The 230,686-nt window shown below is 71.6% G+C and carries 183 protein-coding genes, 5 pseudogenes and 1 riboswitch (2 of these 189 only partly in view); of the genes and pseudogenes, 93 read left to right on the top strand and 95 right to left on the bottom strand.

Going from position 1 to position 230,686, the window contains the following annotated elements:
- Window positions 1-1,769, top strand: the 3' end of a protein-coding gene (car, locus tag MMA15_RS10725; RefSeq protein WP_241058880.1) for a carboxylic acid reductase. The gene continues 1,963 nt to the left of window position 1, outside the view; 1,769 of the gene's 3,732 nt are visible here — the last part of the coding sequence; its start codon lies beyond the left edge, outside the window; it ends in the stop codon at window positions 1,767-1,769.
- Window positions 1,770-2,078: 309 nt separating this feature from the next.
- Here the strand turns inward: car and MMA15_RS10730 are convergent, their stop codons facing one another.
- Complete coding sequence (locus tag MMA15_RS10730; protein WP_277400139.1) at window positions 2,079-5,144, bottom strand: beta-N-acetylglucosaminidase domain-containing protein; 3,066 nt, start codon at window positions 5,142-5,144, stop codon at window positions 2,079-2,081.
- A gap of 211 nt (window positions 5,145-5,355) precedes the next feature.
- Between MMA15_RS10730 and MMA15_RS10735 the strand changes: the two genes are divergently transcribed.
- Entirely contained in the window at window positions 5,356-6,603 is a 1,248-nt protein-coding gene (locus MMA15_RS10735; RefSeq protein WP_241058882.1) for an aromatic acid exporter family protein, read from the top strand.
- 166 nt (window positions 6,604-6,769) lie between these two features.
- Here the strand turns inward: MMA15_RS10735 and MMA15_RS10740 are convergent, their stop codons facing one another.
- The 3 genes from MMA15_RS10740 to MMA15_RS10750 all read right to left on the bottom strand — a co-directional run bounded on the left by MMA15_RS10740 (window position 6,770) and on the right by MMA15_RS10750 (window position 12,612).
- Window positions 6,770-8,857 carry an aconitate hydratase gene (locus MMA15_RS10740; protein ID WP_241058883.1) on the bottom strand — a complete coding sequence of 696 codons (2,088 nt, stop codon included), beginning with the start codon at window positions 8,855-8,857 and terminating at the stop codon, window positions 6,770-6,772.
- Window positions 8,858-9,146: 289 nt separating this feature from the next.
- On the bottom strand, window positions 9,147-11,093 hold the full coding sequence (locus MMA15_RS10745; RefSeq protein WP_241058884.1) for a thiamine pyrophosphate-binding protein: 1,947 nt from the start codon (window positions 11,091-11,093) through the stop codon (window positions 9,147-9,149).
- Complete coding sequence (locus tag MMA15_RS10750; protein ID WP_241058885.1) at window positions 11,074-12,612, bottom strand: aldehyde dehydrogenase family protein; 1,539 nt, start codon at window positions 12,610-12,612, stop codon at window positions 11,074-11,076. Before MMA15_RS10750 ends, MMA15_RS10745 begins: the two co-directional genes overlap by 20 nt.
- A 231-nt stretch (window positions 12,613-12,843) precedes the next feature.
- Between MMA15_RS10750 and MMA15_RS10755 the strand changes: the two genes are divergently transcribed.
- The 9 genes from MMA15_RS10755 to MMA15_RS10795 all read left to right on the top strand — a co-directional run bounded on the left by MMA15_RS10755 (window position 12,844) and on the right by MMA15_RS10795 (window position 21,368).
- A complete protein-coding gene (locus MMA15_RS10755) occupies window positions 12,844-14,316 on the top strand; it encodes a Rieske 2Fe-2S domain-containing protein (RefSeq protein ID WP_241058886.1) in 1,473 nt (490 codons plus the stop codon).
- Window positions 14,313-15,005, top strand: coding sequence for a 3-phenylpropionate/cinnamic acid dioxygenase subunit beta (locus MMA15_RS10760; protein ID WP_241058887.1), 693 nt, complete (start codon window positions 14,313-14,315; stop codon window positions 15,003-15,005). Before MMA15_RS10755 ends, MMA15_RS10760 begins: the two co-directional genes overlap by 4 nt.
- Window positions 15,002-15,391 (top strand): hypothetical protein, encoded by a 390-nt coding sequence (locus tag MMA15_RS10765; protein ID WP_241058888.1) that lies wholly within the window; start codon window positions 15,002-15,004, stop codon window positions 15,389-15,391. The genes MMA15_RS10760 and MMA15_RS10765 overlap by 4 nt, the downstream gene beginning before the upstream one ends.
- Window positions 15,388-16,179, top strand: coding sequence for a 3-(cis-5,6-dihydroxycyclohexa-1,3-dien-1-yl)propanoate dehydrogenase (gene hcaB, locus MMA15_RS10770; protein WP_241058889.1), 792 nt, complete (start codon window positions 15,388-15,390; stop codon window positions 16,177-16,179). The genes MMA15_RS10765 and hcaB overlap by 4 nt, the downstream gene beginning before the upstream one ends.
- A complete protein-coding gene (phtC, locus tag MMA15_RS10775) occupies window positions 16,176-16,991 on the top strand; it encodes a 3,4-dihydroxyphthalate decarboxylase (RefSeq protein ID WP_241058890.1) in 816 nt (271 codons plus the stop codon). The genes hcaB and phtC overlap by 4 nt, the downstream gene beginning before the upstream one ends.
- A 133-nt stretch (window positions 16,992-17,124) precedes the next feature.
- Window positions 17,125-18,540, top strand: coding sequence for an SLC13 family permease (locus tag MMA15_RS10780; protein ID WP_241058891.1), 1,416 nt, complete (start codon window positions 17,125-17,127; stop codon window positions 18,538-18,540).
- 91 nt (window positions 18,541-18,631) lie between these two features.
- Window positions 18,632-19,351 carry a class II aldolase/adducin family protein gene (locus tag MMA15_RS10785; RefSeq protein ID WP_241058892.1) on the top strand — a complete coding sequence of 240 codons (720 nt, stop codon included), beginning with the start codon at window positions 18,632-18,634 and terminating at the stop codon, window positions 19,349-19,351.
- A gap of 8 nt (window positions 19,352-19,359) precedes the next feature.
- On the top strand, window positions 19,360-20,349 hold the full coding sequence (locus tag MMA15_RS10790) for a substrate-binding domain-containing protein (protein ID WP_241058893.1): 990 nt from the start codon (window positions 19,360-19,362) through the stop codon (window positions 20,347-20,349).
- A gap of 224 nt (window positions 20,350-20,573) precedes the next feature.
- On the top strand, window positions 20,574-21,368 hold the full coding sequence (locus MMA15_RS10795) for an IclR family transcriptional regulator (protein WP_241058894.1): 795 nt from the start codon (window positions 20,574-20,576) through the stop codon (window positions 21,366-21,368).
- Here MMA15_RS10795 and MMA15_RS10800 read toward each other — a convergent pair.
- Window positions 21,358-22,323 carry a TetR/AcrR family transcriptional regulator gene (locus MMA15_RS10800; protein WP_241058895.1) on the bottom strand — a complete coding sequence of 322 codons (966 nt, stop codon included), beginning with the start codon at window positions 22,321-22,323 and terminating at the stop codon, window positions 21,358-21,360. The genes MMA15_RS10795 and MMA15_RS10800 overlap by 11 nt on opposite strands.
- A 151-nt stretch (window positions 22,324-22,474) precedes the next feature.
- On the opposite strand from MMA15_RS10800, the gene MMA15_RS10805 reads away from it, so the two are divergent.
- Window positions 22,475-23,683 (top strand): cytochrome P450, encoded by a 1,209-nt coding sequence (locus MMA15_RS10805; RefSeq protein WP_241058896.1) that lies wholly within the window; start codon window positions 22,475-22,477, stop codon window positions 23,681-23,683.
- 95 nt (window positions 23,684-23,778) lie between these two features.
- Window positions 23,779-24,069 carry a ferredoxin gene (locus MMA15_RS10810; protein WP_372498220.1) on the top strand — a complete coding sequence of 97 codons (291 nt, stop codon included), beginning with the start codon at window positions 23,779-23,781 and terminating at the stop codon, window positions 24,067-24,069.
- A 110-nt stretch (window positions 24,070-24,179) separates the two neighbouring features.
- Here the strand turns inward: MMA15_RS10810 and MMA15_RS10815 are convergent, their stop codons facing one another.
- From MMA15_RS10815 to MMA15_RS10865, 11 genes are all read right to left on the bottom strand, one after another.
- On the bottom strand, window positions 24,180-24,599 hold the full coding sequence (locus MMA15_RS10815; RefSeq protein ID WP_241058897.1) for a PPOX class F420-dependent oxidoreductase: 420 nt from the start codon (window positions 24,597-24,599) through the stop codon (window positions 24,180-24,182).
- A 225-nt stretch (window positions 24,600-24,824) separates the two neighbouring features.
- Window positions 24,825-25,769, bottom strand: coding sequence for a UbiA family prenyltransferase (locus tag MMA15_RS10820; RefSeq protein ID WP_241058898.1), 945 nt, complete (start codon window positions 25,767-25,769; stop codon window positions 24,825-24,827).
- On the bottom strand, window positions 25,766-27,163 hold the full coding sequence (locus MMA15_RS10825) for a polyprenyl synthetase family protein (protein WP_241058899.1): 1,398 nt from the start codon (window positions 27,161-27,163) through the stop codon (window positions 25,766-25,768). The genes MMA15_RS10820 and MMA15_RS10825 overlap by 4 nt, the downstream gene beginning before the upstream one ends.
- 215 nt (window positions 27,164-27,378) lie before the next feature.
- A complete protein-coding gene (locus MMA15_RS10830; RefSeq protein ID WP_241058900.1) occupies window positions 27,379-28,635 on the bottom strand; it encodes a cytochrome P450 family protein in 1,257 nt (418 codons plus the stop codon).
- Window positions 28,632-29,882: a cytochrome P450 family protein gene (locus tag MMA15_RS10835; protein ID WP_277400967.1), complete on the bottom strand. Its 1,251-nt coding sequence runs from the start codon at window positions 29,880-29,882 to the stop codon at window positions 28,632-28,634. The genes MMA15_RS10830 and MMA15_RS10835 overlap by 4 nt, the downstream gene beginning before the upstream one ends.
- Window positions 29,883-29,902: 20 nt before the next feature.
- Window positions 29,903-30,511 (bottom strand): GTP-binding protein, encoded by a 609-nt coding sequence (locus tag MMA15_RS10840; RefSeq protein WP_241058902.1) that lies wholly within the window; start codon window positions 30,509-30,511, stop codon window positions 29,903-29,905.
- Window positions 30,483-30,818: a DUF742 domain-containing protein gene (locus tag MMA15_RS10845; protein ID WP_241058903.1), complete on the bottom strand. Its 336-nt coding sequence runs from the start codon at window positions 30,816-30,818 to the stop codon at window positions 30,483-30,485. Before MMA15_RS10845 ends, MMA15_RS10840 begins: the two co-directional genes overlap by 29 nt.
- 29 nt (window positions 30,819-30,847) lie before the next feature.
- A complete protein-coding gene (locus tag MMA15_RS10850) occupies window positions 30,848-31,252 on the bottom strand; it encodes a roadblock/LC7 domain-containing protein (protein WP_241058904.1) in 405 nt (134 codons plus the stop codon).
- Window positions 31,249-32,769, bottom strand: a complete 1,521-nt coding sequence (locus MMA15_RS10855; RefSeq protein WP_241058905.1) for an ATP-binding protein — start codon at window positions 32,767-32,769, stop codon at window positions 31,249-31,251. The genes MMA15_RS10850 and MMA15_RS10855 overlap by 4 nt, the downstream gene beginning before the upstream one ends.
- A 757-nt stretch (window positions 32,770-33,526) precedes the next feature.
- Complete coding sequence (locus MMA15_RS10860; RefSeq protein ID WP_241058906.1) at window positions 33,527-34,204, bottom strand: hypothetical protein; 678 nt, start codon at window positions 34,202-34,204, stop codon at window positions 33,527-33,529.
- A 523-nt stretch (window positions 34,205-34,727) separates the two neighbouring features.
- Window positions 34,728-35,240, bottom strand: coding sequence for a hypothetical protein (locus MMA15_RS10865; protein WP_241058907.1), 513 nt, complete (start codon window positions 35,238-35,240; stop codon window positions 34,728-34,730).
- Between the two features lie 201 nt (window positions 35,241-35,441).
- Here MMA15_RS10865 and MMA15_RS28205 point away from each other — a divergent pair, with 201 nt between their 5' ends.
- Together MMA15_RS28205 and MMA15_RS10875 are read left to right on the top strand one after the other, a co-directional pair.
- Window positions 35,442-36,836: a sensor histidine kinase gene (locus MMA15_RS28205; protein WP_241058908.1), complete on the top strand. Its 1,395-nt coding sequence runs from the start codon at window positions 35,442-35,444 to the stop codon at window positions 36,834-36,836.
- Window positions 36,833-37,516, top strand: a complete 684-nt coding sequence (locus MMA15_RS10875) for a response regulator transcription factor (RefSeq protein WP_241058909.1) — start codon at window positions 36,833-36,835, stop codon at window positions 37,514-37,516. Before MMA15_RS28205 ends, MMA15_RS10875 begins: the two co-directional genes overlap by 4 nt.
- Window positions 37,517-37,661: 145 nt before the next feature.
- Here MMA15_RS10875 and MMA15_RS10880 read toward each other — a convergent pair whose 3' ends face one another.
- Entirely contained in the window at window positions 37,662-38,957 is a 1,296-nt protein-coding gene (locus tag MMA15_RS10880) for a CapA family protein (RefSeq protein WP_241058910.1), read from the bottom strand.
- 387 nt (window positions 38,958-39,344) lie between these two features.
- Here MMA15_RS10880 and MMA15_RS10885 point away from each other — a divergent pair, with 387 nt between their 5' ends.
- From MMA15_RS10885 to MMA15_RS10895, 3 genes are all read left to right on the top strand, one after another.
- On the top strand, window positions 39,345-41,159 hold the full coding sequence (locus tag MMA15_RS10885) for a bifunctional metallophosphatase/5'-nucleotidase (protein ID WP_241058911.1): 1,815 nt from the start codon (window positions 39,345-39,347) through the stop codon (window positions 41,157-41,159).
- Between the two features lie 388 nt (window positions 41,160-41,547).
- Window positions 41,548-41,964, top strand: a complete 417-nt coding sequence (locus MMA15_RS10890; protein WP_241058912.1) for a CBS domain-containing protein — start codon at window positions 41,548-41,550, stop codon at window positions 41,962-41,964.
- A 192-nt stretch (window positions 41,965-42,156) separates the two neighbouring features.
- A complete protein-coding gene (locus MMA15_RS10895; protein ID WP_241058913.1) occupies window positions 42,157-42,390 on the top strand; it encodes a metallothionein in 234 nt (77 codons plus the stop codon).
- Window positions 42,391-42,546: 156 nt separating this feature from the next.
- Here the strand turns inward: MMA15_RS10895 and MMA15_RS10900 are convergent, their stop codons facing one another.
- Window positions 42,547-43,023, bottom strand: a complete 477-nt coding sequence (locus tag MMA15_RS10900; protein ID WP_241058914.1) for a phospholipase — start codon at window positions 43,021-43,023, stop codon at window positions 42,547-42,549.
- Window positions 43,024-44,300: 1,277 nt separating this feature from the next.
- Here MMA15_RS10900 and MMA15_RS10905 point away from each other — a divergent pair.
- The 7 genes from MMA15_RS10905 to MMA15_RS10935 all read left to right on the top strand — a co-directional run bounded on the left by MMA15_RS10905 (window position 44,301) and on the right by MMA15_RS10935 (window position 54,117).
- Complete coding sequence (locus MMA15_RS10905) at window positions 44,301-44,504, top strand: type A2 lantipeptide (protein ID WP_241058915.1); 204 nt, start codon at window positions 44,301-44,303, stop codon at window positions 44,502-44,504.
- 374 nt (window positions 44,505-44,878) lie between these two features.
- The gene (locus tag MMA15_RS10910) at window positions 44,879-45,685 is read left to right on the top strand and encodes an HlyD family efflux transporter periplasmic adaptor subunit (protein ID WP_241058916.1); all 807 of its coding nucleotides are present in this window, start codon (window positions 44,879-44,881) and stop codon (window positions 45,683-45,685) included.
- A 494-nt stretch (window positions 45,686-46,179) separates the two neighbouring features.
- Window positions 46,180-48,297, top strand: coding sequence for an NHLP family bacteriocin export ABC transporter peptidase/permease/ATPase subunit (locus tag MMA15_RS10915; RefSeq protein ID WP_241063128.1), 2,118 nt, complete (start codon window positions 46,180-46,182; stop codon window positions 48,295-48,297).
- Window positions 48,298-49,112: 815 nt separating this feature from the next.
- Window positions 49,113-51,971 carry an NHLP bacteriocin export ABC transporter permease/ATPase subunit gene (locus MMA15_RS10920; RefSeq protein ID WP_241063129.1) on the top strand — a complete coding sequence of 953 codons (2,859 nt, stop codon included), beginning with the start codon at window positions 49,113-49,115 and terminating at the stop codon, window positions 51,969-51,971.
- A gap of 174 nt (window positions 51,972-52,145) precedes the next feature.
- Window positions 52,146-52,691 carry a hypothetical protein gene (locus MMA15_RS10925; protein WP_241058917.1) on the top strand — a complete coding sequence of 182 codons (546 nt, stop codon included), beginning with the start codon at window positions 52,146-52,148 and terminating at the stop codon, window positions 52,689-52,691.
- Between the two features lie 273 nt (window positions 52,692-52,964).
- Window positions 52,965-53,411: an SSI family serine proteinase inhibitor gene (locus tag MMA15_RS10930; RefSeq protein ID WP_241058918.1), complete on the top strand. Its 447-nt coding sequence runs from the start codon at window positions 52,965-52,967 to the stop codon at window positions 53,409-53,411.
- 319 nt (window positions 53,412-53,730) lie between these two features.
- Entirely contained in the window at window positions 53,731-54,117 is a 387-nt protein-coding gene (locus MMA15_RS10935) for a VOC family protein (protein ID WP_241058919.1), read from the top strand.
- A 10-nt stretch (window positions 54,118-54,127) separates the two neighbouring features.
- Here the strand turns inward: MMA15_RS10935 and MMA15_RS10940 are convergent, their stop codons facing one another.
- Together MMA15_RS10940 and MMA15_RS10945 are read right to left on the bottom strand one after the other, a co-directional pair.
- Window positions 54,128-56,614: a DUF8823 domain-containing protein gene (locus MMA15_RS10940; protein ID WP_241058920.1), complete on the bottom strand. Its 2,487-nt coding sequence runs from the start codon at window positions 56,612-56,614 to the stop codon at window positions 54,128-54,130.
- 227 nt (window positions 56,615-56,841) lie between these two features.
- Window positions 56,842-60,225, bottom strand: coding sequence for a D-alanyl-D-alanine carboxypeptidase (locus MMA15_RS10945; RefSeq protein WP_241058921.1), 3,384 nt, complete (start codon window positions 60,223-60,225; stop codon window positions 56,842-56,844).
- Window positions 60,226-60,464: 239 nt separating this feature from the next.
- Here MMA15_RS10945 and MMA15_RS10950 point away from each other — a divergent pair, with 239 nt between their 5' ends.
- From MMA15_RS10950 to MMA15_RS10960, 3 genes are all read left to right on the top strand, one after another.
- Complete coding sequence (locus MMA15_RS10950; RefSeq protein WP_241058922.1) at window positions 60,465-61,283, top strand: GOLPH3/VPS74 family protein; 819 nt, start codon at window positions 60,465-60,467, stop codon at window positions 61,281-61,283.
- 337 nt (window positions 61,284-61,620) lie between these two features.
- The gene (locus tag MMA15_RS10955) at window positions 61,621-62,481 is read left to right on the top strand and encodes a helix-turn-helix domain-containing protein (protein ID WP_241058923.1); all 861 of its coding nucleotides are present in this window, start codon (window positions 61,621-61,623) and stop codon (window positions 62,479-62,481) included.
- Between the two features lie 138 nt (window positions 62,482-62,619).
- Window positions 62,620-62,829, top strand: a complete 210-nt coding sequence (locus tag MMA15_RS10960; RefSeq protein WP_241058924.1) for a DUF397 domain-containing protein — start codon at window positions 62,620-62,622, stop codon at window positions 62,827-62,829.
- A gap of 186 nt (window positions 62,830-63,015) precedes the next feature.
- Here the strand turns inward: MMA15_RS10960 and MMA15_RS10965 are convergent, their stop codons facing one another.
- Both MMA15_RS10965 and MMA15_RS10970 read right to left on the bottom strand, forming a co-directional pair.
- A complete protein-coding gene (locus MMA15_RS10965) occupies window positions 63,016-64,110 on the bottom strand; it encodes an ADP-ribosylglycohydrolase family protein (RefSeq protein WP_241063130.1) in 1,095 nt (364 codons plus the stop codon).
- A 119-nt stretch (window positions 64,111-64,229) separates the two neighbouring features.
- Entirely contained in the window at window positions 64,230-66,839 is a 2,610-nt protein-coding gene (locus MMA15_RS10970; protein WP_241058925.1) for a bifunctional FO biosynthesis protein CofGH, read from the bottom strand.
- 386 nt (window positions 66,840-67,225) lie between these two features.
- Here MMA15_RS10970 and MMA15_RS10975 point away from each other — a divergent pair, with 386 nt between their 5' ends.
- The 12 genes from MMA15_RS10975 (at window position 67,226) to MMA15_RS11025 (ending at window position 80,278) form a co-directional block, all read left to right on the top strand.
- The gene (locus MMA15_RS10975; protein WP_241058926.1) at window positions 67,226-67,903 is read left to right on the top strand and encodes a hypothetical protein; all 678 of its coding nucleotides are present in this window, start codon (window positions 67,226-67,228) and stop codon (window positions 67,901-67,903) included.
- 363 nt (window positions 67,904-68,266) lie between these two features.
- On the top strand, window positions 68,267-69,766 hold the full coding sequence (locus MMA15_RS10980; protein WP_505016617.1) for a CehA/McbA family metallohydrolase: 1,500 nt from the start codon (window positions 68,267-68,269) through the stop codon (window positions 69,764-69,766).
- A 448-nt stretch (window positions 69,767-70,214) separates the two neighbouring features.
- A complete protein-coding gene (locus MMA15_RS10985; RefSeq protein WP_241058927.1) occupies window positions 70,215-71,957 on the top strand; it encodes an ATP-binding protein in 1,743 nt (580 codons plus the stop codon).
- Window positions 71,954-72,379 carry a roadblock/LC7 domain-containing protein gene (locus MMA15_RS10990; protein WP_241058928.1) on the top strand — a complete coding sequence of 142 codons (426 nt, stop codon included), beginning with the start codon at window positions 71,954-71,956 and terminating at the stop codon, window positions 72,377-72,379. Before MMA15_RS10985 ends, MMA15_RS10990 begins: the two co-directional genes overlap by 4 nt.
- Window positions 72,376-72,744 carry a DUF742 domain-containing protein gene (locus MMA15_RS10995; RefSeq protein WP_241058929.1) on the top strand — a complete coding sequence of 123 codons (369 nt, stop codon included), beginning with the start codon at window positions 72,376-72,378 and terminating at the stop codon, window positions 72,742-72,744. Before MMA15_RS10990 ends, MMA15_RS10995 begins: the two co-directional genes overlap by 4 nt.
- A 109-nt stretch (window positions 72,745-72,853) precedes the next feature.
- Window positions 72,854-73,453: a GTP-binding protein gene (locus MMA15_RS11000; RefSeq protein ID WP_241063132.1), complete on the top strand. Its 600-nt coding sequence runs from the start codon at window positions 72,854-72,856 to the stop codon at window positions 73,451-73,453.
- Window positions 73,450-74,958 (top strand): cytochrome P450 family protein, encoded by a 1,509-nt coding sequence (locus tag MMA15_RS11005; protein WP_308290535.1) that lies wholly within the window; start codon window positions 73,450-73,452, stop codon window positions 74,956-74,958. Before MMA15_RS11000 ends, MMA15_RS11005 begins: the two co-directional genes overlap by 4 nt.
- 91 nt (window positions 74,959-75,049) lie before the next feature.
- Window positions 75,050-75,967, top strand: a complete 918-nt coding sequence (locus MMA15_RS11010) for a cytochrome P450 (RefSeq protein ID WP_372498222.1) — start codon at window positions 75,050-75,052, stop codon at window positions 75,965-75,967.
- A gap of 88 nt (window positions 75,968-76,055) precedes the next feature.
- A complete protein-coding gene (locus tag MMA15_RS28460; protein WP_372498223.1) occupies window positions 76,056-76,262 on the top strand; it encodes a cytochrome P450 in 207 nt (68 codons plus the stop codon).
- Window positions 76,263-76,511: 249 nt separating this feature from the next.
- Window positions 76,512-79,472 (top strand): SARP-family global regulator AfsR, encoded by a 2,961-nt coding sequence (afsR, locus tag MMA15_RS11015; RefSeq protein ID WP_241063134.1) that lies wholly within the window; start codon window positions 76,512-76,514, stop codon window positions 79,470-79,472.
- A 217-nt stretch (window positions 79,473-79,689) separates the two neighbouring features.
- On the top strand, window positions 79,690-79,959 hold the full coding sequence (locus tag MMA15_RS11020; protein WP_241058930.1) for a hypothetical protein: 270 nt from the start codon (window positions 79,690-79,692) through the stop codon (window positions 79,957-79,959).
- A 172-nt stretch (window positions 79,960-80,131) separates the two neighbouring features.
- On the top strand, window positions 80,132-80,278 hold the full coding sequence (locus MMA15_RS11025; RefSeq protein ID WP_241058931.1) for a hypothetical protein: 147 nt from the start codon (window positions 80,132-80,134) through the stop codon (window positions 80,276-80,278).
- 178 nt (window positions 80,279-80,456) lie between these two features.
- Here MMA15_RS11025 and MMA15_RS11030 read toward each other — a convergent pair whose 3' ends face one another.
- On the bottom strand, window positions 80,457-81,041 hold the full coding sequence (locus MMA15_RS11030) for a hypothetical protein (RefSeq protein ID WP_241058932.1): 585 nt from the start codon (window positions 81,039-81,041) through the stop codon (window positions 80,457-80,459).
- Window positions 81,042-81,234: 193 nt separating this feature from the next.
- Here MMA15_RS11030 and MMA15_RS11035 point away from each other — a divergent pair, with 193 nt between their 5' ends.
- Window positions 81,235-82,203: a hypothetical protein gene (locus MMA15_RS11035; protein WP_241058933.1), complete on the top strand. Its 969-nt coding sequence runs from the start codon at window positions 81,235-81,237 to the stop codon at window positions 82,201-82,203.
- 114 nt (window positions 82,204-82,317) lie between these two features.
- Here MMA15_RS11035 and MMA15_RS11040 read toward each other — a convergent pair whose 3' ends face one another.
- Window positions 82,318-82,701, bottom strand: coding sequence for a VOC family protein (locus MMA15_RS11040; RefSeq protein WP_241058934.1), 384 nt, complete (start codon window positions 82,699-82,701; stop codon window positions 82,318-82,320).
- Window positions 82,702-82,769: 68 nt separating this feature from the next.
- The gene (locus MMA15_RS11045) at window positions 82,770-85,439 is read right to left on the bottom strand and encodes a serine/threonine-protein kinase (protein ID WP_241058935.1); all 2,670 of its coding nucleotides are present in this window, start codon (window positions 85,437-85,439) and stop codon (window positions 82,770-82,772) included.
- 783 nt (window positions 85,440-86,222) lie between these two features.
- Between MMA15_RS11045 and MMA15_RS11050 the strand changes: the two genes are divergently transcribed.
- Window positions 86,223-86,870, top strand: coding sequence for a TetR family transcriptional regulator (locus MMA15_RS11050; protein WP_241058936.1), 648 nt, complete (start codon window positions 86,223-86,225; stop codon window positions 86,868-86,870).
- Window positions 86,871-87,118: 248 nt separating this feature from the next.
- Entirely contained in the window at window positions 87,119-88,261 is a 1,143-nt protein-coding gene (locus tag MMA15_RS11055; protein WP_372498224.1) for a flavin-containing monooxygenase, read from the top strand.
- Here MMA15_RS11055 and MMA15_RS11060 read toward each other — a convergent pair.
- Window positions 88,258-89,130 (bottom strand): NAD(P)H-dependent oxidoreductase, encoded by an 873-nt coding sequence (locus MMA15_RS11060; protein WP_241058937.1) that lies wholly within the window; start codon window positions 89,128-89,130, stop codon window positions 88,258-88,260. The two genes, MMA15_RS11055 and MMA15_RS11060, sit on opposite strands and share 4 nt — an antisense overlap.
- Before the next feature lie 278 nt (window positions 89,131-89,408).
- Between MMA15_RS11060 and MMA15_RS11065 the strand changes: the two genes are divergently transcribed.
- A complete protein-coding gene (locus MMA15_RS11065) occupies window positions 89,409-90,350 on the top strand; it encodes a GlxA family transcriptional regulator (RefSeq protein WP_241063136.1) in 942 nt (313 codons plus the stop codon).
- 102 nt (window positions 90,351-90,452) lie between these two features.
- Here the strand turns inward: MMA15_RS11065 and MMA15_RS11070 are convergent, their stop codons facing one another.
- Window positions 90,453-91,817, bottom strand: coding sequence for an MFS transporter (locus MMA15_RS11070; RefSeq protein WP_372498335.1), 1,365 nt, complete (start codon window positions 91,815-91,817; stop codon window positions 90,453-90,455).
- Window positions 91,818-92,058: 241 nt separating this feature from the next.
- Between MMA15_RS11070 and MMA15_RS11075 the strand changes: the two genes are divergently transcribed.
- Complete coding sequence (locus MMA15_RS11075) at window positions 92,059-93,192, top strand: GlxA family transcriptional regulator (RefSeq protein WP_241058938.1); 1,134 nt, start codon at window positions 92,059-92,061, stop codon at window positions 93,190-93,192.
- Window positions 93,193-93,243: 51 nt separating this feature from the next.
- On the opposite strand, the gene MMA15_RS11080 is transcribed toward MMA15_RS11075, so the two are convergent.
- Entirely contained in the window at window positions 93,244-93,732 is a 489-nt protein-coding gene (locus MMA15_RS11080; protein ID WP_277400978.1) for an ATP-binding protein, read from the bottom strand.
- Between the two features lie 409 nt (window positions 93,733-94,141).
- Window positions 94,142-94,519 (bottom strand): STAS domain-containing protein, encoded by a 378-nt coding sequence (locus tag MMA15_RS11085; RefSeq protein ID WP_241058939.1) that lies wholly within the window; start codon window positions 94,517-94,519, stop codon window positions 94,142-94,144.
- Window positions 94,520-94,939: 420 nt separating this feature from the next.
- On the opposite strand from MMA15_RS11085, the gene MMA15_RS11090 reads away from it, so the two are divergent.
- Window positions 94,940-95,605 (top strand): sigma-70 family RNA polymerase sigma factor, encoded by a 666-nt coding sequence (locus MMA15_RS11090; protein WP_241058940.1) that lies wholly within the window; start codon window positions 94,940-94,942, stop codon window positions 95,603-95,605.
- An 80-nt stretch (window positions 95,606-95,685) separates the two neighbouring features.
- Entirely contained in the window at window positions 95,686-97,269 is a 1,584-nt protein-coding gene (locus MMA15_RS11095; RefSeq protein WP_372498225.1) for a zf-HC2 domain-containing protein, read from the top strand.
- Between the two features lie 162 nt (window positions 97,270-97,431).
- Here the strand turns inward: MMA15_RS11095 and purU are convergent, their stop codons facing one another.
- The 6 genes and pseudogenes from purU to MMA15_RS11125 all read right to left on the bottom strand — a co-directional run bounded on the left by purU (window position 97,432) and on the right by MMA15_RS11125 (window position 105,338).
- Entirely contained in the window at window positions 97,432-98,364 is a 933-nt protein-coding gene (gene purU, locus MMA15_RS11100; RefSeq protein WP_241058941.1) for a formyltetrahydrofolate deformylase, read from the bottom strand.
- A 61-nt stretch (window positions 98,365-98,425) separates the two neighbouring features.
- Window positions 98,426-98,872, bottom strand: coding sequence for an SCO4402 family protein (locus tag MMA15_RS11105; RefSeq protein WP_241058942.1), 447 nt, complete (start codon window positions 98,870-98,872; stop codon window positions 98,426-98,428).
- A 196-nt stretch (window positions 98,873-99,068) separates the two neighbouring features.
- Complete coding sequence (locus MMA15_RS11110; protein ID WP_241058943.1) at window positions 99,069-100,889, bottom strand: hypothetical protein; 1,821 nt, start codon at window positions 100,887-100,889, stop codon at window positions 99,069-99,071.
- Between the two features lie 138 nt (window positions 100,890-101,027).
- The gene (locus MMA15_RS11115) at window positions 101,028-102,416 is read right to left on the bottom strand and encodes an NsdA family TPR-like regulatory protein (protein ID WP_241058944.1); all 1,389 of its coding nucleotides are present in this window, start codon (window positions 102,414-102,416) and stop codon (window positions 101,028-101,030) included.
- A 300-nt stretch (window positions 102,417-102,716) separates the two neighbouring features.
- Window positions 102,717-103,633 (bottom strand): annotated as a pseudogene (locus MMA15_RS11120) (alpha/beta fold hydrolase).
- Between the two features lie 1,009 nt (window positions 103,634-104,642).
- Entirely contained in the window at window positions 104,643-105,338 is a 696-nt protein-coding gene (locus MMA15_RS11125; RefSeq protein WP_241058945.1) for an iron-dependent transcriptional repressor DtxR, read from the bottom strand.
- Window positions 105,339-105,538: 200 nt separating this feature from the next.
- Here MMA15_RS11125 and MMA15_RS11130 point away from each other — a divergent pair, with 200 nt between their 5' ends.
- Window positions 105,539-106,291: an SIS domain-containing protein gene (locus MMA15_RS11130; RefSeq protein ID WP_241058946.1), complete on the top strand. Its 753-nt coding sequence runs from the start codon at window positions 105,539-105,541 to the stop codon at window positions 106,289-106,291.
- Window positions 106,292-106,384: 93 nt separating this feature from the next.
- Here MMA15_RS11130 and MMA15_RS11135 read toward each other — a convergent pair whose 3' ends face one another.
- Both MMA15_RS11135 and pdxH read right to left on the bottom strand, forming a co-directional pair.
- The gene (locus tag MMA15_RS11135) at window positions 106,385-108,016 is read right to left on the bottom strand and encodes a PAS domain-containing protein (protein ID WP_241058947.1); all 1,632 of its coding nucleotides are present in this window, start codon (window positions 108,014-108,016) and stop codon (window positions 106,385-106,387) included.
- 442 nt (window positions 108,017-108,458) lie between these two features.
- Window positions 108,459-109,127, bottom strand: a complete 669-nt coding sequence (gene pdxH, locus MMA15_RS11140; RefSeq protein ID WP_241063140.1) for a pyridoxamine 5'-phosphate oxidase — start codon at window positions 109,125-109,127, stop codon at window positions 108,459-108,461.
- Window positions 109,128-109,663: 536 nt separating this feature from the next.
- On the opposite strand from pdxH, the gene MMA15_RS11145 reads away from it, so the two are divergent.
- On the top strand, window positions 109,664-110,764 hold the full coding sequence (locus MMA15_RS11145; protein WP_241058948.1) for a citrate synthase 2: 1,101 nt from the start codon (window positions 109,664-109,666) through the stop codon (window positions 110,762-110,764).
- A 97-nt stretch (window positions 110,765-110,861) separates the two neighbouring features.
- Here MMA15_RS11145 and MMA15_RS11150 read toward each other — a convergent pair whose 3' ends face one another.
- The 11 genes from MMA15_RS11150 to MMA15_RS11200 all read right to left on the bottom strand — a co-directional run bounded on the left by MMA15_RS11150 (window position 110,862) and on the right by MMA15_RS11200 (window position 126,890).
- Window positions 110,862-111,074: a MerR family transcriptional regulator gene (locus tag MMA15_RS11150; RefSeq protein WP_241058949.1), complete on the bottom strand. Its 213-nt coding sequence runs from the start codon at window positions 111,072-111,074 to the stop codon at window positions 110,862-110,864.
- A 272-nt stretch (window positions 111,075-111,346) separates the two neighbouring features.
- Window positions 111,347-112,903, bottom strand: a complete 1,557-nt coding sequence (locus MMA15_RS11155; RefSeq protein ID WP_241058950.1) for a sodium:solute symporter family protein — start codon at window positions 112,901-112,903, stop codon at window positions 111,347-111,349.
- Window positions 112,904-113,316: 413 nt separating this feature from the next.
- Window positions 113,317-113,916: a TetR/AcrR family transcriptional regulator gene (locus MMA15_RS11160; protein ID WP_241058951.1), complete on the bottom strand. Its 600-nt coding sequence runs from the start codon at window positions 113,914-113,916 to the stop codon at window positions 113,317-113,319.
- Window positions 113,904-114,683 (bottom strand): enoyl-CoA hydratase family protein, encoded by a 780-nt coding sequence (locus MMA15_RS11165; RefSeq protein ID WP_241058952.1) that lies wholly within the window; start codon window positions 114,681-114,683, stop codon window positions 113,904-113,906. Before MMA15_RS11165 ends, MMA15_RS11160 begins: the two co-directional genes overlap by 13 nt.
- 122 nt (window positions 114,684-114,805) lie before the next feature.
- Window positions 114,806-115,987 (bottom strand): acyl-CoA dehydrogenase family protein, encoded by a 1,182-nt coding sequence (locus MMA15_RS11170; RefSeq protein ID WP_241058953.1) that lies wholly within the window; start codon window positions 115,985-115,987, stop codon window positions 114,806-114,808.
- Entirely contained in the window at window positions 115,975-118,356 is a 2,382-nt protein-coding gene (locus MMA15_RS11175) for an ATP-binding protein (protein ID WP_241058954.1), read from the bottom strand. The genes MMA15_RS11170 and MMA15_RS11175 overlap by 13 nt, the downstream gene beginning before the upstream one ends.
- Window positions 118,357-118,502: 146 nt before the next feature.
- Window positions 118,503-120,125, bottom strand: a complete 1,623-nt coding sequence (locus MMA15_RS11180; protein WP_241058955.1) for an acyl-CoA carboxylase subunit beta — start codon at window positions 120,123-120,125, stop codon at window positions 118,503-118,505.
- Window positions 120,122-121,864: an acyclic terpene utilization AtuA family protein gene (locus tag MMA15_RS11185; RefSeq protein ID WP_241063141.1), complete on the bottom strand. Its 1,743-nt coding sequence runs from the start codon at window positions 121,862-121,864 to the stop codon at window positions 120,122-120,124. Before MMA15_RS11185 ends, MMA15_RS11180 begins: the two co-directional genes overlap by 4 nt.
- Before the next feature lie 110 nt (window positions 121,865-121,974).
- Window positions 121,975-122,784, bottom strand: a complete 810-nt coding sequence (locus MMA15_RS11190; RefSeq protein ID WP_241058956.1) for a TIGR03084 family metal-binding protein — start codon at window positions 122,782-122,784, stop codon at window positions 121,975-121,977.
- 206 nt (window positions 122,785-122,990) lie between these two features.
- Window positions 122,991-125,999: an FAD-binding and (Fe-S)-binding domain-containing protein gene (locus tag MMA15_RS11195; protein ID WP_241058957.1), complete on the bottom strand. Its 3,009-nt coding sequence runs from the start codon at window positions 125,997-125,999 to the stop codon at window positions 122,991-122,993.
- A 123-nt stretch (window positions 126,000-126,122) separates the two neighbouring features.
- Window positions 126,123-126,890: a DUF1990 family protein gene (locus tag MMA15_RS11200; protein ID WP_241058958.1), complete on the bottom strand. Its 768-nt coding sequence runs from the start codon at window positions 126,888-126,890 to the stop codon at window positions 126,123-126,125.
- A gap of 79 nt (window positions 126,891-126,969) precedes the next feature.
- Here MMA15_RS11200 and MMA15_RS11205 point away from each other — a divergent pair, with 79 nt between their 5' ends.
- The 3 genes from MMA15_RS11205 to serC all read left to right on the top strand — a co-directional run bounded on the left by MMA15_RS11205 (window position 126,970) and on the right by serC (window position 129,607).
- A complete protein-coding gene (locus MMA15_RS11205; RefSeq protein ID WP_241058959.1) occupies window positions 126,970-127,185 on the top strand; it encodes a hypothetical protein in 216 nt (71 codons plus the stop codon).
- Between the two features lie 146 nt (window positions 127,186-127,331).
- Window positions 127,332-128,135 (top strand): DUF1990 family protein, encoded by an 804-nt coding sequence (locus MMA15_RS11210; RefSeq protein ID WP_241058960.1) that lies wholly within the window; start codon window positions 127,332-127,334, stop codon window positions 128,133-128,135.
- Window positions 128,136-128,488: 353 nt separating this feature from the next.
- The gene (gene serC / locus MMA15_RS11215; protein ID WP_241058961.1) at window positions 128,489-129,607 is read left to right on the top strand and encodes a phosphoserine transaminase; all 1,119 of its coding nucleotides are present in this window, start codon (window positions 128,489-128,491) and stop codon (window positions 129,605-129,607) included.
- Window positions 129,608-129,700: 93 nt separating this feature from the next.
- Here serC and MMA15_RS11220 read toward each other — a convergent pair whose 3' ends face one another.
- Window positions 129,701-130,795 (bottom strand): hypothetical protein, encoded by a 1,095-nt coding sequence (locus MMA15_RS11220; protein WP_241058962.1) that lies wholly within the window; start codon window positions 130,793-130,795, stop codon window positions 129,701-129,703.
- Window positions 130,796-130,891: 96 nt separating this feature from the next.
- Here MMA15_RS11220 and MMA15_RS11225 point away from each other — a divergent pair, with 96 nt between their 5' ends.
- Window positions 130,892-131,887: an aldo/keto reductase gene (locus tag MMA15_RS11225; protein ID WP_241058963.1), complete on the top strand. Its 996-nt coding sequence runs from the start codon at window positions 130,892-130,894 to the stop codon at window positions 131,885-131,887.
- A gap of 227 nt (window positions 131,888-132,114) precedes the next feature.
- On the opposite strand, the gene MMA15_RS11230 is transcribed toward MMA15_RS11225, so the two are convergent.
- The 3 genes from MMA15_RS11230 to MMA15_RS11240 all read right to left on the bottom strand — a co-directional run bounded on the left by MMA15_RS11230 (window position 132,115) and on the right by MMA15_RS11240 (window position 135,049).
- Window positions 132,115-132,825 (bottom strand): 2'-5' RNA ligase family protein, encoded by a 711-nt coding sequence (locus MMA15_RS11230; RefSeq protein WP_241058964.1) that lies wholly within the window; start codon window positions 132,823-132,825, stop codon window positions 132,115-132,117.
- Window positions 132,826-132,906: 81 nt separating this feature from the next.
- Window positions 132,907-134,424, bottom strand: coding sequence for an MFS transporter (locus MMA15_RS11235; RefSeq protein ID WP_372498226.1), 1,518 nt, complete (start codon window positions 134,422-134,424; stop codon window positions 132,907-132,909).
- A gap of 247 nt (window positions 134,425-134,671) precedes the next feature.
- Complete coding sequence (locus MMA15_RS11240) at window positions 134,672-135,049, bottom strand: MarR family winged helix-turn-helix transcriptional regulator (protein WP_241063143.1); 378 nt, start codon at window positions 135,047-135,049, stop codon at window positions 134,672-134,674.
- 263 nt (window positions 135,050-135,312) lie between these two features.
- On the opposite strand from MMA15_RS11240, the gene MMA15_RS11245 reads away from it, so the two are divergent.
- Window positions 135,313-135,609: a ribbon-helix-helix protein, CopG family gene (locus MMA15_RS11245; protein WP_241058965.1), complete on the top strand. Its 297-nt coding sequence runs from the start codon at window positions 135,313-135,315 to the stop codon at window positions 135,607-135,609.
- Here MMA15_RS11245 and MMA15_RS11250 read toward each other — a convergent pair.
- Window positions 135,569-136,315 (bottom strand): annotated as a pseudogene (locus tag MMA15_RS11250) (NCS2 family permease); the annotation flags it as partial. The gene MMA15_RS11245 and the pseudogene MMA15_RS11250 overlap by 41 nt on opposite strands.
- A gap of 137 nt (window positions 136,316-136,452) precedes the next feature.
- Between MMA15_RS11250 and MMA15_RS11255 the strand changes: the two are divergent.
- From MMA15_RS11255 to MMA15_RS11270, 4 genes are all read left to right on the top strand, one after another.
- The gene (locus MMA15_RS11255) at window positions 136,453-136,710 is read left to right on the top strand and encodes a DUF2530 domain-containing protein (RefSeq protein ID WP_372498336.1); all 258 of its coding nucleotides are present in this window, start codon (window positions 136,453-136,455) and stop codon (window positions 136,708-136,710) included.
- Window positions 136,711-136,904: 194 nt separating this feature from the next.
- On the top strand, window positions 136,905-137,612 hold the full coding sequence (locus tag MMA15_RS11260) for an antibiotic biosynthesis monooxygenase (RefSeq protein WP_241058967.1): 708 nt from the start codon (window positions 136,905-136,907) through the stop codon (window positions 137,610-137,612).
- A gap of 208 nt (window positions 137,613-137,820) precedes the next feature.
- Window positions 137,821-138,114 (top strand): ANTAR domain-containing protein, encoded by a 294-nt coding sequence (locus tag MMA15_RS11265; RefSeq protein WP_241058968.1) that lies wholly within the window; start codon window positions 137,821-137,823, stop codon window positions 138,112-138,114.
- A gap of 21 nt (window positions 138,115-138,135) precedes the next feature.
- The gene (locus tag MMA15_RS11270; protein ID WP_241058969.1) at window positions 138,136-140,907 is read left to right on the top strand and encodes an HAD-IC family P-type ATPase; all 2,772 of its coding nucleotides are present in this window, start codon (window positions 138,136-138,138) and stop codon (window positions 140,905-140,907) included.
- Here the strand turns inward: MMA15_RS11270 and MMA15_RS11275 are convergent.
- The 4 genes from MMA15_RS11275 to MMA15_RS11290 form a co-directional block, all read right to left on the bottom strand.
- The gene (locus MMA15_RS11275) at window positions 140,904-141,899 is read right to left on the bottom strand and encodes a phosphotransferase (protein ID WP_241058970.1); all 996 of its coding nucleotides are present in this window, start codon (window positions 141,897-141,899) and stop codon (window positions 140,904-140,906) included. The two genes, MMA15_RS11270 and MMA15_RS11275, sit on opposite strands and share 4 nt — an antisense overlap.
- 82 nt (window positions 141,900-141,981) lie before the next feature.
- On the bottom strand, window positions 141,982-142,626 hold the full coding sequence (locus MMA15_RS11280; RefSeq protein WP_241058971.1) for a dihydrofolate reductase family protein: 645 nt from the start codon (window positions 142,624-142,626) through the stop codon (window positions 141,982-141,984).
- A gap of 177 nt (window positions 142,627-142,803) precedes the next feature.
- Window positions 142,804-145,974 carry a sacsin N-terminal ATP-binding-like domain-containing protein gene (locus MMA15_RS11285; protein ID WP_241058972.1) on the bottom strand — a complete coding sequence of 1,057 codons (3,171 nt, stop codon included), beginning with the start codon at window positions 145,972-145,974 and terminating at the stop codon, window positions 142,804-142,806.
- 426 nt (window positions 145,975-146,400) lie between these two features.
- Complete coding sequence (locus MMA15_RS11290; RefSeq protein WP_241058973.1) at window positions 146,401-147,360, bottom strand: DUF3027 domain-containing protein; 960 nt, start codon at window positions 147,358-147,360, stop codon at window positions 146,401-146,403.
- A 331-nt stretch (window positions 147,361-147,691) separates the two neighbouring features.
- Between MMA15_RS11290 and MMA15_RS11295 the strand changes: the two genes are divergently transcribed.
- The 3 genes from MMA15_RS11295 to MMA15_RS11305 all read left to right on the top strand — a co-directional run bounded on the left by MMA15_RS11295 (window position 147,692) and on the right by MMA15_RS11305 (window position 150,886).
- Complete coding sequence (locus MMA15_RS11295; RefSeq protein WP_372498227.1) at window positions 147,692-149,071, top strand: MFS transporter; 1,380 nt, start codon at window positions 147,692-147,694, stop codon at window positions 149,069-149,071.
- A 115-nt stretch (window positions 149,072-149,186) separates the two neighbouring features.
- Window positions 149,187-149,924 (top strand): futalosine hydrolase, encoded by a 738-nt coding sequence (locus MMA15_RS11300; RefSeq protein WP_241058974.1) that lies wholly within the window; start codon window positions 149,187-149,189, stop codon window positions 149,922-149,924.
- Between the two features lie 110 nt (window positions 149,925-150,034).
- Window positions 150,035-150,886, top strand: coding sequence for a 1,4-dihydroxy-6-naphtoate synthase (locus MMA15_RS11305; RefSeq protein WP_241063145.1), 852 nt, complete (start codon window positions 150,035-150,037; stop codon window positions 150,884-150,886).
- A 135-nt stretch (window positions 150,887-151,021) separates the two neighbouring features.
- On the opposite strand, the gene MMA15_RS27875 is transcribed toward MMA15_RS11305, so the two are convergent.
- The 4 genes from MMA15_RS27875 to MMA15_RS11325 form a co-directional block, all read right to left on the bottom strand.
- On the bottom strand, window positions 151,022-151,405 hold the full coding sequence (locus MMA15_RS27875; RefSeq protein WP_070019891.1) for a cold-shock protein: 384 nt from the start codon (window positions 151,403-151,405) through the stop codon (window positions 151,022-151,024).
- Between the two features lie 432 nt (window positions 151,406-151,837).
- Complete coding sequence (locus MMA15_RS11315; RefSeq protein WP_241058975.1) at window positions 151,838-152,539, bottom strand: HAD family hydrolase; 702 nt, start codon at window positions 152,537-152,539, stop codon at window positions 151,838-151,840.
- A 33-nt stretch (window positions 152,540-152,572) separates the two neighbouring features.
- Window positions 152,573-153,493, bottom strand: a complete 921-nt coding sequence (locus tag MMA15_RS11320; protein WP_241058976.1) for a carbon-nitrogen hydrolase family protein — start codon at window positions 153,491-153,493, stop codon at window positions 152,573-152,575.
- A 47-nt stretch (window positions 153,494-153,540) separates the two neighbouring features.
- Complete coding sequence (locus MMA15_RS11325; protein WP_241058977.1) at window positions 153,541-154,722, bottom strand: hypothetical protein; 1,182 nt, start codon at window positions 154,720-154,722, stop codon at window positions 153,541-153,543.
- 96 nt (window positions 154,723-154,818) lie between these two features.
- Between MMA15_RS11325 and MMA15_RS11330 the strand changes: the two genes are divergently transcribed.
- The gene (locus tag MMA15_RS11330; RefSeq protein WP_241058978.1) at window positions 154,819-157,431 is read left to right on the top strand and encodes a helicase-associated domain-containing protein; all 2,613 of its coding nucleotides are present in this window, start codon (window positions 154,819-154,821) and stop codon (window positions 157,429-157,431) included.
- 98 nt (window positions 157,432-157,529) lie between these two features.
- Here MMA15_RS11330 and MMA15_RS11335 read toward each other — a convergent pair whose 3' ends face one another.
- Entirely contained in the window at window positions 157,530-158,495 is a 966-nt protein-coding gene (locus tag MMA15_RS11335; protein WP_241058979.1) for a GlxA family transcriptional regulator, read from the bottom strand.
- A 120-nt stretch (window positions 158,496-158,615) separates the two neighbouring features.
- Here MMA15_RS11335 and MMA15_RS11340 point away from each other — a divergent pair, with 120 nt between their 5' ends.
- Together MMA15_RS11340 and MMA15_RS11345 are read left to right on the top strand one after the other, a co-directional pair.
- Window positions 158,616-159,164: a PaaI family thioesterase gene (locus tag MMA15_RS11340; RefSeq protein WP_241058980.1), complete on the top strand. Its 549-nt coding sequence runs from the start codon at window positions 158,616-158,618 to the stop codon at window positions 159,162-159,164.
- Window positions 159,165-159,285: 121 nt separating this feature from the next.
- Window positions 159,286-159,615: a DUF4326 domain-containing protein gene (locus tag MMA15_RS11345; protein ID WP_241058981.1), complete on the top strand. Its 330-nt coding sequence runs from the start codon at window positions 159,286-159,288 to the stop codon at window positions 159,613-159,615.
- Between the two features lie 66 nt (window positions 159,616-159,681).
- Here the strand turns inward: MMA15_RS11345 and MMA15_RS11350 are convergent, their stop codons facing one another.
- On the bottom strand, window positions 159,682-160,173 hold the full coding sequence (locus tag MMA15_RS11350; protein ID WP_241058982.1) for a hypothetical protein: 492 nt from the start codon (window positions 160,171-160,173) through the stop codon (window positions 159,682-159,684).
- 223 nt (window positions 160,174-160,396) lie between these two features.
- Between MMA15_RS11350 and MMA15_RS11355 the strand changes: the two genes are divergently transcribed.
- Window positions 160,397-162,085, top strand: a complete 1,689-nt coding sequence (locus tag MMA15_RS11355; protein ID WP_241058983.1) for a DNA repair helicase XPB — start codon at window positions 160,397-160,399, stop codon at window positions 162,083-162,085.
- Window positions 162,086-162,475: 390 nt separating this feature from the next.
- On the opposite strand, the pseudogene MMA15_RS28650 reads toward MMA15_RS11355, so the two are convergent.
- Window positions 162,476-163,168: pseudogene (locus tag MMA15_RS28650) on the bottom strand (glycosyltransferase 87 family protein); the annotation flags it as partial.
- Window positions 163,169-163,720: 552 nt separating this feature from the next.
- On the opposite strand from MMA15_RS28650, the gene MMA15_RS11365 reads away from it, so the two are divergent.
- Entirely contained in the window at window positions 163,721-165,802 is a 2,082-nt protein-coding gene (locus MMA15_RS11365; protein ID WP_241058984.1) for a HelD family protein, read from the top strand.
- A 92-nt stretch (window positions 165,803-165,894) separates the two neighbouring features.
- On the opposite strand, the gene MMA15_RS11370 is transcribed toward MMA15_RS11365, so the two are convergent.
- The 7 genes from MMA15_RS11370 to MMA15_RS11400 form a co-directional block, all read right to left on the bottom strand.
- Complete coding sequence (locus MMA15_RS11370) at window positions 165,895-166,455, bottom strand: hypothetical protein (protein WP_241058985.1); 561 nt, start codon at window positions 166,453-166,455, stop codon at window positions 165,895-165,897.
- 561 nt (window positions 166,456-167,016) lie between these two features.
- Window positions 167,017-168,507, bottom strand: a complete 1,491-nt coding sequence (locus MMA15_RS11375; RefSeq protein WP_241058986.1) for an FGGY-family carbohydrate kinase — start codon at window positions 168,505-168,507, stop codon at window positions 167,017-167,019.
- Window positions 168,504-169,958, bottom strand: a complete 1,455-nt coding sequence (locus MMA15_RS11380) for an L-fucose/L-arabinose isomerase family protein (RefSeq protein WP_241058987.1) — start codon at window positions 169,956-169,958, stop codon at window positions 168,504-168,506. Before MMA15_RS11380 ends, MMA15_RS11375 begins: the two co-directional genes overlap by 4 nt.
- 80 nt (window positions 169,959-170,038) lie before the next feature.
- Entirely contained in the window at window positions 170,039-170,848 is an 810-nt protein-coding gene (locus MMA15_RS11385; protein ID WP_241058988.1) for a carbohydrate ABC transporter permease, read from the bottom strand.
- The gene (locus MMA15_RS11390) at window positions 170,838-171,815 is read right to left on the bottom strand and encodes a carbohydrate ABC transporter permease (protein ID WP_241058989.1); all 978 of its coding nucleotides are present in this window, start codon (window positions 171,813-171,815) and stop codon (window positions 170,838-170,840) included. The genes MMA15_RS11385 and MMA15_RS11390 overlap by 11 nt, the downstream gene beginning before the upstream one ends.
- Window positions 171,812-173,245 (bottom strand): ABC transporter substrate-binding protein, encoded by a 1,434-nt coding sequence (locus MMA15_RS11395; RefSeq protein WP_241058990.1) that lies wholly within the window; start codon window positions 173,243-173,245, stop codon window positions 171,812-171,814. The genes MMA15_RS11390 and MMA15_RS11395 overlap by 4 nt, the downstream gene beginning before the upstream one ends.
- 14 nt (window positions 173,246-173,259) lie before the next feature.
- Entirely contained in the window at window positions 173,260-174,339 is a 1,080-nt protein-coding gene (locus MMA15_RS11400) for a glycoside hydrolase family 172 protein (protein ID WP_241058991.1), read from the bottom strand.
- A gap of 269 nt (window positions 174,340-174,608) precedes the next feature.
- On the opposite strand from MMA15_RS11400, the gene MMA15_RS11405 reads away from it, so the two are divergent.
- Window positions 174,609-175,619, top strand: a complete 1,011-nt coding sequence (locus tag MMA15_RS11405) for a LacI family DNA-binding transcriptional regulator (RefSeq protein WP_241058992.1) — start codon at window positions 174,609-174,611, stop codon at window positions 175,617-175,619.
- Between the two features lie 169 nt (window positions 175,620-175,788).
- Complete coding sequence (locus tag MMA15_RS11410) at window positions 175,789-176,580, top strand: VOC family protein (protein ID WP_241058994.1); 792 nt, start codon at window positions 175,789-175,791, stop codon at window positions 176,578-176,580.
- Between the two features lie 168 nt (window positions 176,581-176,748).
- On the opposite strand, the gene MMA15_RS11415 is transcribed toward MMA15_RS11410, so the two are convergent.
- The gene (locus MMA15_RS11415) at window positions 176,749-177,462 is read right to left on the bottom strand and encodes a copper homeostasis protein CutC (RefSeq protein ID WP_241058996.1); all 714 of its coding nucleotides are present in this window, start codon (window positions 177,460-177,462) and stop codon (window positions 176,749-176,751) included.
- Between the two features lie 69 nt (window positions 177,463-177,531).
- On the opposite strand from MMA15_RS11415, the gene MMA15_RS11420 reads away from it, so the two are divergent.
- The 4 genes from MMA15_RS11420 to MMA15_RS11435 all read left to right on the top strand — a co-directional run bounded on the left by MMA15_RS11420 (window position 177,532) and on the right by MMA15_RS11435 (window position 180,882).
- Window positions 177,532-178,386, top strand: a complete 855-nt coding sequence (locus MMA15_RS11420) for an HD domain-containing protein (RefSeq protein ID WP_372498228.1) — start codon at window positions 177,532-177,534, stop codon at window positions 178,384-178,386.
- A gap of 194 nt (window positions 178,387-178,580) precedes the next feature.
- On the top strand, window positions 178,581-179,201 hold the full coding sequence (locus tag MMA15_RS11425; protein ID WP_241058998.1) for an RNA polymerase sigma factor: 621 nt from the start codon (window positions 178,581-178,583) through the stop codon (window positions 179,199-179,201).
- Window positions 179,191-179,871 carry a hypothetical protein gene (locus tag MMA15_RS11430; RefSeq protein ID WP_241059000.1) on the top strand — a complete coding sequence of 227 codons (681 nt, stop codon included), beginning with the start codon at window positions 179,191-179,193 and terminating at the stop codon, window positions 179,869-179,871. The genes MMA15_RS11425 and MMA15_RS11430 overlap by 11 nt, the downstream gene beginning before the upstream one ends.
- Window positions 179,872-180,318: 447 nt before the next feature.
- Window positions 180,319-180,882, top strand: coding sequence for a TIGR03086 family metal-binding protein (locus tag MMA15_RS11435; protein WP_241059002.1), 564 nt, complete (start codon window positions 180,319-180,321; stop codon window positions 180,880-180,882).
- A 114-nt stretch (window positions 180,883-180,996) separates the two neighbouring features.
- On the opposite strand, the gene MMA15_RS11440 is transcribed toward MMA15_RS11435, so the two are convergent.
- Both MMA15_RS11440 and MMA15_RS11445 read right to left on the bottom strand, forming a co-directional pair.
- Window positions 180,997-181,275 carry a DUF4031 domain-containing protein gene (locus tag MMA15_RS11440; protein WP_241059004.1) on the bottom strand — a complete coding sequence of 93 codons (279 nt, stop codon included), beginning with the start codon at window positions 181,273-181,275 and terminating at the stop codon, window positions 180,997-180,999.
- Between the two features lie 214 nt (window positions 181,276-181,489).
- Window positions 181,490-181,846: a DUF8819 family protein gene (locus MMA15_RS11445; RefSeq protein ID WP_241059006.1), complete on the bottom strand. Its 357-nt coding sequence runs from the start codon at window positions 181,844-181,846 to the stop codon at window positions 181,490-181,492.
- A 220-nt stretch (window positions 181,847-182,066) separates the two neighbouring features.
- On the opposite strand from MMA15_RS11445, the gene MMA15_RS11450 reads away from it, so the two are divergent.
- From MMA15_RS11450 to MMA15_RS11460, 3 genes are all read left to right on the top strand, one after another.
- Window positions 182,067-183,134: a MurR/RpiR family transcriptional regulator gene (locus MMA15_RS11450; RefSeq protein ID WP_372498229.1), complete on the top strand. Its 1,068-nt coding sequence runs from the start codon at window positions 182,067-182,069 to the stop codon at window positions 183,132-183,134.
- A gap of 528 nt (window positions 183,135-183,662) precedes the next feature.
- Window positions 183,663-184,619, top strand: coding sequence for an N-acetylmuramic acid 6-phosphate etherase (gene murQ / locus MMA15_RS11455; protein WP_241059016.1), 957 nt, complete (start codon window positions 183,663-183,665; stop codon window positions 184,617-184,619).
- A gap of 101 nt (window positions 184,620-184,720) precedes the next feature.
- On the top strand, window positions 184,721-186,502 hold the full coding sequence (locus MMA15_RS11460) for a PTS transporter subunit EIIC (RefSeq protein WP_241059023.1): 1,782 nt from the start codon (window positions 184,721-184,723) through the stop codon (window positions 186,500-186,502).
- 110 nt (window positions 186,503-186,612) lie between these two features.
- On the opposite strand, the gene MMA15_RS11465 is transcribed toward MMA15_RS11460, so the two are convergent.
- Window positions 186,613-187,275, bottom strand: a complete 663-nt coding sequence (locus MMA15_RS11465) for a TetR/AcrR family transcriptional regulator (RefSeq protein ID WP_241059025.1) — start codon at window positions 187,273-187,275, stop codon at window positions 186,613-186,615.
- Window positions 187,276-187,465: 190 nt separating this feature from the next.
- Here MMA15_RS11465 and MMA15_RS11470 point away from each other — a divergent pair, with 190 nt between their 5' ends.
- Together MMA15_RS11470 and MMA15_RS11475 are read left to right on the top strand one after the other, a co-directional pair.
- On the top strand, window positions 187,466-188,419 hold the full coding sequence (locus MMA15_RS11470; protein ID WP_241059027.1) for a Vgb family protein: 954 nt from the start codon (window positions 187,466-187,468) through the stop codon (window positions 188,417-188,419).
- A gap of 258 nt (window positions 188,420-188,677) precedes the next feature.
- Window positions 188,678-189,919 (top strand): MFS transporter, encoded by a 1,242-nt coding sequence (locus MMA15_RS11475; protein ID WP_241059029.1) that lies wholly within the window; start codon window positions 188,678-188,680, stop codon window positions 189,917-189,919.
- Between the two features lie 74 nt (window positions 189,920-189,993).
- Here MMA15_RS11475 and MMA15_RS11480 read toward each other — a convergent pair whose 3' ends face one another.
- Window positions 189,994-191,328, bottom strand: coding sequence for an MFS transporter (locus MMA15_RS11480; RefSeq protein ID WP_241059031.1), 1,335 nt, complete (start codon window positions 191,326-191,328; stop codon window positions 189,994-189,996).
- Window positions 191,329-191,849: 521 nt separating this feature from the next.
- On the opposite strand from MMA15_RS11480, the gene MMA15_RS11485 reads away from it, so the two are divergent.
- The 3 genes from MMA15_RS11485 (at window position 191,850) to secD (ending at window position 196,196) form a co-directional block, all read left to right on the top strand.
- A complete protein-coding gene (locus MMA15_RS11485; protein ID WP_241059033.1) occupies window positions 191,850-192,635 on the top strand; it encodes an IclR family transcriptional regulator in 786 nt (261 codons plus the stop codon).
- 249 nt (window positions 192,636-192,884) lie between these two features.
- Complete coding sequence (locus tag MMA15_RS11490; protein ID WP_241059034.1) at window positions 192,885-193,442, top strand: hypothetical protein; 558 nt, start codon at window positions 192,885-192,887, stop codon at window positions 193,440-193,442.
- A gap of 270 nt (window positions 193,443-193,712) precedes the next feature.
- The gene (secD, locus tag MMA15_RS11495) at window positions 193,713-196,196 is read left to right on the top strand and encodes a protein translocase subunit SecD (protein ID WP_241059041.1); all 2,484 of its coding nucleotides are present in this window, start codon (window positions 193,713-193,715) and stop codon (window positions 196,194-196,196) included.
- Window positions 196,197-196,456: 260 nt separating this feature from the next.
- Here secD and groL read toward each other — a convergent pair whose 3' ends face one another.
- From groL to thrC, 4 genes are all read right to left on the bottom strand, one after another.
- Window positions 196,457-198,085, bottom strand: a complete 1,629-nt coding sequence (gene groL / locus MMA15_RS11500; protein WP_241059043.1) for a chaperonin GroEL — start codon at window positions 198,083-198,085, stop codon at window positions 196,457-196,459.
- Between the two features lie 421 nt (window positions 198,086-198,506).
- Window positions 198,507-198,710: a cold-shock protein gene (locus MMA15_RS11505; protein ID WP_028429801.1), complete on the bottom strand. Its 204-nt coding sequence runs from the start codon at window positions 198,708-198,710 to the stop codon at window positions 198,507-198,509.
- Between the two features lie 493 nt (window positions 198,711-199,203).
- Window positions 199,204-199,479, bottom strand: coding sequence for a MoaD/ThiS family protein (locus MMA15_RS11510; RefSeq protein ID WP_241059045.1), 276 nt, complete (start codon window positions 199,477-199,479; stop codon window positions 199,204-199,206).
- On the bottom strand, window positions 199,476-200,771 hold the full coding sequence (gene thrC, locus MMA15_RS11515) for a threonine synthase (RefSeq protein ID WP_241059047.1): 1,296 nt from the start codon (window positions 200,769-200,771) through the stop codon (window positions 199,476-199,478). The genes MMA15_RS11510 and thrC overlap by 4 nt, the downstream gene beginning before the upstream one ends.
- A 19-nt stretch (window positions 200,772-200,790) precedes the next feature.
- Window positions 200,791-200,941: riboswitch (SAM riboswitch) on the bottom strand.
- Between the two features lie 145 nt (window positions 200,942-201,086).
- On the opposite strand from thrC, the gene MMA15_RS11520 reads away from it, so the two are divergent.
- Window positions 201,087-202,184: a glucosyl-3-phosphoglycerate synthase gene (locus MMA15_RS11520; protein WP_241059049.1), complete on the top strand. Its 1,098-nt coding sequence runs from the start codon at window positions 201,087-201,089 to the stop codon at window positions 202,182-202,184.
- A 56-nt stretch (window positions 202,185-202,240) separates the two neighbouring features.
- Entirely contained in the window at window positions 202,241-203,812 is a 1,572-nt protein-coding gene (locus MMA15_RS11525; protein ID WP_241059053.1) for an alpha,alpha-trehalose-phosphate synthase (UDP-forming), read from the top strand.
- Window positions 203,813-203,866: 54 nt separating this feature from the next.
- Here the strand turns inward: MMA15_RS11525 and otsB are convergent, their stop codons facing one another.
- From otsB to MMA15_RS11540, 3 genes are all read right to left on the bottom strand, one after another.
- Complete coding sequence (otsB, locus tag MMA15_RS11530; protein ID WP_241059059.1) at window positions 203,867-204,712, bottom strand: trehalose-phosphatase; 846 nt, start codon at window positions 204,710-204,712, stop codon at window positions 203,867-203,869.
- 160 nt (window positions 204,713-204,872) lie between these two features.
- Window positions 204,873-205,169: a DUF3263 domain-containing protein gene (locus MMA15_RS11535; protein WP_241059061.1), complete on the bottom strand. Its 297-nt coding sequence runs from the start codon at window positions 205,167-205,169 to the stop codon at window positions 204,873-204,875.
- Window positions 205,170-205,221: 52 nt separating this feature from the next.
- A complete protein-coding gene (locus tag MMA15_RS11540; protein ID WP_241059063.1) occupies window positions 205,222-206,508 on the bottom strand; it encodes an extracellular solute-binding protein in 1,287 nt (428 codons plus the stop codon).
- Window positions 206,509-206,858: 350 nt separating this feature from the next.
- On the opposite strand from MMA15_RS11540, the gene MMA15_RS11545 reads away from it, so the two are divergent.
- From MMA15_RS11545 to MMA15_RS11555, 3 genes and pseudogenes are all read left to right on the top strand, one after another.
- The gene (locus tag MMA15_RS11545) at window positions 206,859-207,821 is read left to right on the top strand and encodes an ROK family protein (RefSeq protein ID WP_308290536.1); all 963 of its coding nucleotides are present in this window, start codon (window positions 206,859-206,861) and stop codon (window positions 207,819-207,821) included.
- On the top strand, window positions 207,818-209,116 hold the full coding sequence (gene nagA / locus MMA15_RS11550; RefSeq protein ID WP_241059065.1) for an N-acetylglucosamine-6-phosphate deacetylase: 1,299 nt from the start codon (window positions 207,818-207,820) through the stop codon (window positions 209,114-209,116). The genes MMA15_RS11545 and nagA overlap by 4 nt, the downstream gene beginning before the upstream one ends.
- 170 nt (window positions 209,117-209,286) lie before the next feature.
- A pseudogene (locus MMA15_RS11555) lies at window positions 209,287-210,385 on the top strand (1-phosphofructokinase family hexose kinase).
- Between the two features lie 80 nt (window positions 210,386-210,465).
- On the opposite strand, the gene MMA15_RS11560 reads toward MMA15_RS11555, so the two are convergent.
- The gene (locus tag MMA15_RS11560; RefSeq protein ID WP_241059067.1) at window positions 210,466-211,428 is read right to left on the bottom strand and encodes a carbohydrate-binding protein; all 963 of its coding nucleotides are present in this window, start codon (window positions 211,426-211,428) and stop codon (window positions 210,466-210,468) included.
- A 163-nt stretch (window positions 211,429-211,591) separates the two neighbouring features.
- Complete coding sequence (cdgB, locus tag MMA15_RS11565) at window positions 211,592-213,280, bottom strand: diguanylate cyclase CdgB (RefSeq protein ID WP_241059069.1); 1,689 nt, start codon at window positions 213,278-213,280, stop codon at window positions 211,592-211,594.
- Between the two features lie 571 nt (window positions 213,281-213,851).
- Here cdgB and MMA15_RS11570 point away from each other — a divergent pair.
- Window positions 213,852-214,388 carry a flavin reductase family protein gene (locus MMA15_RS11570; RefSeq protein WP_241063148.1) on the top strand — a complete coding sequence of 179 codons (537 nt, stop codon included), beginning with the start codon at window positions 213,852-213,854 and terminating at the stop codon, window positions 214,386-214,388.
- Window positions 214,389-214,511: 123 nt separating this feature from the next.
- On the opposite strand, the gene arfB is transcribed toward MMA15_RS11570, so the two are convergent.
- Window positions 214,512-214,958, bottom strand: coding sequence for an alternative ribosome rescue aminoacyl-tRNA hydrolase ArfB (gene arfB, locus MMA15_RS11575; protein ID WP_241063149.1), 447 nt, complete (start codon window positions 214,956-214,958; stop codon window positions 214,512-214,514).
- Window positions 214,959-215,156: 198 nt separating this feature from the next.
- Between arfB and MMA15_RS11580 the strand changes: the two genes are divergently transcribed.
- Both MMA15_RS11580 and MMA15_RS11585 read left to right on the top strand, forming a co-directional pair.
- Entirely contained in the window at window positions 215,157-215,732 is a 576-nt protein-coding gene (locus MMA15_RS11580; protein ID WP_241059071.1) for a TerD family protein, read from the top strand.
- A gap of 243 nt (window positions 215,733-215,975) precedes the next feature.
- Window positions 215,976-216,473, top strand: a complete 498-nt coding sequence (locus MMA15_RS11585) for a hypothetical protein (protein WP_241059073.1) — start codon at window positions 215,976-215,978, stop codon at window positions 216,471-216,473.
- 79 nt (window positions 216,474-216,552) lie between these two features.
- On the opposite strand, the gene MMA15_RS11590 is transcribed toward MMA15_RS11585, so the two are convergent.
- The 4 genes from MMA15_RS11590 to MMA15_RS11605 form a co-directional block, all read right to left on the bottom strand.
- Window positions 216,553-217,266, bottom strand: coding sequence for a pentapeptide repeat-containing protein (locus MMA15_RS11590; protein WP_241059075.1), 714 nt, complete (start codon window positions 217,264-217,266; stop codon window positions 216,553-216,555).
- Between the two features lie 256 nt (window positions 217,267-217,522).
- Window positions 217,523-217,882, bottom strand: coding sequence for a cupin domain-containing protein (locus MMA15_RS11595; protein WP_241059077.1), 360 nt, complete (start codon window positions 217,880-217,882; stop codon window positions 217,523-217,525).
- Window positions 217,883-218,091: 209 nt separating this feature from the next.
- Entirely contained in the window at window positions 218,092-218,946 is an 855-nt protein-coding gene (locus MMA15_RS11600) for a lysozyme (protein WP_241059078.1), read from the bottom strand.
- Between the two features lie 390 nt (window positions 218,947-219,336).
- Window positions 219,337-220,140, bottom strand: a complete 804-nt coding sequence (locus MMA15_RS11605) for a uracil-DNA glycosylase (protein WP_277400992.1) — start codon at window positions 220,138-220,140, stop codon at window positions 219,337-219,339.
- A 355-nt stretch (window positions 220,141-220,495) separates the two neighbouring features.
- On the opposite strand from MMA15_RS11605, the gene MMA15_RS11610 reads away from it, so the two are divergent.
- The 3 genes from MMA15_RS11610 to MMA15_RS11620 all read left to right on the top strand — a co-directional run bounded on the left by MMA15_RS11610 (window position 220,496) and on the right by MMA15_RS11620 (window position 223,419).
- A complete protein-coding gene (locus MMA15_RS11610; RefSeq protein WP_241059080.1) occupies window positions 220,496-221,032 on the top strand; it encodes a DUF488 domain-containing protein in 537 nt (178 codons plus the stop codon).
- A 453-nt stretch (window positions 221,033-221,485) separates the two neighbouring features.
- Window positions 221,486-222,409: an SCO1860 family LAETG-anchored protein gene (locus MMA15_RS11615; protein WP_277400994.1), complete on the top strand. Its 924-nt coding sequence runs from the start codon at window positions 221,486-221,488 to the stop codon at window positions 222,407-222,409.
- 248 nt (window positions 222,410-222,657) lie between these two features.
- Entirely contained in the window at window positions 222,658-223,419 is a 762-nt protein-coding gene (locus MMA15_RS11620) for an SOS response-associated peptidase (protein WP_241059084.1), read from the top strand.
- A gap of 183 nt (window positions 223,420-223,602) precedes the next feature.
- Here MMA15_RS11620 and MMA15_RS11625 read toward each other — a convergent pair whose 3' ends face one another.
- Window positions 223,603-224,466, bottom strand: a complete 864-nt coding sequence (locus MMA15_RS11625) for a class I SAM-dependent methyltransferase (RefSeq protein ID WP_241059086.1) — start codon at window positions 224,464-224,466, stop codon at window positions 223,603-223,605.
- Window positions 224,467-224,579: 113 nt separating this feature from the next.
- Here MMA15_RS11625 and MMA15_RS11630 point away from each other — a divergent pair, with 113 nt between their 5' ends.
- Window positions 224,580-225,158 carry a TetR/AcrR family transcriptional regulator gene (locus MMA15_RS11630; RefSeq protein WP_241059088.1) on the top strand — a complete coding sequence of 193 codons (579 nt, stop codon included), beginning with the start codon at window positions 224,580-224,582 and terminating at the stop codon, window positions 225,156-225,158.
- Window positions 225,159-225,221: 63 nt separating this feature from the next.
- Here the strand turns inward: MMA15_RS11630 and MMA15_RS11635 are convergent, their stop codons facing one another.
- Both MMA15_RS11635 and MMA15_RS11640 read right to left on the bottom strand, forming a co-directional pair.
- Window positions 225,222-225,902 carry a DUF899 family protein gene (locus MMA15_RS11635; protein WP_241059090.1) on the bottom strand — a complete coding sequence of 227 codons (681 nt, stop codon included), beginning with the start codon at window positions 225,900-225,902 and terminating at the stop codon, window positions 225,222-225,224.
- 218 nt (window positions 225,903-226,120) lie between these two features.
- A complete protein-coding gene (locus MMA15_RS11640; RefSeq protein ID WP_241059092.1) occupies window positions 226,121-228,205 on the bottom strand; it encodes a LamG domain-containing protein in 2,085 nt (694 codons plus the stop codon).
- 481 nt (window positions 228,206-228,686) lie between these two features.
- Here MMA15_RS11640 and MMA15_RS11645 point away from each other — a divergent pair, with 481 nt between their 5' ends.
- A complete protein-coding gene (locus MMA15_RS11645; RefSeq protein ID WP_241059094.1) occupies window positions 228,687-229,205 on the top strand; it encodes a DUF1203 domain-containing protein in 519 nt (172 codons plus the stop codon).
- Between the two features lie 43 nt (window positions 229,206-229,248).
- On the opposite strand, the pseudogene MMA15_RS11650 reads toward MMA15_RS11645, so the two are convergent.
- Together MMA15_RS11650 and MMA15_RS11655 are read right to left on the bottom strand one after the other, a co-directional pair.
- Window positions 229,249-229,898 (bottom strand): annotated as a pseudogene (locus MMA15_RS11650) (response regulator).
- Window positions 229,895-230,686 carry the 3' portion of a sensor histidine kinase gene (locus MMA15_RS11655; protein WP_241059096.1) on the bottom strand. Its footprint extends 381 nt past the window's final position, so 792 of the gene's 1,173 nt are visible here — the last part of the coding sequence; its start codon lies beyond the right edge, outside the window; its stop codon occupies window positions 229,895-229,897. The pseudogene MMA15_RS11650 and the gene MMA15_RS11655 overlap by 4 nt, the downstream one beginning before the upstream one ends.

Below are 230,686 nucleotides of genomic sequence, written 5' to 3' on the forward strand. Positions count from 1 at the left end.
AACAGCTCTACACCGACATCGCCGCCGAGCAGAGCAGCGAACTGCGTGCGCTGCGCCGAGAGGGTCGCGGGCGGCCAGTTCAGGAGACGGTCGGCCGGGCAGTGCGCAGCCTGCTGGGCTGCTCTTCCACCGACCTCGACCCCGGCGTCCACTTCACCGACCTCGGCGGCGACTCGCTCTCAGCCCTGTCCTTCTCCCGGCTGCTGTACGACATCTACGGGGTGGAGGTGCCGGTGGGCTTCGTCACCGGGCCCACCACGGATCTGCGGCGGCTGGCCGGGTACGTCGAATCGCGCCTCGGCTCCTCCTGCCCCGCGCGGCCCACGTACGCCACCGTGCACGGGGCGGGCGCCGGCGCAGCGGACGGCACCGCGCAAGCGGACGGGACGGGGGCGCGCGAGGCAGGCCGAGCACCGGAAGTACGCGCCGAGGACCTCACGTTGGAGAAGTTCATCGACGCAGCCGTGCTCGACGAGGCCAAGGCGCTGCCGCGTTCCCGGCAGGGCAACCCCGTGCGTACGGTCCTGCTGACCGGCGCCAACGGCTATCTCGGCAGATTCCTCTGCCTCGAATGGCTTCAGCGGCTGGCGGAACGCGGCGGCACCCTCGTCTGCGTCGTACGCGGCGCCGACGACGAGGAGGCGCACCGGAGGCTCGACGCGGCCTTCGACACCGGCGACCCCGAACTGCTCGCGCGCTACCGGCAGTCGACGGCCGCGGGTCGGCTGGAGGTGCTGGCAGGCGATCTCGATGAGCCCAACCTGGGCCTGGACGGGGCGACTTGGGACCGTCTGGCAGCCGACGTCGATCTGATCGCCCACCCGGCCGCCCTGGTCAACCATGTGCTGCCCTACGACCAGCTCTTCGGCCCCAATGTGGCGGGCACCGCCGAACTGATCCGTCTCGCGGTCACCACCCAGATCAAACCGTTCGTCTTCGTCTCCAGCATGGCCGCGGGCACTCAGCTTCCCGGCCCCCTCACCGAGGACGGCGACATCCGCGCGGCCGTGCCCGTACGCCGCATCGACAGCTCGTACGCGGGTGGCTACGGCACGAGCAAATGGGCCGGTGAGGTGCTGCTGCGGGAGGCCCACGACCTGTGCGGGCTGCCCTGCGCGGTGTTCCGTTCGGACATGATCCTCGCGCACAGCCGCTACCGAGGGCAGTTGAACGTCCCCGACCTCTTCACCCGGCTGATGCTCAGCCTCGTCGCGACCGGTATCGCGCCAAGCTCCTTCTACAAAACGGGTGTCGACGGCGGGGACGGCGGGGACGGCGGCTCCGCCGGGGAGGGCGAGAGGGGAGGCGGGCGCGGGGGCCGGAGCCCGCGGCCGCACTTCGACGGGCTCCCGGCCGACTTCACCGCCGAGGCTGTGGCAGCGATCGCCGAACGGTTCACGCACGGCGGCTTCGACACGTACAACGTCGTCAACCCGCACGACGACGGCGTCTCCCTCGACGTCCTCGTCGACTGGCTGGCCGACAGTGCCAGGCCCATACAGCACATCGACGACTACGGGGAATGGCTCGCACGCTTCGAGACCGCGCTGCGCGGCCTGCCGGAAGAACAACGGCAGCACTCGCTGCTTCCGCTGCTCGACGCGTTCCGCGAGCCGATGCGGGCGACAGCCGGAGCGGGCGTACCCGTGGAGAGGTTCAGCGACGCGGTGCGGGAAGCGGGCGTGGGCGACGACGGCTCCATTCCCCGGCTTGGGCCCTCGCTCATCGCCAAGTACACCGCGGATCTACGGCACCTCGGGCTGCTCTGAGTCCCAGGCCGCGCACGGCTTTTCACGGCTGCTCGCCGCCGTCGCGGCTGTCTCGGCCCGGTCGGGCCGACGGTGTGCCGCCTCGGGGTCCTTCCCCGAGCGCACGCCGTCGGCCGCCGGGTCCACTCGTGCCGGACGGCTTTCATTCGCCCAAGTCCCGTACGGCAAGGGCCGATTCAAGGCGGGCAGCTCAACCAGGCACTCCACGCGGGCAGCTCAAGCAGGCAGTCCGGTCAGCCGGTTGAAGCAGCAGGCAGGCAGCTCAGTCACGCCGCTTCAGACACACCACGGCAGGGCCCAGGGGCCCGCTCACGGCCCCCGTTCGTCGAGCGCCCAGCGGACCGACGCGTCGAAGAGCCGTACCGCGTCTCCTGTCACGACGTCCTTCGTCAGCCCCTCGTCCGAGAGGAAGAGGGCGACCCGGGGCGCCGGGGCCTTCATCTCGACCATCGGGTCCCCGGTGCGGTAGCCGAACAGCGCCGCGTCGTCCGGGTCGCCTGGCGGCGACGCCGCGGTCTCCGCACCCGCCGCCGGTCGTGCCCAGCGCAGGCGGTCCTTCCCCCGGTACACGGACGTGTCGCCCGAAAGCCCCGCCGCCAGCGGCGAGTCGGGGTCGGTGACGTGCAGCTTCTCGACCCCGAAGGTCTCTCCCGGCCCCGTGGCCATCCGCATGTCGTCGAGGACCTGCGCCTCCCAGGTGAGCACCGGCACGTCGGCGTCACGGAACTTCGAGCCCACGCTGCCCGAGGACAGCGTCGAGGAGATCACCACGGCCGCCTTGCCCCGGGCGTCGCCGGGCCGCGAGTCCTCACCACGTGCCACCTCCACCGGGTGGCCGAGGTGTTCGAGCCGGTCCCTTACGGCCGCGTCACCGGAGCTGAGCGATTCGCCCTCCGGTACGGGTGCGTCGTCGCCCACCAGCAGCAGCACCGGGTCGGGCTCGCCTGCCTTCAGGCGAGCCACCGGAGAGGTGACGGACTCGCCGTCGCGGGCCACCGCACGCGCGGTCACCAGATGCAGCCCCTCCGGCGCGGAGTCCCAACGCACCCGGTACGGCGGCGACTCGGCCACGCCGATCTTCCTGGAACCGGCGCGGAACTCCACCTTCTCGACGGGCGTCCTGCCCGCGTGCACCTCGGCGCCGAGCGTGACCGGGGAACCGGCGGGCGCGGTCTTCGGTGCGTCGACGTCCACGACGCGGTTCGCGGACGCCGCGTCGTCGAGGAAGCGGTCCATGACGCCGGGGGCGACCGATTCGTAGACCCTGTGGGCGGACTTCGCCGCTCGTACGCTCTTCACCCGCTCCTGCCAGGCGAGCCGGCCGTCGCCGTCGCGCTGTGCGGCCAGCGAGCGTGCCGCGGCGGCGCCCGCCTCACCGTAGCGGCGCAGCTTGGTCAGCCAGGGTCCTGCCTGTTCGGCGAAGGCGGGATCGTCGAGGCCGGACCGCAGTTCCTCGCGTGCCCGTGCCATCGCGGTGAACTCCGCGATGAGCGCCTCCGTGGCCCCGCCCGCCCGCGCACGCGCTGGTGCGGGCGCGCCTACCGGTGCCGAGTTCCGTACGCTGCCAGGGACTTGGGACCCAGGTGCGGGGGGCTGCTGACGCCGCTCACGCCAGAAGTCCTCGATGCGCGTGGCCAGTCGGGGCGATTCCGTGCGGCCGAGGTCGGAGGAGCGGCTGTTGTCCGCGAACGTACGCAGCGCGTCACGCGCACGCCCGCCGATGTCGCGAAGCGCCGCCTCCCAGGACCGCCCGGGGCGGTAACCCGCGGGATTCCAGGCGTAGTCGCCCGCGGTGGCAAGACCCACCTTGGAGGGTTCGGCCTGCGGCATCGGATTGGCGGCGAGACCCACGATGCCGTGCTCGTCCAGCGTCCTCGAACGTCCCTTGAGCGGCCCGAGGAAGAGCCGTCGCGGAAGGAAGTCGTTGACGGGGTAGTTGTCCCAGAGGATCAGATCGTGCCGGAAGACGTCCGCGGCTGCTTCGGCGTCCTCGTCGCCGACGGTGGGAGAGACCACCTCCGGCCCCGTCCAGTACAGGACGATCTCGTCGCCCACGAGCTTCGCGAAGCGCTTCCGGTACGGGGAGGATTCGGTGCCGGAGTACTCGGTCGGGACGGTCGACAGCCGTCCGGCGCCCTCCCGAGGGTCCAGGAAGGTGCGCTGGAACTCGTTGAGCAGATGGGCCTGTGCCGCCGCCGACGGATCGGGGTCGTCGCCGAAGCGCTCCTTGTCACGGGCGCACTTCAGCTCCGGGTCGATGTCGTCGAAGAACAACCCGAAGTCGCGGACCCCGATGTCCCAGAGCGCCCCGGCCTTCTTACGCAGCGCCCTCAGCTCGGCCGGATCGGAGTAGCACACGTCCAGGCCGGGTGAGACGGAGAAGACGAAGTCGACGTGGCGCGCGTCGGCACGCCGGTTCAGCTCCGCCAACTCCCTCAGTTTCGCCGCCGGATAAGGCTCGCGCCACTTCTCCCTGTGGTACGGGTCATCCTTCGGAGCGTAGATGTAGGTGTTCATCTTGTGCGCGCCGTAGAAGTCGAGCTGACGCAGCCTGTCCCGCTGCGACCAGGGCTTCCCGTAGAAGCCCTCGATGGCGCCGCGCGACCGCATCCGCGGCCGGTCCCGCACGGTCAAGGACGGCACAGCGGGACGCGTGCCCGGCCGCCCGGATATGAGCTGACGCAGGGTCTGCACCGCGTAGTACGTGCCGGAGCCGTCCGCGCCCGCAAGCACCAGCCGGGAGCCCGGCCTCCCCGGTGCGCGGCCCGAGGCCAGCGCATAGCCGCCCGACGGCAATCCGCCGGGGCCGCGGACGTCCATGTCGCGCAGGGCACGTCCCACGGCCGGGTTCTGCCCGGGTACGCCGAGGAAGACCGTGAGCGCGGAGCCGGGCCGCCCGGCGGCCTCCCGCTCCGCCTCCGCTTCGGTGGCGGTGCGCGGCTGTACTCCGGCCTCCCGGAGTACGCCGAGGAGGGCGCGTCGGGCGGGCCGGTCGGCGTGCGCACCGGTGACGACGGACGCCCTGCGCGGGAGGGGGATGTCCGCGCCCCGCCGCACCAGCGACTGCGGCTGTGGCGCGAGCCGCGCCGAGACCGAGCCCGGGAGCGAGCCCGGGGGCGAACCCGTGGCCGGGCCTTCCGTGTCACCACCCGCCGAAGAACCTCCAGAAGCACCTCCCGGAGAACCTCCGGAAGAACCTTCGGAAGGGGCCTGGGCCCCGGACTCGGAAGCACCGTGCGAAGACGCCTCCGGCACGTGCACCGCCGCCGCGGAGACGTCCGCCGCACCGAGGCAGGCGCTCACGACGGCCGCCAGCACACACGCCGCGTAACGCGGGAAAGTACGTCGTGACCTGGGATCGCGGCGTGTGGACATGCGGTCCTTCCAAGCGCTGGGAAATGGTCTCGACCACCCAAGCACCGCCGCCGGTACCGGTCCACCCTCCGGCAGGCAGAAGTCACGGACGGCGCCCCGGAGTCGGAGACCGGAGCCGGCTGGAACTCGTCCGGCTGGTCCCCGCCTCCCGAACGGGTGGCAAGCGCCCCCGTCGCGCCCGCTGACGTGCCGCAGCGGGAAAGGGCAGCGCGTGCCGGCCGTTCCCGAACCCCTCGCCGAACTCGCCCGGCGCCGCAACGAGCCCGCGGTCGCCCAGACTCTCCGGTCCACCGCCGCAGCCGTGCTCAGCTATCTGGCCGCCCTGTGGCTGAGCAACGCCCAAGTCCCGCTCCTCGCCCCGCTGACCACGCTCCTCACCGTCCAGGTCACCCTCTACGCCACGCTCACCCGTGGCATCAGGCGCGTGAACGCCGTCGTCGCGGGCGTGCTCGTAGCCGTCGGCTTCAGCAATCTCGTCGGCCTGAGCTGGTGGTCCCTGGGGGTGCTGATCCTCGCTTCGCTGACGGCCGGTCACCTCGTACGGGTGAAGGAGTTCGTACCGGAGGTCGCGATCAGCGCCATGCTCGTGCTGGGCGTGAGCGTGACCCGCGTCGCCGAGACCGCCCTCGACCGGGTGCTGGAGACCCTCATCGGAGCGGTGGTGGGCCTGCTGTTCAACGTCTTCTTCGTGCCGCCGGTGTGGACGCGCTCCGCCAGCGAGGCCATCGAGGACCTCGCGGGCCGCCTGCGCAATCTCATCCGGCGCGTAGGCGAGGAGCTCGGCAGCCACAAACCCGTCGAGGACGCGGCGGCACGGCTGGAGGAGGCCAGGCGGCTCGACCACGACATCGTGCAGGTGGACGCCTCGCTGGTGCAGGCCGAGGAGAGCCTGAAGCTCAACCCGAGGGTCAAGGAGGGACTGCTCTCCCGGGTCGTGCTGCGCACCGGGCTGGACACCCTGGAGATCTGCGTGGTGGTGCTGCGCGTCTCCGCCCGCACGATCACGGACCTCGCCAAGAGACGGCGGAACGAGCCGCTGTTCCAGCCGGAGGAGGCCGCCGCGCTGGAGGAGCTTTTCGAGCATCTGGCAGGCGCCGTCAAGGCGTTCGCGGTCCTCGTCACCAGCGATGTCACCGCCGACGCCGACACGGCGGAGTCCCGGCTGGTGGAGGAGCTGTCCGCCGCCCGCGAGGCCCGTGACCGTGCGGCGGACCTGCTGCTGCTCGGCGTGCAGAACCATCCGCGGCAGTGGCAGTTGCACGGTGCGCTGCTCGCCGAGGTCGACCGGATGCTGGACGAGCTGGACGTGGAGAAGCGCTCGGCCCGGCTCGCGGAGGAACTGGACCGCTACACCCGTGAGTCGTCCGCGCCTACGTGGCTCACGCGGCTCGTGGAGAAGGTCCGTATCCGCGTCCCGGTGCCGAGCGGACCGCGGAAGCGACGCGAGGACTCGGCCTGACGGGCCGCTAGTTCAGCGCCCGTCAAGGGCACTTCGGGGCACGTTCAGGGCACCTTCGGGGCACGTTCCGCACGCCTGCGGGCGTGCGCGACGCGGTCGTCTCCCGCCCGTATAGCGCCCGTCCACCCGTGGAGCGCCCGTCGGGGCTGCGGGCCCTCCCGCCGTCCTAACGGGCCGTAGGCCCCTCGGCCGCCAGTGCCGGGATGATGCCCCCGGCCAGCACCATGGCGCGCTGACGTGGGGAAAGCCGGTGGCGCACGGCGTACTCCTCGTCGCGGGTGACGTTCCGCATCCGCAGCGTCGTATCCGGCGCCGCCCGGCCCGGGGCGCCGCCGCCGCGGCCATCGCCCCCGTCGTCCCCCTGGGCCCCGTCGCCGAGGGCGGCGCGAAGGCCGTCCAGCCGCAGCACGTCCCCTGCGGAGATGCGCTCCCAGTCGCCGCCGTCCTCGAACTCCAGCGGCAGCACACCGAAGTTGACGAGGTTCTGCCAGTGGATGCGCGCGAAGGACCTGGCGACGACCGCCCGCAGCCCCAGATGGCGCGGCGTGATCGCGGCGTGCTCACGCGAGGAGCCCTGCCCGTAGTTGTCCCCGCCGACGACGAAGTGCCCGTTGTTCGTCTCCTGCCGCGCCGCCTCGGCGGCACGCCGCGGATAGTCCGGGTCGATGCGGGTGAAGGTGAACTCGGCGAGCTTCGGGATGTTCGAACGGTACGGAAGCGCGCGGGCGCCCGCGGGTGAGATCTCGTCCGTTGAGACGTCGTCGCCCGCTCTCAGCAGCACCGGGCCCTCCAACGTGTCGGGCAGCGCGTCGAGTTGAGGCAGCGCGGAGACATTGGGGCCGCGCTCCAGCTCCACCGACGCCGCCTCCTCGGCGGGGAGAGGGGCCTCCAGCATCTCCGTGTTCACGCTGGCCTTCTCCGGCAGCGTCAGCCGCGGCGCCTCCAGCCCGACGTCGGCCGCCCAGTCGCGCGGGTCGGTGATGACGCCGGTCAGCGCGGACGCGGTGGCCGTCTCCGGGGAGCAGAGCCATACGGAGTCCTCCTCCGTACCGGAGCGGCCGGGGAAGTTGCGGGGGAACGTGCGCAGCGAGTTGCGTCCCACTGCGGGCGCCTGCCCCATGCCGATGCAGCCCAGGCATCCGCTCTGGTGGAGCCGGGCACCGGCGGCGACGAGGTCGAAGGTGCCGCCCGTACGAGTGAGGTCCTGAAGGATCTCCCGCGAGGTCGGGTTGATGTCGAGGCTGACGCCGTCGGCGGTACGCCGCCCGGCGACCATGGCGGCCGCCACGGAGAAGTCCCGCAGCCCGGGGTTGGCGGACGAGCCGATGACGCACTGGTCGACGGGGCGCCCGGCGACCTCCCGCACGGGCACCACGTTGCCCGGTGACGACGGGCGCGCGATCAGCGGTTCGAGGGAGGAGAGGTCGATCTCCTCGTCGAGGTCGTAGACGGCGTCGGGCTCGGCCGCCACCGGGACGAAGTCCTCCTCGCGGCCCTCCGCGCGCAGAAACTCACGCACGGCCTCGTCGGAGGGGAAGACGCTCGCGGTCGCGCCCAGTTCCGCACCCATGTTGGCGATCACATGGCGGTCCATCGCGGTCAGCGATTCGACGCCCGGCCCGTGGTATTCGAGTACGCGGTCGACGGCGCCCTTGACTCCGTGGCGGCGCAGCAGCTCCAGGATGACGTCCTTGGCGCTCACCCACGGCGGCAGCCGCCCCGTCAGGCGCACCCCCCAGATCTGCGGCATCCGTACGTACAGCGGGCGTCCCGCCATGGCCAGCGCCACCTCGAGGCCGCCGACGCCGATGGCGAGCATCCCCAGCGAACCGGCCGCGCACGTATGGGAGTCGGAGCCCGCGAGGGTCTTGCCCGGTACGCCGAAGCGCTGCATATGGGTCGGGTGGGAGACGCCGTTGCCCGGCTTGGAGTACCACAGGCCGAAGCGCCGGGCGGCGGAGCGCAGGAAGTTGTGGTCCTCGGCGTTGCGCTCGTCGGCCTGGAGGATGTTGTGGTCGACGTACTGGACGCTGACCTCCGTTCGGACCCGGTCCAGCCCCAGCGCCTCCAGCTCCTGCATCACCAGGGTGCCGGTGGCGTCCTGCGTCAGCGTCTGGTCGATGCGCAGACCGATCTCACGGCCGGGCACCGCCTCGCCCTCGACCAGGTGGCCGTGGATGAGACTCTGCGCCACGGTCCCGCGGGCCCCACGGCCCGTGACCCTCGTGACGGCCTCTTCGACTGCGCTGGCCATGGCCGGTTCCCTCCTGCTGTACGGGTGTGAGCACGTGAGCCACGTGCTGCTGCTGCGCCCTGCGCGCCGCGTGCTTGCCGAGGCGCTGCGGGTACCCGGGCGGCGGTGCCGCTATCCGTCGACGTCCTCCGCTCATCACTTCAGGGATCGCCGGGAGAGCCGTCACCTGTACGTGGGGAGCTGCCGTGGACGCGGAGGAGTCGCGCGTGCGGGGGGAGACGCACCGGCGTAGGGAGGGGGAAGCGGGCCCGCGGCCGAAGGTCCCGGGCGCCGCGCGACTGCCCCCGGATCAGCGGGCCTTGGGCGGCTGGAGTCCTTCCGGCAGGCCCTCCGTCTCGCTCTGCACCACGTCGACGATGCACGGCCGCCGCTGCGCCAGCGCATCCTCGAACGCGGGCAGCACGTCGTCGTCGGATGTGACGCGTATGCCGTGGCCGCCCAACAGCCTTGCGAACTCGGCGAAATCGGGATTGCCGAGGAAGACACCGGAGTAACGGCCGCCGTGTGCGAAGCGCTGCCGGTCGCGGGTGTTGCCGTAGGAGAAGTTGTTGACGACCACGTTCACCACGGGGATGTCCTCGCGTACGCAGGTCTCGAAGTCCTGGGCGACCATCCAGAAGCTGCCGTCGCCGCTCAGCGCCACGACACGCTCGCCGGGACGTGCCTTCGCCATGCCCATCGCCGCGGGGAAGCCCCAGCCCATCGCCCCGCCCGCCGAGCCGTAGTAGCTGCGCGGCCGGTCGAAGGGGACGAACCGCTGGACCCAGGGCCCGAAGGTGTGCACGTCCTGTACGAGGATCACGCCCTCGGTCTCCGCTAGCCGCCGCACGCCCCGGGTCAGGGCGTGCGACGTCACCGTCCCGCCGGTACTGCGGCCTCTCCCGCCGACGTTCCCGCCGACGGAGCCGGAACCCGTGCCGGAACCCGAGCCCGGCTTGCTGCCGTGCAGCTCGTGCAACCCGGCGCCGTCCACAGCCTGTTGAAGCTCCGTGGCTTGCTCGTACTCCCTGCGCAGCGACTCCCGGCGAGCGGCACGCCGCGCGGCTCGTGCCTCGTCCGCCGCGGGGTCGCCGCCGGGCTCCCTCGCGCCGGACTGCCTCGCACCGGGCTCCCTCGCGCCGAGAGCCGCGGCCAGTGCGCGGGACGCGGCCACCGCGTCGGAGACCAGACCGACACGCGGCAGGTGTACGCGGCCGAGTTCGCCTGCGTCGACGTCGACGTGGACGAGCGCTGCCCCGGCAGGCACCAGCGTCCACCGCTTGGTGGTGAACTCGGAGAAGCGGCAGCCCAGCGCCACCACCACGTCCGCCTCCCGCACGGTCCGGTCCGTCACGTCGTGGGCCCCGTAGCCGAGCGCGCCGAGAAAGGCCGGGCTGCTGTCGGCGACGGCGTTCTTCCGGAGCCAAGTGGTCACCAGCGGCGCGTCCGCGGCCTCCGCGAGAGCCAGATGAGCCGCCTCGGCCCCGGCAGCCTCAATCCCGGCGGTCTCGGCCCCGGCGGCAGTCGCGCCCCCGGCGCCTCCGCCGATGCCGCCGCCACCGACGACGATCACCGGGCGTTCGGCCGCGGCCAGCAGCTCCGCCGCCTCCGCGACGCCGTCCGCGTCGGGCGCCGGAGCGTGGAAGCGCACACGCGGCGCGGGCCGCGCCGAGACCCGGGCCTGGAGCACGTCGAGCGGCAGCGAGACCACGACGGGACCCGGTCGGCCGCTCACCGCCGTACGCACCGCACGCTGGAGCAGTTCGGGGATGCGCTCGCCGTCGTGAATCTCCACTGCCCACTTGCAGAAGGGACGGAAGGCCGCGACGACGTCCATCTCCTCGAAGGAGCGCCGCTCGCGCAGGGAACCGGGGACCTGCCCCACGAGGACGAGCATCGGCACCGACTCGTCGTGCGCGTTCTGCACGGCGATGGAGAGATTGGCCGCTCCGGGGCCGCGCGAGGCGAGGCAGACGCCGAGCCCGCCGTCGCCTGCGCGGGAGTAGCCGTCCGCCATGAAACCGGCGACCTGTTCATGCCGTGTGGAGAGATACCGCACGGCGTCCTGCCTGGCCAGCGCGTCGATCAGATCCATCACCGTCGTGCCGGGCAGCCCGAAGACATGGCGGACTCCCTCGGCGGCGAGGCATTCGACGACGAGTTCGGCGCCCCGGCGCTCTCCCTCGCCCCCGCGCGCCCCCTCGGACCCGCCCGCCCGCTCACGCCCGCGCTCCCGCTCAAGTCCCCGGTCGGACAAGGACGTTCACCGCCTTGAGTTCCGTGTAGCTGTGCAGCTCCTCGACGCTCTCCTCACGGCCGACGCCGGAGGACTTCGTCCCGCCGAAGGGCACGCCCCAGAAGTGCCGCGAGGAGCCGTTGATCCAGACGTAGCCCGCCTCGATGCGGTCGGCGAGCGAGAGCGCCGCGGAGATGTCGCGGGTCCAGATGCTCGCGGTGAGCCCGTAGTCGACTCCGTTGGCGATGCCGACGGCCTCGTCGACGTCCTCGTAGGTCAGTACGGACATCACGGGGCCGAACACCTCCTCCTGCGCGATACGCATCGTGGGCCTCACGCCGGTGAAGACGGTGGGTTCGAGATAGTGGCCGCGCTCGAACCGCGGGCCGCGCGGCCGGCGTCCGCCGTGGAAGAGCGTGGCGCCCTCGCCGAGCGCGATGTCGATGTAGCGCAGGGACTTCTCGTACTGCGCCCTGGAGGCGAGCGGTCCCATCTGCGTATCGGCGGCCACGGGCGAGCCGATGCGGATCGCGGCGACGCGCTCGCGAACCATTCCCAGCACCTCGTCCGCGACGGACGCGTGCAGCAGCACCCTTGACGTGGAGCCACAGGACTGGCCGCCTGACCAGGCGAAGTTCATGCCGCCCACGATGCCCGCGGCGGCCGCCTCCAGGTCGGCGTCGGGGCATACGACGAGCGCGTTCTTCCCGCCGAGTTCGAGGCTGACCTCCTTCACGCCGGCGCCCGCGGCGTCGCGCTGGACGATACGGCCGACGCGTTCACTGCCGATGAATCCGATGCGGCGCACCAGCCGATGACGTACGAGCGCACTGGAGGCAGCCGGGCCGTCCCCGGTGATCACGGAGAGGACGCCCGGCGGCAGCACGCCGGCGGCGATCTCGGCCAGCCGCAGCGCGGACAGCGGCGTGGTCTCGGAGGGCTTGAGCACCACGGTGTTGCCCGCCATCAGCGGTGCGGCCACCTTCGACGCGGCGAACATGGCCGGGTGGTTGAAGGGCACGATCCGGGCCACGACCCCGAAGGGGCGGCGCCGGGTGAAGTGCAGGTTCTCCGGGGAGGCGGGGATCGTGGCGCCGCCGAGGTGGGAGGCGAAGTCCGCGAAGAGATCGAGGAGTTCGGCGCCCCAGGAGACATCGGTGCGCATGGCGGTCACGGGGTTGCCGGAGTCGAGCGCGTCGAGCAGGGCCAGTTCGCCGGCGTGGGCTCGTACCGCCTCCGCGAACGCGCGCAGCCGCCGCCCCCGCTCACGTACGTCGAGTGCGCTCCAGGCGGGCCCGGCGTCGGCGGCGGCACGTACGACGGCGTCCACGTCGTGCTCCGTGGCGTCGGGCGCGGCGGCGATCACCGTCTCGGTGGCGGGGCATTCGACGCCGTAGGTACGTCCGCCTTCCGCGGTGCGGGGGTGGCCGCCCACCGTGAGGTGCCACTCCCGGTCGGCGACGGCCGCCGCCGCTGCCTCCACCGACTCGCCGGGCGCCTCCGGGGTCCGGGACTCCGCTGACTCCTCCGAAGCTGACAAGGCCGCCCCCTCTGTGGAAGCACGTCGTGGAGCATGTTCTGGTCAGCAGAAACTAGCTCCGCAAGCTGAAGAGGGTCAACGGGGACGACGGGGTTGACAGTCCCGCACGACGGCGGTGATTCTCCTATTCGGAGATAGATTCTGCAAAGCAGAGACACCGTTCGAGGCCCAGAAGCCCAGGCAGCGGCGCGGCGCTCGCCGTTCCGCCGCGGTTGGAGCGTGAAGCCGTCCATGACCGATCCCGATCTGGCCACCCTCTTCGCAGACGTACGCCGAGGGATGATCCCGGCGCACATCTACAACGACGAGGAGATCTTCCGGCTCGAACGCGAGCGGCTCTTCAACCGCGCGTGGGTGTTCGTCGGGCACGAGTCGGAGATCCCGCACCCCGGCGACTACGTGGTGCGCCGCGTGCTGGACGACTCGTTCATCGTCTCGCGGGGCGAGGACGGGCAGGTGCGGGCCCTGTTCAACATGTGCCTGCACCGCGGAATGCAGGTGTGCCGCGCCGAGATGGGCAACGCGACGCACTTCCGCTGCCCCTACCACGGCTGGTCCTACCGCAACGACGGGCGGCTGGTGGGCCTGCCCTTCCACCGTGACGCCTACGGCGGCGAGGCGGGCTTCCGCAGGAAGGGCCAGACGCTGCTGCCCGCACCGTCACTGGGCACCTACAACGGTCTCGTCTTCGTCAGCCTGGACCCCGAAGCGCCCCCGCTGCGGGACTACTTGGGCGACTTCGCCTTCTATCTGGACTACTACACACGGCAGTCGGAAAGCGGCATCGAACTGCGCGGCCCTCAGCGGTGGCGCATCAAGGCCAACTGGAAGATCGGCGCCGAGAACTTCGCCGGCGACATGTACCACACGCCGCACACCCACACGAGCGTGGTCGAGATCGGGCTCTTCCGTGAGCCCAAGGCCGAGAAGCGCAAGGACGGCTGCACCTACTGGGCGGGCAGCGGCGGCGGCACCACATACAAACTGCCGCCCGGCACGCTGGAGGAGAGGCTGCGCTACGTCGGCTACCCCGACGCCATGATCGAGCGGATGAAGGCCAACTGGTCGCGTGAACAGCTCGACGTCGTCGGCCGCGACGGCTTCCTGATCTCCGCCGCATCCGTCTTTCCCAACCTGAGCCTCGTCCACAACTGGCCGAGGGTCGAGGACTCCGACGACGTGCTGCCGTTCATCTCGCTGCGCACCTGGCAGCCCGTGGGGCCGGACGAGACCGAGGTGCTCTCCTGGTTCGCCGTCGACGCCGAGGCGCCGGAGGAGTACAAAGCGCTGTCGTACAAGGCGTATCTGATGTGCTTCGGCAGCACCGGGATGTTCGAGCAGGACGACGTGGAGAACTGGGTCTCGCTCACCAGCACCGCCGGGGGCTCGATGGCCAGGCGGCTGCTGCTCAACAGCCGTATGGGGCTGCTGGAGGACGGCGGCAACGTGGTGCCGCCGCTGACGGCCGAGCAGTTCTCGGGTCCGGGCGAGGCGTACGTCGGCTACGGCGAGTACAACCAGCGTCATCTGCTGAGCCGTTGGGCCGACTGCCTGGAGCGGCCCCCGGCACCGGTACGGCAGGTCCAGGTCAGCCGCCCGGACGGTGGCGGCACGGCGGACGCGGACTCGGACACGGACACGGCGGACGCGGCGGGTACGTCGGCCACGGCCCCCTCGCCGGGCAGCGGGGCGGTGGCCTCATGAGTACGCCGAAAGCACCGCGCCGTACGGACGTCCACGCCGGCGACAGCAGCTCCGGCGCGGGCGGAAACGACGGCTACGGCGCGGGCGGTCACGGTCGGCCGAGCGGCAACGGCGGTCCGTACTCCGCGGATTCACCCCTCGGCGGCCACGCCCCCACGCTCCAGCGGACCGGCCCGTCGCTGCCCTTCTCCGACGAGCGGCATCTACAGGCCCACCACTGGCTCGTGGAGGAGGCGTACACACTCGACGCACAGCGCTACGAGGACTGGCTCGCGCTGCTGAGCGAGGACGTGCACTACATCATGCCGGTGCGCGTCACCACGGCCCGCGGCACGGGCTACGACTCCTCACCCGGCATGGCCCACTTCGACGAGAACAAGTACTCGCTGTCGCGGCGCGTGGCGCGCTTCGCCACCGAGCACGCCTGGACCGAGGACCCGCCCTCACGGCTGCGGCACCACGTCACCGACGTGCGCACCTTCGCGACCGCCGACCCCGGTCATCTCGTCGTCGACTCGGGCCTGTTGCTCTACCGCAGCCGCGGCGACGTACGAGAGCCCACGGTGATCTCCGCGGGGCGTGAGGACCTGCTGCGCCGTGCGCCCGGCGGCGGGTGGCTGCTGGCACGGCGCACGGTGCTTGCCGACGACTCGGTGCTGCGCACCCAGAACCTGGCGATCTTCCTATGACGGAGCGGCCTTTGGAGGAGCGGGGCGAACCGATCCTGCTCGGCAACGAGTTCGCCGAGATACGCGTCTGCCGCGTCGAGACACGCAACGGCTCACGGCTGCTGGTCGAGTCGCCCAAGTCGGGCCGGTGGATCACGCTGTGCCCGCTCGAAGTCGAGGCTCTGACCTGGCAGAACACCGAGACGTTCTCAAGGATGCTCGGCAACCCCTTCGGTCCGCTCTTCCCGGACGAGGACGAAGGCGGGGACGAAGGCGAGGACGAGCACGAGAGCGGGGACCGGGACGGGCACGAGAGCGGGGACCGGGACGGGCACGAGAGCGGGGACGTGGAAGCGGACGCGCCCATGGACACGGGCAGGAACCCGGGCGAAGGGAGCAGGCCGTGAACGGCTGGCTCACGGGCAGGCGCGCACTCGTCGTCGGCGCCGGTTCGGGCATCGGACGGGCCGTGGTCGACGCCTTCCTCGCCGAGGGCGCCCAGGTGGCCGTGCTCGAACGGGATGCCGGAAAGTGCGCCCGGCTCACCGCCGACGTCCCGGAGTCGCCGGTGGTCACCGGCGACGCCACCACCCGCCAGGCCAACGACGAGGCGGTCGCCGCCGCCGTCTCCGCCTTCGGCGGTCTGGACGTACTGGTCAACTGCGTGGGCGTCTTCGACTTCTACCGGGGGCTGACGGATCTGGACGCCGACGGTGTCGACGAGGCGTTCGACGAGATGTTCGCCGTCAACGTCAAGTCCCACATCCACTCGGTGAAGGCCGCCCTCCCGGCGCTGCGTGAGAGTCCCGCCACGGGAGCGGTCGTACTGACCGAGTCGTCTTCCTCGTACCGTCCGGGGCGCGGCGGGCTGCTCTACGTCTCGTCGAAGTTCGCCGTGCGCGGCCTTGTCGCCTCGCTCGCACACGAACTCGCCCCGGAGACAAGGGTGAACGCGGTCGCACCGGGCGGCACCGTCGGCACGGACCTGCGCGGGCTCGACAGCCTAGGACAGGGCGCCCGCAGCCTGGGCGACGCCCCCGACCGTGCGGCGGAGATCGCCGGAAGGGTTCCGCTGCGGGTGGCGCTCTCGGGCGAGGACCATGCGTGGAGCTATGTGTTCCTCGCCTCGGACCGTTCCCGTGGGATCACCGGCGACGTGCTGCACAGCGACGGCGGAGCAGGGGTGAGGTCATGAGCGCCGTGTCACAGCCACCGACCGGCAGGCCGCCGGGGCCTCCCGAGCCGCCACCGGGCCGCGAACTCTCGCCGCTGCGCTCCACGATCGCGGACGCGTGCCGAGTACTGGCCGCACGCGGCCTCGCCGACGGCATCCTCGGCCACATCAGTCTCCGTGTCGACGAGCGCCGTCTGCTCATACGGTGCCGAGGTCCGAAGGAGCGGGGCCTGGCGTACACGACCCCCGCCGACATCCGGCTGGTCGACCTCGACGGGCGGCCAGGCACTCCGCAAGAACTCGCGGGAGGCTACCGCCCGCCGAACGAACTGCCGCTCCACACCGAGGTGTTGCGCACCAGAGGTGACATCGCCGCGGTCTGCCACGCCCATCCGCCCGAGGTCGTCGCCGCCGACCTCGCGGGCATCGCGATCCGGCCGGTCGTCGGAGCCTTCGACATCCCGGGGGCGCGTCTCGCCGCGGGAGGCGTGCCCGTCCACCCGCGGGGCGTGCTCATACGGGACCGGAGGCTGGCGGCGGAGATGGTCGCGTCCATGGGGGACCGTCCGGTCGTGCTGCTGCGCGGCCACGGACTGACCAGCGCGGCGGCGAGCGTCGAGGAGTGCGTGCTCCAGGCGCTGAGCGTCGACCGCATCGCGCGGATCTCGCTCCGCGTCGTCAGCGCGGGAGGCGAGCTGTGCGACCTCGCCGAGCGCGACATGGCCGAACTGCCGGATCTGGGCGGGGCGTTCAACACCGCGACGGCCTGGAGGCACGAACTGGCACGCCTGGCGGAATCGTCGACTCCGCTCAGACGTGTGCACGGGGCTTGACATGGCACGAGCTCAGTGAAGAAGGTTCTTCTGCAATGCAGAAAATTCGGATTCGCCCTGTGACATAGCCCGGCTCGCGTCCGTATCGACGGGCACCACGCCGGCGGCCCAGCAAGAGGCCGGAGGAAGTGGCATGTCCATCCACGTCATCGGAGTCGCGACGCTCGCGCTCGTCTTCATCGTCGGCACCATGCGGCCGGTCAACATCGGTGCGCTGGCGCTCGTAGCCACGTTCCTCATCGGAACGCTGGCGGTCCACGAAAGCCTGGACAAGATCCTCTCCGGCTTCCCGCCCGATCTCTTCGTCCTGCTCGTGGGCGTGACCTATCTCTTCGGGCTCGCGTCCGCCAACGGCACGATCGAGTGGCTCATCGACCGGGCCGTACGGCTGCTGGGCGACCGGCCGCTGCTGGTGCCCTGGCTGATCTTCGTCTTCTCGGCGGTCCCGACCACGGCCGGGGCGCTCGGCCCCGCGGGCGTCGCCATGCTCGCCCCGCTGTGCCTCAGGCTCGGGGCGCGTTACGGCATCGACAGGCGGATGTCCGCGCTGATGGTGATGCACGGTTCGTGCCTGGGGAACTTCTCGCCCCTCAACGGACTCACCATCATCGTCCGCAAGGCGGCCGAGGCGAACGGGCTCCAAGTCGGCGGAGCGGAGCTGTTCTTCGGGAACGCGGCCTACAACATCGGCCTCGCCGTCGTCATCTACCTCTTCTTCGGCGGACGTACGCTCTGGCGTCGGCACCGCACCGGCACGGGCACGGGCACGGGCACGGGCACGGGCAGCGGCACGGAATCGGGTGCCGGAACGGAGACGGACGCGGGCACGGGTGCCGGCACCGGCACGGGGGCGACCGCCGCCGGTACGGCTCCCCCGGCGACCGGCACCGGCACCGCCACGGAGACCGCGCCCGCCCCTGCCTCCGCGCCGTCCGCCGTCTCGGCCACCGCATTGCGGGCAGACCAGCTCATCACCCTCGTCGCCGTAGTGGGAGTGGCCGTCGGCGCCCTCGTCTTCGACGTCGAGATCGGCTTCCTCGCCCTCGTAGCCGCCGCAGGGCTGCACGTCGTCTTCCCCGGCAGGTTCGAGCAGGCCGACAAGCGCATCGTGTGGTCCGTCGTGCTGCTGATCTGCGGCGTCGTCACCCTCGTCGAGGCTCTTCAGCGCTACGGCACCGTGGAGGTGATCGGCAAGGGGATCGCGGATCTGGGCTCCCCGCTGCTGACCGCGCTGCTGCTCTGCCTCGTCGCGGCGATCACTTCGGCGTTCGCCTCCAGCGCCGGGTTGCTGGGCGTGCTGATACCCCTCGCGGTGCCGTTCCTCGTACAGGGCGACATCGGCGTGACGAGCGTGATCACCGCGCTGGCGATCTCCGCGACCGTCGTGGACTCGACGCCCTTCTCGTCCGTGGGCGCGCTGACCCTCGCCAACGCGCCCGACGCCGAACGGCCCCGGCTCTTCCGCGTGATGCTCACCTGGGGCCTGGCCATGGCCGTCACCGCGCCGCCGCTGACCTGGCTTCTGTTCACGCTGCCGAGCGCGGGGTGAACGTACGCGACCGCGGTCGCGACCGGAGCCGCCGCCACCGGCCCGTCACCCGACGGCCGCCGCAATCACGATCCGCCGGAGGGAACCCCGTATGAGCAACGACGCCCGCGAACTCGTCGCCGCATCCTCACGCGTACTGGCGGCCGCGGGCCACGACGACCTCATCTGGGGCCATTCGTCGATGCGCGACCCCGACGGGAGAGGGGTGTGGATCAAGTCCGCGGAGTGGGGCCTGGACGAGGTCACACCCGATCGTGTGCAGCTCGTCGCCTTCGACGGGACGGTGCTCGAAGGGGGCGGCGTACCGCACAGCGAACTGCCCATCCACACCGAGATCATGGCCGCACGCCCGGACGTCGGCGGAGTCGTGCACACCCATCCGCCGCACGCCGTCGCACTGGCCGCGGCCGGGCTGCCGCTGCGGCCGGTCAGCCATGCCGCCAACTACTTCGTGCCGCCGGACGTCCCCACGTTCGCGGAGACCGCCGACCTCGTGCTCACCCCCGCCCTCGGGCGCTCGCTGGCCGAGGCCCTCGGCGGCGCCCGCGCGGTCTTCCTCGTCAACCACGGCATCGTCACCGTGGGCGAGAGCCTTCAGCAGGCGACCGTCGCGGCCGTACTGCTCGAACGGGCCTGTGCGCAGCAGTTGCTGACCGCCACGGCCGGTACGGCCGATCCCCCCGGCACGGAACCCTCGTGGTCGCCGCCGGAGGAGTCGCTGTCGAAACGCGAGCACATCTACCACGACCGGGCGGTCGCCGCCGTCTGGGACCACCTGGTACGGCGTCTGCCGGGCGCAGGCGCGCGCTGAGGGCCCGCATGAAGCCGCTGTTCACCATGGCCTGCCAGGCGTACGACCGTATGGAACCGCTGCGTTCGGGCAGCGTCCCGATCGGGGGCGCGGAGCTGAACTTCCTCGACCTGCCGGTGGAGGAGACCTTCTTCCGGATGCTGAAGTTCGGCGAGTTCGACATCGCCGAGATGTCGCTGTCGACGTATGTGCTGACGCTGGCCGAAGGGTCGCCCTTCGTCGCCGTGCCCGTCTTCCCCTCGCGTGCCTTCCGGCACAGCGCCGTGTACGTACGCGAGGACTCCCCCGTGACGGACCCGGCGGAGCTGGCCGGAGGGACCGTGGGCGTGCCCGAGTACCAGATCACCGCGGCCGTCTGGGTGCGCGGCATCCTCGCGGAGCACCATGGGCTCGGCGTCGGATCGGTGCGCTACCGCACCGGCGGCCTCGACACCCCGGGACGCGTCGAGAAGCTGGCCCTGCGCCTTCCGGCGGGCGTGGAGGTGACTCCCGCCGGTCCGGAGCAGACACTGTCGCGGATGCTGCTCGACGGCTCCCTCGACGCGATCTACAGCGCGCGCAACCCGGGCCCCTTCAACGAGCCGGGGCACGGGGGCCTGCGCAGGCTCTTCCCCGACCCGGAGGCCGTCGAGCGCGAATACCACGAGCGCACCGGGATCTTTCCGATCATGCACACGCTGGTGATCCGCCGTGACGTCTACGAACGGCACCGCTGGCTGGCCCGCGAGCTGGTCAAGGCGTGCGCACGCGCCAAGGACGCGGGACTGGCCGGCATCGGCGAGACCGCGGCCCTGCGCTTCGCACTGCCCTGGCTGTGGGCGGAGGCCGAGCGGACCAGGGCCGCGCTGGGCGAGGACTGGTGGCCTTACGGATTCGAGCCGAACCGCACGAACCTGGAGACCTTCCTGCGGTACTCCCACGAGCAGGGGCTGGCCGCACGCCGCTACGAAGCGGAGGAGCTGTTCGCACCGGAGACGCTGGCGGAGGTGGTGGTCTGAGCCGTCACCGAGCACTGGCACTGGCACTGGCACTGGCACGGGCGCAGACGCAGGCGCGGCGCAGGCGGGGGCACGGCAGGTGAGCGTAGGGGCGGGCGGGAGAGCTGGGCCGCGCGGGCGGGGCCCGTAGGCGCGGCCTGTGTGCCGCATGCGCCCCGCGCACCGACTGTGCGCGCATCCACACGCCCACCGGCCTCCGGCCACCGTCGACTAGGGTTTCTGCTATGAAGAAATCTTCGGCTCAGGACCCCGGGTCCTCGGGTTCCCGGCCGCAGTACCCGATCGAGTCCGTCGACAACGCCATGCAGATCCTGCTGCTCCTGGGCGAGCGCAGCGAGTTGAGGCTCACCGAGGTGGCCAAGTACCTGGGAGTCGCGTCGTCGACGGCGCACCGGCTGCTCGCGATGCTCCAGTACCGGGGCTTCGTACGGCAGGACGGGCGCTCCAAGGCGTATGTGCCCGGTTCGGCGCTCACCGGAGTCGCCTTCTCGATCCTTCAGCGCTTCGACGTACGGCAGCAGCTACGGCCTTTCCTCGAGGAACTCAACCGCGAGACGGGCGAGACCGTCCATCTCGGGGTGCTCGACGGCGCGACCGTGCGCTTCATCGACGCGGTGGAGAGCCCGCGGGCCGTGCGCGTCGCCTCACGGCTGGGCCGCTCGATGCCCGCCCACTGCACGTCCACCGGCAAGGCACTGCTCACGACGCTCTCGACGGCGCAGCTCCACCAGCTCTATCCGGAAGAGGAACTGGCAGGGCTCACCGAGCACTCGGTACGCAGCCGCAGCGATCTGGAGAAGGAGATCGCGGTGATCCGGCGGCGCGGGTACGCGACCAGCTCGGAGGAGAGCGAGGAGGGCGTCTCGTCGGTGGCGGTGGCCTTCCCGGGTGAACTGCCGTCCCCGCGGCTGGCGTTCAACACCGCCGTCCCCGTAGGCAGGATCAGCCGCACCGACGTCAAGCGCATCGGGGAGCTGCTGCGCGCCACCGTGGAGCGGGCGTCGGAGATCATGCCCTGACGGACCCGGAAGCGGACCCTGAAGCGGAGCCGGAGCCGGAGCCAGATCCAGAGACAGAAGCGGAGCCGGGCAACGGCTCCTCCCCGGAACCGTCCTCTCGGCCGTCCCCCCGGGCCTTGCGCTCCGCCCGCCTGCGGCGTTCCCTCTCGCCCGCGGCACGCGCGGCCCGCACATCGAAGTCGCCCACGGACAGCGGCTTCCCGGGCAGGGAGGCGTTGCCCTCCCGTGCACGCAGGCCGTCGAGCATCAGCGCGAGGGCCCGCTCCGACACGTCGTCCGCGGGACCGGCGGGAGACGTCTCGCACACGGGAGTCTCCCGCGCACCATCCGAGCCCCGCCCTGCGTCTCCAGCCTCGCTGACAGCCGGACCGTCGGCACCGCCGCCGGCCGCCGCTTCAGCCTCCGCGCCGTCACTGGCCTCGACCCACTTCGACCGTACGGGTGTCGGTCGCAGCAGCAGCGACAGCAGCACGGCGACATCGCCGCCGCCGACATCCGTGCGCAAGGTCCCCTCGCCCTGAGCGGCCCGTACGACATGGTCGAGCACGTCGAGCAGTTCATCGCGGAAGCGGCCCGTCACGGGGTCACCTCTGATGACCTCGCGGGCGAGGCTCGACTCGAGGGCGAGCTGCACGCTCAGCGTCAACTCCCGCGAGCTGCGCAGCATTCGAACCAGGGCCTCCCAGGCGCCGGGCTCCTCGGCGACGGCCGTACGCGACTCCTCCAGCACCCGGGCGAAGGTGTCCTGTGCGACCGCGCGGATCAGCGACTCACGGTCGGGGAAGCGGCGGTAGAGCGTCGCCACCCCGACCCCGGCCCGCCGTGCGACGTCCTCCATGGGTATGTGCGGCCCGCGGGCGGCGAACACCTCCTTCGCCGCGGCGATTATCTTCCGGCGGTTGCGCAGCGCGTCCGCCCGCAGCGGCGCCGCGCCCTCGCCCGTGTCCGCGCTCATGTCCCCTCCGCGCTCATGTCCCCGCTCTGCAAAGGAAGTTGGCCGATTCTGTCACCCTCTCGATGTGGACGAATTTCATCCACTTAGCCTACGGTGAGAGGTGCGTCGCTGAAGATCCATCACTGGAATCCCTGCCTCGGATCGGAGTCCCATGACGAGCGGTCGGCCCACGGTGACACTTCCCGCAGAGCGCACCTGCCCCTTCTCACCACCCGCCGTGTACGAGCGTATGCGCGAGGAGGCGCCCGTCTCCCGCGTCGCCCTGCCCTCGGGCGGCACCGCCTGGGCGCTCACCCGGCACGAGGACGTCCGCGCGATGCTGGCCGACCCTCGCTTCAGCTCCGACCGTACGAACCCCGGCTTCCCCGTCTTCTCCGAGGGCCAGCAGCAGCTCGCTGCCCGGTCCCGCAAGACGCTGATCTCCATGGACCCGCCGGAGCACGGGCCCGCACGCCGCGCCGTGGTCGGGGAGTTCACCGTGCGGAGGATGGAGGCGCTGCGTCCGCGCATCCAGGAGATCGTGGACGAGCATGTGGAGGCCATGCTCGACGGGCCGCGCCCGGCCGACCTCGTGAAGTCGCTGTCGCTGCCGGTGCCTTCCCTGGTCATCTGCGAGCTGCTGGGAGTGCCGTACGAGGACCACGAGTTCTTCCAGGCACGTTCGTCGCTGCTGCTGCGCCGCAGCGAACCGATCGCGCGGCGCGAGCAGGCACGCGACGAACTCCGCGACTACCTCGACGAGTTGGTCACGGCGAAGGAGCAGGACCCGACCGACGGCGACCTGCTGGGCAGGCAGATACTCAAGCAGCGCGAGACGGGCCGCGGCGACCACGTGGACCTGGTGAGCCTCGCCGTGCTGCTGCTCATCGCCGGCCATGAGACGACGGCGAACATGATCTCGCTCGGCACCTTCGCGCTTCTCGAACACCCAGGTGAGCGGGAGAGGTTGGCACAGGACCCGGACGCGATGCCGGGCGCCGTCGAGGAGTTGCTGCGGTACTTCAGCATCGTCGACCTCGTCACCGCGCGAGTGGCGACCGAGGACGTGGAGATCGGCGGGGTGCTGATACGCGCCGGCGAGGGCGTGCTGGGTCTCGGCAACTCCGCCAACCACGACCCCGGCGTCTACCCCCGCCCGCACGAACTCGACATCGGGCGCGGCGACCGGCACCACGTGGCGTTCGGATACGGCGCACATCAGTGCCTCGGCCAGAACCTCGCGCGTATGGAACTCCAGATGGTCTTCGCGACCCTCTTCCGCAGGATTCCCGGACTGCGTCTCGCCGTGCCCGCCGGCGAACTGCCGTTCAAGGACGACAGCAACATCTACGGCCTCTACGAACTGCCCGTCACCTGGTGACGAACGTAAGGGGAGGGCGGGGGACCCCGGGGGAAGGCGAAGAGACAGCGGAAGAAGCCCGGGGAGAGGCCGTGGGAGAGGGAGCAGGGAACGCCATGGGAGCGGAAGCGGACGCAGCAGGGGCAGCCGGCGAGGCGGAGGGCCCCGAAGGCCGAGGCGGGACGGGAGGCGCGGAAGACGCGGGGCGGGTGCGCGTCGTCGCGGACACCACGGTCTGCGTGGGCGCCGGTCAGTGCGTGCTCAGCGAACCGGCGGTCTTCGACCAGGACGACGTGGACGGCACCGTGGTCGTGCTGTCCGAACGGCCCGGCGAGGCCCGGCTCGCGGGCGTACGGGAGGCCGTGGACATCTGTCCCAGCCAGGCGCTCTCGCTCACGGAGGAGTGAGAGCGAGAGCGCCCCGCGGACGACGCTCCGCGAAGACGTTCCGCGCGGGACGCGAGGGACGCGAGGGACGCGGGTACGCGAAGGACGCCCCGCACGAACAGGGGATGCCGTCAGCCCGCCTGGCTGCTGTCCTTCATCGAACCCCAGCCGTGCCATCGCTCGATCTCGATCCAGGCGCTGACCCGGCCGCGGTCCCGGCGCGGATAGGGCTTGCCGAGGTAGTGCCGGGCGAGCCGGTCGATATCGGCCAGGCCCTCGTCGTCACGGAGTTCGCCGACGTTCCCGATGAGGCTGATGTGTGTGTACCAGTTCTGCTCGTCGAGCACGGTGAGCGTGACGCGGGGGTCGGCCCGGATGTGCTCCAGCCTCTTGCGCCCCTCGTCCATGTTGACCAGGACGCGGCCCTGTTCCCACAGGTACCAGGTGGCCGTCGACACCGGCTGTCCGTCCGGGCGCAGGGTCGTGACGACCGCCGGGTTGGCCTTCTTCAGCATCTCCACCGCGTCGTCGGGAAGCGGGGGTTTCGACATACGTGGCACTCCTCACCGTGTTGCGCTTACGGCAGCGGTACGTCCGCCCCGTTGCGGAACATCCGCTGCCACGGAACCACAGCGACGTACAACGGGACGCGCGGGCACGGCAGTTCCGTGCCCGCGCTCGCGCGTACCCGGCGGCACCCGACTCAGGCACCCGCCCGCACATGTGCGCCCGGCACGACGCGTGGTCCCATACCCGGGGGGCGGGACCCACGTCCGTCACAGCAGCACGACGGCCGTGGCGAGGACGAACGTGTACCACCACTCCACGAACCGCTGTGTGCGATGGTCCTGGGCGGGCGTACGAAGCAGCAGCACCCGCGCGGCCAGCACCAGGCTCAGCGAGGCCAGCACGACGTCTATCGCCACGGTCCACCAGTGGGACCCGGCGGGCGCCACCATCACGTAGTGGGTGACGGGCAGCAGCGCCACGAAGCTCGCCGCGAAGTAGCCGCGTGAGAGACGGTCGCCGAGGACGATCGGCATCGTGCGCCGGTTCAGTGTGCGGTCGCCCTCCACGTCGCGCAGATCCTGCACGCCGATGATCAGGAACGTCATGGCCGACATGGTGAGGACCCAGTGCCACACGGCGGTGGTGATGGGCGTCACCATCTGCCAGGCGGCGGCGAGTTGGGAGACGACGCCGAGCGCGATGAGGAGGTTCTTGGCGAACCAGTGCCGGTGGCCTCCCCACGCGTAGTGGAGCATGAAGAGCAACTGCCACAGCAGCGCCCACTCCACCACACCCAGCAGCAGGCCCAGGGCGGGGAAGAGTATGTGGACCCCGGCGAGGCGCCGCTTGGCCCCGCGCATGCTGCTGTCGCCGGTGACGAGCGGCCGGAAGGGCTTGTTGAGGCGGTCCTCCTCGACACCGGTGATCTGGTTGATGAGGCTGGAGCCGTAGATGAAGAGCCAGAAGTAGGCCACGGCGCCCACGAGGGTGAGCGCGGCGTCGTAGGGGCCGAGACCTGCGTTCCTGACGGCGGCGGTGACGAAGCAGGACGCCGGTACGACGGTGGACCACAGGTCGTTGCTGTTGAAGCGGTAGCTGACGAAGATCTCACGCCAGATCAGGCGGGGCAGCCGGAGGGCGAGTCCGGCGCCGTCGTGCGCCCCAGCCGGGGCGGGTCTCCTGTTCTCCGGAGTGTCCGTGGCCGTGGTCATCGTGCCTCCACTCCTCGGCTGTTGAACTGGTCGGCGAGCGCGGCGAGTCGGTGACGGTGCGGGCTGGGCGGCAGAACTTCGAGCGCCTTGCGGCAGCGGTCGAGATAGGTGTCGGCGGTGTGCTGTGCGGCGCTCAGCGCGCCGGTGGACTCCAGGAGGCGGTGCAGCCGCTCCTGGCGCAGTTCCTCGTCGGTGCCGGCGTCGAGCAGTTCGGCGAGGAGGGCGCGGTCGGCGTCGCTTCCGTAGCGGTTGGCGAGCAGCAGCGGAAGTACGGGGCGGCCGTTGCGAAGGTCGCTGGTACGGGACTTGCCTGCGGTGACGGAACGGCCGGAGGCACCGGCCGCGACGGCCGATCTGACACCGGGGCCGACTCCGGCCCCCGCACCTCCTCCGGCTCCGGTCGCCTCCGCCTCCGTACGGCCCCCGGCCGCCGTGCGGGCCCCGCCTCCGGTCTTCTGCGGCGGTCTGGCGTACGGCAGCAGGTCGTCCTGTATCTGGAAGGCGATGCCCAGCGTCTCCCCGAACTCCGTGAGCGCGTCGGCCTGTTCGGCTGTCGCCCCGGCGAGCACGGCGCCCGTGCGGCATGCGGCACGCAGCAGCGCGGCCGTCTTCAGCCGCGCCATCTCCAGATAGGACTCGGTGTCGTCGTGGAGCGTGCCGCTGAGGTCCAGCTCCATCGTGGCGCCGCGGGTGATGTCCAGGCCCGCTTCGGCGATGACGGCGGTCGCATCGCTGATCAGCCTGTCGGAGACGCCGCGCCGACGGCACTCGCCGAGGGTCTCGAATACGGCGAAGAAGAGGGCGTCTGCGCTGACTACGGCCCGTTCGACCCCGTAGCGGCAGTGGTTCGCCGCGCGTCCGCGCCGTATCTCGTCGCCGTCGATGATGTCGTCGTGAATGAGGCTGCCTGCGTGCATCAGCTCGAACCCCGTTGCCGCGGGCTCGACTTGCTCGGTCCGGCCGCCGACTGCCGCCGCCGACTCCAGCAGCAGCACCGGCCGCAGCAGCTTGCCGGGAGGCAGCAGTGCCCAGCGGTGCTGTTCGGTGAGGGGGTCGCCGTCCCGGGCGGTCAGCCAGTCTTCGAGGCTTCTGCGGGCGGCTTCGCGGGCGCCGGTCCTGGTGGCGGTGGCGGTGGCGGTTCCGGCGCCGTCGGTGGTCCCGGTGGTGGTCCCGTCGGTTGTCCCGGTGGTGGTCTTGGTGGTGCGAGCGGCGTTCGCGGTCTCCGTCTCCGGCACGGTGTGCGCCGCAGCGCCGAGTCCCGCGTGGTCTGTCCCCGTACCGTCGGACCCCGGCCGGTCGAGAGGGGGTCCGCCGTGGCTCCCCGTGAGCCCTCCCGGTTCCACCGGCCCCGCGGGGGGTGCCGATATCTCCGGGTAGTCCTGTCCGTCGAGCATGGTCGTCGCGCCTTCCTGAAGAACCCTGGGGGTGGTGCTCCTGGCAGCTGATGCGGATGTGCGACTGCGGCGATCCGTACCCGGGACCGGGGCGCGACGCTGCGCCTCCGGTCCCTGGCTCCCTCCCCGTACGGTTCCGGCCTGCTACGGCGGCCGGACGCGGGCGACGGTGCGGCTCTCCGCCCGCCGCCCGCGCCGCTCCCCCTCGGTCACGATCAACCCGCCGGCCGCCCGAGGCGTACGGGAAGCGTCGTGACGCTGTTGGAGAACATCGACGGCACCGGCTGGAGGGTGCCCGGCACGGCCCCCAGGATCATGTCCGGGTAGCGCGCGAAGAGTTCACGCAGCGCGATGGTGGCCTCCAGCCGCGCGAGCGGCGCGCCGAGGCAGGCGTGCACGCCGTGCCCGAACGCCAGGTGGCGTGCCTGCTCACGGGAGATGTCGAAGCTGTCCGCGTCGGGACCGTGCTGCTGCGGGTCCCTGCCGACGGCGCTGTACGGGGCCATGATCGGGTCGCCCTTGGGGATGACGACCCCTGCGACCTCGATGTCCTCCGTCGGGTAGCGGAACGGGAAGTTGCCGATGGGCGCCTCCCAGCGCAGCGTCTCCTCGACGACCGCCGGCCACATGTCCTCCGGGCCCCGGGTGAGGGCGAGTTGGTCGGGGTGGGTAAGCAGCGCCCGCACGGCGTTGACGATGAGGCTCAGCGTGGTCTCGTGCCCGGCGGAGAGCATCACCAGCAGCGTGCCGACGAGTTCGTCCTGCGTGAGCGCGTCCGGCTCCGCCTCGCGGGCCGAGATGAGGGCGCTGGTGAGGTCGTCGCCCCGCTCCTTGCCGCGCAGTTCGACGACACGGGCGAGGAGCTGGTAGACGGCGATCTGGTTCGCGGCGACCACCTCGGGCGAGAGGTCGCTGCGGAAGATCTTGTCCACCGCCTCGCGCAGCTCCGGGCGTTCGTAGTCCGGGATGCCGAACAGGTCGCTGATGACCTGCATCGGCACGGGGTAGGCGTAGTGCTTGCGCAGGTCGACGGTGCCGTCCGGGTCGGCGTGCGAGGGCAGCGCCTCCAGAAGGTTCTCGACGATCTGCTCGGTGCCGGGCCGCAGGTCCTCGACGCGGCGTGCGGTGAAGGTCTGGCTGACGAGCTTGCGCAGCCGCCGGTGCTCGGCACCGTCCGCCGTGACCATGTTGGTGACCTTGACCATGCCGATCAGCGGCCAGTCGTCGGGGATCTCACCGCGCTGCATGGCACCCCAGTTGTGCCAGTCCTTGGAGATGCGCGGGTCGAGCACGAGCTGGTTGAGCAGGTCGTGGCGCGTGACGCTCCACGCCTCCACGTCGCCCGGGAGCTGTACCCGCACCACCGGTCCCAGTCCACGCAGCCGCGCGGCCTCTCCCTGGTGGTCGCGGCCGTACGGGTCGAGCGTGAGCGTGGGAACGCCGGAGGTGGATGGTGCCTGTTCTGCCGTCATGCGGACTCTCCATCGGGGCGGGCGGCTGCGGGCGTGGTGCGGATGTCGTGCGGTACGGCGAATGCGACCGGAAGCTGGGTCGGGCAGCGGGTCCAGGGGGACGGGTTCCAGGTGATCTCGCTCGGCGTGACCGTGAGCCGCAGACCGGGCAGTTGGTGCAACGCGGTGTCCACCGCGGTACGGGTGATCACGCGCGAGGTGTCCTGCGCGGGGCACATGTGCGGCCCCGCCGAATAGGCCATGTGCGCACGGTTGTTGTGGGGACGGGTCCCCTCCGGTGCGAGCGCCGGGTCCGAATTGGCCGCGGACAGGCCCAGGATGAGCACGTCGCCGTGGCGGATGGACTGACCGCCGAGTTCGATGTCGCGCAGCGCGTAGCGGGCGGGCATGTGCGTCATCGGCGGCTCGCGCCACAGCACCTCGTCGAGCGCGTCGTCAACGCCGAGCTGGCCGCTGCGCAGCCGGTCGTCGAACGAGGTGTCGGTGATCATCCGGTAGAGGGTGTGGGCGATCCAGCAGGTCGTCGTCTCGTTCCCCGCGGAGATCATGACCACCATGGACTGGAGGACCTCGGGGTCGTCCTGGAGGTTCGGGTGGTTCATCAGGGCGGTCGTCAGATCCTCGGAGGGATGCTGCTGCCGCTCCCGCAGGGTGTCGAACAGGATCTGCTCGAAGCTTCGGTTGCCGACCTGGGAGTCCGTCTGGCTGCTGAACAGCGCGATCAGCGCGGCACGCAGCTCGTGGCCCTGGCGGGTGTCGAGCCCGAAGAGGCTCGCGATGGCCAGCATCGGCACGTAGGCCGCGTAGTCGGCGACGAGGTCCGCGCGCCCCAACTGGGCGAACGTGGAGATCAGTTCGGAGCAGATCCGCTGCACCTGGCGGCGCAGCGCACGGTGGTTGATGCGTCCGACTCCGTCGTCCAGGGGCTGCCGCAGCCGCCTGTGCTCCTGCTGGTCGGCGCCGATGACGTTGGGCCGGTAGGCCATCATCGGCAGCAGCCCGGAGTCCGGCGAGACGATGCCGTCGTTGAGGTCGCGCCAGTTGCGCGCGTCACGGGAGAACAGCGCCTCCCGCTCGGTGATGATGCGCAACTGCTCGACACCCATCACCAGCCACCCGGGCACCCCGGGCTCCAGCTCGACGGGCGCCACCGGACCGTGTTCGAGACGGAGTTGGTGGTAGATGCGGTGCGGGTCTCTCGACTGGGTTATGTCCGTGAGCGATACGAGCTTTTCGGAGCCGTACATACGCGGGGGGGCAGGTGTGGTCACGCGACCTTCTCCTGGGCCTTGATACGGGCGGCGTACTCGACGAGGGTGATCAGCGCCTGTACCGACGAATGGTGGTTACGGGCGTCGATGTGGATGAGCGGCGTCTCAGGAAGCAGATCGAGCGCATCGCGCAGATCCTCCTCGTCGTACCGGACCGAGTCCGGGAACTGATTGATGGCGACGGCGAACGGAAGGCTGCGCACGTCGAGTTGGTCGAGGATCTCGAAGCTGTCCTCGATCCTGCGGGTGTCGATGAGGACCAGCAGGCCGATCGAGCCGATGACCAGGCCCTCCCACAGGTCCCAGAAGCGACGCTGTCCCGGTGTGCCGAAGAGATAGAGGACCATCCGCTGGCTGAGCGTGATGCGCCCGAAGTCCATGGCCACGGTCGTTGCGGTCTTGCCCGAGAGTCCGGACAGATCGTCGACGCCCGTACTGGCCTGGGTGATGGTCTCCTCAGTGCGCAGCGGGTCTATCTCGCTGACGCTCCCCACGAGCGTCGTCTTGCCGACCCCGAAAGAGCCGACGACGAGGATCTTCAGCGCCTGATCGACGGTGGGGGCCAGATAGCGCCCGTCAGGCGCTGAGTTGTCTGCGGAGTCCATCCAGTACCTCTTGGAGTATGTGCACGTCGGGAAGCTGCGCCTTCGGGACCTGAGAACGTGTGATCAGGTAACCGGCGTCGATCAGGTCGCAGGCGAGGATCGTGACGACGCTGACCGACAGCCCCAGGTGAGCGGCGGACTCCGCCACGGAGATCCTGTACCGGCACATCCGGTACAGCATCCGCTCCTGCCTGCTGGCAGTCACCGGGAGCTCGGTGCCGTCAGGGTCGACGGTCTCCAACAGCGTCTCCACTGCCAGCCGTTGACGAGGGCGGGCGCGCCCGCCGGTCAGCACGTAGGGGCGCACAGGTCCCCTTCTCGGTCCCCTCGGTCCGGTCACGTTACTGAGCGCCTCCTTGGCGGACTGGCCTGGTGGTCGCCGAACCGCTGGACCTGGAGCACCATCTGGGAGGCGATGACCCCCGGGTCGACCTTGTTGCTCGTGATCACCGCGAGCCTGGACCCGTCGCCCGCACCGCGAAGGAAGAGAAAACCGCCTTTCCACTCGACCATGTGCTGCTTCAATCCCCCTTCGCCGAAGCGCCCCGCCAGGCTGGTGCCCAGCGACTGGAGCCCGGCCGCCGCCGCGGCGAGCGTGTCGGCCTCGTCGATGCCGAGATCGCGGGTACGGGCGCGTACCAGACCGTCGGCGCTGAGGACCACCGCGTGCTGGACGCCGGGGACGTCAGCTACGTCACTGAGCATCCAGGACTGGTCGTACGCGGCTGCTTCGTGACTCATCGGTCGTCGTCCCCCTGGGGCGAATCGGTTTCATCATCGGGCGAAGAGGTCCGGCCCCCCAGCACGAAAGAACTCATGAAGGAAGCGGCGGCTTCCGGGTCGTCATCGCTGTCGTCGCTGGTCTGCTGTGTCTCGACGGGAGCCGTGGAGCGGGAGTGCCGCGGCGAACGCCGGCGCGGCAGCCCCACCGCGGGGGACGGCGGATCCGAGGAAGGGGACTCCGTGCTCTCGGACGCGAACGCTGAAGCGGGGTCGGGAGCAGGAGGCGCGAAGTCGGGCTCCGGCACGGACGCCGCGGCGGGAGACCGGGTCGGCAGCGGCTCGCGCGGCCCCCGCGAGGGAGCCGCGAGCGGGTTCTCCTCACGTTCCGCACGCACGGTCTGCTCTGCTTCCACCGCCGGCGCGGCGGTGCCTTCTGGTACGGGCATCGTGTACACCGGGTCGATGGCTTCGAGGAGGTCCATGGGCACCAGTACGACGGCACGGATGCCTCCGTACGGCGAACGTCCAAGGCTGACCCGGATGTTGAGCCGGCGTGCGATGTTGCCGACGACGGCCAGACCGATCTGCGGGGTCTGGAGGTCGCGGATGCTGGTGTCGCGGGGGCCCGCCACCAGTTCGAGGGCCTTCTGGAGCCGGGCCTCGGTCATGCCCGTTCCACGGTCGTCGATCTGGATGACCGCTCCCGACGGCACGGCCTCGAGCTGTGCGGTGACCTCCTTGCTCCTGGGGCTGTAGGTCGTCGCGTTGCCGAGGAGTTCGGCCACCAGGTGGATGAGCCACTCGGCTGCGAAGTCCTTGACGCCCAGGTCGGGTTCGCCGCCGATCACCACACGCTGGTAGTCGGTGATCTGCCCGCCGGCCGCCCGGACGATGTCCGTGAGGGGCACCGTCTCCTGCCACTGCTGGCCGGTCCACGAACCACCGAGGATGCGGAGGCTCTGGGCGTGGTGGGCGAAGGTCGTCGCCAAGTGGTCGATCTCGATGCCGAGTTCGGGCAGTCCGGGCTCGGGACGCTCGGTGAGGCCGCCGGCCTTCTCCTGGATCTGGAGACCGCCCGTCTGGAGCCGCTGTGCGAGGAAGACGATCGCGTGCTCACAGGCGTCCTGGACGTCGATGAGTTCCTCGTCCACCTCGTCGAGTGCGCTGCTGAGCAGCTTCGCCGTCTGCGGGCTCAGATTCGGGAGGGAGGAGTCGGGCTTGCGCCGCTCCGTCAGCACGGTGTGCAGATCGCGGCACCATGCCTCGATGGACTCGTGGAAGGCCTCGAACTGAGACTGCGACCACGTCTGCCACTGTTCCGTCAGACGCGCCCTCTCCGACGACACTTGGGCGTCGGCGGCGCGCTTGGCCTGCTCTGCCTGCTCGGCGAAGTGGCCGGAGTTGCGTATGTCCTCGCGGTGCATGCGCCACAGATGAGGCAGGCAGGCCAGCAGCCCCACGGCCGCCACGGAACCGCTCGCCATTACGGCGGGGGACCGGGTCCACCAGCTGACCATCTGCGCGGCGACCGCCACGGCCGCCAGTAAAAGGGCGGCGGGCCACACCGTCTGGCGTCTGAACCCCGTCCGTCCGCTAAGAGATTCGGTACTCAATAGTTGACCGCAGCTTTCACATATCGATGAGAAGTGGAGCCGGTTGACGCCGCGTCAGTGTAGATGCCGTCACCCTGCGTGGGAAGCTCGTGAAGAAGGAAGTTCCGCGGTCGTGGCGATTGCCGGCGCGCAACGCGGCGGCGTTGTTTCCGTAAGACCTTGACCTGCACTTTCCGCACGGTGCACACATCGCGCGATTTCGATGACCCGGCAATCGGACAGCGGGCCTCACACGGGCACGCCCGGCACATCTTCCGGCCGCGTACGAAGTCTCCTCTATTCCCCTTCGCCGCTGGTGAGCGGAACGCAGAGGTGATGCCCGGCAATGCCCGTACGGCGCCGAGTACAGCATATCGGCGCGGGCATTGTCCGTTGAATCGAACGATCAAAAGGCACAATTCTCACCAGCTCGGCGACAGCGGACCACTGAGAGAATCAAGAGGAAAGACAGAAACAACGAAAAACCGGAATACCTCGGAACAGGATCTGTTCGGGGCGGATCGGTCGTAACAGGTGCGCATCGCCCGGGACGCAGGCTCTCTCCGGCGGAGACGGGGCCGTGGAGTGGAGGGCCCGGGTACGGCAGCGCCGCTCGCCGCCCCGGCACGCCTGCCCGCTCGGCGCGGTCCTAACCCGCCGTTCCCGGCCCGTTATCGGCCGGTTCCCGTCCCGTTCCCGGCTATTCGCGACGCCTGGGCGGCCCGCCGGTGTCCCGCTGCTGCGAACGGCCGCCCGGCGCCGCGGACTTCTGCCCCGTATCCGGTGCCAGGTCGTCGAGGAACGCCCTGCCGGTCCTGTCGACGGCACGTGTGACGGGCTCTTGGAGAATGCCGAACGCAGCGGCCCACGCGACGACTTGGGCACTCGCGTCAAGACTGGTCAGACCCGGCAGAAAGGCCCCGCTGACGAGCAGCACGCCCAGCACGGCCGTCATGGCTCCGGCGGGAAGGCGCAGCAGGAGCAGCAGCACGGAGACCTGGTACGGGGAGGAGTCGCCGCGCATCGTCTTCAGCGACACCGCGCCCGCCAGAGCCGCCGCGGACATCCCCATGAACTCGATGAGGAAAACGTCACTTCCGTCGGCCGTGTTGCCGCCGAGGGGACAGACCCGGGCGGGCGGCACTTCCTGGCCGGGAAAGCAGAAGAGGTCCGCCACATCGCTCTCGGCGGACGCCCGGAGGCCGAACAGGATCGCAATCACGGCCGTGATCGTGATGGACCAGATCAGAATCTGAGTGAAACCGCGGACCCTGGCACGCTCCGTCTCCTCCGCCTTGTTGGCGGCGTGCAGCGTTTCCGCGACGACGTCTCCGGCTCGCCAGGGGAAAGCCGCCGCCAGCGCTCGAAGCGGCTCCATTCCTTCTCCGGGAGCGTGCGCTGCGGATGGTCGGATGGCAGGGCTCACGGGCCCGTGTGAGGATCTGCGGAAATCTGCCTCTCAGGTCGTCGCCGCTGGCCACCCTGGTCAGTTCGACCTCGGCCTCGGCAATGTCGGACAGCGCGGTCACGATGTCGGTGTTGAACAGCCTGCGCCAAAAGCCGCGGTACCAGGGCCGGGGTTCGACTTCCTTCTCCGCTGCCTTGAGATGGTTCACGGCCTGTTCCGTGACTTCACGTTCGACGTCCGCAGAGTCGTGTTTGCGTGTCCGCACCTGGGATTCCAGGTAGGCGATGTGCTCCGATTCGGGCGCACAGCGCCGATCTGTCCAGGCCCGGCACATTCTTCCCCGGCCGCCGACGGCTTTTCCCCGCACGTGGATTCTCGTCAGCCATCGCGGGTCCTCCACGGTGGACGGCCGTAGCTGAATCCCAGCAGAACGCCGGGCCGTACCGGCCGCAAACGGAGTCCGCCGGTGGAACCGGAGGCACCGGGGGACCGTTCAGCGGCCTTCGGGCGTCTCGGCGCCGGGCCTCTCCCAGAACGCCGCGATGAGCCGTTCTCGTCCGTGTACGACGAGGACGAGGCACAGCAGCGTGTATGCGAGGGAGAAGTACTTGACCGAGGGATAGCCGTAGGCGAAGTCCATCACCGTGATGTTCAGCGACACCGCGAACAGCGCCATCGCCCCGAGGGTGACCGTGCGGCGTGAGAGCAGCATCAGCGCGGGGACGAGTTCGTACAGGCCCGTGAAGCGGCCGTACACCTCTGAGTAGCCGTAGAACGCCCAGACGACGCTGGTGCCGTCCGGCGTGCGGTTGGAGATCGTCCAGTCCCCGTAGTCGTACTGGCCGCCGAGCAGCTTGATCGTGCCGTAGCCGGCGAAGACGACGAACAGCACCAGCCTGAGGGCGGTGATCAGCCGGGGACCGGCCTTGCCCCCTCCTGCTTTGCGCTGTCCGGCCCCGTCCTGGCCGGCCTTGTCCTGTCCGGCTGTGCGCTTCATGGCCCGCATGGGTTTCGCTCCGGTTCTCTCGACGCACACCGCCCGCGGGGAGAGAGAAAGGGGGCGGCACCGGCGACAGTGTCGGCCGCGCCGTGCGGCGGGGGCTTCGTGCTGCCGGCCGCTCCCGGCGGCCAGAAGTAGGAGGCGCCCGGAGGCGGGCCCTCCTCGGGGAGGACGCCGTGGGGCCGCGCCCGCGGCTACGTTCGGCGCGTGCCGCAGATACGGAGTTCCTTGCGTGCCCCCGCCACGGCGTACGGGTGGGTGCGGCTGCTGCCGTTGCTCGCCGCGGTGGGGTCCGTCGGGCTGCTGCATGTGCCGCAGGTCGAACCGTCGGGCTGGGACTGGCTGGTGGCCGTGGCCTCGGCGGCGCTGGTCCCGGTGGGCGGACGCCGTCCGGTGCAGGTACTGGTGGCGCAGTGCCTGCTGCTGGTGGCCGCCGTCGTGACCTCCGCGAAGATCGGCGGAGGTGTGGCGCAGATCCTCGCGTGCGTGGCGCTCGGCGAGGTCGCGCTGAGATGTCCGGGACGAAGGATGTGGTGGAGCGCCGCCGCGCTGTGTGCGGCTTCTGCCGCGGACTTCCTGCACTTCTACTCGATCGCCGCCAACGCCCTCATGGTGGCGATGAAGACCGGACTGCCGCTGCTGCTGGGCTCGTTCCTGCGTTCGCAGCGGGAGCTGGCGGCACAGGCGGAGCAGCGCGCAAGGGAAGCGGACGAGCGCCGAAGCTGGGAGACGAAGGTCGCACGCGCCGACGAACGTGCCGCCGTGGCACGCGAGTTGCACGATGTCGTGGCGCACCACGTCGCGTCGATCGTGCTGCGTACCGGAGTCGTACGGCATGTGGTGCCCTCCGCCGACCCGAGGATCGACGAGGCCCTCGACGACGTGCACAGCATCGGCGGCCAGGCGCTGACCGATCTGCGGCGGCTGGTCGCGGTGCTGCGCGACCCCGGCACGGCTGGGGAGCCGCCGCTGCTGACCTCGGCCGGGCTGTCGGCCGAGCTGGAGAGCGTCCTGGAACGTACGCGGCAGGCGGGCGCCGAGGTCTCCACGGATGTGGACGAGGAGACGGCGGGACGGCTGGACACCGCGCATCGGCATGCCGTGCTGCGCGTGGTGCAGGAGGGCCTGACGAACGTGCTGCGGCACGCGGGCGCCGGTGCCCGCGTGCGGGTGATGCTGGCGCGGGAGGGCCGGTACGGCGTACGGGTCGAAGTCAGCGACGACGGCGGGCAGTCGGGCGCCGGAGCGTCGGCGCGAGGCAGTGGTCACGGGGCCGGTGGCCACGACCACCGGGGCCACGACCACCGGGGCCACGGCCACGGTCTGACGGTGATGCGTGAGCGCCTGGAACTGCTGGGCGGCGAGCTGCGCGTTGGCCCGAACTCCCCGGGCGGCGCGGGCTGGACGCTGAGCGCGGTGCTGCCGGACGCGCTGTTGCCGGACGGAATGCGGCCAGACGAGGTGCCGCCGGAGGGGACGGGACCGAAAGGGACAGGACCAGAAGGGACGGGGTCGGACAGGACAGGACCGGGCGGGACGGGTCGCGACGGAACAGGGCCCGGCACGTCCGCGCTCCCCTCCCCCCGGGCGGCGGCACCGTGATCCGTACCCTCCTCGTCGACGACCAGCAGCTCGTACGGGCGGGCCTGCGCATGCTGTGCACAGCGGCCGACGGCATCGAGGTGGTGGGCGAGGCGGAGGACGGGCGCCAGGCGATCGCGCTCGTCGAGCAGTTGGTGCCGCACGTCGTGCTGATGGATCTGCGGATGCCCGGCGTCGACGGCATCACCGCCACACGCCGCATCCTCGGCGCGCGCCCCTCGGTACGGGTGCTGGTGCTGACGACCTTCGACGACGACGAGCATCTCTATCCCGCGCTGGAGGCCGGGGCGTGCGGCTTCCTCGCCAAGGACGCCGCCCCGGAGGAGCTGCTGGACGGAATCCGCAGCGCGGCCGCCGGCCGGAGTCCGTTCAGCCCGCACGTGCTGCGCCGGCTCGTACGGCGTGCCGTCCTGGCCGAGGGAAGGCCGGACGGGCAGGAGCACACCGCCGATGCGGCGGCGGTGGCGCTCACCGCACGGGAGCGCGACGTGCTCGAATCGGTCGTCGTGGGCCGCTCCAACGCGGAGATCGCCGAACGCCTCCACATCGGCGTCACCACCGTCAAGACGCATATCGCCGGACTGATGGCCAAGACCGGCAGCCGCAATCGCGTCCAACTCGCCGTCCGTGCCCATCACTTGGGGCTCGGCGGGCCCGGCCCGTGCAGTCCCGGCACATGACTGAGGTCCCAGCCCGTACGGTCCCGGACCCCGGCCCCCCGGCAGCCGCATGTCCGGAGGCTGAAGCCCCACCCGGCCGTACGCATGATCCGCATACGGCCGGGCGGGGCCCCGCCCTCCCGGAGGTGGTTACCTCAACGAGGCGTCAACGGCCCATCCGCAGACCCTGTTCGGCGGCACCGCGGCTGAGCACCGACTCGCGGATCGTGCGGAACGCCTCGGCCCGCCCCTCACCCGCGTCACGGGCGTTCTCCTGGCTGAGGTCCACGACGCTGATGCGCGGCGACGTCTGGACGAAGAAGGGCACGAACTCCGCCTTCTGCACCTTCCATTCGTTCTGACGCCCCCGACTCCCCGCGTCCTCGCCCGACTTCGCGTGGCCGCCGGACTTCGCGTCCTTGTCCGGCTTCGCGTCGCGGCGGGCGTCGCGGGCGTCCCCCGCCCCGCCTCGCGTGCCGCCCTTCCCCGGCGGTACGAAGGTGAAGCGTGCCGCCGAACTCATCGACCCGCGCGGGTCGTTCATCTTCCCGGCGAGCTGGTCGCCCATCCCGTAGACGACCCAGGTGCCGTTGACCTTCTCGTAGGGCTGCGGCACATGCGCATGGGTGCCGATGATCAGGTCGATGTCCTTGCGTCCGCTGCGGTCGCGGGAGCGTGTGAGCTTCTTCGCCAGTCGCTTCTGCCTGCTGTCGGGGGCCTGTTGCCACTCGGTGCCCCAGTGCATGCTCGTCACGACGATGTCGGCACCGGCGCGCCGCGCCGCCCGCGCGTCGGCGATGATCCGGTCCGGGTCCATCATGTTGACCGCCCACCGCTTGTCCTTGGGCACGGATATGCCGTTCGTCCCGTAGGTGTAGGCGAGTTGGGCGACCTTCGCGCCGCCCGCCTTCATCATCGTCGTACGGCCCCGGGCGCGGGCGGAGGCGGCGGATCCCGCGTGCTTGAGGCCCGCCTTGTCCATGGCGGTGATGGTGCGGCGTACCCCGTCCACACCGTCGTCCATGCTGTGGTTCGAGGCGGACGAACAGCTCTCGTAGCCGGTGTCCTTGAGGGCGGAGGCCACGTCGGGGGGCGTCTTGAAGGCCGGGTATCCGGTGAAGGGGCCGCCCGAGCGGCCGTAGACGGTCTCCATGTGGCATATCGCCAAGTCGGCCCCGGAAGCCAGGGACTTGGCGCCCGCGAGCATCTTGCGGAAGTCGTAGCCCGAGCCGCCCGCGTCCGTACGGGCCTGACGTATGACGGAGTCGTGTGAGAGGACGTCGCCCGTGGCGACCAGGGTGAACGGCCGGTGTGCGGACGCCTGGCGGGCCTCTTTCCTCGCGGCGGCGTCGTCCCGGCGCTCGTCGCGCTGCCGGTCGTGCCCGCTGCCGCAGGCGGCGACGGTCCCCAGCAGCAGCGTCGCGGCGGCGGCGAGGGCGGCCTGACGTATGTACGTGCTCATGATGGGCTCTCGCTTTCTCAGGGAAAGTCGACAAACCCAGATATATGGGGCGGAACGCCGCGCCGCGCGACGGCGCCGCCATACGGCCCAGCCCGTGCGCCCGCCCGTGGGCGGCGGCGGGCCGGCGGGCCGAAGTGCGCGTGGACGGGCCCGCGTAGGGAGCGGCCGTACGAACGCACGCGCACGAAGGGCCGATACGGAGCGCCGCATACGCAGGGTCAGGCTCAGGGCCGAGCCGGTCCGAGCCGCCGGCGAGGCGCGAGGCGACCGCCCGCCACCGGGCGCTCCCCCGGCCGCAACCCTGTCGTTACCGCAACACTCCTGACGCACTACGCGCGTTGACCGTAGGCTGCCAGCGCTCGCAGTCCAGGAAGGGGAACCTCGATGATGACCGTGCAACCTGAACGGCGCAGACGCGTGCGCCGGTTGACCACCGGCGCGGCGGCGCTGGCAGCCGCCGTCGGCGTGCTCGCCGCCGCACTGCCCGCCGGGGCGGAGAGCACCGACGGCGGCGGGCAGCACGCCCAAGGCCGCACCGTCGACGTGCAGTTGCTCTCCTTCAACGACTTCCACGGCAACATCGAGCCGCCGCCCGGCTCTTCAGGCGAGGTCTCGCGGGAGAAGCCCGACGGTTCCACGGAGAAGGTGGCCGCGGGCGGCGCCGAGTATCTGGCGACGTCCCTGCGCAAGGCCCGCAAGGACAACCCCTACAGCGTCACCGCGGCGGCGGGCGACCTGGTGGGCGCGAGCCCCCTGATCTCCGGTCTCTTCCATGACGAGCCCACCATCGAGGCGTTCAACAAGATGGACCTGGACGTCGCGGGCGTCGGGAACCACGAGTTCGACGAGGGCCGCAAGGAGCTGAAACGCCTCCAGGACGGCGGCTGCCACCCCAAGGACGGCTGCTCCGAGGAGGGGAAGGTCTTCAAGGGCTCCGACTTCCCCTATCTCGCCGCGAACGTGACGGACGAGAAGACCGAGCGCCCGATCCTCAAGCCGTACACGGTGTGGAAGAAGAAGGGCGTCAAGATCGGCTTCATCGGCGTGACCCTCGAAGGCACTCCGGACATCGTGAGCGAAGAGGGCGTCAAGGGACTGAAGTTCCACGACGAGATCAAGACCGTCGACAAGTACGCGAAGAAGCTCGACAAGATGGGCGTGAAGTCCATAGTCGCTCTGATCCACGAGGGCGGACTGCCGAAGAAGCCCGAGTACAACTACGACTGCGACAGCCCCGGAGCGGGCGACGGCGTCTCCGGCCCGATCACGGACATCGCCAAGGGCATCTCGCCCAAGGTGGACGCGCTGGTCACCGGCCACACCCACGAGGCGTACGCGTGCAACATCCCGGACCCGGCCGGTAACCCTCGCACGGTCACCTCGGCGTCGTCGTTCGGCAAGCTCTACACGGACACGACGCTGACGTACGACCGCGGCACGGGCGACATCGTCCGCACGAAGGTCGACAGCGCCAACCACGTGGTCAGCCGTAGGCAGGCCAAGGCGAAGGACATGACCTCGCTCGTGAAGCGCTGGGGCAAGCTGGCCGACCCCATCGCCGACAAGCCGATCGGCTACATCTCCGGCGACATCGACGGCCGCGGGGCGGAGAAGCCCGAGTCGCCGCTGGGCGATGTGATCGGCGACGCCCAGCTCGAGTTCATGAAGCCCGAGGACAAGGGCGGCGCCCAGCTCGCGCTGATGAACCCCGGCGGCATCCGTTCCGACCTCGTATACAAGGCGGCGGAGGACGAGGGCGACGGCGTCGTCACCTACGGCGAAGGCTTCACGGTGCAGCCGTTCACCAACATGATGACGGCGATCGACCTCACCGGTAAGCAGCTCGTCACAGCCCTTCAGCAGCAGGTCAGCGGGGCGAACGAGAAGTCACCGAAGATCCTCCAGGTCTCCGAGGGCTTCAGCTACACGCTCGACATGACCAAGTCCGGCAAGGACCGCGTCGTCACCGACTCGGTGAAACTGGATGGCAAGGCGCTCGACCCGGACAAGACCTACCGCGTCGCGATGAACGAGTTCCTGGCGGGCGGCAACGACGGCTTCCCGGTCTTCAAGGACGGCAAGGACAAGCTCGTCGGCAAGTCCGATCTGGAGGCGCTGGAGGCGTACTTCGGCGAGCACTCCTCGAAGTCCGACCCGCTGGACCCGCCGAAGGCGGACCGCATCAAGGTCGTCGAGAAGTAGCGGGAGACAGCGAGAAGTACGGAGAGCACCGCGCAGCGGCCGCCGTTCGCGACGGCCCAGCGGCGCAGCGGCTCGACGGCAGCACCACGGCAGCGCCCTGTCGGGTGGGGGCAGACCCCCGCCGGGCAGGGCGCTGCCGCATGTGCGGGGTCTGCGGGCGCGCCTTCGTACGCAGGGGAGACACGGGGCCGTACGCGGGTCGGGGGTGCGGCCGATACGCGGGCGCCGTCGCGGTGCCGGGGCGGCGCCCCGCAGCGGGTGCACGCCCGCTCACCGGGGTTTGAGCGTGCCGGAACGTGCTACCCGCCCGGCGGCGGCGCGGGCCCCGTGCGGGCTCCCGGCGGACTCGCATGCCGCCGCCCCGAGAAGTCGTCGAGGAGCTGGTCCCATGACTACTGCACGCGAAGTGATGACCCCGGGTGCCGAGTGCGTACAGACGGCTCAGTCGGCCGCCGACGCCGCCCGAATAATGACGGAGGCCGGTGTGGGCGCCCTTCCGATCTGCGGTCCGGACGACAAGATCAAGGGCGTGGTCACGGACCGGGACATCGTGGTGAAGGTGCTCGGCAAGAACCGCGATCCGGGAAGCTTCCCCGCGGGCGATCTCAACCAGAGCGAAGCCGTCACGATCGGGGCGGACGACGACGCCGAGGAGATCCTGGCCACGATGGCGCGCCATCAGGTGCGGCGGCTGCCGGTGATCGACGGTGACCGGCTCGTCGGCATGGTCGCGGTCGCCGATGTCGCAAGGTCGCTGCCGAACGCCAAGACCGGCGAACTCGTCGAGGCCCTGTCGTACGACTGACAGAGCCCGCGACCGACCGGTCCCACGACCGACCGGCCGTCCCCAGCCCACCGGCCGACTACCGCTCGGGGACCGGCGCTCCCGCCGGGGCCGCACGGCCGCCATGGCCGGCGGAATCCGCGCGGCCGGTCCGCCGGTCCACCGACTTCCAGTCGTCCAGTCCCACCCGTCCACACCACCGAGGAGCCTGAGATGGCCGTATGCGAGGTCTGCGGGAACGACTACGAAGCCGCCTTCGAAGTCCGGGCGGCAGGCGCGGTGCACACCTTCGACAGCTTCGAATGCGCCGCGCAGAAGATGGCACCGATCTGTGAGAACTGTGGCTGCCGCATCCTGGGCCACGGTCTCCAGGCAGAGGGGCGCTTCTTCTGCTGCGCGAGCTGCGCCCGGATGCAGGGGCGCATGGAGCTGGCGGACCATGTGTGACCGGTCCGCCGGGAGCTGACGCCTCCGCGAGTACCGGATGACAGCAGTGCGCGGGACGCCGTCGCCACCTGGCGGCGTCCCGCGCACTCGTGTGTGTGCCCGCGTGCTCTGCTGTTTCTCGTGCTCTGCTACGTGAGTTCGGGGGGCGCGCGGCCGTCAGCCGACCGGCGTTCCCTTCTTGACGCCGAGGATCACCACGGCCTGGTAGTAGGTCCATGCGAGCCCGTCGCAGGACTTCTTGGTCGCGCCGTCGTACTGGGCGCAGGCGCGCTTGAGGTCTTCGTAGAAGGCGCTGTCGACGCGGGCCTTGTTGGCTTCGAAGGTGCCCTGCGCCTTGTAGTTGCGGTAGCCGAAGTCGTGCCGGATGCACCCGTTCTCGAAGGGGAAACCGAACGGGTTGTCAGGGGACGAGGAGCAGACGTCGGTCGACCAGTCGAAGTTGTAGTCCGCCCACGCGGCCTGGTCGGCCCTGGCGGCCAGGAAGGCGTTCTGGCTTGCGGCGTCGGTCTGGGTCCAGCTTGCGAGTACCTGGGGTTTGTCGGCCGGGTCCGCGACAGCGCTTGTGGCGGTGCCGAGGACGGTGAGGAGACTCAGGGAGGAGACGATGACACCCGCGATGAGTCTTCGACGCATTTCGAACCTCCGTGGGGGGAGAGGTGGTTCAGAACATCGGACTTGCGGAGCTTGTCAAATCATGAGCATGACAGAACAACCGCTTTCCAAATAGCCGCGTGCGCGGAAGTTCTCCGTACGACTCAAGGTGCCGACGAGGCACACGCGGGCCGTGGTACACGAGCCGGGCCCGCGCCGCTGTGCGGCACCGGACCGGACCGGACCGGGCGTTCCGCACAGACCCGAGCCCCCAGCAGGCCGGGGCCCCGGGGAGGAACCCGGGACCCCGTTGCCAACGTGGGGGAACCCACTACCAGCCTGCACTCCGATAACGAACGCGCCCTGAGATCGTCACGGTTCGGAACGCTTCGCCGAAATACGTGACTTCACACGCCAGTCGGGGCAAGAGCGGCGACGCGCCCGGCAGGGGCCCGGACGCAGTGGGCCAACGTCCGTTCGCCGGGCGGCACTTGTGCGCCGCGAACGCCATGCGGCGACCGTGACTCCCCTCCGCCGGGCGCCGGACGCTCCGTCACATCCCCGCCGCCCCGCACCGCGCCCTCCGCGGCCGCCGTAGGTCCGGACCCCCGGCCCGCCGCTGACGCGGCCTCATTTCCCGCCGTGAGCGGGCCGTTTGGGGATTCGCGGCCCCAGACAGACCCCCGGCAGGTCTCGGAATACCGCCGAAATTCGGACGCATGCGCTCGCCTATATGTCTCGCCATTGGAACGTGTCATATCACCCTTACCCCTCCTTAAGTGCCCGTATTGCGAGGGAACTTCGCTCCGCAATTCTTCGGTCACCATGAGTGACGATTCGTGCAGGGCCCTTCACAGAGGCCGCAGCCGCAGGTCAGACCGCGCAGGCGGGACCAAGTGCGGTGCGGCGAAACTGAATTCAGGGAACCTGCACAACTGGTTCGTACGGACGGCACATGACCCGGGGGGCGCACATGCGGGTGGCTCGTGCGCGGTGAGCTTGATGCGGGAATGTCCACTTGGGACGTCGCGGCCGGATCCACAGTGCGGACATGACCGGAGTGGCAAGTGAAGGGTTCGCCACGAATTCGTGCACACGGCTACACCTCGGCGAAGTCGAGCGGCCGTATCGGCGCTTGAACGGCACTCGGATGAGTGGCCGGGCAGCGCGTACACGTGCTTTGATCGGGCCCTGACGCGGAAGTTGAACGAATGGTTCCCGTTCTCGGGCATCTGACGACCGCTCGACGGCCGGACGGCTTTCCCCGAGCCGGCCGATGCTATTGAGAACACCAGAGCAAGCGAAGGGAAGCTCAACTCATGGACTTCATTGAGACCCGCGAGATTTCCGACAACGACCTGGACAACGTTTCGGGTGGCGTCCTCGGCTCCGTCGTGGGCACCGCGGTGAGCACCGCCGACTCGGTCGCCCCGGTTTCCGAGACCGCCGCCACCGTGAACGGCGTCGCCTCCGGCCTGACCGGTGTCGACACCTCCCAGGTCACGGGCCTCGCCGGTCTCTGAGGCGATGCCCGTCGCCGGGCGGCGGGGCCGGCAGTGCACAGCCCGCACCGCCCGGTGCATCCAATCCCAGTGGGGTGAAGTGAGCCCCGGAACCTGCTTGTTCCGGGGCTTACGGATGCGTACCGGGTAGTTGTGAAACGTAATTGTGAAGTGATGTGAAGGGCTTGTCCCGGAAGTCCGCACAACCCCCGGAGTACACTCCACGAGTCCCGCCCACGAATTACCGTCGGCGGACGGCGGCGGCACCCACGGACGGTCATGTCCCCCGCCCCCGGTCCCACTTCGAAGCCGATGTGAAGACGATGCGGAACGGCGTCGTCACAGAAGGAAGCGTCATGCCTGAAAGCGACGAACGCAGTTGAGGGAATAGCCCCGTGCAGTTCCGGCAGAAGGCGTTTTCCAAGCTGCAATCCCCCGAGGAACTCGACCTGCCCGTGCGCTTCGCGCGCCCGCAGGGCTGGCTCGTGCTGCTCGTGACCGTCCTGGTGATGGCGGGCGCGTGCTACTGGGCCATCACCGGCAGGGTCTCGGGGAAGCTCGACGCGCCCGGAGTCCTCACCCACTCCAAAGGCAGCTACGTGCTCCAGAGCCCCGTCTCGGGTCAGGTCGTGCAGGTGCTGGCCGAGGAAGGCCGCATGCTTCCGGCCCGCACACCGGTGCTGAAGGTGCGAACGGAGGCCGGATACCGGGCAGTTCGCACCGTCGCGGCAGGCCGCATGACGTCGCTGACGGCGAAGATCGGCTCCGTGATCACACCCGGCAAGGACGTCGCGACGGTCGAGCGCATCCAGCGGGCCGACGAGCCCCTGGTGGCGATGTTGTACGTGCCTGGCAGCGGCGGCTCCACGGTCTCCCCCGGCGCGGCCGTCGATCTGACGGTGCAGTCGGCGCCCACCGACCAGTACGGAGTGCTGCGCGGCAAGGTCAAGGCGGTCGGCCGGGCGGCACAGACCCGCCAGCAGATCGCCGGTTTCCTCGGCGACGCGCGGCTTGCGGAGCAGTTCACCAAGGACGGCCAACCGGTCGCGGTGATGGTGGAGTTGGAGAAGTCCGCCACGACGAAGTCCGGCTACGAGTGGTCGTCCGAGAAGGGCCCGCCGTACCGCCTCGACTCCATGACGATCACCGACGGCGCGATACACCAGCCGTCGCAGCGGCCCGTCGATTGGCTGCTCCCATGAGCCCGCGGCAGAAGACCGCCAAGAAGGCACGAACCGCCAAGCAGTCCGGCAGGCAGTCCGCGAGGGCGTCGGCCAAGGCTTCGGCGGAGGCGCCCGCGCCCGAGCCGCGTACCCACGGGTCCGGCGGTGCGGAACCCGGCACAACGGACGCCGGCGGCGGGGACGTTCGTACCTCTGACACGCACAGCGGGGACAACGGCGCCGTCCCGGACGCCGGTTCGGACGGCGGCTGGGACGGCGGTTGGGACGACGGTGGCCAGAACCGGCTGCCGCCGCCCGGCCGCAGAAGGCGCCAGACAAGCGCCAAGAGCGCCAGGCCGGGCAACCCCGGCGGCGAGTCCGGTGCCGGCTCCAGCGGCAAGTCGAGGAGCAAGTCCAGCGGCAAGTCCGGTGCCAGGCGCAGCGGAAAGCACCGCACCGGCGCCGGGCGCACCTCGCCGCAGCAGATACCGAAGCCCAAGTACAAGACCATCCGCACCCCGACCGTCCTCCAGATGGAGGCCGTCGAGTGCGGCGCCGCGGCGCTGTCCATGGTCCTCGGCCACTGGGGGCGGCACGTACCCCTCGAAGAGCTGCGCATCGCCTGCGGCGTCTCCCGCGACGGTTCACGCGCCAGCAACCTCCTGAAGGCCGCCCGCAGTTACGGCCTCACCGCCAAGGGCATGCAGATGGAGCCGGCGGCGCTCGCGGAGATCCCCGCACCCGCCGTCCTGTTCTGGGAGTTCAACCACTACGTCGTCTACGAGGGGATGGGGCGCCGCTTCGGCCGCCGCGGCGTACACATCAACGACCCCGACAAGGGCCGCCGTTTCGTACCCCTGGAGGAGTTCGACACCAGCTTCACCGGCGTCGTCCTCACCTTCGAACCCGGCGACGACTTCCGCCGCGGCGGCAAACGCCCCGGCTTCATGAGCGCCATGCCCGCGCGGCTGCGCCGCACCACCGGCACCATGCTGGCCGCACTGCTCGCGAGCCTGCTGCTGGTGGGCGTGGGCGCGGCGGTGCCCGCCCTCAGCCGCACGTACATCGACATGTTCCTGATCGGCGACCAGACGTCGCTGCTGGGCGTGCTGTTCGCGTCGATGGGCGCGATGGTCGTGCTCACGGCCGCACTGACCGCGCTCCAGCAGGCGAACCTGCTGCGCGGGCGCATCATCTCCTCGACGCTCAGCAGCGCGCGCTTCTTCCGGCATCTGCTGCGCCTGCCAGTCACGTTCTTCGCCCAGCGCAGCCCCGCCGACCTGGTGCAGCGTCTCCAGTCCAACGACACGGTCGCCGAGACCCTCTCGCGCGACCTCGCCGCCGCCGGCGTCGACGCCGTCGTCGTCATCCTCTACGCGGTGCTGCTGTGGACGTACGACCCCCAACTGACCGTCATCGGCGTACTGATCGCACTGGGGAACCTCATCGCGATGCGCGTGGTGATCCGGCTGCGGGCAACCGGCACGCAGAAGCTGCGCGCGGACACCGCCCGGCTCACCAACACCTCGTACACCGGGCTTCAGTTGATCGAGACGATGAAGGCGACCGGCGGCGAGAACGGCTACTTCCGCCGCTGGTCGGGACAGCACGCCACGACCCTGGAGGAGCAGCAGAAGCTGGGGATGCCCACGGCGTGGCTTGCCGTGGTGGCGCCCACGCTCGCGACGCTCAACAGCGCGATGATCCTGCTGATCGGCGGCATGCGCGCAGTCGAGGGCCATATCTCGATCGGTCTGCTGGTGGCCTTCCAGGCGCTGGTGACGCGCTTCACGGCGCCCATCACCCGGCTCAACGGCGTCGCCGGACGCATACAGGACTTCGCCGCCGACGTGGCGAGGCTGAAGGACGTGGAGAACTTCCCCGTCGACTCCCTTTACTCGCGGCGCGAGCCCGTGGCCGACACCCGCCGCCTCAAGGGCCATGTGTCGCTGGAGAACATCACGTTCGGCTACAGCCCGCTCGACAAGCCGCTGCTGACGGACTTCTCGCTGTCGGTCGGACCGGGACGCCAGGTCGCCCTCGTCGGCGGCTCCGGCAGCGGCAAGTCCACGGTCTCCAGGCTGATTTCGGGCCTGTACAGCCCTTGGGAGGGAGTGATCCGCATCGACGGGCAGCGGCTGGAGGACATCTCCCGCAGCGCCCTGGCCGCCTCGGTCTCCTTCGTCGACCAGGACGTCTTCCTCTTCGAGGGGACGGTAAGGGACAACGTGGCCCTGTGGGACCCGTCGATACCTGACGAGGCGGTCACCACCGCGCTGCGTGACGCCGCCGTCCTCGACGACTTCGCCCGGCGGCCCGGCGGCATCCACAGCCGCGTCGAGCAGGACGGCCGCAACCTCTCCGGCGGGCAGCGGCAGCGCCTGGAGATCGCCCGCGCGCTGGTGCGGCGGCCCAGCATCCTCGTACTGGACGAGGTGACCAGCGCCCTGGACGCCCAGACCGAGCAGGTCATCATCGACAATCTGCGGCGCCGCGGCTGCGCGTGCGTGGTGATCGCGCACCGGCTGAGCACCGTACGCGACAGCGACGAGATCGTGATGCTGGACCACGGCAGCGTCGTCGAACGCGGCCGCCACGAGGAGCTGGTGGCCCGCGGCGGCGCGTACGCGGAACTGGTCAAGGAGCACTGAACGTGGCATCCGCCGAAGGCTCCGCAGGAGACCCCCGCAACGGCGAGGGGCAGAACGAGGCTTCCTGGGACACCGGTCAGTGGGAGACCGGTCAATGGGAGACGGCCCAGTGGGACACCGGTCAATGGGACACCGGCCAGTGGCAGACGGGCCAGTGGGAGACCGGCGCGTACGGGACCGTGGCGACGGGAGACGGTGACGCGGGCGCGGACAGCGCCACGAACGGCCCCTCGGGCACTGGCACGGGCACCGGCGCGAATACCGCTGTGAACTCGGCCGGGAGCGCCGCCGCGCACCCGAGTGCCGCCCCGGGTACGGACGTCGGCACGGGCGCGGGGCAGCAGCAGAACGGTGCGTACGACACGGGCGGGCACGCCGCCGTGCCGTACGCGAACGACTCGTACCCGAACGACTCGTACGACACCGGCACGATGAACGCAGTCCCATACGGCGCAGGCGGGCACGGTCACGGCGAGCAGCACACCGGTGGCCACGGCACCGGCGGGCACGGCACCACGACCTACGACACCGGCCAGCACGCGGTGGTACCGCCCACGGACGCCACCGGCCAGCACGCGGTCGTACCGCCCACGGACGCCACCGGCCAGCACCCCGTCGTACCGCCCACGGACGCCACCGGCCAGCACGCGGTCGTACCGCCGCCCGCGGCCACCACGGGGCCCATCCCCGCCGTGGAGCCCACACAGACGCCCACGCCGACACCCACGCCCACGGCCCCCGCCGGACCGGCGGACGCGACCGCGACCGGACCCGCCCACGCGGCCGGACAGGACCCGGTCATCGCCGCGTTCGGCATGCTCGGCACGGACGCCGACTGGTCCGGCAGGCGCAGCCTCCAACTCGAAGGCCCCCATGTGCTGTGGCTGGTGACGGCCGGTGCGATGGACCTCTTCGCCGTCGACGCCGTCCAGCAGGGCCACTGGCACTTCCTCGGGCGCCTGGAGCCGGGCACCTTGCTCCTCGGGCCCATCGAGGGCCCCCAGCACACACTCGTCGGCAGGCCGCTGCGCGAGTGCGCGGTGCGCCGCATCGAACTGCGTGAGCTGGAGCGGCCCGAGCACAGGAACGTCGCCGCGGTCTTCCGCGGACACAACCCCGCGGGCCAGCAGCAGGCAGCCGGGCCCGACTCCGCCCAGGGCGCCGACGGCATCGCCGCCCTGCCGCACACCCACCTCGACAGGGCCTTCGCACTGGGCATCGGCCGCAGCCTCCGGGTGCTCTTCGAGGCGCCGCTCGACGGCGAGGTGACCCCGGACGCCATGAACCCCGGTGCCGGGCAGGGCGGCGGCCCGGACGACGAGGACATCCTGTGGATGAACGTCGATCCCCGAAGCGTCCAGTACGGCGCCGAGTTCAGCCCGGAGGCGGCGTCGCAGCTCCTCGTCGACGGTGCGGTCTGGCAGCGCATGGTGGACCAGCAGTTCCGGCTGCTCTCCGCCCTCGACCGCTGGATCGAACACCTCGAACGTGCACACGAGGACCGTACCGCCGCGGGCATCGAGGCGGGCGAGGCCGTACGCGCCCAGGCCGACCAGGCGCTGCTGGCCTCCATCAACACCACCGGCAAGGGCGCCTCGGGCCCCTCGTCCGCGAACGACGACGCGACGCTCGCCGTCTCCCGCATGGCCGCGCGTGCCGCCGGCATCGAGCTGTCCGCGCCCGCACAGGGCCGCGCCGTCAACGACCGTACGAACCCGGTGGAGCGCATCGCGCTCAGCTCCCGCGTACGCACCCGCGTGGTGAAGCTGCGCCACCGCTGGTGGCGGGAGAACACCGGCCCGCTCGTGGGCCACAGGGCGGACTCGGGCGAGCCGGTCGCGCTGCTGTGGCGGCGCGGACGTTACGAGGCGGTCGACGCGGACGGCGTGCGCACCCGCATCCGCAAGTCACGCGCGGGCGAATTCGAGGCGCGTGCCGTGATGTTCTACCGGCCGCTGCCCGAAGAGCCCATGAGCGCATGGCGGTTGATGCGTTTCTGTCTGCGCGGCACGCGCATGGACCTGCGCAATCTGGCGCTGGGCGGGCTTGTCGCCGTCGGCCTGGGCGCGCTGGTGCCGATCGCCACAGGCCAGGTGCTCGGTGTGTATGTGCCGAACGCCGAGACCAGTCTCATCACCCAGGTCTCGCTGGCGATCGTGCTCAGCAGCATCGTCTCCGCGGCGTTCATGCTGCTTCAGAACACCTCCATCCTGCGCATGGAGGGACGCTTCGAGGCCGCTTTGCAGCCCGCTGTCTGGGACCGGCTGCTGCGGCTGCCCACGAAGTTCTTCGCGGAACGCTCCACCGGCGAACTGGCCAGCGCCGCCATGGGGATCAGCACCATGCGCAGAGTGATGTCGGGCGTGGGGCCCGTGGCCGTACAGGCGTGCACGGTCGGCACGATGAACCTGGTGCTGCTGCTGTTCTACAGCGTTCCGCTGGCGCTGATGGCGCTGATGCTGCTGGTGTTCATCGCGGGCGCGTTCATCGCCATGGGGATCTGGCAACTGCGCTGGCAGAGCAGGCTCGTCGACCTCAACAACAAGCTCAACAACATGTCGTTCCAGACGCTGCGGGGCCTGCCGAAGCTGCGCGTGGCCGCCGCCGAGAGCTTCGCCTACGCGGCGTGGGCAAGGGAGTTCGCCCGCAGCCGGGAACTACAGCAGCGCGTCGGCCGGATCAAGAACTACACGACCGTGCTCAACTCGGTCTATCTGCCGCTGACTTCGCTCGTACTGTTCATGCTGCTGGCCGGTCCCGCCCGCGGCACCCTCTCCTCCAGCGGCTTCCTCACGTTCAACACCGCCGTCACGATGATGCTGACGTCGGTCACGCAGCTCACCAACTCGCTGATCTCGGCCGCCGCGGCGCTTCCGATGTTCGAGAAGGTCAAGCCCGTGCTCAACGAGCCCACCGAGGTACGCGACGGCAGCACCCAGCCCGGCGAGCTGTCCGGCGCGATCGAGGCACGGCATCTGACGTTCCGCTACAGCGACGACGGTCCGCTCACCCTCGACGACGTCTCGCTGCGTGTGGAGCCCGGCGAGTTCGTCGCCGTCGTAGGGCCCAGCGGCTGCGGGAAGTCGACGCTGCTGAGGCTGCTCATCGGCTTCGAGAAGCCCGCCTCGGGCAGCGTCCTCTACGACGGCCAGGACCTCGCCGCCCTCGACCAGGCGGCGGTGCGGCGGCAGTGCGGCGTAGTGCTCCAGAACGCGCAGCCGTTCGTCGGCTCGATCCTCGACTCCATCTGCGGCGCGGAGATCTACTCGCACGAAGAGGCATGGGAGGCCGCCGAGATGGCGGGCCTCGCCGAGGACATCAAGCGCATGCCCATGGGGATGCACACGATCCTCTCCGACGGGGGTTCGGCCGTCTCCGGCGGACAGCGGCAGCGCCTGATGATCGCGCAGGCCCTCATCCGGCGCCCGCGCATCCTCTACTTCGACGAGGCCACCAGCGCCCTCGACAACGAGACGCAGCGCACCGTCATCGAGAGCACCCGCAAGCTACAGGCCACGCGCATCGTGATCGCCCACCGGCTGTCGACCGTCATGGACGCCGACCGGGTGCTGGTGATGTCGCAGGGGCGGATCGTGCAGCAGGGGTCGCCGTCGGAGTTGCTGGCGGACACCTCCGGTGAGTTCCACGCGCTGGTACGCCGCCAGATCCGCTGACGCCGTCCGGGCCGGGTCGGTACGCGGCGGGCAGCGGGACCGATGGTACGGAATCGGGCATTGACCCACGTTCTTGACGTTCCGTGACCGATGCGTGATCGAACGAGGGCTCTCGTGGCAGTGAAACGACCGCACCGCCGGTGTCCCCGGCTCGCCGCCCGATGTTGCCCGTGCATGGGAAACACGTCATTCACCGTTCTGAGGACCGCCCGCCACGACGTGCCCGCCGAGCCGCCGCGCACACAGTTCGCGGAACTGACCGGCGCCTACTGGCTGGAGCCCATCTACGCCGGGCTCGCGAACGAATGGAACCGCCAGGGCAGGACCGTCCCGGGTGCACCACGCGAACAGTGGCGGGTGCCGCCCGACGAGTCCACGGGCGCGGAGGGGACCGCCCGGGAGACCGGCAGTGCGGACCCGCAGGGAGGACTGGAGGGTCGCCGGGAAGAACGGCCGGAACGACGGCCGGAAGCACGCCAAGAGGTCCAGGGGGGCCAGGAGTCCGGGGCGGGGCCGAGGTTGCGGCAGGTGCGGGACGTTCGCGAGGTGCGGGACTTCCGAGAGGTGCGCGACGTTCGGGAAGTCCCGGCTGCGCGGCGGGTGCGGGAGATCCCGCGTGCGCGCGACGTACCCGAGGTGACCGAGGCGACGGAAGTGCCCAAGGCATCCGAGGCATTCGCGGCATCTGCGACGCCCGAGGCGTCCGAGGTTCGGGAGTGACCCTCGGAGCGGTCGTACGCCTCTGACGCCGGGCCTGGCGGTCCTCGTGGAACACCGGGCCCGCGTCGCCCGCTCCCGTCCGTATGCACCCAGGCGTACCTCGTTCGAGTCAATCCACGGCTCGAAGCGCGACGCACGCCCCCCTTCGCGCGTTGGCGGGCCGACAGGGTGCCCCCGCGTCGTCCGGCCCGCCCCGGGCCGCCGTGCGGCGCGAACACCCCTCGATTCGTTCCGAGTCCCTTCGTCCTCCGCACCGGTGTCCAGGAGTCCTCGATGCAGATCCGACGTCTCGCCCTCACCGCGACCGCCCTCACCTCCCTACTCACCTCGGCCGCGACCGCCGCCCCGCACGCGTTCGCCGACGCGTACCAGGGGCGCGCGGACCGCCTCGTCGTCACCGTCGCCGAATCCGGCAGCACAGCCTCCGAAGGCACCTACGTGCTCTACTGCCACCCCGCCGCAGGCGACCACCCCCGGCCCGAAGCTGCCTGCGACGGGCTGGACGAGGTGACCACCTGGGGCAAGGACCCGTTCGCCCCCGTGACGCGCGGCACCCGCTGCACGATGCAGTACGGCGGCCCGGCGAGCGCCCATGTACGCGGCGTCTGGGCGGGCCGTCCCGTCGACGCCCACTTCAACCGAGAGAACGGCTGCGAGATGAAGCGCTGGGACGCCCTCGTGCCGCTGCTGCCCCGCACGGGCATGAGCGCACCGTCGTGACGAGCACTGCGTGACGCAGCGCGGCCGAAGACACGGGGCCGGTGCCGGGACAGCCCGGCACCGGCCCCGTCGTTTCGGACCGTCGTTTCGGACCGTCGCTTCGGCCGGACCGCCTCGGTCCACGGGCCTACGACGTAATACCGAAGCGGATCGTGAAATCCGGTGCGCCTCCCGTCCGTTGGAACACGGTGGAGGACACGGCACGAACAGCCCGCCCAAGAAGCAGGGCACGAGAAGCAGGGGCCCAAGAACCAGGGCACGAGAAGCCACCCACGAGAAGAAGCCGCACCGCGCCAGACGAACGGATGAGGAGACTTCCATGGCAGTCCAGCTCAATCACACGATCGTCCACGCCACCGACAAGAAGGTCTCGGCGGAGTTCCTCGCCGGGCTGCTGGGGCTCGAAGTGCAGCCGCAGTTCGGGCCGTTCCTGCCGGTGACCGCAGCCAACGACGTCACGCTCGACTTCGCGGACGCCGGCGACCGGGGCGTCACGCCGCAGCACTACGCGTTCCTCGTCTCCGAGGAGGAGTTCGACGCGATCTTCGCCCGCGTCAAGGACGCGGGTCTCACGTACTACGCGGACCCCCATCGGCAGCGTCCCGGCGAGATCAACCACAACGACGGCGGACGCGGCGTCTACTGGGCCGACCCGGACGACCACATGATGGAGATCATCACCCGCCCCTACGGCAGCGGGAGTTGACCGTTCCGCCTCACCGTTCGGCTGTGCCCGGACCCGCAGAGGAATCCTGCGACGAGCCCTTCCCGGGACCCGGCTCCGGGCGGGAATCCGGGCCGGACGCCGGGCCGACCGAGGCGCTGCTGCCGGGACACGTCGTACCGCGCGGCAGCTTGTAGGGCGCCGCCAACCGGTACGTGCCGGGGCGCGGCGCCTCCAGCAGGGTCCAGGTGTCCATGACCGGCTCCTCCTCACCGGGCGGCGGCGGACCGCCCACCTGCGGCCTGGCCTTGCGCAGACAGCCGTAGAGGTTCGGGCGGCCCGGCTGCGGCGCCTCGATGCGGCGGCCCTCGGCGTCGACCAGTCCGAGCCAGGGCGACCAGGGGATACGCACCAGCACGGCGCCGCGCTCCCGCACCCGTACCTTCACCTCGCCGGCGCCCGCGTGCTCGACGCTCGCGGGCGGATCGGCCATCGGCAGCGGGTCGGCGACCCGGTAGAGCCGCCAGTGCACGCCGCTCCAGATCTCCTTCAGATACGGCTGCCCACGGCGGACGATCTCGGCTTCTTCCTTGCCCGCACCGTCCGGGGGCGAGGACGGCAGCACCACATAGCGCACGGCCCAGCGCCGCAGCCAGCGGTGGTAACTCTTCTCCGTCAGGCCGCCGTTCTCGTAGAAGACGGGGTTGCGGTCGGTGTCGGCCTGTCTGTTCCAGCCGCGGGCGAGGTTGACGTACGGGGCGAGGGCCGACGCCTCGCGATGGCTGCGCACGGGTACGACCTCGACCCGGCCGCGGGACGCGTCGACCTTCTTCAACTGCTCCACGAGGGGACGCAGTTCGCCCGTCCACGCGTCGTCGGGCGTCGTCGCGAACACGTCGTAGGAGGGCTTGCCGATCTGCCAGCCGGTCGCGACCACGAGCGCGGCGGCCATCGCCATGCCTCGGCGCGACCGCCAGTCCCCACGCACCACCAGCGGCGCCGCCGCGAGCAGCACCACCACGCCGAACAGCAGGCTCAGCCGCTCCACGTTCGACCCGACCTGCGACGGGATCAGCCACGTCAGCACCACGCCCGCCCCGTACACCAGCGCACCCAGCCGCACGGTGCGCCATGAGCGGGGCACCAGCAGGAACGCGGGCACCGCGCCCGCGAGCGGGAAGAGCGCCGACCACCACGGGATCGGCTGCAACCCGTGGAACGGGAAGAAGGCGGCCGACAGCGCCACCACAACGGGCGGTGCGACGGCCAGCGCGTACGCGGCCTGACGGCGGCGGTCGAGGAAGAGGGCGGCGGCGACCACTTCGAGGAAGAGCCCGGCAACGGGGCTTCCCGTCGTCGCGAGCGCCGCGAGCAGCGCCGCGGCTGCTCCGCGCGCCACCCGCCACTTGCCGGAGCCGCGCCACCAGCGCCGGGGCCAGGCCCACACCATCGCGACCGCGGCGAGTGCGAAGAGCACGCCGAGCGCGAAGGTGACCCGGCCGGAGGCCGCGTTGCAGACGAAGGAGAACGCGCCCCAGAGAGCGGGCGCGAGCGGCCTGCGCAGCACCCGCCGGAGGATCAGCGCCAGCAGCCCGGAGGAGAGGATTCCGGCAAGGATCAGGGTGCTGCGGACCCCGAGCCAGGCCATGAGGTACGGCGAGAGGACGCTGTACGAGAAGGGGTGCAGCCCCCCGTACCAGGCCAGGTTGTAGGCGGAGTCCGGGTGTTCGCCGACGAACTTCGCCCAGGCGTCCTGTGCCGCCAGGTCGCCGCCGCCGCTGGCGAGAAGCCACAGCCACAACAGGTGCAGGACCGTCGCCAGCAGCACGGGCGAGGCCACGGGGTGGCGCAGCAGGGCGGAGGCGAGCCGGCGTACGCGCGACGGCAGCGGCTCGGTGACGGCGGCGGTTCGGGGGGCGGCGGGGGCGGCCTCGCCGGCGGCCGTTTCGGGGGCCGTTTCGGGGGCCGGATTCGTTGCTGAGTCAGTCGCGGTGCCTGTTGTGGTGCCTGTCGCTGAGTCTGTTGTGGTGCCGGTTCCCGCGTCGGTTGCTTTGCCGGGCGCGGGGTCGGCCGCCGCAGGGGGCACGTGGGCCGGGTCGCTGTCCGTACGTGCCGTCTCGGTACCGGAGTCGGCGACGGCGCCGGGATCGGCGTGGGCGCCGGGGTCGTGTGGGCGGCCCGGGGGCGCGCCCTGCCCGGGTCCCCTGCCCGCGCGTGTGTGCTCGCCGACGTCCGGGCCACCGGGGCGCAACGGCATCCGGCTTCGCGTATGGCCCGACGCACGCCCCTGTACGCGCCGCGGACCGCGCGTCCTGGTGCCCGTGCTCTCCGCCGAGTCCACGTCGGTGCCTCGTCTGGGCCCCGGGACGGTGCCGGTCTCTGTGCCGCTCTCGGCGCCCGTATCGGAGCCGGAAGCGGAGCCGGTGCCGGTTCGGGCGGCGGCGCGTGAGGACGCACCCGTCCCGGGGACCGGCCTGTCCCCGGCTTCTATACCGGCGTCCTCGCCTTCCGGCATCTGCGGCTCCTGCACAGTCGGCACTGCGCCCTCTCCCCCGTACGGCTCGGCCCGCCTCACCGCGTAGTGAGCCGGGCCCTTCTCACCGGTACGGGACCTTCCGGTGACCGGCGGTCCCGTCGGCACCTCTCGCGGACCCGGAACCCGGGCCCCGCCGGTCTTGGCCCGGGTTCCGGGTCCGGGTCGAGGTCCCGGTCAAGGTCCCGGTCAAGGTCCCGGTCCCGCCGGTGTCTCCGGTCATGTCAGCCGGTTCACAGGATCCTGGTCAACTTGGCCCCGAAGCCCGGCGCGGTCATGTCCTCCTTCAGCTTCACCGGAACCCTCACCTGGCCCGGTCCGTCGCCCACGGTCAGCGTGCCGGCCCTGTCGCCCGCCTTCCCCTCATGGGGCAGCGCCTTGCCGCCGTCCGTGAGACCGAGCTTCACCTTCAGCCCGGACCAGCCCACGGCCGAGACGTCACGCGAGGCGACGACGGGCGTCTTCCCGCCGAGCTGGTCGTCCACGTAGCCGACGACCTCGCCCTTGCGCACCACCTTCTGCGCACGCAACGAGTCCTGTGCGGTGTCGATGAGCTTCTTGCTCGCGGCGAGCACCGTGTCGAGGATCGACGGCTCGTACTGTCCGAGCACCGCCCCGACGATCAACTGCTCGGTGCCGCCGACCCTCTTCTCCGCTGCGAAGAGCAGATTGCCGCCCGCCTTCGTCGTCGTACCGGTCTTGATGCCGACGACTCCGTCGAGCGGGACGAGCTTGTTCCAGTTGCCGTGCCGGTCGCCCTTGGTGTCGGTGTAGCCGGGCATCCGTACGGTCTCACGGAAGACGTCGATGTCCATGGCCTTCTTCGCGAGCTTCACCTGGTCCGTGGCGGTGCTCACCGTGGAGGACGTCAGACCGCTGGGGTCGGTGTACTTGGTGTTCTTCATGCCGAGTTCGCCGGCCGCCTTGTTCATCTTCCTCGCGAACGCCTTCTCCGAACCCGCGTCCCAACGGGCGAGCAACCGGGCGACGTTGTTCGCGGAAGCGATCATCACGGCCTGGACTGCCTCACGTTCGGAGAGCGTGTCGCCCTTCTTCACCTCGACGGTCGACTCGTTCTGCGCGCTCAGGCCGGCTTCCTTCTCGGCCTTCTTGTCGACGGGGATCTTCGCACCGTCCGACCCCTTCTTGACCGGGTGGTCGCGCAGGATGACGTACGCGGTCATCACCTTCGCCACACTCGCGATCGGCACCGGCTTCTGCTTGCCGTACGAGCCGAGCGAGCCGAGGCCCTGCACTTCCAGCGCGGCCTGCCCCTCGGAAGGCCACGGCACGGACGGCTTGTGCCCCTGGAAGCTGTAGGTCGGCGAGGCCGAGAGCGACAACTGCGGGTCGGGCAGCGGACGTACGGCCTGAGCGATGGCGAAGAGGATCGCCAGCACCACCACCAGCGGCGTCCAGATCTTGACCCTGCGTACGGCCGTACGCAGCGGAGTCTCGGGCGGCGGCGGGGTGTTGGTGAGCTGGGCGAGCAGGTCGAGCGGCGCCTGATCGGGCCGCACCTGCTGCCTCGTCAACTCGGCCTCGGAGAGCTGCTTTTGCGGCTCCGCCTCGGGCGGCAGCGCCCCGGCGGCCGGCTGGCCCTCGGGCTTGGGCGGTACGACCGGGCTGGGCGCACGCGTGGGCCGTGGGGGCGCGTCGGCGGACCGCAGGGGCACGAACTGGCTGGTGCGCTCCGAGTCCGACTCGTCGTCGCCCGGCCGGGTCTTCTCGTCCGGGGAGGAGGACTTCCCGTCCGGGGACAGGGGCTTCTCGTCACCGGAGCCGGGCTTCGCCCCGTGCTCGCGGCGCTGCTTGTCCGGCTCGGGCTTCTTGTCGCCGTCCGCGTCGTCGGCCTTGGAAGCGGCCTTGGAATCAGCCTTGCCACCGGACTCGGCCTTGGAATCAGCCTTGCCACCGGACTCGGGGTCGGCGCCGGAGGGCGCAGCCGCTGCCGACGCTGCCACGCGCGGGTCGACGGGCTTCGAGGGCGCGTCCCCGGACTTCGGGGACTCGGGGGACTTCTCCGGTGACTCGGCGGTCTGGTCCGGGGACTTGGCGGGCTGGTCCTCGGGCTTGGACGGCTTCGCGGACTTCGCATCCGCGTCCTTCGTCCCCGCTGCCCCGGACTTCGCGGACGCCTCCGGCTTCTCCGCCTTGCCGGTTTTCGCCGAGGCGCCTGCCTTGCCGTCCTTCTGACCTTCGGCCGCGCCTGCCGCCTTGTCTTCTCCCCCGCCTTCCGCCTTGCTCTCTGCGTCGGCCTTGTCCCGGCTGCCCGGCTCTACGGTGCGGAAGACGGCCGTCGGCTGATCCACACGCCCTGCGCCGGAGCCCTCGCGGCCCGAACTCTCGCCCCGCGAGCCCTCGTTGGGGGAAGCCTCGTCGCCGGGCGTCTCCTCGGCACCGGCGCCCTTCGCGGCACGGTCCGCCGAGGCTTCGCGAGCAGGCACACGGAAGACCGCCGTGGGCTCGTCCACCCGTCGGCCGCTTACCGCCTCGGGCTTCCCACCGGTCTGCTCGGCGGCCTTCCCGCCGGACTCCTCACCGGTCTTCTCAGCGGCTTCCTCACCGAGCTTCCCAGCGGACTTCCCAGGGGCCTCCTCACCGGTCTTCTCACCCGTGGGCTCTTCGTCCTCGCTGCGCGCCTCGGAGCTGCCGGACGCTTCCGCCGCGTCGGTCTCTGCGGGCTCGCCGGTCCCTCCGGTTCCGTCGACCTCCCCGACGTCCCCGGCCTCCGCGACGTCCCCGGTCTCGTCGGTCTCGTCGGTCTCGACGGCCTCCCCGTCGCTTCCGCTCTGGGTGGGTTTGCCCGAACCGAAGAAGGCGGCGGTCATGCGCTCCGCGCGCCTGGCGGCCTCCTCGCTGTCCGTCGCCGCCGCGAAGTCGTCCTCGCCGGGCCGTACGGTCCTGAACATCGCCGTGGGGTGGTCCACCCCGGCCGGGGCCTTCGCGGCGCTCTCAGCGCCGTCTGAGCCCTTCGGCGCCTTCACGTCTCCCGAGCCGCCCGTGCCGTTCGCGCCACCGGAGTCACTCGCACCACCCGAGCCACCCGAGGCGTCCGGCTCCTCGCCGTCGGCGGACTTCGGACGCACCGGCAGCTCTCCGGCCGGAATTTGGCTTGAATTCTTCTCCCCCGAACCGGAGTTGGCACTCTCGTTCTTGACGTCCGCGGTTTTTTCGGTGCTTTGCCCGTCGCTCTCGGCGGCTTGCCCGGTGCCACCGGGCTCGTCGTCCGTACCGGCGACCCACGCCGCCACCGCGGCCTTCAACCGGTCGTCGCCGCGCCCGTTGCCCTCGCCGCCGCCACCGGAGGCCGCGGCTTCGGAGCCGTCCGTCCCGGCACCGTCGCGAGCGCCGTCCGCGGCTTCCGCTTCCGTCTCGCCCCCGTCGGCCGCCGACGGCTCGGGCGGGGCGGGCGAGGCGTCGCCCGCGGCCTCGTCCCGGGCTTCGCCGGAATCGTCCGTGGCGTCGGAGGGGGCGGCGTCCGGCTTCGCGCCCCGCTTCCGCTCGTGGTTCTTCCCGGACTTCTTCCCGTCCGTGGAAGCAACCGCCGTGAGGTCGTCCGTCGTCTCCCCCGACGACTCCCTGCGTTCCACCTTGTCGGGGGACTCGCCCGCCACCGATGCCTCCTGCTGATGAATCTCGCCGCTCGCCCTACAAGTTGCGTATCAGTTAACAGTGTCCTGTGCGCCGCGCCTCCCACATCGCGCGGGGGCTCCGGCAAGGTCACGGACAGGTCTCTCCGACCGTGCAGACGAGAACGACATACCTACTGGTTCCCGTCCATAACGCCCAGGCACTCTCGACAGACCATTGTGAGAGGGGTCACCCTGTCAGACATCCACGCGGGGAGGCATGGATGGGCAGGAGCCGCAGAACTATTCCGGAGGAGCTTCTGCTGCTGGCCTTGGACCCGGCCACGGGCACCACGGCACAGCCGCAGTCGCTTGACCTCGGCCTGGCCGGGGCCCAGCTCGTCGAGCTGGCTCTCGCAGGACGTATAGCCCCAGACGGGGACCGAATCGCCGTGGTGCTGCCACGGCCGACCGGAGATCCAACTCTGGACTCCGCACTGGAGTTGCTGCGAAGGCGTGGCAGCCCGGTGCGCGCTGTCCACTGGATCGGCGGACCCCGATTGGGGCTTCGCCAAACCTATCTCACACACCTGGAGCGGTGCGGCATGGTGCATGCCGTATCAAGCCAGATGTGCGGGGTGTTGCCGACGACGCGCTACCAGGCGACGGAGACGGCCATCAGCCGGGAGATACGAACCCGGCTCGATGCGGCGATCCGTACGGGCGTGCCGCCGGACCCGCGGACGGCGGCGCTCGCGGCGCTGGCGCACGCGGTCGGCCTCGGCAAGCACCTGTATCCCGGCAACGAGGGGCGCTCGTGCCGCTCGCGTCTCCGGGATCTCATTCGGCACGACCCGATGGGCGGTCTCGTCGCACACGCCGTGATGGATGTGCAGAACGGCGCGGGGGCGCAGCCCCGGCGTGCGGCGGGCAACGGCGGCGCCGGTGCTCCGGCTCCCCCCGCCCAGAACGGCCGGCCGGCGGCGAGCGGCCGTCCCACGGCTGCGCGCGCGGGCGTACCCTCCGGACACGTCCAGTCCAGGCAGGTGTCTGAGAAGACACGGCCGAGTGTGGGCGGGATGGTCCGCGCCGGCGCACGCTGATCGAGGGGTGCGCGCGAGCGCACTCTGCACCACCGGCAGCGCGTCGGAGCGCCTGCCGGCACCGTGAAGGCGCGCGGGGTGGTGGCCCGGCTGTCGAAGGGGACGGCCGGACCACCACCCCGCGCGCATGCCTGCGGTCGGTGTCGCGCCGTGGACGCCTCCGCGCGTCGAGTACGGGCGTGTGCGAACGGCCGGGCCGCCGTGGCCGTATCCGTTCTGCCGGAGGCCCGTCGGTGTGCCCGTTCATGCACCCTCTGTTGCCATTCGCCAGCGAGATCGCTCACGGTGGTGGCAACCTGCTTGAAAGTAGTCGTACTTACGCGGAGGTGCAGCGCCTGTGGCGTCCAACGTCAACCCCACCGTCCGACGCCGTCGTCTGGGCCAAGAGCTGCGTCGTCTCCGTGAGTTGAAGAACATGACGGCAGAGGAGGTCGCGGACCGCCTGCTGGTCTCCCAGTCGAAGATCAGCCGCCTAGAGAACGGCCGCCGCAGCATCAGCCAGCGCGATGTGCGGGATCTGTGCGGGGTGTACGAGGTCGAGGACAGCCGCATAGTGGAATCGCTGATGCAGATGGCCAAGGAGTCGCGTCAGCAGGGCTGGTGGCATGCGTTCGGCGACATCCCCTACAGCGTCTACATCGGCCTCGAGACGGACGCGGCCTCGCTGCGCGTCTACGAACCGCAGGTCGTACCGGGCCTGTTGCAGACGCAGGCGTACGCGGAGGCCGTCTGCGAGGGCGCGCAGCCGGAGGCCTCGGCGGCGGACATCGAAAAGCGCGTCCAGGTACGCATGCGCCGCCAGGAGCGCATCAAAGACGCCCGTCATCCGCTGCGGCTGTGGGCGGTGCTGGACGAGTCGGCGCTGCGCCGCCAGGTCGGAGGCAGGCAGACCATGGTCGAGCAGTTGGAGCGGCTCAACGAGGTCTCCCAACTGCCCCATGTGACGGTCCAGGTGATGCCTTTCTCCATGGGCGCGCACCCGGGTGTGAACGGGCAGTACGCGATCTTGGAGTTCCCGGACGCGTCGGACTCGTCGGTGGTCTATCTGGAGGGCGTCACCAGCGACCTCTATCTGGAGAAGTCGCACGATGTGCAGAGCTACAGCGTGATGTATGAGCATTTGCGAGCCGAAGCTCTCAATCCGGACCAGACACGTGAGTTCATCGAGAATGTGGCAAAGGACTATGCCCGTGGCTGAGGGCGGGGAGCGTACACCCTGCCCGAGAGCACAGTGAAGCTTCCTGCGGAATATGCCATCCGGTCGAGTGAACGGCCCCTTCGCGCTGGGAAATCGAGGCGTACGGTCGAGCGCTGGAGTCGAACAACCGGAGCAGACATGGCAATTCAGCAGGGAAACACCAGCGAATGGATCAAATCGACCTACTCGGCGAACGGAGCGTGCGTCGAGGTGAAGTCCCCTACCCGGACGGCAGTGGCGGTGCGTGACTCGAAGGTCCCGGACGGGCCGTCGCTGAGCTTCCCCCCGGGCACCTGGGCAGGCTTCGTGGCCGATGTGCGCGGCGGAGGTTCCGTCCGTAGCGTCTGAGAAATCACGGTCACCCCGGTGACACCCGGCGACGCCCGGGGCACCGGCCCGGTGACACCTGGAACAGAGCCCTCTCGACCGGCCCGCCGTCCCAGCCGAGGGGGCTCTTCCACGGGCACATGACGGTGACCGCACACCCGGGCGGGTGCCGAGTCCCGTACGTACTCCCCCTGTTCGCTGCCCGGTTCAAGCACGCGGATAGCGCGCGAGCCACGCCTGCGACGCCGCTCCCGGAGCGTGCAGCGCGGGCCCCTGGGTCATCTCCATCGCGAAGTCGTCGGCCAGTTCGAGCACCGTCGCACGCCCCTCCAACTCCGCCACCCACGCGGGCGGAAGGGCCGTCTCCCCATGGATGGTGCCCAGCAGATTCCCGCAGACGGAGCCCGTGGAGTCGCTGTCACCGCCGTGGTTCACGGCCAGCAGCAGCCCATGGCGTACGTCCTCCGCGACGAGAGCGCAGTACACGCCGATGGACAGCGCCTCCTCGGCCGTCCACCCCTTGCCCAGAGCCTCGACGCGCTCCGCGGACGGCATACCCTGGCGCATCGCGCCCAGCGCCCGCTTCAGCGCGTCCGTCGTCTCCTCGTGGTCCGGCCTGGTCGCGAGCATCGCCAGCGCCTTCTGCACGGCGTGATCGAGGCTGTCCTTGCGCGCCAGCGCATGCACGATCACGGAGAAGGCACCCGCCGCGAGATAACCCGTCGGATGGCCGTGGGTCTGCGCCGCGCACTCCACGGAGAGCTGGAAGACCAACTGCGGCTCCCAGCCGACCAGAAGCCCGAACGGCGCCGAGCGCATCACCGTCCCGCAGCCCTTCGACTCGGGATTCTTCGGCGACTCCAGCGTGCCCATCCGCTCGTCGGACAGCCCGCTGAGGCACGTCTTGCCCGGCGAGCGCTGCGCGTACAGCCACTCCTCACGCGCCAGCCAGCCGTCCTCCTCCTTGCGCTCGTCCGGGCCCCAGTCCCGCTGCGTGACGGCCCACCTGCGGTACGCCGCGTGCACATCGGTCGGCGGGTGCCAGGCGCCCGTGTCACGGCGTACATGCGCACGGATCAGGCCGTCCGTGGTGAAGAGCGTCATCTGCGTGTCGTCGGTGATGGCACCGCGACGCCCGTACGCCGGTACGTAGTCCGTGACGCCGGCGGCGCCGTGCGCCTCTCTGATCGCGCTCAGCGAGTCGAACTCGACGCCCGCGCCCAGGGCGTCGCCGATCGCGCCGCCGAGCAGACAGCCCCGCACCCGGCTGCGGAAGTCCTGCTGCTCGGTGCGGCCCCACATGGCATCACCGCCGGAAGCGGCCACGTCTCTCTCCCACTGGTACGACGTAAAGGTCAGTGCCCCAAGGCAGCAAGGGAGGATCCGCCCCCCTCAGCAGGTCAGCACTCTAGAACGCCGCTTCAGCTTTCCAACACCGGAAGGAGCTCCGGAAGGTGTCCGTCCGAACGGCGGGCCGCCTGCTGCCGCTCCTCCGGCACCCGTCCGTACAGCGTCGTACGGGCACGGGCGGGCCTGCCCGCGGCTTCGGCGATCGCGACAAGATCCTTGACGGAACGGTACGAACCGTAGGAGGACCCGGCCATGCGGGAGATGGTCTCCTCCATCAGCGTGCCGCCCAGGTCGTTGGCACCGGACCGCAGCATCTCCGCGGCACCCTCCGTGCCCAGCTTGACCCAGCTCGTCTGGATGTTGGTGACGTACGGGTGCAGCAGCAGCCGCGCCATCGCCGTCACCGCCCGATTGTCGCGGGCGGTGGGGCCGGGCCGGGCGATGCCCGCGAGATACACCGGCGCGTTGGTGTGGATGAACGGCAGCGTCACGAACTCGGTGAAACCTTCCGCCCCCTTCGCCAGCGCCGACTGCTGGATGCGCGCCAGCCGCCGCAGATGACCCAGCCAGTGCCGAGGCTGATCCACATGCCCGTACATCATCGTCGACGACGAACGGATGCCCGACTCGTGCGCCGTCTCGATCACTTCGGCCCAGGTGTCGGCGGGCAGCTTGCCCTTCGTGAGGACCCAGCGGACCTCGTCGTCGAGGATCTCCGCCGCCGTGCCCGGAATGGAGTCCACACCCGACTCCTTCGCACGCAGCAGCCACTCACGGATCGAAAGCCCCGTGCGGCTGGCTCCGTTGACGACTTCCATCGGCGAGAAGGCGTGCACATGCATGCCCGGCACACGCTCCTTCACGGCGCGTGCGATGTCGAAGTACGCGCTGCCCGGCAGATCCGGATGGATGCCGCCCTGCATGCACACCTCGACCGCGCCCACGTCCCACGCCTGCTGAGCGCGGTCGGCGACCTGCCCGAGGGAGAGGGTGTAGGCGTCGGCGTCGGTACGGCGCTGCGCGAAGGCGCAGAAACGGCAGCCCGTGTAGCAGACGTTGGTGAAGTTGATGTTCCGCGTGACGATGTACGTCACCTCGTCGCCCACGACGTCGCGGCGCAACTCGTCGGCGACACCGCACAGCGCGTCCAGGGCCGGGCCGTCGGCGTGCAGCAGCGCCAGGGCCTCGTCGTCGCTGAGGCGCGTCGGATCGTCCGCCGCGGTCGACAGGGCCGCCCTCACGTCGGTGTCGATGCGTTCGGGCGCCATGCCGGGCCGTGCCGCCTCACGCAGCGAACCCCAGTCCCCGTAGACCTCGTCGAAGTCGTCACGACGGTCGCCGGAGCGGCCCTCGGTGTCGATCGTGCGATGCAGATCCGTACGTCCCGAAGGAGCGAGGAAACCCTCGTCGGGCTCCTGCCAAGGGCGGCCCTCAACGGGCGCGTCCTCACGGGCGAGACCCGTGCCCGGCTCCGCCAGCGCCTCCACGTGCGGCAGCAGCCGGGGATCGAGCCACGGCTCGCCGCGCCTCACGAACTCCGGGTAGATCGGCAGGCGTTCACGCAGCACGAAACCCGACTCGGCCGTGCGCTCGGCCAGATCCTCGATCTGCGGCCACGGACGCTCCGGATTGACATGGTCCTTCGTCAGGGGCGAGACACCGCCCCAGTCGTCGATGCCCGCGGCGATCAGCGCCGCGAACTCTCCCGCGGCGCCGTCGACCAGATTCGGCGGCGCCTGGATACGAGCCGAGGGGCCCATCACATGGCGCGCCACCGCCACCGTCGCGGCCAGCTCCTCCAGTTCGGCGTCCGGCGTCCCGCGCATCGCCGTGTCCGGCTTGGCGCGGAAGTTCTGCATGATGAGTTCCTGAATGCCGTGGTAGGCGCGCTGAACGCGGCGCAGCGCGAACAGGGACTCCGCACGCTCCTCATATGTCTCGCCGATGCCGATCAACAGCCCAGTCGTGAAAGGCACGTTGGAACGACCCGCGTCCTCCAGCACACGCAGCCGCACCGCGGGCTCCTTGTCGGGAGAGCCGTAGTGGGGGCCACCCGGCTCGCTCCACAGCCGCTCGGCCGTGGTCTCCAGCATCATGCCCATCGACGGCGCGACAGGCTTGAGACGCTGGAAGTCCGACCAGGACAGCACCCCGGGATTGAGGTGCGGCAGCAGACCCGTCTCCTCCAGCACGCGGATCGCCATGGCGCGCACATACGACAGGGTGTCGTCGTAGCCGTGCGACTCCAGCCACTCACGGGCCTCCGGCCAGCGGTCCTCCGGCTTGTCCCCGAGCGTGAACAGGGCCTCCTTGCAACCCGATTCGGCTCCGCGGCGAGCGATGTCGAGGACCTCGTCGGGGGAGAGGAACGCCCCGTGGCCGTCGCGGCGCAGCTTTCCGGGGACGGTCACGAACGTGCAGTAGTGGCACTTGTCGCGGCACAGCCTGGTGAGCGGGATGAACACCCCCCGCGAATAAGTGATCACCCCGGGACGGCCCGCCGCCTCCAGCCCCGCGTCCCGAACTCGCGCCGCGGAACGGGCCAGTTCGGCGAGGTCGCCGCCGCGGGCCTGAAGCAGTACGGCGGCTTCGGCGGCGTCGAGCGACACCCCGTCGCGGGCACGGCGAAGGGCACGCCGCATTGCGTTGGCGGTGGGGGCTGCCTGCGCGTTCGAAGTCATGAATCGAGCATACGAGCGGGACCGGCGGCTCTCCGGGACGCGGCCTGCGGGCAATCTCACATCGGCCGCGGGTTCGGCCGGGCATACGGCCGCGCGTCCGTCAGCGCATGGGGCTGCGCATGCGTGGGGGCGTGGGGGCGTAGGGCTGGGCATCCGTCAGCGCATGGGGCTCGGCACACGGCCGGGCATGCGTCTGGGCACGGGTCTGGCGCGCGTCTGGGCATCGTCTACGGGGCTGTTTCGACGAGAAGTGCTCGATCGCGGGGGTGCTCGTCTACGGTGCTGCGAGCGCGTCGGCCGTACGGCCGCGTGCCATGCGGGATGCGACAACCGGCGGTGTGCTGATCGTGCGCCTGCCGGCGAAACCGACGATTACGGGGGAATACATGCGAGTTCGCGTTCTCACCACTTCCGCTGTGCTGATGTTCGCCGTACTGGGCGCAGGCGCCGCGACGGCGCACGCGGCACAGGACGGCACACGGGGCGGGGCCCCGGGCGCGGGGGCCGGAGTGACGGTCGCCGCGCAAGAGGCTGCTTCGGACGGGGCGTCGGACGGGGCGTCGGGCGGTACGTCGGCCGGGGCCGCCTCGGAACGGGCCGGTGGCGATGACGAGGTACGTACCGAGGCCGCGCCCGGCCGGATATCGGGCGGCGTCAGCAGCGGAGGCACCAGGGGCGGGACCACGAGCAGCAGCTCGTCCAGCTCGACGACGAGCAGCAGCACGACCAGCACCGGAGGCAGCCTCAGCAGCAGTAGCAGTAGCAGCACTGGGGGGAGCCTCAGCAGCAGTAGCGGAGGCAGCAAGACCAGCAGCACAGGCAGCACAGGCGGGACCGTCAGCAGCAGCAGCGGCGGCATCAGCAAGACCAGCTCGGGCAGCAGTTCACGGGGCGGCACGAGCATCGGCAGGACCACGACGGCCAGCGGCGGCTACGGCAGCACGGACTCGGACCGCAAGAAGAGCCACAGCCGCTGGTGGCTGTGGCTGCTGATCCCGTTCATCCTCCTCGTCGTCGTGGCCGTGGGCCTGGCGCTCTACGCCGCCTCCCGGCGCCGCTCCTGAACGGGCATGGGGACAGGGCGGGTTGACGGGGGCGGGTTGACGGGGCGAGTCGACAGGCCGGGGCCCTGGAGCTACGGATCGGGCCCCTGGACGCGCGGACCAGGGCCCTGGAGCCCCGGGCAGAAGCCGCCCCCTCGGGCCACGCACGGCATGGCCGGAGGGGGCGGAGGGCGCGCGCATCCCTTGTCCTTTCCGGCCTGGTCGGCCCTCCCCCGCCGCACCCGCCAAGAGTTATCCACAGGGGTTCCCCCTCCTGTCTCCTCCACGTAGAACAGAGCCGTGGCGCCAGACCGGCGCCGCCACATACTTCGGGTGCAGGACGCGCAGCCGCGTCGCACATAGGGGGAGGCACAGATGCCAGGCGTGGAAAGACGCGACGTGCTCCGGCTGTCGGCGGTGGCGGGCGCCACGGGCATGCTCACCCTCGGCGGGGTCCGCTTCGCCCGCGCCGCCGACGGCACCGAGAAGACCCGTACCGTCAAGGGCCGACTGCCCACCGGCGCACCCGACTTCGTATATCTCCCGGTCGAAGTCCCCGCAGGCGTCCGCGAGATCGAGGTCTCGTACACCTACGACAAGCCCACCGTCCCCGAGGGCACCAAGGGCAACGCCCTGGACATAGGCGTATTCGACGAACGGGGCACGGCCCTCGGCGGGCGAGGCTTCCGTGGCTGGTCCGGCGGTGCACGCGACCGGTTCACGATCAGCGCCGAGAAGGCGACGCCGGGCTATGTCGCAGGTCCCGTCCATGAGGGCACCTGGCACGTCGTCCTAGGCCCGTACACCGTCGCCCCACAGGGCATGGAATATGAGGTCACCGTCACGCTCCGGTACGGCGACCAGGGCGAGACCCCCCGTCCCGTCCACCCGCCCGAGCGCGCGAAGGGCCGAGGACGTGCGTGGTACAGGGGCGACTGTCATCTCCACACGGTGCACTCCGACGGCAAACGCACCCCGGCGGAGGCCGCCGCCGCAGCCCGCGAGGCAGGACTCGACTTCATCACCACCACGGAGCACAACACCACGTCGGGGCACGGCGCTTGGGACGGCCTGTGGGACGAGGACTTCCTGATCCTCTGCGGCGAGGAGGTCACCACCCGCAACGGCCACGTGCTGGCGCTGGGCACGGACCCGGGCACCTTCGTCGACTGGCGCTACCGAGCGGGAGACGGCCACTTCTCACGCTTCGCACGGCGCATACGGCGCGCGGGCGGACTGGTCGTACCGGCCCACCCCGACTGCCCGTTCGTGGGCTGCCAGTGGAAGTTCGGCTACGGCGAAGCGGACGCGGTCGAGGTGTGGAACGGGCCTTGGACGACGGACGACGAACTCGCGGTCGCCGCCTGGGACAACATGCTGACGGCCCCGCCGCCCGACCGTGGCCCGCTGCCCGCGATGGGCAACAGCGACGCACACGCCGAGCCGCAGAAAGTCGGCCTGCCGCAGACGGTCGTGCTGGCGGAGGACCTGTCACGGCGAGCGCTGCTGGAAGGCATACGCGCGGGCCGCAGCTATATCGCGGAGTCCTCGGAGATCTCCGTGCGGTTCACCGCGAGCAGCGAACACGGCGAACACGCCGACATAGGCGAGCGGTTGGCGGTCCCCAGCGATGCGCGGGTGACCGTCCGTCTGGAGGTGACCGGTGCGCCGGAGGGTGCCACGGCCCGGTTCCTCACCGACCAGGGTGAGATGTTCGCGAGCCCCGTATCCGACAAGCCGCTGGAGTGGCGTACGACGGCGTCGGCGGCGGCATATGTGCGCGCGGAGATACGCCACCGCCCGCCCATAGGCTCGCCCGCGGACCTGCCGGGCGCGATGGCCGCGATGACCAACCCCATCCGGCTCGGCCACGACGACGGCTGAACCTCGGGGCCGGGCACGGCTGTTCGCGAGCGGAACGCAGGCGGACGGGGCCGCAGGCAGGCGACGAGAGGACAACGGGCAACGGGGCGAATTGAGGGGGGCGGGGGTGGGGGGGGAGCCCCCCAGTGCTGCGCGCCCCATCCCCCCGCCACGCCCCCTGACGCCCCCTCACCCGCCGGGCGTTGTCGCGCCGGGCGGTATCCCCGCCGGGGTCCCGCCCCGCGCTGCCCCCTGTCCTGACTCCTCCTGTTTGACTGTTCTTCACGGCAGGTCGATGTGTACGGATGTTCCCGTTACGGGTGTGCGGCTTAAAAGCGTCAGGCAGCATGTGGGGACCGCCGGGTGACGATGGCCGAAAAGGGCAGTGCTCGTGTTGCACATCCGCGCTCCCGACGTCCGTCCGACCACGAACCACCGTTCCGCAGCAACCAGTTGATCAAGGACGCCGATGACCGACACACCGGTGGCGCTGATCGTGTTCCTCGCCTTGGGTACCGTCGCCGTCGTTCTGGCCCTCCTCCTCGTCCGTTCGCGACAGGAGTTGAGCAGGTCTCAGCTCCACTCGGAGGCGACAGAGACGGAACTCGAGAGCGCGTCGCGCTACGCCGCCGATCTCGCGGCGAGGCTTCAGGCGGTCGAGTCCGAGCTGAGGCATCTCGTGAACGCCCGCATACCTGATCTGGCCAGTTCCCTCGCCCACTCCAACGTCCCCGTCCCCGGCCCTCTCGGCACCGCGACGCTCAGCCCGGAGCTGGACCGTTCCATCGACGCCGTGCTCTCACAGGTGAGGGAGGAGGTCACCAAGGAACGCAAACGTGTCGACGCCGCGGCGCAGGCGACGATGCGGGGCGCCAGCACCACCATTCAGGCGCTGCTGTACCAGCTTCAGACCCTCCTCCAGCGGATGCAGGAGAAGTACGAGGACCCTCTCGTCGCCGAGGACCTCCTCGCGGCGGACTTCCTCAACGAGCAGGCGCTGCGCCGCATTCAGTCGACTGCGGTGGTCTGCGGTGCCTGGCCCGGGTTGACGCGCGACAACTCGCATCTCGCTGACGTCGTCGTGGGTGCCTCGTCCCGGCTGAGCGGCTATGAGCGCATCCAGGTCAGCAATCTGCTGCGTGACCCGGTGGGTGTGATCGCCCGCGCGGTCGAGCCGGTGGCGGTGACGCTGACGGAGCTGATGGCGAACGCGCTTCACTACTCGCATCCCGAACTCCCCGTCGTCGTAACGCTCCAGCAGGGAAACCGCGGGGTGTCGGTCATCATCGACGACGCGGGCGTCGGCATGACAGCGGAGGAACTGACCCGCGCCAAGCGGCTGATGTCGGGCGAGGAGGCCATTCTCATCACCGAACTCGGCGACCCGCCGCGCAACGGCTTCGCGGCCATCGGGCAGCTTGTGCGCCAGTACGGGTTCGCCGCGCATGTGGAGCCTTCCCCGTACGGGGGTGTGCGTGCGGTGGTGCACATTCCGGGCGAGCCGCTGCTGACGCTGCTGGACGAGGCGGAGCATCCGATGTCGGCGATGGCTCCGACGCCGCCGTACGGCACGCCCGTGCTGCCGGGTTATGCGCCTGCGGACTTCCGTTCGCCGGTCCCGTCGCAAGGGGTCGGCGCGGGTGCCCCGCTTGGGGCCGGTGCGGGCGCGTCGCCGGGTGCCGGTACGGGAACGTCCTCCGGGACGGCGGACTCCGGCGCAGGGGAGTTGCCCCGCCGTCGCAGGCGGCGGCGCGCGGACGCGGCGGAGAAGGCGGCTGCCGCCGGCGGCACGGGCGATGCGAGTACGGGGAGCGGCGGCGCAAAGTCCGTTGATCCGCCCGGCACTTCACGCCCGGCGGAACCGGGCGGAGAGCCGGACACCGCCCCTGGCACCAGCCGCGGCACCGACCCCCGCTCCGGCTCCGGCTCGAAATCCACTCCCGGAAGCGCCTTCGCACCGCCGACGACGCCCGAGCAGAGCGCGGAGCGCTGGTCGGCGTTCCAGAGGGGCACCGCTTCCGGAAGGGCGGCGGCCATGGACCGGCCGGACGGCCCGGAAGAGCGAGACTCCGCCGACTCGCCCCGCTCCCCGCACAGCCCGAGCAGATCGACCGACACGACCCGTACCAGCAGCACAAGCGACACCGCAGGGGCGGACGGCGTATCAGGCGACGCCGGCCCCGGCGCTTCGGAAGGGAACAAGCACGCATGACCATCCCCGCTCGCCGCCCGGTCCGTGAGGACACCTCCTGGGTACTGACTCCGCTTCTTGAGCTGCCGCATGTGATACACGCCGCGGTGATCTCCGGCGACGGTCTGATCGAGGGCCGTTCGCCGGATCTGGAACGGGATTCCGCGGAGGGCGTCGCGGCGATGCTCTCCGCCCTTCAGGGTGCGGCCCGTACGACCACGGCGGCTTTTGTGGGCGACCACGACGTCGAGTTGCGCCAGACCGTGATCGAGTCCGACCGGGGCTGGGTCTTCGCGATACCTGCCGGGCAGAACACGTGTCTGGCGGTCTTCGCCGGGCCGGACGTCAACATGGGTGTCGTCACGCACCAGATGCAGGTCCAGGTGGCGAGCCTGGGCTCGAAGACCATGAACAGCCCGACACGGAGCGACAGTCCGGCATGAATCCGCCGCCACGTGACCACCGGCGTCTCGTGCCCGCGTATCTGGCTACGACCGGGCGCGCGGTGCCGAGCCGCAACACGTTCGACCGGCTGACGGTGCTGCATGCCCCGGGTGATCCTGCGGGGAGCGGTCTGCGGCCGGAGCAGCGGCGACTGCTGGAGTTGCTTCAGCCTGGTCCGCTGTCTCTGGCCGAGGCGGCTGCGCATCTGCGGTTGCCTGTCAGCGTCGTGAAGGTCATGGTGGCCGATCTGGTCGATGCGGGCCGTCTGTCCGCTCGTGCCCCCGTACCCGACGCCGAACTGCCCGAGCGGCAGATTCTGGAGAAGGTTCTCGATGGACTCCGCACTCTCAGGTCCTCGCGATGAAGACACCGGTGACGAAGACGAAGACTGGCGGCGGGCCGCCGGTGGTTCCGGCGGTGGTTCCGGCGGTGGTTCCGGCGGTGACGGTCCCGCCGGCTCGGCGCCCCCGCCTGTGCCCGAGCCGCCGGAGGCGGTGGTCCACCTGGACGGGGAGCGCACTCAGACGCTGGTGAAGCTGCTGGTGGCGGGCCCGTTCGGTGTCGGCAAGACGACGTTCATCCGTTCGCTGTCGGAGACGGAGCCGCTGCACACCGAGGAGTTGATGACCAGCGGGAGTGCGGCCGTCGACGATCTGTCGGGGGTCAGGGAGAAGTCGACGACGACGGTGGCGATCGACTTCGGCCGTCTGACGCTGCCGGGCGATCTGGTGCTGTACATGTTCGGTACGCCCGGCCAGCGCCGTTTCTCGCCGCTGTGGCAGGACATCTCGCGTGGTGCGCTGGGTGCTCTCGTCCTGGCCGACACCCGCCGGTTGTCGGATTCGTTCGAGGTGATGGACATGATCGAGGACGCGGGGCTGCGTTACGCGGTCGCCGTGAACTCCTTCCCCGACTCTCCCGCGCACCATCCGTCCACGTTGCGCGACCATCTCGATCTGCTGCCCGATACGCCGCTGGTGCTGTGCGACGCTCGCGACCGTGAGCAGGCGACGGATGCGCTGATCGGTCTCGTGGGCCATGTGCTCGCGCTCACGCCTCAGGAGACTCTGTGACGTCCGCTTCCGAGCCGGGCACTCCGGCGCACGCCTCCACCCAGGACTCGCCCAAGCGCACGCCCACGCCGGACACGCCGCCGCCAGGCACCACCGCCCCGGACGCGCCCGAGCGCACGCCGGCGCCGGACATACCCACGCGCGCCCCGGCCGGTGAGTCCCCCGCCCCGCTCAGCAGTGCCCTGCCCACGCCGGTGGGCGAACCCCACGTGGAGCTGGAGCAGTTGTACGGGCCGGAGTTCGCCGCCGATCCGCAGGGCGTCTATGCGCGGCTGCGCCGCTACGGCCCGATCGCCCCGGTGGAGATCTCGCCGGGCATCACGGCGATGCTCGTCACCGACTACCGGGCGGCGCTCGATCTGCTGCACGACACGGTCACCTGGTCCAAGGACCCTCGTAAGTGGCAGGAGTCGGTGCCGGAGGACTCGCCGATCCTGCCGATGATCGGCTGGCGTCCCAACGTCATGTTCAACGACGGTGATGTGCACGCCCGTTACCGTCAGGCGATCACCGACGGCTTCGAGCGGATTCCGCCGCACGAGCTGCGCACGATGGTGGTGGGCATCGCCGACTCGCTCATCGCGGGGTTCGGTGCGGACGGACAGGCCGATCTGATGGGCCAGTTCGCGCGTCTGCTGCCGTTGAAGCTATTCAACAGGCTTTTCGGGCTGCCCGATTCGTACAGTGACCGCCTCATCTCGTCCATCGCCGGGATGATGGAGGGCGACCCGGCCGAGGCGTCGGCGGCGAACGAGGAGTTCCAGGGCTATATCAGCGAGTTGATCTCCGCGAAGAAGCATGTGCGCGGCCGGGATCTGACGTCGTGGTTCCTGGACCATCCCGTCGGTCTGAACGACGAGGAGGTCACGCATCAGATGGTGCTGACCATGGCCGCCGGTCATGAGCCGACGTGCAATCTGATCGGCAACGCCCTGGCCCGCATGCTCACCGACGACCGCTACTACAGCACGCTGTCCGGGGGTGCTCTCACTCCGCGCGACGCCATTCAGGACGTGCTGCTCAACGAGCCGCCGATCTGCAACTATTCGGCGCACTTCCCCCGGCGTGACGTGTTCTTCCACGGCACGTGGATCCGTACGGGGCAGCTCGTGATGGTGTCCTACACGGCGGCGGGCGCGGCTCACGGCCGTACGGGGGAGGGTGCGGGCGCCGGCGGCAGCGGCGCGAGCGGTTCGGGCGGCGGTGCGCATCTGGCCTGGTCGGCGGGGCCGCATTCGTGCCCTGTGCCTCGTGCGGCGCTGCTCATCGCGACGACGGCGATCGAACGGCTCTGCGCTTGGCTGTCGGACATCGAACTGACCGTTCCGCACGACCGGTTGACGTATCGGCCGGGTCCGTTCCACCGGGCCCTGACCGAACTGCCCGCACGTTTCACTCCGATCAGCCCCGGCCAGGCAGGAGAGACTCCATGGGACAGCAGGGACACAGGGCACAGCGGCAACGGCAGGGCGGAGGCGGAGGGGGAGAGCACGCCCGCTCCGTGACGCCGGAGGCGGTGCCGATCGACCCGGCGGGGGCCGACATCCATGGTGAGGCGGACCGTCTGCGTGCGCGCGGCCGGCGGCGCTAGTGGAGTTGCCTGCGGGTATCCGTGCGTGGTCCGTCGGCAGTTTCGGTCTGCTGAAGCGGCTGCTGACCGACGAGCGGGTCTCGAAGGATCCGCGGCAGCACTGGCCGGCGTGGCAGCGCGGCGAGTTCCACGACACGTGGATTCGTTCCTGGGTCGGTGTGACGAACATGTTCACGTCGTACGGGGCGGATCACCGGCGGCTGCGGAAGCTGGTCGCTCCGGCTTTCACGGCCCGCCGTACGGAGGCGATGCTTCCGCGCGTCGAGCGCATCACGGGTGAACTGCTCGACGCGATGGCGGGGTTACCGCCCGGCGAGCCGGTCGATCTGCGCGGCGCGTATGCGCATCCGCTGCCGATGGGTGTGATCTGTGAACTGTTCGGCGTTCCCGATGAGCAGCGTCCGGACATGGCCCGCCTCGTGGAACGCATCATGGACACTTCCGTTTCGCCGGAGGAGGCGGCCCGTACGGCGGAGGAGGTGCAGAGTGCCTTCGGTGCGCTGGTCGCGCTCAAGCGGCGGGAGCCGGGTGAGGATCTGACGAGCGTGCTGGTCTCCGCGCGTGACGACGAGACGGGGTCGAAGCTGTCGGAGGCGGAGCTGCTCGACACGCTTCTGCTGGTGATCGGCGCGGGCCATGAGACGACGGTGAACCTGATCGGCAACGCCGTGCACGCCCTGCTGACCCATCCCGCCCAGCTTGAACTCGTTCTCGATGGGCGTGTCTCGTGGAACGACGTCATCGAGGAGACGCTGCGCTGGGCGCCGAGCATCGCCTCGCTTCCGTTGCGGTACGCGGTGGAGGACATCGAGCTGGGCGCCGAACTCGTCGGGGACGCCGAGGAGTTGCCTGGCCGACGCCACTGGCGGCGTCGGCGGCGCTTCCGGCGCGGACGGCGGCACGGTCACGATTCGCCGAGGTGAGGCGATACTCGCCACCTACGCCGCAGCGGGCCGCGATCCGGGCAGACACGGCGCCACCGCGGGCGAGTTCGACGTCCGGCGCACGGATGTGGAGCATCTGTCGTTCGGGCACGGCGTGCACTTCTGCCTGGGCGCTCCCCTCGCGCGCATGGAAGCCCGTACGGCGCTCCCCGCGCTGTTCGAGCGCTTCCCGGAGCTGTGTCTGGCGGTGCCGCCGGAGGAGCTTAGGCAGGTGGAGTCGTTCATCGCGCACGGCTATCGCACGCTGCCCGTGCTGCTGCACGGCTCCCGCTGAGTAGTCCGCGCCCCGGGCTACGGCGGCTGACGCGGCGCCGGCAGGCACCGAGGCGTCCGTTCCGCCCCCGCAGGGGACCTACAGGGGGTCTTCAGGGGTCTTCGGGGTCGTGCTTTTACCACACCAACAGCCCGTGTTCCGTGAGAAGTTCGAAGGACTCGTAGAGGAGCTGGGGCCCTGATGACGTATAGCTGACAAGCAAGGCAGACTGACCCCTGCGGGAGTGGAATGAAAGCGCAGGGGGCCATCATGGGCGCGGGCGCCGAGGGGATCATCGGCCGCGGGACCGAGCAACTGGAGCACACGCTGTGCTTCACGGTGCTCGGACCGGTCCGTGCCCACCGCGGTGACCAGGAGCTGTCCATGGGTTCGCCGCAGCAGCGTGCGATGCTCGCGGCGCTGCTGCTGCGCGGCGGCCACACGGCCACGGCGGAGGAGCTGATCGACGCCCTGTGGGGTGAGGAGCCCCCGGAGCAGGCGAAGGCGACGCTGCGCACCTACGCCTTCCGTATCCGCAAGGCGCTCGGAGACGATGCGGAGCTGCTGGTCAGCGAGTCGGGCGGCTATGCGATCCGTACGGGCCGTGCCTTCTCCGACGTCTCGCTGGATCTGGATGTGGCCACGGCGCTGGTCGCCGAGGCGGAGAAGTCCGCGGCGAGCGGCGACCGTTCACGGGCGCGTGACAGCTATGCCGCCGCTCTCGCGCAGTTCAGCGGTGAGCCGCTGGCGAGTGTTCCGGGCCCGTTCGCGGAGCGGCAGCGCAGCAGCCTGGCGGAGTGGCAGCTCACTCTTCAGGAGCACCGCATCGATCTGGATCTCCAACTCGCGGGTCACACCGAGGCGGTGAGCGAGCTGACCGCTTTGACGGCGGCGCATCCGCTGCGGGAGCGGCTGCGGGAGCTGCTGATGCTGGCGCTGTACCGCAGCGGCCGGCAGGCGGAGGCGCTGGCGGTGTTCGCCGACACCCGTCGTCTGCTGGCGGACGAACTGGGCGTCGATCCGTGCGCGGAGCTTACGGGCCTTCACCAGCGCATTCTCGAAGCGGACGACGGTCTCGCCCTCGCACCGGACGAGCCGTCGGGCCCGGCCACGCCGAAGCCCGCGCAGCCCGCTCAACTGCCTGCGGCGGTCGCGGACTTCACGGGACGTAAGGCGTTCGTCGCGGAGCTGAAGGACCAACTGGCTCTGGCGGAGGGCACGGTGATGGCGCTGTCCGCGGTGGCGGGCATCGGCGGCGTCGGCAAGACGACCCTGGCCGTGCATGTGGCGCATGCCGCGGCCGAGTACTTTCCCGACGGTCAGCTCTACGTCGACCTTCAGGGCGCGGGCCCTTCGGCTGCGGAACCGGAGGCGGTGCTGGGGGCGTTCCTGCGTTCGCTGGGTGTCGAGGACAACGGCATCCCGGAAGGGGTCGAGGAGAGATCGGCGCTGTTCCGTTCGCTGCTGTCGGGCCGCCGCATACTCACCCTCCTCGACAACGCCCGTGACGCGGCGCAGGTGCGTCCCCTGCTGGCGGGGGCCGCGGGCTGTGCCGCGCTGGTCACCAGCCGTACGCGGATGACGGATCTGGCGGGCGCGCACCTGATAGACCTCGATGTGATGAGCCCCGACGAGGCGATGACGCTCTTCACGCGCATCGTCGGGGAGGAGCGGGTGACCGCCGAGCGTCAGGCGGCGATGGCGGTCGTCGGTGCCTGCGGTTTCCTTCCGCTGGCGATCCGTATCGCCGCGGCCCGGCTCGCCTCCCGCCGGACGTGGACGGTGGCCGTACTCGCGGAGAAGCTCGCCGACGAGCGGCGCCGTCTCGACGAACTCCAGGTCGGCGACCAGGCCGTGAAGGCCACCTTCGAGTTGGGCTACGGCCAGCTCGATGCCGAACAGGCCCGTGGTTTCCGCCTGTTGGGCCTCGCCGACGGCCCTGACATCTCGCTGCACGCCGCGGCGGCGCTGCTGGACCGTCCGGCGGGCAGCACCGAGTCGCTGCTGGAGTCGCTGGTCGACGCGTCCCTGCTGGAGTCGGCCGCGCCTGGCCGCTACCGCTTCCACGATCTGGTGCGTCTCTTCGCGCGTGCCTGCGCGGAGCGCGACGAGCAGCCGCCGTCGGAGCGTGAGGCGGCCTTCTCCCGGCTGCTGGACTTCTATCTCGCGACCGCTTCGAAGGTCTTCGCCCTGGAACGCCCCGGCGAGCGGGCCGTCGACCATCTCACCCGGCCGCGCACCGGCGGTCTGCGCTTCGCGGACCGCGACGCCGCGCTCGCGTGGCTGTTCTCCGAGGCGGACTGTGTGCTGGCCTGTGTGCAGCAGGCCGCCGAGCGCGGGCTGCTGCGCCACGCCGCGGACCTGCTGATCGCGGTGAAGGACTGCGCGGACTCGGGTGTGCACTCGCTGCGTTACGAGCGGGCCGCCGCCACCGTGCGCGACGCCGCCCGCGACGCCGGCGACGTGCTCGCCGAGGCCCGTACGCAGATCATGCTCACGCACGTCCACATCGTCGCGGGCCGCTTCGACCAGGCCGATCAGGAGGCGGAGCGCGCGGCGCTGCTCGCCGGTGCCTCGGGCGATGTCCTGGCGGGCTGCTGGTCCCTCAACGACCGGGGCATCGTGGCCAATTGCCAGCAGCGCTACAGCGACGGCGAGGCGTATCTGCTGCGCGCCATCGACGCCTTCCGCGAGGACCGCAACCGGCCCAGCGAGGCGAGCGCGCTGTGCAACCTCGCGCAGATCTGCCTGGCGCTCGGCCAGACCGACCGCGGAATTCAGCTCGCCGAGCAGGGACTTGAGATCTACGAGACCCTCGACCACGGCATGCGTACGGCCAACGCCCGCTATGTGCTGGGCCGTGCCCTCACGCACGGCGGTCATGTCGAGGAGGGCCTGGATCAGCTCAACCAGGCCGCCTCCCTCTTCCACGAGAGCCGCCAGCCGCTGTGGGAGGGCGTCTCCAACTTCCGTATCGCGGAGGCCCACTTGGCGGCGCGGCGGCCCGCGCAGGCGGCCGGGCACGCCGAACAGGCCCTTGCGCTGCGCGGCATCGGCGGCGAGTGGATGCGCGGCAGGATGCTCACGGTCCTGGGGCGTGCGCTGGTGGCGCTGGGTCAGCGTGACCGTGCAAGGGTGTGCTGGAAGGACGCCCTGGCCATCTTCGAGGAGATGGGCGCCTCCGACGCGGACGAGGTGCGGGCGCTTCTGACCCCTGCTCAAGCTGCGTAAACACGCGCGGCGGGCCCGCTTATCAGTCGTTCATCGATCGTTTATCGCGGCTCGGCAGTCTTATCCCGTCGATCCGTCGCGTCGGGGGGCAGGCGGATCCGGGGGAGGCCGCGCTCCGGCTAGGGTGAGCGGCCCTAACGCCCGCCCGGCGGCCCACGGGGGAGTCGCTGGGCGGGCACGTCAGCACAATCTGCCACCAAGCCAGGAGAGTTCGGCAATGACTGAGACAACGCAGTCCACCGTTAAGGACATCGAAGACGACATCGAGACCACCAGCACCGACGACAACCACTCGCCGATCAGCCCTGAGAAGGACGGCGTGGCCTCGGCCGAAGACGGCGACGTGACGACGCTCGACAACCACTCGCCCATCGCGCCGCCGAGGGGCCGGAAGACCTCCGCCGACGAAGAGGCCGAGGACGAGGGCGATGTGACGACGCTCGACAATCACTCGCCGATCGCGCCGCCGCTGGGCGGCGCCCAGTAGGCCGCTTTCCACGGGGGAACAGGCGGGCTTGGCGTCAGCAGCGCGGAGGGGGCGCCGCTGCCGCCGGGCCCGCTTGAGTGTGCGCCGAAAGGGCATCCTGACAGTGCACGCATCCCGACGTACGCGAAAGCGATGTCAGGTACGCGAACTTGGGTCTCCCGAAGGAGAGGACATGCCCAGAATTCTCAGGACGCTCGTCGTCTGCTCGTTACTGATACTCGGAGCGGCCTCTCCAGCGATGGCCGCCGAATCGCAGGACGGTGGGGTGGCAGTGCACGACGTTCACATCACCGGCACCACCGACGGGCATTCGCCCTGACGGACGGACACCGCGTGGAACGGGGCGGGCCGCTTGTGCGGCCCGCCCCGTTCCGTGTCCGCGTTTCCCGGCCCGCGCGTCGTGCTCGCGGCGGATACGCGACTGCTGTGCGCCGCCGGTGCGTTGACGGCGTCGGCGCCGCGCCGGCGCCGCGCCGGTCGACGGACTAGCCGACGGGCTAGTCGACGGACTTGACCAGGCACTCCGAGACGTCGCCGATGCGCCCCGGGTGTGCCATGCGTACGTCCACCGGTGCGGTGGTCCTGCTGCCGACCTCCACCTCGGCGGAGCCCGAGTCGACGTGCGTCCCGGACTCGTCGAGGAACTCGACCGTCACCGTGTAGGTCTTGGTGTAGTTCTTCGGGTTGCGGACCTCCACCTCGGCCTTCGCTTCGCTGCCGCTCTGCGGGGCGCAGCGGGTGACCGTCGCCGACGCCGATCCGTAGCGGGTGCTGCCGTGCCTCGAACCGGTGGTGCCGGTGGTGCTGTGGTAGCGGCGGGTACCGCTCCGGTAGCCGCTGTCGCCGGAGCTGCCGTAGTCGCCCTTACGGCCGTAACTGCTGCCGTCGCTGCCGTAACTGCTGCCGCCCGTGTCGCTGTCGTAGCTGCTTCCGCTGTTGTTGTGGCTGCTCGAACTCGAACTGCTGCACCCGCCCCCCTTGCTGCTGCCCCGGTACCCGCCGCCCTTGCGGCCGGGGCTGAAACCGCTGATCGCCACCAGCACGACGGCGACCGCGGCGATGAGCTTGAGACGACGCGACATGGACCGAACCCCCGATTCTCGACATGCACGGGAGCGGACGCCCCCGTGCGGGGACGCCGTCAGGTGGCCGCGGGGTTCCGCCGGGCGTAACGTCTTGTACGGGACGGCGCATCCTGCGGCGGCCCCCTGCTTCCCGATCCGCGACGCACCCGCGGGGAGAAGCGGCCCCGGCGCCGGAAGCGAGGCGAAGCCGATGGTCCGCAACCTGCTCGGCATCCTGTTGGCGCTCGCCGGAGCGGCCCTGGCCGTGTGGAGCCCCTTCAGCTCCTGGTACGGAGGCCGGCTCGGCCGTGACTACGAGACGAGCGAGCTGTTCGGCTCCGGCGGCATCACCGGAACCCAGGCCGGACTGTGGACGGGCCTGTTCGTGCCCATGCTGGCCGCCGCGGCGCTCGCCTTCCTCGCGGCGCTGCTGCGCTCACGCCTGCTGATGACGCTCGCGGGTCTCCTCGTGCTCGGCTTCACGATCCTGTGGATGGTCCGCCAGGGGCAGGAGGCGGGCACCCTCACCGCGGGCGGCGGCGGCCTCGGCGAGGGCGCCGGCTATGCGATCGGCGGCGGCGTACTGCTGCTCCTGGCGGCGCTGGTGATGCGTGGCCGCCGCAGACGCGGACGGCGCCGCAAGGGCCGGGGCGGTACGCCCATCGACGAAGGCCGTGCCGCGCCCCCGCAGGACGAGGCGTACGAGGGCCGAGGCTGGGAGCACTCCGAAATGCCGCAGCCCTACGGGCCGTTCGGCACGGACCCCGGCACGGGCCCCGGCGGGCACGGCGCGTACCAGGCCGACGGCCTGCCGGGCGGACCCGGCGGGCCGCGAGGCTCGGGCGGGCCGCCGTATGGGCAGCCCCCCGGACGGCCGCACGGATACGGACGCGACCTGTACCACGACGATTCGACGCCGCCGCAGGAGTGGGACCCGTGGGCCGCGGGGCGTCCCGCGCCGCCGCCCGACATTCCGCCCGCCCTCAACGAGCCGCCCGTCGCACCGCCCGGTCCGGCGCCAGGGGTCTTCGGCGCACCGCCCGGCGGGTCCGCCGACGAGGCGCCGCAGGGTCCGCAGCAGCAGCCCCCGGCCGAACCCGCGGACCAGGAGCACCGGCCCGGCGACGACACCAGGCACCTGCCGCGCCGCCCCGGCAACCGCGGCGGCGGCCCACGCTGATCACGGAAACCCGCTGCTCGGAGCCCCGGCGGGAAGCCCTCGTCGGCGTCCCGGCGCGCAGCCACGCCTCACTGCCCCGGCAGGCTCCGTCTCAAGGCTCCAGCAGTAAGCGCCTCAGTGCCCAGGCAGGAACAGACAGAACGGATGGCCCGCCGGGTCGAGCATGACCCGTACGCCCTCCTGCGGCTGGTACTCCGCGACGACCGCTCCCCCGGCCACAGCGTGCGCCGAGGCGACGTCGAGATCGTCGACCTCGATGTCGAGATGGATCATCATCTGCTGGTCGCCGGGCTCGGCGGGCCACACCGGCCGGGCGTGCTCGCGTTCGGTCTGGAACGACAACCCCGGCCCGCCGCCCGGTGCTTCGAGCATCACCCAGTCCGGCTCGTCCCACTTCACCCGCCAGCCCATGAGGTGGTGGTAGAAGTCCGCCAGCGCACGGGGATCGGGTGCGCCGAGCACGATTCCGGAGAGTCTCGTCCGCGGTCTGCCGCTCATGTCGCCTCCTCGTCCGGCGACCGTTCCCGAAGGCCGGGTCCGCGAATACGGCCCGGCGGTCGCCTGGTTCAGCTCTGGCGGGCCTGCCCCGTGCCCTTCGCCGCGTCCAGGGCGTAGACGCAGCGGTCCTTGCTGCACGCGTAGACGACGCCTCGGTCGGCCACCGGGGAACCCGTGATCTCACCGCCGGTGGCGAGCTTCCAGCGAAGCTGCCCGCCGACGGCGTCGACCGTGTACAGGCAGTGGTCCGCGGAGCCGAAGTGCACACGGCCTTCCGCGACGACCGGCGCCCCCACCAGGTCGCCTCCGGCGGCGAAGCGCCAGCGCGGCGTACCGCTGACCGCGTCCAGGGTGTAGAGGGCGCCGCCGCTGCCCAGGTGGACCAGCCCGTCGGAGACGACGACGGGCTCCGTGGAGTGCCGTGCCTCCGTCGCGATGCGCCATCTGTCCTGGCCGGTGACGGGGTCGAGGGCGTAGACCGTGCCGAGGTAGTCGGCGAGATACACGCCGCCGCCCGCGACGGCCGGGCCGTGCACGAACGCCGGAGGGCTGAGGAACGCGGCGGGGGCGTCGAAGCGCCAGCGCTCCGCGCCTCCCGCACCGTCCAGGGCGTGGACACGGGCACCGGCGCACACGTACACCACGCCGTCCTCCGCGGGCGTCAGCCGCAGCGGGACACCGCCGGTCGTCTGCGCGTCGCCGACGGGGTACGACCACAGCTCGGTTCCCGTACGTGCCTCGATCGCGAACAGCCTGCCCTCGCCCCACGTGTAGACGGTGCCCTCGTGTACGAGCGGCCCGCCCTCGCGGGTCTCGAACTCGGTCTGCGCGCCGCCCAGTTCCCACAGCTTCTCGCCGCTGGCCGCCTCCCACGCCTGTACGCCTCCGCCGCGCGTACCGGTGACGACGGTGCCGCGGTCGACCTGGAGGGAGAACACCCAGCCGTCGGTGGGAAGCCGCCACAGCTCGGAACCGTCGCGTGCGTCCAGTGCGTAGAGACTCGGCCCGTCCGAGGCGTGCACCCGGCCGCCGGAGACGGTCATGGACCAGGCGACCTCGCGGGTCCTGAACTGGCGGCGCCCGCTGGTGACATCGAGGGCGTGCACCTCGAAGGACGTGACGTAAAGCAGGTCGTCGGCGACGACGGGCGTGCCCCACACGTCGTTCGACATACGGAACCGCCAGGGGCGCCAGCGCTGCGGCTGGGCGGGCGCGGGAGCGGCGGGCTCACCCGCGGAGCCGGGCGCGGCCACCACCCCGGTGGGCCCCGCCAGCGGAGGCGGTGCGGCCGCTGTGGCGCCTGGATTGAGCGGCGAGGGCTGCGCGCCGTTCGGCGGGAGCACCCAGCCGGTAGCCGGTCCCGCCGCCTCCGCTCGTACGTCCTCGGAACGGCGCGGCCCCGGGCCGATGGGCACCTGCGAGCCGGGCAGCCGTACGGGGGCCGCGGGCGCGGCGCCTTCGGGCGCCTCGGGCGGGGCCGGTGGCGGGGCGGCGTTCGCGGCAGGTGCGGGCGTGGAAGGCGGAGCGGACCCGCCGGCCTGACCGGGCCTGGCGGACTGCGAGGTGAGCGAGCCGACCGCCGAAGGCCCCCCGGGACCGGCCGGGATGGCGTGCCGGGGCCCGCCGCGGTGGGCCCCGGCGGCGTGCGCGGGCGCGGACTGCGCGGCGGCGGAAGCGGACGCGGCAGGAGGCGCCGACGCCGGGGACGGCGCGGGAGCGGACGCGGGCTGCGCGCCGACGCGGCCGTCGGGCGCGTGCCGCCCTTCGGGCACTTGGCCGTCCGCCTCGGGCGGCGCCTCCGGAGGGCCGCCCTGGCCGTGTGCGGGTCGCCTCGGCGTGGGGCGTGCGCCGCGTTTGCGTTCGATGAGGGCCACGGCGCCGGCGGGCAGCCAGGCCGAGGCGGTGCCGCTGTCGTCGCCTCCGGAGGAGAACAGATGAGGGGCCAACTGCGCCTGGATGTCTGCCGGAGTGGGCCGTTCCTCGGCGGCCATGCGCATACAGGGCTCGATCAGGGGCCGCAGCTCCTCGTTCATGCCTTCCAGGTCGGGCCCGTCGCGCAGCAGCATGAAGACCGTCTCGACGGGGTTCGCGCCGTGAAAGGGCGCGTGCCCGGTGGCGGCGAAGACGAGCGTGGAGGCGAGGGAGAAGATGTCGCTGGCGCCCGTGACGCTGCGGGAGTCCCGCGCCTGCTCGGGAGACATGTAGGCGGGCGTGCCGACGGCGACGTTCGTCATCGTCAGCCGCGTGTTGGACACACCGGAGGCGATGCCGAAGTCGATGACTCTGGGCCCGTCCTCGACCACGAGAACGTTGGACGGTTTCAGGTCGCGGTGCACCAGGCCCGCGCCGTGGATGGACTGGAGCGCCTCGGCGACCCCGGCTGCGAGCCAGCGCACGGCCTGCACCGGCAGCGGCCCGCACTCGTTGACGATCTCCTCCAGCGACGGCGCCGGTACGAACGCGGTCGCCAGCCAGGGCACCGCGGCCCTGGGGTCGGCGTCGACGACGGCGGCGGTGTAGAAGCCACTGACGGCACGCGCGGCCTCGACCTCACGCGTGAAGCGGACGCGGAAGAGCTGATCCTCGGCGAGTTCGGTCCGTACGGTTTTGATCGCCACGCGGCGGCCGGAAGCCGAACGCGCGAGATAGACCAGGCCCATTCCCCCCGCGCCGAGCCGGCCGAGCACCTCGAACTGCCCGATCCGCCGCGGATCGTGCTGCGTCAGCTGCTCCACCACTTACCTGCCACCTCCCCGTAGGGGCCACTCGACTCCCGCCCCGTGCAGCTTCTCACTGCGGTACCGGACACACGGTCCACAGGCTGATTCTTCCTGCCCGGGGCGGTTGTTGCGAACCCGGGGGCGGCCCCTTCGGGTCTCCGCAGGCCAAACACCGAAGCGCGAAGCATCATTCCAGTCCCCGCGCACGCCCCCTCGCCGGGAACTCGGGCGTCCGCCGCGCGGTCGCCCGCCCCTCACGCCGTGCTCACAACCACGGGCCCGCAGGTCACCGGCGCGGCCCGGCGTGGCCGCCGCCCGCCGCCCCCGGCTGATGTCTCCGCCCGTACGGCCATGGCCGTCGTCCTCCCCTGCTCCGCCCTCGTCCGTGGTACGTGGCCCTGCTGCTGCCCTGCCGCCGCTCGCCGCGCCGCTGCTCGTGCTCGTCGCCTGCCGCACCCTCGCTCGTGCTCCGCCGCCACTTGCCGCCGTCGGTCGCCGTGCCGTCGGCCCGCCGTCAAGCCCGTTGCTCCGGCTCCGGCGCCTGCTGTCCGCTGCCTGCTTCGCCCCCCGGCGTACGCGGCCAGTTCCGCTCGTACGGGCACGCTAGCCGCGTTCCGGGAGACGCGCAGGCCGATGATTCGAACGCGCAGGGTTCTGCCTTCCGGCCCGCCCGCCTGTGGGTCTGCCCGTCCTCTACGTCTGCCCGCCGACGGCGCCCGGACTCACGCCGTATCCGGACGGTGCCACCCCATTTGCATGCGGCCGAATCGCGCGCCCGTTCCCCGTCGATAAGCTGACGGCATGACAGGACAAGTTCGAACCGTCGACGGGCGAGTAGCAGGGCGCCGCGGGCAGGCGACGCGGCAGAAGCTGCTCGACTGCCTCGGCGAGATGCTCAGCTCGTCGCCGTATCGCGATGTCAAGGTCATTGATGTCGCACGGCGGGCGGGCACGTCCCCGGCGACCTTCTACCAGTACTTCCCGGACGTCGAGGGCGCCGTCCTCGAACTGGCCGAGTCCATGGCGAAGGACGGCACCGCGCTCAGCGACCTGGTGGCCGACCGTTCCTGGGCGGGCAAGTCCGGCTGGCGCACGGCCGAGGAACTCGTGGACGGATTCCTCGCCTTCTGGCGCAAGAACGACGCGATCCTGCGGGTCGTCGACCTGGGCGCGGCCGAGGGCGACAAGCGGTTCTACAAGATCCGCATGAAGGTACTGAACTCCGTCAACGGGCCGCTGACCGAATCCATCAAGGAGCTTCAGGCCAGGGGCCGGGTGGACAAGGACGTCAACCCGGCGGCCACGGCCGGCGCGCTCGTGATGATGCTCGCCTCCGTGGCGAGCCATCAGAAGGGCTTTCAGACCTGGGGAGTGAAGCAGGCCGAACTGAAGCCCAATCTGGCGCTGTTGGTCCACCTCGGCGTGACGGGCCGCAAGCCCACAAGATGAACCGTTCAGCCACTCATCTCGAAAAACGTTTCTCCCTGATCGCCCGCGACTGATCGAGCCGTACGGCATTCGCCCCGCGGGACCTGGGCAGTCCGCTCGTGGACCGTCCGGCGGTCCTTACGGCTTTCCTTACGGCGCTGCTTCCGGTGCTGCTTCGGGCGGGCCGCGAACCCTCCCTTCCCGAACGCTCCCTTCCCGTGACTCTTCCGTGACGGGAGCACCGCGCCACCAGCACTAAGCTCTCGGGCATGCCCATGACCGACGACGGAGTCCCCGTCCACATCATCGGCGCCGGTCCCGGCGGCCTGGCCACCGCCGCGGCACTGCACGAGCGCGGCATCAGCACCGTCGTACTGGAGAAGTCCCCGTCGGTAGCCGCCTCTTGGCGAGCCCACTACGACCGGCTGCGACTGCACACCACACGCCGCTGGTCGGCGCTCCCCGGCCTTGAGATACCCCGCTCATACGGGCGCTGGGTCGCCCGCGACGACTTCGTCCGCTATCTGGAGAGCTACGCCGAGCACCACGGCATCGAGGTGGCCACCGGAGTCGAGGTCGACTCCGTCGAGCGCGACGGCACGGACTGGGTGCTGCACGCCAACGGGGGGCGGCGGCTGACCACCCCTGTCGCCGTCGTCGCCACCGGTTACAACCACACCGCGTACCTGCCGAACTGGCCGGGCCGCGAGGACTACGAGGGCGTGCTGCTGCACGCCTCCCGCTACCGCAACGCACGGCCCTTCGCGGGCAAGGACGTACTGGTCGTCGGCGCCGGCAACACCGGAGCGGAGATAGCCGCGGACCTCGCCGAGGGCGGCGCCTCCCGGGTACGGCTCGCGATACGCACCGTCCCGCACATCGTCCGCCGCTCCACGCTGGGCTGGCCCGCGCAGGCCAACGGCATCCTCTGCCGCCGCCTTCCCACGCGGCTCGTCGACCGCCTCGCCGCACGCATGGCCAGGCTGGCCGTGCCCGACCTGTCCGAACGCGGGCTTCCGCGGCCCGACACGGGCCTGTACACGCGGGCCCGCCAGGGCGCGATCCCCGTGCAGGACGTGGGGCTGATCGCGGCCGTACGGAAGGGAAGCGTCGAGCCCGTCGCCGCCGTGGAGTCCTTCGAGGGCGCGAAGATCCAGCTCGCGGACGGGTCCTCCGTGGCACCCGACGTGGTCATAGCGGCCACGGGCTACGGACGCGGCCTGGAGGACCTCGTGGGCGGACTCGGGGTGCTCGACGACGCCGGACGCCCGCTGGCACACGGCGGCCGTACCCATCCAGACGCCCCCGGGCTCTACTTCATCGGCTATACGAACCCGCTCAGCGGGATGCTGCGGGAGCTTTCGCTGGACGCGCGCCGGATCGCGAAGTCCGTCGCACGGGCCACCGCCTAGACGGCCTGCGCCGGGCGGGCGGAGGCTTCCGCGTCCGGCTGCGACGCGGCACCGCGGCCGCGGTCTATCCGGTGGACCGCGAGGCCCGCGGCCGACGGTTCGATGCTCTCTCGTAGCGTCAAGTCGCCGTCGTAGTCGCCTCCGTGCTCGCTGCGGTAGGCCAGCGGCTCGGCGTCCGGGAGGGTACGCAGCCGCTCACGCAGGGCACGTGCGTACCGGTCGCGTACGGGATCGGTGAGGCGGTCCGCGCCGTAGACGACGAAAGGCTCGTAAGGGGCCATGCCCGTGTACCAGAACGTGCCGTGCAGCATCGGCCAGAGCACGTCGTCGACGTGCCCGTGGATGCCGCGCGGGCCGAAGCCCGACTCGCGGGCGCCGACCGAGGTCACCACCAGTGCGCGCTTGCCCGCCAGGCCGCCCTCTCCATAGCGCAGGACACGCCCGTCCAGGCCGTGCAGCCCGAAGGCGAAGCCCTGGACGAGCACGCGGTCGAACCAGCCCTTCAGGATGGCGGGCGGCCCGAACCACCACATCGGGAAGTGGAAGACGAGGGTGTCGGCCCACTCGATCTTGCGCTGCTCCTCACGGACGTCGTCGCTCAACCTGCCCTCGGCGTACGCGAGTTCCTGCTCGGCGCCGATTCTCAGCCGGGGTGCCGGGGCGGGGCGGGCGGTGCCGGCCGTGCCGGGTGCCTCGCGGAGGCCGGTACGTACGTCGTCCGCGTCCAGGGCGGCCTTCCAGCCCATGGCGTACAGGTCGGAGACCACGGTCGCGTGGCCCTGGGCGCTGAGTTCGCTCAGGCCCTCGCGCATCAGGGAGGCGTTGAGGGAGCGCTGCTCGGGGTGGGCGAATATCCAGAGAACCTTCATGACTTCGATGCTGCGGGGCCCGTCATCACGCCACGAGTGGCCGGATGGCCGAGGTATGAAAGAATCTGGCCATGACCGTGGCCAAGGAAGCCGGGCGTCCGGGACCGCTCCAGGAGCCGGAGCCGGTGGCGGAGGCTGAGCCGGAGCGTGCGGCTCGCGCCCCAGCCTCCACCCCAGCCTCCGCCGCCGCCCGCTCGGCGGCCCCCTCCGCAGCCCGCTCCGGCCCGTTCCGGGACGACGGACGTCATCGCGTCGCCGTGCTGGTGCGCCCCGGTGTGATGCCGCTCGAACTCGGCCTCGTACACCAGCTCTTCGGTGCGGCCGGGGACCGGGAGGCAGGCGGCGGCCCGCTCTACGAGGTCGTCACGTGCGCGGTCGTGCCCGGCCCGCTCCGTACGAACGCCGACTTCACCGTCGACGTCGCCTACGGCCCCGAGGCGCTGGCGGAGGCGGACACCGTGATCGTCCCGGCGACCCACGAGGAGGACGCGCCGGAGACCACCGGGCGCCTCGATGCGCCCCTCGCCCGCGCGCTGGGCATGATCCGGCGCCCCGGCACACGTATCGCCTCGGTCTGCACGGGAGCCTTCGTACTGGCCGCCGCGGGCTGGCTGGACGGGATGCGGGCCACGACGCACTGGAAGTCCGCCGAGTCCTTCCGGCGGCTCTTCCCCCGCGTCGACCTCGATCCGGACGTCCTCTACACCGACGAGGGCGAGGTACTGACCTCGGCGGGCGAGGCCGCCGGAATCGACCTGTGCCTGCACATGATCCGCCGCGACCACGGCGCCGCCGTCGCGGGCGACGTGGCCCGTACGACCGTCGTGCCGCCCCATCGGGAGGGCGGCCAGGCGCAGTTCGTGCCCCGGCCGGTCGCGGAGCCCTCCGTGCGCTCCTCCACGGGGGCCGCACGCGCCTGGGCGCTGAGCCGTCTGGACCGGCCGCTGTCGCTGCGGGAGATGGCGGAGCAGGAAGCCATGAGCGTAAGGACGTTCACGCGGCGCTTCCGCGAGGAGGCCGGGATGACGCCCGGACAGTGGCTGGCACGTCAACGCGTCGAGCGTGCACGGGAGTTGCTGGAGGAGACGGACATGCCGGTCGACTCGGTCGCGGCACGCTGCGGGTTCGGCACGGGTGCGTCGCTACGGCAGCACATGCAGGCGGCGCTCGGCGTCTCGCCGCGCGCCTACCGCACGGCGTTCCGTGGACGGGGCGACTGAGACGGAGAGGGCCCGCCGGAGCGGGAGGGTGACCGGGACCGGGACCTGGGCCGGGCCCTCGGCGGGCGAGCGGGCGGTATGGCCGTCCGAACTGCCCTGCGGCTAGGCGCCCTTGACGGTTTCGCCCTCGGCACCGGCGCCCCCGGCCGCACCGGCGTTCACGACTTCCCCGCCAGTCGGACGTGCCCGTATCACCAGCGCCATCAGCGCGGCCGTGCCGCACAGGGCGCCCGAGGCCGTCCACGCCACGTCGTAGCTGCCGAAGGTGTCGCGCACCAGGCCCGTCAGATACGCGACGACGGAGGCGCCCACCTGGTGCGAGGCGAGGACCCAGCCGAAGACGATCGGGCCGTCGTCGCCGAAGTGGCGGCGGCAGAGGGCGATCGTGGGCGGGACGGTGGCGACCCAGTCGAGGCCGTAGAAGACGATGAAGAACAGCATCGACGGGCGCACGCTCTGCGCGAAGAGCATCGGCAGGAAGAGCAGCGACAGCCCGCGCAGCGCGTAGTAGACGGCCAGCAGCCTGCGAGCGTCGAAGCGGTCGGTGAACCAGCCGGACGCGACGGTGCCCACCAGGTCGAAGACGCCGATCACGGCGAGCAGCGAAGCGGCGGCGGGCACCGGCATGCCGTGGTCGTGCGCGGCCGGTACGAAGTGCACGCCGACCAGGCCGTTGGTGGACGCACCGCACACCGCGAACGTCCCGGCGAGCAGCCAGAACACCCTCGTACGGGCCGCGTCGCGCAGGGAACGCAGCGCTCGCCGCGCGGCACCCGGCGGCGCGGGCGGCGGAGTCACATAGTCCGGGCCCGCCCCGTAGGGCAGGAGACCGGCGTCCTCGGGGCGGTCGCGCAGCACGAGCAGCACCAGCGGCACCACGGCGAGGGCGGCGCAGGCCACGACGAGCGAGGCGGTACGCCACCCCGGACCCTCGGCGAGCAGCGCCACCAGCGGCAGGAAGACGAGCTGACCGGCGGCGCCGCCCGCGGTGAGGATGCCGCTGACCAGGCCCCGGCGGGCGATGAACCAGCGGCCGGAGACCGTGGCGGCGAAGGCCAGTGCCATCGACCCGGTGCCGAGGCCGACGAGGAAGCCCCAGCAGAGGACGAGCTGCCAGGTGGCGTCCATGAAGACGGTCAGCCCGCTGCCGGCGGCGATCAGCAGCAGCGCGGCGGAGACGATCCGGCGGATGCCGTAGCGCTCCATGAGGGCGGCGGAGAAGGGCGAAGTGAGGCCGTAGAGAAGGACGTTGACGGACACGGCCGCGGAGATGGTGCTGTGCGACCAGCCGAACTCGGCGTGCAGCGGATCGATGAACACGCTCGGGGCGGCCCGGAAGCCCGCGGCGCCGACGAGCGCCACGAACGACACGGCCGCGACCCACCAGGCGCGGTGCACACGCGGGAGGCGCGCAGGCGGTACGCGCGAACCCGGGAGAGGGGAGCCGCCGGTCCGGCGGGTGCTGATCGGTCCGGTGCCTGTCTCCCCGCTGCCGGTGGTGCCCGTGCCGGTGGTGCCGATGCCGGTGGTGCCGGTGGTGCCGGTGGTGCCGGTGCCGGTGGTGCCGGTGCCCGTGCCGGCGGGGACGGTCGCCGGGCTCCCCGCCTCGTCCGTCTCTTCGGTCCGCGAATCGCTCACGGGATCAGCCTCCGCCGGGCCCCGCGGTCGTACGAGTGGCCCGGAGGCCATGTTGTGCGAGGATCGGGCCATGAGCGCCACCACCGAGACGCAACCGACGACCCGGCGCACCGACGGCAGCGCCTTCCGCCACCCCGGGCGCCACCGTGTCGCCGTGCTCGTGCGGCACGGGCTGCTGCCGATCGAACTCGGCATCCCGCACCGGGTGTTCGGCCGCTCCTGGGACGAGCACGACAAGCCGCTCTACGAGGTGGTCACCTGCGCCGTGCGCCCCGGGCCGGTACGTACGGACGCGGACTTCACCGTCGACGTCGCACATGGCCCCGAGGCGCTGGCGGAGGCGGACACCGTGATCGTGCCGGCGTCGCACGAGCTGGACGAGCCGTACGCGGAGGGCCGGCTGGAGCCTCCCCTCGCCGACGCCCTGGCGCGCATCCGTCCGGGCACGCGCATCGCCTCGATCTGCACAGGGGCCTTCGTACTGGCCGCGGCGGGCCTGCTCAGCGGACGCCGCGCCACGACGCACTGGTCCTCCTGCGAGCGTCTTCAGCGGCTGCACCCGGACGTCGACGTCGATCCGGACGTGCTCTATGTCGCCGACGGCGACGTGCTGACCTCGGCGGGCGTGGCCTCCGGCATAGATCTGTGCCTGCACATGGTCCGGGAGGACTTCGGGGCTGCGGTCGCCAACTCCGTGGCACGCCGGACCGTCGTACCGCCCCATCGCGACGGCGGCCAGGCCCAGTTCATCGAGCGGCCCGTGCCGCAGCCGGGCGTGCACACCACCGGCACGGCACGCGCCTGGGCGCTGCGCAACCTGGAACTGCCCATCGGGCTACGGGAGTTGGCCGAGCAGGAGGCCATGAGCGTACGGACGTTCACGCGGCGCTTCCGCGAGGAGGTCGGCATGAGCCCGCAGGTGTGGCTCACGCGTCAACGCGTCGAGCGTGCACGGCAGTTGCTCGAAAGCGGCGGGCTGCCCGTGGAGAAGGTCGCGAGGGATGCGGGCTTCGGCTCGGCGTCGTCGCTGCGGCTGCACTTCCAGGCGGCGCTGGGGGTCTCGCCGAGTTCCTACCGGCGTACGTTCCGCGTCCGTTCGGCGAGCGCGGGCGCGGGCGCGGGGGGCGGCGGCGGCGCGGGCCGCGCCGGGAGCCGGGCCGGGGGCGTCACCGACGCACGCCCGCCGTCCCAAACCCCCGTCTGAGAACGCCGGCCGTGCCGGGACGGCCACCATGCGGTCCGTACCGGGTCCGTACTACGTCGGCACCGCACCGTTCCCGCCGCCCGCCGCGGAGAGGGAGTCGCAACCGTCCTTCGCGCAGGACGGACACGGCGCACGTTCCACCTCGCACCAGACGAGCTTGCCGAGGCCCTCGCACTGCCAGCCCCAGCGGTCCGCGAGCATCGCGACCAACTCCAGGCCGCGGCCGTGTGTTTCGTCGTCGTGTGCGTGCCGCTGCCGGGGGGTGCGGGTGCTCAGGTCCGCGACCTCCACGCGTACGGTCCCCGAGACGTGAAGTCCGTTCAGCAGCACTCGCAGCACGGACGGAGTGCCCGCGTGCACTACGGCGTTGGTCACCAGCTCCGAGACCAGCAGCACGATCTTCTCCGCCGCGCCGTCGTCGCCGATACCGCAGTCGGCGAGCCGCGCACCGACCCACCTGCGTGCGCGCCCCACTTCCGCCGGGTCCGCTCCGATCTCCAGTCGCATCTGGAGCGCCCGCACCGCTGCCGCCGTCCGCATCGGCAAGCACATCACCTCATGCTCTCGACGGGTCACGGATCGTGACCCCGTGGGAGAACAGCATGATTGACGTCCTGTTCCGGCAACAAGAGCTTCAGGCATATTCCGGCACAAAGGAGTAGTGGTGCTGCATACTGCGCGACAATGCGCGGGGGTGCGGTGGTTTCGCAGCAAGTCCCGAACGGGGACGCATGGTTGACGACGGCCCCGGCGGCGCGGACACGGGCGCGAGGGGCAGTGCGGGGCGGCGCAGGCGGAGCATACGGAGGTAGCGCGGTCGTACGCGCCTCGTGCCGGAGACCGAGTACGGCCAGGCACGGCCAAGTACGAGAAGGCCGAACACCGGACGCCGATTGCCGGGCGGACACATGCCGGGCGGCCAAGCGCCGGGCGGCGGAAGCGCCTTGCGTCAGGCCGAGAGCGGACCCGCCGCGGCCTGCCGGGTGGCGCTGGGAAGGTCCGGATAGCAGTCGAAGAGGCGGCGCACGCCGAGTGCCGCCAGCACACGGTTCACATGGGAGCCGTCCTCGGCGCCCTGAGCGGGCAGGATGAGTCTCAACTGCCCTGCGCAGGAACGCATCAGCCGTCTCGACGCGATCAGGACGCCGACACCGCTGGAGTCACAGAAGAGCACCTCCGAGAGATCGAGGACCAGACTCCGCCGCCCTTCGGCGACCGCGTCGTGTACGTGCTGCCGCACGGCAGGCGAGGTGACCAGATCCATCTCTCCGGAGACCCGGAGAACGGCCCACTCCCCTCGTTCCTCCTCCGACACCTTCAACGACACGTCCTCGCATCCCCTTCGCTCGACTACACCTGCCTGGGTCCTGCGCTTAACGGAATGAGTCCTTCCTAGTGCGGCTGCCCGGCCCCCAACGGTCAAAACGAGCCAGTCACCAGAGCCTATGCGCACGCAGGCCGCTCCTCCCCCGCAATGGTCGCAGTCATACCCGCATAACTCCCGGGCAATTTCAGGTGTGATCGCGGCTCGGCACAGCCTGAGCAATATCGCAACGTGACGAGATCGACACCATCAGCGATCAGCACTGGAGGCACATTGCCGCAAAGAGGCGTGCGTTGTCAGCCCCTCGCACTACATTCGACGTGCCGGGTCGCGGACGGGGATCTCGACGGAAGCGTGAGGACAGCGCCGTCGGACCGCGACCTGCGGGGGCCACGAGCGGCACGGACTGGGCTGGGAGTCACGATGGCGAACGACACACCACCGCGCTGGGACCGGAAGATGCAGCAGCGTCTCGCACGGGGTGAGGCCGCCGCCCTGGGCGAGTTGTACGACCGTTTCGCTTCGCTCGTGCACAGTCTTGCCCACCGTGTGCTCGACGACGAGACCGCGGCCGACCATGCCACTCGTGACGTCTTCGGCCATATCTGGGAAAACCCCGATGCGTACGACCCGAAGAGCGGTCCGATGCGCTCCTGGATCGCGGAGGTCACGCAGGAAATCGCCACCGGGCGTTTACGCAGAAGGCACCGCGCGGAGGGTGTGCGTTCCACCGGGGCACCGGAGACTGCGGGCTCTGCGGAATCCACGGAGACCGCCGGCTCGCCGGACTCCGGAAGACCGGCCGAATCCCCTGAGCGGCGGGAGCAGTTGGAAGCGATCGAGGAGAAGGTACGGGCCGCCTCGACGGCCGCACGCGCCGACTACATCGTCACGTCCATGCCGTCGTCGCTGCGTGCCGCGCTGGAGCTGACGTACTTCCAGCGCCGCGACTACCGCCAGACGGCACGGCAGTTGGGCGTCACCGAGGACGAGGCACGACGACGGCTGCGGCTGGGGCTCCAGTTGCTGTCATCGGCGGTGAGCCGCCCGGAGCCCACGCAGCCGAGCGCTCACGGACGTACGCGGTGACGGGGTCGCGCGGACGCTTCACAGGCGGCAACGGCGATACGGGGGACGGCGGTCGGGGACCGAGAAGCGACGGCCGGGGTGTGCACGACCGGGACACGAGCGGCGGCGGTCAGGGCGACGGCCCGCGCGCCGCCGACGACCGGGACGGCGAGCGCATACCGGCGGCACACGTCGCGAACGGCACGGGCAGCCCGGACGACAAGACAGACACGGACGGCAAGGGCGACACCGACGCCACGGGCGGCAAGGAGACGCGCCCCGGCGAGCAGCCCGCAAGAGAGTCCCCCGAACAGCCCACCGCTGAACGGGAGTTGACCAGGCAGCCACCCGCCGGACGGGAGTCGACCGAACAGCAGCCGGCCGGTCAGCCGTCCGCCGTGGAGCATGACGGGGAGCAGTTCGACCATCGCGTGCTGAAGTCCCTGCTCGGCGCCTGGGCGCTCTCCGCCTGCTCCCCGGAGGAGACGGCCGCCGTAGAGGGGCATCTGAGCGACTGCGGCACATGCGCCGAGGAGGCGCTGCGGCTGCGGGACGCCGTAGGGCTGCTGCACCCCGAGGACAGCCTCGACCTGGACCCCATGCTCCGTTCGCAGGTGCTGAGGGGCTGCATGGTGCGGCGTGCACCGCGCATCCCCGTCCCCGACTGGGCCTCCCCCTACGACGCGGAGACCGCCCGACTCGACGCCCTGCTGCGGGACATGGCGGACGCCGAATGGCTCGCGCCCGTCATGCTGCGCTGGTTCGACGGATCGCGGCAGGCGGAGCGGGAGACCACGGTCGGAGGGGTCATCGCACATCTGCTGGCCGCCGACGGCGTCGTCGCCACCGCGCTGGGTCTGCCCGACCCGCTGGACGCCCGGGACGCCGACGCGGCGAGGTCCATCGCACAGGCCGGGAGTGCCGGACAGCCGCCCGCCGACGGGGACTTGAAGGGGCCCGTCGCCGCGCCCGGCACCTCAGCCGCAAGACCCGGCGCCCGCCACGCGCCGCACGGACCGCATGAGCCGACCGCGCCTGGTGCACGGCATGTGCCTCATGCCCCGGCCGCCCGCACCGAGCAGTACTGGCGTTCCGAGCGCGACGCGCTGCGTACTCCGGCAGCCCGTGAGCCATGGCGGGAGCAGGGCCGCGCCATGGTCCGTACGGTCTCCTTCGCGGGCAGCGGCGTCGCCGCACTCGACGTGGACTACGGCGACTTCGCGCTCCCCGTGCGCGACGCGATGCTCGACCGCGCCTTCGAGTGCTGGATGCACGCCGAGGACATCGCGGATGCCATCGACTATCCGTACACCGCGCCGCAGGGCGAGCACATGCATCACATGGTCGACCTGGCCGCACGGCTGCTGCCCGGCACGATCGCCTGGCGCCGCCGTACGGGCCTGTCCGGAGCGCCGCACCGGCTGACCACCGCGGGCGCACCGGGGCGTGCGCTCCACCTGGAGGTGGAGGGGGACGGCGGAGGCGACTGGTACATCCCGCTGGACTCCCCCGCTGCGGCCGTGCGCCCGGAGGACACCGTGGCCCATGTGGCCCTGGACCGCTACGAGTTCTGCCAGCTCGTCGCCGGTCACGTGCAGCCGCTGGAGGCCGCGGCGGGGCAGGACGGGGACCGTGAGGCGGTGCGGGACGTGCTGTTCGCGGCGGCCTCGCTCTCCCGGATGTGACCCGGAAGCAGCCCCGGTGACGCGGCCCCGGACGTAACGGAAACCGAAGATGACGGCTAGCGGAGGTGACGGCGACCGAGCGTGACGGCCGAACTCGCCCGCTCCGCCGGGCAGTCGAAGCCGCCGCCGAGCCCGCCGGAAGTCGGCCGTCCGCAGGTGTCGTCAGGCGAAGACGACGGTTCGGTGCCCGTTGAGCAGCACCCGGTGCTCGCTGTGCCACTTGACCGCACGCGCGAGCGCCTGGCACTCGACGTCCCGGCCGACCGCCACGAGTTGCTGCGGCGTCGCCTCGTGCCCCACGCGCTCGACCTCCTGCTCGATGATCGGGCCCTCGTCGAGTTCCGCCGTCACATAGTGCGCGGTCGCGCCGATCAGCTTGACGCCGCGTGCGTGCGCCTGGTGGTAGGGCCGTGCGCCCTTGAAGCTCGGCAGGAAGGAGTGGTGGATGTTGATGATCCGGCCGGAGAGCTGCTTGCAGAGGTTGTCGGAGAGGACCTGCATATAGCGGGCCAGCACGACGAGTTCGACGTTCTCCTCCTCGATCAGGCGCAGCAGCCTGGCCTCCGCCTCCTGCTTGCTCTCCTCGCTGCCCTTGGTGACGGGGATGTGGTGGAAGGGCACGCCGTACGAAGCTGCCAGCCCCTCGAAGTCGGTGTGGTTGGAGACGACGGCAGCGATATCGACCGGGAGTGCGCCGCTGCCGGAGCGGAACAGCAGGTCGTTGAGGCAGTGGCCGAAGCGGCTGACCATGAGGACGACGCGCATGCGCTCACCGGCGGGATGCACCTGCCAGTCCATGTGGAAGGAGTCGCCGACCGCCGAGAAGCTCGCGCGCAGCTTGTCCACCGTCACACCGGGGTCCGCGGAGAAGTGGACGCGCATGAAGAACAGTCCGGTGTCGCGGTCGCCGAACTGCTGGCTGTCCTCGATGTTGCAGCCGGTCATGAAGAGATAGCTCGACACGGCGTGCACGATGCCCTGCTTGTCCGGGCAGGACAGCGTCAGTACGTACTCCTCGCGCTTCCCGTCCCGTACGTCTCCCCGGGCGGCCGGGCTGTGCTGGGTGCTGACGGCATCGTCGTGCGGCTTGCTCATGGGGTAAGCCTTGCACAGGCCGCGGACCGGTCCCGACCGTGCTCAGACCTTCCGGCCGTGCTCAGACGGAGTGCAGCATGATCGCCAGCACGTCGAGCGAACGCGGCGGCTCGTCCGGGTCCTCGCCGTCGTTGGTCGCGAGCCGTACATGTGCGTCACGCGCGGCCCGTACCGCCTCGGACCAGCCGTGGTGCTCCATGTACGAGGCGACCGGCGCGTCGGCGCCGACCTGGTGCATGATGCGCAGCACCCGCAGCACCGCGGTGTCGACGAGGGCGGCCTCCTGCGAGTCGCGGAAGATCGTGCCCACGTACTTCTCGGCGGACCAGTTGTCCAGCCATGTGTCCTCGACCAGGCGGTAGACCGCGTCGGTCACGTCGCCGTAGCCGGGGCGGCCCGTCGCCCAGCACTCCTGCTGGAAGGCGGGATCGGAGAGCATGTGCAGCGCCGAGCGCACGTTGCTGCGCCAGCGCCACCAAGGCATGTCATGGACGGGCATGGCACCCATGGTGGTGGACCGGGGGGTGCGACGGGAAGCCCTCGCCGGATTCGGCTCTGCGGGGGCCCGCCGTCCGGAAGCCTTCTGCTCGGAAGCTTGCTGCATGGTTCACGACCATACGTTCATCTCCGAAGGGCTTCGTCCGCGGGCCGGTACGGGGGCGGACGCGGGGCAGCCGGAGGCGGAGGCCCCTCATCCGCCGAGGTCAGAGCTGGCCGACCTGCCGCTGCTTCAGCCCGTACTTCTTCGCCGTCGGGTTCCACAGCCCGGCCGCCTGCTTCTTCGCGGCCGTCGCCTCGCCGCTGGCGCGTGCGCCCAGGCCGACGTGGGCGGTCGGACGCGCCTTGCCCTTTCGGCAGCCCTTCTTGCCGGCGGTCTGGTCGGCCCAGGCCGCGTAGTGGTTGTCGGCGGACGCGGACGCCTTCCAGCCGCGGGTCAGCGCCGACTTCAGCTCGGCCTGGCCGGGAATCTTGTCCGTCTTCAACTGGCCGAGGCGGGCGACGAGGCTGTTGCGCTGCCCTGCGGCGGCACGCAGATCGCGTGCCGAAGGGCCCAGCTTCTTGCAGGACTTGATGTTCTCCACGGAACGGATCACCGTGGCGCGGCTGTTGTTGCTGTCGTCGAGGAGCTTGTCCAGCTCCTTCGCCTGCGCCTCCACGGGGTCGGCCCCCGCGGACTTCTCACCCGCGGGCGCCGCGGAGGACTCGTTCTTGGGCTTCGCGCCCTTCTCCTCGTCGCCGCTCATCGCGGCGCCCGCCACCATGCCCACACCGGCTACGACCACTACGGCCACGGCGACCAGGATTCCGGGCGACATACGGGAGAGCGTGCTGCGCTCGGCGTTGCGGCGAGCGGCGCGGCCCTGCGGCAGGTCGGCGGGCGGCTGGCCCTGGCCGTACGCACCGGGGGCGCCGGACGCGCCGGGCGCGTTGGGGCCGGGGACCGCGGGGCCGCCGGACTTGCCGAGACCGCCCACCCCGCCGCTGCGCTGACGGGCCACCGCACGGTCGAAGATCGGCAGGCTCTGCGTGGAACCGGGCTCGCCGGAGGAGCCGTCGGCCGCGCCCTGGCCCGAGCCCGGCTCCGAGCGGAACAGGCTCTCGAAACCGGCAGGGGGCCGCGGCTGCTGCCCGGACTGCTGTGCCTGACCGCCCTGGCCGCCTGGCGACGCCTCGGGCGGCAGCGGCGTACGGAGCTGAGCCGTCGACTCGGGATCGCGCACCGGCGCCTGGCCGGTCTGCGGAGGCAGCATCTGCGTGGCGTCGGCGTCCGCTGCGGGCGCGGACGCCACGGGCGGCGCATGGCCCGCCGGGAACTGCTCCGGGCCGGGCGGCGCACCGGGGACCGGCGGAATGTACTGCGTGGCGTCCGTTGTCGACGCCGAGCCGGGCGCGGGCATCGGCCCCGCGGCGGCCTGGCCGAACTGCTGTGCACCGGGCGGCTGTTGGTCCCGCGTCGGCTGTGCACCCGCGTAGAACGACTGGGCGCCCTGCGGGGGCTGCACCGCAGACGGCCCGGCGCCACCGGACGCGGGCGGCTGCACGGGCGGAAGCGGAAGGTCCGCGGGAGGAAGGTCCGCGGAGGGAAGCACCCCGGAGGAGGGGGAGACGGACGGCGGCGCGGAGCCGCCGCCGTGTCTGCCGCCCGGGGCTTCCGCCGTCTCCGCGCCGAACCCGGAAAGCGGCTGCTGGGGCGAGTGCCCAGGGGGATTCTGGGGCGAGTGCTGAGGCGAACTCTGCGGCGAGTACTGGGCCGGTACGGTCGGCGGCTGCTCCGGCGGAGGCGGAGGCAGCGGCGTCTGCGCCGCCGAGGGCAGCGAAGGCGCCCCGGCTCCGCTCCCGGAGGCCACCGCGGCCTGCGACTCGGGACCCCAGGGCTCACCCCAGGGCTGCCCGGCGGGCGGCTGCCCGTGCGTCTGAGCGACCTGGCGCTGCTGCTCGGGAGTCCACGGGTCGCCGTTCGCCGGCAGCACGACACCCTCGTAGAGGGGCGGGTCGCCCTGTCCACGTCCGCTGTGCGCTGTCACCGGGACTCCTCGATCGATCAACCGACTGTCAGAACCGTCGGGTCACGCTACCGGGTGCCCCGGATGAGCGACCACGCACCTGAGGCGGCGACACCAAGCCTTCACCTGGATCTGGAACAGACCGGCGCATACCGGCACTTACGGGGCGGCCGACGCCTCCGCTCGCGCCGTGAATTCGCGCACGACCGGCTCCTTCACAAAAGGCGCAAGTCGCCGCCGGAAGTCCTCCAGGTACTCGACTCCGCGCCCCGAACGGAGAGTTGTGAGCAGTTCCACGGCTTTTGCACCGGTATCGCATGCGTGTTCAAGCTCACGTTTCTCGAGTTGTGCGGACGCCAGCAGGAACATGCCGATGGCCCGCCGCCGCACCCTGCTCTCCGGGTGGCCCCGCAGCGATTCGGCAGCCTGCTCGGCCGCCTCGCGCGGACGCCGCAGATCCCGGTGGCAGTGCGCCAACTCGTCCGCCAGATACGCCTCGTCGAAGTGGGCGATCCACACCGGATCGTCGCCCGGGTCCGCCGCCGCGGCACGCTCCATCGCCCTGCGCGCCCTGCCCGCCGCCTCATGACAGGCCCGTACATCGCCCATCAGCGCATGCCCCCGCGCCTCGGCGGCGCAGAACATCGCCTCGGTACGCGGAGTCGCCTGCCCCCGTGCGCCCTCCTGCGCGGCACGGGCCAACTGGGCCGCCTCGTGCGCGTTTCCGAGGGACGCCGTCAGATGGCTCATGCTCGCCGCCAGCACGTAACCGCCGTACGCACGGTCTCCCGCCGCCTGCGCCAGCCGCAGCGCCTGGATGTAGTGGCGCTGTGCCAGGCCGGGCAGCCCGGTGTCCACCGCCATGTAGCCCGCGAGTTCGGTGAGCCGTGCGGCGGCGGCGAACAGCGAACGCCCCACCGCCTCCCGGTAGGAGCCCGTGAGCAGCCCGGCGACCACGGAGTTGAGGCAGTGCACGACGACGGGACGGACATGCCCGCCGCCGAAGCGGTGGTCGAGCTGGGACAGCGAGTCGGTGGTCGCCTGCACGGCCGTCACGTCCGGCATGCCGACGCGCGCCCCCGTGCTGCGTGCGACCTGCCCGTCGGGCGGGGTGATCAGCCAGTCGCGGCTCGGTTCGACGAGCACGGACGAGGCGACGGCGGCACCCTCGAAGGCGCCGCGCCTGCCGACGTCGCTGCGCCACAGCTCACATGCCTGCTCGACCGCTCCGGCGGCCGTGGGCGCGAAGTGCAGCCCCACACCAGTGGATTGACCACGCACGTCGGCCATGCCGATCTCGTCCAGCGTGACCGCACGCCCCAGCTCGCGCCCGAGGGCCTCGGAGATCAGCGCTGGTGCGCGCCCGCGCGGCTGCTGTCCGCGCAGCCACCGGGCGACGGACGTCTTGTCGTAGCGCAGGTCGAGCCCGTACTCCAGGCCACAGAGGTTCACGCGCCGTGCGAGACCGGCGTTGGAGCATTCGGCTTCCTGGAGGAGCCCTTGCAGCTTCTCGTTGGGCTGCCGGGCGACCAGAGGCCGGGCGGCCATGGATCCCCCTCAGGTCGACATCGGATGACCACTGCCCAGGACATATGCCCGTGTCCGCGTCGGCACACCGCTCAGCGCGCCACGCACCGCAGTGTCCAAGTACCCGTCACGCCCGGCCTGTTGCGTGTGCGCCCCTGCTGTGCCCCCGTGCGCCCTCGGACGCCGGGCGACGGACGGATGGTCCCTACCGGCCACCGGGACCCCTCCGGGGCCGACCACCACACCTGTCCGGCGCGCACCCGGGCGCGTGGCAAGTGACTTGCTACGTAAGGGACTTGAGCGCCGGTGCCTCAGCGTGCCTCAGCCGTCCGCCGGCAGCACCGCCTGAAGGAACGGTTCGACCACGCGGCGCCAGTCCGACGGCTGGTCGAGATGCATGAGATGACCCGCTTCCGGCACCTCCGCGTAGATGCCGCGCGGCAGCACCCGCACCATCTCCTGCGCCTCGGCCCGGCCCAGTTCGCCGTCGATGCCCCGTACGACGAGCGTCGGGCAGACCACGCGCGCCAGTTCGTCCCAGTGGGCGTCGTGCACCCACGCCTCACGCACGGCGAGCATCTGCCGCCGGGAGAAGACCGGCCACCAGCCGTCGTCCCGCTCCGTCATCACCTCGGCGAAGAAGTCGCCCCTCGACGGAGTCGGCCGCTCCAGCGCTGGGTCCTCCTCGCCGAACCATCTGCGTACGTCGGCGAGCGTCGCGAAGGGCACGGGCCACGACTTGAACCACTCCTCCCACTCGCGCTGCGACTGCTCCCCCAGCGCCGACGCCTTCATGTCGCAGATGATCAGCGCATGTACGAGGTCGGGCCGCTTCGCGGCGAGCTGCCAGGCCGTCAGGGCGCCCATGGAGTGCCCCACGAGCGCCACGGGGGCCAGCCCCAGCGTCTCGATGGCCGCTTCCGCGTCGGCGACGAACTTCTCGCGTGCGTAAGGGTCTTGGCCGTCGTCCGCGGCGGGCTTCGCGCTGCGCCCGTGGCCGCGCTGGTCGAGGCCCACCGCTCGATAACGGCCCGACAGCCAGCGGGCGGTGTCGGCCCAGTGGGACGCGCGCCCCATCAGCCCGTGCAGCAGCAGCACCCCTTCGAACACGTCGGGGGCCTGCTCTCCGGGGCGCCGTCGCCGGCCTCCGCTTCCGGGCGGCACTTGGGCAGATCGGAGAACTCCCATGCCGCGAGCCGGACTCCGTCCGAACCGGTCACGTCGAGCCGTCGCACCATACGCTCCGACACCCCCATTCCTTCTGAACGCTCCTCCACGCTATCGAACTTCTATTCGAACGCGCCGCAGTCCAGCGGAAACCCCTACTTTCGAGTGACTGTTCTCAAGGGTTGACCGACGGGGTCGTGGAAAGACAGCTACCGGGAGGAGGGCTGACCCCGAGAGCTCGGGGCTCTGGGTCGCCCCAGGGGGAAAAGGGGAGGCGGGGCCCCGGCAGCCCAAGGCGCCGGGGCCCTTGTCATGCCGGGGGCCCTTGTCATGCCGTACGGAAGGGTCCCGGCGTAACGGGCGGCCCCGCCGCACGCAGAGGCCGAGCCCTACGGCAGCAAGTCCCGCACCGGCGGGCGCCGTTCGAGGCCCGGGTCTCAAGTGGGCGTCGCCGCAGCGCCGTTCGGCTCTCCCGGGCGGCACCGGCCCGTGTGCCGTCCGCAGTTCTCCCGCACCGCCGACCCGCTCGGCCAGCACAGCGCCTGCTGCGCGTACTGCGCGATCCATCGACGGCTCCCCTCCACCCGTACCTAGGCGTGGCATCAGCGTGGCACGCCGTGTCCCCGGGCACTCGGTCTACCGTAACTTTCGTACCCGCAGGGCCCTTTGGGAAGATGTTCCGCTTTCAGTCCGGCCGCACTTGCCCGTCGCAGATGAGGCTGACCTGCTGACAGCGCGTCAGGGCTCCGGCGGAAAGTTTTTCCGCCCGCGTGCGCCGGGTCGCTCACGCTGCGGGCGGATTCACGCACCGACGAGCGCCCGGCGCGCGCCTCGGCTGTCACGCCGCGACGGCGCGGGCACGTGTGATTCCGGGTCAACGGCCGCCCCCCGGGCCGTACTTCGGAAGGGCCGTACTTCGGAAGGGCCCGTCCGGAAGGACACGTCCTGAGGACGGCCGTCCGTCCTGTTCGCGGACCCAGCGGGAAGGGCATGCGGACCGGCCGATGTCAGATCGACCCGAGCCGGATCGACCCGAGCCGGATCGACCGGAGCCGGATCGACCCGGGGCGGAGGCACCGGTCAGCGGCGGGCCACGAAGACATGGGCAGCGATGTCCGAGTCCAGTTCGGCCGCCTCGCCGCTGCTGCCGATCTGCACGCCGCCGGTCGCACCGGCGTTGACACTCACCACCGCGCCCGGCTGCACACCCGCGCGACGCAGCGTGTACATCAACTGCGAGTCCATCTGGATCGGTTCGCCGATGCGGCGCACGACGACCGTCTTCGCGTCGCCGCCCGCCTTCAGATCGGTCAGGCTGACCATCCCGTCGTCGAGGAAGGACTCGGCCTCAGCCTGCTCGCCCAGCTCCTCCAGACCGGGAATCGGGTTCCCGTACGGCGACTCCGTGGGGTGGCGCAGGAGTTCGAGCACGCGGCGCTCCACCGCCTCGCTCATCACATGCTCCCAGCGGCACGCCTCCGCATGCACCTGCTCCCACTCCAGGCCGATCACGTCCACCAGCAGGCATTCGGCCAGCCTGTGCTTGCGCATCACGCGCGTGGCGAGCCTGCGGCCCTCGTCGGTCAGCTCCAGATGACGGTCCCCTGCGACCTTCACCAGGCCGTCCCGCTCCATGCGTGCGACGGTCTGGCTCACCGTCGGCCCGCTCTGGTCGAGGCGTTCGGCGATACGGGCACGCATGGGGACGACGCCTTCCTCCTCCAGCTCCAGAATGGTGCGGAGATACATCTCCGTGGTGTCGATCAGTCCGGACATGCGCGTGCCCCTCGTCAGTCGTGCCGGCCGTGGCCCTGCCTTCAATTCTGACGCATGGGACCGACAACCGTCCCTCCCTGTACTGATTGCGCCCTTGACAGCAGAGTGGTCCAGACCTCTAACGTGATCGCGGCCTGACGCCCGGTGACGACCCGGGCCCGCGCCCGGCCCATTCGACGAGACCCTGGGGGACCTGCGGCATGAGCGACCAAACGCTGGCGAACGGCTTCTTCGACGCCGCGATCTCCCTGCTCCAGAAGGTCAGAGAGGCCGCAGGGAAGGACATCGCCGCCGCCGGAACGCTGCTCGCCCGCACCGTCGAGGAGGGCGGAAGGATCTTCGCATTCGGGGCCGGGCACTCCTCGCTGCCCGCCCAGGACGTCGTCTACCGGGCGGGCGGCCTCGCCGTGATGAATCTGCTGCCGGTGCCCGGCGCGGTCGGCGTGGACGTACGCCCCGCCACGCTCGGCAGCGCCCTCGAACGCGTCGACGGGCTCGCGTCCGCCGTGCTCGACACAGGACCCGCGCGCTCGGGCGACCTGCTGTTCGTCATCTCCCTCTCGGGCCGCAACGCGCTGCCGGTCGAGATGGCTTCGCACGCGCGGGGCCTCGGCATCAAGGTCGTCGGGGTGACCTCCGTCGCCTACGCGCACGAGACCACGTCGCGGCACTCCAGCGGAACCTTCCTCAAGGACCACTGCGACATCGTCCTCGACAGCGGAATCCCCGTGGGGGACGCGGAGTTGACGACGGACGGCGTGCCCGCGCCCTTCGCTCCCGCCTCGACGGTCGTCACCAGCGCGATCATGCAGGCAGTGGTCGCCTCAGCCGCGGGCGAACTCGTCGCCCGCGGCGTCGAACCGCCGCTGCTGCGCTCCGGGAACGTCGACGGCGGCCTCGCCTGGAACGACACCGTCATGGAGCGCTACGCGGACCGCATCTTCTACCGCTGAGCACGCACCGCTGCTGACAGGGCACCGCGTGAGCACGCAGGACGTGAGCACGCGTCGTCGAACGCCTGCCGCCGAGGCGCCCGCCGCCGCGTCCTACCGCTGACCGCCGCCCGTCTGCACGCCGCCCGTCGCCGCGGCGGCCTCGTCCGGCGCCTCGATCGCGCCCGCCATCTGCGCCATGTCCACGGCCGCGGCGATCCGTACGGCGATGTCCTCCGCGTACGCGGCGTCCGCACGGTCGAAGGAGCGGCGGCTCGCGCCGCGGAGGAAGGTGACCACGCCGAGCGTGCGGCCACGGCTGCGCAGCACCGTGCACAGCCCGTGGACCGTGCCCTCCGGCCACTTGCGGGCGGCGGCCCATCCCTCGACCACGCTGCCCGCGCCGCCCGTGGCCGCGACACCGCCGACGCTGGCCCGTACCGAACCGCATCGCGCGTACGCCTGATGCGCGGGGTGCCCCGGCGGATAGCCGACGGGGATGCCGCCAGGGGCTCCTGGAACGCCCGGAATTCCGGGGCCCGCCCGTCCGGCGAGACCCTGCTGGAGCGACGGCGAAGGGCCGGGCCCCGCCGCCGGGGTGGCCGCGACCCGCACCAGGCGGGGGGTGGTGGCCGGCCCTTCGGCGTCGAGTCCGCGGCAGTCGTCGTCCCTGCCGTCGCCGCACTCCCCGCCGCTGTCGGGAAGGGGCGCGAGGTCGAGCAGAGCGTGGTCGGCGAAGCCCGCGAGGGCGAAGTCGAGATGGACCGTCGCCGCCTCCATGGGCTTCTCGCACTCGGCGGCGGCACGTGCCGCCCGGTGGAGCTGGCTGTCGCGGAAACGCAGCCGGTCGGTCTCCTGCTCCTGCCGCTTGGACTCCGTCACGTCCTGGAAGAGCCATGCGACGCCGAGCGGCACCGGCGCCTCCGCCAGCGGCGACGACAGCCGCAGGAAGCCGCTGCGCCAGCAGCGCCGTGCACCGCCGCTGTTCTCACCCACCGCCGACACCGCGCCCACGGCACCGCCCGCACCGGCGGCCGTCCCGTCCGTACGGCGTCCCGAGCGGAGCGTCACCCAGATCTCGGCGGGCGCGACGGGCGGACCGTCTGCCAGCACATGCTGAAGCGCGCCCTCGAGCTCCTCCACGCCCTGGTCCACGAGTTCACCCAGCGGACGCCCGAGCATCGCGGCACGTGAGACACGGAAGGCGCTCGCCGCCGACACGTTCACCACGGCGGGACGCAGATCGGCGTCGACGAGCACCACGCCCCACGTCGCGTCCTCGAAGAGGCATTCGCTCAGGGCGATGGAGCGTTCCAGGTCGATCTGCGCGTGCACCTCGCTGAAGGCGCAGTAGACGCCCATCGGGCTGCCGTCGGCCGCGGCCACCCCGGACGCCTGGGTACGTACGAGAAGGCGCCGCCCGTCCTTCGTCAGCAGCGCGAACTCGTGCACCTGACGTCCCGGGGCGTGCATGGCGGCGAGGAGGCGCGCCTGCACCTGCTCGGCGTCGGCCTCGCGCAGCGCCCAGCCCGCCAGCCCCTGCCGTCCGACGGCCTCCTCCTGGGTCCAGCCCAGCAGCCGTTCCGCCTCGCGGTTCCAGTGGGTGACGACGCCGTCCGCGTCGAAGGCGCACAGCGCCGCGTCCATGCCGTCCAGCAGCGCCGCCAGCAGCAGTTCGTCGTCGGGCCCGTGCCTGTCGTCGCCGTCGGACGACGAAGCAGCGTGGGTCCTGGATCGAGCGGACACCTGAGCACCCCCTGCTGAACGCGCCGGATTACAGCCGCTTGTATGCGCGTACGGATCATTCAACTCGAACGTGACGCAGGGCACACGGTGTTCGTGGAAATCGTTGCGCCCCCGAAATCGCTTGCGGGTGCCCTGGGCGCTGCCTAGCGTTCTCGGTACACGAGAAAGGAGGTGATCCGGTAAATGAAGCTTTCCCGGACGCGTGAGGTGGCTGCGGCCTAGCGCCGACGCCACAGTGTGACGCCGGTATCGCCGGCCAATCTCAATGCAGTCACCCGGCCCGCGGGCTCGTCGGACTCGTCCGACCGGCGCCGTTCGCCCCGGCGAGCGGAGCAGCCCGCGGGCCGTCTGCGTGCTTGAAGGCGCTGAAGGCCCTTGAAGACCCTTCGAGGTGTACTCGGAGAGCCTTGAGGTGTGCTCGGAGGGTCCGCGGGCGCGGCCGTCAGGGGCAGAGCCGCTCGACGGTCCACTCCGGGGCGCCGCCGTCCGCTTCCCCGCGCCCCATCCCGTCGCCGGGCCGTGCCGTACGGACGTAGCGCAGCCGGTCGTGCAGCCGGTTCTCCCGGCCCTGCCAGAACTCCACCGAGTCCGCCCGTACCCGGAAGCCGCCCCAGCCGGGCGGTGCCGGTACGTCCTCGCCCTCGGGATAGCGCTCCGCGAGACCGGCGTAGAGACGGTCGAGTTCGGCCCGCGAGGCCACCGTCGAGGACTGCTCGCTCGCCCACGCCCCGAGCTGCGAACCGTGCGGGCGCGTACGGAAGTACGCCACGGTCTCCTCCCGTGCGATCCGCTCGGCCCTGCCCGCGACGATGACCTGGCGGGCGATGGGGTGCCAGGGGAAGAGCAGCGACGCGTAAGGGTTGGCGTCCAGCTCGCGGCCCTTGCGGGAGCCGTAGTTGGTGAAGAAGACGAAGCCGCGCTCGTCGTACTGCTTCATCAGCACGGTGCGGGAGCTGGGCCGTCCGTCGGCGGCGGCCGTCGAGACGATCATCGCGTTCGGCTCGTGCAGCCCGCTCGCCGCGGCCTCGGCGAACCAGCGCGCGAACTGGGCGTACGGGTCGGGCGCCAGCTCCTGCTCGGACAGGCCCTGCGCGCGGTAGCGGGTACGCATCGCCGCCGGGTCGAGGACGGTGAGAGGCGCGGGAGCCGTGAGGGGTGCGAGCGGGGCGTTGCGGGCGGCTTCTTCGTCTGCGTCGGGCACGCGTTCATCTTGCAGCATCGCCCGCCGCCGCGTCCGTGTGCCTGATCTCACCCCCGTATCCGGATGTCAGCGACCGCGCCGAAGCCGCAAAATCGTCAGCCGAGCCGACACGGCGGGCGGGCGAACCGGCCGCGGGCCGGTGCCGGTCCGGTCTCCGTCGCGCGGCGGCCTCGCGGGATGACGAAGCTCATCACGGGGCAGGCCCTGTGGTGGACGACGCGGACCGGGCGAGGACGCCACGGCAGCCGTGGTCGCGGCGGTCGCCACGGCCCGGTCGCGGTGGTCGCGTCGGTCGGTCGCGGTGGTCGGTCGCGGTGGTCGCCGGCCGCAACGGCCGCCGCCCGCAACGGCGATGGAGCCGCCGCGTCCCCGCCCGCCCGAACAGAAACCGGCCACGCCCCACGAACGGCGTGCGCCGGCCCCACAACCTCATGAGGAGCCGCCTGATGTCCGACTTCGTACCCGGACTCGAAGGAGTCGTCGCGTTCGAGACGGAGATCGCCGAACCCGACAAGGAGGGCGGCGCCCTGCGCTACCGCGGCGTGGACATCGAGGACCTCGTGGGCCACGTCTCGTTCGGCAACGTCTGGGGCCTGCTGGTCGACGGAAGCTTCAACCCGGGCCTCCCGCCCGCCGAGCCGTTCCCGATCCCCGTGCACTCCGGCGACGTCCGCGTCGACGTGCAGTCGGCGCTCGCGATGCTCGCCCCCGTTTGGGGACTGAAGCCGCTGCTCGACATAGACGAGCGGCAGGCGCGTGAGGACCTGGCGCGTGCCGCCGTCATGGCCCTGTCCTACGTGGCTCAGTCGGCACGCGGTCCGGGCGTGCCGATGGTGCCGCAGCGGGAGATCGACAAGGCGGAGACCGTCGTCGAGCGGTTCATGCGCCGCTGGCGCGGCGAGCCCGACCCGAAGCACGTGGCCGCCGTCGACGCCTACTGGACGTCCGCCGCCGAGCACGGCATGAACGCCTCCACCTTCACCGCCCGCGTCATCGCCTCCACGGGGGCCGATGTCTCGGCGGCGCTCTCCGGCGCGGTCGGCGCGATGTCCGGCCCGCTGCACGGCGGCGCCCCCTCGCGGGTGCTCGGCATGATCGAGGAGATCGAACGCACCGGGGACGCCACGGCGTTCGTGAAGCGCCAACTCGACCGCGGCGAGCGCCTGATGGGCTTCGGGCACCGCGTCTACCGGGCCGAGGACCCGAGGGCCCGCGTGCTGCGCCGTACGGCCAAGGAACTGGACGCGCCGCGCTACGAGGTCGCCGAGGCGCTGGAGCGCGCGGCGCTGGCGGAGCTGCACGAGCGCCGACCCGACCGGGTGCTGGCGACGAACGTGGAGTTCTGGGCGGCGATCGTGCTGGACTTCGCCGAGGTCCCCGCGAGCATGTTCACGTCGATGTTCACCTGCGCCCGTACGGCGGGCTGGGCCGCGCACATCCTGGAGCAGAAGCGCACGGGACGGCTGGTGCGGCCCTCGGCACGCTACGTCGGGCCGGGGCCGCGCGATCCGCGGGAGGTCGACGGGTACGGGGAGGCGCGGCACTGAGGTGCGGTGAACCATTGAGAGCGAGGCGCTGAGGGGCGTCAACGCCCCTGCCGGGGCGGGCAGTTCAGCGTAAGGGCGGGCTCCCACGGGGGCCCGCTCAGTGCTTCTGCCCGGCCCCGCCTGCGTGTTCGGTCGCATAGCCGTGCAGCAGGGCCGCCCCTTCCAGCATGGCGAGCGCCGCCCGGCCCAGCTCCTCCTGCCGCTGCGCGACAGCCGCGCGCAGCGCGTCCGTACTGCCCGTGCGCCGCAGCCCCTCCAGTACGTCGACGGTCCGCGGCAGCGGGTAGCGGCTGCGCCGCAGCATGCTCACGAGCCGGGCGTCCCGGAACTCCTGCGCGCCGTAACGGCGGTGCCCGGTACGGGGCGGGCCGTGGTGGGCGAGGGCCCGGCTACGACATCGCGGACGTACTGGAGATGACCGTCGAGGAGGCGCTGAGCGTCTTCGCGGACGTCCCCAAGGCGGCGGCGAGGCTACGGCGGCTGGACGAAGTCGCCCTCGGCTGCCTGAAGTTGGGGCAGCCCGCGACGAACGCTCTCGGGCGGCGAGGGCGTGGTGCGAAGCGTGGGGTGAGTCAAGCCTGCTCACCCCGCCAACGTGCGCTCCTCTTCCTCGCCCCGCTTGTCCGGGTCGGCCAGGAACCGCCGTTCCAGGGCGAGGCGTTCCTCTTCGCTGGGGTCGTCGGCGAGGGAGTCGACCAGTGCCGTGCGCTCCGCGTCGTCCTCCGGCCTCGCCAGTCCGATGCCTGCGTACAGCACCAGCGACGTCAGCACGGGGAAGCCGACCGTGGCGGCCTCCGAGGCGTCGCCCACGCCCCAGTACAGATACGCCCAAACCGCGAGTCCGCCCGCCCACGAGACGATCGCCGCGAGCGCCCCCGTCCGCTTGAACCACGGCAGCAGCCCCAGCATCAGCGGAATCGAGATCGGCCCCATGGTGGCCGCCACGATGCTCACGACCACCGTCATGATGAAGCCGTCCGGGTCGCTGAAGAGGGCCAGCGCCATGCTCGCCGTGACGAAGGCGACCGTGGTGACGCGTGCGAAGAGCAACTGTCCGCGCTGCGTCAACTGCCGTACCCGAGGCACCAGTACGGGCGCGAGATCGCGGGTGATGACGGCCGTGATGACGTTGGAGTCGGACGCGACCATCGCCATGGTGTGCGAGAAGAAGCCCGCGAGCAGCAGCCCGATGAAGCCCGTGGGCATCAGCTCCTGTGCGAGACGTATGTAGGAGTCCTCGGCGTTGTCCAGGCCGGGCACGATGAGCGGCGCCGCGATCATCGGCACGAAGAGGATGAACGGCCAGACCAGCCACAACGCGGCCGACAGCAGGGCCGACTTGCGGGCTCGGGAGCCGTTGGGCGCGGACATGTAGCGCTGCGCCAGGTTCCACATGCCGCCGTTGTACTCGAAGGTCTTCACCAGAAGGAACGCCATGATCAGCCCGAGCGTGACGTCGCCCGCGACGGGGTCGCCGTGCCCTTCCGGCAGGTCGCCCCACATCGTCCACAGGGAGGAGACGCCGCCGAGGTGCCCCATCACGGCGAAGAGCATCGCGAATCCGGCCACCGCCTGGATGACGAACTGCCCGAAGTCGGTGAGGACGTCGGCCCACAGCCCGCCGAAGGTGACGTAGAACATCGTGCACACGCCGGTGACCCCGATGCCCCACACCAGCGGGATGTCCGCGAAGCCCTGCAACAGCACCGCTATCGCCACCCACTTGGCCGCGATGTCGACGACCTTCAAGGCGGCGCCGCTGTAGGCGAGGACCTGCTGCGTCGGCAGTCCGTAGCGGACGGCGAGATACGCCAGGGGCGAGTTGACGCCGTGCTTGGCGCGCAGCCGGTTCCAGCGCGCGGCGAAGAGGAACGCGCCGACGCCGATGCCGAGTCCGATGGTCAGCGGCCACCAGAAGTAGACGGTGACGCCGTAGTCGTAGGCGACGGCGGCGAAGGTGACGAACATGATCGCGCTGTAGCCCGACATGTGGTGGGAGATGCCGGAGAGCCACCAGGGGACGCGGCCACGTGCCGTGAAGAAGTCGGCGACGTTCTCGACGCGGGTCCTGGACCACACGCCGATGGCCAGCATCACGAAGAAGTACGCACCGACCACGGTCCAGTCCAGTACGGACATCACGACTCCTCGCATTCGGCGTGACCGTCAAACCCCTGCGGGGGAGGCCGAGTTCAGGGGTGCCGAGCAGAGGAGCGGAGATGCACCGCCAGAAGGCTCTCCGCACTCGATGTTCAGCATCATGAACATCTGCCAGATTCATGAATCGAGCGTCACCTTAGAAGTGCCCCCGTAGAGCGTCAATACCGCGCACAAGCGCATGTCGCCGCACCGCGAACGTCCCTGTGGCAGCGCACACTTACGATCCCCGTCCACGTCGGTGAATGAGGCCGTGGAGGGACAACGGGCGCCATGGCGGCGTGAGAGCAAACGAGAGAGAGCGCCCGGCGCTCAACAGAGCGCAGGCCGGGGCCGGTTGCCCACCTGGCCACACCGGGAAGCCGGAGCGCCGGACAGCCGGCGCGCCAGGCCCGCTACCGCGCCAGCGCGTCCCGGACGATCGACTCCCACTGTGCGACGACACGGTCACGCCGTGCGCTGTCGTCCGTCAGCAGATTGGCGAGGCCCAGGCCGCGTGCCATGTCCAGCAGCCCCTGCACCGTCTCGCGCACGCCCGGCACGGACTCGTCCGCGCCCAGCAGTTCGACGGCCATACGGTGCGTCTCGCGGCCGATCCGCGCCTCCAACGCCGTGACACGGGGCCCCAGTTGAGGCTCGTTCGAGGCCGCGACCCAAAGCTGGAGCGCGGCGCGGAAGAGCGGACCGGTGTAGAGGTCGACCAGCATCCCCACCGCGGACCTCTCGTCCGGGAGCCCCCGCGCGGGCGAGCGCAGCGCCTTGGAACGCTCCTCGGCCACGTACTCGACAGCCGCCGTGAACAGGTCCTCACGCGTGGGGAAATGGTGCTGTGCGGCGCCGCGCGAGACACCGGCGTGCTCGGCCACCACCGTCACCGTGCTGCCGGTCCAGCCGTGTTCGGCGAGGCAGGTGACGGCCGACTCCAGCAGCCGCTGCCGCGTGGCGCGGCTGCGGTCCTGCTTCGGTGCGGCGCCGCGTACGTTCACGGCACCCATGAGGGCTCCCGTCGTTCGAGGAAGGCGGTCATGCCCTCGCGGGCCTCCTCGGAGGCGAACAGCCGCGCGGACAACGCCGCGAGGTTATCGGTGTCCCGGTCGAAGACGCGCAGCACCTCGGCAGTGACCAGCTTCTTCGACTCCGCCAGCCCCTGCGGCGAGCCCCGCCGCAGGCCGTCGAGCACGGGTGCCAGCACGTCGTCGACGTCGTCTCCGTCCTCCGCCGCCAGCGTCACCAGACCGATACGGGCCGCCTCCACGGCGCCGAACCGCTCCCCGGTGAGGTAGTAGCGGGAGGCCGCCCGTGCGTCGAGTCGGGGCAGCAGCGGCATCGAGATCACCGCCGGGGCGACCCCGATGCGCGCCTCGGTGAACGCGAAGCTCGACCCGGGCCCGGCCACCGAGATGTCGCACGCACCGAGCAACCCCGTGCCGCCTGCCCGCACATGGCCCTCGACCCGGGCGACGACCGGTTTCGGCAGCTCCACGATCGTACGGAGCAGCTCCGCGAGGTCGCCCGGACTGCCGCCGCCCTCGCGCAGATCCGCGCCCGCGCAGAAGGTGTTGCCGGTGTGGGTGAGCAGCACGGCACGCACGTCCGGGTCGTCCGCGGCGCGTTCCAGCCCGGCGTACAGCCCGGAGACGAGGCCCTTGGAGAGGGCGTTGCGATTGTGCGGAGAGTCGAGGGTGAGCACGGCGATGCCCCGCTCGTGTGTGCTGCGCACCGCCTGCCCGTCGCCCTGCACCTGTTCGCCGGTTCCGGTCACTTCTCCCAGTCCTCTCCGCGCCTCTGCGTGCCTCTGCGTCTCTGCCCTCTTCTGTCCCGCAGGCCCGAACTCCCCTACGCCGCCGCTCGCTTACGGCGTGCGCCGCTCGACAACCCGGCAGCTCAGTACGACTTGGGCAGGCCCAGCGTCTGGTGCGAGACGAAGTTGAGCACCATCTCCCGGCTGACGGGCGCGATACGGGCGACCCTCGCCGCCGTGATCATGGAGGCGATGCCGTACTCGCGTGTCAGGCCGTTGCCGCCGAGGGTGTGCACCGCCTGGTCGACGGCCTTCACACATGCCTCACCGGCCGCGTACTTGGCCATGTTGGCCGCCTCGCCCGCTCCCATGTCGTCGCCCGCGTCGTAGAGCGCCGCGGCCTTCATCATCATCAGCCGGGCGAGTTCGAGTTCGATGTGGGCCTGGGCCAGCGGGTGCGCGATGGCCTGGTGGCTGCCGATGGGCTCCTTCCAGACGGTGCGTGTACGGGCGTAGTCCAGCGCGCGGTCGATGGCGTGCCGCCCCATGCCGATGCCGAAGGCGGCCGTCATGATGCGCTCCGGGTTGAGCCCGGCGAAGAGCTGGAGCAGCCCGGCGTCCTCACCCTCACCGCCGCCGACGAGAGCGTCCGCGGGCAGCCGCACGTCGTCCAGCACCAGCTCGAACTGCTTCTCCGGCGCCGCGAGTTCCATCTCGATGGGGCTGCGCGTGAAGCCGGGGGTGTCGCGCGGAACCATGAAGAGGCAGGGCTTGAGCTTGCCCGTACGGGCGTCCTCGGTGCGGCCGACGATGAGCGTGGCGTCGGCGATGTCCACGCCGGAGATGAAGACCTTGCGTCCGGTGAGGAGCCAGTCGTCGCCGTCCTTGCGTGCCGTCGTGGTGATGCGGTGGGAGTTGGAGCCCGCGTCGGGTTCGGTGATGCCGAAGGCCATCTTGCGGCTGCCGTCCGCGAGTCCGGGCAGCCACTCGCGCTTCTGCTCCTCGGTGCCGAAGCGGGCGATGACGGTGCCGCAGATCGCGGGCGAGACGACCATCATCAGCAGCGGGCAGCCCGCGGCGCCCAACTCCTCCAGCACGATGGCGAGTTCGCTCATGCCGCTGCCTCCGCCGCCGTACTCCTCGGGGAGGTTGACGCCGAGATAACCCAACGAGGCGGCCTCGGCCCACAGTTCGTCGGTGTGCTTGCCCGCGGCCACGACACCGGTGAAGTACTCGCGTCCGAAGCGTTTGCCCAGCGCGGCGACGGCCGCTCGCAGGTCGCGCTGTTCCTCGGTCTCCAGCAGGGCGGCGTTCACTGAGGGCATGTCGGCTCCTTCTCGGCGGGCGGTGCTGATGAGGGTGCGGGTTGTTCCACGGATGCGGATGCGGACTCGGGCTCCTCAGCCCTGGACTCCACGGGCTGGGACCCCACGGGCTGGGACTCCTGAGCCCCGGGCTCCTGAGCCCCGGACTCGTGAGCCCCGGACTCGTGAGGCCCGGACTCCTGGGCTCCCGCGGGTACTTCGGCCTTCGCGGGTCCCTCCGGCGTCACCGCCGTGTCGTCCTCGCCGACCACGGCGAGCAGTTCGCCGACCTCCACCTGCCTGCCGGGTTCGGCGTGCAGCGCGGTGAGGATGCCGGAGGCGGGAGCGACCACCTTGTGCTCCATCTTCATGGCCTCCAGCCACAGCAGCGGCTCTCCCGCCTTGACCGCCGCGCCCACGGCCAGCCCCGGTACGAGCCGCGCCACGGCGCCCGGCATGGGCGCCAGCAGCGAGCCGGGTTCGTTGGCGGTCTCCGGCTCGCGCAGCCGGGGCAGTGCGGTGAAGGCGTACGAGCCCAGTGGCGGCGACGCGTCGACATGGATACGCGAGCCGTCCTCGCCGTAACGGGCGACGTCGAAGTCCCGGCGTACTCCGCCCACTTCGAGAGTGACCCCGTCCGGCGCCGCCGCCACCAGCCGCACCGCCGCATCGCCGTGCGCATCGCCATCCGAGTCGCCCGGCTCCGCCAGGTCGCCCAAATCGCCGCCGTCCAGGCGCAGTCCGTCGCGGGTGAGCCGGTAGCGGACCTCGATCTCCTCGTGGCCGGGCTCGGTTCGGTACGTCTTCGACTGTGGATGCGCGGGTACGTTGCGCCACCCTCCGAGCCTCGCGGAGACGGTGCCGCCCGTGGTGCGTACGAGTGCGGCGTCCGCCAACGCGGCGGCGAGAGCGGCCAGTCGGCGGTTCGCGTCCTCTCCGGTATGCCCTGGGGCGGTGAGCGCGTCCAGATTGCGGTCGTAGAAGCCGGTGTCGAGACGTGCGGCCGCGAAGTCGGGGTGACGCAGGGACCGTACGAGCAGGTCCCGGTTCGTCACCGGCCCGTGCACACGCGCACGCTCCAGCGCGGACGCCAGCCTGCGTACGGCCTCGCGGCGCGTCGGCGCCCATGCGACGACCTTGGCCAGCATCGGGTCGTAATGCACGCCGACGACGTCGCCGTCCCCGATGCCGCTGTCGAGACGAACTACGGCCTGTGCGCCCGCACTTGACGCCGCAACCGAACCCGAACCGGCCGTCGCGCCGATGAACGCGCTCGCACCCGGTACGTCCAGACGGTGCACGGTGCCCGTCTGCGGCTGCCAGCCCCTCGCCGGGTCCTCCGCGTAGAGACGGGCCTCGACCGCGTGCCCGCGCGCCGGCGGCGGCCCCTCCGGGTCCAGCGCCTCTCCCTCGGCGACCCGGATCTGGAGTGCCACGAGATCCACGCCGTGCACGCACTCGGTGACGGGGTGCTCGACCTGGAGCCTGGTGTTCATCTCAAGGAAGTACGCGCGGGCGTCGGCAGACCCGGCGGACTCTCCGGCGTCCCCGCCGTCCGCACCCTCCTGCCGGCCGTCCCCGGCGACCAGGAACTCCACGGTGCCCGCGCCCCGATAGTCCACGGCACGCGCCGCGTCGGCCGCCGACTCGTGCAGCACGTCGCGTAGTTCATCGCTCAGCCCTGGTGCCGGTGCCTCCTCCAGGACTTTCTGGTGGCGCCTTTGCAGCGAGCAGTCGCGGGTGCCCAGCACCCACACCGTGCCGTGGCCGTCGGCGAGTATCTGCACCTCCACATGGCGTCCGCGCTCGACGTACGGTTCGACGAAGACCTCGCCGTCGCCGAACGCCGAGGCGGCCTCCACCCTCGCCGCCTCGATCTCCCCTTCCAGCGCGGCGAGTTCACGCACGATCCGCATGCCACGTCCGCCGCCGCCCGCCGCGGCCTTCACCAGCAGCGGCAGATCCCGCTCGGCCGCCTCTCCCGGCCGTACGGGCTCCAGCAGGGGCACGCCCGCCTCTCCCATCAGCTTCTTCGCACGGGTCTTGGACGCCATCGCCTCGATCGCCTCCGGGGGCGGCCCGATCCACACGAGCCCCGCCTCCAGCACGGCACGGGCGAACCCGGCGTTCTCGGAGAGGAATCCATAGCCGGGGTGCACCGCGTCGGCACCGGCCGCCAGCGCCGCCTCGACGATCAGATCACCCCGCAGATACGTGTCCGCGGGCTGGTCGCCGGGCAGGCGCACCGCCGCGTCCGCCTCCGTTACGTGGGGCGCGCCCGCGTCCGCGTCCGAGTGGACGGCGACCGTGGCGATGCCCAGCTCCGTGCATGTGCGGAAGACCCGGCGGGCGATCTCCCCGCGGTTCGCGACCAGCACCGATGTGATCATTCTCTGCTCCACTCCGCCCTTCGCGGCCCTCGTAGCCTGTGCAGCCGTCCTGACCCCCGCAGCCCTCACAGCTCCCGAAGCCCCCACAGCCGTCGTAACTCCCGCAGCCGTTCCGGCAGTCGCTGAAGTCGCCGCAGCCACCGCAGTCACATCCGGAAGACGCCGAAGCCGCCGCGTGCGCCCTCGACCGGTGCCGTGTGGATGGCGGACAGGCACAGCCCCAGCACGGTGCGGGTGTCGCGCGGGTCGATCACGCCGTCGTCGTAGAGCCGTCCGGACAGGAACATCGGCAGCGATTCCGCCTCGATCTGCTGCTCGACCATCGCCCGCAGCCCGGCGTCGGCCTCCTCGTCGAACGGCTTGCCCTTCGCCGCCGCCGACTCCCGCATGACGATCGACATCACGCCCGCGAGCTGCTGCGGGCCCATGACCGCCGACTTGGCGCTCGGCCACGCGAACAGGAACCGCGGGTCGTAGGCCCGCCCGCACATCCCGTAGTGGCCCGCCCCGTAGCTGGCGCCCATCAGCACCGACAGATGCGGGACCTTCGAGTTGGACACGGCGTTGATCATCATGGCGCCGTGCTTGATGATGCCTCCCTGCTCGTACTCCTTGCCGACCATGTAGCCGGTGGTGTTGTGCAGGAACAGCAGCGGGATGTCGCGCTGGTTGGCGAGCTGGATGAACTGCGTGGCCTTCTGCGACTCCTCGCTGAAGAGCACGCCGCGTGCGTTGGCGAGGACGCCCAGCGGATAGCCGTGCAGCCGCGACCAGCCCGTGACGAGGCTCGTGCCGTAACGCGGCTTGAACTCGTCGAAGTCGGAGCCGTCGACGATGCGCGCGATCACCTCACGAGGGTCGAACGGCGTCTTCAGATCGCCGGGCACCACGCCGAGCAGCTCGTCCTCGTCGTACTTCGGCGGCGGCGCGGGCACCTGCCCGTAACCGGCGGGGCCCGCCCGACCGCCGTCGGCCTTACGCCAGTTGAGCCGTGCGACGACACGGCGGGCCTGGCGCAGCGCGTCCGGCTCGTCCAGCGCGAAGTAGTCGCCGAGGCCGGAGACGCGGGTGTGCATGTCCGCGCCGCCCAGCTCCTCGTCGCCGGCCTCCTCGCCCGTGGCCATCTTCACCAGGGGCGGACCGCCCAGGAACACCTTCGACTGCTCCTTGACCATGATCACGTGGTCGGACATGCCCGGGACGTAGGCCCCTCCGGCGGTGGAGTTGCCGAACACCACGGCGAGCGTGGGGATTCCGGCCTCCGACAGCCGCGTGAGGTCACGGAAGAGGGCGCCGCCCGGGATGAAGATCTCCTTCTGGCTGGGCAGGTCCGCGCCGCCGGACTCGACGAGGCTGATGCAGGGGAGCCGGTTGGCGTAGGCGATCTCGTTGGCGCGCAGGGCCTTCTTCAGCGTCCAGGGGTTGCTGGCGCCGCCTCGTACGGTCGGGTCGTTCGCCGTGATCAGGCACTCGACGCCCTCGACGACTCCGATGCCGGTGACCAGCGACGCGCCCACCGCGTAGTCGCTGCCCCAGCCGGCCAGCGGCGACAGTTCGAGGAAGGGGGTGTCGGGGTCGAGAAGCAGCTCGATGCGTTCGCGGGCGAGCAACTTGCCCCGCTTGCGGTGGCGTTCGACGTACTTCTCGCCGCCGCCCGCGACCGCCTTGGCCAGTTCGGCGTCGAGTTCGGCGATGCGGTCGAGCATCTGCTGCCGGTGCCCGGCGTATTCGGCGCCGGAGACGTCAAGCGCCGAGGTCAGCACACTCACGGGAGAAGTCCTTCCGGGATGTCTGTCTTTCGCGAACGCAGCCACTCGCCGAGGGCCTTGGCCTGGGGATCGAAGCGGGCCTGTGAGGCGACGCCTTCGCCCAGGAGGCCGTCGATCACGAAGTTGAGAGCCCGCAGATTGGGGAGGACGTGCCTGGTGACTGGCAGATGACGGATTTCAGGTAGCAGATGACAGATTTCATCAACTGTCAGCGCATGCACCAACCACCGCCATGCCTCATCCGTACGCACCCAGACGCCCACGTTCGCGCTGCCGCCCTTGTCGCCGCTGCGCGCCCCGGCCACCGCGCCCAACGGCATCCGGCGCGATTCCCCGTAGGAGGCGGGGAGGGGGTCGGGCAGCGGTTCGGGCAGCGAGGGCTCTTCGACCGGCGCCGGCTCCAGCGTCCGCTCCGGTGCCGGTACGGTCACTCGCCGCCCGTCCGGGAGCACCGCCGTATGAGGCACCCGCGCGGCGTCCTCCCAGGCCGTCTCGAACACCCCGTACGGGGAGCCCTTGCCCGGCGGCGCCGTCACATGGAACCCGGGGATGCTGGCCAGCGCCAGTTCGATCGCGGCACCGCTCACCGCCCGCCCGACCCGCTCCTCGGCCGGGTCCCGCACCGCCAGCCTCAGCAGTGCGCTCGCCTCCTCCTGCACCGGAGCGTCCGGGTGGTCCGTACGCGCCAGGGTCCAGGTCACCTCCTTGGGCCGCCGCCCACGGGCCTCCAGCGACGACAGTTCGGCCTCCAACTGCCGCCGTACGAGCGCCGCCTTGGCGTCGATGTCCAGACCGGTCAGCACGAACGTCACCTCGTTGCGCCAGCCGCCCATCCTGGTCAGACCGACCTTCAGCCTCGGCGGCGGCGCCTCACCGCGCACGCCGGAGATCCGCACGCGGTCCGTGCCGTCCTGCGTGAGTCGCACCGAGTCCATCCGTGCGGTCACATCAGGCCCTGCGTAGCGGGCACCGGCCGTCTCGTAGAGAAGCTGTGCGGTGACTGTGCCGGTGGTGACCGCGCCGCCGGTGCCGGGGTGCTTGGTGATGACGGCGCTTCCGTCGCGGGCGATCTCCGCCAGCGGGAAGCCGGGCCGTGTGACGTCGATTTCCTCCTGCGCGAAGAAGGCGTAGTTGCCGCCGGTGGCCTGCGCACCGCACTCCAGCACATGACCGGCGACCACGGCACCGGCGAGCGCGTCCAAGTCGCCCTCGGCCCAGCCGAAATGTGCCGCCGCCGCGCCGCTGACGAGTGCCGCGTCCGTCACCCGGCCGGTCACGACGATGTCGGCGCCGCCCCTGAGACACGCGGCGATACCGCCGCCGCCCAGATAGGCGTTGGCTGTCAGCACCCCCTCGCCCCAGCCGCTCCCGGACGCGGGCCCGTCGGCCGCGGACCGCTCGGCCCCCGATCCGTCGGGCGCCCGCAACCCGGCGGGCCCGCGTGCCAGTACGTCGTCGCCCTCCACATGGGCCACGGCCGCCGGTACGCCGATGCGCTCGCTCAACTCCCTTACGGCGTCGGCCAGTCCGGCCGGGTTGAGACCGCCCGCGTTGACGACGATCCGTACCCCTCGGTCCTTGGCGAGCCCGAGACCGGTCTCCAACTGCCGCAGAAAGGTCTTCGCATAACCTCGCGCAGGGTCCTTCAGCCGGTCGCGGCCGAGTATCAGCATCGTCAACTCGGCGAGATAGTCCCCGGTCAGCACGTCGAGCGCGCCACCCGTGAGCATCTCCTCCATGGCGCTGAAGCGGTCGCCGTAGAAGCCGGAGCAGTTGCCGACGCGCAGCACGTCCCCCGCGCCGTGCCCCGCGCCGGACCCCGTCCCCGGGGTCTCCCCCGCGTTCGCGCTCACCTCTGGTCCTCCTTGCGTACGCGCCCCTCGCCGGGCGGCCCGGCGAACGCCTGCGCGATCTCCAGCCACCGCTGTGCTTCGGCCCCTTCGGCCCTCACGCCCGAGTCGTCGCGGTGTATCCGCTGCGTCACCAGACGGCAGAAGCCCACCGCGTCGCCGGTCACCCGCTGTGCCGCGTCCTCGGGGCCGTGTGCCCACAACTCGCCGCCGGGACCGGTCAGTTCGACGCGGAAGGGCTCCCCCGGCGGCTGTAGCCCGCGTACCGCGTAGGCGAAGTCCCGTGCCCGCACGCCGATCCATACGACATGGCGCAGCCGCTCCGTCGGTTCGCGCGTCACGCCGAGGGCGTCGGCCACGTCCTCGCCGTGCGCCCAGGTCTCCATGATCCGTGCGGTCGCCATGCCGGCGGCGCTCATCGCCGGGCCGTACCAGGGGACCCGGCGGCCGGGCGGCAACTCGCCCAGTACGCGCAGCAGTTCGTCACGCCCGGCACGCCAGCTCTCCAGCAGCCGCGCGGGCGGCTGCGCGGCTCCCGCCTCCGCGCCCTCGTCGACGAAGGTGCCGGGCGAGGCGAGCGCGGCCTGCGAGGCTTCACGGAAGGCGGATTCGTCGGTCGCGGCCAGCAGCGCCTGCCCGTCGGTCCAGGCGAGATGGGCGATCTGGTGGGCGACGGTCCAGCGGGGCGCGGGTGTGGGAAGCGCCCAGGACTTCTCGTCGAGCCCGGCCACAAGCCCGTCCAGGGCCTCGCCTTCGTCCCGCAGGTCCGCGAGCACGGCTTTCGTCACGTTCCCGGCGTCGTCCGCCATCCCGCGCCCGCCCCTTTCCGCCGCTTCCTGCGCTTCGAACGGGCCGGACGGCTGGGCACTCAGCCGTCCGGCACCCCCTGAGCGTGACAGCGGAACGAAAAACAAGCAAGCGTGCTTGCATTACCTATTGGGCCGCCGGGCCCGGCCCTTCGCCCTCCCCTTCGCTTCCGCTCCCGCAACCCGCCCGGCTCCACAGAGCGCTCCGGCTACTCGGAGCGCTCCACCTCCTCAGACCGCTCCAGCGCCTCCGCCAGCACCTCCGCCAGATGACGGCTGCGGTGACCGCCGAGCTGTTCGAGCTGCGTACGGCACGAATAGCCGTCGGCCAGCAGCTCCGCATCGGGCCCGGCCCTCCGCACGGCAGGCAGAAGCTGGTCCTCCGCGCAGGCGGCCGACACCTCGAAGTGCCCCTTCTCAAAGCCGAAGTTGCCCGCGAGACCGCAGCAGCCCTTGCTCAACTCGCCCGTCAGGCCCGCCCGTTCACGCAGCCTCCGGTCCTCCTCGTCGCCGAGCACGGCGTGCTGATGGCAGTGCGTCTGGCCTGCGACGGGCCGGTCGACGCGCGGCGGCTGCCAGCCGGGAGCGTGCTCGGCGAGGGTCTGCGCGAAGGTCCTCACGGACTCGGCGAGGCGGCGCGCACGCGGGTCGTCGCCCAGCAGCTCCGGTACGTCGGTACGCAGCGCCGCCGCGCACGGCGGCTCCAGCACGGTGACGGGCAGACCCGCGTCCAGTGCGGGCTCGATGCGGTCCAGCGTGCGGCGCATGACCGTACGGGCCTGGTCGAGCTGGCCGGTGGAGACATAGGTGAGGCCGCAGCACACCTGCTGCTCGGGCACGCTCACCCGCAGCCCCGCATCCTCCAGCACCCGCACGGCAGCCGAACCGGCCTCGGGGGACAGGTAGTTGGTGAAGGTGTCGGGCCACAGCACGACCTGCTCGCCCCCGTTCCGCCCGTCGCGGCTCTGCTCGCCGCCGCTCTGTCCGGCGCCCGTGGGCGCCTCGCGGCGCCGCCTCCTCCACCACCGGGTGAACGGCTCACGTGCCAGCGCCGGGATGGCGCGTTCCGGTGCGATCCCGCCGAGCCGCTTCGCCAGCGCCGCCAACGGCCCCACCCGGGCAGCCGCGTTGAGCAGCGGCACCATGCGGCTCGCCGCGGCCAGCCGCAGCCACTGCGGCAGCCGCCCCATCGAGTAGTGCGCCATCGGGCGGCGCCTGCCCTTGTAGTGGTGGTGCATGAACTCGGCCTTGTACGTGGCCATGTCGACGCTGACCGGGCAGTCGCTGCGGCAGCCCTTGCACGACAGGCACAGATCGAGGGCCTCGTGGACCTCCTCCGACTGCCAGCCGTCCGTGACCACTTCGCCCGCGAGCATCTCGTGCAGCAGCCGGGCACGCCCCCTGGTGGAGTGCCGCTCCTCGCCCGTCGCACGGAACGACGGGCACATCACGCTCGAACCGGCCTGCGTGTTACGGCACTTGGCTACGCCGACGCAGCGCCGTACCGCCGCCGAGAAGTCGCCCCCGTCGTGCGGATAGCCGAACTCCACGTCGACGGGCTCACGGGGCAGCGGCGCGAAGCGCAGGTTCTCGTCGATGCGCGCGGGACGCACCAGCATTCCCGGGTTGAGACCTCCCGCCGGGTCCCACAAGTCCTTGAAGCGGCCGAAGAGCCGGACCATCTCCTCCCCGTACATCCTCGGCAGCAGCTCGGCACGCGCCTGACCGTCGCCGTGCTCGCCCGAGAGCGAACCGCCGTGAGCGACGACCAGATCCGCCAGGTCCGACGAGAAGTCACGGAAGCGCCCGATGCCCGCCTCCCCCATCAGGTCGAAGTCGATACGCACATGGATGCATCCGTCGCCGAAGTGCCCGTACGGCAGCCCCCGCAGCCCGTACTGACGCAGCAGCGCCCTGAACTCCCGCAGATACGCGCCCAGTCGGGGCGGCGGCACCGCGCAGTCCTCCCAGCCGGGCCACGCCTCGGTGTCGCCGAGCCGCGTCGCCGTGCCCGACGCGTCCTCGCGGATGCGCCACAGCACACGCTGCTCGGCGGGCGCCACGACGAGCATGTGGCCGGTACTGCCGTCGGCCGCCGCCGCGGCGCACAACTCACGTGCACGGGACCGCGCTTGGGCCTCGTCGTCGCCCCCGACCTCCACGAACAGCCAGGCGCCGCCGCGCGGAAGTCCGGCCCTGGCGGAGTCGGAGACCAGGTCGTTCGCCATGCCCTCGACCGTCAGCGGAGCGTGGCCGAGCAGGCCCGCGGCCGCCTCCGCCGCCGCGCTCTCGTCGGCGTAGCCGAGCACCGCCAGCACTCGCGCCCCAGGGACCGGCACCAGCCCGACCCTCGCCCGGGTCAGCACGCCGAGGGTGCCCTCGCTGCCGGTGAAGACGCGCGCCCAGTCCTCGCCCTTCTCGGGCAGCAGCTCGTCGAGCGCGTAACCCGAGATGCGGCGCGGCAGTTCGGGGAAGCCGGTGCGCAGGCGCTCCAACTCCCCGCGCACCAGGGCCCGTACGTCCTCGCGCAGCGGCGACGGCACACCCTCGCCGCCGGGGCCGAGCGTCATCCGCTGCCCCCCGTAGCCGGTGACCTCCAGCTCCCGTACGTTGTCGGCTGTCGTGCCCCAGGCGACGGAGTGCGAGCCGCACGAGTTGTTGCCGATCATCCCGCCGAGGGTGCAGCGGCTGTGCGTGGACGGGTCGGGCCCGAACGTCAGCCCGTGCGGTGCCGCGGCGTCACGCAGCCGGTCGAGGATCACGCCGGGCTGTACGAGGGCCGTACGCGTCTGCGGGTCCACCGACTCGATGCGGTCCATGTGCCGTGTGAAGTCGAGCACCACGCCGGTGCCGGTGGCCTGCCCCGCGATGGAGGTGCCGGCGCCGCGCGCCACCACCGGTACGCCCTGTTCGCGGCAGACGGCCAGCACCGCCTCCACGTCGTCGCGGTCGCGGGGGGCCACCACGCCCACGGGTACACGCCTGTAGTTGGAGGCGTCCATGGTGAACAGCGAGCGTGTGCCGCTGCCGAATTCGACGTCACCGCCGGGCAGCGCCTTCCGCAGCTCCTGTTCGAGCACGCGTGCCCGCTGTCGTGCCTGCTCCCGTTCCCGGGCCTGTGCCTGTTCCCCCGGCTGTTCCCGTGCCGCCGGGTCCGGCCGCCCGCCCGCCTGTGCCTGTGCCTGCTGTGCCGCTGTCCGCGCCTGTGCGTCTGCCATGGGTCAAGCGTGCACGCTGAAGGCCCCCGAAGGGCACCCTCACCTGGCAGTACGTGCGTGATCGCGCGCCCCGCACGCGGCCGTCACATCGCTTGCGCCCGCGCGACCGGCAGCCTCCCCCGGCTACTGGGACTCCCCGGGCTCCGAATCCCGGTCCGGGCGGCACAGCTCCTCGGGGATGTCGCGGGTGTCGATCTGCACGCCGCCCACGACCCGGCCGCCGGATACGGCCGCCGCCCGCAGGCAGAAGTGCACCCACATGTTGAACTGCATCTCCTTGGCCACGCGCAGCCGCCCGTAGAGGAGATGCGCCAGCCGGTCGCCCGCACGCGACCACGCCTCGATCATGAACTCCAGCCCGCCGCCCTCGGCTTCGCGGGAACGGAACTCGATCTGCCCCGCCTCCAGATGCCCCTGAAGGGTGCCGAAGCGGAAGGAGACCGGATCGCAGTGGACCACACGCACAGGCCCGTCCCACGGGCCCGGCATCTGCACCCGGTACTCGTCGCCCACGACGGGCGGGCCGTCAGCGCCGCGGGTCTTGTGGAAGACGGCGACGGACGAGGGGGCGACCCGGTTGAGGTTCTTCGTCACGGCCCCGGTCAGCTCCGCGGGACTGAGCGGCGAACCCTCGATACGGACCCGGAAGCGGCGGTGGAACATCGGACCGGCGCCGTCCGGAAGGGGCTTGGTGCGCTCGTCGCAGAGTTCCGGCGGCAGCGGGGGCGGCAGATCTTCGGCGTCGCCCTGCGTCTCCCCGCGGTGCAGCGCCGTCACCCGCCACAGGTACTGCCACGACACCACCAGCACCCCCAGCGGGAACCGCGCCAGCGCCCCGGCCCGCCGCATCGGCGAGGGCACTTGCGGACGAGCGGCGCGGGGCGTCGACATGTGTGTCATGACACCATATGAACCATTCGGGCGCACGAGAGCCGTGCGCCCGCCGCCGCTTGAGGACGGGAGGCCGCGGATGTCGACGGAGACGGTGGTGCGCTTCACGGGCCTGCGCAACCGGCACTTTCAGGCCGCGGCCATGGGGTCGATCGGCCTGTGCCTCACGATGTGGATGCGGGCGTCGGGCCTCGACCAGGAAGAGCGGGGCAACGCCGAGCGCCGCGCCATCTTCGTCGGCCTGTGGGCGCCCACGCTGCTGCTGCTGGGGCAGTCGCTGAGCGAGTCCGAGTAGCGGCTGCGTGAATCCGAGCAGTCGCCGCGCGGACACAGTCCGCACCGCTCGTGGTGAAGGCGGCCGGGGCAGTCCGTCCCGTTCGGGTCGCGGTCCGGGCGCGGTCCGGGTCTCCGCGGTCCAGAACTTCGCGGTCCGGGGCGCACATGGTCCGTGAGGGGCGTCTGCGCCGCGGCCGCGCGCTGAGCACCCTGCGCGCGCTGCGCGGCGCGGACGTCAACTACCCCCAGGCGCCGCCCGGTTCCGCCCCCGTCACCGGCTGGCACTTCGACTCGCATGTGCGGCGGCTCGCCTCCGAACCCCCAGGCGCCCCGGCCGCCGGCGGCCCATGGGAGCGAGCGTGCCGTCTCGTGCGGGACTACGAGTTCGCCGATCCGCGTATCCTGCGCGGTCTGTACGACCTGCGGGCACCGCTGATGGGCCGCGACATGCTCCTCGACGCCCGCTTCTACGGGCTCCGCTTCGACCTGGGCGTACGCATCACCTCCGTCACGGACACCACCAGGGGCACGGGCGGGAGCGAACGCCGCGTGTGGGGCTGGGGCTACCAGACGCTGGAGGGTCACCTGGAGGAGGGCGAACTCGTCTACGAGGTCGTCAAGCATCTGGCCACCGGCGACGTGGACTTCGTGATCACCGGGCACTCCCGCCGTGCGCCGATCGCCAACCCGCTGATCCGCCTCGGCTTCCTGCTCTTCGGACGGTTCACACAGCGCCGCTTCTACCGGCGCAGCGCACGGCGCCTTCGGCGGCTGCTGCTGGACGAACTGCGCGGAGGCACCCCGTCCGCGCCGGAGCCCCACCCCCGCGACCCCGCCGTGGTGATCGCACCGGGAGCACCGGGCACGCCGGGCACACCGGGCGGCAAGCGCATCGGGCGGGGCGGGCCCCGTGAAGACACCCGTGAAGACACGGGCCGCGACGTCCGTGGAGACCCCCGCGAGGACTGAACCCGCCGCCCACTGGCGCCCGTAACAGCAGCGACTACGGCCGTAGTCGAGGACCGGACCCCCGGACGAGGTTGAACGGCGCCGCGGCCGGAGACCCGTCCGATGCATCCCGCGGTGCCGGGGCTGATGAAGGCGCCGGCAGTTCGAACAAGCAGCTCCGACGCCGCCCCCTCCGCGGAGGCACATGCACCCCGCGGAGGGGGACCGCGAACCCTCAGCGCGCTGAACGGGGTCCGGTCGCTGCGGTCGCCCGGCGAGCGGGAGCCCGTGCCCGCACCCGCCTGAGCAGGGCGTTCGTCTCACCCGCTGGACCACCTGCGGTGCCATGTGAAGGAACGCACTAGGCTGCCCGTGTGGCTGATCTCCAGATTCCCGCTGACATCAAGCCCGCCGACGGTCGATTCGGCTCGGGCCCGTCCAAGGTGCGTACGGAGGCGCTGAACGCGCTGGCTGCCACCGGCACTTCGCTGCTCGGCACCTCACACCGCCAGGCCCCGGTGAAGAACCTGGTCGGCCGGGTGCGCGAGGGCGTGCAGGAGCTGTTCCGGCTGCCGGAGGGCTACGAGGTGGTCCTCGGCAACGGCGGCACGACCGCGTTCTGGGACATCGCGACCCACGGGCTGATCGAGTCCAGGTCGCAGCATCTCTCCTTCGGCGAGTTCTCCAGCAAGTTCGCCAAGGCCGCCAAGCAGGCGCCGTGGCTGGGCGAGCCCACCGTGATCGAGTCCGAGCCCGGCACCCACCCCTCCGCTCGGGGCGAGTCCGGCACCGACGTCTACGCCTTCACACACAACGAGACCTCGACGGGCGTCGCCATGCCCATCGAGCGCGTCGACGGCGCGGACGACGGCGCGCTGGTGCTCGTCGACGCCACGTCCGGCGCGGGCGGCCTCCCCGTGGACGTGTGCGAGAGCGACGTCTACTACTTCGCGCCGCAGAAGTCCTTCGCCTCCGAGGGCGGGCTGTGGATCGCCGTGTTCTCACCCGCCGCCCTGGAGCGGGCCGAGCGCATCGCCGCGTCCGACCGGCACATCCCGGCGTTCTTCGACCTGAAGACCGCGATCGACAACTCGCGTAAGAACCAGACGTACAACACCCCCGCCGTCAGCACGCTCTTCCTGCTGGGCGAGCAGCTCGACTGGATCAACGGCCAGGGCGGGCTCGACTGGGCGGTGCGCCGCACCGCGACGTCCTCGCGGACGCTCTACGGATGGGCGGAGGACGCCAAGTTCGCCGCGCCGTTCGTCTCCGAGCCGGCGCAGCGCTCCCAGGTCGTCGGCACGATCGACTTCAACGACGACGTCGACGCCGCCGCGATCGCCAAGGTGCTGCGGGCGAACGGCGTCGTCGACACCGAGCCGTACCGCAAGCTGGGCCGCAACCAGCTCCGGGTGGCGATGTTCCCGGCGGTCGAGCCGTCGGACGTCGAGGCGCTCACGCGCTGCGTGGACTACGTCGTCGAGAACCTCTAGGCCCCGCCTGCGAGTTCACGGCACAGCGACGCGGGCCCGGACGCCGTACGACGGTGTCCGGGCCCGCTGTACGTCTCGTAGCGGAACGCCCCGTCAGCTTCTGCGGAACAGCCTGCGCAGCAGCATCCACACCACGACGACCGCGGCGATCGCTCCGCCGCCGACCACGACCTTCTTCTCGTCGAGCCGCCCCTCGTCGCCGTCGCCCGCGGCGCCCCCCTGTGAACCGCCGCCGTCTGCCTGGCGCTCGCCGGACGGGACGCTGTCCGGCAGCAGTTCGCCGTCGAGTTCCAGCGGGTCCACGGTGCTGCCCTTGCCCTCCGAGCCGCACATCAGGGTGCGCCCGTCGCCGGTGAAGGTCACCGACTCCCCCTGCCCCGCCACGGGCACGCTGACGGGGGTGTCGAGTGCCTGCGGCTTCCCGTCGCGCCAGCGGAACATCTCGCCGCCGAAGTAACCGCGCAGCACCAGCCTCGTACCGTCCGGCGAGAAGGCGCCGTCCGTCGCCCACACCTCGGTACGGGCGACGCGGCGGAAGGTGTTGACGCCCGCCGCGTCCAGGCGTTCCGGCCCTGCGTAGATCGCGCCCTTCTTGTTCTGGCTCTTGCTGGCGATGTAGACGCGACCGGTCTTCGGATGGACCATCAGCGACTCGGCGTCGCGCGGCCCGTCGGCGTAGCGCACGGTGTAGCGGGTGGGCGTGACCGTGGTGTCGCGCAGCTTCTCCGGCTCGCGGAAGCGGTAGATCCACACTTCGCTCCAGCCGCCGCCCAGGTTGTCGCCGATGTCGCCGACGTACACCTCGCCGCCGGGCCCGGCCGAGATCGCCTCCACGTCGCGGGGGTCGACGCCGCGGAGGGTGACCGTGGCGACCGTTCTGCCGGTGGAGGAGTCCACGGCGTAGACGTACGGGCCGTCGTCGGAGTCGTTGTGCGTCCAGTAGACGCCCTTGTGCCTGCGGCTGGCCGCGAGTCCGCTCGACTCCGTGATGCGCGGGTCCTTGATACGGAACGAGCCGGGGCCCTCCTCGCCGCCGGCCGGTGCGGCGGCGGTGGCCGGGCCCGTCGCGGCGGCGGCCACCGCCACAGGTCCCAGCACCAGGAGCCCCAGCGCTCCCCCGATCCCCACGGCCGCGACGGCGCGGCGGCGGAGCGCGGCGCGGCGGCGAAGCACAGTCAGCACAGACATGGCCACAGTCTCCCGCACGGCTCGGGGGTCCCGCCCGGGCGGGAGGCTCTGTGGGAGCTTGCTTCGAGCCCACTTCAACGGCTTGGCTCTACGGACATGGAGTACACGCAGCTTGGCCGCACCGGCCTCAAGGTCAGCCGGATCGTCCTGGGGACGATGAACTTCGGACCACAGACGGACGAGCCCGGCTCTCACGCGATCATGGACGCCGCGCAGAGCGCCGGAATCAACTTCTTCGACACCGCCAACGTGTACGGCTGGGGCGCGAACAAGGGCCGCACCGAGGAGATCATCGGCACCTGGTTCGCCAAGGGCGGCGGCAGGCGCGAGAAGACCGTGCTGGCCACCAAGGTGTTCGGGAGCATGGCCGCCGAGGGCGACACCACTCCCAACCAGGACCGGCTCTCGGCGCTGAACATCCGCAGGGCAGTCGACGCGAGCCTCAAGAGGCTCCAAACCGACCACATCGACCTCTACCAGTTCCACCACGTGGACCGCAGGACTCCCTGGGACGAGATCTGGCAGGCCATCGACGTACTCGTCCAGCAGGGCAAGATCATCTACGCGGGCTCCTCCAACCACGCCGGCTGGCACATCGCACAGGCCAACGAGACGGCCGCCCGGCGCGGCACCTACGGCCTCGTCAGCGAGCAGTGCCTCTACAACCTCGCCGAGCGACGGGCCGAGATGGAGGTGATCCCCGCGGCACAGCAGTACGGCCTGGGCGTCATCCCGTGGTCGCCGCTGCACGGCGGCCTGCTCGGCGGAGCCATCCGCAAGGAGGCGGAGGGCGGCGGCGCACGCAGCACCTCGGGCCGCTCGGCCGACACGCTGGCGAACTCTCAGGTCCGCGAGCAGATCCAGCGCTACGAGGACCTGCTCGCGGAGCACGGCCTCGACCCGGGCGAGACGGCACTGGCGTGGCTGCTCTCACGGCCGGGCGTGACCGGCCCGATCGTCGGCCCGCGCCTTCCGGAGCAGCTCGAATCCGCCGTGCGCGCCGTGGAACTCGAGCTCGACGACGGGCTGCTGGCCTCGCTGGAGGAGATCTTCCCCGGGCCGGGGCCGTCGCCGGAGGCGTTCGCCTGGTAGGGCCGCAGGCACGGACGGGACCGGCGGCGGGCGCCGCGGCCTTCACACCGCACACCCGCACGCCGGTCCGGCTGCCGTGTGGCCGGGCCTGCGTTCGCAGCCCGCGGCCGGGGCCTACGCTCCGACCGCGGCTGCGACGGCCACCACGATGAGCATCAGCACGAGCGCACCGCTGACGATGCGCGTCCTCGTCTTGGTATTCACGGATCCAACGGTAACCAAGTCCGTCATCTGCCCAGCGGCCAGGCGGCGATCCGCTCGTAGCGGGGCTGCTCGCCGGGGACTCCGCTCTCCGGCAAGTTGCTTCGTACGAGGGCGAGTTCGGCCGCCGTCCAGGGCTCGCCCGCGAACGCGTCGAGTTCCGCGATATACGGGCCCAGGTCGAGCTGCGAGGATCTCGCGCGGGCCAGGGTCAGATGCGCGCGGAAACGGCGGGGCTCGTCCGTGCCGAGGCCCACTCGGCGCCCGGCGGCGGCGGTCGTGGAGGCGAGCCTGCGCAGCGCCTCGGCGGCGGCCGGGCCGTATGCGGGGTCATGTGCCGGGGCGTGTGCCTCGTCACGCACCGGGCCGGGGACCTCGTCACGCACCGGGCCGGGTGCCGCGCCGTCCGTACCGGCAGGACCCGTGGCCCCCTCCTCGGCGGGCGCGCCCGCGACGGCCGCCCACAGCGACCTGTGGCCGAACTGCCCGCCGCCCGCGATACGCAGCCGCAGCGGGCGCCCGCGTGCGGCCGTTCGGGACAGTCGTTCGCGCAGCCCGTCGAGCTGTCCGTCGCCGACCTCGCCGTAGAAGGCCAGGGTGATGTGCCAGTTGGCACGGTCCGCCCAGCGCAGCCGCCCGGCGCCGTCCATGGCACGCAACTGCGCGACCTTCTCCGCCAGTTGGGCCGTCCCGTCCAGTACGTGCGCGGGCGGCAGCAGAGCCGTGAAGAGTCTCATGACCCCAGCATGGCCCGGGGCGCCCCAGACGCGGGCCCCCGAGGGACGCCCCAGAGCCGGGGCATCCGGGACGTCCCGGCGCTACGCCGCGGAAGTCACCCGTTCCCGCTCGGAGTCGGGCGCCGGATTCCGCGATTCCCGCCCCTCACGAGATTCCCGCGATTCCCGGGCCTCCCGCTGCTCCCGCGGCTCCCTCGGTACGAACGTCAGATGACGGTGCCCCCGCCGCAGGTCCACGCGGAGCCGCAGCCCGCCTGCCCGCGCCAGCGCCAGTCCGACGCCCACGGCCACGACCGCCGAGATCACCCCGCCGGACAAAAAGCCGATTCGGGGGCCGAAGGTGTCGGTGACCCAGCCCATGAGCGGCCCGCCGATGGGCGTACCGCCCATGAACACCATCATGTAGAGGCTCATCACGCGGCCCCTCATCGCCGGGTCCGAGGCGGTCTGCACGCTGGAGTTGGCGGTGACGTTGAACGTCAGCCCCATGATCCCGATGGGCGCCATCAGCGCGGCGAAGAGCCAGAAGGACGGCGAGAGCGCCGCCGCGACCTCCAGCACCCCGAAGATGAGCGCCGCACCCGTCAGCAGCCGCATGCGGGAGGTGCCCCGCCGCGCCGACAGCAGCGCGCCCACCACCGACCCCACGGCCATCAACGTGTTGAGCAGCCCGTATGTACCGGCGCCCTCCTCGAAGACGCGGTGTGTGAACGCCGTGAGCCAGATCGGGAAGTTGAAGCCGAACGTGCCGATGAAGCCGACGAGGACGATCGGCCAGATCAGCTCGGGATGGCTGCGCACATACGTCAGGCCCTCGCGAAGCTGACCCTTGCTGCGCGGTGCGCGCTCGCTGCTGTGCAGTTCGCCGGTACGCATCAGCAGCAGCCCGGTGAGCGGCGCGATGAACGAGAGGCCGTTGAAGAGGAACGCCCAGCCGCTTCCCACGGCGGAGATCATCACGCCGGCGATCGCGGGCCCGACGAGGCGTGCGCTCTGGAAGTTGGCGGAGTTGAGCGAGACCGCGTTGCCGATCTGGGCCGGGCCGACCATCTCCGAGACGAAGGTCTGCCGCGTCGGATTGTCGAGCACGGTGGCCAGGCCGAGCACGAAGGCGAGCGCGTAGACGTGTACGACGTGCACGTTGCCGCTGAGCGTCAGCGCCGCGAGCGCGAGCCCGGTGAGGCCCATGACGGACTGGGTGATCAGCAGCAGCCTGCGCTTGTCGCAGCGGTCGGCGACGACTCCTCCGTAGAGACCGAAGAGCAGCAGCGGCAGGAACTGGAGGGCCGTGGTGATGCCGACGGCCGTCGCCGAGCCGGTGAGGCTGAGGACCAGCCAGTCCTGGGCGATGCGCTGCATCCAGGTGCCGGTGTTGGAGACGGCCTGGCCGATCGCGAAGAGACGGTAGTTGCGTATTCGCAGGGACGAGAACATCGACGGCTTGGCGCCCGGCGGTCGTCCCTCGGTGTGTCCGGTGCCGCCCGTGGTGTCCGCCGGTCCGGCGGCACGTTCGTGCGGTGCGTTCTGTGGCTTGTCTTCGGGGTTCTGTGGCTTGTCATCAGGTGCGGGTGCGGATTCTGTTCCGTGGCCCGTACTCAAATCGCCTTCGCCTCCTCGTTCTCTGCGTCTGTGTCTGCGTCTGTGGCCGCGTCTGTGGCCGCGTGCGCGTGCGCCTTCTCGCGCCTGTCCGTCCTTGCGCCTGTCCGTCCTTGCGCCCGTACGTCCGCGTGCGCGCGACCGCACAGCCTGCTCCCGGCGCGGCCGTCCGACGGCTCACGCAGCGCCTCTCGTAACGCCGTGACCACCACGAGCCGGGGCGCGGCGCCCCGGGCCGACGGCCCCGCGGCTACGAGTGCGCCAGCTTCTCCAGCACGGGGGCCGCGGCGCGCAGCCGCTCCCACTCGTCGTCGTCGAGCCGCTCCGTCAGCTCTGCCAGCCATGCGTTCCGCTTCTCGCGGCTGGCGGCGAGCATCGTCTCGGCACGCTCGGTCTGCGTGACCGTCTTCTGGCGGCGGTCGTCGGGGTGCGGCTCCAGGCGAACCAGGCCCTTCGCCTCCAGCATCGAGACGATGCGGGTCATCGACGGCGGCTGCACATGCTCCTTGCGGGCCAGTTCGCTGGGCGTGGCCGAGCCGCAGCGGGCTAGCGTGCCGAGCACGGACATCTCCGTCGGGCTCAGCGACTCGTCGACCCGCTGGTGCTTCAGCCGCCGCGAGAGGCGCATGACGGCGGTACGCAGCGAGTTCACCGCCGCCGCGTCCAGATCGCTCGCGGTGGCGCCCGTTTCCACGACGGCGCCCGCTCCGGCGGGGGCGGGAACCGTGATGTGACGCTCGGATGTCTCCGGCATGTTGTTAGCGTAACTCATTACCCGGTCTAATGACCACCCCGTGAGAAGGTCACGGTCTGTACGCCGGATCACACATACGAGTGACTTCGCACGGAAATCTGAGGCATCACCCTGGGCGCTCCCGGGACCGTGGACGCATGACTTCGACGACCTCGAAGGTGCTCAGCCTGCGAATGGACAGCGATCTGTTCGACCGGCTGCACGCCCACGCCGCGAAGCGCGGCATGAGCGCCCAGGACTACGTGGTCCGTGCGCTCGTGCGCCACGACTTCGACGAAAGGCTCCAGACCTCGGTCGAGGAGACGGAGCGATTCTTCGGCTCGTCACCGTGCGAGCACGACCTCAAGAGCCGTAGGGGCACGGGCGAGGAGGCCGACTCCCGCACGGACGAGGTCACTTCACGCCCAGAGCCTGCTCGATCGGGTCGAGCGTGAAGTAGACGAGGAAGCAGGCGCCGACGACGTTCAGCAGCCACGGCACCTCACGGCTCCGCCCGGTCACCGCCTTCAGCAGGATGAGGGCCGGCACCCCGAGGCCGATCCCGTTGGTGATGCTGTACGTGAAGGGCATCGCGACCACCGTCAGGAACGCCGGTACCGCGATGGCCGGATCGACCATCAAGATCCGTCCCATCCCGGGCAGTTGGCCGTTCTCGTCGGTGAGGCCCGACTCCTCGCCGACGCCGGTGATCGTGCCCATGGCGTCGAAGAAGCCGGACAGCAGCACCGTGAAGACGAAGAGGCAGCCGGTCAGCGGTCCGACCTCGCCGAAGCCGCCGAAGAGGCTGACCTGACCGACCAGGCCGAAGTCCGGCGTGCTCACCACCGAGTCCGGCACCCTCGGCACGTCCAGGCCCCAGGCGGAGTCGGGTACGTCCGCGAGCGCGTTGACGACGATCGCGACGACGGTCGTCGTGACGATGCCGATGAGGATGGCGCCCCTGATCTTGCGTACGACGAGCACGAACATCAGCGCCACGCCGAGCACGAAGACCAGCACGGGCCAGCCCTTCAACTGGCCGCCTTGCCCCAGCCCCAGCGGCACGTTGGTGTTCGCGGAGTCCGGATTGCGCGTGACGAAGCCGGAGTCGACGAGGCCGATCAGCGTGATGAAGAGGCCGATTCCGATGGCGATGGCACGGACGCGTACCGCCCGCAGCCAACGGCCTCCCCCACCTCCGGCGCCCTCGATAGGCTGATCCGGCTGTCTCCGCCCGGCGGCACACCGCACGGGCACAGGCACCACGAGCGCGAGAGGAAGCTGCGGCGATGGGTCTGATGAACCGCTGGACCGACGGCCAGCGCGAAGCCCCCGAGCCCCTGGAGGGCCCGGTCATGGGCACCGTCCTGGTCGGCACGGGCGTCTGGTTCGTCGCCTTCCTCGCCCAGCTTCCGTTCTACGGCTGGTACGAGGACCACGGGCACACCTGGTTCATCTGGACGTGCGCCGCCGGCGCGGGCCTCGGGCTGCTCGGGGTGTGGTACGTGCGGGCGCGTGAGCGCGCCATGCGGCGTGAAGGCCGGGACTCCTCCTGACCGCTTGTCTGCCTGGCTGGCTGCCTGGCTGCCTGCTGTCGCCGGCTCCCTTGACTTCAACGGAGCTTCAAGTACGAGCGTGGGTCATGAGCGCCGTCGCCCCTGCCATCGCCCCTGTGACGCCGCCCGCCCGTACGCCCCACGTGCGTACGCGGCGTACTGCCGTACCCCCGTACTCATGGAGGCAGCAGCCCATGACCGCCACCGAGCGCACCACCGCACATCCGGACCCCGCACGCGAGGACTCCCGCGTCGCCTTCTTCAGCAGATGGCACCTGCCGGGACCGGAGGCCGGGCGGGCGGCCCTGGACGCGATCGCCGCCGTCTGGGAGCGGGAGCCCTGGCCGTCGCCGGGTCTGCTCGGATACCACCTCTACGAGGGCGAGGACGGCGGGACCCTGCTGCACCACTCGCAGTGGACGGGCGAGGACGCCTACGAGGACTACGTACGCGACCACCGCGGGACCCGCAACGAGGAGATCGACGCCGCCGTGCCGGGCATCGAACGCCTCGGGCTGGGCCGCTACCGCCACTACCGCGGCGGCCGGGCCGAGGGCGACAGCAGGGTGCCGGGCTGTGTCGTGACCGTCTCCGTCGAGTTCGACGGCCCGGACCCAGATCGTCAACGCGCCTGGGTGGACGCGGTGTTCGAGGCGCTGCGCACCGATCCGCAGCCGCCGCCCGGCGGCGTCTCGGCTCACTTCCACCTCTCGACGGACGGCGAGCGCGTGCTGAACTACGCGGAGTGGGAGAGCGCGCAGGCCCATGCCGACGCCCTCGCCGCCCCCGGGCGCGGCATCGGCGGCCCGACCGCGGAGTGGGAGCGGGTGCAGCGGTTTCCGGGGCTGAAGCGGAGCAGTGTGCGCCGCTACCGGCATGTGTACGGGCTCGTGCCCCGCTGAGGCGCGGAGCATGGCCGAGTCACGGAGCGCTCGCTCGCGATGCCCGGTGCACGGTGCCCCACAGCGTCGTTCTTCCTGCTCGCACGGGGACTTGCGGCTCCCGCCCGTAACACCGGAATGCGTATGATCCAGCGTTAGGGCATATGCCCGTCAGCTCTCAGTGTCGGCGGTGCGCCACAGGTCACCCTGAGCGGAATAAGGGGCAGCAATGGGCGACGTGGAGGATCCGCTTGCCGAGCTGGAGCAGCTTCGCCGCGCGATGGAGACGCGTCCGGTCATCGACCAGGCGCACGGCGTCCTCATGGCCGCCTACCGCTGCACCCCGGACGGGGCGTGGAACGTACTCGTCGACGTCTCGCAGCGCACCAACGTGAAGCTCCACAAGGTCGCCGCCGCGCTGGTCGCGACCACACAGGGCGATCCGCTGCCCGACCCGCTGAGCACCGCGCTGCGTACCGCACTGGACGCCACGGAGTCGGACGAAGCAGGGCAAGGCACCTGAAACGCCCGTAACGTCGAATGCATGACGGAGCGGACGGGGGCCGCCGGGACGCACACCGGAGACGGCCCGCAGCGCGGGCTGAGCGCCGCCGAGGTGGCGGCACGTACCGCACGTGGTGAGATCAACGACGTACCGGTGCGCAGCAGCCGCTCCCTCATGGAGATCGTCCGCGCCAACGTCTTCACCCGCTTCAACGCCATCATCGGCGTACTCTTCGTGATCATCCTCTTCGTGGGGCCCGTGCAGGACAGCCTGTTCGGCTTCGTGATCCTCGCGAACACCCTCATCGGCATCGTCCAGGAGCTGCGAGCCAAGCGGACCCTGGACAACCTGGCCGTCATCGGCGAGGTGCGGCCCCTCGTACGGCGTGACGGCACGGGCGTCTCGCTGTCCGCCTCGCAGATCGTGCTGGGCGACCTCATCGAGATCCGCCCGGGAGACAAGTGCGTCGTGGACGGCGAGGTGACCGAAGCCGACAGCCTGGAGATCGACGAGTCGCTGCTGACCGGCGAGGCCGATCCCGTCGTCAAGCAGCCGGGCGACCCCGTCATGTCCGGCAGTTTCGTCGTCGCGGGCAGCGGCGCCTTCACCGCGACGCGGGTGGGGCGGGCCGCCTACGCCGCGCAGCTCGCGGAGGAGGCCAGCCGCTTCACCCTCGTGCACTCCGAGCTGCGCAACGGCATCAACGACCTGCTGAAGTACGTGACTTGGGTGATCGTCCCGACCGGTGTCGGCCTGGTGCTCAGTCAGCTCGTCGTAGAGCAGACGGGCCTGGAGAACGCCGTGCGCCGCATGGTCGGCGGCATCGCGCCGATGGTGCCGGAGGGCCTGGTGCTGCTGACGTCGATCGCCTTCGCCATCGGGGTCGTACGGCTGGGCCGTAAGAAGTGCCTCGTGCAGGAGCTGCCCGCGATCGAGGGGCTGGCACGGGTGGACGTCGTCTGCCTCGACAAGACGGGCACCCTCACCGAGGGCGGTATGGACGTGGCCGAGGTGCGGGTCCTACGGAACGGGGTGCTCCGGGACGGGCCCCGGACGGACGGGCCCCCGCCGGACGGAGACGGGCAGAGCGGAGACGGGCAGAGCGGAGACGGGCAGGGCGGAGACGGACAGAGCGGAGACGGGCAGGGCGGAGACGGACAGGGCGGAGACGCGAAGGGCAGAGACGCGAAGGGCGAGTACGACGGTGCCTATGTCGCGCGGGTGCTCGCGGCGCTGGGCTCCGCCGACCCGAGGCCCAACGCGAGCATGCGGGCCATCGTCGACGCGTATCCCCGGGACGCGCACCTCCTGGGCGGAGAGGGGGGCGGCGGCAGCGACGGAGGGGACGGCGGGACCGGCAAGAACAGCCGCACCGGCAAGGGCGACGGCGGTACCGGCGGGACCGGCAGCCTCGACGGCGCCGGCAGCGTCGACGGAAACGCACACGACGGGCACCCGGACCGCCGCTGGGGCCTCGGCCCGTGGCAGACGGCGCAGTCGCTGCCCTTCTCCTCGGCCCGCAAGTACAGCGGCGCCACCCTCGTCGAACCCGACGGCACCCGCCGCACCTGGCTGCTCGGCGCCCCCGACGTCCTGCTTCCGCGCGGCCACCCCGCCACCGCGGACGTCGAGCAGCTCAGCCGCGAGGGCCTGCGGGTGCTGCTGCTGGCCGCCACCGACCGGGGACCGGACGCCCCGGAGGCCGTCGACGGCGCCCGCCCCGCCGCTCTCGTCGTACTGCAACAGCGGCTGCGGCCGGACGCCGGTGACATCCTGCGCTACTTCAACGACCAGGGCGTCGCCGCGAAAGTGCTCTCGGGCGACAACGCCGTCTCCGTCGGTGCCGTGGCCGCCGAACTCCGGCTGCCGGGCGCACACAACCCCGTCGACGCCGGCCGGCTGCCCGGCGACGCACCCGGAGTCGTAAGGGCGCTGGAGAGCGGCACGGTATTCGGGCGGGTCACGCCGCGGCAGAAGCAGACCATGGTCGGCTCGCTCCAGGAGCACGGCCACCACGTCGCGATGACGGGCGACGGCGTCAACGACGTGCTGGCGCTGAAGAACGCCGACATCGGCGTCGCCATGGGCACCGGTTCGGAGGCGACACGTGCCGTGGCCCAGATCGTGCTGCTCGACGACAGCTTCGCCTCGCTCCCGTCCGTCGTCGCCGAGGGCCGCCGCGTCATCGGCAACATCGAACGCGTCGCCAACCTCTTCCTCACCAAGACCGTCTACTCGGTGCTGCTGGCCCTGCTGGTGATCGCCTGGCAGGTGCCCTATCCCTTCCTGCCGCGCCATCTGACGCTGGTGTCGTCGCTGACCATCGGCATCCCCGCGTTCTTCCTCGCGCTGGCGCCCAACCGGGAGCGGGCGAAGCCGCACTTCGTGGGGAGAGTCATGCGGTACTCGGTGCCCGCGGGGCTCGTCGCCGGTGCGGCGACCTTCGCTACGTATCTGCTGGCCCGCGGCCACTACGCCGGGCCGGGGGCGCTGGCGGCCGAGACGAGCGTGGCGACGCTGACGCTGTTCCTGATCGCGATGTGGGTCCTCGCGATCGTCGCCAGGCCGTATAGCTGGTGGCGGGTCGGGCTGGTGCTCACCATGGGCCTGGGCTTCGTGGTCGTGCTTGCCATTCCGGTCCTCCAGCGCTTCTTCGCACTGAGGCTGGTGGGTACGGCGATGCCGCTGACCTCGCTCGCCGTGGCAGCGGCTTCGGCTGTCGCGCTGGAGATCATCTGGGTACGGGTGGCTCGTCGCGGCAACCACGCCGGGCGCCGGCCCACCGGCTCAGAGCCCGATACGCGCGACTAGAACGCGTACCAGCGCACCGCCGCGTCGTCCCGCCTCAGCGACTCGACACGGCGGTCGAACTCCCGGCGCGCCGCCGGGTTCGCGGGGGCGTGCTGCGCCACCCAGGCGCAGGCCGCCGTCTCGCGTGCGCCGCGCAGCACCGCACAGCCCGGCCACTCCCGCACGTCCCAGCCGTAGGCCCGTACGAAGCCGGAGTAGGCCGCCTCGTCCAGCCCGTAACGGTCGAGGCTCAACGTGAGGACCACGAGGTCGTGCTCGCGCAGATCGTCGGAGAAGGTCTCCAGATCGACCAGCAGCGGGCCGTCCGGGCCGACATGGACGTTGCGGGGCAGTGCGTCGCCGTGCAGCGGGCCCGGCGGCAGTACGGGGGTCAACTCGGCCACGGCGGCGTCGAAGTCGTCACGTCGCGCCCGCAGATACGCCGCGTCCGCCGCGGGCACCGCGTCCCCAGCGAGCCGCAGCCAGCGCTCCACACCGGAGAGCAGATCGCGGCGCGGCAGCTCGAACTCCGGTGTCTCCAGGGCGTGTACGAGCCGCAGCAGCACGGCGAGGTCCGCGGGTGTCGCCTCCCGTACGGGCTCGGGCAGACGCCGCCAGTAAGTCAGCGGATGGCCGTCCACGACGGTGACCTCGGGGCGGGCCGCGCGCACGGCGGGCACCCGCTGCTGCTCAAGCCAAGCGGCGACGCGCAGTTCGCGCTCGGCACGGGCGAGGAGGGAAGGGTCGCGTCCGACGCGTACGACGAGCGGCTCCGGGGCGTGGGGCGGGTCCAGCGCGAACACCGCGTTCTCGCCGAGCGCCAGCAGCACCGCGTGCTCACCGGTCGCCGCGCCGACACCGGCCACCGCTTGCTCGTCGTGCCCGGCGTGCTCGTGCCCGGCGGCGGACGCGAGCAGTTCCCGCGCCCGCGCCTCGGTGAACGGCCGCGCCCCCGGCCGCCGATGGCTCTGCTGCTGCCGCCGCTGCTCCCCGTGCTCCGCGCCTTGCCCCATCCGGGCAGCGTAGGCGGTGCCACGCCCGGTGCCCGGTTCGCACCCCGCGCCCCCGGGCCCGCTCCCCCATGCTCTTGGCGCCCTACTCGTAGTACGCGGCGTCCTCGTCCGGCAGCTCGAACGACCCGTACTCCGGCCGTCCCGCTCGTTCATAGGTGTGGATCGCGATGCCGGTGCCTGTCGTCATGGAGTCCTTGAGCCTCATCGCCGTCGGCAGCGCACCGTCCCCGAAGAGCCGTTCGCCGTTGCCGAGGACGACGGGATACGTCAGCAGATGGAAGACGTCGATGAGGTCGTGCGCCATGAGAGACCGGGCGAGTGCACCGCTGCCGTGGATCTGGAGTTCGCCCTCCGGCTGCTCCTTCTTCAGCTCGGCGATGCGCTCCGGGACGTTCTCGCCGAGCAGCGTGGTGTTGTACCAGTCGGCGGACGTGAGCGTCGTCGAAGCCACGTACTTCGGAAGGGTGTTGAGCTTGGTCGCGACCGGGTCGTCGGGGTCGGTGACGCGCGGCCAGTGCGCGGCGAAGATCTCATACGTACGGCGTCCCAGCACGAAGCCCTGGGCCTCGGCGAAGTTCCTGGAGATGAAGGTGCCCAGGTCGGCGTCCACATAGGGGACGACCCAGCCGCCCTGCTGGAAGCCGCCGGTGGTGTCCTCGTTGGGGCCGCCGGGCCCCTGCATGACGCCGTCCAGGGACAGGAACGTGGTGAGCGTGAGAGTAGTCATGCGGAGGAGGACCGGCGGCCGGGGCGTAACTCATCGAGCCCGGCGGGGGATGCCGTACGGATGCGGTGCCGCGCGGATGCCCCACGGACGCCGTACGGACGGCGCTTGAACAGCGCGCACGGACGGCGGACGGACCCCGCGGAGCCGGCTCGCGCCCGCTTCACCCGGCCCCGGCCGTCATTCGAACCAGCGTGCCCGCTCCAGCTCCGCCACCCGCCCCGGGTCCTCCAGCAGCGCGGCCACCTCGAAGCGGCGGCCCCAGCGGCCCGCCGCCCACGCCAGACCCGCGGCGACGCCCTCCAGCGTCGCCGCGTGCAGCACGCCGTCCGAGGTGCGCCGCCACTCCACGTCCACGCCGTCCACGACCAGTTCGTCGTGTTCGTAGTACGTGCGCGGCGCCTCCGGAAGCAGCAGACGCACGGCGTCCGGGACCTCCCGCTCCGTGCCCTCGCCGGAGGCCGCCGCGTCGATGCGTCCGGGCACCGTCTCGCTGAGCCGCCGCACCTCCAGCACCGCCGCCAGATCCGCGGCGTGCGCGGGAGGCACCGGCAGCAGCCGTCGGTCGCCCGCCGCGGGCACCAGATCGGGCGCGTCGGCGATCACGGCCTCGTCCCTCGGCACGACCTCGACGGCGCCCGTTCCGGCCCTTACGGCACACAACTCCTCGGGCAGCGTGACCTCTTCGGGGTCGAGCCGTGCCAACAGCCCGTAGAGACCGTGGAGCCGGGAGTGGTCCACCTCCGACTCGGGGTCGGCCAGGCGCCGCAGCAGCTCCGCCGCGCCGCCCGGCTCCTCCAGCAGCGCCGCCGCGGACGTGCGGATGCCGAGCGCCCGCAGCACCTCGGCGTCGCCGAACCCGGCGTCGGCCTCCTCGTACAGCCCCTCCAGCAGCGGATCGCCGCCTGCGGCGCGCAGCCCGGCGGGCCGCCGCCCGTCCAGTACGGGGTGGCCGCGCAGCCACCACGCGGTGTACGGGCGTACGGTCTCCGTCACGCCGCCGGGCAGCAGCACCCGTACGGGCTGGGTCAGCGCGTCCCGCAGCGGCGGACGCGCGAGCATCGCCAGCGCCTCCGGCCAGCAGTCGTCGTCGACGAGGTCCAGGTCGCGCACGGCCACCAGCTCGGAGGCGACGGGCGGCACGGCCATGTCGAGGCCGGGCTCCTCCCCGTCCCCGCCCTGAGCGGAGGAGAGCTGGTCCAGTACGTCCTCGCACCACACGTCCACGGCGTCGAGGAGGCCCGGGTCGTCCGGTTCGGCGAAGTCGCCCTCGCGCGGCTCCAGTTCGTCAGGATCGAGCACCACGTCGACGGCCCTGACCAGCACGAAGTCCGCCTGCACGCCGACCGCGGTCAGTGGCTGCTCGCCCCAGCGCTCCGCCAACTCACCGTCGCATGCGGCGAGTTCGCCCTCGCGGATGACGCTTTCGAAGTCGCTGCCGGGATAGACGAGTTCACCGGCCGGCGCGGGCTCACCGTCCTCGTCGGGCAGAGCCAGCGCCCCCAGCCACGGCTCGTCGCCGGGACCCAGCCCCGCGTCCCTCGCCAGCCCCAGTACGACCTCCGCCAACTCCTCGGCGTCCAGGGGGCCTTCGCCCTCCTCCGCGAGGTCCCACGCGTCGCCGTCGTCCAGCGAGGCCGCCACCGCCGCCCTCACCTGCGGGGTCGTCAGCACGGCCCGCGGTGTGGCGGCCGTCGCCCCCAGCTTCTCCAACAGCGGGTGCACAGCGTCCTCGTGGGCGACCTTCAGGCCGAGCCGTGACAGCCGCCCCGCCCGCTCCGGCTCCATCGACGAACCCGGCGACGGCAGCAGCACCTGGCGCGGCCCGATCGCCGTCCGAGTGCCGGGGCCCGCCAGCGGCACCGGAAGCCCCGTCAACCGGTCGGGGTCGACGCCGGCCAGCGACTCGTACAGGCGCCGCCACCACTGAGGGGGCCGCACCACTCCCGCGAGCCGGTCGATGACCTCGCCCAGCGGCACCCTCGCGACGTCCAGCGCCCGCAGCACCGCTCGCCGTTCCATCCCGGCTGGCAGCAGGCTCGGGAACAGCTCCGCCAGCACTCCGACCGTGGCGGCGCCCGCGCCTTCGGCGATCTCCGCCTCGCGCGGACGCAGCACGACCGGTTCGCCGTCCTCGTCCTTACCGGCACCCGCCAGGAACCGCACACTTGGAAGCTTCGACAGCAGCAACCGCCGCAGCCCGCCGTCGAGTTCGCCCTTGCCGAGCGGGCCGGGCACCAGGTCCACGACGTCCGCCGTCACCGGACGCCAGTCACGCAGCAGCCGCACATAGGCGTCCGCGGCGCGCTCCAGCAGGAAGTCCGTGAGCGGGCCGGGCGCGACGTGGCGCCGCGTCGGCTCCAGCGGGAAGCTCGCGATCAACAGCGCGGGCAGGCCCAGCGGTTCGTCCGTCGGCGTCGGCGCGTGTACGCAAGGCGCCGTCGGGGGCCGCACGGGAGCACCGTCGTCCACCGGCACGGCCCACGTCACCGACCACGCCGCGCGCATGCGCTCCTCGACGGGCCGGTCCTGAAGCAGCGCGGCGTCCGCCACTCCGCTGTCGCTCTCGACGCGCCAGCGCCGTACGCCTCCGTCGCCCCGGCGTACCTCCACGAACGGGCCGTCCGTATGGCGGGTGAGCGTCCTGGCGCCCTCGTCGGTCTCCACCACGACCTCGTCGAGTCCGGGCAGCGTCAGCAGCAGCGCGTCGTCGACCTCCGCCAGCAGCCGCTCCGCCAACTCCCTCGCGCCCGCGTCCCGCAGCGGCAGCACCACCGCGGTGTCGTAGCCCTCGGGTGCCTCTCCCTCGGTGGGCAACGGCAGGCGCAGCAGCGGCGCGTGGCCCTCACGGCGGCGCAACTCCTCGGCGAGCGCGGGCACTTCGCGTGCCGCGTCCAGAACCATCTCCCGCGCCTCGTCCAGCGACCAGCGCACCCCGCCCCCGGCGCCCAGTACGGCGGGCTCGTCGCAGACGGAGAGCACCGCGGAGAAACCCACCCCGAACCGGCCCACGGCGGCGGCGTCCTGGGTGTCCCGCTTGGCGGAGGCACGCAGCGTGGACAGCGACTCGACGCCCTCGGCGTCCAGCGGCGCACCGGTGTTGGACGCCACGAGCACACCGTCGCGCAGGGTGAGGCGCAGCCGCCCGGGGGCATCGGCGCGGGCGGCCGCGTCGGAGGCGTTCTGCGCGAGTTCCACGACGAGCCGGTCGCGGTAGCCGCCGAGCGCCAGCTCCTGCTCGGCGTTGGCGTCCTCACGGAACCGCGCGGGCGAGGCGATCCAGGCGTCCAGCACACCGCGCCGCAGCCGCGCCGTCCCGAACGGGTCCGCCGGCGTCTCTTCCTGCCCCATGACCGCCTCCTCCATCACACGGCACCTCGCGTCCCGCGTCGTGACGGTACGGCATCAGCGGGGCGGCCCGTTCCGGCGAGGTGCCCGTAGCGGACGGGCAGGCCGCGGAAGGGAAACCGTTGAGGCGGTGGCCAAGTCACGGCGGCTGCGCCGCGGCGCCGGCACCCGGGCACCTGCGTTTCGGCTCAACTCATGGGCGGCGAGAGCGCGTTGGGGCGAGGGCCCGGCGTACGGACGGCTCCGCAGGCGGCCTGCTCGCCCGACGGGGCCGCCCATGGAACGGGACCGGACGACCCAGCGGCCCGTGAGGTGAAGCGGAACCGCGGGACCCGCGGCCCGGCCCGGATCAGCCCGGCCCGGCCCGGATCAGCCCGGCTCGGCAGGGCCCGGCTCAACTCGGCCCGGCCCCGTCCGGCTCGGCCCGGCTCAGGACAGCTCGTCTGCCCGTGTCTCGTCGACCACCGGGGGCGGCGGCTGCGGCGGCTTCGGCATGACCGCCGCCTCCGAGTGGCCCCCGCAGCCGTACGCCAGGGACACCACATGGCCGTCCGCCGGGCTGTACTCGTTCGCGCAGACGCCGAACGCCTGCCGCAGCGGCCCCGCGAGCGGCATCAGAAAGCCGCACGTCACACAACTCGCCGGTGCGGACTGGGCCATGGCCGTGTCCGCTCCGTACTCCTCGTCCCAGCGGTCTGCCGACGTCTCCAGTCCGTAGCGGGAGAGCACACGGGGGCGGCCCATGCCCAGCTCCTCGGCGACCGCCGTGATCGTGCCCCGCTCCGGGGGCGTGACCGTCTCGGCAGGCGACCCCGGTTCGATCTCGGCGTCCACCGCCTCGGCGACCTCTTCGACGCCGGGCGTCACGGTCGCTCCGGCTGCTCCGGCGCCCGCCGTACGGGCCGTGGTCTCCGCACCCTCCGGGGGCCCGGCGCCGAGGGCCGCTTCGGCACCCGCGGACGCCTCCTCGGACTCTCCGACCTCGCCCGCTCCTCCGGGCACCAGCCGCGGATCGTCCGCCTCCGTCGGCAGCAGGTCCCCGGGTCCGAGGTCGCCCGGCCGCAGCCGCTCGCTCCAGGGGACCCACTCGGGAGCCAGCAGCGCATCGGGCCCGGGCAGCAGCACCGTCTCGTCCAGCGTGACGGTCTTGGCACGTGACGCCCTGGTCAGGGTGGCGGCCCAACGCCAGCCCCGATAGGCCGACTCCAGGCATTCGAAGAAGTGCGTGACGACACGGTCCCCGTCGGCGACGGCCTCGATGTGGTCGCCGACCTGCCCGGGCCCCGCCGCCGCCTCCACGGCCTCGCGGGCGAGCGCGACGGCTTCGGCGCAGAGCCGGTCCGGGGCAGGGGTGCGGCGGGTACGGCCGCTTCGCGTCGCGGCGGTCATGCTGCACTCACAAGAATCGTCTCTCCTACGCCATAGCGCCGTTGTCGGCGTGCACTCCCGTACGGCGGCCGGGTAGAGGACGCTTCCCCTGCCTTCGGCGGGGACGCCCCTTGGTTTGCGGACGGAGCGGGACCTGGGAGCCGCTGCGAACGTCCGCGCCCCGCTCGGGGCCGTGCGGAGCACACCGGCGACCACGCTACCCCACGGAATCGCCCGGCCGCCCCGGAGGGATTCCCTGCGCCCCCGACGACGAACCGCCCGCCCCGTGCGGACTGTCCGTCCGGCGTGGACTGTCCGCATCCGTCACCCCGCCTGGGGCAGACTGAAGCTCGTGGCTGCCGGGCCGGGACGCGCACGTCGTCTGCTCGATGGAGCCGCGCGTGCCGTACGACGGCCACCCGCGGCGGCGGCCCGTCGCCTCCGGCGCTTCACTCACGGCGAGGGCGCCGGTGAGTCCGGCCTCGGCAGGCTCATCGAACTCCATGCCGTGAACTCCGCCGGCGACATGCTGATCACCGTCGCCCTCGCCTCCACGGTCTTCTTCTCCGTACCGACCGGTGAGGCCCGTGGGCGGGTGGCGCTCTACCTCCTGGTGACGATGGCGCCGTTCGCGCTGCTCGCGCCCGTGATCGGGCCGCTGCTGGACAGGGTGCCGCACGGCCGCCGCGCCGCGATGGCCGCGTCGATGCTGGCGCGTGCGCTGCTTGCGCTGGCGATGTCCGGCGCGGTGGAGACGGGACGCCTGGATCTGTATCCGGCGGCGCTGGCGGTGCTGGTGTCGTCGAAGGCATACGGGGTGGTGCGCTCGGCGGTGGTGCCGAGGCTGCTGCCACCCACCTTCTCGCTGGTGAAGGCCAATTCGAGGGTCACGCTGGCGGGACTCGTGGCCACGGGCGCCGCGGCGCCGCTCGGTGCGGGGCTGCACCAGTTCGGGGCGGCGCTGCCGCTGTACGCGGCGTCCGCCGTGTTCGTGCTGGGCATGTTCCTGTCCTTCTCGCTGCACGGCAGGGTCGACTCGGCGAAGGGCGAACGCAAGGCCCGGCTCGCGCCCCGCCTCGCCCCGGGCCCCTCCCGTGCTGCCGGCGGGCGGGCCGCGAAGGACGGCAAGCGGCCCGGACTCCGTACCGTCGGCCCGTCCGTGAGCAACGCGCTGATCGCCAACTCCGCACTGCGCGGCCTCTCCGGCTTCCTCACCTTCTTCCTCGCCTTCCTCCTGCGCGATCAGCCGCTCACCGGGCTGTCCGGCGCGGTGTCGCTGGGTCTGGTGGCCGTCGCGGCGGGCGGCGGCAACGCCCTCGGCACGGCGATCGGCGCCTGGCTCAAGTCCAGAGGACCGGAAGTGATCATCGCGGGGGTGATGGGGTGCGCCCTCGCCGCCACCGTCGCCGCCGCACTGGTCTACGGGACGGTCACGGCCGCGCTCGTCACGGCCGCCGCCGGTATCTCACAGGCCCTGGGCAAGCTGTCGCTCGACGCGCTGATCCAGCGGGACGTGCCGGAGGAGGTCCGCACATCCGCGTTCGCTCGTTCGGAGACGCTGATGCAGATGTCGTGGGTCGTCGGCGGCGGCCTGGGCATCTCGCTGCCGCTGATCGCGCCGCTGGGGATGGCGGTGGGTGCGGTGGTGATCGCCGCGGGGGCCCTCTTCTCCGTACGGAGTCTGCTGCGGGCGGCCAGACGACACGGAGCCACGCGGCCCCGGGTGGCCTGACGCGCGCACGGCGCCCCAAGGGTGCGACGACGGCAGCAACGGGCCGGGCGCCCCGGAGGCCCGCACGCCGACGGCCGCGCGCTCCGGTGCTCCCCCGCGCCGGTAGCCTGCGGCCATGTCCCCCGCGCGAATCCTGATCGTCACCGCCGTGACCGCCGAGCGGGACGCCGTGGTGGCCGGTCTGGAGCGGAACGGGCCGAGCACCGACACAGGGACGGGCACGGACACCGAGGTGAACGCGGACACCGAGCTGCACGCGGACACCGAGCTGCACGCGGACACCGAGGTGATCGCCGCCGGGGCCGGACCTGCCGCCGCCGCTGCCGGTACGGCCACCGCGCTCACGTCCGCGGCGTCGGCCGGTGCGCCCTTCACCCTCGTCGTCTCGGCGGGCATCGCCGGCGGCTTCGAACAGCCCCCGGGCACCGTCGTCGTGGCCTCGTCGATCGTCGCCGCCGACCTCGGCGCCGACACCTCCGAGGGCTTCGCGTCGGTCGCCGACCTGGGCTTCGGCAGGGCGGAGCACCGCCCGCCGCCCGCACTCGCAAGGGACGTGGCCGAGGCGGCAGGCGCGGTGTACGGACCGGTGCTCACGGTGTCCACGGTGACCGGAACGGCCGCCCGCGCAAGGGAGTTGGCATCCCGGCACCCGGGAGCGGTCGCCGAGGCCATGGAGGGCTTCGGCGTGGCCGAGGCGGCGGCCCTGCACGGCGTGCCCGCGCTGGAGATGCGTACCGTCTCCAACTCCGTCGGCCCGCGCGACCGTGCCGCATGGCGCATCCCGCAGGCGCTGGCGGCCCTCGGGACCGGCTGCGCGGCGGCGCTGCCCGTGCTGCGAGCATGGGAAGCATGAGCGACAGCGACGACCACGGGACCGACAGCCGGAGCGCCGACGACCGGGGCGACCACCGCCCGGGCACCCACGGCCAGGGCGACGCCGGCCGGGTCTCCGCGGAGGCCACGCTGAGCATCGCCTTCTCACCATGCCCGAACGACACGTTCGTCTTCGACGCCTGGGTGCACGGCCGGGTGCCGGACGCACCGCCGCTCGACGTGACGTTCGCCGACATCGACGTCACCAACGGCATGGCCGAACGCGGCGAGGGCGACGTGCTGAAGGTGTCGTACGCGGTGCTCCCCTGGATCCTCGGCGACTACGCGCTGCTGCCGTGCGGCGGCGCCCTCGGCCGGGGCTGCGGCCCTCTCGTACTCACCCGGCAGGAGTCGCTGCCGGGCTCGCTGAAGGGCGGGACGGTCGCGGTGCCGAGCGAGCGCTCCACCGCGTACCTGCTCTTCCGCCTGTGGGCGGCCGACCAAGTCCCGGGCGGCGTGGGCGAGGTGGTGGTGCTGCCGTTCCACGAGATCATGCCCGCCGTCCGCGACGGCGAGGTCGACGCCGGGCTCGTGATCCACGAGGCGCGCTTCACCTACCAGCAGTACGGGCTGCACAAGCTGGCCGACATGGGCGAGCACTGGGAGCACACCACCGGCCTGCCGATCCCGCTCGGCGCCATCGTCGCCCGCCGCTCGCTGGGCAGGGAGACGCTGCTGAGGCTCGCGGAGTCGGCACGGGCGTCCGTAAGGGCGGCATGGGACGACCCGGAGGCGTCACGTCCGTATGTGCTGGAGCACGCACAGGAGATGGACCCGTCCGTCGCGGACCAGCACATCGGGCTCTACGTCAACGAGTTCACGGCCGACCTCGGAGACGACGGAATCGCCGCGGTACGAGGGCTGTTGACCCGCGCCGCCGCGGAGGGCCTGGTGCCCCCCTTCCCCGACGACGCACTCGCCTTCCCGCCACGGCACCCATGACGGCCGTGGCGCCTGCGGCACCCGCGATGCCGTGACGCCTCGACGACCGGCTGCGCGCGGGGGCAACGGCTGTTCGGCCACGCGGCCGGGGGTCTCGCGACCTCGCGGCCTCGCGTTCCGCGCAGGAACGTCCGGCTAGACGTCGAGCTGGTCGGCGACGGCCCGCAGCATGCCGGCGATCTTGCGGCCGTGCTGCTTGTCCGGGTACCGGCCGCGCTCAAGGCCCTGGGCGACGCCGTCGAGCAGCGTCGTGAGGTCCTGGACGATGGAGGCCAGTTCGTCGGGCTTGCGCCGCTGCGCCGCCGCGACCGAGGGCGCCGGGTCCAGCACGCTCACCGAGAGGGCCTGGTCACCGCGCTGCCCGGCGACGACGCCGAACTCGACCTTCTGGCCGGGCTTCAGTGCGTCCACTCCGCTGGGCAACACGGAGGAATGCACGAAGACATCGCCGCCGTCGTCGCGGGAGAGGAAGCCGAAGCCCTTCTCGCTGTTGAACCACTTGACCTTGCCGGTAGGCACGTCTGTCCTCGTCCTCGTACTGCCGGGCAGCCTCGGCTGCGTCCTGAAACCTGTGCTCTCGTCCTGAATCTGGCTCCGAAGAGCAAGTTGAGCGGGCCGATGACCCGCTCACCACCAAGGCTAATCCCCCGGTGCCCGGTGACCAGGGGTACTCCCCCACGCTCTGTGGGTGCACCCCCACCCGGGCCCTGGGGCCCAGGGGAGTCGCCGAGCGGTTCCTCCGTGTCCTCCGTATTGCCCACCGATCTACCCTCGCGGCGTGAACACTGAAACGTCCCGGCCCGGTGATCTTCTCGTACGACCAAGGCGGTACGCCCCCTCCGGCGGCGCGGGCTGCTGGGCGGCACGAGCCGGGGAGCACCCGCAGGCCACAGTGGTCGCCTCCGCCTCGCTCGTCCCCGGTGCAACGGCCCGCTCTTCTCCTGCGGCGGATCAGCGCCGCGCGCAGTGACCGGCGAACCAGCCGGGGAAGTCCGGGAGTCCGCCCTCGAGTACGACCGCGGCGCCCGCCGCGCGCAGTTCGTCCGCGCCGCACGGGCCCGTCGGCACCGCGACCGACAGCGCGCCCGCCGTCATCGCCCCTCGTACGTCGCCGGTGTGGTCGCCGACGTAGACGCTCGCGCCGAACTCGCGCAGCGCCTCGGCCTTGGCCTCGGCCCAGAGCCATCCGGCGACCGCGTCGGGCTCGATGCCGAGATGTTCGAGGTGGAGCTTGGCGTTGGGCTCGTGCTTGGCGGTGACGACGACGGCACGGCCGCCCGCTGCCCGCACTGCCGCAACGGCTTCGCGGGCGCCGGGCATCGCGGGCGACGGCTCGACCGCGTACCGGGGATACAGCTCGCGGTAGCGGTCGGCGGCCCGCGGGATCTCGCCGTCGGGGAACCAGTGCGCCAACTCCTGCTCCAGGGGCGGCCCCAGGCGGGTCACGGTCAGAGCGGAGTCGATGTACGTGCCGGTCTCGGCGGACAGCGCCTCATAGGTGGCCTTGATGCCGGGGCGGCTGTCGATGAGCGTCATGTCGAGGTCGAAGCCGACTGTGGGGACCGGGACTTGATCCGAAACGGGGGCCGAAGCGGGGGCCGTGCCGCCGGTGACGCCCGTTGAGTGCAGCTCGTGCGAAGCCATATGGGCCATTCTCCCTCGCCGTTCGGCGGTCGCCGGTGCCGGTCAGAGGCTGGTTCGCCGCTGGGAGCGTGGATCGTCCACCGTCGTACCGCTGTTGAGGACTCCGTCCATCGCCCGCCCGCGCCAGTGCTCGGTGGAGTCGTACAGCGGTGCCCCGGTGTCGAGCGTGGAGATCAGCACGCCCGTACGGTTGCGCGGCAGCCGTCCGGTGGTGACGCCGTCGGCGCGTACGAAGAAGGCGCCCCAACCGCTCTCCCTTGCCGAGGAGTTGGGACAACTGATCCATACGTGGTTCGCCGCCGCGTGGCCCGTGACCGCCGCGGGCATGGTGATCCCGGGGTATGTCCCGGCGGAGTTGAGGTGCAGCACGTCCTCGCCGATGTGCTCGCGGATCGCGGCGACCTTGCCGGGGCTCATGTGCGCGGCGTGGAAGGAGTGCAGCACGAGCTGCGCGCCTCGCCGCTTGTAGTCGCGGTACAGCTCCGGGAAGCGGTAGTCGTAGCAGATCAGCGTGGCGCAGCGGACGCCGCGCACCGTGAAGAGCACCGGGTGGTCGCCGGGTGTGTAGTGGGCGAGGTCGCCCGTGCGTCCCTCGGGGTCGCCGGAGCAGAAGCGCTTGTCGTAGCGGTCGACGAGCGAGCCGCGGTCGTCGATGACGTACAGGCTGTTGTGCGGCTTGTGTTGGCCGGTGAGGCGGTGTGCGGAGCCGAGAACGGCCCAGATCCCCAGTTCGGCGGCGAGTTCCATCACGCGCAGCGTGCAGGCTTCGAGCAACTCCCAGTCGAATCCCCGGTGATCGGGGAAGTCCACGCCCGCGTAGCCCGACAGGGACGCCTCGGGGAAGTGGGCGATATCGGCGCCCTGTTCCTTCGCGGACCTCAACTGTCTTGCGATGTGGCGGCAGTTGCGGTCGATGCGGGCGTCGACGGGGAACTGGCACGTCGCCACCGTCAGCGTCGTCACATCCGGACTCCCCTTCTTCTCCGCCTCGTCGGGGCTCCTCGGCCCGGTTACGGCTTCGGGCGCCGGGCACGCCAGACGAGGAACAGCGCGCTCGCCACGGCCGCGACGCGCAGCACCACCGGACCCGCCTCCGTCAGCGCCCGGCCCAGCTCCTTGCCGCCCTGCGCTATCGGCTCGCCCCACCGCCCTTCGGTGCGGCCCCACAGCCACAGCGCCGTACCGGCCGCCACGAGCCCCGGCATCCCCGCCGCCGCCCACTTGGCCTCCGTACGGCTCAGTCGCGGCGACCACCAGGCGGCCAGCCAGCCCACGCCGAGCGCGATCAGCGAACCGGCCACGGCACCGCCGGCCAGTACCGCTGCCGCCGCCAACTCCACGACGCCGCCCACTCGGGGGCCGGAAGTCCCCACCCGCGCACGACCCGGCAGCAGCCGCCGGGCGCGGCCCGCGGCGCCGTCCCCGGCGGCGCCTTCGCCCGGCGCGCCCTCGCCTCTCTCGTCGTCCGGTGCCTTGCGTGCCGCCGGGACCGTGCTCCTGGGCCGGGAGCCCCCGGGCTGCGCGGCGTCCTCCTCGCCGCCGCCTGGCGGGGGCTTGAGCAGCTCGGGCAGCTCGATGCCGCCGACGAAACCGGGCACCGGCTCGCCGAACGTACGGCTGCCGCCGCCGTCTCCGTACGGGGTGGGATCGACGCGCCACCAGTCGGGGTCGGACTCCTCGGGGCCAAGCTCGTCCATGCCCGCGAGATGGGGCGCGCCCGCACCGTACGAGGCCGTGGACGCCGGGGGCGGCGCGGGCTCGGGCGGGCGCTTGCGGAGCGAGATCTTCGGGCGCTTGACGAGCCGGTCGCCGCCGGACTCGCTCCCGGACGAGCCCTCGCCTGAGGGGCGGTGCACGTATCGGCCCTCGCCCCCGGCGGCCGGCGCCTCCGAGGAACCGGAGAACCCGCCCGAAGCGCCGGACCCGCCCGCGTCACCGGAAGTCCCCGAGCCGCCCGAAGACCCCGAGCCGCGGGCAGCCACGACCTCCTCGGGCTTCCCCAGCCGCGCGAGGATCTTCTTCACCGCGGCCTTGCTCTCGGCGCCGCCCTCCTCCGCCCTCATGCGGTCGATCTCGCCGCGCAGGCCGGTCACCAGGCGTGCCCGTTCCGCGGCCGTCATCGGCGTGCTGTGGGCCAGGTCACCGATCCGGCTCAGATAATCGAATACGAGCTTGTCGCTCTCGATCCCCACCAATTCCCCAACGACTGCTAGCCCTTGGCGCCTGCCCTGCCGTTGCCAGGCTCGTCCCCGACGGTACCCTGCGCCGCCCGCGCTAACGTGGGCTGGATGAGCACCGAGCACAGCGGCGGCAGCAGCGCCGCACCCCGTACGCTCGCCGACGATCTGCGCGCACGCGACGACGCGGCGCTCGCCGAGCTGCTGCGCACCCGCCCGGACCTGCTCTCGCCCGTACCCAACGACCTCACGCAGCTCGCCACCCGCGCGGGCACCCGTGCGTCCGTCGTACGCGCGGTGGAGCGGCTGGACCGATTCGCGCTACAGACGGCCGAGGCCATCGCCGTGGCCCCCGACCCTTGCCCTTACGGCACTCTCGAACGGCTCCTCGCGGGCGACGCCCCTGCGGAGACCGCCCATACGGAGGACGCCGCCACGGAGCCAGCTCCCGCCGGTCCCCCGACCGCCGCCGTACGGGAGGCAGTCGCCGCCGAACTGCCGCGTGCCCTGCGCACCCTGCGCGAGCAGGCCCTGCTGTGGGGCGACGACGAGCGGCTCCATCTCGTGCGCACCGCACGGGAGTTGCTCACGCCCTCCCCGTCCGCGCCGTCGCCCACGGGGCTCGGCCCGACCCTCGCCGAGGCCACCGCGGGCATGTCGCCGGGCCGGCTCCAGGACATCCTCGCCCACGCCGGACTGCCCGCCACCCACGACCCGGTGAGCGCGCTCGCGTCGCTGACCGGGCTGTTCGCCGACCGCGACCGCACCGAGGCGCTGCTGGACCACGCCCCGGCCGAGTCGCTGCTGATGCTCGAAAAGCTGCGCTGGGGCCCGCCGTACGGCTCCGTGCAGAGCGATCTGCCCTCGCCGCCGGTGACTTGGCTGCTCGACCGGGGGCTGCTGGTGAGGACCGCGCCGCGCACCGTCGTACTGCCCCGTGAGGTCGCGCTGCACCTGCGCGGCGGCCGTGCGCACCGGGACGTAGAACCCCTCCCTCCGCCGCTGGCGGTGCGACGCGAGTATCCGCAGGAGGCCGTGGACCAGACGGCCGCGGGCCAGGCGCTGGCCGCCCTCGGCACCCTGGAGGACCTGCTGTCCGACTGGGCGGGCGATCCGCCGTCCGTGCTCCGCGCGGGCGGCCTCGGCGTGCGGGACCTCAAACGGACGGCCGCCGTGCTGGACGTGCCCGAGCCGACGGCGGCGTTCTGGGTCGAACTCGCCTACGCCGCGGGCCTGTCCGCCGCCGACGGCGAAGCCGACGAGGGGTACGCGCCCACACCCGCGTACGACGAGTGGCTGGCCAGGCCCGCACACGAACGCTGGTCCCATGTGGTGCTGCGCTGGCTCACCGGGACCCGCGTACCGGGCCTCGTCGGCGGGCGCGACGCCAAGGGACGTGCCCTGTCCGCGCTCGGCCAGGGCCTCGACCGCGGACTCACCGCCGAAGTGCGCCGCCGCACCCTGGAGTTGCTCACCACCCTCGACGGCGGCTCGGCGCCCACCCAGCACTCCGTGCTGGAGCGGCTGCGCTGGGAGCGCCCGCTGCGCGGCAACGGCGGCAACGGCGGGGACGCGGGGACCGGAGGCGGCGGCAGCCGAGGCAACGTCGGTGCTGCGGGCGCCACTTCGGGTGATCTGCGCACACGGCTCGCCGAATGGACCCTGCACGAGGCCGAGTTGCTGGGGCTGACGGGCCGCGGCGCGCTCGCCTCCTACGCACGGGAACTGCTCTTCCCCTGCGGCACCCGCACGCCCGCGGAGCTGGAGGCAGCAGGGGCACGCGCCGCGGACCGGCTCGCACCGCTGCTCCCCGAACCGCTCGACCACATCCTGCTACAGGCCGATCTGACGGCCGTCGCACCCGGCCCGCTGGAGCGCCCGCTCGCCGCCATGCTGGGCGTGCTGGCCGACGTCGAGTCCAAGGGCGGCGCCACCGTCTACCGCTTCACGCCCGGCTCCGTACGGCGCGCCCTCGACGCCGGACGCACCGCGAGCGACATCCACGCCTTTCTCGCCGCGCACTCGCGAACTCCCGTGCCGCAGCCGCTGAGTTACCTCGTCGACGACGTCGCCCGCAGGCACGGCAGGCTGCGGGTGGGCGCCGCCTCCTCATACGTACGCTGCGACGACGACGCCCTGCTGACCGAGATCACCGCCGACCGGCGCTCCGCGCCGCTGCGGCTGCGGCTGCTCGCGCCCACCGTGCTCGCCTCGCCCCTGCCGCCGGACCAACTGCTCGCGAAGCTACGGGAGATGGGCTACGCACCGGCCGCCGAGTCCGCCGAGGGCGATGTGCTGATCGCCCGTACGGACTCCCACCGCACTCCACCGCGCACCCCGCCCGAGCCGGTGCCCGACGGCCCACCGGTGCCGGACGCGGCGCTGCTGGCCGCCGCCGTGCGGGCGATCAGGGCGGGCGACCACGCGGCGACGGCGCCGCGCAGACCGGCCAAGGCGTCCGGGCGCATGACGAAGACTCCCGCGGACCCCGGCGGCTCGCTGCCCCGTACCACGTCGGCGGACACGATCGCCACGATGCGTTCGGCGGCGGTGTCGGGCGACGCGGTGTGGATCGGCTACGTCAACGCCGACGGCGCCGCGAGCCGCCGGGTGATCGCCCCGGTGCGGGTGGAGGGCGGCTTCGTCACGGCGTACGACCACACGGCGGAGGAGATCCGCACCTATCCGCTGCACCGGATCACGGGCGTCGCCGAACTGGCCTGAGCAGGCACGCCCGGACGTCCGAACCGGCGTGAGACCAGGGCGGCATGACGCCCACAGCCTGCGGGGGACTCCCGAACTCCCCTGCCACGCCGACGAGTTCAGCGCCGCGACCGGCGCAGCGCCCCAGCCGTGACACCGGCCCGTTCGCGCAGCAGGACACGCAGCGTATTGGCGTGCTCGTAACCCACCCTGCGGGCGACGGCCTCCAGCGACAGCCCGGTCGTACGCAGCAGATGGGTGGCCTGCTCGACCCGCAGATCCTGCACGAAACGCACCGGCGAGGTCCCGAGGGTGCGCTGGACCGCACGCTGAAGGGTGCGCTCGCTGACGCCCGCCGCAGCGGCGCCCTCCTTGATGGCGACCGGCTCCCCGAGGTGCAGCCGGGCCCAGCGTTCGAAGGCCGCGACGACGGGGTCGCTCTGCGCCAGCGCGCTGGGGATCGTGTACGCCGACTGTGAAGGCCGCTCGTCGACGACCAGATAGCGGGCGACGAGATCCGCGAGCGCGGGGCTGGTCATGCGGACTACCGCCAGCGCGAGATCTACGTGCCCGAAGGCGGCGCCCGCCGTCGTCACCCCCCGCGAGGAGGTGACCATGCTGGTCTCCTCCAGTACGACGGCCGGGTAGCGCTTGCGGAAGACGGGCGCGAGCCACCAACTGGTCGTCGCCCGGCGCCCGTCGAGCACTCCCGACTCGGCCAGCAGGAAGGTCCCCGTACACGCGGACGCGACGGGTACACCTCTGCTCCTCGTCTCACGCACCAGCCGGCGGGCGGACGCCGACTCGGGCCCCGAGACATGCGCGGTCAGCGCCTCCGGTCCGCGCTCCGCGAGCGCGGGCACCAGCAGCAGCCCGGCGTCCTCCGCCGCCGACACGGGTCGCGTGGTGACCGTGTGCCCGGCGCCCGTACGGACCCTGCGCCGGAAACCCACCGTCGTGACCCGCCGGGCGGGCGGGGGCTGCGGCAGTTCGCCGCGCATGGAGTCAGCGGCGGCCAGCACGTCGAGGATCGAGGACAGCCCGGTGTCGAAGACCCCGTCGTAGGCGAGCACAGCGATGTCCATGTCGGAAGCGGTATCGGAGGTGTCGTTCACGACACTGGGAACGGCCGTGCCGCGACCGTAGGTTCGCTGCGTACGCCCGGATTCACCGCGTACGCACACCCACGACGAGGGAGCACAGCCATGTCCCGACCCGAAGCCGCGCCGACCGCGACGGCGACCGGAACGTCCATCGATCCGGCCGGTACGCGCTCACGCACCCACACCTGGGAACGCCCCACGTCATACGCGGACGCGGGCGGGCGCTCCGGTCTCGAACTGCTGCGTCTCGGTCTGGAAGGCGGCCTCCCCCAGGCACCGATCTGCGGCACCCTCGGCTTCAGACTCGTAGAGGTGGACGAGGGCCGCGTGGCCTTCGAGGGCGAACCGGGCGAGCATCTGCTGAACCCCATGGGCACGGTCCACGGCGGCTTCCTGGCCACACTCCTGGACTCCGCCCTCGGCTCCTCCGTGATGAGCACGCTCCCCGCGGGACGGGCGTACACCACGGTCCAGCTAGGAGTGAACCTGGTGCGCCCGGTGTTCGGCGACACCCCCGCACTGCGCTGCGAGGGCACCGCCGTCCATGTGGGACGTACGACCGCCACGGCAGAGGCACGGGTGACGGGCGCGACCGACGGCCGCCTCTACGCACACGGCACCACCACGTGTGCGGTCTTCACGCTCCCGTGACACCGCGAGCAGGCGGCACCCGCCCCCTGAACAGGCACGAGAGCGGAGGCAGAGACGGAAACGGAAACCGAGGCGACGGCCGGATCAGAAGCAGGAGCCGAAGCAGAAGCAGGGAAAGCACATGAGCGACGGAATCCCGGCCACGACGGTGGTCAACCTCAAGGGCCACCGCGACGACCCGGCCTACGCCGACGTCGTCTACGTCGGCCGTCCCATGCACCGCGGCGGATGGCACCTGGAGGGCTCGCCGCTGGCGAGCCCCTTCCGGCCCGGCCGGGACGGCACACGGGCAGAGGTGCTGGAGAAATACCGTGAGCATCTGCTGGGCCGCGAAGACCTGCTGGCCCTGCTGCCGGGGCTTCGCGGACGCAGACTCGGCTGCTGGTGCGTCCCCGAGCCGTGCCACGCACAGGTGATCGCGGAACTCGCGGACGCGGGGACCGCCCCCTGACGCGAAGCGCGGGGACCGTCCCCTGCTGAGGGGCGCGGGCGAACATCCCTGAGCGTGCTGGGCGGTTCAGCCGCGGGAGGCGCCCGCCGGCCACACGACGTCGACGGCGAGCCCGGCGCTGCGCGCCCCGGCGACGACGTCCGCCGTCGTGCCCGCCTTCTCCTCCGAGCCCGGCTGGCCGTCCCAGATGGCGACCAGCCGGTCGGCGCGTTCCAGGAGCACCGCGTTCGCGGCCTCGTATGCCTTGCGGTCGGCGTTGGCGTACGGCAGCACGATCACCTCGTCGGCCGCGGCGGTGAGGCGGTCGTAGGTCTCTGCGTGTTCCGGTTTCACCGTGGCCTGCCGGTAGTCGCGGCTGGGCAGCACGGCCACCAGCCGTCCGCCCGCGGCGAGCACCGACTCCGCGAAGAGCGAGTCCGCGCCCGCGGCCACACATGACAGACCCACCAGTCCGGAGGGCTCGAACATCCGCAGCAGCCGCTCCAGTTCCGCCCGTACCAGCGGCACCGTCTCCTCGGACAGCTCCATGTGCCCGGTTACCGCAACTTTCGTCGCCATCCCGGTCGCTCTCCTTCGTCAGTTCCGTTCAACGCGCCCTCGGATACGGTCACGCATCTCATACGGACCACTACACCTTGTGTCCGGACGTATAACCGTATAGGCGCTTGGACTTCATGCGTGGCCACACGCACGGCAGGCGCCCGTGTGGACCCATGGGGCACACTGGACGTTTGACCCGGACGCACCCGAACGGGCGGGGCTCGAGACGGAGGAACGACGCGTGAACGGTGGCCCGCTGATCGTCCAGAGCGACAAGACGCTGCTGCTGGAGGTCGACCACGAACAGGCCGACGAGTGCCGCCGCGCCATCGCCCCCTTCGCCGAGCTGGAGAGGGCGCCCGAGCACATCCACACGTACCGGCTCACACCGCTCGGCCTGTGGAACGCCCGTGCCGCCGGGCACGACGCCGAGCAGGTCGTGGACGCGCTCGTCGCGCACGCCCGCTACCCGGTGCCGCACGCGCTCCTCGTCGACGTCGCCGAGACCATGGCCCGCTACGGGCGGCTGCGGCTGCTGAAGCACCCCACGCACGGGCTGGTCCTGGAGAGCAGCGACCGGCCGGTTCTGGAAGAGGTGCTGCGGTCGAAGAAGATCCAGCCGCTCGTCGGGGCGCGCATCGACGAGGACACCGTCGTCGTGCATCCCTCCGAGCGCGGCCAGATCAAGCAGGTGCTGCTGAAGCTGGGCTGGCCCGCGGAGGACCTGGCGGGCTACGTGGACGGCGAGGCGCATCCCGTGGCCCTCGACGAGGACGGCTGGTCGATGCGCCCGTACCAGCGGCAGGCCGTGGACGGCTTCTGGCACGGCGGCTCCGGCGTCGTCGTGCTGCCGTGCGGCGCGGGCAAGACGCTGGTGGGCGCCGGTGCGATGGCCCAGGCGCAGGCCACGACGCTGATCCTGGTCACCAACACGGTCGCGGCACGGCAGTGGAAGTCGGAGCTGGTGCGCCGCACGTCGCTCACCGAGGACGAGATCGGGGAGTACAGCGGCACCAGGAAGGAGATCCGGCCGGTCACCATCGCCACGTACCAAGTGGTGACGGTGAGGCGGAAGGGCATCTATCCGCATCTGGAGCTGTTCGACTCCCGCGACTGGGGCCTGATCATCTACGACGAGGTGCACCTGCTGCCGGCGCCCGTCTTCAAGTTCACCGCCGATCTCCAGGCGCGGCGCCGCCTCGGCCTGACCGCGACGCTCGTACGGGAGGACGGCCGCGAGTCGGACGTCTTCTCGCTCATCGGCCCGAAGCGTTTCGACGCCCCGTGGAAGGAGATCGAGACGCAGGGCTACATCGCGCCCGCGGACTGCGTGGAGGTGCGGGTGAGCCTCACCGACTCCGAGCGGCTGGCGTATGCGACGGCCGAGACGGAGGAGAAGTACCGCTTCTGCGCCACGACCGGCAGCAAGCGCCGCGTCACCGAGGAGCTGGTGCGGCGGCACGAGGGCCAGCAGACGCTGGTGATCGGGCAGTACATCGACCAGCTCGACGAACTCGGCGAGCACATCGGCGCGCCCGTCATCAAGGGCGACACCAGCAACAAGCAGCGCGAGAAGCTCTTCGAGGCCTTCCGCCAGGGCGAGTTGAGCACCCTGGTCGTCTCCAAGGTCGCCAACTTCTCCGTCGATCTGCCGGAGGCGACCGTCGCCATCCAGGTATCGGGGACGTTCGGGTCACGGCAGGAGGAGGCACAGCGGCTGGGCCGCATCCTGCGCCCCAAGGCGGACGGGCACGAGGCGCGCTTCTACTCCGTCGTCGCCCGGGACACCATCGACCAGGACTTCGCCGCCCACCGGCAGCGCTTCCTCGCCGAACAGGGCTACGCCTACCGCATCGTCGACTCCCACGACCTGCTGACGGCCCAGCCGGAAGCCGCCCCCGACGCGGCCCCGGAGAGCGAGACCGAGTAGCAGCGGACGGCAGCCGCCGCCAGCAGCGCCAGCGTCAGCAGCGCGTAAGGCGAGGCGAGCGGCTGGAGCCACCATCCGAGTCGCAGGTCGTCCGCGCCCTGCTTCGGTACGAGCCACAGCGTGCGCGCCGAGAAGACCGCCGCCAGGGCGAGCACCACGCCCTGGCCCGCTCCGGCCCGCGCCCGCTCGGCGGCCAGCAGCACCAGCAGCGGCACGCACCACACCCAGTGGTGGGACCAGCTGATCGGGGAGACGAGCAGCGCCGTGAACGCGCTGACCATCACCGACCACCCGGGCCGCCCCTGACGCACATGCACCCGCCGGGCCAGCAGCAGCCCGCCCGGCGGCGGCGGCAGCGGCCGGGAGCACCCAGAGCATCCCGGGGTCGGCGGTGTGCGCGAGGCGGGCGACGAGGCCCTGGAGCGACTGGTTGTCGACGATCCACACCTTGCCGACCCTCGCCGTCTCGAAGATCCGCCGGGTGAAGAACTCCCAGCTCGCGGACGGCAGTACGAGCGCTCCCGCCAGTACCGTCCCGGCGAATCCCGCGAGCGCGGTGAGGCCCGCCCGTACCCGCCCGGTCAGCAGCAGATGGACGGCGAAGACGGCGGGTGTGAGCTTGATTCCGGAGGCGATGCCGACGGCCAGGCCCTTGGCGCGTGCACCGTCGGGGCGCCCCAGGTCCCACAGGACCAGGCAGACGAGCAGCAGATTGATCTGGCCGAAGACGAGCGTCTGGAAGACGGGCTCCAGCCACAGCGCGGCGGCGGTGGCGGCGAGCACCACGGCAGTACGGCTGCGAAGGCCGGTGCCCCGTACGTTCCATGGGGCGCGTCCATCGCCCTGGGCGTCCTCCGCCAGGCGCAGGGAGAGATGGACGAGAAGGGCGAGGAGGGCCGTGTTGCCGACGAGGAACGCCGCCTTGGCGACGGCCGTCGGGAGCCACGCCGCCGGTACGAACAGCAGCGCGGCGAACGGCGGGTAGGTCGCCGGGAGGTTCCAGGCCGTGACCGTGAAGCCGTAGAGATCGCCGCCCCCGGCGACGGCGGCGCCCTCGGCCCGGTAGACCAGAAGGTCGGCCATCGGGCAGCGCTGCACCAGGCAGAGCGCGGCCAGCGCCGCCAGCGAGAGCGTGAGCAGCGCGGCGGCGGCGGAGGGCAGGCGCCAGTCGCCGGTGCGGTCGCCGGTCTTCCGATCGCCCGTCTTCCGGTCGCCGGTCGTTGCGTCGTCACTCGTGCCCTTGTGTCCAGCTCGTGCGTCCGGCCGCCGTGTCACCTGTGCCGCTCTCCCTTCCGATGGTGTCCGCCCCGTGGCTGAAGCCCGTACTCGATGCGGTACTCGATGCCGTGCTCGACGCGGGGCTCCATGCCGTACTCCAAGTCCGTGCGGGAGACCCGTAGCCGAGATCCCTGCGGGCGATCCGTCCATGCAGTCCGTCTGTGCAGTCCGTACGCGGACCGGTGCGCGGAAAATCCGTTGGCCCGGCTCCGCCCGGCGGGGCTAGGCTTTCGCGTCTGCCGCCTCCCGCCTCCAGGTCCGGGGGGACCCCGACCGCTCGGAAACCGGTCGGCCTTCCTTCCGCACCCGTACACACCCGCGCTTCGCGCATGCCGCGTCGCGTCCGGAGGCAACGCCGTGTCCGCCCCTGCCCACTCCAGCCACACCCGCAACCCCCTCGACGACGAACGGGCCCATCTGGCCGCTTCCCGCGCCGCTCTGCGTGCCATGCGCGCGGACGCCGAAGCTCTCGACATCACCGACGTCGCGGCCAACTGGGTCAACGCCGAGGTGCTCCGCTCCGAACTCGACGCGCGCATCAGATCCCTCGCCGACCTCGCGCACACTCCGCTGTTCTTCGGCCGCCTCGACTACGTACCGGACCGGACCTTCTATATCGGCCGCCGCCATGTGCACGACGCGGAGGGCGACCCGATGGTCGTCGACTGGCGGGCGCCGGTCTCCCAGCCCTTCTACCGCGCGTCGAAGAAGGACCCGCAGGACGTCGCGATGCGCCGCCGCTTCGGCTACGCGGGCGGCGAGCTGACCGCGTACGAGGACGAGCATCTGACCGACCCCGCCGAGGCCGAGACCGTCTCCCGGCTGCTCCAGGCGGAGATCGAGCGCCCCCGCGTGGGGCCCATGCGGGACATCGTGGCGACGATCCAGCCCGAGCAGGACGAGATCGTACGAGCGGGGATCGAGGGTTCGCTGTGTGTGCAGGGCGCGCCCGGCACCGGCAAGACGGCCGTGGGCCTGCACCGCGTCGCCTATCTGCTCTACACCCATCGCGAGCGGCTGGCCCGTACCGGCACCCTCGTCGTCGGGCCCAACTCCTCCTTCCTGCGCTACATCGAGCAGGTGCTGCCCGCGCTCGGCGAGATGTCCGTACGGCAGGCGACCGTCGCGGAGCTGGTCTCACACGTACCGGTCCGCGGTGAGGACACCGCCGTGGCCGCGCACATCAAGGGCGACGCGAGGATGGCGGAGGTGCTGCGCCGTGCGGTGCGTTCCGGGGTGAGCATGCCGCAGGAGCCGTGCGTGGTGGTGCGAGGGTCCCGGCGCTGGCGGGTCCCCGCGCATGAACTGGCGGGTCTTATCGAGGAGTTGCTGGCCCGCGACATGCGGTACGGGGCTGCGCGCGAGGCCCTGCCGCAGCGCATCGCGCACGCGGTGCTGGTGCGCATGGAGCAGGCGGGCGAGGCACCCGACGACCGGGTGCAGGACGCGGTGGCGCGGAACGCGGCGGTGAAGGCCGTGGTGAAGGCGTGCTGGCCTGTGGTGGACCCGGCGAAGCTGGTGCTGCGGCTGCTGTCCGACGCGAATTTCCTCGCCGAGCAGGCCGACGGCATCCTCACCGAGGAGGAACAGAAGGCGGTGCTGTGGGCCAAGCCCCCGCGAGGGGTGGGATCGGCGCGCTGGTCGGCGGCCGACGCCGTGCTGGTGGACGAGGTCGACGACCTTGTGAGCCGGACGAGTTCGCTGGGGCACGTGGTGCTGGACGAGGCACAGGATCTGTCGCCGATGCAGTACCGGGCGGTGGGCCGTCGCTGCTCCACCGGCTCCGTCACGGTCCTCGGCGACATCGCACAGGGCACCACGCCCTGGGCCACGGCGAGTTGGGAGGAGGCGCTGCGCCACCTGGGCAAACCGGCCGCCGCCGTCGAGGAGTTGACCCTGGGCTTCCGTGTGCCGCGTCAGGTCATCGCCTATGCCTCCCGGCTGCTGCCGCAGATCGCCCCTGAGCTGAAGGAGGCCACGTCGGTGCGGGAGTCTCCTGGAGACTTCTCCGTACGGGCCTGTGCGCGCGGCGAGTTGGACGAGGCGGTCGTAGAGGCGTGCCGCGCGTCCCTGCGGCACGAGGGCTCCATCGGGCTGATCGGCGCCGGTGACCGGCTGCCCGCGCTGGCCCGTGCGCTGGAGGACGCGGGGCTGTCGTATCTCGCGCCGGGTACGGAGACCAGCGAGGGCTCCCGTCTCACCCTCGTACCGGCGGCGCTGGCCAAGGGCCTGGAGTACGACTACGTGGTGCTGGACGAGCCCGCCGCGATCGCCGCCGCCGAGCCGGACACCCGTACGGGGCTGCGCCGGCTCTACGTATGCCTCACCCGTGCGGTCTCGGGGCTCACGGTGCTGCACGCCGAGCCGCTTCCGGAGGCGCTGGCGGAGCCGTACGGGGCGGAGGAGACGACCGGGGCGGCCGAGGCAGCGGGGGCGTGAGCGCTGCCGACTCGAACTTTGGACTGCCGCAACTGACGCCGCCGCGGGCGTAGTCGACGGAACGCGGGCGTGCCGCCCCGAGCGACGCGTGATCAGCCGAGCTGGCGTATGAAGGCGATCACGAACAGCACACCGGCAACGCCGCTCGCCAGGACCGTCGGCAGCGCCCACCACGGCCTGCGCTCTCCGCGCAGTGGTGCCGTCGTACGCCGGTGCAGCTCGGCGACCCCGTACAGCAGGGCCGTGGCGGCGAAGGCGAAGGGCGTGCCCGCGGCGAAGTGCGCGAGCCAGGCGCCGGTGCGGCTGGGGCCGCCCCAGGAGTCGCCGTAGGGGCCGTGGTCCACGAAGCCGTAGAAGAGCCCACGGACGACGGAGAGCACGAGCACGCCGGAGAGCACCCACGCCAAGGCGCCGAGCAGCACGGTGAGCAGCGCGTGTCCCGCGAGCCGCCACGCGACGGTGGGTGCCGGTTCCTCCGGCGGTTCCTGCGGTTCGCCCGCTTTCCGCTCCGGTGCTTCCGGCTCCGGCGCTTGCAGCGGGAGGGCGCGCGGTTCAGGTTCCGCACACAGCGCTCTGCGAGCCGTCCAGGGCCGTCCGGCACAGGCCGCCACGAGGGCGCCCAGCCCGGCGGGCAGCAGTGCGACGGCCTCCAACAGACGCCGCCAGACTGGAAGTCGAGAGCCCGCCGCCCCGTCGGCGCCCTGCGAAGGGGAGGGCGCCGACGGCGGCACCGCTGGGGGGACCGGGGGCGGACCGGACGGTGCCGTTGGGGAGTCGGGCGGCGTGTTCACGTCTGGACGCTAGAGCCGGACACGCCTGCTACGCGTCACTCGCCGGAGCCATTCCAGGCCCCTACCGGGGTAGTACGTGGCGCCCGGGCCCCGGAAGCCCCGAGCGCGGTCGCCAACTGTCGGGTCCACGTTGCCCGTTGCGAACGGTGCCCGAGCCCACTGCCAATGCCCGACGCCCGGGGCCCGACACCCGATGCGTGACGCTGGGGCCCTCCTCCCGGCGCCCGTCATCCGTTGACGGTTTGCTGCTGACCGCTTGGCGTTGGCCGCTTGACGTTATCTGTCATCTGTCATCTGCCAGCCGATATCTGTCATCTGTCAGCGGCTATCTGTCATCTGCCAGCGGTTGTCCGTCAGCCGTCAGCCGCTCTCCGCGATCTGTCACCCGCCACCCGTCACGCGCCTCCCGACACCCGACACCCCTCACCCGTCGGCGTGCTGCCGTGCCGCCAGCGCGTGCACCGTTTCGCGCGTCGAGGGATACAGGCCGAGATAGTGCTCGTACAGCTCGTCGTAGACGCGGGAGCGCTCAGGGTCCGGTACGACGGTGGAGCGGTGCGGATTCCAGTCCGCGATGTCTTCGCGACGTGCGAGGCCCGTGCCGACCGCCGCCAGGAACGCGTCGCCGTGTGCCGCGCCGACGGTGTGCCGCGGCACGGACTGCTCCAGCCCCGTGACGTCCGTGACGATCTGCGTCCACAGGTCACGCGCACCGCCGCCGACCGCCACCAGCCGCCGCAGATCGCCGCCCGCCTCGCGCATGGCGGCGAGATTGTGCCGTACGCCGAAGGCCGTGGCCTCCAGCGCCGCCCGGTAGAGATGGGCGCGGCCGTGCCGCAGCGTCAGACCGGCGACCACGCCACGCGCGTCGGGGTCGAAGACCGGCGTGCGTTCGCCCGCGAAGTACGGCAGCATCAGCAGCCCTTCGGCGCCGGGCGGCAGCGCCGCGGCCTCCTGGGTGAGCGTGCCGTAGTCAGCGCCGGTCAGATCGCGGAGCCATGCCGTGATCGCACCGGAGGTGGCCATGCCCGCCGCGAGGCAGTAGGTGCCCTCGTACGCCCCGGCCGTCGACCACAGCCGTACGTCCGGCACGGGTTCGCCGACCACGTCGACCAGGAACATCGTCGTCCCGTACATCAGCATCAGATCGCCGGGCGAGGTCGCTCCGGCGGACGCCGACTCCGCCCATGCGTCGACGGTGCCCGCCACGACGGGCGTGCCCGCGGGGATGCCGGTGGCGGTGGCCGCTTCGGCGGTCACCTCGCCCACCACCTCCGCGGGCCAGACGAGTCGAGGCCACTGAAGGCCGGGGGCCACCTCCTCGCACCACTCCTCGATCCAGCCGCCGCCGCGCAGGTCGTGCAGCGGGTCGCACTGGCTGGCCGAGTGGTGGTCGAGCACATAGGCCCCGGTGAGACGGCGCACGAGGTACGAACTCGCCATGTACCAGCGGCGCATACGCCCGTAGACCTCCGGCTCGCGCTGCCGCACCCAGGCGAACTTCGGGCCCAGTGCCTGGCTGGTGAGCGCGGAGCCGCAGCGCCGCATGATCTCGTCCTGGCCGTAACGGGCGGTGAGTTCGGCCACCTGGTCGCCCGCGCGGGTGTCGACGCCGTAGAGGATCGCCGGGCGCAGCGGCTCGTCGGCATCGCCCGCGGGCAGCAGGCAGGGGCCGATGCCGCTGACTCCGACCCCTCCGAGGCGCTCGTTTGCCGGTGCCCCGGCGAGGAGTTCGGCCGCCAGCTCGGTGAAGTCGCGCCACCACACCTGCTCCGCGTCGTGCTCGACCCAGCCGGGGCGCGGGCTCGATGTGGTGTGTTCTCTCACGGCCTGTGCGACGAGGTGTCCGTCGGAGCGGGTGAGCACGCCCTTCGAGCTGGACGTGCCGATGTCGATGCCGAGCAGCAGGGTCACGCCACCGTCCTTTCCCCTCGTGCGTCGCCGAATCCCGCAGCGTCGCCGAATCCGTCGTAGCGGATGCCGAGTTGGGCGCACACGGCGTGCAGCTCGGCGACGTGGTCGCCTGGCACGGCGTGGATGTGGTTGGCGCCGAACTTCGAAAGGAACTCCTCCGCCTGGCAGTTGAGCGATGCGAACGCGTGCGGCCACTCCCATGTCGAGGCCCGCATCATGCGCTCGTTGGTCTCCTCGTCGTAAGTCTCGAAGCCGCCGCGCATCACGTGCATGCGGTACGCGCCGTCGTGCCGGGTCAGCCGTGCGAACGTCATCTCGCCGGGTGCGGCGAGGTGTTGTACGGAAGCGCCTCCCGCCGGGAAGTAGAAGACCTCCGGGTGGAGGCTGACGTGCCGCATGTTCTCGGCGGGGTCGTCGGAGCGTGCCGCGTACCAGGTGGCGTGCTGACCGGAGTTGCACAGGTCCCAGACGTCCTTGTCGGCGTGGTAGTGGCGCACGTCGGCGAAGAGCACCGGGTCGCCGGTGAGCAGCTTCAGTATCTGCATCGTCAAGGCGGCGTCCATGTCGGCCTCGGTGGAGGTGACATGGGTGTCCTTCGGTCCCTCCCAGTCGTAGGGGTCGTTGAGGAACGCCTCGGCGACGTCCATCGTGCAGAAGTTCGCGGTCAGTTCGGGCTGGCCCTTGATCCCGGAGAAGTCCAGGTTCCACTCGTCGATCAGCTCGCGCATCGCGTAGTACGTACGGATCTGCCGCTCCAGGAGCTGCGGGGTGAGGCGGTCGCCGTCGTAGTGGACGGCGGCGGCGTGCTTCTCCAGCCATTCGCGGGCGGCGGTGACGCGCTTCTGGCCGGCGTTCTCGCTGCGGCGTACGACCTCCCACTGGTCGATCTCCTCGACGTCGACGCCGAAGGTCCTCATCCACTGGTCGGTGTTGGCCGTGGCGGTGTACATCCCCATGGGGCGCCCGCCCACGCGCCCGAAGGTGGAGCCGCGCAGGCCCGTCACGGCCGACGCCGCCCTCACATGGGTGAGTATCCGCTCGCGGACGGCCGGGTCCTCCAGGTCGCCCCACGCACGTGCGTGCGTGCGGCCGAGCTGGTCGAGGGCGCCGCCGCCCGCCAGCATGCCGACCATGCCCGGGAATCGGGGATCGATGTTGGCGACGAGCAGCAGCGGGCCCGGCGTCGACTCGGCGGCCAGGGCGGTGAAGTGCGGGAACGTCCACACGGAGTGGTGGAGGATCGTGATGTCCGGATGGCGGTCGGCCACCCAGCGTGCCTGTGAGACGGCGAGGGAGTTGCTGCCGACCTGCTCCGGTGAGACGAACACCTCGTGCCCCGAGTCCCGCAGCACGCCCGCGAGTCGGGCGGCGGACCGCTCCACGTGGTCGTGGACGTCGCGCTGAACGTAGTCGCGGCCGTCGGTGACCGGGAGCAGACCGATGCGTGCCATGGAAATCCTCCAGACGTCGATACGTGGCTGAGTTCTGCGTGCTGCTTCTGTGTGCTGCTTCAAGTGGTGTGCGCTGCCTGCTACTTCAGGCCGGACGTCTTCACGGACTCGACGATCTGCCGCTGGAAGCCGAAGAAGAGGACCAGCATCGGCGCCGCGGCCACCACCGCGGCGGCGAGTATGTAGTTCCAACTGGCCGCGTACTGCGACTGGAACGAGCTGATCGCGAGCTGCACGACCGTGAGGTCCGGGTCGTTGGTGGCGACCAGCGGCCACAGGAAGGAGTTCCAGTTGGCGAGGAAGAAGAAGATCGCCAGGGCGGAGAGTATGGGCTTCGACAGCGGCAGTACGACGGAACGGTAGACGCGCCAGTGGCCGCAGCCGTCGACGATCGCCGCCTCCTCCAGTTCCCGTGGAAGCTGGAGATAGAACTGCCGCAGCAGGAAGATCCCGAACGCGTTGAAGATCGACGGGATGATCAGCCCCGCGTAGCTGTCGAGCATGCCGAGCTGCCGTACGACGACGAACAGCGGGATCAGCACCACGGGCGCGGTGATCAGCAAAGTCGAGAAGATCACCGTGAACAGCGCCTCACGCCCCGGGAACCGCAGTCTCGCCAGCGCGTACGCGGCCATCGAGTGCAGGAACAGCGCCACGACGGTGACGACGGCCGAGACGACGAAGCTGTTCAACAGGTAGCGCGCGAAGGGCACTTCGGTGAAGACGTAGGCGAAGTTGCCGAATGTCACGTCGTGCGGGACCAGCCTGCCGTCGTTGACGTCGTCACGCGGCTTCAGCGAAGCCGTGACCATCCACAGGACGGGGAAGAAGGCCGCCACGGCCAGCACCCCGGTGAGCGCCGTCAGCGCCCAGCGGGCCCTATCGGTCATCGTCGAACCTCCCGCCCCTCGTCGCCTTGAAGATGGCCCCGGAGCAGAGGAGCATCGCCAGCACGAGGACCGTGCCCATGGCGGATGCGTAGCCGTACTCCCCGAAGACGAAGGCCTGTTGGTAGATGTAGAAGATCGCCAGCGAGGTGCTGTTCGCCGGTCCGCCCTCGGTGAGCACGAAGACCAGCTCGAAGCCGCCGGTGATCGCGGCCACCGTCGACATCAGCAGCACGAAGAAGCTGGTCGGCCTCAGCAGCGGCCATGTGATGGTGCGGAACTGCGTCCAGGGCCCGGCGCCGTCGATGCGCGCCGCCTCGTAGTACTCCCTGGGAATCTCCTGGAGACCTGCGAGGAAAATGATCATGTAGTAGCCCATCATCACCCAGACGAAGACGGCGATGACGGAGTAGAGCGCGGTGGAGGGGTCGCCCAGCCAGGAGTGCCCGGCGAAACCGGCCGCCCGCAGGCCCTGGTTCACCACCCCCACCTGGTCGTCGAACATGAACTTCCACAGCAGGCCGACGACGACCAGGCTGATGACGTACGGCAGGAAGAACAGCGTCCGGAAGACGCCGACGCCCGGAACGCGCTGCCGTACCAGCAGCCCCAGCCCCAGGCTCACCACGAACAGCAGCGGCACCAGCACCACCACGTAGACGCCGGTGATGCGCATGGACTCCCAGAACAGCGGATCGTCCATCATGCGCGCGTAGTTGCCGAGGCCGACGAACTCGTACGAGCCGAAGCCGCTGACCTGGAAGAAGCTCAGCACCACGGAGAGCACCATCGGCAGGCCCACGAAGACGGCCAGGCCCAGCGCGTCGGGAGCGATGAAGAGCCCGGCGGCGATCCACTCGCGGTGCCGGCGGCCGAGGCGCCTGCGCGGACCGGGGCCGTCGGCGCCGGGGGCCGCCTTCGCGGTGGTCGGGGCGGCCGCCTGTGACCGGGCCGTGCCGTGCAGGGTCATATCAGGCTCGCCCCCTTGTAGCTGCGCACATACGCCTCGACGGACTGTGCGGCGCGCGCCGCCTCTTCACCGACGTCGCGCCCGGCGAGCATCGAGCCCTGGAGGGCGTCCGACATCGCCTTGTAGACGACGGGCGGATAGCGCGGTTCGGGGCGGCCTCCGGGGAAGACCTCCTCCTTCATGTACTTCATCGCCCAGTCGTCGTAGCCGCCGCGCTCGGTGCCGCGCCGCAGCGCCGACTTGCGCGGCGCGATGTCGCGCTTGGCCTCGATGCACCAGTCCGTGATCCGGTCGACGCACTCGTCCTCCATCGTCCCGAGCGCCCACGCGCAGAACTCGGCCGCGGCCTGCGGATCACGGCCCTTGGCGTTGGCGCAGAACGACCAACCGCCCAGCGCGGTCGTGTACTTGCCGCCCGGCGGAAGCGGATGCTTGAACATCCCGTACTCGAGGTCCGGCGCGAAGGCCTTGAGGCTCGCGATCTCCCAGATGCCGCTGTGCCACATTCCGGCGCGGCCCGCCTTGAAGCCGGAGATCATGTCGTCGCCGGCGGGCGCCGTCGTGGGGGTGATGCCGCTGCGTACGGCGTCCTGCCACAACTGGAGCGCCTGGCGTACGGGACGGGAGTCGACGGTGACGGCGCCGTGCTCGTCGAGGACGTCGCCGCCGCCCAGCCACATCCACGAGTACCAGAGGAAGTTCTGGAGATAGCCGGGAAGGGTCTTCAGCACGAGCCCCGCACGGGTCTTCGTCGTCAACTTCTCGCCCACGTCCAGCAGTCGGTCCCATGTGGTGGGAACGTCGCCCTCGGACAGGCCCGCCTTCTCCCACACGCCCACGTCGTAGAAGACGGCCAGCGGCTCGACCTCCATGGGCAGTGCGTAGACCTTGCCGTCGACCATGCGGCTGTCGAGCGTGTCCGGGTGGTAGTCGTCCAGGGCCCGCCTGTCCATGTACGGGGTGAGGTCGGCGAGCACGCCGCCGTTGTAGTAGCGCAGGAAGTCGCCGGGGCTGGCGAGGAAGATGTCGGGGCCGTCGCCCGCGGCGAAGGCGGTGGGGAGCTTCGAGCCGTTCTGATACGTCGGCGGCGGCATGTACAGCAGCTCGATCTGCCTCTTGTGGGACCGGTTCCACTTCTCCACCAGGTCCGTGAACCACTTGCTCTGCGCGTTCAGCGCCGGGTCCTCGGAGCGCTGCGGTGCGTAGAAGTTCCAGAAGCGCATCGGCCCGTCGTCCGCGCTCGCGCTGCCGCCGCAGCCGGAGGTGACGGCCGCGGCCGCTCCGGCGGCGCCCGCGGCCAGCAGCCGCCGCCGGGTCATCCGGGAGTGCGAAGTCCCCGTCGTGACAGTCGTGTTCGCCGTGCCAGTCGTGTTCGCCGCGCCCGTCGCGCCCGTCGCGCCTGTCGTGCCCGCCGTCTTGCTCGTGTCCATGGCCGCAACTCCCCCTAGTCCACTTCGAGTTCGAGGAGTCCGGGAGTCTCGGGACGCCCGGAGGCGTCCGGCGAGTCCAGATAGAACAGCGCGGTCGAGGCGATGTCGTCGCTCGTCGGCCGGTACCGGTGCCGCAGCCCGTTGCCGTTGCCCGGCCCGATCCCCAGGGACTGCACGGTCACCCGCAGGTCCTCCGAGAAGCGGACGGGGTCGGGGACGTGCCACCGGTACATCCCGAACCGCTGCTGGCTCGCGTAGAGCCCGTCCGGACGCAGGATCTGGTTCAGCCCCAGATACGGCGTGGTGTACGCGGTGTAGCCCTGCCCCTCGACGTCGAAGTTCCAGGCGCCGCCGAAGTAGTCCTCCGTGCCGGTGCCGCAGATCGTCGGGAATTCGCCGTCCCCGTCGAGGTAGAACTTCACCTCGCCCTCGCCCCACCAGCCGGGGCTGTTGGTCCCCCAGGCCAGATACGTCCCCACGTACTGCCCGCGCCCCTCGACGCCCTCCAGCAGCGTGTGCGTCTCCCCGTACGGAACGGGCCTGCTGCGCCGCCAATGGGCGTGCAGGAAGCAGGAGTCGGCGGGCACGTCGCCCGACTCGTAGTCGATCTGGTAGTAGAGGACGACCGTCTCGGCGGAGAGGTTCTCCAGCGTGAGGCGGGCGCGCTCGTAGAAGGGCATCGGCCAGTACGAGTTGAAGCCGCCGTTCGGATTCGCGGCGACGAGCTGCGACGAGACCTGGCTGAAGACGTTCCAGCCGTTGCAGAAGAAGTCGCCGAGCGGCACCTCGACCGCGGGCTGCGCGGCACCGTCCCAGTACGCACGCAGCAGAGTGCCGCGCCAGGCCCGGTGGGGCGCCGTGGTGCACCAGATGTGCCGCACCGTGCCCGGCCCGGCGATGTCGGCCAGCTCGGCCGTCTCACCGGGGGCGATCTCGATGCTGGGCGAGATCTTCCAGCCCCGGCCCAGGCCACCGGCGGCTTGTGCGCCGGTACCCTCGGTGGCCCGGCCGCCCGCGCCCTTGGCGCCGGTGAAGTTCTCCGGACTGACGGAGCGGGTGATCTTGTCCGAACGCCTGGCCAACTCGTCGAGCATGGACACTCCGTGGGTCGAAAGCGCGGGGGTGGCGATAGGGGATCAGGGTGAAATCGATTTCTTCACTTGCCGTTCGAGGGCCGTGCTCATCGAGGGGAGCAGAGGGGGACGACGGCGGCAGGGGACGTCGGATGGGCAGAGCTCAACAGGTGTGCTCGCGGCTCCTGTTGAAATCCATTTCACGCGAACGTAGGGTTCACCGCAGAAGGTGTCAAGAGGTTGGGCACAGCGGCTCCCACCAGCCGGTGCGCAGCGTGTAAGGAGTCCCGGTGGCAAACATCAGCGATGTGGCACGTACCGCCGGAGTCTCTCCCGCGACCGTCTCCCGGGTCTTCAACGGCGGCCGGGTCACCGCCGAACGCGCCGAGCGCGTCCGCAAGGCAGCCGCCGAACTCGGCTTCTCCCCGAACCGCGTGGCCCGCTCGCTGCGCATGCAGCGCGCCAGCGTCATCGGCCTGCTCATCCCGGACATCGAGAACCCGTTCTTCACCTCCCTCGCCCGCGGCGTCGAGGACTCCGCCCAGCGCACCAACCTCTCGGTGGTGCTGTGCAACACCGACGAGGACGTGGAGAAGGAGCGCCGCTACCTCGACATAGCCCTGGCGGAACAGATGGCGGGCGTGATCGTGGCCGCCGCCTCCCGCAAGCGCACCGACCTCTCGGCGCTCACCGCCCGCGGCATGCCCGTCGTGGCCGTCGACCGCCGTCCACGCGCCGCCGCCGTCGACGCCGTGATGGTCGACAACCAGCACGGCGGCGAGGACGCCACCGCCCATCTGCTCGAACGCGGCTACCGCCGGGTCGCCTGCATCACCGGGCCCGCAGGCGCCTCCACCTCCGAGGACCGGCTCGCGGGATACCGAGCGGCGATGCACGAGGCCGGCGTCCCCGACGACTGGACCCGCGCCCACACCAGGCACGCCGACTTCCGCGTCGACGGAGGGTACGCGGCCATGCGCGAACTGCTCGCCCTGCGTACGCCGCCGGACGCCGTGTTCGTCGCCAACAACCTGATGACCGTGGGCGCGCTCCAGGCCCTGCGCGAAGCGGGCATCGAGCCCCCGGAGTTCGGCGTCCTCTCCTTCGGCGACGTTCCGTGGGCCTCCCTGGTCAGGCCGCCCCTGACCACCGTCCAGCTTCCCTCGTACGACCTGGGCGCCTCGGCGGCGGCACTGTTGCAGGACCGACTGGCGGGCTCGGACAAGCCGCTCCAGACGGTGGTGCTGCGCACCGTGCTCCAGCCCCGCGAGAGCACGCGGGGGCCGGACGGGGCGGGCTGACCGGGCGGCGCGTGCGGGGCTGACCGGGCCCGGCCGGGCCTGGCGCTGCGGCGCCGGTCGAGGCGGCGGCGCTGCACGGGGCTGTGGGCGGCCCGACCTCACTCGACGAGCGATTGTCGGTGCGCGGTGGGAGCCTGATTCGTGTCAGGGACCTCCGAAGGGAATCGCCATGATCACCACTGACTACTCCGTGGGCTCCCCCTGCTGGCTCGATCTCGGCGTGCGCGACTCGGCTGCCGCGAAGAGCTTCTACGGCGGGGTCTTCGGCTGGACGTTCCAGCCGTTCGGATCGGGTGAGGAGGAGTTCGGCCTCTTCAAGTCCGACGGCAGATCCGTGGCCGCTCTCGGACCGCTCGACGAGGGCGCCCGCTCGGCCTGGATGATCTACTTCAGCACCCCCGACCTCGACGCGGCCTCCAAGAGCATCCGCCAGGCGGGAGGCACGGTCCGCGTAGAGCCCTTCGACGTCAACGACCAAGGGCGGATGGCCCAGTTCACCGATCCGCAGGGCGCCCAGTTCGCGGCCTGGCAGGCGGGCAAGACTTCGGGTCTGGAGGTCGTGGACGAGCCGAACTCACTGATGTGGGTCGAGCTGTACACCACCGACTCAGCCCGTGCGAAGGAGTTCTACAAGGGGCTCTACGGCTGGGAGTTCACGGACATGCCGATGCCCGGCGACCAGGGCGGCACCTACACGATCCTCGGCCCCTCCGGCGCTCCCCAGGAGCGTATGCACGGCGGCCTGATGGAGGTCCCGTCCGAGGCCCTCGCCCTGGCGGGCGGCCAGCCGTTCTGGCACCCGGTCTTCCACACCACCGACTGCGACGCGACGATCGCCAAGGTGAACGAGCTGGGCGGCAACGTGGTCATGGGCCCGGAGGACGCGGAGGGCGTGGGACGCATGGCGGTCTGCCTCGACCCGTTCGGCGCGGACTTCGTGGTGCTGACGCCGTCCATGTGACGGGACGGTTCCGGCGGTCACGGGCCACCCCGCTCCGCGCTTGGCCGCTACGGCTACGGCTACGGCTAGCAACTCGCGCCCGGGGGCGGGGTGTTGCACCTGGGCCGCGGGTGCCGTCCGTACGGTCGAGCACGCACGCACTTCCGGGCGCGGGCCCTGCCCGCCCCCTCACGCATCCAGCGCCTCGCGCCACTCCCTCACCAGGCGGGCGTCGGCCGGGCCGGACCAGCCGGTGGGGCGGGCCGCCGTGCCGATGTGGAAGGCGGTGACGCCTGCCTCCGCGAGTGGTGCGACATGTTGCAGTCGGAGGCCGCCGCCCGCGACGACCGTGGGGCCGTGGCCCGGTTCGGCCGCGGCGGACCGGGCGGCCTCCGAGCGCAGCACGTCCAGGCCCTCGTCGACTCCCGCCGGCGATCCGGCGGTCAGATATGCGTCCGGCCCGTGGCCCGGCTCCGCGAACTCCGTCAGCGCCTCACGGAGTCGGGCGCGGTCCGCCGCGTGGTCGACGGCCCGGTGGAAGGTCCAGGGGCAGGGGCCGATGACGTCGGTGAGGGCGGTGATCGCATGCAGGTCCGGGTGGCCCTCGGCGTCGAGGAATCCCAGTACGAACTCGTCGGCGCCCTCGGCACGCAGGGCCCGCGCCTGTGCGCGGAGCACGTCGAGCGCGGCATCGTCGCCCACCGTGAATCCGGCGTTCCCGCGCAGCATGACCCGTACCGGAAGGTCAACCGCGGCGCGGACGCGGGCGAAGGTCTCGCGCGGCGGGGTCAGGCCGTCGGCGGCCATGTCGGTGACCAGTTCGAGGCGGTCGGCCCCTCCCGCGTGTGCCGCCCGTGCGTCGTCCGCGTCGAGGGCGATCACCTCGAGAATTGGTCTAGACATGTATGTACTCTGTCACACGGTGCCCCGCACCGGAAGTCGGCACCGCCGCCCAGGTGCACAATCGCCGTCATGGCGACAAACGACGAATCCGGAGCCGGAAGCACCGAATCCGCCGAGGGCCCCAAAGGGCCGACGGAGCCCGACAGGCCCGGCCAGCCTGGGACTTGGGGCCCCGGAGCCACCCGTCCCGGTATCGATCCCGGCGTCGGTCCCGGTTCCGGTCCCGGGGCCGCCGGCCCGCGTGGCGACTCCGGCAGCGAGACCCGCGACAAGACCCGCGACCGCCTGCTCTCACGCTGGAACGCGCTCCTCGTCAGCGCCCGCGGAGGCGAGCCGGACCCCGATCCCGCCCCCTACGGACGGAACCTGATCGAGCGATGGTCGGAACCGCAGCGCCGCTACCACACCGTCGACCATCTCCTGGACGTGCTCAACCGCGTCGACGAGCTCGCCCCGCACACCCCCGGGGCCGACATCGATGCCGTACTGCTCGCGGCCTGGTTCCACGACGCCGTCTACCGGCCTGACCGCAGCGAGAACGAGGAGCGCAGCGCCGCCCTCGCCGAGCGCGCCCTGCCCGAGGCCGGAGTGCCCCGGTCCCTCACGGACGAGGCGGCCCGGCTGGTGCGGCTCACCGTCGACCACGATCCGGACGAGGGCGACGTCAACGGGGAGCTGCTGTGCGACGCCGATCTGGCGGTGCTGGCCGGATCGCCGGGCGAGTACGCGCAGTACGCTGCCGCGGTGCGCCAGGAGTACGGCTTCGTGCCCGACGGTCCCTTCCTGGAAGGGCGCGCCGAGGTACTTCGTCAACTCCTGGGCCTGCCAAGGCTGTTCCGTACCCCGTACGGACGGGAACGGTGGGAGCATGTGGCCCGGCGCAACATGGAGACCGAGATGGAACTGCTCGTCACCGGGGATTGACGGGCAACGGACTTGCGACCGGCCGATGTTGCTGGGCAATCTGAACTGCCAGCTTGGCCCGGTCCATGCCGAACCCCCACGGCCGAGAACGACGTGCAGGCGTACCGGCGCAGCGACGGTCACTCAGCGACGCACGCCGCACCACATCTCCACATCAGCCAAGAGGCCACTCACCAAAGAGGATCGCAGGCCACGTGGTCACTTCTTCCACCACCACCGGCAAGGACTCGGGCTCGCCCGACCCGTCGTTCGACGAGGTCTTCTGCGAGCTGCTGCACCGGCTCTACCGGCGGGCCGCCATGCTCTCCGGGACACGGCAGTCAGCGGAGGACGCCGTGCACGAGGTCTACCTCAAACTGGCCGCGCGCCCCGAGAACTTCCTCGCCCATCCAGAGCCGTACGCATACGCCTTCGCCTCGCTGCTGAGCGTCGTACGCGACAACTGGCGCAAGGAGCGGCGCCAAGTGCTCGTCGCCGACGTCGAGTTCGCGGGTGACGGGGCCGGTGCCGGCGGCGGCAGGGCGGGCACGGCTGGCGGCGGAGCGCCTCCGCCGGGTGCGCAGTGGGACGACGGTGGCCTGGAGCGCAGGGCCTCGGAGATCGAAACCGTCCGTCTTCTACGGCAGTTGACCGTGCGGCAGGCCGGTGTGGTCGTACTCGTCGACCTGGACGGCTACACGATCGACCAGGCCGCGAAGATTCTCGGCCTGCACCGTGGCACCGTGGCGCTGACCCGCAGGCGTGCGCTGGACAAGCTACGGGGATCGCTGCGCCAGCGGTCCGGCCGCCGGGGAGGAGAACGCCATGCGTGCTGAGCGACGCGAGGAGACGGCCGCGGCCCTCCGGGAGCGACTGCGGGCGGCCGACGCGATGATCGACGTACCGGACGGCCTGTGGGAGCGGGTGCGCGAGCCCCGCCGGGACGTCACGCCGGTCACCGCGCACGCGGGCGGCGAATCACGGCTGCGCCGGCGCCCGCTGCCGATGGCGGTGATCGCCGTGGCGGCTGCGGCGGTCGCCCTCGTCCTGTGCGGTACGTGGTGGCTGGTCGCGCCCTCCATCGGGCCCGGGACCGTTCAGGGAGCGGCGGCCGACCCGTCCTCGGGGAGTTCGGACGCGCAGAAGGACTCGGGGCCGATCACGCTGCGGGTCCACAACGTCGAGAAGGCATGCCAGAAGCTGCGCACCCTGGAGTGCGCGCTGCGGGTCGCGAGAAGCCCGTACGAGCCGTACGCGGACCCCGGCAACTCGGCGGGCCGTACCTGGCACGGCGACAAGCTGACCGCGACATGCGTGGTCACCGACGGCCAGCTCGTCACGGACGAGAAGGGCGTCTCGTCGCGTCGCTGGTACCGGGTCGAGAAGGCCGGTGGCGGTGGCGGCGGCAAGGGCTTCGAGGGCTGGCTGCCGGGCGTGCGCACGCGCAACTCGACCGAGGTACGGCTGTGTTCGGGCGACGAGAGACCCCCGGGGTACGGGAGCTGAGCACGTACGGGAGCACACGTACTCGGCGGCACCTGCGCCGGGGCACGTACGGGAGGCAACCAGGCGGGGGCACGTACGGAACCCGGCGCACGCGGACCGGGTTTGCGCCCGGCCGAGCCGGACGGCCGGAATCGGTCCGGCGGGCGGCCCGCACACGAGACACGACGGCGCGGGACCGCGGCGCGGTGTCGGGACGCCGGGCGGGTGCGGCGTGGCCGTGATCCGTACGACGGTGCTGGCCACGTCACCCGCCACGGGCGCCCCGGCACTCCCCCGAGTGCGCGCGGCACGTGATCCGCGCTGTCCGTCCTGCCCCGTGGACCAGGACACCCGGTACACGCACGGGGACGCCCCCGCGTATGACATCCGTCATTGAGAGCTGCGTCACACTCCACGGCGTCGCATTCCTCTCGTGCGCCGGGCGGCCGACGGGCCCACGATTGACCCATGGAACTGATCGACGCCTTCGAGACGGCCTTCAAGGAATGGGACCGGCTGGTGCACGAGGTCGGCGAGCAGCAGTGGGACGACCCCACCCCGTGCACCGACTGGAACGTACGGGACCTGGTCAACCACCTCGTCAGCGAACACCTTTGGGCACCCCATCTGCTGAACGGCGAGACCCTCGACGAGGTCGGCGACCGCTACGACGGCGACGTCGTCGGCGACGCACCGGTCGCGGTGTGGGAAGAGGCAGCAAGCGGCTCACGCTCCGCCTTTCACCGGAAGGGGGCGCTCCGCGGCGATGTCCACGTCACCGGCGGCAAGACCCCGGCCGAGGAGTACGCCTGGCAGATGACGACCGACCTGACCGTGCACGGCTGGGACCTCGCACAGGCCGTCGGCGTACGGTCCCGGATGCCCGACGAACTCGCGGACGCGGTCTACGACCACATCGCGCCGCAGGCCGGGAGCTGGCACGAGGCGGGGATCTTCGATCCGCCGGTGCCCGTGCCCGACGACGCGGTGCCGCAGGACCGCTTGGTGGCGCTGCTCGGACGGCGTCCCTGACGGAACACCCCGCCGGTCGCCCGTGCCTGTTCCTGGGCCTGTGCCCGTGCCCGTGCCTGTGCCGGTCTCCGGTGCAGCCGTACCGCCAACGCGCGTACGCCCGGCGGCCGTCCGTCAGCCGCCCGGCGAAGGCCCGCGCCTCCTGGGCCTTCGCAGGCCCGCGTCCGTGAGGCGGCGCAGCAGCTCCTTGGAGCCGACCTCCACGGCACCGGCCGAGACGGCCGCCGCGTAGCGGGCGCTCGGGACGTCGTAGTGGTCGCGGTCGAAGGCGCGGCGCGGACAGCCGATCGCCGCCGCGAAGGTGTGCAGCTCGTCGAACGAGACGTCGCTGACCAGGTGCGACCACAGCCGCCCGTCGCCCGGCCAGACGGGCGGATCTATATAGACGGTCACAGCTCCACACCCCGGGGTGCCGCCCATGCGCACGCCCCGACTACGGGCGTCCCCACTCCGGGCGCCTCGTTCCGGGCGCCCCCGGCTTCGCACGCCCCGACTACGGGCGCCGCGCCGGGCGTTGATCCCGCCCGTGCGTCCGCCCGTACGTTCACCAGCACGTCCGCCTGCGCGCACGTACGCACACCCGTGAGCCGCGGGACCTCCCGCTCGCTCAGAGGCACTTGCTCAGCGCTCCCACGCGGGCGACCGACGTGGTGGTCTTGCTGCACACCCAGTGCGGGTCCTCGCCCAGCGGAGGCTCGACCTCCAGCGCGTGCGGATCGGAGCCGAGGCATACGGGGCACAGCGGCCAGCGTCCGTAACGGTCGAGCAGGGCGTCCTGCACGTCCTGCGCTATCAGACCGTTCACGAAGGCGATGCCCTCGGGCCACTGCTCGACCCACCACCTGCGGTGGGAGACCGCCTCCTCCACGAGCGAGACCACGTCCGCCTCGGCCACCTTGCCCGCCTCCAGGTCGGCGAGTACGAGAGCCCGGGCCGTGTGAAGTGTCTGCTCAAGCTGGTCCATGTCTCCATTGCACCAAACAGCCGGTGACGGGTGCGGCGGTCTCGGCCACCCGCTGCGTACTACCGGCGTACGCCCCGAGGCCCGGCGTACGACAGCGCGCGAACCCCCGCGGACACCCCGCAGGGCAGGCGGAGATCGGGAAAAGGAGCGGCAGAGGATTCATGACGGACCCGTGCCCGTGGCTCTTGACGGGGACACGACGGGAAAATACCTTCCACCGATGACCACGTACCTGAAGGAAAGTTTCGCCAGAAACAACAGGGCGCACACCAGACCAGGCGGTGCCAACGCCGCCGGGAACACTCCCCACGGGGGCTCGCCCCACCCCACCGGCAGCCGCGGAAGCGGTGCCGCAGCCCAGCCGGCCGCCCGCCCGGCCGCTCGTCCCGCACCCGCGGGAAGGCCCGGCCCGCCCGGACCGGGCGCACTCGCCGCCAAGGTGCGCACCATGGCCCCTTCGATGACGCGTTCCATGCAGCGGGTCGCCGAGACCGTCGCGGGAGACCCCGCCGGATGCGCACAGCTCACCGTCACCGGCCTCGCGGAACGCACCGGCACCAGCGAGGCCACCGTCGTACGGACCTCACGGCTGCTGGGCTATCCCGGATACCGGGATCTGCGCCTCGCGCTCGCGGGGCTCGCCGCCCAGCAGGAGTCCGGCGCCGCGCCGTCGGTCACCGCCGACATCGCGGTCGACGACCCGATAGCCGACGTGGTGGCCAAGCTGGCGCACGACGAGCGGCAGACCCTCGCCGACACCGCGGCGGGCCTGGACACCGTGCAGTTGGAGGCGGCCGTTACGGCCCTGGTCGGCGCGCGCCGCGTCGACGTATACGGAGTCGGCGCCTCCGGCCTCGTCAGCAAGGACCTCGCCCAGAAGCTGCTGCGCATCGGACACGTCGCACACGCGGAGGCCGATCCTCATCTGGCCGTCACCACGGCGGTGCAGCTCGGCGCGGGCGATGTGGCGATCGCCATCACCCACTCGGGCCGTACGGTCGACGTGATCGAACCGCTGCGCGCGGCCTTCGACCAGGGCGCGACCACGATCGCGATCACGGGCCGCTCGGACGGTGAGATCGCGCAGTACGCCGATCATGTGCTGACGACGTCCACGGCGCGCGAGAGCGAGCTGCGGCCCGCCGCGATGTCGAGCCGTACGAGTCAACTGCTCGTCGTCGACTGCCTGTTCATCGGCGTCGCACAGCGTACGTACGAAAGCACGGCGCCCGCGCTCTCCGCCTCCTACGAGGCACTGGCGCACCGGCATTCGCCACGGCCACGCTGACGGCACCGGCTCGCGACGGCACACCGTGAGCAGCACGGCGGCGACGCGGGCGCACTGACCGGTACGGCACACGGCACACGGCACACGGCACGACACGTACGGCGCATGGCAGCACGGCACATGTGCGTTCCAGTCCCGGAACCCGGCCCGGGCTGGTTCGGCCCGTCGCCTTGCACCACCGGACGCGCAGGGCCGCCGTCGGCGGGGCCAGGCCGAGGGCTCCGGCCCGCCCATGTCCGGCAGTTCGTGCCCGTACAGGCCGTGTCTACGCGGTTGGTGCCCACGCAGTCCGTGCCCACGCAGTCCGCGCCCACCGGTCGCTCACGTGAGCCCTTGGCCGCATACGCACCCGCGCCGGTACCGAGCGCGGCCGTGTACCGACGCGACCGTTTCCGAGCCCGACCGTGTCCGAGCCGAGTACGTGCCCGTTATCCGCACCTGCATCCCAGTCTGGTCCGGAATACGATCCGAACCTGAGTCCGCATCCGCATCCGCGTCCGCGCGAGTCAGAAAGAGCCGCTCCTCCCCATGACCTCCACCGCCGACACACCCCACTCCTACAGCGAGCTGCGAGCACAGCTCGAGACGCTGACCACGGAGGCGTTCCGCAGCGAACTGTCCGAAATCGACCGGCTGCCCACGCTGGAGATCGCCCGGATCATGCAGGGCGAGGACGCCACCGTGCCCGGCGCCGTCGCCGCGCAGCTCCCGCAGATCGCCGCCGCCATCGACGCCACGGCCGAACGCATGGCCCGCGGCGGGCGGCTGATCTACGCGGGCGCGGGCACCGCGGGGCGCATGGGCGTGCTCGACGCCAGCGAGTGCCCGCCGACCTTCAACACCGACCCGTCCGACGTGCTCGGGCTCATCGCGGGCGGCCCCGGCGCGATGAGCAGATCCGTCGAAGGCGCCGAGGACAGCAAGGAACTGGCCTCCGCGGACCTCGACGCCCTCCAGCTCACGTCGGACGACACCGTGGTCGGCATCTCCGCGTCCGGACGCACCCCCTATGCGGTAGGAGCGGTCGAGTACGCACGCGGCACGCACGGCGCGCTCACCGTCGGCTTCTCCTGCAACGCCGACTCGCCGCTGGGGGACGCGGCCGATCTGCGCATCGAGGTCGTCGTGGGGCCCGAACTGCTCACCGGCTCGACGCGGTTGAAGGCCGGTACGGCTCAGAAGCTCGTCCTGAACATGCTGTCGACGATCACCATGATCCGTCTGGGCAAGACCTACGGGAACCTGATGGTCGACCTGCGGGCCAGCAACGAGAAGCTCCGGGCGCGTTCGCGGCGCATCGTCTCCCTCGCGACGGGCGCCTCCGACGACACGATCGAGGCCGCTCTCACCCAAGCGGGCGACGAGGTGAAGAACGCGATCCTGATCATCCTGGGCGGCGTGGACGGCCGTACGGCGGCCCGCCTGCTCGACGACGCGGACGGACATCTGCGGGCCGCGCTCCGCGCGGCGGCCGACGAGGGCTGACAGTGGATGCCAAGCGGCTGGCCGCCGCCGGCTGCTGCGGCTAGCTCGCTCGACCGCACCACGTTCCGGGTCCCCCGGACCGCCAGAGAGCGACCCCGCCGATGAGCACAGACAGCAACCGTCAGACCGCCGAGGCGCTGCTCCCCCTCGTAGGGGGCCCGCAGAACGTCCTCTCCGTCACCCACTGCATGACACGGATGCGGCTCGGCCTCGCCGACCGCGATCTCGTACAGGACGCGGCACTGCGGGCGCTGCCCGAGGTCGTGGGCGTCGTGGAGGACGACGACGCGTTCCAGATCGTCCTCGGTCCGGGGAAGGTCGCCCGGGTCACCGCCGAACTCCAGGCCCTTGCCCGTACGTTCGAAGCGGCGGACGGATCGGCGCCCGCCGGCGAGAGGGGCCCGGCCGCCCCCGGGAGCCAGGTCACCGCCGACGGCACGCGCCCTGCGGGGGACCCGCCCGTGAGCCCCGTCACCGCCGGTGAACTCGCCGAGCGCGGCGCCGCCCTCCGGGCCGAGCGCAAGCGCCGCAACGCCACGCCGGTCAAGCGGATGCTGCGCCGCGTCGCCAACATCTTCGTCCCGCTGATCCCCGCGCTCATCGGCTGCGGCATCGTCGCCGGTCTCAACGGCATCCTGACCAACCTCGTCAGCAGCGGCAGCGCCCCCTGGGCCGCGGGGATCGTGCCCGCGCTGACGGCGGTCTCCACCGGGTTCATGTCGCTCATCGCGGTCTTCGTCGGCATCAACACGGCCGCGGAGTTCGGCGGTACGCCCGTACTGGGCGGCGCGGCGGCGGCCGTCATCGTCTTCGCGGGCGTCTCGAAGGTGTCCGCGTTCGGGGAGAAACTCGCCCCCGGGCAGGGCGGCGTGCTCGGCGCGCTCTTCGCGGCACTGCTCGCGGTCTACGTGGAGAAGTGGTGCCGTCGCAGGGTGCCCGAGGCCGTCGACGTGCTGGTGACGCCCACCGTCACCGTGCTCGTCTCGGGCCTGGTCACTCTCTTCGGGCTGATGTACGTCTGCGGTCTGGTCTCCACCGGGATCGGCCACTTCGCCGACTGGCTGCTGCTGCACGGCGGAGGCGTCGCCGGGTTCGTGCTCGGCGGGCTCTTCCTGCCCCTGGTGATGCTCGGCCTGCACCAGGCGCTCATCCCCATCCACACCACGCTGATCGAGCAGGACGGCTTCACGGTGCTGCTTCCCGTGCTCGCGATGGCGGGCGCGGGCCAGGTCGGCGCGGCACTCGCCGTCTACGTCAGGCTGCGCCGCAACACCTCCATCCGCAGGACCATCAAGTCGGCGCTTCCGGCGGGGGTGATGGGCGTGGGCGAGCCGCTGATCTACGGGGTGTCGCTGCCGCTCGGCAGGCCGTTCGTCACGGCGTGCGTGGGCGGGGCGGTCGGCGGCGGCACGGTCGGGCTCTTCCACCAGCTCGGCACATCCGTCGGCTCCACCGCGATCGGCCCGTCCGGCTGGGCGCTCTTCCCGCTGCTCAAGGGGAATCAGGGGCTCGGCGCCGTCGCGGCCGTCTACGGGCTGGGGATGGCGACGGGCTATCTCGCCGGGTTCGTGCTGACGTACTTCTTCGGCTTCAGCAGGCAGATGCTCACGGAGCTGAACGTGGCGCCGGAGACGGAGACCGCCGTCGCGGGTGCCGGGGCGGTCGCAGGCGCACGTGCCGGTGCCGGTTCCGGTGCCGAGACAGGCGTGGGAACCGCGAGCGCGCCCTCAGCCGGGAGCACGGTGGTCGCCTCGGGCACGCCACGCACAAGGCGGGAGGACGGGCCCCGGGACGCCACCGGAACGCGGGCCGCCCCGGACGAGCCGGACGAGGACGACGAGGGCGGTGGCGGCGGGGAGCCCAGACAGCCGGTCGGCGTCTGAGCCGTGTGGCGAGCGGACTCGCCCCCCGCGAACACCCGCCTGCAGGCTGCCGGTTGCCGCGCCCGTCCGCTCTCCCGGCCCTGTTCCCGCCCGCCGCCGTTCCCGTACCCCTATGTCTCCGCAGCGCCGTCCGCGCGTATGAACACCCCCGCGCGGGCGGCGGCATGAGCGGCGTCCGCGGCCCGCACCGCGACTTCCGCGTCGGCCGGTTCCCCGGAGATGAACAGCCGGTAGTAGAGCGGCGCGACGGCCGCGCGCACGACCTCCCGCGCATCCGTGCCCTCGGGCAACTCCCCGCGTTCCACCGCACGTTCGACGACGGGAGCCGCCTGACGGTGACGCCCGGCCAGAAAGCCGTGGAGGGCGCGGGCGGTCGCCGGATCGTGAACTGCCGCCGACACCAGGGCTCTTGAGACTCTGCCCGCGTGCGGGTCCTCGAAGTGCGTGACCACGAGCGAGGTCAGTTCCCGCAGATCACCGAGTACGCCGCCGGTGTCGGGCACGGGCCACGGCTCGTCCGACGCGAGGTCGAGGGCGTCGGCGGCGAGCCCGGCCGCGTTTCTCCAGCGCCGGTAGACGGTCGTCCTGTGCACGCCGGATCTGGCGGCCACGCCCTCGATAGTCAGCCCGCCGTAACCCCGTTCGGCGATCTCCGCGAGCGTCGCCTCCCTGACGGCCGCGCGTGTACGTGCCGTACGGCCGCCGGGGCGGGTGCTGCCGTGCGCGCGAACGCCCCCGTCCTGTGGCTCTGTGCCGCCCGTCGCCTGGCCCAACCCGCGCCTCCGTAAACGGCGTTGCACCGTCACGTTCCCCGTGTCAGTCTCCCGTCGGCAGCTTAACGCAACACTGTCGCATTTAGCCCGGAACGGTCCCTGGGGCCCATCGGCCCGCAGACCCAACGGCACGTGATCCGTTGGCCCGTAGACCTACGAGGCCTTCCGACGTACGAGGGAGCACACCCGCATGACGAAGACGCTCGTCGTTGAAGAGATCGCGCTCACGGAGGGCGTCGACGCCGGTGCGGGTCCTTACGGCATCGACTCCGGCCCGGACGGCGCGATCTGGTTCACCCTCGTCCACGCCGGTGCGATCGGACGGCTGGAGCCGCGGAGCCGTGCGCAGAGCGTCCACCGGCTCGACGCCTCCGACAGCGGACCGACCGTCGTCACGCCCGGTCCGGACGGTGCGATGTGGTTCTGCCGTACGCACGATCACAGCATCGGGCGCATCGCGATGGACGGCAGTGCGCGCAGGTTCGTGCTGCCCGGCGCCGACTCCGCCCCGTACGGCATCACTTGGGGCCCGGATGATGCGCTGTGGTTCACCGAGACCACGGCGAACCGGGTCGGCCGCATCACCGTCGACGGCGAGGTGACCGGCTTCCCGCTGCCGATCGCCGGTGCCTTTCCGTCGGCGATCGCCGCGGGCGCCGACGGGGCGCTCTGGTGCACGCTCAATCAGGCCGACGCCGTCGCCCGCATCACGACGGCGGGCGAGATCACGTCCTTCCGGCTGCCGACGGAGGGCGCGGCACCGGTCGGGATCGCCGCGGAGGCGGGCGGCGTGGACGGCGGCAGCCGCGGGCACGAGGGCGGCGCGGGCGCCCTGTGGTTCGCCGAGATCGGGGCGGGAGCCGTCGGCCGTATCACCACCACCGGTGACATCACCGAATTCCCGCTGCCCGACCGGGAGTCGCGCCCGCACGCCGTGGCCGTCGACGCCACCGGCGCGTGCTGGTTCACGGAGTGGGCCACCGGACGCATCGGGCGCATCACCCCGGAAGGCGACGTCACGGAGGCGGCGCTGCCCTCGCCGTCCGCCGAGCCGCACGGTCTGACTCTCGGCCCGGACGGTGCCGTCTGGGCGGCGCTGGAGTCGGGAGCGCTGGCACGCGTGACCGTCGCCGGTGAGGAGTGACGTACGCGGGCACGCCTGAACGCGGGCACGCCTGAACGCGGGCACGCCTGAACGCGGGCACGCCTGAACGCGGGCACGCCTGAACGCGGGCACGCCTGAACGCGGGCACGCCTGAAGGCGGGTACGCCGGTACGCGGGTACACCGCCGTGGTGACACGCAGGCACGGCATCCGGAAACGACAGCGGCGCGGCGGGGACGAGGGGCGCCGAGCGGCCGACGTGGTTTCCCCGGGCCCCCGGCTGGCGGATCATGGGCGCATGGGTGTAGAGAGCAACGGCCACGGGGTGACCGAACGGCGGGCCGTCCCGAGGGCGTTGGCGTTCTGGCTGGTGGCAGCCGCCTTCACGACGACGATGCTCGGCACGACGCTGCCCACCCCGCTGTACGTCCTCTACCAGCGCGAGCTGCACTTCTCCACCCTCATGGTCACCGTCGTCTTCGCCACGTACGCGGTGGGCGTGCTGGCGGCGCTGCTGCTCTTCGGCCATGTGTCGGACGAAGTCGGCCGCAGGCGGACCCTGTTGCCCGGGCTGGCGCTGTCGGTCCTCAGCAGCGCCGTCTTCCTCGCGGCGGACGATCTGACGCTGCTCTTCGCCGGGCGGCTGCTGTCCGGGCTGTCGGCCGGGATCTTCACGGGGACCGCGACCGCGGCCCTGGTGGACCTCGCGGGAGGCCGCAGCACCGGACGGGGCAGCCTCGTCGCCACGGTCGTGCAGATGGGCGGGCTGGGCAGCGGGCCGCTGGTGGCGGGGGTGCTCGCCGAGTTCGAACCGGAGCCGCTGCTGCTGCCGTTCGCCGTCCACCTGGGGCTGCTCGTACCGGCGGTGGCCGGCGTGTGGTTCATGCCGGAACCGGTGGAGGGCGCCGTGCGCCGCCCCCGCCTGCGGGTGACGAAGCCGGGGGTCCCGCACGGAATGCGCGGCACCTTCGTACGGGCGGGCATCGCCGGATTCGCGGGCTTCGCGGTGCTGGGCCTGTTCACGGCCGTGTCACCGTCGTTCCTCGGGAAGCTGCTGGGGATCGAGGACTTCGCGCTCCAAGGCGCCGTCATCTTCACGGTGTTCGCGGCCTCGGCCGTCGGTCAGATCGCGCTGGTGCCGAAGTTCGGGGACACATCGCTGCCGCTGGGCTGCGCCGGGCTCGTCGTGGGGATGGGCCTGCTGACGGCCGGGTTCGCCGAGCTGTCCTTCGAACTGCTCGTCACGGGCGGGGTGATCGCGGGACTCGGGCAGGGCATGAGCTTCCGCGCCGGGCTCGCGGCCGTCAACGCGGAGGCCCCCGTCGAGCGGCGCGCCGACGTCGCGTCGACGTACTTCGTAGTGCTCTACGTGGCGCTGTCCCTGCCCGTGATCGGCGTGGGCGTGGCCGCCGACCTCGTGGGGCTGCGGGCGGCGGGGATCGCCTTCAGCGTGGTCGTGGCCGTGCTCGCGGGCTCGGTGCTCGTGGCGCTGCTGCGTGCGGGGCAGCGTACGGGCGGAGGGGAAGGGGCGCGCACCTGACGAGGCGCGGGGGCTCGACAGACGCGGCGGCCCGAACAGGCCCGGCGCGGGCGGGACTTGGAGCCGGGCGTCGCCTACGATCCGCCGGTCCCGCCGGTCCCGCCCGGCTCGTGTGCCGCGGGCGCTACGTCCACGAGACCTACGTCCGTATGCCGGGACTCCTCCGAGTACAGGAACGCCACGAGCGACACCGCCGCCGTAGCCGCCATGAAGGCCGCGACCAGCCAGGGGTCGCCGTCCGCGTAGCCCAGCAGCGCCGCCGCCACGAACGGCGAGAATCCGGCCAGCGCCGCGCCCGTCTCCCGTGACGCCGCGAAGCCCGTGTAGCGCACGCGGGCCCCGAACAGCTCGGCGTAGAAGACCGGTTGGACGGCGATCATCGGCGCCAGGCCCAGCGCCGTGGCCACGATCATCGCCAGCCAGATGACGACGGGCACCCCGGTGTCCAGCAGCAGGAAGAACGGATACGCGAACAGCCCGGTGAAGACCACGCTGAAGAGATTGAGCGGCCTGCGCCCGATCCGGTCCGACAGCGCTCCGTACAACGGCTGTAGTGCGATCACCACGAGCCCGAACGAGATGACGCCCGTCAGCGCGACCCACTTGGGCTGCCCGACCTCGCTCGTCAGATACGAGACGGAGAACGTCGCGTAGATGTACACCACCGAGGTGTCGCAGATGTGCGCGCCGACCCCCACCAGGAAGCTGCGCGGATGGCGCCGCAGCGCCTCTCGCACCGGCAGCTTCACGACCTCGCGGTTCTCCTGCATGCGGCGGAAGACGGGCGATTCGGCGACGCGCAGCCGCAGATAGAGCGATACGCCGATCAGCACGAAGCTGAAGAGGAACGGCAGCCGCCACCCCCAGGCGTTCAGGCTCGCCTCCGGAAGCATCCCCACGAAGAGGAAGACGACCATCCCCATGACGAGCCCGGCCTGCACGCCCGCCTGTGCGAACGAGGCGTAGTAGCCGCGGCGTTCGGCGGGCGCGTGCTCGGCGAGGAGGGTCGAGGCGCCGCCGAACTCGGCGCCCGCGCCCAGCCCTTGGCACACGCGCATCAGCGTGAGCAGTACGGGGGCCGCGACGCCGATCGACGCGTATGTGGGCAGCAGGCCGATCAGGCCCGTGGACAGGCCCATGACCAGCGTCGTCAGTACGAGCGTCGACCGCCTGCCGATGCGGTCGCCGAGCGCACCGAAGAGGAAGCCGCCGACGGGGCGGAAGACGAAGCCGACGCCGAAGGTCGCGAGGCCGACGAGGGTGCCGGCGGCGGGGTCGTCCTGGACGAAGAAGAGCTGGTTGAAGACGAGCACGACCGCCGTGCCGTAGATGAAGAAGTCGTACCACTCCAGCGCGGTGCCCACGACGGACGCCGTCACCACGCGCCGCAGCTCGCGGTCCGTGCGCATGGTGCGGGCCGCCTGCGGCGGACCGGAGACCGGCGCCGGAGGATCGCCGGGAGTCGTCCCGGCCGAGGTCGGGGACTCGGCCGGAGCGGGGGTCGTGGCCGGAGTCGGGGACTCGGCCGGAGTCGGGGTCGTGGCTGGATTCGGGTTCGTGGTCGGTGGTGGTTCCTCGGACATCGCCGTCTCGATTCATCCGTCCCTGCCGCCTGGGCCGCCACGGGCAGGCTCCGGCACGCCGCCTCCACCGCGTACGCGACGGCCGTCGACGGCTGCGGGGAGCCGTCGACAGCCCTCGGCCAGCGACAGTCATACTGCTCGACTGTCGTTCCGCACGGCGGAATCAGATTCCGGAAACCGGCCCGGGGTTCCGAGATGCTGCCACAGCCCCCCAAGGCTGTGAACCCGCGCGGCAGTGGCGGGAGTACGCCGAAGAGGCCCGTCCGACCGCCTGGCGCCGCCCCGCCGCCCGTCCTCGCTTTCCCGGACCGGAACGCCGCCGCGCCGCCGCTGCCTAGACTGGGCCGATGGCCAGCAATGGGCACCGCACGGCGGCGGACAAGACACTCGATGTGCTGGAGGCTCTGTCCGCGCACCGCACCGTCGCGGCGATCTCCGAGGCCACGTCGCTGCCCAAGCCCACCGTCCACCGGATTCTCCAGACGCTCGTGGAACGCGGCTTCGCCCGCTCGCTCGGCCGCGGCAGCTACGCGGGCGGCCCCCGCATCCTCACGCTCGTCGGCAGCCACCAGCGCGAAGGCGATCTCGCCGACCAGGCCCGGCCCGTATTGGAGGCGCTGCGCGAAGAGACGGACTGGACGGTCCACTTCGCGCTGCTCAGCGGCGACGAGGCCGTCTACGCCGCCAAGTTGGAGGCCGACAAGCCCTACCGGCTCGCCTCCCGTGTCGGCATGAGCCTCGCCCTGCACTCCACTTCCGTGGGCAAGTCCGTACTCGCCACACTCCCCGACGACTCCGTCCTCGCCCTCCTCAAACGCACGGGCATGCCCGTACATACGGAACATACGCGCACCGATCCGGAACAACTGCTGGCCGAACTCTCCTCGGTACGCGAACGCGGCTACGCCGAGGACCGCGAGGAGAACGAGACCGGCGTCGTCGCCGTGGGCGCACCCGTCTTCGACCACTCGGGGCTCGCGCTCGGCGGCATGAGCGCTGTCACCCTGAGCAACTTCGCGGACGAGTCGTCGCTGACCCGGCACGGGAAGGCCGTGGCCGCGGCGGCGGAACGCTTCTCACTCACCCTGGGCGCACCGGCACACCGCTGCACGCTCACCCCACGAGGGGCCTGAGGGCGAACGGATCGCCGGCGGTGGGGATCGCCGTCGGCGGAGGGCGCCGCCGGCGGGACATGGTCGTCTGAGGGCACGTGGTTGGCTGAGGGCACGTGGTTGATGGGCGCGTGCTTCTGGGGGAGGCTGTAGGACCGCGCCTTCCGGCATCCGACCGGTACGGGCGAGGGCGGGCGAGGTGAGGAGGGCACGGTGCTACGCCATGTACGCGCTGTGCGCCCTGCACGCCCTGTGCATATCGAGCGCCCTGTGCATCCCGAGCACCCTTCGCGCCAGTCGGTCGCCGATGGTGAACCGCCGCCCGCGCCCGCCCAGGCGCGTACGACGGCTCGGGCGCATGCGACCAGCCCGGCGGGTACGGCCGCGAGCCCGGCGTACTCACGTCGGCAGCGACGGCTGCCGGGCATCCTGCTCGCGGTACTGCTGGCAGTGTTCGGCGGCACCGCGGCCGTGCCGCAGCAGACGGCCGTGCCGCAGCAGACGTCGGCCGCCCCGGGCGCCTCGGGCATCTCAGCCGCCCGAGCCGCCCATGCGGTTCAACTCGCCTACTCCGGCGGGCAGTCGGCCAACCCGTACTCGACGGGCACGCACCACCAGCAGCCGCCGCAGCATCTCCATGGCGCGATCGCACACCCCGCGCACGCCGCCACTCACGCGCCTCTCCCGCTGCTTCCCGCCGTGGAGCAGTACACCCGTGAGCCCCGGCGCGGCTCCCTGCTGCCGCAGCGTCCACGGCTCGCCCCCGTTCAGCTCGCGCACCGTTCGCCCTGCCAGGGCCGCGCCCCTCCTGCCCGCACAGGCATCTGACAGTCGACGACCGACAACTCACGTCTGACGGACGACAAGCAGCAATTCACGGCTGACGGACGACGACTGACGGACGACGGACGACGGACGACGAATAACAACTGGCAGATGCCAACTGACAGATGACGGCTGACAGGTAACAACTGACGGCTGACAACTGACAGATATCCGACTTTGTCATCCCACGACACCGTTCCACGGTGTCGCATTCCCCCACGCCCACCCGCGCCCCTCCCGGGGCCAGGTGTGCCTGTGCAGGAGGCAATCCCCATGACTCGCGCCAACAGGGTGCGGGCGACGATCGCGCTTGCCGTGATGGCCCTCGCCGCGTTCCTCGCCGTGACCAAGCAGCCCCGCCTCGGCATCGACCTTCGAGGCGGTACCCAGATCGTCCTGGAGTCCCGCGACTCCGCGAGAACCGAAGCGACCCCGTCCACGACCGACGACACGATGGAGGTGCTGCGCCAGCGCGTCGACGCACTCGGGGTCGCCGAGCCCAGCCTCGTACGTTCCGGGGACGACCGCATCATCGTCGAACTCCCCGGCCTCCAGGACCCGAAGCAGGCCGCCGAAGTACTCGGCCGCACCGCCCAGCTCACCTTCCACCCCGTCGAGGGCGTCCCGGAACGGGCCCCAGAAACCGGCCGGGACGACGACCACGCCGACAAGGACCAGAAGAACGACGACAAGCCCGGCGACGACAAGCCCGGCGGTGCACGGGACGGCCACGATCCACAGGACACGGCCGACATCCCCCGCACCGATGAGTCGGGCCGCCCCGTGAAACTCGGCGGCACCGCCATGACCGGCGTGGAAGTTGAGTCCGCCAGGGCGGCGGTCGATCCGCAGCGCGGCTCCGGCTGGTTCGTCGACCTCGCCTTCCGCGACAAGGGCGAGCGGGAGTGGGCCGATCTGACCGGCAAGGCGGCCTGTTCCCCCGCGGGCGACCCGCAGCGCCGTGTGGCGATCGTCCTGGACGACAAGGTCATCTCGTCCCCGCAGGTCGACCCGTCCGTCTCCTGTCGGCACGGAATCTCCGGCGGCAGCACCCAGATCACCGGCGACTTCGGCGAGAAGGAGGCCAAGGAGCTGGCCACCCTGATCGAGGGCGGCGCACTGCCCGTCCCGGTCGAGGTGATCGAACATCACACCGTGGGCCCGACGCTGGGCGCCGACGCGATCGAGGCGAGCGCCTGGGCCGCGGCCACCGGAGTCCTCCTCACCTCCGGCTTCGTGATCTGCGTCTACCGGCTGTTCGGCGCGCTCACCGCCGTGGGTCTGCTCTGCTACGGGCTGATCTCGTACGCGGCGCTGCTGGCGTTCGGAGCGACGCTCACCCTCCCCGGCCTGGCCGGTTTCGTACTCGCGATCGGCATGGCGGTCGACGCGAACGTCCTGGTCTTCGAACGTGCCCGTGAGGAGTACGAGTACGCCGGGCGCGGCAGAAGCCTGCGCACCGCCGCGGCGAAGGGCTTCCGCGGCGCGTTCGGCGCGATCCTCGACTCCAACGTCACCACGCTGCTTGCCGCACTGCTGCTCTTCACTCTCGCCTCGGGGCCGGTACGCGGCTTCGGCGTGACGCTCTCGATCGGCGTGCTCGCCTCGATGATCAGCGCCCTCGTCGTCACGAGGTCGCTGGTGGACCTGACGGTCGCCCGGCGCTTCGTACGCGCCCGGCCGCGGCTCACGGGCCTGGCGGGACTGGGCCGCGTACGTACCCGGCTGACGAAGCGGAACCCGGACTGGATGCGGTACGGGAGGCGCTGGCTCGCGGTCTCGGGCGCGGCCGTCGTACTCGCGGTGTGCGGAATCGTGCTGCGCGGGCTGGACTTCGGGGTCGAGTTCACGGGCGGGAGGCTTGTGGAGTACTCGACGAGCCAGCCCGTGGACCCCGAGGCGGCGCGTTCCGCGCTCGCCGACGCGGGACTGCCGGACGCCGTCGTCCAGAACTCCGGCGGAGGCTCCGGAACCGGAGGCCCCGGTCACGGCGGCGGCGGCGAGATCACGGTGCGAGCCGAGAGCCTCACCGGCGCCCAGGAGGAGACCGTCCGCTCGACGCTGGCCGATCTCGGCGGCGGCACGGAGAAGGTACGCGACGAGCTGTTCGGCCCGAGCCTCGGCGACGAGCTGCGGCAGAACGCGCTGATCGCACTCGGGGTGGCGCTCGGGGCCCAACTGCTCTATCTGGCCTGCCGCTTCCGCTGGACGTTCGGCGCCTCCGCGGTGCTCGCGCTCGCCCATGACGCGGTGATCCTCGTCGGCGCCTTCGCCTGGCTGGGCAAGCCCGTGGACGGCGTCTTCCTCGCGGCGCTGCTGACCGTCATCGGCTACTCGGTCAACGACTCCGTCGTCATCTTCGACAGGGTCCGCTCCGAGTGGCGCGGCGAGGGCCATACGAAGGCGCACGGCGACGCGCGGGGCGGACGCCGCGGACGGAGGAAGTCCTTCCGCGACGTCGTCAACACCGCGGTCGTCCAGACCGTGCCGCGCACCCTCAACACGGGCATGGGCGCGCTGTTCATCATCGCGGCGCTCACACTGCTGGGCGGCGACTCGCTCGGCGACTTCGCGCTCGCCCTGCTCGTGGGCATCGCGGTGGGCTCGTACTCGTCGCTGTTCGTGGGCGCGCCCCTCGCCGTCGAGTTGGAGGCCCGTACGGGTACGCCGCCCCGCACGGCCCGGGGTCCCGCACCGCAGAAGCGCACGAAGCCCAGCACACGCCGCTCCCCGAACGACAACGGAGCCCGCGTGTAGGGAGGCCGGACAAAGGCCCGCCGACCGGATCGGCCTGATGAGGCCCTGCCGGACGGAACCCGCCCGAGCGGAGACCGCCCGACGTGAACCTCCGGGCGTGAACCGTCCTCGAAAACGGGGTTCAACGAATCCGAACCTCAACGGGCCCCCGGTGCGGGGCACTTGCCCCGCACGCACGCCGAGGGCGGCACCCCTTCCGGGATGCCGCCCTCGGTCCGTGTCCGCGCCGGGAGGCTGCGTATGGCTTTCCGACCCTCAGGTCAGAAGTCCATGCCGCCACCCATGCCGCCGGTCGGGTCGCCGCCGCCGGCAGCAGCCTTCTCCGGCTTGTCGGCGATGACGGCCTCCGTCGTCAGGAACAGTGCCGCGATCGAGGCGGCGTTCTGAAGTGCGGAACGGGTCACCTTGGCCGGGTCGTTGATGCCTTCGGCGAGCATGTCGACGTACTCGCCGGTGGCGGCGTTGAGGCCGTGGCCCGGCTTGAGGTTGCGCACCTTCTCCGTCACGACGCCGCCCTCGAGACCGGCGTTGACCGCGATCTGCTTGAGCGGTGCCTCCAGGGCGAGCTTGACGGCCTGCGCGCCGGTCGCCTCGTCGCCTTCCAGCTCCAGCTTCTCGAAGACGCTGGACGCCTGGAGCAGAGCGACGCCGCCACCGGCGACGATGCCCTCCTCGACGGCTGCCTTGGCGTTGCGCACCGCGTCCTCGATGCGGTGCTTGCGCTCCTTCAGCTCCACCTCGGTGGCGGCACCGGCCTTGATGACGGCGACGCCGCCGGCCAGCTTCGCCAGACGCTCCTGGAGCTTCTCGCGGTCGTAGTCCGAGTCGGAGTTGTCGATCTCGGCACGGATCTGCGCGACGCGGCCGGCGACCTGGTCGCTCTCGCCCGCACCGTCGACGATCGTCGTCTCGTCCTTGGTGATGACGACCTTGCGTGCGCGGCCCAGCAGCTCCAGACCGGCGTTCTCCAGCTTGAGGCCGACCTCCTCGGAGATGACCGTGCCGCCGGTGAGGATCGCGATGTCGCCGAGCATCGCCTTGCGGCGGTCGCCGAAGCCCGGAGCCTTGACGGCCACGGACTTGAAGGTGCCGCGGATCTTGTTGACGACGAGCGTGGAGAGAGCCTCGCCCTCGACGTCCTCCGCGATGATCAGCAGCGGCTTGCCCGACTGCATGACCTTCTCCAGCAGCGGAAGGAGGTCCTTCACGTTGCTGACCTTGGAGTTGACGATGAGGATGTACGGGTCCTCCAGCTCCGCCTCCATCCGCTCCATGTCGGTGGCGAAGTACGCGGAGATGTAGCCCTTGTCGAAGCGCATGCCCTCGGTGAGCTCGAGCTCGAGACCGAAGGTCTGCGACTCCTCGACGGTGATGACGCCTTCCTTGCCGACCTTGTCCATCGCCTCGGCGATCAGCTCGCCGATCTGCGGGTCGCCGGCGGAGATGGAGGCCGTGGAGGCGATCTGCTCCTTGGTCTCCACGTCCTTGGCCTGCTCCAGCAGGGCGGCGGAGACGGCCTCGGTGGCCCGCTCGATGCCGCGCTTGAGGGCCATCGGGTTGGCGCCGGCGGCTACGTTGCGCAGGCCCTCCCGTACGAGCGCCTGGGCGAGGACGGTCGCGGTCGTCGTGCCGTCACCGGCGACGTCGTCCGTCTTCTTGGCGACCTCCTTGACCAGTTCGGCGCCGATCTTCTCGTACTCGCCTTCGAGTTCGATCTCCTTGGCGATGGAGACGCCGTCGTTGGTGATCGTGGGGGCGCCCCACTTCTTCTCCAGCACGACGTTACGGCCCTTGGGGCCGAGCGTGACCTTGACGGCGTCAGCGAGCTGGTTCATCCCGCGCTCGAGGCCGCGCCGCGCCTCCTCGTCGAACGCGATGATCTTGGCCATGTGAAGTGGTCCCTCCCGGACTGGGGATCCCCCTGCACAACCAGGGGACGGGGTACAACCGGACCGCGCTGGCGCCCGCGACGGACGGCCCGAGCCGCGTGGTTCCTTGCTCCACCCGGCGAACGAGCCTCACCGACCCGGTCCTTGACTGTCACTCTCACTCGTAGAGTGCTAACGCAATGATTAGCACTCGACCCCTGCGAGTGCAAGCGCACCCAGGACATCACACGGGGCCGGGACGTACGCAAGCGCGCGGCACGCGCCGTGCGCGCCGGGCGGCACGAAACCGACGGGCGGCCTCCGGCCGGCGCGCGGGCCGACCCCTCCGGACAGCACCGAGGGGCCGCACTCCCTCATGGAGTGCGGCCCCTCGTACGGCTGTTGTTACGGCTGTTGCAGCTCTGCGCAGTGTTGCGGGTGCTCAGGCAGTCACACGGACCATGTCCGCCTGCGGCCCCTTCTGACCCTGCGAGATCTCGAACTCGACCCGCTGTCCTTCGTCCAGGGTGCGGTAGCCGTCCATCTGAATCGCGCTGTAGTGGACGAATACGTCTGCACCACCGTCGACCGCGATGAAGCCGTATCCCTTCTCCGCGTTGAACCACTTGACGGTGCCCTGAGCCATCCCTAACTCCCCTATTACTGGCCCTTGCACGAGCCCGCACTTCACGAACCCGGGTCAGACCTCACCTCCGGCGCCGCACCGCAGACATGCGGGGGCGAACCGCCGGAACGCGTCGACCGCGGCTGAATGTATCTGCACGGACGCCCTCTGCAACAGGTCACGAGGACGAGAATTCTGAGCGCCGACCGATGCCTCAAAAACCCGCAATCCCCGATCAAGCGGGGCAATCATGGCCGGGCATAGCGTGCCAACACGACAATTCACGCCTCGATTTCAGGCACAACTTGTCGCGTTCTCATATGCTCCCGGCACGTGCCGGGTGAGTCACTGGGGTGGGATTCTGCGTAACCCTATCGCGTCCCCACACGCGGAACCGCCCCCTCCGCTTCGTTCACGTGTTCCCAGAGGAGGCGGTTCGACGGTAAGCGATCGGCGCCGGGCGCAAGGGGCCTTCACCGACCTCTCACGAGACCTCAGCAGGGCCGAGACCTCATCAACCCCCGGCCACCGCGGGGATGATGGAGACACCGGCACCGTCCGGCGTCGGGGTCTCCAGGCCCTGCTCGAAGCGGACGTCGTCGTCGTTCACGTAGACGTTGACGAAGCGGCGCAGCTTGCCCGCGTCGTCCAGCACGCGGGCGCCGATGCCCGTGTGGTTGCGCTCCAGGTCGGCCAGCACCTCGGAGAGGGTCGCGCCCTCGGCGCTCACCTCCGCCTGCCCGCCGGTGTAGGTACGCAGGATCGTCGGGATACGGACGTTCACGCTCATGATGCGAGACCAGCCTCTCGGAAGGAGTCCAGGTTGGGACGGATGACGGCGGTCGGACCGGTGGTGGGTGCCACCGCGTCCAGGGTCTTGAGGCCGTCGCCCGTGTTGAGGACGACGGTCGTGAGGGCCGGGTCGAGCCTGCCCTCCTCGATCAGCTTCTTCGTGACGCCCACGGTGACGCCTCCCGCGGTCTCGGCGAAGATGCCCTCGGTCCGCGCGAGCAGCTTGATCGCGTCGACGATCCGCGGGTCGTCGACATCCTCCACCGCGCCGCCCGTACGGCGTGCGATGTCCAGAACGTACGGGCCGTCGGCGGGGTTTCCGATGGCGAGCGACTTGGCGATGGTGTCGGGGCGCACAGGCCGTACGACGTCGTGCCCGTCCTTGAAGGCGCGGGAGACCGGGGAGCATCCCTCCGCCTGTGCGCCGAAGATCCGGTAGGGCCTGTCCTCGACCAGGCCGAGGGCGATCAGCTCCTTCAGGCCCTTGTCGATCTTCGTGAGCTGCGAGCCGGAGGCGATGGGGACGACGAGCTGGTCCGGGAGGCGCCAGCCGAGCTGTTCGCAGATCTCGTACGCGAGGGTCTTTGAGCCCTCCGCGTAGTACGGGCGGAGGTTGACGTTGACGAAGCCCCAGCCCTCGCCGGCGGGGTCGCCGATCAGCTCGGAGCAGAAACGGTTCACGTCGTCGTAGTTGCCCTCGATGCCGACGAGTTCGCCGCCGTAGACGGCCGCCATGACGACCTTGCCCTGCTCCAGGTCGTGCGGGATGAAGACGCACGAGCGCAGGCCCGCGCGGGCGGCGGCGGCGCCGACCGCGCCCGCGAGGTTGCCCGTCGAGGAGCAGGAGAGGGTGGTGAAGCCGAAGGCGCGTGCGGCCTCGACGGCGATGGCGACGACGCGGTCCTTGAAGGAGTGCGTCGGGTTGCCGGAGTCGTCCTTGATGTGCAGGGAGCCGGTGACGCCGAGTTCACGGGCGAGCCGGTCCGCCCTTACGAGCTTGGTGAAGCCGGGGTTGGTGTTGGGCTTCGCCGCCACGTCCTCGGGGACGGGCAGCAGCGGTGCGTACCGCCAGATGTTGTCGGGACCCGCCTCGATGCGCTTGCGCAGCCCCTCCGTGTCGCCGCCGGGGAAGTCGTACGCGATCTCCAGCGGCCCGAAACACGCCTCGCAGGCGAAGACCGGGCCGAGTGGGGTGCGCTCGCCGCACTCGCGGCAGGAGAGCGCGGCGGCGGGGCCGAGCGAGACCCCCACGGTGTCGGCGGGAGTGCCGGCGGCAGCTTGAACAGCCATGATTCGGCGAGGCCCTTTCTCCTCATCTTCCCCGTGACGTATCTCGCCACGAGCCGGAATTGGCACCTTCCCGAGCCGGGAGCCTCGCGATGTCATGTCGCTGGTACGAGACCGGCTGGAGGGTTGCCGGGGCTTCAACGGGCCGTTCCCTCTGCCCCTCTGGATGAGCGGTGTGAAGTTGTCACGCGGCGGCGCCGAGGCACCGGGCCGGACCCGGCATGCGCTCGCCGTCGGCGTTGTTCAAGACTGTAACCGACAGGCCTGTACGGCGAGACAGGCGTCCGAACCGCGAGATGGATCACAGGGAGTGGCCGCGTGCTGGAGGAAGTCGAGCGGTGGCTGGAGCGGCGATCGTACTCGTGCGGCGACCGTCCGCTGCCGCGGCTGCTGGCGGCCAAGCGGGCCACGGGCTCCCGTGTCAGCGTCGTGCTGCCCGCGCTGAACGAGGAGCGGACCGTCGGCCGGATCGTGTCGGTGATCCGGCATGAGCTGATGGCGCGGGATGCGACGAACCTCACGCCGACGAACCTCACGCCGACGAACCTCACGCCGACGGACCGCAAGCCGACGGACCGCGAACTGACCTGCCCCGAACTGACGGGCCGCGCGCCGGCGGACGCCGGGGCGCACGCGCTCGTCGACGAGCTGGTGGTGCTGGACTCCGGCTCGACGGACCGTACGGCCGCGGTCGCCGCCGCGGCAGGCGCCAGAGTCGTACACCGCGACGAGGTGCTGCCGAGGCTCCCGGCGCTGCCCGGCAAGGGCGAGGTGCTGTGGCGTTCGCTGCTGGCGACGAGCGGCGACGTCGTCTGCTTCGTCGACGCCGATCTGGAGGACTTCACCGCCGACTTCGTCTCCGGTGTCGTAGGGCCGCTGCTCACCGATCCCCGGCTGTGCCTGGTGAAGGCGATGTACGACCGGCCGCTGGGCGGCGACCCGGCAGGCGGCGGCCGGGTCACGGAGCTGGTGGCGCGCCCGCTGCTCAATCTGCACTGGCCTCGCCTCGCGGGGTTCGTGCAGCCGCTCGGCGGGGAGTACGCGGCCCGTCGCGAACTGCTGGAGCAATTGCCCTTTCCCGTGGGCTACGGGGTCGAACTGGCGCTGCTCGTCGACTCGTTGCACACCGCGGGGCTCGACGCGCTCGCGCAGGTCGACGTCGGCGTGCGGCGCCACCGCCACCAGGACGGGCAGGCCCTCGGGCGGATGGCGGCCGCGATCCACCACACGGCACAACTGCGGCTTGCGCGCGGCAGCCGCATGGTCCGCCCGACGCTGACTCAGTTCGAACGGAGCACGGAGGGCGCGGGCGGCTTCGGCTCCGGCGGGTTCGCGGCACGCAGCCACGAGGTCGACACCGTCGAGCGGCCACCGATGCGGGAGATCGCGGAGTACGCGGACCGCCGCGCGGCATAGGCCCGCCCGGGCGCACGTCACGTTTGTACGGATCGCGGCACGGCTAGGCTCGGGCCATGGTCGCCGAACGCGCATCCCAGCAGGCCCCGCAAGCCCTGGCAGACGTACTGGTGGCGTCTAACAGGGGCCCCGTCTCCTACTCCTTGGCCGGGGGTACCACCCAGGCCGGAGGCTCTGGGGGAGGATCGCTCTCCGCGAAGCGCGGCGGCGGCGGACTCGTCTCGGGGCTCTCGGCCATCGCAACGCAGGGGGCGTCGCCACCGGGTGCGGGGGAAGCCGCGGAAGGTTCCGGCGGAGGCGCCGTCTGGGTCTGCGCGGCTCTCGGCGACGGCGACCGCGAGGCGGTGCGCCGCTCCGGCGGCAAGCTCGACCCGGCGGACACCGGCGGCCACTCCGTACGGATGCTGGACATCCCCGCCGGCACCTTCGCCGACGCCTACAACGGCGTCGCCAACTCCGTGCTGTGGTTCGTCCACCACATGCTCTACCAGACGCCTCTGGAGCCCTCCTTCGGCGCGGAGTTCGAGCGCCAGTGGGCCTCCTACGAGGAGTACAACGCGGCCTTCGCCGACGCCCTCGCCGAGGAGGCCGCCGACGGCGCCACGGTGCTCGTGCAGGACTACCACCTGACGCTGGTGCCGGGACTGCTCCGCGAACGCCGTCCCGACCTGCGCATCGGGCACTTCTCCCACACTCCCTGGGCACCGCCGGACTACTACCGGATGCTGCCCGACGCCGTCGCCGGGCAGGTGCTGCGCGGGGTGCTGGGCGCCGACCGCGCCGCGTTCCTCACCCGGCGCTGGGCGCGCGGATTCGCGGACTGCTGCGCGCAGTTGCTGGGCGCCTCCGTCACGGAGGACGAGTCGACCGGCGAACTCCAGGTCGCCTGCGACGGCCGTACGACCCGCCTCGGCGTGCACGGGCTGGGCGCGGACCCGGAGTTCCTGCGGGAGCGGGCCGGGCGCGAGGACGTCGACGAGCGGATCGCCATGCTGCGCGAGGAGATCGGCGTCGACGAAGGCGGCAGGCCGCGCCGGGCGGTCGTGCGGGTCGACCGCACCGAGCTGTCGAAGAACATCGTGCGGGGACTGCACGCCTACGAGCGGCTGCTCGCCGACCGCCCCGAGTGGCACGGCCGCGTCGTGCACCTCGCCCTCGCCTACCCCTCGCGGCAGGACCTCGCGGTCTACCGCGACTACATGAGCGAGGTCTCAAGAGTCGCCGACGCGATCAACTCGGCTTACGGGACGGAGAGCTGGACGCCGGTCGTGCTGTTCCTGAAGGACGACTTCGCACGCTCACTCGCCGCCTACCGGCTGGCGGACGTGGCACTCGTCAACCCCATCCGCGACGGCATGAACCTCGTCGCGAAGGAGGTCCCTGTCGTCTCGGACGACGGGTGCGCACTGGTCCTCTCCCGCGAGGCGGGCGCATACGAGGAGCTGGGCGAGGACGCCTTCACGGTCAATCCGTACGACATCGCCGACACGGCGAGGGCGCTGCACGAAGCCCTGACGATGGACCACGGGCGACGGGCCGAGCGCACGAAGCGGCTGGCCGCGGCGGCGACGGCGACGCCACCGACGCGCTGGTTCCTCGACCAGCTCGCGGCGCTGCGGGAGGGTTGACGCCCGCCGGGCCGCCGGGCGCCGCACACTGACGCCGCGCGCTCGACCAGCCCGTCACGCAAGCGAGTCGGCGAGCTGACCCAGCAGTCCCACGAGGCCCGCGGGACCGTCGACGACGATGTCCGCGCGCTCGGCGATCTCCGGCACGGACTCGCCCGTGTCGCCTCCGCCGCTGCACACCAGCACTCCGGGCATGCCCTCGCCGCGCAGCTTCTCCACGGCGGCGAACGCGGCGAGGTCCCCGAGGTCGTCGCCGCCGTAGAGCACCGCCTCCGCGCCGACTTCACGCAGGTGCGCGGTGAGGGCGGCGCCCTTGTCGATGCCGGGTGCGCGCAACTCCAGGACCATGCGGCCCGGTTCGACCACGAGGCCGTGACGTTCGGCGAGGGCGTGCAGCGGGGCGCGCAGCGCCTCGAAGGCGGCCTCGGGGTCTTCCGTACGCCGGGTGTGTACGGCCACGGCGCGGCCCTTGTCCTCGATCCACGTGCCGGGCATGGCGTTCGACTCGTCCAGCAGGCGCGGGAGTTCGTCGCGTACGGCCGCTACGCCGGGAGGCGGCGGTGCCGCACTGAGCGTGCCCGTGGCGGCGTCCCAGCGCTCCGCGCCGTAGGCACCGAGCACGGTGAGGTGTTCCAGGCCCTCGGCGCCCGCAAGCCCCCCGTAACGGACGGCGGCTTCGGCGGGCCGACCGGTGACCACTGCCACCCCGCGAAGTCGTGGTGCGAGGCGGGAGAGGACGGGCACGGCTCCGGGGTGTGCGCGTGCGTCGGCCGGGTCGGCGACGATCGGGGCGAGGGTGCCGTCGAAGTCGAGGGCCACGACGGCGAGTCGGGGCCGGGAGACGATCGCGGCGAGCCCTTCGCGGCCTTCGTCGGTACGGGGCGTCGGTAGCGAGGCCATGGCGCGACCTTACCCGCCCGGGGAGGGCGCTTCGCGTGGCTCCGTGCGCTCCTCGACGGCCGAGTCCTCCACGGCCGAGTCGCCGTCGGTAGACGAGGACCGCGCCGTCGTCGGTGCGGGCGGCGCTGCGGCTCGGGGACCGGGGCTGCGGGCCCCCGGGTCAGCGGCGGGCCCGCTGGGCGTCGCGGCGGCGGCGCAGCCGGTTGACGGTCACCGGGTCGTGCTCGATGGCGCGCGGATCGTCCAGGAGGGCGTTGAGCAGTTGGTAGTAGCGGGTGGGCGACATGTCCAACTGCTCGCGTATGGCGCGTTCTTTCATGCCGGGGCCCGGCCAGCCGCGCCGTTCCACGGCGAGTACGGACAGGTCGCGCTCGGAGAGCCCGGACGGCGACCGGTCCTGGTCCTCGGGAGCTTCGCTCTCCGGGGGCTGCTGCTCGCCCCCCTGCCCTTCGCTCATGCCTCCAACCTAACGCCGTGCTCTCCCCCGGCACATCGTCCGGGCCTGCCGCTCAGCTCTCCCGTACGGCGTAGTCCTCCGCCTCCGCACGCCGCTGGAGGGCGCTGAGCACCTTCACCGGATCGGCGTCCGCGGCGACGGCCTTGCCGATGCCGCGCTTGATGTCGCCGCTCACCTTCGCCCACGAGACCTTGCCCACCGGGTAGAACTCGGCGCTCAGCAGCTCCTGTTGGAAGCGGCGCAGCGGCTTGTGCCCCGCGCGCTCGCGCATACGGTCGTTCGCGGAGGTCGTCACGGGGAGCAGGTCGTAGCGGTCGGCGAAGTCGTAGTGGTTCTCCTCGCTGAAGACGAAGTCCAGGAAGCGGCCCACGTCTTGGCGTCTGCCGTTCTCCTTGAACGCCATCACCCAGTCCGCGACGCCGAGCGTCGCGCCCGAGGGCCCTTCCGCGCCGGGCGGCACCGCCGTGCCGTACTTCACGCCCCGGCGCCTGGTCTCCCTCAGCAGCGTCGGATGGCCGTTGAGCATGCCGACCTCGCCGCGGGTGAAGGCGGCGAAGAGTTCACGGCGGTCGGTGCCGCCCGGGTCGGGGTTGGTGAGCTTCGGCCCTACGAGGCTGTCACGCAGCCAGTTGAAGGTCTTGATGTTCGCGGCGGCGTCGATCGTGTAGTTGCCGACCTTGTCGGTGAAGGCACCGCCGCCGCTGAGCATCCACATCATCGCCTCGGCGGGCGCCTCCTCGGCGCCGAGCGGCAGCCCGTACGGGATCTTCACGCCCGCCGCCTTCAACTTGGCGGCGGCTCGGGCGAGTTGGTTCCAGGTCCTGGGCGGCGAGTCCGGGTCGAGGCCGGCCTTCACAAAGAGGGTCCTGTTGTAGAAGAGCAGACGGGTGCTGGCGACGAACGGCATCCCGTACTGCACCCGGCGCACCTCGCCGGCCTCCGCGAGCGCGGGCAGGAAGTCGGCCTGCACGGGTATCGAGAGCACCTCGCCTGCGCTGTAGAGCCTGCGCTGCGCGGCGAAGTCGGCGTAGGCGCCTATCTGCGCGATGTCCGGCGGGCGGCCCGCCGCGACCATCGCGGCGACCCTCTTGTCGACGTCCTTCCAGCCGTGCACCTCGACTTCGACGGCGATGCCGGGATGCCGGTGGCGGAAACGGCGTACGAGGGCGTCCCAGTAGCCCTGCGAGCCGTCGCCCTGGCCTGGTTCGCCGTAGTCGGCCGCGACGACCTTGAGGGCACTGCTCTGCGTGCCCGCGTCGGAACCGCAGCCGGCGGTGAGGGCAGCACCGGCCGCCGCCCCTGTCGCCGCCGCCAGACCGAGGAACCTGCGACGTTCCACAGCAACTACCCCTCAACTGTGCACGGCGCATGGGCGTGCCGTGCTCCCTCCCACCCCCCGCATCCGGCACCCGGCCGGACGTGTACAGGACAGGAGTGTCCACGGACACCCGCCGAAGGTCTACACCAGAAGCCATATCACTTTCGCAACAACCCCTCCCGTTTCATCCGGTACATGTGCCGAAGAGTGCGGACGCGGCAGATCTCCCCGACAGATACGGGCACTTCGGGCTTCCCGCGCCGCCGCGGCGCCCGCTCGCAGCCCGCCCGGCACAAGCCCGGCCTCGGGAAACTCGAAGAGATGGCCGAAGTGGACTAGACCTGTTGGGGGTCTCGCGGGAGACTGAGCACGTGAGCACGAGTTCCCGGAAACCGGAGTACGTCGTCGCCCTCGACGTGGGCGGCACCGGCATGAAGGCCGCGCTCGTCGGCGCCGACGGCGACGGCGATCTGCTCTACGAGGCGCGCCGCGAGACCCGCCGGGAGAGAGGGCCGGACGCCGTCGTCGCCCAAATCGCCGACTTCGCCGAGGAGTTGAGCACCCACGGGGCCGAACGGTTCGGCCGCGGGCCGCTCGCCGCCGGCATCGCCGTACCTGGCGTACTCGATCAGTCCTCCGGCACCGCCGTCTACTCCGCCAACCTCGGCTGGCGCGACGTACCGCTGCGTGCGCTGCTGGCCGAGCGCCTCGGCGGTGTACCCGTGGCGCTCGGGCACGACGTACGTACGGGCGGGCTCGCCGAGGGGCGCGTCGGCGCGGGCAGAGGGGTTGACCGGTTCTTCTTCGTCGCGCTGGGCACCGGGATCGCGGGAGCCATCGGGATCGACGGCACGGTCGAGCCGGGGGCGCACGGCGGCGCGGGCGAGATCGGCCACATCGTGGTGCGGCCCGACGGGCCACGGTGCGGATGCGGGCAGCACGGCTGTCTTGAGGCACTCGCGTCGGCGTCCGCGGTGGGACGCGCGTGGGCCGCCGCGAGCGGCGACGCCTCGGCCACGGCCGCCGATGCCGCGAGGGCCGTCGAATCCGGGGACGAGAGGGCGATCGCCGTGTGGCGCGACGCGGTCGACGCGCTCGCCGCGGGCCTCGTCACGGCCGTCACGCTTCTCGACCCGCGCACGGTGATCGTCGGCGGCGGCCTCGCCGAGGCCGGAGACATCCTCTTCGAACCGCTGCGGGAGGCGGTGCGCGCACGCGTCACCTTTCAGCAGCTCCCCACGATCGTCCCGGCGGCGCTGGGGGACGCCGCGGGCTGCCTGGGCGCGGGACTTCTCGCCCGGGACCTACTCTCCGCGGAGGTTGCGAGCCGATGATCCCGACGAGCCCGACTGCCCCGACCGCGTCGACCGGCCCGGAGCGCGGGCGCACCGTGCTGACCGGTGCCCGCGTCGTGCTGCCGGACGGCGTGGCGCAGAACGCCGTACTGACCGTCGAGGGAAAGCTGATCGCCGGGACCGTACGAGAGGGAAGCGACGGCAGCGACGGGCGCGACGGGAGCGGGGAGCCCGACGCGAGCGGTGAACGTACCGGCTCCCGCGAACACGCGCGGACCCAAGTGCCCACGTCCGCAGGCGCGGAGAGCGTCCTCGACCTGAGCGGCCACTGGATCGTCCCGGGGTTCGTGGACATGCATGTGCACGGCGGCGGCGGTGCCTCCTTCTCCGCGGGCACGGCCGAGGAGGCGCTGCGGGTCGTCGCCACCCACAGGCGGCACGGCACGACCACCATGGTCGCCTCGACGGTCACGGGCGAACTGAGCGATCTGGCCCAACAGGCGGGCGCGCTCAGCGAGTTGGCCGAGCAGGGCGATCTGGCGGGCATTCACTTCGAGGGGCCGTTCATCTCGGCCGCGCGCTGCGGCGCACACGACCCCGCGCTGCTGCGCGACCCCGATCCGACGGAGGTGCGCAAGCTCGTCGACGCCGCACGCGGAACGGCGAGGATGATGACCCTCGCGCCCGAACTCCCGGGCGGCCTCGACTCGGTGAGGATGCTCGCGGACAGCGGCGTGATCGCCGCCGTCGGCCACACCGACTCGACGTACGAGGCGACGGCCGAGGCCGTGGAGGCGGGCGCGACCGTCGCCACCCATCTGTTCAACGCGATGCCCGGCCTGGGCCACCGCGCTCCCGGGCCCGTGGCCGCGCTGCTGGAGGACGAGCGGATCACCGTCGAGCTGATCAACGACGGCGTCCATCTCCACCCCGCCGTGGTCGAGTTGGCCTTCCACCGCGCGGGCGCGGGGCGGGTCGCCTTCATCACCGACGCGATGGGCGCGGCGGGCATGGGCGACGGGCGCTATCCGCTGGGCCCGCTGGAGGTGGAGGTACGGGACGGCGTCGCCCGGCTGACCGAGGGCGGCTCGATCGCCGGCTCGACGCTCACGCTCGACGAGGCGTTCCGGCGCGCCGTCACCGTCGACGGCATCGCGGTGGAGGACGCCGTGCGCGCCCTTTCGGCCAATCCCGCGCGGCTGCTCGGAGTCTGCGACCGTACGGGCTCGCTGGAGCCGGGGAAGTACGCCGACCTGGTGGTGCTGGACGCGGCGTTCGAGGTGAAGGGCGTGATGCGGCGCGGCGCTTGGGAGGTACGGCCTGACGCGGGGTGAGCGGTGCGGTCTGACGTGGGGTGACCACCGGTACGTACGACGCGGCGTCACCCGGCGGCCGACCGGCCGGTAGGGGTCGCGACCTCGAAGATCAAATGGCATGATCCCTCGGGCGGTTGTCCCCACACGCGTCTACGCGCGTCCGCCCCGTCCCCCTGGAGTGGTCCCCCGTGATCCTGACGGTCACGCTCAACACCGCCCTCGACCTGACCTATCGGGTGCCCCGCCTCGACGTGCACGGCTCGCACCAGGTGCGCGAGGTCGTGCAACGTCCGGGCGGCAAGGGACTCAACGTGGCACGCGTGCTCGCCGCGATCGGCCACGGCACGGTCGTGACGGGCTTCGCCGGCGGCCTTACGGGCAAGGAGCTTCGCGAACTGCTCGCCGGGGAACGGCACATCACCGACGAACTCGTCCCTACGCAGGGCAGTACGAGGCGCACGATCGGCGTCGTCGACGAGGCAGGCGGAGGCGCCACGCTCTTCAACGAGCCGGGCCCGCACATCTCGCCGGAGGAGTGGGCCGCGTTTCAGGAGACGTACGCACGGCTGCTGCGCGAGGGCACGGGCGGCGGGGACGGCGACCGTGGACCCGACGGCGGCAGACGCGACGGCGACGGCAGACGCGGCGGCACGGGAGATTCGGGTCCGGGCGGCAACGGCACCGGCACCGGCAAGAGCGGCACGGGCAAGAGCGACGGCGGCTCCCGCGGCACCGGCACCGTCGAGGCCGTGGCGCTCTGCGGGAGCCTCCCGCCCGGGGTGCCCGTCGGCGCGTACGCACAACTGACCCGTGAGGCGCACGCCGCCGGCGTGGCCCGTAGTGCTGGACACCAGCGGCGAACCGCTGCGCCGCGGCCTCGCCGCACGCCCCGACCTCGTCAAGCCCAACGCGGGGGAACTCGCGGGGATCACCGGCACCACCGAGCCGCTGCGTGCGGCCCGCGCCGCCCAGCGCCGCGGAGCACACGCGGTCGCCGCGTCGCTGGGACCGGACGGCATGCTGCTGGTGACCGAGGACGGCACATGGCAGGCGGGCCCGCCCCGCTCGCTCACGGGCAACCCCACGGGGGCGGGCGACTCCGCGGTCGCGGGGCTGCTGTCCGGACTGGTCGAGGGCCTGCCCTGGCCGGAACGGCTGGCGCGGGCGGTGGCGCTGTCGGCCGCGACCGTACGGGCGCCCACGGCCGGGGAGTTCGACGAGGAGGTCCACGCGGATCTGCTGTCGCGGGTGACCGTCGAGGAGGGCGGCGAGCCCGCCGTCGACTGAGCCCGCGCCGCCCTCGCCGTCCCCGCTACGGAAAGCGGGGGCTTGGACTCGGCCCGGAGCGGCGCCCGCCCCTCACGGCGTCAGCGGAGCTTGCCCGCCTTCAGCCAGACCTGGTCGAGGTTGAACTCGCACTTGTTGCCCTCTTCGCAGGAGATCTTGAAGGTGTTGGTCCCCTGCTTCAGATCGACATAGGCGTACGTCCGCGTCCAGCCCTTCTCCCAGTCGCCCTCCTCGGCATTGCCGAAGTTGGACATGTTCAGCGGCTGCGTCTGCGGCTGCCCGTTGACCGAGAGGGTCCCGTTCGCGTCCTTGCCAGGTACGCCGTAGCGCACGTAGAGGGTGTAGAGGCCCGCCTTCGGCACGTTGCCCGTCGTCCAAGTCGCGGACGCGCCGGTCGCGTTCATCGAGCCCACGTACGAGCCGTCGCTGCTCTCCGCCCCCGGGACGTCGCTCGCCGCCGCCGCGCCGCCCGCGAGCTGGAACTTGGCGGCGTCCTGCTTCTTGCCGATCTGCTTGCCCTTGGGCAGCTTGCCGCTGGGCTTCTGCTGCCCGCTCTTGCCGCCGTCGGCACCGGCAGCGGCGGCACCGCCGTTGTGGGCCTGATTCTTGCCGCCGGAGTTGAAGTAGATCGCCGCGCCTATGCCGATGACGACGGCGGCCACCACGGCCAGCGCACCGATCAGCAGGCCGTTGCGGCTGCGCGGCCCGCCGTGTCCGCTGCCGCCGTGGCCGTGGCCGTGGCCGTTGCCGCCGGGAGGCGGCGGCGTGGCCGCGCGTCCGCCGGGCATCGTCTCCGGTGCGGCGTAGTGCGCGTTGGGCTGCTGCCCGTAGGCCGCGGTCTGCTGGGTGCCGGGCCCGCCTGAGTACTGCCCGCCGTAGCCGCCGTACTGGCGCTCACCGACGGCGCGGACCTGGTTGAACGAGCGCCTGGGGGTACCGGCCTGCGGCGCGGGAGAGCCGTCGCCGCCCTCCTGGCGGTAGAGGTAGCCGAAAGGGTCGTCGCCTTCCGGCGTCGCACCGGTGCCGTCGTTCTCGGCGGTCATCCCCTGTCACTCCCAACTGCGTCACGTATCCGGCCGAGCCTACCTCTCCGGGGTGAGGGCTACGCCAACGCTGAATGATCGCGCAATGACCGGCAGGGGTGCCGTGAGCGCCTCACGGCCCTCCCGTCCGCCGACGTCCCCGGCGTCTGCCGGCCCCCGTCGGCTAGCCCGCCCGTCGCTGGCTCTTCGAGCGGGAGCGCTTCTCCACGTACATCCGCTGGTCCGCCGACTGGAGAACCTCCTCGGCGGTCATTCCGCAGCCCGCCCAGCCGATGCCGAAGCTGGCGCCGACGCGCACCGCACGGCCGTCGACCCGGATCGGCGGGATGATCGCGTTCCGCAGCCGGACCGCCAGGTCCTGGGCCTCCGCGGGGCCGACCCCGTCGGTGAGCACCACGAACTCGTCGCCTCCCATGCGGGCCACGGTGTCGTTGTCGCGCACTCCGGCCGAGAGACGACGGGCGACCTCCACGAGCACCGCGTCGCCGCAGTTGTGCCCGAAGCGGTCGTTGATCGACTTGAAGCCGTCGAGGTCGCAGAAGAGTACGGCGAGACCTTTCTCACCCTGCACGGTGCCGGTGGGCGGCACCGCGTGGGTGTGATGCGGGTCGTAGATGCCGGTGGAGGCCAGGACGCCCGACCCGGCGTCCTCGAACTGGAGCCCTGAGACCAACTTGGCGCCTTCTCCGTCCAGTTCCTCGTCGCCTTCTCCGTAGCCGTCGCCGTAGGCGTAGCCGTTGAGGTCGGTGTGCATCACACCGGAGATCACCGGCGTCGGGCGGGCGCAGAGGCGGCTGTTGAGGCGGGCGCGCAGCTCGGCGCTGTTGGGCAGGCCGGTGAGGGAGTCGTGGCTGGCGCGGTGGGCGAGCTGGAGTTCGTGGCGCTTGCGGTCCTCGATGTCCTCGACGTGGGTGAGCAGGAAGCGCGGCCCGTCGGCGGTGTCGGCGACCACGGAGTTGCGCAGCGACACCCATACGTAGGAGCCGTCGCGGCGGGCCAGGCGCAGCTCCGCACGGCCGCCCTCGGCTGACGTACGCAGCAGGGTCCCGATGTCCTCGGGGTGGACGATGTCGGAGAAGGAATAGCGCCGCATCGCGGAGGCGGGCCTGCCCAGCAGCCTGCACAGGGCGTCGTTGATGCGGATGAGGCGGCCGTGCTGGTCGCCGCCCATCTCGGCGACGGCCATGCCGCTCGGTGCGTACTCGAACGCCTGCCGGAAGCTCTCCTCGCTCGCGCGCAGCGCCGACTGCTCCCGCTCCAGCCGTACGAGAGCGCGCTGCATGTTGGAGCGCAGCCGGGCGTTGCTGAGGGCGATCGCGGCCTGGGAGGAGTAGAGCTGGAGGGCTTCGCGGCCCCAGGCGCCGGGGCGGCGGCCGTTGCGCGGCTTGTCCACGGACAGCACGCCCAGCAGCTCGTTGTCGGAGGCGTAGAGCGGGGCGAAGAGCCGGTCCATCGGGTGCCAGTCGTCGGGCGACTGGGGGGCGGGTCCTGCGGGATGCCACTGCGGTACGTCGTCGTCGTCGAGGACCCAGCCCTCGGTGTAGGGGATGAACCGCAGATTGCCCCACGCCTCGCCCATCGACAGTCGGCGCTCCCACGAGCTGCGCGAGCCGACCCGGCCGGCCATCATCGCCTCGGCGCCCTGGCTTCCGGCGACGGCGGCGACGACGAGGTCGCCCTCGGGACGTACGAGATTGACGGCTGCGATCTCGAATCCCAGTCCCTCGACAACGCCGTCCGCGACGGTCTGAAGGGTGTCCGCGAGGCTGCGGGCGGTGCTCAACTGAGCCACGACGAGGTGCAGTTGACGCAGGCTGGCAAGGCGGACGTAGGGCTCCGACTCGGTTTCCATCGCCCTCCCCCTGAGCCTCGTTCGTCAACTCCAGGTGTTCGCGGGACGTCACTGTCCGACTGCCACGGCCACTGAATCACAGCGAGCTGTGCTCCAGGTACACAGGGTCAACAATTATTGCCCGCTGTGACTCAAGTCACAACTGTGTGCAGCCCGTTGACTCCTCTCCGTATGAGACTGGCACACCCTCGGACATCGGACGTCGCTCTCGACCGAATGACCGGTCAAGAGACAGTACGGCCTTACCAGAGCGTAGAGCGCCGAATGCGCCCCTTTTCGCGCCCCCGGACTGCGACTCGCGTGCGCCCCAACTCCGGTCATTGGACCGAGAGTTGAGAGTGAACCGCATTACGCCAGGTCATGGCCTCGCAACCCCGTGCACTTCACTTGTGCACACAAAAAGCACGATGTGGTCACAGAATCGGGCAGGGAGGCACACCCGCCATCACACCGGCCATGGGTCGGAAGTCCTGGTTCCGGGGGCCGATGTGTGGCTCGCACGCCACCGGTTAGCGTCTTTGACGTGTCACACGCAGTGCAGCAGCAGACGAGCCCGGTGCCGGACGCCGCGATGCCCCATGCTGATGGGGTGAGCGAGGACGAGTTCCGTGCGGCCATGGCGAGACTGGCGGCCGGCGTGGTGCTGGTGACGGCGTACGACCCCGAGGACGGTCCCGAGGGCGCGGACGTCGGGATGACCGCCACCGCGTTCATGTCCGTCTCACTGGATCCTCCGCTGGCCATGGTCAGCGTCCGCGACGGTTCCCGTATGGACGAGGTGCTGGAGCGCCGCCCGCTGTGGGCCGCGTCCCTGCTCACCGAGAGCCAGCGCCAGACCGCGGGCCGTTTCGCGATGAAGGGCCGGCTGAGCGACCGGCTCCTCTTCCGTGACCTTCCTCATACGAGGGGCGAGACCTCGCAGGCGCCGCTGGTCGACGGGGCGCTGGCGACCGTCGAGTGCCGCACCGAGCAGCGGGTACGGGCAGGCGACCACACGCTCGTCATCGGGCGGGTGCTGGCGGTCGGGGTGCCGCACGCGCCGGACGGCGGCGGGCCGCTGACGTACTTCCGCGGGCGTTACCACTCGCTGTCGAAGGGCGGGTCCTGACGTACGCCGCAGGGCGGGTGGCGTAGCCGCCGAAGGGCGGGCACTGAGGGGCCCGGCGGGCGCTGAGAGGCCCGGGGCCCTATGTGACTGCCGGTGGCGCGGCGGGACCACGGCGGACCGGGCTCACGTCCAGTCGCGGCCGGAGCGCCCGCGCTTGAGATCGCCCCGCTGCTTCTTCTGGCGAAGCCGCCGCTCGACCACTCCCCGGGGCACCTTCTTCTTGCGGCGGGCCGGGGGCGGCGGAGCGGTCGCCTCCGCGAGCAGCGCGGCCATGCGTGTGGCGGCGGCCTCGCGGTTGCGCCACTGGGAGCGGTGCTCGCTCGCCCGTACGACCACCACGCCCGCGACGATCCGGCCCGTGCCCTCCAGACGCTTGAGCGCACGCTCCTTCCACACCTGCGGCAGCGCCTGGGTCGCGGCGAGGTCGAAGCGCAGCTCGACCTGGGTGTCGCTGGTGTTGACGTGCTGGCCGCCCGGCCCCGAGGAGCGCGTGAACCGCCAGACCAGCTCTGCATCGGGCAGGCTGACCGATCCGCGGATGACATAAGGGGACGGGGACATGTCCTCCATGGTCGCCGCACGGGCGCATCCGGTCATCGCCTTTTTCCACCGGAGACCAGGAACCCGGCCATGGACGGGTTGCGTTGTGCAGAGGTAGGAACGACCTCCACCGAGCGACTTCCACGTTCCACTCTCTGCAACCGACCGATTTCACCACCACCGACAGAGCCGATCACGCATCGGACTTCACAACGGAAGGGCACCCCCATGGCTGTAAGCCTGTCCAAAGGCGGCAACGTCTCCCTCACCAAGGAGGCACCGGGCCTGACCGCCGTCACGGTCGGCCTCGGCTGGGACGTCCGCACCACCACCGGCTCCGACTTCGACCTCGACGCGAGCGCCATCGCGGTGAACCCGACCGGCAAGGTCTACTCCGACCAGCACTTCGTCTTCTTCAACAACAAGGCGACGCCGGACCAGAGCATCGTGCACACCGGCGACAACCTCACCGGCGAGGGCGAGGGCGACGACGAACAGATCAAGGTCAACCTCGCAGGTCTGCCCGGCGACGTCGACAAGATCGTCTTCCCCGTCTCGATCTACGACGCCGAGAGCCGGAGCCAGAACTTCGGCCAGGTGCGGAACGCGTTCATCCGCATCGTCAACCAGGCCGACCAGTCCGAGATCGCCCGCTACGACCTGAGCGAGGACGCCGCCACCGAGACCGCGATGGTCTTCGGCGAGCTCTACCGCAACGGCGCGGAGTGGAAGTTCCGTGCGGTCGGCCAGGGCTACGCGTCCGGACTCGTGGGCATCGCCCAGGACTTCGGCGTCAACGTCTGACGTACGCGGGTACGTACCGCGGCCCGTGCGCCGGTGACCGCAGGCCGGTACGCCATATCGCGGCAGCTCATGGCCGTGCGTCGTGAGCCGGTGCTCGTGAGCCGGTATGTCCTGAGCCGGTATGTCCTGAGGGCGGTGCTCGCCTCGGCGGGAGCACCGCCCTCGGCGTGCCACGGGCCGCTTCACCGCTCCTCGACGCGATCGGCCCGCTCGTCGCGATCAGCCCCGTGACACGATCGGCCCGTGCTCGACATCGGCTATTCGCTCTCGCGGCGCTTCCCCGACCCCCCGCAGACCGACTACCGCAACGCGGACGTACGGGCCCTGCGCCACGACCTCTTCAGCGGTGACGTCTATCTCGCGGACACCGAGACGGACCGCGAACTGTCCACATCCTGGGGATGGCTGCCCGTGCTCGACTTCGCGTGGGCACTGTGCGACACCGTCGAACTGCTCGACGCCGACGGGCGCGGCAACCGCTCCGCGGGACCCCACCGCGCCGAGGTCGACTTCACCGAGAGCACCGAACGCATGCGCTTCGAGCGGCGCTTCGGCTGGGTGGACATCACGGCCGACTGGTGCCCGAAAGACGAACCGCCGCTCACCTTCGGGCACGCGGTGCTGCGCCGCGAGGCCAGGGACTTCCTGCACGATCTCCTCGACGATCTGACCGACATGCACGAGGGCCTCGCGGACAATCCCGCCGTATGGACGCTGCGGGCCCGCTTCCCCCGCGTCTGAGCCGCCACCGGGCGCCCCGGTATCCCCCGTGCGACCGGCCCCGAGTCCCCCCGACCGATCGCCTCCCGGCCACCTTGCGTCAGCCTTGGACTCGCACTCCGAGTTCTGCCGCGAACGCCGGTGCCAGGTCCATCAGTTGAGCCGAGCTGATCACAGCACCGCCCAACTGCCCCACGCCCGCCGTGACTTCCAGCTCCGCCGCGTCCCGCAGATCCACATCCGTAAGCGCCGCCCCGGAGAGGTCGACGCCGCGCAGCACACATCCGGGGAACGCGACCCGTTCGAGCGTGGCACCGCCGAAGTCCGGCTCCACCAGTACGCAGTTCTCGAAGGTGACGTCCAGCAGGCGGCCCTGACGCAGATTGAGAAAGTCGATCTTCCCTCCGCGCACCAGCACCCGGGACAGCCGCGCCCCATGGATCTGTACGCCGCCCAGTCGCGCGTCCAGCAGCTCCACGTCACGCAGCTCGGCACCGGCGAGATCCGTACCGGCGCCGGTCACGCCCTCCAGCACGCTGTCCAGCAGCCTCGCCCGCCCCCATCTCGCCTCGTCCAGCGAGCAGTTGCGGATGCCGCACTCCAGGAAGCGCGCTCCCGAGGCGTCGCTGCCGCCCAGATCCGCGCCCTCGAAGCCCACACCGTCGTAGTCCCCGTCGGGCGAAGGGCCCGTCTCGTAAGGCCGCAGCTCCGGGAGATCCACCTCCGGGCGTCGCGGCGCCCGGACGGCTCCGCCCGCCTTCCGCGCAGTGGATCTCGCCCCGCCGACCGGGCCGTTCGCTCTTGTGCTCGCCATGAGGACATCGTGCACCCGGGCGCTGACAGCCGACCCGCCCCGAGCCGCTTGCGCCGCATGCCCCATCGACGGGGCGGCCGCGGGCGGCGCCGATTTCCCGGCCTCGCGCCGCCCGCGGTCACGTCTCTTCGGCGCGCTCGATGTCAGGGCCGGATTCCGGGGCCGGATTTCCAGGGCCGGGATTCGCGGCGGCCTGATTCCAGTGCCGGACTCCCGTGCCCCTGGCGGCCGTTCGCGCCGATGGCCGTCCTCCGGGCTAGCCCTTCGCGTACTCGGTCGCCATCTGACCCGCGAAGTCGTAAAGGACGACGGGCTCGTCGCCGACGACCCAGGCGTCATGACCGGGCGGGCACACGAACACGTCGCCGGGCCCGACCTCCGTCTCCGTGCCGTCGTCGTCCATCCTGACGCGCATCCGCCCCTGCACCACGAATCCGTTGTGGTGCACCTGGCAGGTCTCGGTCCCCGCGATCGGACGCAGTGATTCCGTCCAGCGCCAGCCGGGTTCGAATGTGGCTACGGCGAAATCCAGTCCGGAAAGGTGGAGGGCCTCGACGTGCCCGCGTGGGAAATCGCGCCGCTCGTCCGCCTTGTCGACCGTCTTGACCTCGATCATGGGGTTTCCCTCCAATCACCCCCGCTCGTTCCATGGTGCGACGCGAGAGGCGCAAGCGGCGAATACCTCGGAAGCGAATTCACAGCCGCGAACAAGCGGACGCCGGAGTCCCGATCGGGATCTTCACCCGCCGCCGAGGTCCGCAGACGCGAGCGGCGGCCCCCCGGTGCGTTCCCGGAAGGCCGCCGCCCGGCGGTGGGTACGTGCGCTCAGCCGTTGGCGAGCGCCTTCAACCGCGCGTAGGAGCCGTTGAACCGGTCGTGGTCGCCGACCGTCTTCCCCGTCGACGTGTACTGCCAGAAGGTGTGGAACGGCCAGCGCCCCGGCAGCGGTCCCACCGACCTGCCCCAACTCGGAACCCACAGCGGATTCGTCCTGTTGAACCTCGTCGTGTTCCCGGTGCACGTCTTCCACCAGGTGGTCGAGGTGTAGATGACCGCGTCACGGCCGGTGCGCGCCTTGTACGTCCGTACGAAGTCGGCGATCCAGTCGCTCATCGCCTTCTTCGACTTGCCGTAGCAGGCCGAGCCGTAAGGGTTGTACTCGATGTCAAGCGCGCCCGGCAGCGTCTTCCCGTCCCGCGACCAACCGCCGCCGTGCGAGGCGAAGTAGTTCGCCTGCGCGGCGCCGCTGGAGTTCGCGGGCAGCGCGAAGTGGTAGGAGCCCCGGATCATGCCGCTGCGGTACGAGCCGTTGTACTGCTGGGCGAAGTTGGGATTGCGGTACGTCGTCCCTTCCGTGGCCTTGACGTATGCGAATCGAGTGCCGTTCCTCTTCAGGGTCGACCAGGCGACGTTGCCGTTGTGGCTGGAGACGTCCACGCCCTCGACGGACGCCGTGGCGGTCCGCGAGGACGCCGGGGCCGCCGGTGTGTGACCTTCGTTCGCGTCGAGGGTGGATCCCATCCAGTCCCTGTCCGGGTGTGCGGGCCGCTCGTCGTCGCCTTCCGCCTCGGCGATCCCGGGCAGTACGAGGAGCAGGGTGAGGGCGGTGAGGAGAACGGCGGGGGTCCTCACCGTGCCGGGGACGGCACGGCGCGAAGGGCCGGACCTGGGCAGGGGCATGCGTGCCTCCGTGTGTGTCGATGAGTCGCGCAGCAGCACCCACGAATGTATCCGGACAAAAACGTACTAATTGGTTGCCTCGCCGTACGGAGAGCGTGGACGGGGGCGGCCCTGCCCACGAGTGATCGCGGGGTGGACAGGGGCCGGAAGAGGGCCCGGTCGGGCCTGTGACGAGACGGAACGGGCGGGAGGGATGCGGAAGCGGACCCCTGGGACCAGGGACCGGCGCCGTGCCGTCGTCGCGTAGCTCGGGGAGTGCCGGGCCGGGCCGGGCCGGGCCGGGCGGTCAACTCCTCTGTGCGCGGCGGGAGTCGGGCCTGTGCTCGATCGCCGTGCCGCGACGCAGACGAGGACCGGGGGATGTGACGACCTCAGCGGCAGCGCACGGCGTCAGCGCCGTGGCAGTCCCGCCGTGGCAGCCGCCCGGCCCAGCACCTCGCGCAGCATGGCGGGAGTGAGCGTGCCCGTGAACATGTTGCGCTGGCTCGGGTGGTAGCCGCCGACGAGGCGCAGCTCGCGCCGCCCCGCTCCGCCGCGCACGTCCGTCAGCAGCACCTCCGCGCCGTGCCCGAACACCGGGCGTGGGCGCGGCAGTCGCCAGCCCGCGTCGGCAAGCACCGGCAGCAGCGCCTGCCACGCGAAGCCGCCGAGCACGACGATCGTGCGCAGCGTGGGTGCGAGCAGCTCCAGTTCGCGGGCGAGCCAGGGCCGGCAGGTGTCGCGTTCGGCGGTGGTGGGCCGGTTCGCCGGCGGCGCGCAGTGCACGGGCATCGTGATCCGCACGCCGTGCAGTTCCATGCCGTCGCCGCGGTGCGTGGCGGTGGGCTGCGAGGCGAGCCCGGTGTCGTACAGCGCGGCGAAGAGCGCGTCACCCGAGGGGTCGCCGGTGAAGACCCGGCCGGTGCGGTTGCCGCCGTGTGCGGCCGGTGCCAGTCCTACGACGGCGAGCGCGGCGTCCGCGGGGCCGAATCCGGGGACGGGCCGTGCCCAGTAGCTCCAGTCGAGGAACGCCTTCCGCTTCGTACGGGCCGCCTCCTCGCGCCAGGCGACCAGCCTGGGGCAGGCACGGCAGACGGACACCGCCTCGTCGAGTCCGTCCAGTCCGGCGGCGGTGGCCACGCGGGGTGCGGTGGCGGCGGGGAAGCCGGGGTCGTCCGGGTCCGCCCGGCCTCCCGGGTCGTCCGGTACCGCCAAGTCGCCCGGATCTGCGCGGCCTTCCGGGTGGTCGCCGGTTGCGTCCCGGTCCTCCGGTCCGCCGTCCGGCGCGGTGGATGCTGACACCTGGGTGCCCTCCCTCGGGTCCGTCGGGCCCCCTCGGCGCGTGGCCCGCCGCCGTGCCGGGCGGCGGTCCTATGGGCGGCGTTCGTCTGCCCTCCGCCTCCCCTTGAGGCGGGGACCCGGGAACCGCTGGCAGACTCGGTGCCATGCGAATGCTCTCGTCCGATCCCCGGGTACGGGAACACCCCGAGCGTGCTCGTGCCGCCGCCGCGCCTTCGGCACCGGCGCCGTCCCCGGCACCGATCCCGCAGCCCGCCGCCGCCGGAAGCCGGTGAGCCCGGCACCCCCGCTGGTGACCTTCGGTCACGGCGTCGCGAACCGCGATCAGCTCGCGGATCTGCTGCGCGGCGCGGACGTCGCCGCCGTCGTGGACGTACGTACGGCACCCGGCAGCCGGCGCAATCCCGACGCGCGCCGTGAGGAGCTGGCGGCCTGGATGCCGGAGGCGGGCCTGGAGTACCGGTGGGAGAAGCGGCTGGGCGGCTTCCGCAGGGCGGCTGCCGACTCCCCCGATGTCTTCTGGGAGCACGCGCAGTTCCGCGGTTACGCCGGATACACGCGCGATCCCCGATTCCTCGACGCCATGGACGAGTTGCTGCGTCAGGCGGCGCGAACGGAACGCACGGCCGTGATGTGCGCGGAGTCCCTGTGGTGGCGCTGCCACCGGCGCATCATCGCGGACTTCGCACTGCTGGCACGCGATACGCCCGTACTGCACCTGGCACACGACGGACGGCTCACGGAGCACCCGGTCGCGCCCGGCGCGCGGCTGGGCGACGACGGTCTGCTCGTCTACGACCGGCTGTGACGCAGCGCCGGGACGCGGGACCGGGACGCGGGACCGGGACGCGGGACCGGGACGCTTGGTCCGGACGCACGCAGAGCCGGGACGTGGCCCCGTAACCTCCGGCCGGGACGAGGCGGCGACAGACGCAAGCACGGGCGACGGACGCAAGCGCGGCAGGCGGGGGACGGCGTGCGAGTGAGCGCGGCGCACCGCGCCCGCCCAACTCGCGTACCGCACCCGGCAATTGAGGAACGCAGACCCCCGGCACGGCCCCCGGATGTGCCCATTCCGGATCCGTGGAGGAAGTGTTTCGAAAACACTCACGGTCCTTCACCAAATCCGGTTACTGGGAGTTGCACCACGGTCGCCCGAACGGCATAGTTCCCCGGACCAACGCCCCGACTGCCCCTGCTGTCCCCCTCGTCAGCCTGCGTCGGCGGCTCCATGTCCCCTGGAAGGTTCCGCTACTTGATCATGCATGTCTTGGGCTCGCGGGCCCGTCGGTCCGCGCTTTTGGGCGCCGCCACCGTGATGGTCGGCGGCGCGATGTTCACAGCTCCCGCCCACGCGGCACCCGTGGACGGCGACTCCCAGTCGACCGGCAAGGCGACCGCGACCGCGGCCCGCGCCGACCTCGACGTATCCGTGGCCGACGCCGCCAAGGTTCCGGTCCGGGCCTCCCTCAACGCCGTCCGGGCGCCGCAGGACGCCGAGAAGAAGCTGCTCACCGCCGAGGTGAACGGCGCCAACAAGGGACAGCCCATCCGGCTCGTCCAGGCCGATGTCGCCCGCTCCCGCGCCAAGGCCGGGACCGAGCGTTCCGTGGGCAATGTGAAGCTCGTCGGGCTCAAGGCCTTCGCGCCCGGCCTGCCGGGAACGCCGCTGGTGAGCGCGGACCTGCTGACCGCGAGCGCTTCCTGCGCGGCCGGTGAGAAGCCCGTCGCCAACGCGGATCTGGAGAACGTCACCGTTCTCGGAAAGCCCGTCAAGATCAACGGAGTCGGCAGCCAGCAGATCAAGCTGCCGGGCCTGGGCAGCGTCGATGTCGGTGTCGAGCAGGAGACCACGAAGACGGCCTCCGGCGCGGCCACCGCGCTGAAGCTGTCGTACGAGCTGAACCCGGCCAAGCTGAACGTCGTGAAGGCCGCCGGTGAGATCGTGCTCTCCGAGGCGACCTGCGAGACGCCGAAGGGCGACGGCGGCGACGGCGGCAACGGCGGCGGGGGCAACGAGCCCGGCCCGCAGACCGGCGGCGGCGACGGCGGCAGCGACGACGGTCTCGCCGAGACGGGCGGCAACTCCGCCACCCCGATCATCGCCGGCGTGGGCGCGCTCCTCGTGGCCGGTGGCGGCGCGATGTACCTGATCCGGCGCCGCAGCGCCCGCAGCAACGGCTGAGGTCCCACGAGGACCGGTCCTCACCGCCCTGACGGTGACGAAGCCCGCCGCACTTCCCCGACGACGGGGATGCGGCGGGCTTCGCCGTGTCCGGCCCGGCGGACCCCTGCTCCGGTCGCCGCCGCTGCCTTGGAGCCTTCGAGGCGTGAGGGCGGCAAGGGCCGCGCATGCGCAGCGGCATACACGAGGGCCGCAGGGGTCGTCGGGTTTCCCCGGGACGGACGGGCCGACCGTGGCAGGCTGTACGTATGTGCGGCAGATATGCGTCGACCCGCAGCCCGGAGGACCTCGCCGAGCTCTTCGACGTCGACCACTGGGAGCAGGAACAGGCACCGGCGCCCAACTACAACGTCGCCCCGACCGACGACGTTTGGGCCGTCCTGGAGGCGGTCGACCGGGAGACGGGAGTCGTCGAGCGCCAACTGCGCCCGCTGCGCTGGGGGTTGGTGCCGTTCTTCGCCAAGAGCCCGAAGACCGGCGCGAAGATGATCAACGCCCGGATGGAGACCGCACACGAAAAGCCCGCCTACCGCCGTGCGTTCGCAAAGCGCCGCTGTCTGCTCCCGGCCGACGGCTTCTACGAGTGGCAGACCGTACCGGCGAGCGGCAGCCGGAAGGCGTACAAGCAGCCGTACTTCATCAGCCCCGAGAACGGCGAGGTCATGGCGCTGGCCGGTCTCTACGAGATCTGGCGGGACCCGGAACGCGACAAGGACGACCCGGAGGCATGGTGGAGGACCTGCACCATCCTCACCACCGAGGCCACGGACGCCGCGGGCAGGATCCACCCCCGCATGCCCCTGGCCATCGCCCCCGCCGACCAGTCGTCCTGGCTGGACCCGGCACACGAGGACCCGGACGAGCTACGCGAGCTGCTGACGTCCCCCGCGGGCGGCCACCTCGACGCGCGCCCGGTCTCCACCGCGGTGAACAACGTACGCAACAACGGTCCTCATCTGCTGAAGCCCACGGAACCTCCCGAGGAAGCGCCCCCCGGGCCGACCGGGTGACTTCCCGGCGGCCGTCCTGATGGTGGCCTTCCCGATCGGCGGCCTGGCCGATCGGCCCCAAGTCCCGTGCGTAGGCCGGTAGTCGGGGCACTCCCACGTGTACGGATGCGAGCCCGGCTGGGGCTTCGGGTACGGGCCCGGCTACGGGCACGGGTACGAACCGGCGGGCCCCGGCGTACCGGTTCAGACGGCGCCGCCCCGGCGCGCGACGACGGCCACCGTCGCGTAACGCATCGTGAAACCGCCGCCCACCGCGTCGACCGCGGCGCCGACGCCCTCCAGGATTCCCGCCAGCCGGGCGGCAGGGAGCCTGGTGAAGAGCCCGAAGGTCGGCATCTGATCCAGCCAGGTGTCCCGCGTGTACGACCGTTCCCAGTCGAACCGCCACTGCTCCGCCGCCCCGAACCCGCCCGTCCCGCCGATGCCTTCCACGGCCTTGGCGATCAGCGGCGAGTAGGAGTCCAGGTCCTGGCTCATCGTGGACGCGAGGTCCACGGGCGAGTCCGGCATCACCCGGCGGCAGGCCGCCGCGAAGGACTCCGCCAGCGCGGGCGGAAGCCGGAAGACGTTCCAGAACAGCGCCAGCAGGCCGTCCGGCCGCAGCACTCGGCACGCCTGCGCCGCTCCCGCCACCGGGTCGATCCAGTGCCATGCCTGCCCGGAGACGACGGCGTCGAATTGCCGTCCGGCGCGGTCCCATGTCTCGAACGCCGCCAGCTCGGTCTCCACCCCGGAGCGCCGCGCGGTGACGGCCATCCGCTCGTCGGGTTCCACGCCGAGCACCCGGCAGCCCGCCGCCTGGAACTGGCGTGCCGCAATCCCCGTACCGCACCCGGCGTCGAGCACTTCAGGACCGGGGCAGGCCGCGACGATCCGCTCGACCAGGGCCTCGGGGTAGCGGGGGCGTACACGGTCGTAGCGTTCGGCGTCGGTGCCGAAGGACTCGGCGGTCAGCCGGTGCCGATGGGGCTCGTTGCCGGACGGCGGCGAGGGTTCGGGGGCGGACGCGGATGAGGGAGCGGGTTCGGGTGCGGGTACGGTGGGCATGCGCCCACTATGGGTGGGCACACGCCCACTCGTCAACGTCCGGTCGCCGTGACCCGCCACAGCAGGGGCCGGGCTCCGTAGCAGCGAGGTCGAAGAGGAAGAAGAGGTACGAGGTGCCGACAGGTGTGGCCATCCGCGACGTACGCGAGCAGTTGCGCGCCGCCGCCGAACGCATCCTGCTCCGCGACGGGCCGAACGCGCTGACCAGCCGCGCCGTCACCACCGAGGCGGGCTGCGCCAAGGGCGTGCTGCACCGGCACTTCACCGACTTCGACGACTTCCTCGCCGAACTCGTCGAGGACCGCATCGCCCGACTCGACGACCGGTCCGACGCGCTGCACGACTCCGCCGGCACCGGCACCGTCACCGGCAATCTCACCGCGGCACTGACCGAGCTCTTCGAGTCGGTCGCCGTCGCGATCGTCGCGCTCATCACCTCAAGGGACGGGCTACGAACCAGACTTCGCCGTACCACACCGACCGGCGTGCCGCTGCTCACGGAGGCCGCGGCCATGCTCGCCTCGTATCTCACCGCCGAACGCGACCTCGGCCGCCTCCCGCCGGACGCCGACCCCGGCACGCTCGCACCCACCCTGATCGGCGCCGTGCATCTGCTCTTCGCCGACCGGGAAGACCCGCCGCCCACCGAGAAGGCCGTGGAGGACGTCGTGTCGACGGTCGTCAGGACGTGAGGCGACGGGTCAGCAGCGTCAACAGCCGTACGTGGCAAGGGAGATGGCCGCTCCGGTGGACCCCTAGTAGTCGAGCCCCGGGTACCACTCGCCCCGCCCCCGCGGAGTCAGGTCGAGCAGGTGCCACACCGGGCTGAACAGGTCGATGCCCCGCTCGCCGATGTCTTCAGCCATACGGGGGTGGACAGAGTAGAAGTGGCTTACTGCACCGGCCTCGTCGCGGGTGAAGACCGACAGCGTCGAGTCCTGGCCCCCCTCGGCGTCCTCGCTGCCCAGGTCGTACTTGAAGGTGCCGGAACCGGCGCTCAGCAGCCGCAGATTCCTCCACCCGCGATTGCGGGCGTGGGCGCGCAGCTCGGGCAGCCCGGCCGCGGCGACGACCGCGAAGTCGGCGTTCCGCGTGACGTGGCGGACCACTCCGTTGAGGCCGTCGAGCCACATCGTGCACATGGGGCACGGCTCGGTCTGCCGCTTGCCGTACATCAGGTGGTAGACGATCAGGTCCCGTCCGGGCCGGGTGAACAGCTCGCTGAGCCGCACCTGGCGCACGGGCTCGTCACCGGCGTCCAGGCCGGACGGGCCCTCCTCGAAGACGTAGTCCTCTACGACGGGTCCCGGCGGCAGCTCCCGGCGCATGGCGGCGACGCGTTCCCGCTGCCGCATCAGCTCGATCTCGGCTTGCCGCAACTCCTCGCGGGCGCTGACGTATTCGGCCGACTCCGTGGCGAGATTGGTCTGGCGCATGGCTACCCCGCTGCCCCGACTCGATGTGCCCGTGGCCGCTCGGCTCCGGGCCTGGCCCGGCCACCGTAAGCGGTGAACCCCCCGGTCAGGGCGCCTTGCGGGGCGTGCGGGTCGCCGTGTCCTGCGGGGCGGCCGTCCGTGTCGCTGCGTGCCCGTCGTCCGGTGTGTGCGGGCGTCGGCGTCTCAGTGGTTCAGCCTTCCCCGCGGTCTGGGTCCGGTCAGCCGTTCCAGGCGTCCTCGTCCGCGAGCTTCCGGGCCTCCGCACCCGTGAGCGCTCTGGGGTACGCGCGCACCCCGGCGACGGTCCCCTCGAGTCCGCGGATGAACCCTTCGCCCAACTGGGCCCGGCCGACGGCGAATTCGCCCTCCGTGCTGCTGTCGCCGTCACGGCCGACGGAGTCCTCCAGCTCGCCGTCGACGTACAGGCGAATCCGTTCGTCGGACGCGTCCCACACCCCGGTCAGCGAGGTCCAGCGGCCGGCACGCGGTGCGGAGTCGGACTCCGCCTCGTCGGCGGGCGAGGTCCGGGAGTCCGCCTGGTGCATGCGCATCTCCCAGCGGTTCTCCACCGCGTCGTACTGGAGCTGGAAGGAGCTGATCTCGGTCCCGTCCTGGCTGGCGACGGTCTGGTACTCGTCCGTGTTGCTCAGCTTCACGCGAGCCGACACCGAGAAGCTGCGGTCGGTGTCGAGGACGGGCCCCCGCGATGTCACCGACTGCTGCCCGAAGAAGGCCAGTCCGCCGTCCGCCAGCGGCTTCGGCAGCGGATCGCCCTTCGGCGTCCCGTTCTTGCCGTTGCCCGAACTGTCCGCCGCCACCGGCCCGTCGGCGTCCTTGTCGTCTCCGAAGAGCCACTCGAGGGCCGCGCCCTTCACGGCGGGCGAGGGGGTCGGGGAGGGGCGCCGGTCCCGGCCCTCGTCGCCCGGCGGGGCGAAGTCGCCGCCGCCCGACCTCGACGGGGACGGGGACGGTGAGTTCGAGGCGGACTTCGACGGCCCGGGGTCGCGGGGCTGGGAGGTGGACGGTGTCTCCTTCGACGGCACCACGCCTGCGAGTTCGGAGAGTTTCGTGCCGACACCCTGCGCGTAGGCGAACGCCACCGCCGCGGAGCACACGCCCACGGCCGCCGCGACCTGGGTGACCCGGCGGCCACGCATACGGTCCCGGCCGCGTATCCGGTCCCGGCCGCCCGTGCGCTCCCGGCCGCGAGCCCTGGCGGGCGGAGCGAGGGGCGGTGCCGTCGGCGGAGGTCCCACCGGCGGCACAGGTCCGGCCTCCGGTGAAGGACCGGCCGTCGGCGAAAGTCCGGCCGTCGGCGAAGGACCGGCCGGTGCCGCGGACGACGCGGACGTGGCCGCCGCGGCTCCGCGGCGGTGGCGTTCCCGCCCGCCTCCGCGCCTGCCTCCGCGCCCGCCCTCACGCCCGCTCTCACGCCCGCTCTCACGCCCGCCCTCGCGTCCGATCACCGGGATCTCGATGGTCGTCGACGCCCACTCTCCGCGCCGTGACTCGGCGTACTGCGGCCCTCCCCAGGGCAGCAGCGCCTGTACGAGGAGGCCGCCGAAGTCGGAGTGCATACGCTCCAGATCGGCGACCGCGCGTGCGCAGTAGCCGCACTTTGCCAGGTGCTCGACCACGTCGCCCGTGTTGCCGCCGCGGCCGTCGGCGTAGGCCATGACCACGCGGTGGAAGCGGCGGCAGTCGTCCGCCATCCCGTACTGGTGGATCTGCTCGTAGGCGTAGTAGAAGTCCCGGTGCGCACGCCTGATCAGTACGGAGACCTCCTGGGACTCCGACGAGCCGGAGCCCAGCAGTGGGGCGATGGCGTCACTGTCGGCACGCTCCACGAGGTGGTGCCACAGCACCGTCTGAAGGTTGGGCGGCAGCGAGTTGAAGGCGCGGGCGGTGACGGAGCCCTGGTGCAGGAAGGCGGCACCGCCCTGTCCGTCGGGTTCCTCGTAGGACGTCTGCGGCTGCGGTCGCGCGGCCAGCCATACCGCCAAGTCGGCCTCGAGAACGGCACGATGGCCGGTCTCCGCGACTCCGGCCGCGGCCCACAGCACCAGCGCCAGGGCCTGCGGACGCACCGCGCCCGCGGTGATCCCGCCCTCGGCCGCCGCCGACTGCCATGCGCGCCGCGCCAGTTCTTCCACGGCGGAAACGTCGTTCAGACAAATGGCCGCAAACGCCCGAACGGCGTCGAAATGCCGCCGTTCCAGCTCCGCCAGCGCGGCCCCGGCCGACTCCCCGCCGCCGCGGACGAGTTCGACGAGCCCAGCGTCAGAGACACACTCGGTTTCCATGCCTTCGAATTCCCGTCGGCCAAGGCGCCCCTCACCGGCGGAAGCGCGTGGCCTCACGCAGACGGCTGGGTGACGCTCAGGTCCACTGTGACCAGCCCGGCGAACTGCCCTGCCGGGCCGGCGGACCGCATCGTCCGCACGCTGCCCTCACCACGCTACCGCCGGCCTGCGCCGACGGCCCGTCCCCGCCGAAGATTTGGCACAGATCGACAAGTCCCCTTGGCCCGAAGGGGCGTTGCGCGTGACATTCACGGACACCCCGGCTGTTCTGCGCCAGCACACCTACGCGGCAGATGGAGGTCTTGTCCGGGGAAGTGGCGTTATCGACACGCATTCATGCGGCGCGCAGAACCGGTCGTCCCGTAAGCGCCGGTGACGCTGATCCACACTACGGACCCCCCGCACCCGCCGCCCGCGCACCCGCACTCCCGCGTCCGGATTCCGCCAGCGGACCGGGCGCGGGCGGCCGACGCTGGAGCGCATGACGGCATACACACCGCTTCCCATCCCTCCCACCACGCTCAAGGAACTCCGCGACACCGACGACTCCGGGCGGCCCTTCCGGCCGTACACGGCACGTGCGGACGGCGTCCCCCTCAACTGCGTGGGCAGTCCGCTGCGTTGCTGCCTGCGGGCTATCGAGCCGGGCGAACGGGTCGCGCTCGTCTCCTACGCGCCGCTGCGCCGCTGGGCGGCGGCGACCGGGGCGGACCCGGGTGCGTACGACGAGTCGGGGCCTGTGTTCATCCATGCCGCGGAGTGCGGGGGCCCGCAGGACCCTGGCGGCTACCCCTTCGCCCGTCCGGGCGCGCTGCGCACCGTCCGCCGCTACGACGCCGACGGCCGTATCGCCGGAGGCCGCCTCGTCGAGATCCCCGAGGACGTGGAGGCGGGGTTCGACCAGGCGTTCAGGGAAGCCTTCAGCCGTCCGGAGGTAGCACTCGTACATGTGCGGGCAGTCGAATACGGCTGCTTCCAATTCGAGGTACGACGGCCGTAGTTCAGCCCTGCGGCGGCCGGAGGGGCGACATGTGGAAGCAGGGTCAGTCGGTGAGCCCGGCGTCTCGTGCCAGCAGGGCGGCCTGGACGCGGTTGGAGACTTCGAGCGTGGTCAGTATCCGGCTGACGTGTGCCTTGACGGTGCTCTCACGCATGCCGAGCCTGGCGGCGATGTCGGCGTTGGTGTCGCCCCTGCTGAGCAGGGCCAGCACCTCGTGTTCGCGGGGCGTGAGCTGTTCGAGCCGGGTACGGGCGGCAGCCGCACGGAGCGGGCTGGTCGCGTGGTAGCGGTCGATGAGGCGGCGGGCCGCGACGGGATGGAGCATGGCCGATCCGGCGGCGACGAGATGCACCGCCCGCAGGATCTCCTTCGGTTCCACGTCCTTGAGCAGGAAGCCGTCGGCCCCGGCGGCAAGGGAGTTGTAGACGTACTCGTCGACGTCGAAGGTGGTCAGCGTGATCACCTTCGGGGGTGGGGCAGTGCGCGCAGCCGGCGGGTGGCGGCGATGCCGTCCAGGCGCGGCATGCGGACGTCGACCAGCGCCACGTCGACGCGGTGTGCCCTCGCCAGTTCGACGGCTTGCAGCCCGTCGGACGCCTGGCCGGCGACCTCGATGCCGTCGTCGCCGTCGAGGAGGTCGGTCAGCCCCAGGCGGACGAGGGCGTCGTCGTCGACGATCATGGCGCGGATCATGTACGGATGCCGTTCTGCTCGGCGTCTGCGGGACAGGGTATGCGCGCGGCGAGACGCCAGGAACCGTCATCGCCCGGCCCGGCGCGCAGACGTCCGCCGAGGCTGGTGACGCGCTCGCGCAGGCCGACCAGACCGTAGCCGGACGGGGGCGTCTCCATGGCCGTACTGCCGGGTCCGTTGCACACCTCGACCTCGGTGACGGGCGGCCCGTAGTCGACGCGTACGGTCACCGGCGCGCCCTCGGCGTGCTTGCGGGCGTTCGTCAGCGCCTCCTGAACGAGACGGTGAACGGCCAGGCGGTGAACGGTGGGAGCCTTGTCCGGCTGCCCGCCGACGGTCATCCCGACCTGCTGCCCCACCGTTTCGGCTTCCTCGACCAGCTCGCGCACGTCGCGCAGCACGGGCGCTGAAGCGGCGTCCCCGTCCCCGTCCCCGCCTCCGCCGGTGTCCGCGTCCGCCGTGGCGCCGCGGCCGTGCAGGGCGCCGAGGATGTCCCGCAGATCGCCGAGGGCCTCGGTGGAGGCCGTACGCAGCAGAGCGAGACGCTCCGCGACCACCTGGGGCAGCGTGCCGGTCGTGGCGGCGAGCACGCCGGTGTGCAGGGCGATGAGGCTCAACCGGTGGGCGAGCACGTCGTGCATCTCGGCGGCGATACGGGAACGCTCGGCGGCACGTGCCGCCTCCTCCCTCAACTCCCGCTCGATACGCAGATGTTCGACCTCGGCGTTGAGCATTCTCACCCGGCGGCCCCGGCCCGCCCAGTGCCCGCACCCGACGACGACCAGCAG

The organism is Streptomyces marispadix (genome assembly GCF_022524345.1).
Lineage (GTDB): Bacteria > Actinomycetota > Actinomycetes > Streptomycetales > Streptomycetaceae > Streptomyces > Streptomyces marispadix.

Coding starts and splice junctions, on each gene's coding strand:
- MMA15_RS10730 (WP_277400139.1), bottom strand. CDS start 5,144: ATGTCCACACGCCGCGATCCCAGGTCACGACGTACTTTCCCGCGTTAC.
- MMA15_RS10740 (WP_241058883.1), bottom strand. CDS start 8,857: ATGGCCAGCGCAGTCGAAGAGGCCGTCACGAGGGTCACGGGCCGTGGG.
- MMA15_RS10755 (WP_241058886.1), top strand. CDS start 12,844: ATGACCGATCCCGATCTGGCCACCCTCTTCGCAGACGTACGCCGAGGG.
- MMA15_RS10760 (WP_241058887.1), top strand. CDS start 14,313: ATGAGTACGCCGAAAGCACCGCGCCGTACGGACGTCCACGCCGGCGAC.
- MMA15_RS10765 (WP_241058888.1), top strand. CDS start 15,002: ATGACGGAGCGGCCTTTGGAGGAGCGGGGCGAACCGATCCTGCTCGGC.
- phtC (WP_241058890.1), top strand. CDS start 16,176: ATGAGCGCCGTGTCACAGCCACCGACCGGCAGGCCGCCGGGGCCTCCC.
- MMA15_RS10780 (WP_241058891.1), top strand. CDS start 17,125: ATGTCCATCCACGTCATCGGAGTCGCGACGCTCGCGCTCGTCTTCATC.
- MMA15_RS10785 (WP_241058892.1), top strand. CDS start 18,632: ATGAGCAACGACGCCCGCGAACTCGTCGCCGCATCCTCACGCGTACTG.
- MMA15_RS10790 (WP_241058893.1), top strand. CDS start 19,360: ATGAAGCCGCTGTTCACCATGGCCTGCCAGGCGTACGACCGTATGGAA.
- MMA15_RS10795 (WP_241058894.1), top strand. CDS start 20,574: ATGAAGAAATCTTCGGCTCAGGACCCCGGGTCCTCGGGTTCCCGGCCG.
- MMA15_RS10800 (WP_241058895.1), bottom strand. CDS start 22,323: ATGAGCGCGGACACGGGCGAGGGCGCGGCGCCGCTGCGGGCGGACGCG.
- MMA15_RS10805 (WP_241058896.1), top strand. CDS start 22,475: ATGACGAGCGGTCGGCCCACGGTGACACTTCCCGCAGAGCGCACCTGC.
- MMA15_RS10810 (WP_372498220.1), top strand. CDS start 23,779: ATGGGAGCGGAAGCGGACGCAGCAGGGGCAGCCGGCGAGGCGGAGGGC.
- MMA15_RS10815 (WP_241058897.1), bottom strand. CDS start 24,599: ATGTCGAAACCCCCGCTTCCCGACGACGCGGTGGAGATGCTGAAGAAG.
- MMA15_RS10820 (WP_241058898.1), bottom strand. CDS start 25,769: ATGACCACGGCCACGGACACTCCGGAGAACAGGAGACCCGCCCCGGCT.
- MMA15_RS10825 (WP_241058899.1), bottom strand. CDS start 27,163: ATGCTCGACGGACAGGACTACCCGGAGATATCGGCACCCCCCGCGGGG.
- MMA15_RS10830 (WP_241058900.1), bottom strand. CDS start 28,635: ATGACGGCAGAACAGGCACCATCCACCTCCGGCGTTCCCACGCTCACG.
- MMA15_RS10835 (WP_277400967.1), bottom strand. CDS start 29,882: ATGTACGGCTCCGAAAAGCTCGTATCGCTCACGGACATAACCCAGTCG.
- MMA15_RS10840 (WP_241058902.1), bottom strand. CDS start 30,511: ATGGACTCCGCAGACAACTCAGCGCCTGACGGGCGCTATCTGGCCCCC.
- MMA15_RS10850 (WP_241058904.1), bottom strand. CDS start 31,252: ATGAGTCACGAAGCAGCCGCGTACGACCAGTCCTGGATGCTCAGTGAC.
- MMA15_RS10860 (WP_241058906.1), bottom strand. CDS start 34,204: ATGGAGCCGCTTCGAGCGCTGGCGGCGGCTTTCCCCTGGCGAGCCGGA.
- MMA15_RS10865 (WP_241058907.1), bottom strand. CDS start 35,240: ATGCGGGCCATGAAGCGCACAGCCGGACAGGACAAGGCCGGCCAGGAC.
- MMA15_RS10880 (WP_241058910.1), bottom strand. CDS start 38,957: ATGAGCACGTACATACGTCAGGCCGCCCTCGCCGCCGCCGCGACGCTG.
- MMA15_RS10885 (WP_241058911.1), top strand. CDS start 39,345: ATGACCGTGCAACCTGAACGGCGCAGACGCGTGCGCCGGTTGACCACC.
- MMA15_RS10890 (WP_241058912.1), top strand. CDS start 41,548: ATGACTACTGCACGCGAAGTGATGACCCCGGGTGCCGAGTGCGTACAG.
- MMA15_RS10895 (WP_241058913.1), top strand. CDS start 42,157: ATGGCCGTATGCGAGGTCTGCGGGAACGACTACGAAGCCGCCTTCGAA.
- MMA15_RS10900 (WP_241058914.1), bottom strand. CDS start 43,023: ATGCGTCGAAGACTCATCGCGGGTGTCATCGTCTCCTCCCTGAGTCTC.
- MMA15_RS10905 (WP_241058915.1), top strand. CDS start 44,301: ATGGACTTCATTGAGACCCGCGAGATTTCCGACAACGACCTGGACAAC.
- MMA15_RS10915 (WP_241063128.1), top strand. CDS start 46,180: ATGGAGGCCGTCGAGTGCGGCGCCGCGGCGCTGTCCATGGTCCTCGGC.
- MMA15_RS10920 (WP_241063129.1), top strand. CDS start 49,113: ATGCTCGGCACGGACGCCGACTGGTCCGGCAGGCGCAGCCTCCAACTC.
- MMA15_RS10925 (WP_241058917.1), top strand. CDS start 52,146: ATGGGAAACACGTCATTCACCGTTCTGAGGACCGCCCGCCACGACGTG.
- MMA15_RS10930 (WP_241058918.1), top strand. CDS start 52,965: ATGCAGATCCGACGTCTCGCCCTCACCGCGACCGCCCTCACCTCCCTA.
- MMA15_RS10935 (WP_241058919.1), top strand. CDS start 53,731: ATGGCAGTCCAGCTCAATCACACGATCGTCCACGCCACCGACAAGAAG.
- MMA15_RS10950 (WP_241058922.1), top strand. CDS start 60,465: ATGGGCAGGAGCCGCAGAACTATTCCGGAGGAGCTTCTGCTGCTGGCC.
- MMA15_RS10960 (WP_241058924.1), top strand. CDS start 62,620: ATGGCAATTCAGCAGGGAAACACCAGCGAATGGATCAAATCGACCTAC.
- MMA15_RS10965 (WP_241063130.1), bottom strand. CDS start 64,110: ATGTGGGGCCGCACCGAGCAGCAGGACTTCCGCAGCCGGGTGCGGGGC.
- MMA15_RS10970 (WP_241058925.1), bottom strand. CDS start 66,839: ATGACTTCGAACGCGCAGGCAGCCCCCACCGCCAACGCAATGCGGCGT.
- MMA15_RS10975 (WP_241058926.1), top strand. CDS start 67,226: ATGCGAGTTCGCGTTCTCACCACTTCCGCTGTGCTGATGTTCGCCGTA.
- MMA15_RS10985 (WP_241058927.1), top strand. CDS start 70,215: ATGACCGACACACCGGTGGCGCTGATCGTGTTCCTCGCCTTGGGTACC.
- MMA15_RS10990 (WP_241058928.1), top strand. CDS start 71,954: ATGACCATCCCCGCTCGCCGCCCGGTCCGTGAGGACACCTCCTGGGTA.
- MMA15_RS10995 (WP_241058929.1), top strand. CDS start 72,376: ATGAATCCGCCGCCACGTGACCACCGGCGTCTCGTGCCCGCGTATCTG.
- afsR (WP_241063134.1), top strand. CDS start 76,512: ATGGGCGCGGGCGCCGAGGGGATCATCGGCCGCGGGACCGAGCAACTG.
- MMA15_RS11020 (WP_241058930.1), top strand. CDS start 79,690: ATGACTGAGACAACGCAGTCCACCGTTAAGGACATCGAAGACGACATC.
- MMA15_RS11025 (WP_241058931.1), top strand. CDS start 80,132: ATGCCCAGAATTCTCAGGACGCTCGTCGTCTGCTCGTTACTGATACTC.
- MMA15_RS11030 (WP_241058932.1), bottom strand. CDS start 81,041: ATGTCGCGTCGTCTCAAGCTCATCGCCGCGGTCGCCGTCGTGCTGGTG.
- MMA15_RS11035 (WP_241058933.1), top strand. CDS start 81,235: ATGGTCCGCAACCTGCTCGGCATCCTGTTGGCGCTCGCCGGAGCGGCC.
- MMA15_RS11040 (WP_241058934.1), bottom strand. CDS start 82,701: ATGAGCGGCAGACCGCGGACGAGACTCTCCGGAATCGTGCTCGGCGCA.
- MMA15_RS11050 (WP_241058936.1), top strand. CDS start 86,223: ATGACAGGACAAGTTCGAACCGTCGACGGGCGAGTAGCAGGGCGCCGC.
- MMA15_RS11055 (WP_372498224.1), top strand. CDS start 87,119: ATGCCCATGACCGACGACGGAGTCCCCGTCCACATCATCGGCGCCGGT.
- MMA15_RS11060 (WP_241058937.1), bottom strand. CDS start 89,130: ATGAAGGTTCTCTGGATATTCGCCCACCCCGAGCAGCGCTCCCTCAAC.
- MMA15_RS11065 (WP_241063136.1), top strand. CDS start 89,409: ATGCCGCTCGAACTCGGCCTCGTACACCAGCTCTTCGGTGCGGCCGGG.
- MMA15_RS11075 (WP_241058938.1), top strand. CDS start 92,059: ATGAGCGCCACCACCGAGACGCAACCGACGACCCGGCGCACCGACGGC.
- MMA15_RS11080 (WP_277400978.1), bottom strand. CDS start 93,732: ATGCGGACGGCGGCAGCGGTGCGGGCGCTCCAGATGCGACTGGAGATC.
- MMA15_RS11090 (WP_241058940.1), top strand. CDS start 94,940: ATGGCGAACGACACACCACCGCGCTGGGACCGGAAGATGCAGCAGCGT.
- purU (WP_241058941.1), bottom strand. CDS start 98,364: ATGAGCAAGCCGCACGACGATGCCGTCAGCACCCAGCACAGCCCGGCC.
- MMA15_RS11105 (WP_241058942.1), bottom strand. CDS start 98,872: ATGGGTGCCATGCCCGTCCATGACATGCCTTGGTGGCGCTGGCGCAGC.
- MMA15_RS11115 (WP_241058944.1), bottom strand. CDS start 102,416: ATGGCCGCCCGGCCTCTGGTCGCCCGGCAGCCCAACGAGAAGCTGCAA.
- MMA15_RS11125 (WP_241058945.1), bottom strand. CDS start 105,338: ATGTCCGGACTGATCGACACCACGGAGATGTATCTCCGCACCATTCTG.
- MMA15_RS11130 (WP_241058946.1), top strand. CDS start 105,539: ATGAGCGACCAAACGCTGGCGAACGGCTTCTTCGACGCCGCGATCTCC.
- pdxH (WP_241063140.1), bottom strand. CDS start 109,127: ATGCGTACCCGCTACCGCGCGCAGGGCCTGTCCGAGCAGGAGCTGGCG.
- MMA15_RS11145 (WP_241058948.1), top strand. CDS start 109,664: ATGTCCGACTTCGTACCCGGACTCGAAGGAGTCGTCGCGTTCGAGACG.
- MMA15_RS11155 (WP_241058950.1), bottom strand. CDS start 112,903: ATGTCCGTACTGGACTGGACCGTGGTCGGTGCGTACTTCTTCGTGATG.
- MMA15_RS11160 (WP_241058951.1), bottom strand. CDS start 113,916: ATGGGTGCCGTGAACGTACGCGGCGCCGCACCGAAGCAGGACCGCAGC.
- MMA15_RS11170 (WP_241058953.1), bottom strand. CDS start 115,987: ATGCCCTCAGTGAACGCCGCCCTGCTGGAGACCGAGGAACAGCGCGAC.
- MMA15_RS11175 (WP_241058954.1), bottom strand. CDS start 118,356: ATGATCACATCGGTGCTGGTCGCGAACCGCGGGGAGATCGCCCGCCGG.
- MMA15_RS11185 (WP_241063141.1), bottom strand. CDS start 121,864: ATGGAGGAGATGCTCACGGGTGGCGCGCTCGACGTGCTGACCGGGGAC.
- MMA15_RS11190 (WP_241058956.1), bottom strand. CDS start 122,784: ATGGCGGACGACGCCGGGAACGTGACGAAAGCCGTGCTCGCGGACCTG.
- MMA15_RS11195 (WP_241058957.1), bottom strand. CDS start 125,999: ATGGCAGACGCACAGGCGCGGACAGCGGCACAGCAGGCACAGGCACAG.
- MMA15_RS11200 (WP_241058958.1), bottom strand. CDS start 126,890: ATGTCGACGCCCCGCGCCGCTCGTCCGCAAGTGCCCTCGCCGATGCGG.
- MMA15_RS11205 (WP_241058959.1), top strand. CDS start 126,970: ATGTCGACGGAGACGGTGGTGCGCTTCACGGGCCTGCGCAACCGGCAC.
- MMA15_RS11210 (WP_241058960.1), top strand. CDS start 127,332: ATGGTCCGTGAGGGGCGTCTGCGCCGCGGCCGCGCGCTGAGCACCCTG.
- MMA15_RS11220 (WP_241058962.1), bottom strand. CDS start 130,795: ATGTCTGTGCTGACTGTGCTTCGCCGCCGCGCCGCGCTCCGCCGCCGC.
- MMA15_RS11225 (WP_241058963.1), top strand. CDS start 130,892: ATGGAGTACACGCAGCTTGGCCGCACCGGCCTCAAGGTCAGCCGGATC.
- MMA15_RS11230 (WP_241058964.1), bottom strand. CDS start 132,825: ATGAGACTCTTCACGGCTCTGCTGCCGCCCGCGCACGTACTGGACGGG.
- MMA15_RS11240 (WP_241063143.1), bottom strand. CDS start 135,049: ATGCGCCTCTCGCGGCGGCTGAAGCACCAGCGGGTCGACGAGTCGCTG.
- MMA15_RS11245 (WP_241058965.1), top strand. CDS start 135,313: ATGACTTCGACGACCTCGAAGGTGCTCAGCCTGCGAATGGACAGCGAT.
- MMA15_RS11255 (WP_372498336.1), top strand. CDS start 136,453: ATGAACCGCTGGACCGACGGCCAGCGCGAAGCCCCCGAGCCCCTGGAG.
- MMA15_RS11260 (WP_241058967.1), top strand. CDS start 136,905: ATGACCGCCACCGAGCGCACCACCGCACATCCGGACCCCGCACGCGAG.
- MMA15_RS11265 (WP_241058968.1), top strand. CDS start 137,821: ATGGGCGACGTGGAGGATCCGCTTGCCGAGCTGGAGCAGCTTCGCCGC.
- MMA15_RS11270 (WP_241058969.1), top strand. CDS start 138,136: ATGACGGAGCGGACGGGGGCCGCCGGGACGCACACCGGAGACGGCCCG.
- MMA15_RS11275 (WP_241058970.1), bottom strand. CDS start 141,899: ATGGGGCAAGGCGCGGAGCACGGGGAGCAGCGGCGGCAGCAGCAGAGC.
- MMA15_RS11280 (WP_241058971.1), bottom strand. CDS start 142,626: ATGACTACTCTCACGCTCACCACGTTCCTGTCCCTGGACGGCGTCATG.
- MMA15_RS11285 (WP_241058972.1), bottom strand. CDS start 145,974: ATGGGGCAGGAAGAGACGCCGGCGGACCCGTTCGGGACGGCGCGGCTG.
- MMA15_RS11290 (WP_241058973.1), bottom strand. CDS start 147,360: ATGACCGCCGCGACGCGAAGCGGCCGTACCCGCCGCACCCCTGCCCCG.
- MMA15_RS11300 (WP_241058974.1), top strand. CDS start 149,187: ATGTCCCCCGCGCGAATCCTGATCGTCACCGCCGTGACCGCCGAGCGG.
- MMA15_RS11315 (WP_241058975.1), bottom strand. CDS start 152,539: ATGGCCCATATGGCTTCGCACGAGCTGCACTCAACGGGCGTCACCGGC.
- MMA15_RS11330 (WP_241058978.1), top strand. CDS start 154,819: ATGAGCACCGAGCACAGCGGCGGCAGCAGCGCCGCACCCCGTACGCTC.
- MMA15_RS11335 (WP_241058979.1), bottom strand. CDS start 158,495: ATGGACATCGCTGTGCTCGCCTACGACGGGGTCTTCGACACCGGGCTG.
- MMA15_RS11340 (WP_241058980.1), top strand. CDS start 158,616: ATGTCCCGACCCGAAGCCGCGCCGACCGCGACGGCGACCGGAACGTCC.
- MMA15_RS11345 (WP_241058981.1), top strand. CDS start 159,286: ATGAGCGACGGAATCCCGGCCACGACGGTGGTCAACCTCAAGGGCCAC.
- MMA15_RS11350 (WP_241058982.1), bottom strand. CDS start 160,173: ATGGCGACGAAAGTTGCGGTAACCGGGCACATGGAGCTGTCCGAGGAG.
- MMA15_RS11380 (WP_241058987.1), bottom strand. CDS start 169,958: ATGGCACGCATCGGTCTGCTCCCGGTCACCGACGGCCGCGACTACGTT.
- MMA15_RS11385 (WP_241058988.1), bottom strand. CDS start 170,848: ATGACCGATAGGGCCCGCTGGGCGCTGACGGCGCTCACCGGGGTGCTG.
- MMA15_RS11390 (WP_241058989.1), bottom strand. CDS start 171,815: ATGACCCTGCACGGCACGGCCCGGTCACAGGCGGCCGCCCCGACCACC.
- MMA15_RS11395 (WP_241058990.1), bottom strand. CDS start 173,245: ATGGACACGAGCAAGACGGCGGGCACGACAGGCGCGACGGGCGCGACG.
- MMA15_RS11400 (WP_241058991.1), bottom strand. CDS start 174,339: ATGCTCGACGAGTTGGCCAGGCGTTCGGACAAGATCACCCGCTCCGTC.
- MMA15_RS11410 (WP_241058994.1), top strand. CDS start 175,789: ATGATCACCACTGACTACTCCGTGGGCTCCCCCTGCTGGCTCGATCTC.
- MMA15_RS11415 (WP_241058996.1), bottom strand. CDS start 177,462: ATGTCTAGACCAATTCTCGAGGTGATCGCCCTCGACGCGGACGACGCA.
- MMA15_RS11420 (WP_372498228.1), top strand. CDS start 177,532: ATGGCGACAAACGACGAATCCGGAGCCGGAAGCACCGAATCCGCCGAG.
- MMA15_RS11430 (WP_241059000.1), top strand. CDS start 179,191: ATGCGTGCTGAGCGACGCGAGGAGACGGCCGCGGCCCTCCGGGAGCGA.
- MMA15_RS11435 (WP_241059002.1), top strand. CDS start 180,319: ATGGAACTGATCGACGCCTTCGAGACGGCCTTCAAGGAATGGGACCGG.
- MMA15_RS11445 (WP_241059006.1), bottom strand. CDS start 181,846: ATGGACCAGCTTGAGCAGACACTTCACACGGCCCGGGCTCTCGTACTC.
- MMA15_RS11450 (WP_372498229.1), top strand. CDS start 182,067: ATGACCACGTACCTGAAGGAAAGTTTCGCCAGAAACAACAGGGCGCAC.
- murQ (WP_241059016.1), top strand. CDS start 183,663: ATGACCTCCACCGCCGACACACCCCACTCCTACAGCGAGCTGCGAGCA.
- MMA15_RS11460 (WP_241059023.1), top strand. CDS start 184,721: ATGAGCACAGACAGCAACCGTCAGACCGCCGAGGCGCTGCTCCCCCTC.
- MMA15_RS11470 (WP_241059027.1), top strand. CDS start 187,466: ATGACGAAGACGCTCGTCGTTGAAGAGATCGCGCTCACGGAGGGCGTC.
- MMA15_RS11475 (WP_241059029.1), top strand. CDS start 188,678: ATGGGTGTAGAGAGCAACGGCCACGGGGTGACCGAACGGCGGGCCGTC.
- MMA15_RS11480 (WP_241059031.1), bottom strand. CDS start 191,328: ATGCGCACGGACCGCGAGCTGCGGCGCGTGGTGACGGCGTCCGTCGTG.
- MMA15_RS11485 (WP_241059033.1), top strand. CDS start 191,850: ATGGCCAGCAATGGGCACCGCACGGCGGCGGACAAGACACTCGATGTG.
- secD (WP_241059041.1), top strand. CDS start 193,713: ATGACTCGCGCCAACAGGGTGCGGGCGACGATCGCGCTTGCCGTGATG.
- groL (WP_241059043.1), bottom strand. CDS start 198,085: ATGGCCAAGATCATCGCGTTCGACGAGGAGGCGCGGCGCGGCCTCGAG.
- MMA15_RS11505 (WP_028429801.1), bottom strand. CDS start 198,710: ATGGCTCAGGGCACCGTCAAGTGGTTCAACGCGGAGAAGGGATACGGC.
- MMA15_RS11510 (WP_241059045.1), bottom strand. CDS start 199,479: ATGAGCGTGAACGTCCGTATCCCGACGATCCTGCGTACCTACACCGGC.
- thrC (WP_241059047.1), bottom strand. CDS start 200,771: ATGGCTGTTCAAGCTGCCGCCGGCACTCCCGCCGACACCGTGGGGGTC.
- MMA15_RS11525 (WP_241059053.1), top strand. CDS start 202,241: ATGGTCGCCGAACGCGCATCCCAGCAGGCCCCGCAAGCCCTGGCAGAC.
- otsB (WP_241059059.1), bottom strand. CDS start 204,712: ATGGCCTCGCTACCGACGCCCCGTACCGACGAAGGCCGCGAAGGGCTC.
- MMA15_RS11535 (WP_241059061.1), bottom strand. CDS start 205,169: ATGAGCGAAGGGCAGGGGGGCGAGCAGCAGCCCCCGGAGAGCGAAGCT.
- nagA (WP_241059065.1), top strand. CDS start 207,818: ATGATCCCGACGAGCCCGACTGCCCCGACCGCGTCGACCGGCCCGGAG.
- MMA15_RS11560 (WP_241059067.1), bottom strand. CDS start 211,428: ATGACCGCCGAGAACGACGGCACCGGTGCGACGCCGGAAGGCGACGAC.
- cdgB (WP_241059069.1), bottom strand. CDS start 213,280: ATGGAAACCGAGTCGGAGCCCTACGTCCGCCTTGCCAGCCTGCGTCAA.
- MMA15_RS11570 (WP_241063148.1), top strand. CDS start 213,852: ATGCCCCATGCTGATGGGGTGAGCGAGGACGAGTTCCGTGCGGCCATG.
- arfB (WP_241063149.1), bottom strand. CDS start 214,958: ATGGAGGACATGTCCCCGTCCCCTTATGTCATCCGCGGATCGGTCAGC.
- MMA15_RS11580 (WP_241059071.1), top strand. CDS start 215,157: ATGGCTGTAAGCCTGTCCAAAGGCGGCAACGTCTCCCTCACCAAGGAG.
- MMA15_RS11590 (WP_241059075.1), bottom strand. CDS start 217,266: ATGGCGAGCACAAGAGCGAACGGCCCGGTCGGCGGGGCGAGATCCACT.
- MMA15_RS11595 (WP_241059077.1), bottom strand. CDS start 217,882: ATGATCGAGGTCAAGACGGTCGACAAGGCGGACGAGCGGCGCGATTTC.
- MMA15_RS11600 (WP_241059078.1), bottom strand. CDS start 218,946: ATGCCCCTGCCCAGGTCCGGCCCTTCGCGCCGTGCCGTCCCCGGCACG.
- MMA15_RS11615 (WP_277400994.1), top strand. CDS start 221,486: ATGCATGTCTTGGGCTCGCGGGCCCGTCGGTCCGCGCTTTTGGGCGCC.
- MMA15_RS11620 (WP_241059084.1), top strand. CDS start 222,658: ATGTGCGGCAGATATGCGTCGACCCGCAGCCCGGAGGACCTCGCCGAG.
- MMA15_RS11625 (WP_241059086.1), bottom strand. CDS start 224,466: ATGCCCACCGTACCCGCACCCGAACCCGCTCCCTCATCCGCGTCCGCC.
- MMA15_RS11635 (WP_241059090.1), bottom strand. CDS start 225,902: ATGCGCCAGACCAATCTCGCCACGGAGTCGGCCGAATACGTCAGCGCC.
- MMA15_RS11640 (WP_241059092.1), bottom strand. CDS start 228,205: ATGGAAACCGAGTGTGTCTCTGACGCTGGGCTCGTCGAACTCGTCCGC.
- MMA15_RS11645 (WP_241059094.1), top strand. CDS start 228,687: ATGACGGCATACACACCGCTTCCCATCCCTCCCACCACGCTCAAGGAA.